Source organism: Candidatus Liberibacter americanus str. Sao Paulo (assembly GCF_000496595.1).
Taxonomy (GTDB): Bacteria; Pseudomonadota; Alphaproteobacteria; order Rhizobiales; family Rhizobiaceae; genus Liberibacter; species Liberibacter americanus.
Map to the genome: position 1 here is coordinate 634,387 of NC_022793.1, position 230,686 is coordinate 865,072.

Genomic DNA, 230,686 nt, shown 5'->3' on the forward strand with positions numbered 1-230,686 from the left:
GCAAATCCTTGTTTTTATGCGATTTATAGCTTTTCATTTTTAAAATTATTAACCGAATAAAAACATAATATTCCATATATAGAAATGCAAATATAGCAGATAGCTGGAATCCATAGTGCTTCTCTTAAGGTTTTGATATCTGCTATATACCCAAATATTAATGGAACTATTACTCCTCCTGATATTGCTGTGCATATGATGCCTGAACCTTCAGGAGTTTTATTTTTAAGACCTGCACTTGCCAGATAAAAGATAGTTGGAAACATAACAGAATTGAAAAATCCAATTGAAATAAGAGAGTATCCTGATATCCAGCCAGTAGTATGTGAGGAAATTATTGAAAGACAAACAGCTGTTGCAGAAAATATTGATAGGACTTTTTCGGTAGAATAATTAGAAAGCAATTGATATCCTATAAAACGGCCTATCATTGCGCTTCCCCAATATATTGCAGTATAGTGCCCAGCAGATAGTTCGTTTAGATCTAGAGTATCACTCCGCATAAGATAATTTACCATAATGCTACCAATTGATACTTCTGCTCCGACATATAAAAATATACTTAAGGTTCCAAATGCAAATCGTCTATTCCTTAAAATTTCAATATTTTCGAAGAATTTTATAGGCTTTTTAATTTCATGATAAAAATAATCGGCTTTCTTCCAGCATAGTAATGCAACTATTAAACAAATTATACCAATGATTAAATATATATGTGATATGGAGCTCGCTTCATTATAATGATATGTTATTATCTCTTCTTTTGATATTGATGAAATAGAAGTATTTGAAAAATCTTTTAGAATAAATGAAGATCCTATATATGGGAAAATGGTTGTACCTAAAGAATTAAAAGTTTGTGCCAAAGTTATTCTGCTGGCAGCTGTATCTGATGATCCTAGTAGAGAAATAAGTGGATTAGATATTACTTGAATTATAACAACGCCTATTGCTAAAATACATATAGGTATTAAAAACATTGTAAAAATCGTTATATGGACTGTAGCTGTTAATAAAATACAGCCGAATGACATAATCATTAATCCTATACAAGTGCTTCGCATATAACCATATTTTTGCATTAATATTCCAGCAGGAATAGAAAATAAAAAGTAGCATGCAAAGAACACAGTTTCAACTAGCATTGCCTGTAAGTAACTAAGAGAAAAAATACTTTGTAGTTTGGGAATTAGGATAGAATTGAGGCTTGTTACTCCGCCAAATAAAAAAAACATAATAAATACATATATTTTTATATATTTTGTATTTTTGTTAAAATGGATATCATCATAATAGCTCATAGCAAATATTTCTTCTATATTTAGATTAAATATATTTATCAAAATTGATAATTTGAAATTAGTAAATCTTTTAGGCATATTTATTATAAAATTAATAGTCATTATTAATTTTATATAATGCTGTATATTATAAATATATTCATAAATTAAAAGATTGTTATCATTGAATTATATTTATTGATAAATGGTAATTTTATAACCATTTATATTAGCTTTCTATGGATATAAACTATATAAATCATAGACAAGCATGTTTGATGATATCCTAATATTAAAGTATTATTCTGTCTAAATGACAACGCATTATTTTATTTTTCAATGAATCAAATTTAATTTATATTATTATATAATATTAAAAATTAGCGAAATAACCAAATTGCTAATACAGAGGGAATATTATTTTCTTAATCCAGTGGCTCTACATTCATCATTTAGATCTGTCTACTTACATTTTTTTCTAAACCGATTTGCCAAAAGAGCCCGATGAAGAAAAATGACATTCATGAGTGTTTATCAAAAAGGTATCTTGATTTTTGCCAACTGTGTCTAAATATTTTTGAAAATATTCAAAAATAGGAACATTAACTGTTGTTCCTGTTTTTTTGGTACTAATATATAAAATATTATCTTTTACATGTTTCTTGCCAATTCTTATTAGATCAAATCTACGAAGGCCAAGAAATAAAATTAATTCTAAGACTAATCTTGACATTGTATCAATAGTATAATTCTTACGGTAAATTTCTACTTGTTCAATTTTTCATATATGGAATTTTATAGTTTTAGAGGATATTTGTGGTATGGAAAGCCTATTCTTACCTTTTAAAAAGCACGATCAAACTTGTAAAAAGATGTAAAATCGATGAGTTATAATTTTATTGGTGGGTGATGCAGGGATCGAACCCGCGACCCGCTGATTAAGAGTCAGCTGCTCTACCAACTGAGCTAATCACCCATGAACTTAATTTACATATCATAACCACGTAGATATAAATTTTAACCAATTATCTATAATGGATAAAATTTATACGTATACGAGCGTAATATTTATTAGATCAAATTGCAAGAATAATCTATTAAATATAGACAAAATGATTTTTTAGGATTTGCCAACCTTATAGAATTCTTTTGGAGGTTTAGGAGCTAAAAAATTTGCAAACATATCAGCAGGGGTTTCCTGGTATTTGTTTATTGGTTTTATATCTTTGGATTTATTAGTTATTAGCCTTGTTCTTTTCATATACGCATTGCTCTCTAATGCACTAATATTCCAACTGGCATCATTTTTTTTCTCTTTTATTATATTATATAATTGGGTGTAAGAACAGCCTGTATAAAAAACAAAACAAGTACTAATCAATATTATATATAAAAACACTCCGTTATTGGAATAACTTAGAAAAAACAGTCGCATACTTACTTTGATCAATTAAAAACATAATGCTTCAACGGAAACTATATAGCATATTTCTTATATGATAGCAATTAATCTTTAAAAATTTATTTCAATATTACGGATGACTTACAATTATTTTATTTTGATGAAAATTATCTAATACATGCTGGAATAATTAGTTATTAGAAGCATATAAGGCGATCTATTTCGCTAATAGGTCGTTTTTTTGCTAGCATATTTCTTGCTTTTCTTTCATCTTTTTGAATATAATCTATCAGTTCTTGTAGATCTTTAAATTTTATTTCTGGACGTATAAAATCGAAGAATGAAACGCAACATATTTCCCCATATATTTCTTGCGAAAAGTTGAAAATGAAGCTTTCTAAGTGGAGTGATCCACCTTTGGTTATAGTAGGGTTCCTTCCAAAATTTGCAATACCGCGATGGGATCTTTTGTCTTGTGTGCGAAAATGAATAGTGTATACGCCTTCTTTTAGATCAATTCCTGACTTTAAATTCATGTTTGCTGTAGGATATCCTAGTCTTCTCCCTAGTTTTTTTCCGTGCACCACTTTTGATTCAACTGTAAAATGATATCCGAGAAGCTTTGCTGCTTGGTCTACATGTCCTTCTTTAAGTGAGTTTCTAATTCTAGTAGAAGATATGATCTTAGATGAACTGTCATATATTTCGTCAACTAGTACAGTGTTAAAACCATATCTTTCTCCGCTTTTTTTTAAAAAATTTCCATCGCCAGTGCGATTTTTGCCAAATCGAAATTTACTCCCTGTAACTACTTGTTTTGCTCTCAGCCATTTTACTAATACTTGTTGAATAAATTGTTCTGCTGAATAATCAGCTACCTCTGATGTGAATTTATACCTTATTAAGGCTGAGAATCCCATGTATTCCGATATTTTTTCCTGAATTGATCTAGGTGTTAGTGTAAAGATTGAAGCAGAAGGGTCCAATATAGCTTTAGGATGGGGATCAAAGAGCAGAATCACGGCTGGTAAGTCTTTTGCTATTTTTATAGAGTATTCAAATATTGAACGATGTCCTAGATGTATTCCATCAAAATTTCCTATTGCCACTACACAGCCCTTCAATTGTTCTGGCAATGGATTATTTATGTCAATATTATGGAAAACTTTCATGTCATACTTATTCAGATTAATTTTGGTATCCACCAATTAGGTTGAATGTTTTTATTTATAAAGAACTTTTCCATCATCTTTACGTTGATTTGTTTGTTTTCTAGATATTCATTAGCGTGTATACCTTTTCCAACGTACAAAGAATCTAATCCAGATTGTATTGCTCCTTTAACATCAGTTTCAATTCCATCACCTATAGCAAGTATTCGTTTTTTATCTAATTGACAACATGAATCAGATATTTGTTTGAATGCCATATTGTAAATAGGAAGATGAGGTTTTCCTATAATTTTTACGATGCCATTAAGTTTCTTATATATTAGCGCTAATGATCCAGCGCAATGAATAATTTTATTACCGTAATTAACTGATATGTCTGGATTTACACATATAAATGGTATTTTACGTTGAGCAAATTTTTTCAAAAGATCTGTGTAATCTTCTGGTATTTTAGATCCACTATATAATCCAGTGCATATTATTGTTTCTGCATTTTTTTCATCTACTATTTGAATATCAATCCCTTCAAATAAAACAAGATCTTTTTTTTCTCCTATAAAAAATATATTGCGATTTCCTTGAGAAATTAGATTATGCGTTAGATCTCCAGAAGTGACAATATGATCCCAGAACCTTTTGCATAATCCTAATGATATCATGTGTTCAATTACGCTTGATGATGGACGCGGCGAATTGCTTAATAATACTATTTTTATTCCATTCTTGCTTGCTTTTTGCAGAGCAGAAATGCTTTCTGAAAATAATTTCTGCCCATTATGGATTACTCCCCATATATCGCAAATAATTATATCATAATTTTTTGAAATTTGATACAGAGAATCAATTTTTATAGACATAATTATTTCCCTTAATTGATTGCTTATTACTATATTTTACCACTAGTCTTAGTATAATATATACAATTATATACAGTTGAGATATTTAATTTTGGAATCGTACGTAGATTATTATAAGCTTGATTTTACAATATTTAGTAATGTCTATTACTTTATATTTTATTATTATGTTAGGATCTTGACTTCGTAAGGATTTGTACCTAGATAACTTTTAAAAGCAGCTCTCTGTGGGGAGGCTAGCAAGTTGTAAAAATCATGCATTTTGTGTGATTTGACTTCTTGTTATTATGTTTATATTTATTTTGTTAATTTAATTGGGAGTATAAATATTATGGTGGTTAAGCGCTGTTTGCGTCCGACAAGGGGGCGTGTTGTTGTGCGACGTTTTCCAAGCGAACAAAAGACGAGTACTGGCATTATAGTGCCTGCTACTGCTGCTGAGAAACCTTGTGAAGGTGAAGTTATATGGGTTGGTGCAGGCGCTTTAGATAAATCTGGAAACGTTATTGAGCCTGAAGTAAAACCAAGTGATATCGTTCTTTTTGGAAAATGGTCTGGAACTGAAATTAATATTTCAGGTGAAGATTACCTTGTGATGCAAGAATCAGATATAATGGGTGTTTTTACTAAAGAAAAATAGTTGTAGGACATGATCATATTTTGGTCTCTATTTAGTTTTGTTTTTTTTAAATATATGAGGTGTATTCTATGTCCGCTAAAGACGTTAAGTTAGGAGCTAGTGCTCGAGATGGTATAGCATGTGGCGTTAATATGCTCGCAGATGCTGTGAAGTGTACACTTGGCCCAAAAGGTCGGTTTGTTGTTATAGGCGGTTCTTACGGCAGCTGTAGGGCTACAAAGGACGGTGTGACTGTTGCCAAGAGTATTAATTTTAAAGATCCGTTACACGAGATTGGCGCTCAAATGTTGCGCAATGTTGCTTCTAATGCAGAAGATCATTCGGGCGATGGTACAACAACAGCTACTTGTATTGCTCAAGCAATTATTCATGAGGGCAGGAAAGCTGTTATAGCTGGTAGAAATCCTATGGATTTAAAACGCGGTATAGATGACGCTGTTAAAGAAGTAGTTAGTTATCTGCAATCAAACAGTAAAAAAGTTGCAAGTCGTGAAGAAATAGTGCAGGTTGCTACTATTTCTGCTAATGGAGATAAAGATATAGGTGAAAAAATTGCCTATGCAATAGAAAAAATAGGGCCTAGTGGCGTTGTTACAATTGATCAGGCTAAGACCGCTGAAACTAAAGTTAAAATAGTTGAAGGTATGCAGTTCGATAGAGGATATATATCTCCATATTTTATAACTAATAGAAGCAAGCCAATTGCTGAACAAGATAATCCATATATTTTAGTTTGCGATAAAAAAATATCTACTTTAGCTTCATTGCTCCCTATATTAGAGCTTGCAGTTAAGAATAGTCGTCCTTTGTGCATTATCGCTGAAGATGTGGAAAGTGAGGCATTGGCAACTATTGTGGTCAACAAGATGAGGGCTTCTTTGCAAGTTTTAGCTATTAAGGCTCCTGCTTTTGGTGATCGTCGTAAGCAAATTATGCAAGATATTGCAACATTGGTAGGCGCTACTTTGATTTCCGAAGAGGTTGGTCTTGGTCTTGAGCAAGTTACAGAGGATCATTTAGGTTCAGCTAAGAGAGTAGTATCTACTAAAGATGATACTACAATAGTTGGCGGTAACGGTAATCAGGATGAGTTAAATGCTCGTATCAAGGAAATTGAAGCTGCTATTGAAGATACTACTTCCGACTATGATCGTGATAAGCTTAAGGAGCGTCTTGCTAAGTTATCTAGTGGCGTAGCCGTTATAGAAGTTGGAGATGTAACAGAGACGGCATTGACTGAGAAAAAGGATAGATATCAAGATTCTCTTTCTGCTACACGTGCGGCTATTGAAGAAGGAATTATCGCGGGTGGTGGAATAGGCCTCCTTCGCGCTTCTAAGGAGTTGTCTGTTAAAGGTGACAATAATGATCAGTCTGCTGGTGTAGAAATTATCCGTAATGCTATTAAAGCTCCTTGTCGTCAGATTATTCAAAATGCAGGTGATGAAGCTGCTCTGATTACATCTAAGATACAAGAAAATAATAGTGTTAATTTCGGATATGATGCTCAGAATGGTGTTTTTGGCGACATGTTTTCTATGGGAATAGTAGATCCTGTTAAAGTTGTCAGAAATGCTCTTCAGGATGCTGCTTCCGTTGCTTCTACATTGCTAATGACTGAAGCTACTGTGACAGATATTCCAAAAGATGAGAATTCAGTTCCTCAAATGCCTGGTGGTGGTATGCCTGGTATGGGTGGTATGGATATGATGTAATTCATTTTACATATATTTGTATATTTTATCAAAGGGAAAAGATTTTTTAGTCTTTTCCCTTTTTTCATAACTAATTATGTTTTAATTTCATATTAATATTTCTAATAGTTGATATCCTTTATAGTATTTTAATGTGTGATATTTGATTGTTGAGATTTTAATTAATTTATAGAAAACGTTAATTTTAAAAATATTAATTAATTTTATTATTGCCTTTAAGAGTTTTTATATTTTTCAAAATTATTATTTTATTAATAGTTCAATATTTTATCAAAATATTTATGAATATTGTCTTATTGATGTTTATTTTATTGATTTATAATTTTAGTATTTGAATCTAAATAAGATTTTACTTTAGTTTATTTTTGAATATTCTGATAATCGTTGATAATGATCTAATATGTTGTTATATATTTATTGCTTTAAAAATATTTTTTACATTGTGTATTTATTGTCAAAGAAAAAGATATCTAATAATATTATTCGCATTAAACAATCATTATAAGCTGCTAAATAACAACCAGATCTTCTATCAATTATTCTATATTGCCACACTAGTGCTATATTTAGAATATATAATTTTATGAGCTATTAACTGCTAGAGCTAATCTTAATTATAATAAATGAAAAAGTTAGGGAAAAGATAAAGCGTAAAATACGTTTAACAATATATGTTTTTTCTTGCTTTTTCAAAATTTTTACTTAACTTGCTGTCTTCGTGCCATTAATAATACTATTTATTCATTATAAATAATTTAAAAATGGTGGGCAATGAGAGATTCGAACTCCCGACATCCTCGGTGTAAACGAGGCGCTCTACCACTGAGCTAATCGCCCTCTGTATTCCAACTAATACAACAATATATTGACATTCGCAAATAAAAAAATGTATTTAATGCATAGTTTTTTTGTTGATAACAAAAAAAAACAAAATAATTTTTCTTAAAGGCATTGTTTTGTAATTTTATAATAGTAACTTACGAAAGTTTATTTTTCTCTTTGTTAATAATGTGCTTGTTATGTTTGTTTTATTTGATTAATATGCCTAATAGTTATGCATATTGTTATAGGACTATGTATCTGCTTTGAAGTGTTTGGATGCATATCTAGCATATGCGGGTGTAGCTCAGTTGGTTAGAGCGCCGGCCTGTCACGCCGGAGGTCACGGGTTCGAGTCCCGTCACTCGCGCCATTTATTTTTTTAGTTTGGACATGTATTTTTTTCTTAATTATATAATTAAATTAATGTAATTTTATTTTTAAAAATGCTATATTATCCCTGTTTGATGCTGACGTATGATCGTATTATGGAGATTAAGTTAGAATGATAGGATTTTTAGATTCTTATGCTCCGATTTTAGTTTTTATTTTTATTGTATCTGTATTATCCATTTCTATTTTAGCTTTCCCTTTTGTTTTTTCTCATAGATCTTATGATAAAGAAAAACTTTCAACTTATGAATGCGGTTTTGATCCCTTCGAAAATTCTCGTATGAGGTTCGATGTTAGATTTTGTTTGGTTTCTATTTTATTTATAATTTTTGATTTGGAAATTGCTTTTTTATTCCCATGGGCGATATGTTTTAAGAAAATTGGTTGGTTTGGTTTTTGGTCGATGATGGTATTTTTAGGGATACTGACTATAGGCTTTATATATGAATGGAAAAAAGGTGCATTGGAGTGGGATTGATGAAGCTTAATGATTATGCTCCTATTGGTAATTATCCCGATTTATTGAGACAACAAAGAGATGATTTTTCTGTTATTGGTCATCAATTAGATAATAAGGGATTCCTTGTATCATCTGTTGACCAGTTGGTGACTTGGGCTCGTACTGGATCGTTGATGTGGATGACATTTGGTTTGGCTTGTTGTGCCGTGGAGATGATGCATGCTTCTATGCCGAGATATGATCTTGAAAGGTTTGGTTTTGCTCCACGTGCTTCGCCTCGTCAATCAGATGTTATGATTGTTGCTGGTACGTTGACAAATAAGATGGCTCCTGCGCTGCGTAAAGTTTATGATCAGATGCCTGAACCCCGTTATGTGATATCGATGGGTTCTTGTGCTAATGGTGGGGGGTATTATCATTACTCTTATTCTGTTGTGAGAGGATGTGATCGAATCGTTCCTGTGGATATTTATGTTCCGGGGTGTCCTCCAACAGCGGAGGCTTTGGTTTATGGTATTCTTTTGCTCCAGAGAAAGATCCGTCGTATTGGAAATATCAAACGTTGAAAAGATAACTATATGATAATGCAGATTGAAAATCTTGGTGATTACATAGTTGATTCCTTTGGTGGTTCAGCGAAATGTTCTATTAATTCGATAGGTGAGCTGTCATTAAATGTTGATATTAGCGATTTAATTGCATTGCTTCGTTTTCTTCGTGAGGATGCTAATTGTTGCTTTATTAGTATTATAGATATATGTGGTGTAGATTTTTTAAGCCGAGAAGATCGGTTTGATGTTGTTTATCATCTTTTATCTCCTTTTAATAATTCTCGTATACGTGTTAAGATTGCAGTTCCTGAGAACTCTTCTATTCCTTCTGCGGTAAGCGTTTATCCTGGTGCAGATTGGTTCGAGCGCGAAGTATGGGATATGTATGGAATTAATTTCGAAGGTCATCCTGATTTGCGTCGCATCCTTACGGACTATGGTTTTAAAGGACATCCTCTTCGTAAGGATTTCCCGGTGAGTGGTTTTGTTGAAGTTCATTATGACAATGACTCTAAGAAAGTTATTTATGCTCCTGTTGAATTGATGCAGGAACATCGTGATTTTGATTTTTTATCACCTTGGGAAGGTTATGAATCTTTACCTTATAAAGGAGATTCTGGTAATGAGAATTAATGATAAAAATAGCAATATTTTCCTTGTGTTTTTTGTTTTTCGGAATGGGAGTTCCTTGTTTAATGAATGAGAAGAAAATTCGTGGTTTTACTATGAATTTTGGTCCACAGCATCCTGCGGCACATGGTGTTTTAAGACTTATTCTTGATCTTGATGGCGAAGTAGTAGAGCGTGTTGATCCTCATATAGGTCTTTTGCATCGGGGCACAGAAAAGCTGATTGAAACCAAGACTTTTTTACAAGCGGTTCCGTATTTTGACCGTCTTGATTATGTTGCGCCGATGAATCAGGAACATGCGTATGCTTTGGCTGTTGAACGCTTGATGAAAGTTGATGTTCCTATTCGAGGACAGTTAATAAGAGTTCTTTATTCTGAAATTGGGCGTATTCTTTCACATTTATTAAATATTACTACTCAGGCTATGGATGTAGGAGCATTGACTCCTCCTTTGTGGGGTTTTGAAGAACGAGAAAAACTCATGGTTTTTTATGAACGTGCTTCTGGATCACGCATGCATGCTGCTTATTTCCGCCCTGGTGGCGTTCATCAAGATATCCCACATTTATTGGTAGAAGATATTGGTATTTGGTGTGATTCCTTTCCTGAGATTATTGATGATATAAGTGATCTTTTAACTGAGAATCGTATATTTAAGCAACGTAATGTTGATATTGGTACTGTAAAACTTGAAGATGCATGGGGTTTAGGTTTTTCCGGAGTTATGATTCGTGGATCTGGTGCTGCTTGGGATTTGCGTAAGTCTCAACCATATGAATGTTACTCAGATTTAGATTTTGATATTCCGATAGGGAAACATGGGGATTGTTATGATCGTTATCTTGTGCGTATGCTTGAAATGCGTGAATCCGTTAAAATTATAAGGCAATGTGTTGATCTTTTGCTTGGGAAAAATAAGTTGGGACCAGTATCTTCGTCTGATACAAAAATTGTTCCTCCAAAACGATCTGATATGAAACGTTCTATGGAATCATTGATCCATCATTTTAAGCTTTATACTGAGGGATATCATGTGCCAGTTGGTGAGGTTTATGCATCTGTAGAGGCTCCTAAGGGGGAGTTTGGTGTTTATCTGATATCTGATGGAAGTAATAAACCATATAGGTGTAAAATACGTTCTCCTGGCTATGCTCATCTTCAAGCAATGGAATTTTTGTGCAAAGGTCATCAATTGGCAGACGTATCTGCTATTTTAGGTTCTCTTGATATTGTTTTTGGTGAAGTTGATAGATGAATTTTTATAAAGGATAATATATTAAAATATTATGTTATTTTTTTTGTTTTACAACTTGATATGATATAGGAAATATATGGTTAATCGTCGATTAGCAGAAGAAAAATTTCAGCCTTCATCTTTTTCCTTTAGTGAGGAAAATATGGTTTGGGCTAATAAAACTATTAGTAAATATCCTCCGTTACGTAGTCAATCTGCGGTTATCCCTTTATTAATGCGTGTTCAAGACCAGGAGGGATGGATTAGTCGTGCGGCTATTGAAGTGGTCGCAGATATGTTGGGTATGGATTATATTCGAGTCCTTGAGGTTGTAACTTTTTATACGCAGTTTCAATTGAGTCCTGTTGGCACATATGCACATGTTCAGGTTTGTGGAACTACCCCATGTATGTTGCGTGGATGTGAGGAGTTAATAAAGATCTGTCGTGAGAAGATCCACCAAAAGCCTCTTCATAGGAATAGTGCTGGAACTCTTTCTTGGGAAGAGGTTGAATGTCAAGGGGCTTGTGTTAATGCGCCGATGGTTATGATAGGAAAGGATACCTATGAGGATTTGACGCCAGAGCGTTTGGTTGAGATTATAGATGCTTTTGCTATGGGTAAGGGTGATAGCATATGTCCTGGTCCTCAAATTGATCGAATAAAATCTGCCCCTGCAGGAGGATTAACATCTCTTATTGAAGATGTTTCTTATGTTAAAGATGAAGGTTGAAAAGAATTAAATAAAAGTTAAATATATTACTTATAGTAATCTTTAATTCATGTTTTTTTTATTAAGTTATTGTAAAATTGCAAACGATTTAGTTAATATTTTGAGTTATTTTATTTAAATTGATGTCCTAAAAAATTGTTAGAAGAATTCTTGTAAATAAGATAGAAAAAATTAATACGAATAGTAGAATTATTTTCAAGGTATAAAGAAAGTCTAGATATGCTAGAGGACCAAGATCGTATCTTCAAAAATATATATGGTTTAAAGGGAGTTTCTCTTAGTGAATCTATTTTAAGAGGTCATTGGGATAATACTAAAAACATCTTAGCAAAAGGTCGTGAATGGATAATTAATGAAGTAAAAGCATCTGGCTTGCGTGGGCGTGGTGGTGCTGGTTTTTCTACAGGCATAAAATGGTCTTTTATGCCCAAGGTATGCTTGGATCGTCCTCATTATCTTGTTGTAAATGCTGATGAATCTGAGCCTGGGACATGCAAGGATCGTGATATTATGAGGCATGAGCCTCATTTGTTGCTAGAAGGTTGTGTTATTGCTTCTTTTGCTATAGGAGCGCATTGTGTTTTTATATATGTTCGCGGTGAATTTGTTCGTGAACGTGAATCTTTAGAAAGAGCTGTTGATGAGTGTTATAAAAATGCTCTTCTTGGAAAAAACAATAAGCTTGGCTATGATGTTGATATTATAATTCATCATGGCGCTGGAGCATACATATGTGGCGAGGAAACTGCTCTTCTTGAGAGCCTTGAGGGAAAAAAAGGTCAGCCTCGTTTGAAACCTCCTTTTCCTGCTAACTTGGGTTTGTATGGCTGTCCTACTATTATTAATAATGTTGAAACGATTGCGGTAATTCCTGCTATTTTACGTCGTGGTGCGAGTTGGTATTGCGGTTTTGGGCGTGAAAATAATAGAGGCACAAAACTTTTTTCTATTTCAGGTCATGTTAACTATCCGTGTACTGTTGAGGAAAGCATGTCTATAGTTTTTGAGGATTTGATTGAAAAACATTGCGGAGGAATAAAAGGAGGTTGGGCTAATTTATTAGCGGTTATTCCAGGAGGATCATCTGTTCCTTGTGTGCCGGGGGGGAAGATTAGAAATGCAGTTATGGACTATGATAGTTTAAAAGAGATGGGTTCAGGATTAGGCACTGCTGCTGTTATTGTGATGGATAAATCTACAGATATTATTAAAGCTATATGGCGTTTATCAGTTTTTTATAAGCATGAGAGCTGTGGCCAGTGTACTCCTTGTCGTGAAGGCACTGGATGGATGATGAGAGTGATGGAGAGAATGGTTATAGGCACAGCTAAGAAAAGTGAGATTGATATGCTTTTTGAGGTTAGTAAAAATATAGAAGGTCGTACAATTTGTGCTCTTGGAGACGCTGCAGCTTGGACAATACAAGGATTGATAAATAATTTTCGTCACTTAATTGAAGAGCGTATTGATCAGTACAGTAGGAATTCTATTTGAGGGAATTAGTAGTAAGTTCATAGCGAATATTAGAAAATGTTTTTGAAAAACATTATCTCGTGAAAGTGATCTATGCAAATGATGGTGAAATTAAAAGTTGATAATATAGAAATAGAGGTTCCAAATTACTTTACGCTTATGCAGGCTTGCGAGTTTGCTGGTGTTGAAGTACCTCGTTTCTGTTTTCATGAAAGATTATCTATTGCTGGTAATTGTCGCATGTGTCTAGTGGAGGTAAAGGGTGGTCCTCCAAAACCTCAGGCATCTTGTGCTATGAACGTTGTTGATTTGCGTGGAGGGCCTAATGGTGAATTGCCTGAAATTTTTACCAATACTGCCATGGTTAAAAAAGCTCGTGCAGGTGTAATGGAGTTTCTTCTAATTAATCATCCTTTGGACTGCCCTATATGCGATCAGGGTGGGGAATGTGATCTTCAGGATCAGGCTATGTTTTATGGGGTAGGATCTTCTCGTTATTGCGATGATAAACGTTCTGTTGAGAATAAGTATATAGGTCCATTAGTTAAAACTGTGATGAATAGATGTATACATTGTACTCGTTGTGTGCGTTTTATCACTGAAGTTGCTGGTGTGTCGGAGATTGGTTTGATTGGAAGAGGTGAGGATGCCGAAATTACTACTTATCTTGAACAGTCTTTGACATCTGAGCTTCAAGGTAACATAGTTGATCTTTGTCCTGTTGGCGCTTTAACTTCTAAACCATCCGCATTTACCAGTCGTCCATGGGAATTAACCAAGACAGATAGCATAGATATAATGGATGCTCTTGGTTCTGCAATCAGGATTGATACGCGTGATCGTGAAGTTATAAGGATTTTGCCTCGTATCAATGAAACTATTAATGAGGAGTGGATATCGGATAAAACGCGTTTTATCTGTGATGGACTTAGAACTCAACGTTTGGATCGGCCTTATGTTCGTATTGATGGTCGTTTAAAGCCTGTTAGTTGGGATTATGCTTTAAAAGCAATAAAATCTGAAGTTTTATCTCCCGGTGTAGAATTAAGTTCAATAGCAGGAGATCTTGCTTCTGTAGAAGAGATATACGCGCTTAAATTGCTGATGAATTTTTTGGGCTGTAATAAATTTGATTGTAGGCAGCATGGAGAGATAATTAATCCTTTTTACGGTCGTTCTAGTTATTTATTTAATCCTACTATTCAAGGGATAGATAAGGCTGGAGCAATGTTGATTATAGGATCTAATCCTCGTATTGAGGCTGCTGTATTAAATTCACGTATTCGCAAACGTTGGAGACGCGGTGATTTTCCAATTGGTGTAATTGGAGATGTTGAAAATTTACGATATGAATATGATCATTTAGGTTTAGGAAGTGAGGCTTTTTCTGATCTTATCTCAGGGAATAATCCTTTTTTAGAAAAACTAAGAAGTGTTGAAAATCCTTTAATTATGATAGGTCAAGGTGCTTTAAAATATTATCATGGTTTTGAGGTTATTGCTAATGCCGCAAAATTGGCAATAGATGTTGGAGGAGTTAGTGATTCATGGAATGGTTTTGCTGTTTTGCATACTTCTGCCTCACGAGTTGGAGCTTTAGATTTAGGATTTGTCCCTTCTAATGATGATGATTTAAATGCTATGAATTTTCTTAATAAAACCGATGTTGTATTTTTATTAGGAGCAGATGAGCTAGATTTTGATTGTAAAACTGCATTTACAATTTATATAGGCTCTCATGGTGACAGAGGGGCGCAGTCTGCTGATATTATATTGCCTGGAGCTTCTTATACTGAAAAATCAGGGTTATGGGTTAATACTGAGGGAAGAGTACAAATGGGAATACGTGCTAATTTTCCTCCTGGTGAAGCTAGAGAAGATTGGGCGATATTATGTGCTATTGCTAATGAATTGGGATGTAAATTGCCTTTTGATTCTTTGTCGCAATTGCGTTCTAATTTATTTTCTATTTATCCGCATTTTATGAAAGTAGATGAGGTGGTTAATTCTTCCGTAGATGCAGTTCATTCTTTGGCTAAAATGGCTGGTAATATGGCCAAAGGAAAATTTGATTCGATAATTGACGATTTTTATTTAACAAATCCTATAGCGAGATCATCTGCTACTATGGCTGAGTGTTCTCGTATGGCACAAAGTTATGATAAAGATGTTTTAGATAGAACAAGGAAATAGAAATAGTGTTTCATGGGCCAATAGACTTTATTTTTAATTTATTGTTTATAGTGATGAAATCAATTTTATTATTGGTTTGCTTGTTGATTTTTATATCATATGTTTTGCTTATAGATCGTAAGATTTGGGCGGCGGTTCAGTTGCGTCGTGGTCCTAATGTTGTTGGCCCTTGGGGATTATTACAGTCTTTTGCTGACTTCTTGAAGTTTTTGTTCAAAGAGCCTATTATTCCTAGTGAAGCAAATAAATTATTATTTCTTTTAGCTCCATTAGTCTCTGTTATTTTGTCTTTGTCTGTTTGGGCTGTAGTTCCTTTATCTGATGGATGGGTAATTGCAGATATAAACGTTGGTATACTTTATGTTTTAGCCATTTCATCTCTTGAAGTTTATGGGATTATTATTGGAGGATGGGCTTCTAATTCAAAATATGCTTTTCTTGGTGCATTGCGCTCTGCTGCTCAGATGATTTCTTATGAGGTTTCTATTGGTCTGGTGATAGTTACAGTTTTAATGTGTGTAGGTTCATTAAACCTTACAGATATTGTAAACGCTCAAAGAAGTGGTTTTGGAACCATGTTGGGTTTGCCTTCTTCAATATTGGATTGGCATTGGTTAGCTCTTTTCCCTATGTTTGTCGTTTTTTTTATATCTGTTCTTGCAGAGACAAATCGGCCTCCATTTGATTTGCCTGAGGCCGAGTCGGAATTGGTTGCTGGTTATATGGTAGAATATAGCTCAACACCTTATCTATTGTTTATGCTAGCAGAATATTCTACTATTGTTCTAATGTCTACTTTAACAAGTATTTTGTTTTTAGGAGGATGGTTACCTATAATTGATATTCGATTTTTTGAATATATTCCTGGTATTTTTTGGCTTATTTTTAAAACATTGGTAGTATTCTTTATAATTGCAATGGTTAAAGCATTTGTTCCACGCTATAGATATGATCAGTTGATGCGATTAGGATGGAAAATTTTTCTACCGATATCATTTTCGATGGTAATAATAGTTGCTTTTTATTTAAAGATTGCAACTTGATTATGTTGTATTGATTGATCTGAAAGAGTATAATGAGGTTGTTTCGTTTTAATATTGGTTTTCTTTTCTTAAAAGAATTTGTTTTGGCTTTTTGTTTGTCTATTCGTTATTTGTTCAAGCCTAAGGCTACAATTAATTATCCTTTTGAAAAAGGTCCAACTAGTCCCCGTTTTAGAGGGGAGCATGCGCTTCGTAGATATCCTAATGGTGAAGAGAGATGTATAGCTTGTAAATTATGTGAAGCTGTTTGTCCTGCACAGGCTATTACTATAGAAGCGGGCCCTCGTCGTAGTGATGGTACACGCAGGACTATACGTTATGATATTGATATGGTTAAATGCATTTATTGTGGATTGTGTCAGGAATCATGTCCTGTTGACGCTATTGTTGAAGGCCCTAATTTTGAATTTGCAACTGAAACTCGAAAAGAGCTTTATTATGATAAAAAGCGCCTTCTGGATAATGGTGATAGGTGGGAAAGTGAAATTGTTCGTAATATTATGACAGATTCTCCTTATCGTTAAGGAGTATTTATCTGATGACTGTTATAATATGCTGATTTTTAGTCATAAAAATATTTTTTGGACATTTGAATATGGTTTTACAATCTTTGTTTTTTTATCTATTTTCATTTATGGCGATAATGTCTTCTTTAATGGTTGTTATTTCACGTAATCCTGTTAATTCTGTTTTTTTTCTTATTTTTATTTTTTTGAATGCTGCAGGTATTTTGATACTTTTAGGGGCAGAGTTCGTAGCAATGATTACTTTAGTTGCTTATGTTGGAGCTGTAGTCGTTCTTTTCCTTTTTGTAATTATGATGATTGATATTAATATTGAAGGTGTAAAAAGCATAAGTACAAAACGTGGTTTTTTAGGTGCTTTTTTTATAGGAATTTTATCTGCTGAGCTTATTATAGGTGTTAGTGATCTAGAGGTTTTTGGATCTAAAGGAGATATTTCTATTTTATCTATTAGAGGCAGCAATACAGAATATCTTGGTACAGTTTTGTATACTAATTACGCATATCCGCTTGAAATAGCAGCATTCATTTTATTGTTATCTATGATTGGAGCAATTGTATTAACATTACGTCATCGCACTAATATCAAGCGTCAAAATATATCTAAACAGTTGGAGAGCAATTATGGCAATTCAGTTGAAATCGTTAAAGTTAAGTCAGGACAGGGGATTTAGGATGAACGTTAGTCTTTCTCACTATTTGATTGTTTCTGCAATTATGTTTGTTATTGGTTCTGCAGGTGTTTTTTTTAATCGCAAAAGCGTTATTATTATATTGATGTCGATAGAGATTATGCTATTGTCAGTAAATTTAAATATGGTTGCTTTTTCTGCTTATATGCATGATATAGCTGGGCAGGTATTTTCTTTGTTTATTTTAGTTGTTGCTGCTGCAGAAACTTCTATAGGTCTTGCTATTTTAGTTGTGTTTTATAGAAATAAAGGTTCAATTTCTGTTGATGATTTTAGTAAGATGAAAGGTTGAATTTAATATACTATGATTTATGAAGTTATAGTTTTTCTTCCTTTGTTTGGGGCAATTTTTTCTGGTTTTTTTAGTCGATTTATGGGGAAAAAACTTTCTGAAATTTTTCCTTCAGGGACTATGGTTATAGTTGCATTTTTATCTTGGATTGTTTTTTACAAAGTTTGTTTAAGCAGTGAAAATTTTCCGGTAATAAAACACAAAATATTTAATTGGATTGATTATGATTTAATTAATGTTTATTGGGGATTGCGTATAGATGCTCTTACATCTTTGATGTTTGTAGTTATTAATTCTATTTCTGCAGTTGTTCATATATATTCTATCGGATATATGCACGACGACAAGCATCGTCAAAGATTCTTTTCCTACCTATCATTTTTTACTTTTGCAATGCTTGTATTGGTTTCATCTGACAACTTATTGCAAATGTTTTTTGGATGGGAAGGAGTTGGGCTTGCATCTTATTTACTAATTGGTTTTTGGTCATTTAAAGAATCTGCACTAAAGGCTTCGATGAAAGCTTTTGTCGTTAATAGGATAGGAGATATAGGTCTTATAATTGCGATTTCTATGATATTTTACCTTTTTGGTTCATTCGAATTCGATGTTATTTTTAATAGAGCTTCTGAATATTGGAAAATTGGAGATTTGGTTTATACAGATATATCTTCATATAAGAGTATTGTTCTTTTTGGAATGAAAATACATGCTCATGATGCTATTTCAATTATTTGTTTTTTATTGTTTTTAGGGGCTATGGGAAAGTCCGCTCAATTTTTATTGCATGTTTGGCTTCCTGATGCGATGGAGGGACCGACTCCTGTTTCTGCTCTTATTCATGCAGCTACAATGGTAACAGCAGGTATTTTCCTTGTTGTTAGGATGTCATATTTGTTTGAACTTTCTCCTGTTGTTTTAGATTTTATTATGATTATTGGTTCTATTACAGCTTTTTTTGCAGCAACAGTTGCTATGGTTCAAAACGATATTAAACGTGTTATAGCCTATTCTACTTGTTCACAATTAGGTTATATGTTTGTGTCGTTGGGATGTGGTGCATATGGTGCATCTGTTTTTCATCTTTTTACGCATGCATTTTTCAAGGCTTTGCTTTTTTTAGGTGCTGGATGTGTAATACATTCAGTTTCAGGAGAGCAGGATATGCGTCGTATGGGTGGATTATATAAGGATCTTCCTGTCACATGTATTATGATTATTATTGGTGTTCTTGCTTTAATTGGATTTGGCATACCTGATACTAATATAGGTTTTTCGGGTTATTTTTCTAAAGATTTAATCTTAAAAGTTGCATATATGTCTTCATATAGTTTTATTCCTTTTTCCCTTTTATTAATTTCAGCATTGTTTACAAGCTTTTATTCGTGGAGATTAGTATTTTTAACTTTTTTTGGTAAAAGTAGAGTAGATAAAAATATATTGCATAAAATTCATGAATCTCCTTTAGTAATGCATATTCCTCTTTTTATTTTGGGAATAGGTTCTATATTTTTTGGATTTGTTTTTCATGATTACTTTTTTGGCAGCAAATATCATTTTTTCTGGAAGAAATCCATTTTTAGTTCACAGAATAATCATATTCTTGAAACGTTTCATAACATTCCTATATGGTTGGAATATATCCCTAGTTTGGCTATTTTTATAGGTTTTTTTATTGCGTTTATAATGTATATTATTTCCCCTAATCTTCCTAGATTTATTGCTGAAAAATTATCTTATATATATAATTTTTTTCAAAACGCATGGTATTTTGATAGATTTTATGATTTTATTTTTGTGCGTTCTGCCTTGGGTTTAGGAGATAATCTTTCTAAAAGAGTGGAAAGATCTATAGATAAATATGGGCCGGATGGTATTGCGTATTGCATGCGTTATATGTTTTCTTTTATCTCTCGTTTGCAAACGGGTTATATTTACAATTATGCGTTCGCTATGTTGATAGGCATTTCTATTTTAGTTATTTTAATTCTATTTAAGGTAAATATCTGGTGATTATGCCTCTATTATCGATTGTGACTTTTACACCTTTATTAGGTGTATTTATTTTGCTTATTGCTTCTTCATTGGGATATGGGCGTAAATATTTTTTTGGAATTTCTCTTGGAAGCAGCTTAATAAATTTTATTATTTCCTTAATAATATGGTTTTTATTTGACAAGAATAGTCACGGATTCATGATGGTTGAGTACCATCAATTAATCAATAATTTTTGCAATTATCATCTTGGAGTTGATGGTATATCAATTCTTTTTGTTGTTTTGACTTCTTTTTTATCTATTTTCTGTGTTATATCTGGCTGGATATCTATAAAAGATCGATTTAAGGAATATATGATTGCTTTCCTTATACTTGAATCGATGACTATAGGGACATTTTTATCTATAGACATAGTATTATTTTATATATTTTTTGAAGCTAGTTTGATTCCTATTTTTATTATAATAGGTGTTTGGGGTGGTAATGAACGTATTTATGCCGCCTATAAGTTTTTTCTTTATACATTTATAGGTTCGGTTTTTATGCTCTTGGCTATTATTTTTATATGCTGGACAAAAAATACGAGCAGTATGATAGATCTTTGTAAAGATCTTGGTTTACCCATGCATGTACAGTGCTTTTTATGGTTAGCTTTTTTCTGTTCCTTTGCAATAAAAATACCTATGTTCCCTTTCCACACTTGGTTGCCAAATGCTCATGTGCAGGCGCCAACTGCAGGTTCAGTTTTTTTAGCTGGAATTATGTTAAAAATAGGTGGATATGGTTTTATTAGGTTTCTATTGCCAATGTTTCCTTTAGCTACAAATTATTTTGCGCCAATGATATTACTGCTATCTGTTATAGCAATAATATATTCTTCTTTAGTAGCAATGGTTCAGAATGATATTAAAAAGCTCATAGCATATTCTTCAGTATCACATATGGGATATGTGACTATGGGTATATTTTCAGGAGTGCATAGCGGTGTTGCAGGTGCAATGTTTCAGATGTTGTCGCATGGTCTTGTGTCCAGTGCTTTGTTTTTTTGTATAGGTGTGATTTACGATCGCTTACATACTCGTGATATTTCTTCCTATGGTGGATTAGTTAACAATATGCCTAAATATGCGGTGGTGATGATGGTTTTTACTATGGCTAATGTTGGTCTTCCCGGAACTTCTGGTTTTATCGGTGAATTTTTAATAATTATGTCTGTTTTTCAAAAGCATATTATGATTGCTTTTTTTGCTTCTTTAGGAGTTGTATTATCTGTATTATATTCTTTATTGCTTTATCGTAAGGTTATTTTTGGAGTTACAGATAGAAAAGAAGTAAAGGAATTATTAGATATTTCTTTTTATGAATGTTGTATTATATATCCTATTGCTGCACTAACTATTATTTTCGGAATATATACTGTGCCAGTTTTTGAAACATTTTTTGTTCCTATTTCTTTTATTATGAAAAATTATATGTAGAGAAAAGGATTTGATTAGCCCATAGATAAATAGAGAAAGCAGAACTTATTGTTATGATTCCTGTAAGTGTTATAGGTGATTTTCGTCTTTGTATTCCTGAGATAATTGTTGCTATTGGAAGTCTTCTTCTTCTGATAATGGGAGTTTTTTCTAGTAAAAAAAACTCATTTAATTTGATTATTATTCCAATAATTATTTTAGGTATTGCTTTAATTTCTTTTGTGATTGCACCTTTTAAGGGTATTGGTTTTTTTGGATCTTATATCTCTGATACATTATCTGATTTTGTAAAGATTTTCATTTTTACTAGTGGCATAACTCTTTTTATTATGATGTTTAGTTGTGTTCACTTAAAGCCTTTCAGTAAATTTGAGTTTCCTATAGTTATTTTAATATCTATTTTAGGTATGCTTTTACTCATTTCATCTAATGATATGATATCTTTTTATATGGCTCTAGAACTACAATCTCTTGCTGTTTATATCGCTATTGCTATGAATCGTGATAGCATGGCATCCATTGAAGCCTCTCTTAAATATTTTATTTTAGGAGCTTTTTCATCTTGTTTTTTGTTATATGGAATGTCTTTTATTTATGGTTTTACTGGTTATACAGATTTTTCGAATATATCGGCGTCATTATTTGTTGGAGAAAACTCATTTGTATTAATAATAGGTATAGTATTTATTATAGTTGGGCTTTTCTTTAAGATAGCGTTGGTTCCTTTTCATATGTGGCTGCCTGATGTATATGAAGGTTCGTCTATGTTTGTTACTGCTTTTATGTCTACTATTCCAAAATTTACAGTTACTATGGCTCTTCTTCGTATATTTAGTACGTTTTGGCCGATAGTTTCTGATCTGGTGCGGATTTTTATGATTGTTTCCGTATTTTCTATTCTATTGGGCTCTATCTCTGCAATTGGTCAACAAAAATTAAAACGACTTATAGCATATTCTTCTATAAGTCATATAGGATATGCTTTGATTGGTTTATCAGTTGGTACGACCATTGGAATTTCTGCTACAATCAGATATATGGTAATTTATTTAGTTGTTGTTTTAGGCCTTTTTGCATGCATTTTGTCTTTAAAGCGTAAAGACGGAAAGCCTATTAAGAATATTACTGATTTTTCAGGATTATCAAATACTTATCCTTTTTTAGCTTTTATAATTACTATTCTAATTTTTTCATTAGCAGGTATTCCGCCTTTTGCTGGTTTTTTTGCTAAATATTTCTTATTTTTATCTGCTATAAAGGATGGTTGGTATTTATTGTCAATAGTTGGATTATTATCTTCTGTTATATCTATTTATTATTGTTTGCTAATAGTTAGTGTTATTTGGTTTCATAAATCTAATGAAAATCTTATTGTTACTAGCAAATGGTTGAAACTAGTATATTCTATCTCTGGTTTATTAGTTATATCTTACTTTCTATTTGAAAATTATCTGAGTTATTTAATTAATATAATTGTTTTATCTATGTTTTAGTCATGTCATTTGGTATATCTCAATGTAAAATCCCTCAAAATTTTCGTTGTGAAATTTTTGATTCTATAGATTCTACAAATGATGAATGTATGAGACGTGCATTATCTGGTGATCCTGGTGGATTGTGGATAGTTGCTTCTCATCAAACTGCTGGTCGAGGTAGAAGATCTAAAGTATGGGATTCTAATAAAGGAAACTTATATTCTTCATTGCTATTAATTGATAATATATCTAATAATTCTGCAACTTTATTGCCGTTTGCTACTGCAGTAGCTATACATTCAGTTATAACTTCTATTTTGCCTGTTGAAGCAGATATTAAAATAAAGTGGCCTAATGATTTGCTGATTTCTAAGCGTAAAGTTGCAGGTATTTTGATTGAAACTATAAAATTAAAAAATGATTTGCAATCAATTATTATTGGAATAGGCATTAATATTGAATATTGTCCTAAAGATGTTCCATATCCTGTAACTTTTTTAAATAAAGAAGGTGTAGACTTGGTTTTAATTGATGTTTTGCCAATATTATTTCAAGAGATGGAAAAAATATTGATTATATTAAAACAAGATAAAGGAAGAGAGGAAATTATGAGACTTTGGCGTTGTTTTGCTTATGGCATAGGTGATTTTATAACAATAAATCTTCCCAATCGTTCAATTAAAGGTCGTTTTATTGGAGTTGACGATTTTGGATATATGTTATTAGAAAAAAAGGGTAGTTTTTTTCGATTTTTTACAGGAGAAGTTTTTGAATAAAATGAAAGATCAAATATGGTAGAACGAAAAGACTTGGTTTTCTTGCCACTTGGTGGTGTCGGTGAGATTGGAATGAACATGTATCTTTATGGATGTGGAGTTCCTGGAAAACGCAAATGGATAATGGTTGATTGTGGAGTAGCATTTCCAAGAGATGATTCCATAGGAGTAAGTTTGGTTTTCCCAGATATTACGTTTCTACTGAAAGAACGTAAGAATCTTATGGCTATTATTATTACGCATGCACATGAGGATCATTATGGTGCTTTACATGATTTATGGGTATTATTAAATGTTCCAGTATATGCTTCTCCTTTTGCTATTGCTCTTTTAGAGGCTAAAAGTTTTTACAATCACGTTCCTAATAATATTATATGTAAACCATTTAAAGTAGGAGATAAGATTGATATACATCCTTTTTCTATTGAACCTTTGCGAGTGAATCATTCAATTCCAGAATCTATGGCATTAATTATTCGTTCTCCATTAGGAAATATTGTGCACACAGGTGATTGGAAAGTTGATGATACTGCTATACTCGGAGATACTACAGATCAGAAGGCTTTATGTGCAATAGGTAATGAAGGTGTCTTGGCATTAATGTGTGATTCAACTAATGCAATGTGTGATGAATCATATATTACAGAAAAGGATGTAACTAATGGGCTTTATAATATAATTGAAAAAGCTTCAGGATGTGTCGCAATTACAACTTTTTCATCAAGTATTAGTCGAATTTGTAGTATAATTGATGTTGCTGAAAAACTAGGTCGTTATGTTTTGCTACTTGGAACTTCTTTGAAAAGAGTAGTAAATGTTGCTATTGATATTGGTTTAATTAAAAAAGATCAAAAATTTCTTTCAGAAGAAGAATTTGGTTCTTATCCTCGGAATAAATTAGTTATTATCCTTACTGGAAGTCAGGGTGAGCCACGTTCGGCTTTATCTCAATTATCACGTAATGGAATGTGTAATATATCATTATGTGAGAATGATTTAGTTATATTTTCATCTCGAGCCATTCCTGGTAATGAAACTGCAATAGGTGATGTAAAGAATAGGTTGATAGAACAAGGTGTTAAAATAATTGTTGGAGATTTAGACAATGCAGTTCATGTTTCAGGTCATCCATATCGTAATGATTTGAAAAAGATGTATGAATGGGTTCGCCCTCAAATTATTGTGCCAATTCATGGAGAAGCTATGCATCTTGTTTCTCAAAGAGATCTTGCCTTAGAGTTTGGTGTTTATAATGTTCCATTTATTAGAAATGGTCACATGTTGCGTCTTTCCCCAAGTCCTGTTGAGATTATTGATGAGGTTGTTCATGGAAGATTTTTTAAAGATGGTCATTTGGTAGGTAAAAGTGAAGATTTAGGTATCTCTAAAAGAAGGAAGCTTTCTTTTGCGGGGCATTTATCCGTCAATATAGTTGTTGATAATTATTATGATATAGTAGGTGTGCCTGAAATTATTGACATAGGATTACCTTTTTATTGTGCTGATGGAACAAAACTTAGCAAGATTTTATTAAAAACGATTATTACGACAGTTATTAATATGAATAAATCTAGTCGTAAAGATTTGAAATTGCTGCGAGAATCGATTAAGAAATCTTTGCGTTCTGCCATAAATAATATTTGGGGTAAAAAGCCTATAGTGACTGTTTTCGTTAATAAGATATCTTATTAACTTAATAATATAGATTATTTACCATATGTATTATTATATATTAAAAACTTTTTAGAATAAGAGTATTTATTGTACAAATAATCTTGAGTAATTATATAACGGTAAGGATAATCTTATTATGAAGAGATCTAGGTATTTTTTGCCAATCATGAATAAAAATCCTAAAAATGCAGAGATTATTTCGCATCAACTTATGCTGCGCTCAGGAATGATTCATCAGCATTCAAAAGGAATATATTCTTGGCTGCCTCTAGGCAAAAAAGTTCTTGATAAAATTAATATAATTATTCGTGAAGAGCAAAATCGGATAGGTGCAATTGAACTTCTTATGCCAACTCTACAATCAGCAGATTTATGGCATGAAAGTGGTCGTTATCAATCTTATGGTAAGGAGATGTTACGTATATTTGATCGGAATGATAAGCCAATGCTTTATGGTCCGACCAATGAAGAAATGGTTGTAGATATTTTTCGTTCTTATGTTAAATCATATAGAGACCTTCCATTGAGCTTTTATCAAATTCAATTAAAATTTAGAGATGAGCTTAGACCACGTTTTGGAACTATGCGTTCCCGCGAATTTATTATGAAAGATGCCTATTCTTTTGATTTGACTCGTGAGTCTTCTGAACATTCCTATAATAAGATGTTTGTATCATATCTTCGTATATTTCATCGTATGGGACTTAATTCTATACCAATGCGTGCAGAATCTGGTCCAATTGGCGGTGATTTAAGTCATGAGTTTATCGTCCTTGCAGATACGGGGGAAACGCAGGTTTTTTGCTCTAAAGATTTTATTGATTTTTCTATTCCTCCAGATACTACAGATTTTGATGATGTTGTTGGAATAAAAAATATAGTTAACAATTGGACTTCCCCATATTCTGCTACTTCTGATGTTCATGATGATAATTTATTTAGTTCTCTGCCAGAAGAAAAAAGATTTGTTGCACGAGGGATTGAGGTAGGGCACATTTTTCATTTTGGCACTAAATATTCTAAACCAATGTTTGCAACGGTTAAAGGCCCAGATGGGAAAGATCATTATGTTAATATGGGATCGTATGGGATTGGTTCGATGAGGATTGTTCCTGCGATTATTGAGTCTTCGCATGATGAAAAAGGTATTATTTGGCCTGATTCAATATCTCCTTTTGATGTTTATGTTATTAATTTGAAAATTAAAAATCATGAATGTAGTGCGGTATGCGATAAGATTTATGAAAATTTATCTAGCATGGGCTGTGATGTGTTTTTAGATGATATGGATGATCAGGCTGGATCTAAATTTGCTATAGCCGATTTATTGGGTTTTCCATTGCAAATAATTATTGGTACAAGGTTTATTTCTAATGGTATTATTGAAATAAAACATAGGGCTACAGGAGAAAGAAAAGATATGTCCTTAGATGAAGCAATAAATTATATTAGTAATTTTTTTGCTAATATAAGCAGATGAATTTAATATAAGTGATTGTACGACGATGTTTGTTTTTTCTAGATTAGAGATTAAAGTTGCTCGGCATTATTTATTTTCGCATAGACGAGATTCATTTATTTCTGTTGCAGTATTTGTTTCGTTTATTGGAGTTATGATAGGTGTGATGGCTTTGATAGTTGTTATGTCTGTAATGAATGGATTTAGGGCTGATATTATTAAACGTGTTTTGGGTGTTAATGGACATATAATAGTATATCCAAATTATTCGCAGTTTAAAGATTATAAATCTATTGAGAATCGTCTTAGTTCTATTAGTGATGTTAAAAAAGTTTTGCCTTTTGTAAATGGTCAAGCATTTATATCAAATATGGGATTAGGTGGGTCTGGTGTATCTGTGCGTGGTATAGAAGAAACTGATTTCACTAATATTACTGGTTCTTTTGTAGATTTTTATGGGAATAAATCAGATATTTTCATGAATGGAAGAGGTATAGTTATAGGGGAAAATCTTGCTAAAAATTTGGATGTTATAGTTGGTGATAAAGTAAAACTTATTTCTCCAAATGGTGATGTTACTCCTTTAGGTACATATATTCGATCTAAGACATATACTGTTTCTGCAATTTTTAAAACAACAATTTCGGATTATGATTCTGGAATGATTTATATGTCACTTAAAGAAGCTAAGTTTTATTTTAACTTGAAAAACGATATCTCTGGTATAGAAATTTTTGCTGAAAATCCTGATAAGATTACAACAATAAATAAAAGCATTCAAGAAATTTTGGGATATGATGTATCGGTTATTGATTGGAGACAGCGTTATAAATCTTTATTTTCTGCTATGGAAATTGAGAATAATGCAATGTTTGTTATTCTTACATTGATAGTCTTTGTTGCTTCTCTTAATATTGTTTCTAGTTTAATTATGTTGGTTAAAGAGAAAAGTCGTGATATAGCGGTTTTACGCACTATGGGTGCAAGTATATCTTCCATTATGCGTATATTTTTTATGATAGGTGCTTTTGTTGGTATTTCTGGAACATTTGTAGGTGTTATTAGTGGAATTTTAATATCTTTGAACATTGATTTAATAAGGAAATTTATTCTTAATACATTTGGAATAGTTATATTTGATATAAATGCATATGCATTAACTGAATTGCCTGTTCAAATTTCATGGCATGAAGTTTTATGGGTTATTATAATGGCTGTTTTATTGTCTTTTTTTGCGACAATTTTTCCTAGTTGGAGAGCGTCTAGAGTAGATCCTGTTAAAACTTTGCGCTATGAGTAGGAGGCTATATTGAATAATAATGATTTACTAGTACTTCAAAATATCAAACATGTCTATCGACATATAGAAGATTCATTTCCAGTCCTTGAAGATGTTAATATTAGTTTGAGAAGTGGTGAAATGACAGCGCTTGTTTCTCCATCAGGGACAGGAAAATCTACTATTTTACATATTGCTGGCTTATTAGAAGTTCCAGATGAGGGAAATGTAATTATTGATGGACAATTATGTAATGAATTATCTGATGATGATAAGTCGTTTTTGCGTTGTTCTAAAATTGGATTTGTATATCAAGCTCATCGCCTTTTAACAGATTTTTCTGTTATAGAAAATATTATTTTACCACAAATGATTGCTGGGGTAGATTACAAGGAAGCTTATAAGCGTTCGATGGACCTTTTGGAATTTATGGGAATGGTTAAATATGCTAACCGTCGCTCTTCTGACCTCTCTGGAGGAGAACAACAGAGAATATCTATTTGTAGATCTATTGCGAATGCTCCTATGATTCTTTTGGCAGATGAGCCAACGGGTAATTTAGATCCTAAAACAGCAATTTCGGTATTTGGTGTTTTGAGAGAGCTGGTCATTAACTTTGGTTTATCGGCTCTTATTGCTACACATAATTATGATATTTCTTCTCTTATGGATCGTAAAATTACAATTAAAGATGGAAAGATTGTTGAATTATAGTTTATATATATTCTAACTTGTTTTTGGCATAGTTGCCAATACTATGTAATTGACATCTTTATTGTTTTTAGAAATGCTCCATTTATCAAATAATATATTATAGTTTATTCCGACACAATCTATGATTTTTGCTTTGTTTGCTAACAGCAAAGCATATATTTCCTCTGGTTTTACTAGTTTTTCGTATTGATGTGTTCCTTTTGGTAACCATTTTAATATATATTCTGCTCCTATAATAGCCAATAACATTGCTTTAAAATTACGGTTGATTGTTGAAATAAACATTAAACCATCACTTATCATAAGTGAGCAACATATTTTCATAAAGTAATCGATATTTTCAACATGTTCTATTACTTCCATGTTTAAAATAACATCGAATTTTTCATTAGTTTCCACTAATTCTTCTGGACAAGTTACACGATAGTCAATTTTTATTTTTTCTGAATCAGCGTGATTTTTTGCGATTTCAATATTTTTTGATGAAGGATCTATCCCTACTACAGTTGCTCCCATTTTTGCAATTGGTTCTGATAGCAGTCCACCGCCGCAACCTATATCTAGTATACGCAATCCTTTTAAGGGATATGCTTCATAGCTATCTCGTTTAAAATATTGTATTATTTTACTTTTTATATACGATAATCGGACTGGATTTATTTTATGTAATGGGCGAAATTTTCCATTTGGATTCCACCATTCTGATGCTATATTTGAGAATCTATTTATGTCTTCTTGATTTTTAGTGGTATATTCTTGAGATCTGTGTTTCATGTGGATTACCTTGATGAAATTACATAATAATGATCTACTTATTTTTTAATGTTTGCAAGTAATATTTTGTTTAGTTAATATTTTGATTAATCCTATGACATTTGTAATTATAACAATAAAATAACCTATTGGGATTTATAGTATGGCGCGTATTGTGATGAAATTTGGTGGTACGTCTGTTGCTAATATTGATTGTATCCATAATGTTGCTTTGCATGTGAAGCGTGAAGTCGATATGGGACAAGAAGTTGCAGTCGTTGTTTCTGCTATGAAAGGAGAAACAGACAGATTAACTTCTTTGTGTAGAAAAGTTGCATCTAATTATAGTAAAAGAGAGCATGATGTAGTTGTTTCTTCTGGAGAGCAGGTATCTGCTGGTCTTACTGCCATTGCTTTACAATCAATAGGCATTGATGTTTTATCATTACAAGGATGGCAAATTCCTATTTTGACAGATTGTTTTTATGGATCAGCACGCGTTCTTAGTATTAAAAGTAAAAAAATTATTTCTCAAATGAAAAAAGGAAAAGTTGTAGTTATTCCTGGATTTCAAGGTGTTGATCATGAAGGGTTTATTACTACTCTTGGCCGTGGAGGATCTGATACTTCAGCTGTTGCGATAGCGGCTGCTATTGAGGCAGATCGTTGTGATATTTATACGGATGTTGATGGTATTTATACTACTGATCCACGTATTGAGCCTAAGGCTCTTCTAATGAAAAAAATTTCATTTGAAGAAATGTTAGAGATGTCATCTCTTGGCGCTAAGGTTTTACAAGTTCGTTCTGTAGAATTAGCGATGTTACAGAAAGTATGTTTGTCTGTGCGTTCAAGTTTTGTAGATCAAAGTAAGTTTATTGATACGGGACAAGAATTGCCTGGTACACTTATTTGTAGTGAGGAAGAAATTATGGAAAAAGAATTTGTTACTGGAATTGCTTATACTAAAGATGAAGCTCAGATTTCTTTAAGACGATTGCAAGATCGTCCTGGTGTTTCAGCATCTATTTTTTCTCCTCTTGCTGCAGCTAATATTAATGTTGATATGATTGTTCAAAATATTTCTGAAAACGGCAAGTATACGGATATGACGTTTACTACTCCTTCTGTTGACTTAGAAAAAGCACTTTCAGTTCTTGCTGATAATAAGGATAAGATAGGATATGATGTTATTCAGCATGATGATAATCTTGTAAAAATTTCAGCTATAGGTGTTGGTATGAGAAGTCATGCGGGAGTTGCATCTGATTTCTTTTTATGCCTTGCTGATAAAGGTATTAATATTAAGGCAATTACTACATCCGAAATTAAAATATCTGTCTTAATTGATAGTTCTTATACAGAGTTAGCAGTAAGATCTTTACATTCTTGTTATGGCCTTGATAAATGAATTAGTATTTTTTTTGCTATTTATTAATATTATATTTGTCAATATAAGAGTAACTCTAACAAGTAATTTTTATTAGCAATTTAATGTAATTAATTGTTTATTATAATTCAGAGATATATCGATTGAGTATTATAATTAGAATAAGTTATGTTATTTATTTGTAAGTAATAGTTTGTGTAAGTTAATTTAGATTGTGAGGAAAATTATTTATTGTTGGGCTATATGATTATATCTATAGATATTATTTGCATTTTATATGATTTTTTGTATAATGATTTTACAGCTTAGTATAATCGTACGTAAAATAGTGTTGCGTGGACTTTGACTTTGATAATTAGTAGTGTTTGTGTGTAATCGGATGCTTCTGGCTGTTAATTTTGCTTTTATTAGATTTAATGTTGCTTTTGCAATATAAGCGCTGTTTTTGCTTTATAGTACAGTTTTTTTCTTGCTTAAATATTTTTTTGGGAAGATGATATGATAATATTACTCTAAGGTGTATTGTATAGTTGTTGTTAAATCTTCTAATCTATTTTCGTTTGACAATGGATGTTTTTATGTTTCCAATTTTTTCTTTTTTATCGATATGTTATGTGTGATTAGCTTTTTGATATAATAGTATTATCGTTTTATTCCCGCTTATAAAATGAATGGAACGAATTGTGATAGGCGGATTTAATTATACTAATATTTATATTATAATAAATTACTTTATGTTCTGGTATTTGCATAAAGTAATTTATTGTTTATATGGTATTTTTATTATGTCTGAGATGATTTTTATATCATTAAAATTATTTCTTGTTTTTTAAAAAAGGAATTAATGATCCGATCAATATTATTAATTTATTTAGGTGAATATTTAATATAATGATCAATATGTTGTATGAGATTAGATTATTTATTTTAAGTTAATTTAATGTTTAATTGTTTATATTTAGGTTTATTAGAGCTTAGGTTCATTAATTGTTTAAATTGTTTTTTGAATATTTAAGCTCTGTTACGTTACTGCGATATTTCTGTTCTATATAGATATGATTTATTTGGAGATGATAATGATAAGTAATTAATTTATGAAGCAACTTTGCTTGATTATTTGAATATGTTATCGATTAGTTGATTTTATGATCGAATAATATTTACAATATTGTTATTTCATTATTATGACGATCAGTTTTACCTGGATACGAATATTTTGCGCTGTATTCAATTTTAGATAATATGTGTGTTTGTATCAACTTTTTTTGAAAGTTTTATAGTTTGGTTTGTCTTTCTCATGAACAGATGTGCGATATAAAGAATCGTTTTTCTGAAATTGAATTTCAGATGTCACAATCGCCTCCTATTGACGTATATATTAAGCTTAATGCTGAATATTCTACGATCAGTCCGGTTGTTGCCAAAATTGATATTTATGATAAAGCAAAATTAGAAGAAAAGGATTTACGTGCTATTATTGAAGATCCAGATTCTGGTTTAGATATTCAAGATATTGCTCAGGCCGAGATTTTAGAATTAGAAAAGAAAATAAAAGAACTTGAATATGAAATAAGTTGTTTATTGATTCCTAAAGATGCTGATGATGATAAGAGTTGTGTTATCGAAATTCGTGCTGGAACAGGGGGGGCAGAAGCGGCATTATTTGTTAGAGATCTTTTCTATATGTATGAGCGTTATGCAATGGCTAGAAAGTGGAAGGTTGATATTTTATCTTCTAGTGATAGTGATGATGGTGGATATAAGGAAATAATTGCAACAATATCTGGAAGAGGGGTGTTTGCTCGTATGAAATTTGAATCAGGTGTACATCGAGTTCAGCGTGTTCCTGCTACTGAAGCTAGTGGAAGGATTCATACTTCAGCTGCAACTGTTGCAGTTTTGCCAGAGGCAGAAGAAATAGATATTGATATTTCTCCAGAAGATATTCGTATTGATACTATGCGTGCATCCGGTGCGGGTGGGCAGCATGTTAATACCACTGATTCAGCAGTAAGGATTACTCACATTCCAACAGGTATAATTGTAACTTCTTCTGAAAAATCACAACATCAGAATAGATTGCAAGCTATGAAAGTTTTACGATCTCGACTTTATGATACCGAAAGAAGACGTGTTTCTAATGAAAGATCGGCGGATCGTAAGGCCCAAATTGGATCTGGTGATCGTTCTGAGCGTATTCGTACTTATAATTTTCCACAAGGACGTATTACGGATCACAGAATAAATCTAACACTATATAAATTGGAATATATAATGCAAGGTGATATTGATGAAATTATTAATGCATTGATTACAGAACATCAAACAAGAATGATGGGTTTTGCTAGTGACTAATTTGTCTTTAATAAGTGATCTACCTCCAACTGTTGGAGATTGTCTTTCTTTGATTAAGTATTATTTTAGAAATTCTGGATTAAAAAGATTAGGTAATCCTATTCATTTTTTATGCGGAATTACTGGTTTATCTGCGTGTGAAGTGGTTGCTTATCCAGGTATAGTTCTGGACAAAGAACAGCTTTTATTGCTTAAAAAAGCAATTATCAGATACTTGAAACATGAGTCTATGCATCGTATTATTGGATGGAGAAGTTTTTATAATTTAAGATTATCTCTTTCAGTTGATACTTTTGAGCCTCGTCCTGAGACAGAGCTTTTAGTAGATGTTGTTCTATCGCATTTTTTTTCTCAATTAGAGAATAAAAGTATTGTGAAAGTTCTTGATCTTGGGACTGGTACTGGTGCAATTTGTCTTTCTTTATTAAAGGAATGTTCTAATTTTAAGGGTTATGGCGTTGATATTTCGAGTGAAGCCCTAAAAATTGCTAGTAATAATGCTATAATTAATGGTGTATCCGATAGATTTTCTGCAATACAAAGCGATTGGTTTTCTTCTGTTAATGGGGTTTTCGATATTATTGTTTCAAATCCGCCCTATATATCATCTGATGTAATCGATACCCTTGGATCTGAGGTTAAATATTTTGATCCTCATATTGCACTTGATGGTGGAACAGATGGATTGTTTCATTATAGAGTTATAGCAGATGGTATATCGAAAAAATTGACTAAGGGTGGTTTTTGTTGCTTAGAGATTGGATATAATCAAAAATTAGATGTTGTGCGTATTTTTGAAGATAGGCAATTGTTTTTATTAAATTCTTTTAAAGATTATGGGGGAAATGATAGAGCATTATTGTTTTATCACTAGTTGTTTGAGTTTTTTTGATTTCTTATAATATTGGGGAATAAGGCATAATGAATGAATGAATATATGGATTAATTTTTTCTATTGAAAATGGTAAACATCAGGTATTTATAAATTGAATGGGTAATAAATGAGGTCAGGACAGCAATATAAACGTAGTCGTGGACGTGGATCCAATGGTGGCAACGGGAATTTTAATCGTAAAAACATTAATCCATTAGTACGAAATTATGATAGTGCTGGATATGAAGTTAAGGTTCGTGGTACTGCTCAGCATATAGCTGAGAGATATTCAACTCTTGCTCGTGATGCTATTAGTGCGGGTGATTATGTTGTTGCAGAGAACCATTTTCAACATGCAGAGCATTATAATCGTATTATTGCTTTGGCTCAAGCAAAGATTCAGGAAAAATTGCAACTTGATGAACAGGAGAGCCTTATTGAAAAAGAGAAGAGGTGCAAGATAGATCATTTAAATAATGGATTTATGGATAAGCCTGTCGATTCAGATACAAAAGAAAATATTTTCAAATCTCCTCCAGATAATCAGCCTAATATTGAAGATATTGCATTTGACGCACCTATTCCAGATAGAAAAGTTCCTAGTAAGATTGCGTCTAATAGAAGGACATTGCGTCCTCGCAGATTTAATAATAACAGCAACCCTAAAAAAGAATCATCTAAAAATTCTTCAGAGGGGGCATCTAGAAATTCTTCAGAGGGGCCATCTAGTGTATAAAAATTAAAAACCGGATAGTTACTTTTATGGAATATTTCTGATAGATTTAAAGGAGGTATTTTTTGATGAATAGTGAAAAATATTCAGAGTTATTGAGAAGTGTATTTCAATCTTCACAAACATATGCTCTTGCACAGGGTCATCAGAATTTAATGCCTGAGCATATTTTGCATGTATTCCTTGAAGATGATAAAGGTATTGCATGTTCGTTAGTTAAAAGTTCAGGAGGGGATCTTCAAAAACTTAACACTTCTAATCAAGATGCTCTTGCTAAGTTGCCACAAGTTACGGGTAGTGGATCTCAAATTTATCTTTCACGCCCATTAGCTGAGGTTTGTTCTAAAGCAGAGGAAATAGCTAAAAAATCAGGTGATTCTTTTGTCACAGTAGAAAGATTTCTTCTTGCTATGATTTTAGTTCATAGTTCTTCTGTATCAGTTTCTCTTAAAAAATGCGGAGTAAGTGTTAATAGCCTTGAGGAAACAATTAAAAATATTCGTAAGGGTCGTGTAGCTGATTCTGTAAATTCAGAACACGGATTTGATGCTTTAAAGAAGTATTGTCGTGACCTTACAGCGGAAGCTCGAGATGGAAAACTTGACCCTGTCATTGGTCGAGATGATGAAATGCGCCGTGCTATTCAAGTTTTATCACGTCGTACCAAGAATAATCCAGTTTTAATTGGAGATCCTGGTGTTGGTAAGACAGCTATTGTTGAGGGCTTAGCTTCACGTATTATTAATGGTGACGTTCCTGAATCTCTTAAGGGAAAGAGATTGATGTCTCTTGATATGGGAGCTTTGATAGCTGGTGCAAAATTTAGAGGAGAGTTTGAGGAGAGATTAAAGGCTCTTCTTGGAGAGATTCAGTCTGAAGAAGGTAATATAGTGCTATTTATTGATGAATTGCACATATTAGTCGGAGCAGGGAAAACTGATGGAGCAATGGATGCCTCTAATCTTCTTAAGCCCTCGTTATCTCGAGGAGAGTTACATTGTATAGGAGCAACAACATTAGATGAATACCGAAAGTATATAGAAAAGGATCCGGCTCTTGCTCGTAGATTCCAAGCTCTTATAGTCGGGGAACCTACGGTTGTTGATACAATATCTATTTTACGTGGTCTTAAAGAAAGATATGAACAACATCATAAAGTTAGAATTTCTGATTCTGCTTTAGTAAGTGCAGCAGTTCTTTCTAATAGATATATTACTGATAGATTTCTTCCTGATAAAGCCATAGATTTGATGGATGAGGCATCTGCTAGAGTTCGTATGCAGATAGATACTAAACCTGAGGTTCTTGATGAAATTGATCGTCGTATTATTTGTCTTAAAATAGAAAAAGAGGCTTTAAAGAAAGAAAAAGATCAATTTTCTGAAGAACGTCTTTTATCCTTGCAAAATGAATTGGTTTCTTTAGAAGAAGAATCAAGTACTTTAACCTTGCGTTGGCAAGAGGCTAAGAAAAAGATTTTTTATGCTGCTGATCTTAAAAAACGATTAGAAACAATGCGTAATGAATTAGCTGTGGCGCAGCGTCAAGGAGAATTTGAGCGTGCAGGAGAGCTTGCTTATGGATTGATTCCAAAAATAGAAAAAGAGCTAGATGAAACTTCAAAACCAGATGATATGGCAACGGATATGATTCATGAGGTTGTGACTTCTGATAATATTGCTAGTGTAGTATCTCGTTCTACTGGCATTCCTGTTAGTAAAATGTTAGAAAGTGACCGGGAAAAATTTGTTAAAGTTGAGGAAGAGCTTTCTAAATATGTAGTTGGTCAGAATGCTGCTATTGAATCTGTTTCTAATGCATTGCGTCGTTTTATAGCTGGCTTACAAGATCCAAACCGTCCAATGGGATCTTTTATGTTTTTAGGGCCAACGGGGGTCGGAAAAACAGAGTTAGTCAAGTCTTTAGCGCGTTTCTTATTTGATGACGAAACCTCTATGGTGCGCATTGATATGTCAGAATATATGGAAAAACATTCTGTATCTCGTTTAATAGGTGCTCCTCCTGGTTATGTTGGTTATGATGAGGGTGGGGCTTTGACTGAAGCTGTGCGTAGACATCCTTATCAGGTAATTTTATTTGATGAAATTGAGAAGGCTCATAAAGATGTTCATAATATCTTATTGCAAGTTTTAGATGAAGGAAGGTTGACAGATAGTCAAGGTCGTACTGTTGATTTTCGTAATACACTTATCATTATGACTTCTAATTTAGGTGCGGAGTTTATGTTGGAAGATACTAGTGATGAAAATTCTGTTAATGAAAAAGTAATGAGAATGGTGCATTCCGAATTTAAACCTGAATTTTTAAATCGTTTGGATGAAATAATATTATTTCAGAGATTACGTGAAGATGATATTTCGAAAATTGTTCATATTCAGCTTGATAAGCTATTATCTGTTATTAAAAAGCGCAATATATCAATAGATTTTGATGATCAAGTTGTTATTTGGTTATCGTATAAGGGCTATGATTTTGCTTATGGTGCTCGACCATTAAAAAGAGTAATACAGAAATATATTCAGAATCCATTAGCTGAAAAGATGATTTCTAATGAAATATCTGAAGGTGATTCTATCAAAGTATTGGTCGAAGAAGATAAACTTATTTTTCGTACTGTTTAGATTACTTTGTTAAAGTAAAGGTAATATATCTCTTAAATGAATATTCTATATTAATAAAAAGATTTTTTTCTTTTAAATTGATTTCTTCTTGGAGATATTGGATTTATAATCAGATATCACAGGATGTAAAAACACCTGTGATATCTGATTATTAGCATATATGATGTCATCAAAATTTATATATGATTTGAAATATTTTCCCATATTTAATCGTAATTTGATGATAATTTATATAACTATTATTTGGTCCATTTTATAAGGCCCTATAAAATATATCTTTATGAATAATATGAATATTGAAGTTTTGCTGGTTTGTTTGTTGAAATATTTCCTTCAACTTTAACACCAAAATTTTTATTATTTATATTATTCCCTTCGTATTTTGCAGTTAATTTTAATTCCCCATTTTCTAAGGTGTCTATATAATAGGAAGTTTTTCCTTTCATTGTTTCGTTTATATGTTCAATATTGGCTATTTTATGTGCGAAAGGCTTGTTAATAAAAATACCTTCTTGTGCAAAAGAAGAAATTAGTTGAATCTTTTTAAAATCATTAGGAAATATTTTTATAAGACTTTTTAACATATCGAATGAATCTTTTGATGCTATATCATTTCCATTTATTACGAACTTAGAAGATTTGGTTGCATCTTTTAGTCCTTTAAATATTTCATTATGTTTTAACATTAAAAAATCAAGAAATAAATGTTGACCAAAACTATCTAGTCTTTTTGATAGATTTGATTTTACAACAGGTTTCCATTCTATCTTTTTAGATGGGTTTTGGACTAAGATCTTCTCTTCTAAGGCTGTATTTGAGATAATATTTTTATCTTTTGCAAAATTACTGTTATCAACATATTTTGTTCCCATAGTTTCTGTTTTAACAGAGCTAATTTCATCTTTAATTGATCTAGAGCTTTCTTGGAGAACTTTAAAATCATTTATTATTGTTTTAGCTTTAATTGCATTTTCAGCTACTTTTGCCCCTCCCCGTGCTAAAGTTGCTACAACCTTAATACCATATCCGAAAACTGGAACAAGTATAAGGGCATCCGTAATTACGCCTACTATGCCCCATCCAGTATTTCCTTTTTTAAATTCATTGATAGTTCCATAAATAGGGATTAAGTTGACCATTACATCTTTTGCGTTACTAAAAAAATCAGATGACTTTTTATTTGGATTGGTTATAACATTTGATTTAGTGCTAACATTTGGGCTAGTGACAACATTTGGTTTAGTAACACTAATGTGATCCTTATTATAATTATCAATACACGTTTTTACTATGTTTTGATTGATATTTTTATTTGTCTCTGCAATATTCATACTCATAGTTCCTAAAATTATGTTATAAAAAAAATTTTTTAAAAATTATTAAAAATCTATAGAATGTAAGTAATTTATATAATTAGTATTCTTATCTTTATTTATAAAAATTTTCCAAAATATTAGACAATTTATCTGTATCTAAGTTTCATATTTCTATGTTTGTGGTCTTTATAGACTTAAGATAATATCACTTCTTTCACATTTATAACCATTGATTTACATTATTACCTATTCTAGGTAATACCAGTATAATTTCATAAAAATAGATTATATTTATAATGATTTAATATATATAAATAGATATTATTAGTAATATCATTCCTTTTTATAGTTTTATTAGAATTATTTATTCAATATATTTATTAATCAATTATATTTATCTTTTTCTTTTTTTATAAATAGTTATAATTTTTTGTTATACTCATAATATAAATTATAATAATTTTAATAAAAATTATTATATATTATTATTTAAGTAAAATGTAATTTATATATAAATATAATTTATATTATATTAAATTTAAATTTACTTTTTAATAATTATACTTATATATTTAATTAATATTTATTTAATACTTATATATATTATATTTTGTTAAAAGATAAAGTATTTGAAGATTTTTAAATAAACTACTAGATATACAAGTTTTACAAACTTTTATAGTACTTATTATTTTATAAAAATTATGTTTAAAAGCACGAATAAATTATCTTTTAGGATAAGATTATAAAAACGATACCCATTTCTGTTTTCATTACTTATTGAACTTTAATAGATTTTATCTTTTTGATTTTTATTGTTACAATTTTGCAATCATTAAAATCATATTATTACAATCACTAATCTATTAAATTTAATTTTCTATTATGCATCAATATTATTTATAATTATCAAATTTTAATTGTGCTAATTTAAACATGATTAAATTTTTAAAATATAAAGTGATATTAAACTTACAGTTATCAATCAATAGTTTATCACTTTGATTTTTAATCAGATAAGATACAATTTATTTTTAATATAAGTTCAGTTTATTATTTTGATATGCTTTTATGGTTTTTATAATTGCACTAACAATTTTCTTCTTATATGGATATTTCTCTAAATATTTTAAATATCAATAATAATTTTTATAAGAAGTAATAAATCAAAAAATTTAGTTTTAATAACATGAATGAGGCATGAAATATGCGCAGACTATTATATATTTTTTAATAGATAGTTTAAGTTTTCGCTCAATTACATCAAAAAATAGCAGAGATATTATCTCTGCCATTTTTTTGGTATATAATAATATTTATATCTTATGCAATAATATTATTTGCTATTAATGCCTAATTAGCCGGTTGGTGATGGTGCTGTTCCTGCTGCTGATTTTTCTCCTGCTGCTGGTGTTGCTCCTGCTACTGGTGCTTTTTCTGCTGCTGATTGATTACATAATCTTTTCAAAAAATCACATCCGCTTAATATAGAAGTAGCTATAACAGTTGCTATTAAAACATTTAAAGTCGATTTTTTAGAACTCATTATTATTTTCTCCGATAGGATAATATTAAAAAAACCAAATAAACCGCTCTGAATAGTATGTATATCCTCATATTTTTCTTAAATATTAATTAAAATATATTGTTTTATGATTGTATATTGATAATTATTGACAATAATTTATTTTAATCGCATTTTTGAAATCATATATATAGCATAGATAATATTTTCATGATTGATACTTATTGTTATTTTGCTTACTTAAAACTGGATCTATATTAAGATTATTCACATCTATATAAGTTTTAGAATATTAATTTATAGCAATTATATAATTAGATATAATCTATTTTATAATTTACGATATAAGATTTTGTTTTGATTAAAAAATACGTTTAACTATATATTTTTTATATTAATAATTATAATCTCTTTTATTTTATATTTTTAGCATTATAGGTAACTTATTTGCTACAAAACAATAATTGACATAAATCTCATTTCTGAGATACAATCTCTTACATGATTGATTATATAAATATATCTCTTGTGCGTCTACCTCATGCAGATGATCTGCCTCTTCCAGAATATAAAACATCTGGAGCTGCAGGTATGGACTTATTTGCTGCGTTGCCAGGAAATGAGCCTATGATTCTATTGCAGGGAATGCGTTCTCTGGTTCCTTGTGGATATCTTATCGCAATACCTTCAGGTTATGAAGGACAGGTAAGGCCTCGTTCTGGCCTTGCATTGAGTAATGGTATAACCTGTCTTAATTCTCCTGGAACTATTGATAGTGATTATAGAGGTGAAATAAAAGTATTGCTAATTAATTTAGGTCAAGAGGATTTTATTATCAAAAGAGGTATGCGTATTGCACAGTTGGTTATATCATCTTTTGTTAAAGCTATTCCTCAAGTAGTACCAGATATTTCTTTAGAAAAAACCGATAGAGATGATAGAGGTTTTGGTTCCAGCGGACTTTACTAGTTCTTTGTTTTTTAGTTTTTAATATTATTACAAGTAAATGTATATTTTAGTATATATATATATTTATGGTTTAAGAAATATATCTTATTGTCATAAATAATGTTATAAAACTCTATTAATTGACTATTTTATATTGTATATTGATTTTTTACGATAAGCTATTGCTTCAGCAATGTGAATTGTTTTAATTATTTCTGATGAATCTAAGTCTGCAATAGTTTTAGCTACTTTAAGTATCTTATGGTATCCTCGTGCTGAAAAAAGCATTTTTTGGGCAGATTGTTTTATAATAGAACTGCTTTTTGAATCAAGAACAGCTATTTGTTCTATTAATTTAGCGGAACAAAGAGCATTACAAGTTGATGTAACACCCATTTTTTCTAGCCTTTCTTTTTGTCTGTTTCTTGCTATAAGAACACGATCAGCTACTGTTATGCTTGATTCAGAATTATTATGTGAAAAAAGATCTTCTAAAGGAACAGCTGGTACTTCTATATATATGTCGATTCTATCCATTAAGGGAGCAGATATACGAGATTGATACTCTATTGCACAATGCGGACCTCGTAGGCATAGATTATCATCTTTCATTGTAACGCCACATCTACAAGGATTCATTGCAGCTATTAATTGAATACGTGCAGGATAGCTAACTTTGCGATTAGCGCGTGCTATAACACATTTGCCGGTTTCAAGCGGTTGACGAAGAGCGTCAAGTGTATGAGGTGAGAATTCAGGTAACTCGTCTAAGAATAATACACCATTATGAGCGAGAGAGGCTTCTCCAGGTAATGCTCGTGTTCCACCTCCTATTAATGCTGCTGTTGTTGCAGAATAATGAGGATTACGAAAAGGTCGTTCTTGCAAGAAATAATTTCCATTATATAATTTCCCAGGAATAGAGTAAATCATAGATACTTCTATAGCTTCTTCTAGAGATAAAGGAGGCAATATTGATGGTAAGCATGATGCAAGCATTGATTTTCCTGCACCAGGGGGGCCCATCATTAGCAAGTTATGACCTCCAGCTGCTGCTATTTCTAAAGCTCTTTTGACAGCCTTTTGACCTTTTATATCTGCTAGGTCTGGCTGATTATCAGTTGCTTTATAATGGGATCTTATAGGTCGAGATATAATATGCCTTTTATTTAAATGATTTATTAATTCTATCAAGTTATCAGCTGCTACTATATTCAGATCTTCTGATACTAATGCAGCTTCAGATCCACAAATTTTTGGACATATAAGACCTTTATTTAATTTTTTAGCACATAAAGCTGCAGGTAATACTCCATTTATTATAGCTAATGATCCATCAAGATTTATTTCTCCTAATGCTATATAATTAGACAATGATTCACAATTAATTGCTTTAATAGATGCCATTAAAGCTAGAATAATAGGCAAATCAAAATGAGATCCTTCTTTAGGTAGATCAGCTGGTGCAAGGTTGATGGTAATTCTTTTATTTGGTAAAGCCAGTCCGCATGCATAAAGTGCTGCTTGTATTTTTTCACGACTTTCTATAACAGCTTTATCTGGTAGTCCAACTATTTGAATTCCAATTCTGCCAGGAGATAGCATAACCTGAACTTCAACAGGTATTCCTTCTATGACTTGAAAAGCTACTGTTAAAATTTTTGAAATCATAATTAAAACATTAAAATATTGTTAGTATATTATATATTTAAAAAGCAAGTCAAAATAATTATGATTAAAAAACAATTCTTATTAAATTATGTTTATACTATTATCAAAAAATATTTTTTTAAAGAGTTATATTTTAGCAATTACTGATAACTTAAAATTAATAATTATAATCATTTTAATAAGATAATTTAATAAATAGAATGATTTACTTTAAAATTAATATTTACATATTTGATTTAGTAGTAAATACCAAAATCATAATTTATATGATATAGTAAATATTAAAGAGCATAATGCAATATTTAATATTCTAATTTCAAAACGAATACTGCTTTATAAATATACTTAGCAAAAACATATATAAAACTAAACATGATATATCTATCGATATAATCACTATTATATCACAGGGAATTGCCATTATTATTTCTATAAGTTGTCATTATACATTTATATATAATAATAACAATATTACGTTTATAAATTTCTTCCAGAAGCATGTACAAGAATCGTGTAAACTTTACCGTAGTTAGATGTGATATGATCTTGTGCTACAGAAGGATTATTATGATTGCGAGTACTTTCAGCTAACATTTTTTCAAAATCAGAGATATATGTATCAACATCACGTTGAAATTCTAAATCGGTTATATATTTATCTTGTAAATTATTAAATATTTTTTGTCCTTTTATGGTATACAAGCGCTGGCTAAATATATTGCTTTCTCCTTGTGTATAACGCTTCCATAAGTCAAAAAAAGCATCATAGTCAATGAAATGATCAATATCATTTATAATAGATCCTATAGCAGGAGAAATCGATAACATTTTACTTTCTTTATCATGAGATATTATTTTTTCTTTATTATTTACAGAAAAATTCAGTAAACTTTTCAACCATCCACTAGAAGATTTATCTTTTATTAATGATTTTTCTGAATTTTTATTCATTAAACCTTTTTTATAAAAATCAGATCCATCTTGCATAGGAGTAATAACTGACCTTTGAAAATCTTTTAAAACAGCGATTTGTTCTTCTACAGTTTTGCGCACAATATTAGCACTTTCAGTAGCTTCTTTTGCTAAATTTATAGAATCACGTTTTAAAATATCATGAGAATTATTCAACTCTCCAGTTATTCTATCGGATGTATTAGATATATCATTACTTGTCTCTGATAGTCTTTGAATAAATGAATCCATCTTATCGTTAATAGAATCCAAAAACCTTTGCATAGACTTATCCGATTTTTGTTCAATATCATATATGATATTTTCAATATTAGGTAAAGCTGATCTTATTTTTCTTATCATATGATTTGATAAATCATATGATTTACCTTCTATTATTTCAAAGTTACTATCGATGGTTTTAATAGTTTTATCCCCAATATCAGCTAAATCACTGTTAATCATTTTAACTAAATCGCGGCTACGAGTTTCTATTTTATACAAACTAGATTCTATATTCGAGAAGGAATTTAAAAGACTATTTTTGATATTATCTATCATTTTTCCTGAAAGGAAGTCAGCCTTCTCAAGAACATCTTTTATATCTGATAATAGGGATAAAACAAACTTTTGCGCTTCTCCTGATTTAATAATCAATCTATCTGTTAAATCTGTTAAATTAATTGCTTTCTTATCTAACACGATAGTTGTTTCAGCCTGTGATTTTACTAGAGACTCATGAGTTTTCAAAAGATTTTTAGAGTTTTGATCTAGTTTATTAACTAATTCAGACATTTGTAATAGAACTAATTCAGATATTTTATTAATATTATTAATTTTATTATCAAACGATTTAGATGTTTCACCAAAAACAGTATCGATTCTTCCTGCTGTTTTGACTATACGATTTGTTGTTCCATTCAATCTTTCATCTACTTCATTTAGAGAATTAGTTGCATCAGTAATGATTGTTGTTACATTTTTACTGTTATCAGCAATTCTACCAGTAATTTTATCAATATCGCTTATTAATAATTCTTCAAGTTTTTCAAGTGCATTGGCAGCATCACAGATTTTTTTATCAATACTATTTGCTATAGCGCTTTCTTCTTTATTAAAAGCTCCAATAATCGCGTTAGATATTTCATTAGAACGTTGCGACAACAATTTATCTAACATATTAGAACGCTCATCGAGAGATGACTTCATTGATTTATTATTGTTATCGATTATAGATTCTGTTGCAGAAATATTAGATTCAAAGCATTGGATATGCTCTTTAAACTTATCAACCATATTATTACTGTGACACTCTAATGATTGATTAATATCAGAAATTATATCTTTGATATTATGGATACGTTTTTCTATTAATGATCGCATCTCACCAGTACGATCTGAAACAACTTTATCAACTTCTATAATAACTTCTGAAAGATTATTATTAAAATTATCTAGGCTATAACGGAATTTTTCTTCTCTCTTCTCTAAGAAGCGACCGCTTTCAATAAATTTATTTGTAACACCATCTATTTCGTCTTTAAGACGTGATGTATTGTCTACTATTTTATTAGTAATATTATCGCTATTTTCTAATAAATTTTGTGATACTTTACTCGTTATTTGAGAAATTTTTTGCCCTGCAATTTCTACAACTTTTGATATTTCATCTGTAAATACATTAATATCATCTCCAAATAATTCTTTACATACTTTAAGTTTTTCATTTACATCGACGATGGATTTTTCCAATCTTTCAGTGGTATCATTTGTAGATTTAGATGTATCTCCAATTAATGAAACTAAATCTTGTATCAAATCTTGAACTTTAGAAGATAAATCCTCTAGATATTTATTGGTAGATTCAAATTTACTGCGCAATGAATATTCTTGTTCTTTCAAACTATTTTTTAATTCTATGGATTTTTCAGCGACAGCCATGGAAATAGAAGAAGATCTTTCATCAACAATTTTATTAATTTCTTCTGATTTTTCTTTTAATAATTGATCAAATTTTAGATGAGCAGCTAGTAAAACATTATTTACCGAATCAGTACCACAACTTAACAAGCTTTCAATTCTTACAGAATTTTCATCTAGAACAGATTTAATAAAATTAGATGCAGTCTCAACTGTATCATCTATTTTATCACTGTTTTCAACAAGGATATTTTGCAATCCTTTTATATGCTGGAAAAGTTTTTCATCTAAAATTTTATAATTATTTTCATAAGAAAGTCTAATGCTATCAATTCTATCAGCAAAAGATTCACTGATTTTATCACTAGCAACAAAAATCTTCTTTAACACATTTTGAGAATGATTTTCTAACGTTATGCCTAATTTATTTTGACTGTCAGCAAGGGAATTAGCTAGTTCAGTAGCTTTTTGATATGCCGTATCGTTCAATTCCTTAATATCTTTAGAAAATGAATCAATAACACTCTTAGATTGAGATACAATAATATTCTCAAATTTTGATTGATTATCTGATAAGGAATTGATGAAACTTTTATTATGCATAGAAAAATTATCGTTTATAGATAATTTAGCGGCATCAAAAGAGTGAATAATCTGATTTGAGTGTCCTATAAGATCAGTTTCTAAATCATTACATTTTTGTTCTAAAGTTATTGTAAGATCTTTTATATTACCTATAGAATTTCCAATTTGTTCGCTGATTTTTGATAACTCTAATCCAATATCATTACTACTATTATTGAATGTTTCTTTTACGACTTTTGTATTATCGCATATGATGGTATCAATGCGTTTAGCAGAGTTTTCAAAAATGTTATTGACTTGATTGCTTTTGTGATCAAGCATCCTCTCAATGGATATTAGATTTCTTTTTAGCATTTCTTCAAGCTTCTTATTGTTGTTATTATAGCAAAAAACAACCTTACCTGAGCTTTCAGTAAATGAATTTTCTAACTTAGATTCTGCAGTTGTTATTTTACTTATAACATCTTGAGTATGTGTTTTAAGGGTACTATCAATAGCTTTTTGGCTCTCAGATAAAGCTACAGCCAACACCATTGTTTTATCATAAATAGTATCAGTTAGCTTACTTATGTTCTCAGACATAGAATTGATAATATCTTGAGGTCTGTTAGAAAGTGCTTCTTCAAACTGAGATTGTGCCTGAACTAGAGAATTTGAAAACAATTCTTCTCTACTAAAAATCATATTATTAATTTTTTGACATGCAGAATTAAATGAAGAGCAAATTTCCGAAGACTTTTTCTCAATATCTGTGTCAATTATTTGACACTTATCTTCAAGTATAGTTGTTAAATTATCGATACTATTTGTAAGGACAGTTTCTAATTTTTCTACATTTTGATCAGCAGTAGTGATCATGCTCCTTTGCTTATCAGCAAGGATATCAGCCATAATCTTATTCTTGTCTTCCATATTAGAATCAATAGTTTTTATATTAGTAAGGAATAATTCATCTATGTGATTATGTGATTTTGAAAGATATCCACGAACTTTTTCTATGTTATTTTCTAATTGCAATCCAAAAGAATTAAAGTTCTTGTCAAAAAATTGGCAAAATTCTGTAATGCTTTCACTTAATTCCCTTGAAGCATCTCCAACAACTTTGCCAATATTATTGCTTAGCGCAACTATACGATTATTAAACTCTACGAATGTATTTTCTGTAATTGATTTAATATTATCATGAAAAGAACCTTCTTTTTCCTGAAAAGAGGAATATAAATTCTGCATTGCATCATCTAATGCTTCTGTAATATATCCCTGTTTTTCTAACAATAAATCAGCCAGTTGAAATATCTTAGAATCCAAAGATTTTATGAACTGCTGGTATTTATCATTTAATTTTGCATCTAATTTGTCAGAATTGCTCTCTAATTCTGACACATAATTATTTAAACGAATTAGAAGATTATTGCCTGAATTATCAATAGACTTAGATAAAAACTTAATACGATTTCCAAAATCTTCCGTAATCATGACAGATGCAGAATCAAGAACTTTTAGCAATTGATCTATCTTAGAAGAAATTATTTCTGTTGTTTCGGTTAAGGATTTATTGGTTACATCAGTTAATTTTGTTATTCGCTTATTAACAATTGAAGAAAATGATTCCGTTGCATTTGCAAGATGAATAGAAATTTCTTCACTAGTTATGGAAAGTTCTTCTTTTAGAGATTCGTGCACTTCAGATATGGAACTGCGGAGCTCCATTCCATGCTCAAATATAGACTCACGCTCCTCTCTTAGTTGGTGAACCAGTTTCTGAATTCTATCTTCGTCTTTTGCATAGTTCTTTTCAAGCATATCTACTTCAGAACGAACTATATTTTCTAAATCATTTGCTCGGGATATGGCACGTTCTATCCCTTCGTTCATTGTCAAAATTTCTTTACGAACTTTACTGCCAACCGATACAACTCTATCAGCAGCATATGTTTCTGGCTCCATAAGACGAAGCGCAACTTCTGCTATTGATTGAGATGCTTCATGCATATCCCTTGCACGGCATATCATTATGAAAAATGCAAAAAACAGCAAAACAGGTATTATATTCACTGTTAGAAACAATATCATTGTTTCTGGCCTTGATATGAATTCATAAAACGAGCTTATAGATGAATTAACATAAGATATTATCGATAATGCTAATACGGACACAATCCAGAGCATAGAAGCAATTATGGCATTACGTAGCGCCATATTTAAGGAATTTTTCCCAATATTTTGAAGTATCTGGATTACACTTCCAGCACTTAAATCATTTGCAGGTGAAAATTCTGAGGAATAACGATTATTACTACCTTGTTTAAGGTAATTATCTTTATCATGATATTCTATATCATCATCATATATCAGATTAGAAGATTGGACTTTTTCGTTTTGAAGGTTGTTTTTCTTTTGTTCTGACATTTTATTAGACCGATAATTGTTCTTATTTTTGTGCTGTTTTAATATCAAATCGTTTTCAATATCTTTGGACGATTTATTATATGATGTTCTATTTCTTTTATTGCTGTTCTTCATATATACCAAGCTCTTAGACTGTAGATCATAGATATTTGAAATATTTTCTGTTTCTTAAAAAATATACAATATAATCCTTTAATTTTTGCTGCTTATATCAACAATTAATAGAATGAAACTCCTAAAATTAACAAAAAAATGTTCCATATAGAGTGCTATTCAAAATACAATCCTATAGAGTTATAGTAATTATGTATATAAGAATACTGGGTTATACACAGGTGCTATTGCTTTTATAGAGTGAATACATGAAAATCATTTTATTTATAAGTCAGCATATGAAATTTATTTTTAAATGAAACACTCATAATACAATATATTTAATTAAATTATAATTAGATATTATTAGGGAAACCTGTTTAATATGGAAAAAGATTTTTATCGTATTTGGAAAACTGCCCATAATCGCAGCATAAATATAGATTATAAACCACTTATTATGGCAATTATTAATGTTACTCCAAATTCATTCTCTGATGGAGGGGATTATTTAATTGCTGAAAAAGCTATTTCCCATTCTATCAATTGTTTAGAAGAGGGGGCTGATATTATTGATATTGGAGGAGAATCTACAAATCCTAATGCTGTGCCAATAAGCGCAAAAGAAGAGCAGGCTCGTATTATCCCTGTTATAGAAGAATTATCTAATATTACAGATGCTATTATTTCAGTTGATACATATAGATCTGAAACGGCTAAATTAGCCATTAGAGCAGGAGCACATATTATTAATGATGTATTTGGATTGCAACATGATAAAAATATGGCCGCAACAATTGCAAAATATGGAGCTGGTGTTTGTATTATGCATACGGGGCGTAATCGCACAAAGCTTTGCGAAGTTTTTGAAGATCAATTTTATTTTTTAAAAAAATCTTTAGAAATTGCTTTTCGTGAAGGTATAAATCGTGATTGTATAGTTCTTGATCCAGGTTTTGGATTTTCAAAAAATACTAAAGAAAACCTTTCCATAATAGCAGATTTTTCAAAATTTAATCAGCTTGATTTCCCAATATTAGTTGGTGTCTCAAGAAAAAGATTTTTAGGGAAAATAACAGGAAGGAATAGATCCTTAGATCGAGATTGCAGCACTGCTGTGGCAAATTGCCTATTGAGAGTTGCTGGAGCAAATATTTTTAGAGTGCATAACGTGAAAATCAATATAGATGCTTTGCGTCTAACTGATGCTGTTATACAGTCTAAAAGTATTTATACACACGATAGTTTAGGTGATAAGGAATGAGTTAAGTGTCGAAAAATTATATAATATTTTTAAAAAATTGTGCCTTTTTCTCTAATCATGGTGTTTATAAAGAAGAAGAAATTAAAGGACAGCGTTTTTTTGTTGATATAGAAATGGAGATTATAAAAGATTCTGTCTTAGAGAGTGATAGTTTAGAAAGTACAATCGACTATAGTGATGTTTTTGCTATAACGGAAAAAGTTATTATGGGTACAAGACATAATCTTATCGAGTCTCTTGCTTCTAGTATTGCAAAAAAATTGCTTAAAGAATTTAAAAGAATAGTACGTGTTGTTGTTACTGTAAGAAAACCCAGCGCATCGATTAAAGGTATACTTGATTATGTGGAAACCAGAGTTGAGTATACCGATTAGGCAAGATCATGATATTGTCGCAATTGGAATAGGAAGCAACATTGGCAATAAAAAACAATATATTGTTCAAGCTTTAAGATTAATTAATGATCATAAGGATTGTGAAATATTATCTGTATCACGTCTATATCAAACGCCTCCTTGGGGTAAAAAAGATCAGGATCTTTTTTTGAATGCTGCGGCTCTTATTAAAACACAAATTATGCCTAACGAATTTTTGGATATTTTATTGTCTATTGAAAATAATTTAAATAGAAAACGTGACCAATTATGGGGGGCTCGCACAATTGATCTTGATATTCTTTTATTCGGTAATCTTGAATGTATAACAGATCGATTAACAATACCTCATCCATATATTACCAAAAGAGGTTTTGTAATAGTGCCATTAGCAGATATCGCTCCTCACATAGTAATTAATGGTTTATTTGTGAAAGAATGGCTTTTTAGAATCGATACTTCGAATATTAATGTTATTAATGATAATTATGATTGGTGGCTTAATTTTGATTAATAGAACGATTTTGAGATAACATTTACTTTTGATTATATATAATATATTTTTGTTCAAACTAAATCTAAGAATTTTATTTAAATTGTTTTTACAAATGCTCTTGGTAGCAATATCAATTATGCTATTTATATATATATCTTAAAAACAAGAGATATAAAGATATAATATATGAAAATTTTGCAGCATAATTAGTTTATAATATCATGAATTATATAATATGCACTGATAAGGATTTAATCACTAATCATAATTAAAAATATAAAAATAAGATGCAATCATCAGTACTAACAAACATATTTATATTAATAATATTTTATATATTCAAATTCTTTTTCCTGTTTCTATTTCGTCTACTTTTTTTTATTCTTTTATATAATTATTTTTGTACATTTTAAATGTTGATGCTTTATATTTCTTATATTTTTTATGATTTATAAAGTGTTTATCTTCTTCAAATAAAGCTACAACCGAATAAAAATACTGATGAGCATATCCAAGGAATTTAATACATCTTTTTAACGTCTATAATATTCATTATTATATATTACAGATAGAATGATTGATTAATAGAGCTGTATTTTTGTTAAAAATAACCTATTATTTGAGCTAATAATTTAATTGTCATTTAATTAAGTTTTATTCAATTATCTAATAAATTGTAAGTTATGAATTATAAATTGTAAAAAGTAGATGAAATAGGTATTTATTGATTTAAAATTCTTGAGGGCTTAAAAGGGAAAAAAGATGTATAATCCAGTTACGTTTTTTGTATTTTTTTTGTTATAGACAGAGATAAAATATTAATCTTATTTCTTTTTTAAAAATTGTATTTTTCCACAATAAAATTTTTGATTGTTTTTTGATATTATTGGAAAAAATATAATTTTATAATATGTTAATTTTTTAATTGTTTTTTCAATTAAGTGGAGTTTTTTTTGGATAAGTCATATTTTCTACATTTGCTAAAAATAGTTTTAATTTTTATTTCTGTTCTAAGTATTAATTCTTGTTTTGTCATGACTAATAGAAACTTAGTTAATCAGGATAATGAATATTTTCCAGAAAGTAGATATGGCGTAAGTGCTAGCGAACGTGTTGTTTTTGGTAAAGCTGTTCCCAAAGGGGGAGGCTATTATGTTTTAGGGAAACCTTATCAAATTAAAGGTAGGCATTATATCCCTAGGGAATATATTTCATATGCTGTAATTGGAACTGCTTCTTGGTATGGTTCTGCATTTCACGGGCGTTTAACTGCTAATGGTGAGATTTATGATACAGAATCTCTTACTGCTGCTCATCCGACGCTTCCTTTACCAAGTTATGTACGTGTAACCAATTTAGAAAATGGTTTATCTATTGTCGTTCGTGTAAATGATCGTGGGCCGTATCACGATGATCGTCTTATAGATCTTTCCAATGCGGCTGCAAGAATTCTTATGATCGAAAATAGAGGCGTTGTAAAGGTACACGCTCATTATCTTGGAATGGCGATGTTAGGTGGAAATGATCGTCAATACCTATTATCCTCACTCAAATTGCATAGCAAGCCAATTTTATTGCCTGTAGGATGCGAATATAAAGAGAAAGTTGTTAGGATTCCATATCTTTTAACAACCAGTCACATCGTATCATTGACTGATTGTAGTGATAGAAATTTACAAAATCAGCTTCTTTCTTCAAATAAACGAAAAAATTATAGTGTTATTCCAACTCCTATAATACATTCTAAATATTTGAATAAAAAACAAAGGAAAATATATATTCCTGTACATTTAAAGAAATACTATAAAAATTAACTAATTTATAAATACCAAAATCGTTTTTATTATGTGCTATTATAAATATTAAGAATAACAAGCATAATATTATATAACTACTGAAAATCTATTGACCTCATCATTTTATAATATTTAATCGTACATATATGAACAAAACATAAAATGATAATTGATAAAAATTATGCAAAATAAAATATTTTATTTTAATACATATATATTATTATATGTAATTATTAATTTCTAGATATATAGAATTTATTCATCGATACTATAAAACTATACTATGAAAAGTATCAGTTTTATTGTATCAAATCAATAATCATTTTTTTATTATAAGAAAGTATATATATAATCTTGCTTAAATTATAATCATAGCACAATAAATTATAATTATACCATGTTATTTATTATATCATCAGGAAGCAACTGTTCTGCAGTAGGGTCATCCTCAACGGAATCTCGTTGAATCTCGTTCTTTAAATAAGCAAGATCTATAAAATTATCTGCTTGGCGACGTAGCTGATCAGAAACCATAGGAGGATTTGATAGAACTGTTGAAACAATAGTAATCTTCTTAGATCTTCTTTGAAGAGCTTCTACCAATGTTGTAAAATCGCCATCCCCTGAAAATATTACAAGACTATCAACTCCCTGAGATTGTTCAAAAGCATCAACTGCTAATTCAATTTCCATACTTGTTTTAATTTTTTTTCGTCCTGTAGAATCCGTAAATTCTTTTGCATTTTTTGCGACGACTTTGAACCCGTTATAGTGCAACCAATCAAGCAAAGGATGTAAAGGCGAATATTGTTGTTCTGCATCTCCAACAATAACAGTATAATAATATGCTCTCCATACATTAGCACGTGATTTAAATGCTTTTAGAAGCTTGCGATAATCAATATCAAATCCCAATGCTTTAGAAGCGGCATAAAGATTTGCTCCATCAATAAAAAGAACAATTTTTTCATTAGAATCAAACATTTTTAATTACTACCTATTTTAACTTAAATTATATTATATACTTTTTAAACTTTATATTTGGCAATTATAAACGATGAAATATATATTTTATGATATACAATTGCTATTTATAATTTATTCATCTCTCCTTAAACGAGTGTATCTGCAACCTGTTTATTAAAAATATTCTAGAAGTGCAAGAGATATGAGACAAAGTTTGCCATTAAGAACTTGAAATTATCATTATTTTATTGTATTTATATGGTTATTATGTGTTTTAATTTTTACTTTTTAAATGTTTTGGAGTTTTCATGTCTCGTGTTACGGTAGAAGATTGTATTGATAAAGTTGAAAATAGATTTGATCTCGTTCTTCTTGCTAGTCATCGTGCTCGTAATATATCACAAGGGGCTCGTCCAACTATTACATCTGGGAATGATAAAAATACAGTTTTATCATTGCGGGAGATCGCAGATGGTAACTTATCCCCAGATGATCTTGAAGAAGACTTCATCCATTCTCTTCAAAAACACGTTGAGGTTGATGAGCCTGATTCTGAAATAAATCACTCCTCAGATCATGATTATTATAATGATTTCTCTGAACAAAAACAGGTTGCTTTTAGACAGATGTCAGAAAGAGATCTCTTAGATGGTATGGCTGGGATAGTTCCTCCAGATAAAAGAGATGATTCTTGATTACTATTAAAAAGTAAAAATATTTTTTTTATTATTATGCTTTTTTAGATGCTTGTAGTGGTATTTTTAGTTGATTAATATATTTATTATATTGTTTATATTATAAAATATAAATTATAGATTATTAATAATATATAATAGATTAATGTGTTGGATTTATGATTAATCAAATATAGTAGGATAGATTATAGCTATGTATAAGAGATAGTACTTATTAATTTGCTAATTGTTTTTTTGAATCGACTTATCTAAATATCAAAATGCATTTTATGAGATAACAACCATATATTTATAATCCATCATTCATTTTTAAAATTGAATTTTTGCACTTATAACAATTAAGATATTGTAAAATAATAGAATTATAGATTAAGATTGAAATTGAATCATTTCATATTATTATATTTTTTGACCTGTATGTTGTAATATATCGGCAAACCACGGTTTCTTTATATCAAATTTTTTCCCGCCTTTAATGTCTTCGAATTTAATGACCTTTAAAATATTATTTTCTCTTTCGTCTTCTCCGATAACACCTGACATGCCATCTATTGCGCTATCAACTGCCAGATAAGACATCTTTTTTATCAAAACTAAATCTTCCTCTTCAGAGGGGGCAGAACGAGCGAAATATCCTGATTTTTGTACAATAGATCTTTCTGCTTTTATGTAACTAGAAAATTTATCGGCAAACCAAGAACCTACATTTATTTTATCAAGCATAATGTTATTGAAGGGATCCCTTTGAATATTATTGCCAGATGATTCGCGATCCTTGATAATAGCATCATGACAAGCTCCTTCGGAAACAAAAATAGCAACAGATCCTTTATCTTGCATAATTTTTTTAAGTCTTTCAGACTCTCTTTCGAAATCAAATAACATTTCCGGTAAATAGATACCATCTATTCCTTTAAAGTCAGATGAAAACATAAATCCGTCAACATATTCTCTATTGCTAATCATTTCTAAATAATATTTTGCAGCACATGCTGTCAGCCAACCACAATTTCTCCCCATAACTTCATGGATAATTAGACTGTTAGGTGTTGCACTACGCTCATTAGAAATATTATCGAAAAAATTTGCGGTCATTTTAGCAGCCGTTAATGCTCCTAAAGATTGATTTATAGGAATAATATCATTGTCTATAGTTTTAGGTAATCCAACTATGGTAAGATGGTGGTTTTTTTTCCTTAAATAGCTTAGAAGATCTGCAGCTGTAGTATTCGTATCATCTCCTCCTATCGTATGTAGAATACTTATACCATCTTTTATGATATGACGTGCTGCTACTTCTAAAGGGCTTTCATCTTTGTGTATTAAATTGCGTTTAATACAATCTTCAATATTGGTTAGTTTTATACGACTATTTCCTATAGGTGATCCGCCATAATTAATCAATTTTTCTGCATTTTGACGCATATTTGAAGATATTTCAATCTTGTCGTCTAAAAGCAATCCTTCATATCCTGAACGATAAGCAATTAAGTCCGCTTTGGGAAGAATTTCGTTATATCTACTAATGAGCATTCCAATGACTGAAGACAGACATGGAGCAATACCGCCTGACGTTAAAAAAGCAACTTTTCCTGCTACCATAAGTTTTCCTAAAGCATTGATAAATATCGGTTAAAAAGAATAATATTTATTAATAGCGATCTAACAAATACGGTACTTAATTTATAACCATTATAAAAATAACTCAAGACTTAAAGAAATGTTTAATTACTTTATATGGTAAAAGATTTTTTTTTAGATATCATCTATAAATATTTTTCTGTTTATTATAATTTTATTTTCATATTATATAGGTTTAAATGTTTTCTTTAGTAGTTTTAATAATATCTTTTATTAAAGATTTTTTAATTCTTTATTTAAATTTTGCAGTTTTAATTTAAGTTTATTTAGTTTATTTGATAGATTTTCAGCCTGTTTTCTGGCTTTATCAGCTTTACTTTTAGCTTCTTTTTCATCTTTTTCATTTTTTTCAGCTGCCTCTATTTTATCTTTAAGTAATATCCCAGTGTTAATAGTTTCTGACTTAGATTTTTTTACTTCAGATTCTTCACTGTTTTTAACTTCTATAATTTTTTGTAAAATATCCTGTTGATATAGATCACTAGTATTTTCTTTTTTTATTTTCGTATCTTTGTTCGTAACTTCTTTTTCGGCTATTGCAGCAATCTCAGCTTCTTTATTTTTAATTTTAATGTCTTTTTTTATTTCTTCAATTTTTGAAGTAATTGCTATAATTTCTTTTTCAATCTTTTGTTTATTTTTTGATGATCGTTCTTTATTTTTATATTGGGTTGATAAATTTATAGTTTGTATTGATGATGACTGACAGTCATCTAATATAAAAGTTGATAAAATCACAGATGCCAGTATAGCTTTTTTAATATACATTATTTGTTATTCCATTAATATAAAATTTACATCTATTTTAAGTAATAATATGTCCTGTGGCGCCTTACAATTACTCATTAATTACTAATAAACAATTGTTAATTTGAATAGTATATCTGATAATTATCAGGTATTTTTTTATAATTAATCTATTAGAGAATTATTTTAGGCTTAGTTTTAATATTTTTTATTTTATTTTCATAACTTATATTTAAGTAAATTTAAAATTGTTAAAGATCACAACTTATTCAATTTATTACTAGTTAATATATTTGACTTAATTATTAAATCTAAACTAGAAAAGGCAAAAAATAGAGTTTTATAAAAATGGATTTTGAATTTTTAGATTTAATGTTGCTTATATTATTCGATGATATACTTTTTGTTATCCTAACGTTTTTTTATAAGTTTAGAAAAAGATATTTTATTTAAAATATCTTTTTCTATATTATTGCATTTTATATTTTATTTTTATATTATTTGAAGTCTAAATTATTTGCTTCATACTATATACATATGATATAAGTGTATATCGATAATATTGTTTACAATATATACATAAATTAAATTAACTCATAAAATTAACTTCCACTTTACGTATAATATATTATCTCCGGATTTGTATTTATTCTCACATTTCTTTTTGTTCTTAATTTTTTATTTAATTTTTCATTATTATTTACACTAGTATCCGGTGTATTATTATTTACACTAGTAGCCGGTGTATTATTATTTACACTAGTATCCAATGTATTATTATTTACACTAGTAGCTGGTGTATTATTATTTACACTAGTAACTGGTGTATTATTATTTACACTAGAAGGCGGTTTATTATCATCTTTTTTAAAAAAATAACAGGCACTAAAAAGCATAGATAATGATAATGAAGATCCAAATAAAATACTTTTAATATTTATATTATACATAAAATATCTCCGTATGAATATTGTTAAAAATAAAATACGTTATAGTCTATATGCTATTTTATATTTTAGTCAATAACTAAATTATATTTAGTTTAAAATAAATAATTTATTGATTTCTTATTAAAAATTATTATAAATTTACCTTATCTAAAAGATATCTAATTCTGATTTAAGCAACACTAATTACAATTTATGTTACTAACATTATAGCTTGTTTTTATATAATTTATTTTGTTGTGTTTCAGATATTTATAATGAACATATAATAAAATACATGATAGTTAATAATATAATCAATTAAAGAAATTATAAAACTGCAGGAACTATATAAAAAATAATGGATTGGATTTATAAAAATATAGATATTATCATCCATTGATTAGACCTTATATATAAAAAATTATAAAATCACAAACTATAATTTAGTTATTGTAATATACTGAATAATTTTGCTTATTAGCTGTATAAAATGATTAATTACTTATAAAATTCATGTAATGATATATTTTATTAATAAAACTCTATTTATCTCTAAATTTATTGCTTATTGGATATAATCGATCGCGACCAAAGCTTTTTTTGGTGATTTTTATGCCTAATGCAGCCTGTCTACGTTTGTATTCAGATCGATATAATAGGTTTGCTATATGATGAATGTCATTCAAATCATATTTTTCTCCTGCAATTATTTTACAAGATTCTTCATGTTCAACCATTCGTTCAATAACATAATCTAAAATATGATAAGGTGGCAAAGATTCTTGATCCGTTTGATTAAAATGCAACTCAGCAGAAGGGGGTTTTTCAATAATACTAATAGGAATAACCTCGCCGCTAGGTCCCAATCCTCCAGATATACAATTTGAGTTTCTCCAAGATGCTAATCTATAAATTTGTGTTTTATAAAGATCTTTGATTGGATTGAATCCTCCAGTCATATCACCATATATAGTTCCATATCCGACTGATATTTCCGATTTATTACTTGTCGTTAGTAGTATTGATCCTGATTTATTAGATATTGTCATTAAAATATTAGCTCTAATACGACTTTGTATATTTTCTGCAACGATGCCGGTTAATTTTTCTTTGAATATTTTTGACATTAGACAAAAGAAATTATCAACAATATCGTTAATAGGTAAGATATCGTATTGACAGCCTAATCTTGTTGTACACGTTAAAGCATCTTCTAAGCTTTGCTTGGACGTGTATATATAGGGTAGCATGATTGTTTGTACGTTTTCTTTCCCTAGAGCATCAACAGCCATTGTAGCACACAAAGCTGAATCGATTCCTCCAGATATTCCAATAAGGGCTTTATGAAAGTTATTTTTTTTTACATAATCACGTAAACCAAGAACGCATACACTATAATCTAGTTCCTCTGATAATGATATGTGAGTTTTGTATTGAGGCAAATCACTCTTGCAATGCCAACGAGATTTTTTATCATATATCCATTGGGTGATCATATTTTGTTCTTCACAGTGTTTCATTTGAAAAGCTAATTTATTATCATGATTAAAACAAAAACTGTTGCCATCAAATACTAGCTCATCTTGTCCGCCAACTTGATTGGCATACACAATTGGTAAATTTATTTTTTCAATTTGCTTACGTACTATTTCATGTCGTTTTGCCAATTTATCACGACAATAAGGCGAAGCATTGATAGAAAAAATTAATTCTGCTCCCTGTTTTTTTAAATGATGGCAAATATCTGAATTTTTCCAAATATCTTCGCATATTATCACGCCAATTTTAATATTTCGGAATTCAATAAAATCATTTATAGTTCCTGATAGAAAATTTCTTTTCTCATGGAACTCATCATAATTAGGAAGATTAATTTTATCGCGGATTCCAATGATATTGCCTTCATCAAGAATTGCAACCGAATTCATAACTCCATCTTTATATTGACGAGGAAATCCTATAATTATTCCAGGACCATTATCATTAGTATCATCTCGCAGACTATCCATTGCATCATAACATGCTTGTATAAAATGTTTTTTGAATACTAAATCTTCAGGTGGATATCCAGATATAAATAGTTCTGTAAATAAGATAAGGTCTGCACCTTGAGAGGCTGCTTCTGCTCGTGCAAGTCGAGCTTTAGAGATATTACCAACAATATCTCCAACAGTTGTATTAAGTTGTGCTATCGATATTTTTATACTTTTTTGCAATATATTGCCACAATTCTGCTTCAATATTTAATAATTGCCGATTTATTTAATTTATTTTCAAATATTGGTATAAAAATAATATTTAAAATACAGCAATAAATTATTTATAGTTAATATAATATTGTATTTTATTATGCAAAAAAACTATCAATATACAATATAAAAAGATTTTTTAAATACAATCTTTAATAATATTTTTAAAAATAATAGAGCCTTAGACTAATAGGGGGGCTACTTTTGTTTGAACCAGTATTTCAGTAGCTAATAACATTTATATTGCTGAGACTTCAGTTGTTTTTTACATTCGTATCTTTTCAATTTTTTAAATATATTAGATTGTTATAATTTATTTTTATGCAAATAAACTTTAATGAAATCAATTAAAACAGTCATTATATTGAATTAATATGATGAGTACCATCAAATCATTTATTTTTATAATGTTTTATTCTGTAGATATAATATAATATAATAAAATATTTATTGATTAATATATATTTATCAGATTTTTTTGATCATATCAGGTGGCAGAGATTCATTTTTAAGTATTTCTACTGCATTTGAAAGATTTATAGATGTTTGTGATTGTGATCCAAGGCGTCTAATATTAACAGAACGATCATCTGCTTCTTTATTGCCGCATATAATTATAACTGGAATTTTTTTTACAGAATGTTCTCTTATTTTATAATTTATTTTTTCATTTCGAAAATCTGTTTCAACTGATAGGCCGTTGCTTCTTAAAATCATTGCAACTTCATTAGCATAATTGATAGTAGATGAAGTAATAGTTGTTACAATCACTTGTATAGGAGAAATCCATAGTGGTAAGTTTCCTCCAAAATTTTCAATTAAAATGCCAATAAAGCGTTCAATAGATCCAAATATAGCTCTATGTATCATAACAGGATGACATTTTTCAGATTTCTGATTAATATAGTATGCGTCAAATCTATCAGGAAGATTAAAATCAATTTGTGTGGTTCCACATTGCCAATCTCGACCAATAGCATCTTTCAATACGTATTCAAATTTTGGCCCGTAAAAAGCCCCTTCGCCTGGTAAAATACCAGTATCAATATTTCCATTAGATGATTTTTCTATAGTATTAAGGACATCTTTTAGAATGTGTTCAGCGTCATCCCATAATAGGTCAGAACCAACACGTTTTTCTGGGCGAGTAGAAAGTTTAACAGTAATTTTATCAAATCCAAAGTCTCTATACACTGATACTATGAGATCATGAATTTTAATACATTCATTAGCCATTTGTTCTTTAGTACAAAAAACATGTGCATCATCTTGTGTAAAGCCACGTACACGCATTAACCCATGTAATGCTCCAGATGGTTCGTTGCGATATACAGATCCGAACTCTGCCAAACGAATAGGAAGTTCACGATAAGATTTCAATCCGTGTTTGAAAACTTCGACATGCCCGGGGCAATTCATTGGCTTGAGAGCAAATGAACGTACGTCTTCTTTTTCTTCATCAGCACATTTGACGGAGAACATATTTTCCCTATACCAATCCCAGTGACCTGATTTTTCCCAAAGAGATTTATCTAATACTTGAGGAGTATTGATTTCTTCATAATCATTATCAATTTTTCTTCGCATATAAGATATAAGATTTTTAAATAACTGCCATCCTTTTTTATGCCAAAAAATAACTCCTGATCCATCATCTGCTACATGGAAAAGATTCATTTCACGTGCAAGCTTTCTATGATCTCGTTTTTCAGTTTCTGCAAGAAAATCTAAGTATTGTGTTAGCTCTTTTTGAGAATTCCATACAGTGCCATAAATGCGTGATAACATTGGGCGAGAACTATCTCCTCGCCAATATGCTCCTGCTACTTTCATTAATTTAAAAAACATTTTGACTTGTCCTGTCGATCGCATATGTGTTCCACGACATAGATCAATCCAGCCACCTTGGTCATAAATGGTTATATCTTGTTCTGATGGAATTTTATCTATAATTTCTACTTTATATTCTTCTTTCTTAGATTTAAATAATTCCTTTGCTGATTCACGAGACATTATCTTTTTTACAAAAATAGAATTTCTGTGAATAATTTCTTTCATTTTTTTTTCAATTTTAGGGAAATCAGCAGTGCTAAAAGGTTCTTTCTTGTCAAAATCATAGTAAAAACCGTTTTCTATCACTGGACCAATTGCTACTTTAGTCCCTGGCCATATACTCTGCACTGCTTCAGCCATGATATGAGCACAGCTGTGGCGAATAATTGATAAGGACCTAGGATCTTCATAAGTTATTATTTCAATTGATCCTTCATGTATTGTTTCCGATAAGTCCAATATTTTACCATTTAATACAATAGCAATTGCTTTTTTAGCTAAAGATTTTGATATAGATTCTGCAACATCATATCCCGTTGTATTTATGGAAAAATCCTTGGTTGAACCATCAGGGAATGTTAAGCTTATATTTTGATGTATTTGCAATTAAACTTTCCTTTACTGATTATCCTAATCGAATAATTATATATCGATACGATATATAAAGTGTACTGATTTTTTAATAATTAGCCATAATCATTATAAGATACAGTCGCTTAATATCATATTTTTATAATTATTCAAATTAGCATTTGATTTAATGATGTTTTTTTTTGCAATTATTTATACCATCCTTACCTAAGTTTAGGTTATCTTAATTGATAAATGAATAAGCTTGGAATTTTTGGTTCCTAGATGTATAATATTTTATTATTTGGGATATGTTTCATCTTGAGATATTGTTGTTCTATAATATCGTTATATTTTGATATTTAGTTCCATATTTTGTTGATATTATTTCATTAGCATATTTATTAAATACTACTTTTTATCTCTATATGCAAACCACATACTAAATTTTAGACGTTTATTGTTCTTCATTAATTATTTATAAAAAACGTTTATTTAGCATTTGATATAATTTAAAGTAATTTTATGAAATTATCGGATAGTTCTATAGATATAATTGTCCCAGATTTTTGGTTTTTTATAGAAAAGAGATTACAATTTAAATGTTGATTTTCTGCTCTACATGCATTTGAACAAGGTAATTGAGTATAAAGAATAAATTCAAAAGCGAGGCGTGGAATAGACATTTCTTTCCAATAGTTTTTAAATTTATCCATATCTTCTGTTATATAGTATTTGGAATCACCAGTCTTATATTTGGAATCATATATATGCATTATTTTACTTATAGATATTTTTAATTATGCGTTTATTTTAATAATGCCCGCATTTTAGTAAGACTATATTATGCAAGATAGTCTAATTTTCCTCTTCTCTAAACCTAAACGGATGTGTTTAATTGTTGTTTCCTGATAATTAAAATCTCCTGACTTTTCCTGAACATATTTAAATGATTGTCAAAAATTTTTTTATAATTAAAAAGATGAACTTATCCAATGAGATTTTTTTTGATATTTCTGAATAAGTCGCATAAGATTAGTAGTCTTTTTTTTATTTGGTTTATATATGATGATTACAGAGTTGCGACTGATAAAGATAAAGAATAATGTTTCATAAATCATGTTCATGTTGTTGGAGCAGGCGTGTGCTATAATCTGATAATTACGGGAATAGTATATCATTTTCCCATTAGGCGTTATTTCTTTATTAATATATGGTGAAAGTATTAATTTTATGGCATATTCTTAAAGTCATTATCAATTGAAATATAATCGCTAGAATTGATATATAAATAATTTTCATTATCCTCATTTTTAATCATATCTATAGATATAGGGGATAAAACTTATCACTATGTTCAATCACACAAGATTTATTTATTAACTCTTCCTTTAGAAAATTAATCAAAATGACAGAAAACATGATTTTTTAAGATCAAGTTGGAGCAATACATAACATGCGATCCATACAATAGCTTAATAGACTTTTCTACAAGTTATTTTTGTATTTCTCGTAACATGAAATAATCAATATCTTCCTATAATTACAACACAAAATCGTCGTAATCATATAATAGTAGTATTGTGGTACCTACTTAGACTACCATTGTAAATTTACTTATTTTAACATCTAGAAAAAGTTATGTGAAATAACATAGTGAAACAAGAGTATCAACTTAATTTTATTTATTATCGTTTTTAAAATAAATTTAATTTGTTAAAAAAAGAGAAAATTCCCTTTTTAAGAAGAATTTTCTCTTATAGCATAAAGAACTAGTACAAAGAGTGAAAAAAACCTTTTTTGAATAAATTACGACCTTGTAAAGGCTCCTTAACACTATCAGTTATCGGAATAACTACAGAAGCTTAAGATTATCTGCATAAGTTTTTCCTGTGGCATCGTCTTTTATGAAATCATAAGAAACTTTTTCGCCGCCTTTTACAGATATGCCGGCATTTATAACAGCAGATTTATGCAAAAAAACATCTCTTTCACCAACACTGGGCTCAATAAATCCATACCCCTTATTAAGACAAAACCACTTAATAGAACCAGTAGCCACCGCTTATTTCCTTTCGAACGTAAATTAAAATGGTATTAACATTTCAAAGTTAGCCAATCGAAACTGCAGAACTTCTGCTAAAACATTATATACTATAATATCAGAACATTATACTGAAAAATATCGACATCAGCAAACAAATAAATACCAAATACCGATATTATTATCGGTCATAAACGATGTTATGTCAATACGGGAAAAATGGCTTTTATAAATAAATCTAAACATTATATTTTCAATATGATACTTAATCAAATCTAGCGAGCCTATAATTCATTCAATATATCATATTATAACAGTATTTTCTATTAAAGGGAGCACTATAACTTATATATTATATAGCTTATAGGATATTTTTATTGTTTATGTATCGTTTTAGTAAAATATTTATGTAATAGCTCTTCTATTTATAATATAATTAGTATATTAGAAAAAATATATTATATAACAAACATCATTTTTTATATTGCTTTTTTTATTAAATTTTTAATATATCAATTTTTAGGTATAACATGTTTCAATATAGGTATTTTTTATTATCTCTTTCACGTTTAAAAAAATGTAAGAGCGGTGCTTTTGTTATAGTTTTTGTAATATTTTTTTCCAGTTTTTTAACTGTTGCAGATACTATTTTTGATATACTTGAAATTTTAAATTCAAAAAATAATTTGGATTATATTTGCTATAAATCACTTTCTGAATCACTTCATAGTTCCATTGAATATATGAATAGCAGTGATGAAGGGAGAAAAATAATAATTAAAAAAAATATTAAAAAAAATTTGATTAATAATTATCCAAAATTTTCTAAAGGAGATATTGATTATATAGTTAATAATGCAGTCATATATTTTAATGAAAAGCCTTCTGTATCTGATTACTTTTCGGTTGGATTAACAATTGAACTCAAGTTAAAACTCAGATCTTTTATTTTTAATTCTTTTATTAAAAAAGATACACTTAATATTGTATCTCATAAAAAATTATCAGCTAAATATAATATATCTTTGCTTGTTATTCCGTTTAGATGGATAGATGATAACCTAAATAATAATATTAGCAGATTAAATTCTAATATTAGATATAAATTTTTTAATAGTTTTTTCCCAAATATTGAACATGATAGACTTTGTATTGCTCCATACGATTATGATTATATGAGTTTTTGGGGGGAGGGTGCTTTTACTTATTATGGGCTTCAATCTCAAACCCGTTTAAAGGGCATGATCTACAGAGCATATTGGGATGTTAAACCTTATCGTAATGTGCGATTAAAATTGCTAGGCTTTAAACATAATGGTATAATGAATCATAGTAAAGCAAATGATTGTTTTTTTATTCGTGGGCATACTATTAGGCAAGTAAAACTAATGTTAATAGTTGCAGAAGACGATCAATTTTCATATCCTGTTAAGTTTAGAGATAAACTCAAATTGATGTGTAATTCCTTAAATGATGTTGATGGAACAAATGGTGGCGTTGCGAAAATCAAACAAGATATAATCAAAATATTTTCTTTAGGAATTTCCCCAGATGATTACACTAGAGATACATTAAGAATGTGTTCTGGAAATGATAGGTATTTTGAAATAAATGAACATAATACTAATCAAGAAATTAAAGAAGTATCTAATTCTTTGGGATTAAGCATAATTAATGAAATTAATAAACGAGTGCATTTATTAGTGAGATAATATTATATGTAAAGTTATGTGGTTAAGTTGATAATATTGCCTTACTAATTAAAAAATATTATGGCAATTTTATCGGGCCATAAAGATGGTATGTTTCAAATTTATCGGGCCATAAAGATGGTATGTTTCAAACAAGTTTTACAATATAGAAATTTATTGCCTGTCTATCTTGATGTATTTGATATCCAACCAAACGCCTCTCTGGTCATCGAGGTAGGCAGAGCTTTTAACTTAAGACTGATTTATTGATATTATCCTTGTTGCTCGCAGTTGTTTTTCAAATATTATGCAAAATCACTTATATACAATAATTTTTTTAATTAATCGAACTTAGTGATTTTATATAATTTTTATGAGTGTCTTTTTCTATTTGTTTTCGGTTAGTGTCGCTAAATAATATATATTATATCTGTAATATCGTTTCTATTTATTTACTCGATCATTCGCTTATTTAATAAAGGTTTTGGTTTTATTAGTTGCTTCTTAATATCTTTGTTTATTGCTTGTATAAAATTTTCTAAATAAAATCATTATTAAATAAATTCTTTGCCTCTTATAAAATAACAATCTATTACATTAATTTATCCAGCATCAATAAATTTAAATGCTTCGTTATATCTGTACAAGTATAGAAGTATGCGTATAGCTTGTCCTCTTTTGCTTTTTAGATTTGGATCTTTTTGCAGCAGAAGCTTAGCATCATTACGTGCCATTTCTAGTAAATCAGCGTGTAATTCAGGTTTTGCTGCGAGAAATTTTGGCATTCCCGATTGTTTAATTCCAAAAATTTCTCCTTCTCCTCTCTGTTTTAAATCTTCTTCAGCGATTATAAATCCATCTTCTGTATTCCTGATTGTAGATAATCTTGTATGACTTATTTTGCTTAAAGGTGGATAATATAGCAAAATACAACTAGAAAGTTCTTTTCCTCGTCCTACTCGTCCTCTTAATTGGTGTAGTTGTGTGAGCCCAAAATGTTCTGCATGTTCTATAATAATAATAGATGCATCTATAATATCGATGCCAACTTCAATAACGGTTGTTGCAACTAAAAGTTTACATTTCCCATTTTTAAAAGAACCCATTATTAATTCTTTGTCGGTATCAGACATTTTTCCATGGATTAGTCCTATTTCTGAGTTAAAGTGTTCTTGCAGTATTTTGAAACGTTCTGTAACTGAGAATAAATTTGATTCTTCATTTCCTTCTATTTGGGGACATATCCAATAAGCTTTTTTACCTTTTGATAAAACATTTTTCAGTCTTTTGATGACTTCGTTTACTTTGCTAATAGGAATAATACCTGTCTTAATTGGTTTTCTTCCTATAGGTTTTTCTGTTATTTTAGATATATTCATATCACCAAAAGCTGTTATAACTAATGTGCGGGGAATTGGTGTTGCAGTCATAAGCAATACATGAGGAGAAATTCCTTTTTGGGTTAATTTTAATCGTTGCTGTACTCCAAATCTGTGTTGTTCGTCGACAACTATTAAAATTAGTTTATGATATTTAATTGAATCTTGAAAAAGAGCATGAGTTCCAATGATGATTTTTGCTTCACCATTTGCTATTCGTTCTAATGCTATTTTTCTTTGAGATTTTGATATGTTCCCTGTAATAATTTCAATACTTATATTATACTTTTGAGTATATTTTTTAATAAATTCATAGTGCTGATGTGCCAAGAGTGCAATAGGTGCCATAATAACGGCTTGTCCTCCTGATTCTACTGCTGCAACCATAGCTATTAATGCTACTAGCGTTTTCCCTGATCCAACATCTCCTTGTAAAATACGTAGCATACGATTTTTTTGAGACATATCTTGAATAACATCTTTAATAGCTGATAGTTGACTGTCTGTAGGAGTGAATGGAAGCCTTTTCAGTATATCCTTACCCAAATCTTCTTTAATATTTATAGGAAATCCTTTTTCTTTTTTAAATTGTGCTCTCATAAGTAAAAGTGATATTTGTCCAGCTAAAAATTCATCATAAGCTAATCTTTCTCTGTTTGGAGAATTCCAATTGAAATGATTCTCATCGCTTGGATTATGGGTAGATTTAAAAGCTTCTGCTAATGGAGGAAAAGATTTCTTTTTCAATAGATCGTCATCTAACCATTCAGGTAATTTTGGCAATCTTGCTAGTGCTTCACAGATTACTTTTTTAAAAAAATTTTTAGATAATCCAGATGGTAGTGAGTAAACTGGCTCTATAACTGGCAATATCGTGTTTTGAGAATCTTGAAAAATATAGTTAGGATGAATCATTGTAAGCTGATTATTGAACTTTTTTATTTGTCCTGTAACTGTAATTTTTCTACCTTCAAAAAATATATTATTTAGCCATTTATTTTTTTTATGAAAAAACAATAATGTTATATCACCTGTACTATCGCTTATTACAATTTTATAAGTGCGATTTTTTGATGATATTGAGATGTTATTGTTTTTAATATAACCTGTTATTGTTACGATGTGTCCTTCGCAAATTTCAGAAATTTTTGGACGATATCTGCGATCAATAAAAGATGAAGGATAGTAGAATAGTAAATCAATGAAACGTATCTCACTGCTATTGCCATAGTCTACAATTTTAGAGAATAGTGTAATATATTTTGAACCTACTCCATGAATAGTAGATAAAGGTGAAAATAGTGGATTAAGATAGGTAGGGCGCATATTTATGTCTTTATAATTATATTTATCTTAAATATTTTATCTGATAAAAATTATAGCAATATGTTAATATGAAGTAGAGTCATTATATGATAGATATAGCGTTAATAAGAAAAAACATGAATTTACGTTGTCGGAAAATTGTTTATCGATGTTGGAGACGAGGAACTCGTGAAATGGATCTTATTTTAGGATCTTTTGTGGATAAATACATTTTAGATCTTAGCGAAGCCGAACTAGATATGCTTGAATTGATTATTGAGAAAGATGATGGAAGTCTTTTTAAATGGATTTCTGGATCAGAAGAGATACCGGAAGATCTACGCATACCAATTTTCAATAAAATTTGTGCTTATTATTCTTTTAATCGTGATTGCAATGTTTTTTTGGAAAACATTAAATGAACTCTGGATTTGATATTGCAAAAATTATTAAGGATTATAATAAGAATATAAATATATCTCATGTTGTTCCTGGTTCGGAAGCTTTTGTTATTGCAGAAATAGCAATTTCTGGTCAGTCTGTCGTATATATCGATTCAGATGAACGATCTTTGCTAAAAATTAAGGAAATTATTAAATTCATTAATCCTGAAATTAATGTTATGATTTTTCCATCTTGGGATTGTCTTCCATATGATCGAGTTTCACCTTCTCCTAATATTATGGCAGATCGTTTTGCTTGTTTTTCACATTTTCTTTCCTTTAATCCTCAAAAAGAAACATGCATTATACTAACAACAGTTAGTGCTTTGATGTTGCGTTCTATTTATCCAATTATGTCTGATAGTTATAAGTTTTTGCTTCGATCTGGAGATAAGATCGAAATGACAAATATTATAAATAAATTAGAAATTAATGGATTCCAACGTGTAAATACTGTCTATGAAGTTGGTGAATATGCCGTTAGAGGAGGTATTATTGATGTCTATGTTCCGTCTGAAAAAAATCCAGTACGTTTAGATTTTTTTGGAGATATACTAGAAGGCATTCGTCTTTTTGATCCTGACAATCAGCTTACGATTAAAAAAATTTCTTCTATTGAAATTAATACTTTAAGTGAGGTTGTACTTAATCCTGAAAATATAAGTCGTTTCCGTGAAAATTATCTTTCAAATTTTGGGGCGGTAAATCAGGAAGATAGTCTTTATACATCTATTTCTCAAGGACGACGATATCCTGGAATGGAACATTGGCTTCCTTTATTTCATAAAAATCTAGATACAGTTTTTACATATTTAGCTGATTTTTATATAGTAGCCAATGATATTATCAAGGATGCAGCTTACAAACGATCTCAATTGATTCAGGATTATTACGAAGCTAGATGCAGCTATTTTGCTGATAAGAATAAATCTGTTGTATATAAGCCAATTTTGCCAGAAATGCTGTACCTTGATTATCAGCAATTTAATTCAATGTTGGAAAATTCTAAAAAATTGATTTATTTTTCCGCCTTTAATCAAATCAATACATCTAAAACTAGTGTTTTTAATCTTAATGTTAATATAGGAAAATCATGGGTTACATCTTCTTTACAAAAAAATGAATTACACGAAAATTATGATGTTGGGAGATTTGATGATTTCATAAGATATATCAATAATAAGTATCAAATAGGAAAAAAAACGCTATTAGTGGCTTCTTCAAAGGGGGCTTTGCAACATTTGAAACAGATTTTAGAGGAAAATAGATTAAAAAAAATCAAAATTATTAATTCTTTACAGCATCTATATTATATATCCGAAGGTGAAATTGCAGCGACGGTTATTCCTATTGATCAAGGATTTGAAACAAAAAATATGATTCTTGTTACTGAAAAAGATCTTTTGGGAACTAGCGTTATAAAACGATCTAATCGTAAAAAATCTATTATTAATTCTTTTTTTGAATCTTCAAGTATAGAAGAAGGATCCTTTATAGTTCATACAGAGCATGGTATAGGGCAATTTATTCGCTTATGTACCATTCATGTAGCAGGATCATTACATGACTGTCTTGAGCTTCATTATGCTGATAATGTAAAATTATTTTTGCCCGTTGAAAACATTGATCTTATATCACGATATAGCGAAGAAAATTCTAATATTGTTCTGGATAAATTAGGTGGTGTTTCTTGGCAAACACGAAAATCTCAATTAAAGAAGCGTCTTAAAGATTTGGCACAAAAACTTATTGATATTGCAGCTAAAAGATCCCTTAATAATGTTCCTGCTATTACAGTACCAGAAGATATTTATGCAAAATTTGTACAAAAATTTCCTTATATAGAGACCGAAGATCAAGCTAAGTCAATTGAAGCTATTATTAATGATTTGGCAAGTGGTCATCCTATGGATAGATTGATTTGTGGCGATGTAGGTTTTGGTAAAACGGAAGTTGTATTACGTGCTGCTTTTATTGCGGTTATGAATGGATTACAAGTTGTTGTAATAGTTCCAACTACTTTGCTTGCTCGGCAGCATTTTCGTGTATTCTCTGAACGTTTCAAAGATTTTGCGGTTCGTATAGTAAGTATTTCAAGATTTATTAGAGCAAAAGAAGCATCTGTTTATAAGCGTGAAATAACAGAAGGAAAAGTTGATATTATTATTGGTACTCATTCTTTATTGAGCCCACGAATTAAATTTTCTAATCTTGGTTTGATTATTATTGATGAGGAACAGCATTTTGGAGTGAAGCATAAAGAAGCGTTAAAGGAAACTAACCCAGGTGTTCATGTATTAACTCTTTCTGCTACACCGATTCCTCGTACTTTACAGCTCGCTATAACTGGTGTTCGTGAATTATCATTGATTAACAGTCCTCCAATTGATCGTATTCCTTGTCGAATTTCAGTTTCAGTCTTTGATCCGCTTATAATTCGTGAAACTTTAATGCGTGAACACTATCGAGGTGGTCAAAGCTTTTATGTATCTCCACGTTTATCAGATTTAGATAAATGTTATGATTTCTTACAAGAGCTAGTTCCGGAATTAAAAATCGCTATTGTTCATGGAAAAATTCCTTCTAAAGTTTTAGAAGAAACAATGAATTCTTTTTATAATGGTCATTATAATATTTTACTATCCACTTCAATCATTGAGTCTGGATTAGATTTGCCAACAGCAAATACAATTATTGTACACAGGGCCGATATGTTTGGATTATCTCAATTATATCAGCTTCGTGGTAGGGTAGGTCGTTCAAAAATTTCTTCATTTGCTTTATTTTTGATACCAGAAAATAAAACTTTAACAGAATCTGCTCAAAAACGTCTTAGAATTATCCAATCTCTTGATACACTTGGGGTAGGTTTTAAGTTAGCTAGTCATGATCTTGATATTCGTGGAACAGGTAATATTTTAGGAGAAGAACAGTCTGGCCATATTAAAGAAGTAGGTTTTGAATTATATCAAAAAATGCTGGAAGATACTATTCTATCAGTTAAAGGACAAGAAGAATTAATTGATAGTAATTGGTCTCCACAAATTTTAATAGAAGCATCAGTGCTGATACCAGAAAGTTATATTGCTGATGTTAGTTTGCGTCTTAGCCTATATCGTCGTTTAGGAAATATTGCTGATCAGGAAGATATTAGTAACTTTAAAGCAGAGATGATAGATCGTTTTGGGGCTTTGCCAATAGAAGTAGTTCATCTATTAAAAGTAGTTATACTCAAGTCACTTTGTAAAACTGCTAATATTGAAAAAATGGATATAGGTAGAAAAGGTATAGTTGTACATTTCCGTGATAATAAATTTAGTAATCCAGTAGCGTTACTTAATTATATTTCTCTCCAAAATAAAAAAGTAATTATTCGTCCTGATCAAAGCATTGTTTTTGATCGTTTTTTACCAGATACTGATAAGAAATTTACAGAAGCAAAACGTATTGTATTACATTTAATTAAGTTGATAGAATAGCGATGTATAGTATATCATGTGAAGTTGTTTACAGCTTTTAATGTAAAATTACGAAGATAAATACAGTGAATTTATAAAATATTTAATATTATATTGAGGAGTAATTTTTGATTTGCAGTGGCAAGATGATGCAATAATTCTTGGAATGCGTTATTATGGTGAGAAGAATACTATTTTAGAAGTTATTACTTGTAATTATGGACGTCATTTAGGTTTTCTTCGTAATGGTCAATCTCGCCGTATGAAATCTGTATTACAGGCAGGAAATTTAGTAAGGATCAATTGGCACTCTAGATTGCCCCAAGATCTTGGATCATTTAATCTTGAAATTATCGAGCAGCGTTTTACAAATTTTCTTGATTCTTCTATTTTTTTATATGGAATACAATCCATAATTATTTTGATGCGACTTTTGCCTGAGCGTGATCCCTGTCCAGAGATATATGCAATTATTAATTTATTTTTTAATTCTCTTAATTTTGATGCGGCTATTTTAGGTAAGTTATTTGTGCAAATTGAACTTCTCCTTTTGAAAAACCTTGGATTTGCTCTTGATTTAACAAAATGTGCTGTTACAGGTGTGAGTGAGGATCTTGCTTGGGTTTCTCCTAAATCTGGATGTGCTATTTGTCGTTCAATAGGACAACCTTATGCTCGTAAAATATTGAGATTACCTGCATTTCTATGTGAAGATAATCAAATTATAGATGCTAATTCCCTTAAAGACGCCTTTAAATTAACGGGGTATTTTATAGATAAATATGCCTATAAACATAATATTATACACATTGATAATTTTCGAACTAATTTTTTAAACAAATTAATATATTCGCTACATGTATGAAATTATATCGATTTCATAATATGATTATGTTATGTCAATAAATATTGCGTAATATGAATGAGATTTTTTAAAGTGTTACAAAATAATATCTCTTAAATTAGAACATTGTTCATATATTTTTTTACATTGTTCTAATAATTATTTTTCTTTTATCTATTACTTTTAATTCTTCCCCATTGTTTTTATATGATTTACAGTATATAATGTTTTATATCTTTTAAATTATACTTATTCTAATGTTTTTAAATAATAATTAAAATCAATAACTTATTTTGTTATTTTTATAATTAAAGTGACTTATTATTTAGTTGCTTTTCGTTATCGTATATCATTTTTTGTTAGTTATAATAAAGGTTTATATTTTTACTAAAAAACGTTAATACTATTTTTTATGCGCGAAAGAATTTATAAATTTATGTCTTTATACACTTTGCTAATATCATAAAAACTTAATATACATAACTTTATAGCATTCTATGAGTAATTTTACTGGTAAGTACATTGAAAATGGAAGTAGTTAGCAACCTTTAGCAGTCCTTTTTAAATCTTCTGCTATCTTTAAATGGCTGTTGAACGCTTTTCTTAATCTTTTTCAGATTATTAAGCCTAATTTATTTATTTTAGTATATGTAATATATTATATAAAAGCTCTTCTATTAATATCATATTGTAATTATGAGATTAATTATTTTAGATAATAATATTATTTTAGCATATTGTATAATATTTTTACTTCATAAGCATATGGTTGATGAATAATTTCAAATGAATATTTATCTATTATTGCAGCGTTACTATATCATCATTTCCATTGTTTAAATATTAAGCGATCGTTAATATATATATATATATCATATTTATAACATTAATTATGGGCAATAATTTAATATTTGTCAGTAATACAATATATTAAGGCAATAATTTATATATTTATAAATTTGAACACTGAAGGTTGTGATCAATATAGAATTATTTCATAAGTTTTATGTTTAATATTATATTATTTTTTAAAAAATTAATAAAAATGAACGCTTCGTTAACCTTGATTCATTTATAAATGGGTTGGTTATTAAAAAATTATTAGATTTGGTTATAAATTAGTTAACGGCAAATAAAACTATGGTCATGAATAAGCATATAGCTGTTTTAATGGGAGGATATTCTTCAGAAAGAAGTATAAGCTTATCTTCTGGCAAAGCTTGTGCTATTGCATTAGAGACTAAGGGACTTAAAGTAAGTCAGGTTGATGTAGATCGTTCAATCGTATCTGTTCTTTCTGATCTAAAACCAGATGTTGCTTTAAATGTTTTGCACGGAGGTTTTGGAGAAGGTGGTATTATTCAGGCTATACTTGAACATTTGGAAATTCCTTATACCCATTCAGGTGTTTTAGCATCAGCTTTATCGATGGATAAGTTACGTGCTAAGGAAATTGTAAGTAGTGTAGGCGTTCCAGTTTGTCCTTCAGTTCAAATTGATCGTTTAACTATTGATGAAAAACATATTATGCCTCCACCTTATATTATTAAACCTTTAAAAGGTGGTTCTTCTATAGGTGTTATACTTGTTAAGGAAGGCGATCCTATTCCCTTGGATTTGCTGAGATCATCGTCTTGGAATTATGGTGATCAATTACTTATTGAAAAATATATTAACGGCATTGAGTTGACATGTGGGATTATGGGAGAAAAGGCGCTTGATGTTACTGAAATTATTGTAGAAAAATCTAATTTTTACAATTATAATGCCAAATATTCACTGTCGGGATCTTCCCATGTTTTGCCTGCAAGAATTTCTTCAGAGGTTTATTTCGAAATACAAAAATTATCTATGATGGCCCATAAATCTATTGGTTGTCGTGGTATAAGTAGATCAGATTTTATTTTTGATAATGTTTTAAATAAAATTTTTTGGCTAGAGATTAATTCTCAGCCAGGAATGACGCAAACATCTTTGTTCCCAGAAATGGCTGCTTATGCTGGATATTCTTTTGAGGATCTTTTGTCTTGGATGCTGGAGGATGCTTCATGCTTGCGTTAAATATTAGGGATGATCGGGGAAATGGTAGAGTACTATTCTTTTCTTATATCGGAATGTTTTTTAGTTTGTTTTATATTTATTTTGGATTAGAACAAATGAAAAGTTTCCTGAAATTTTGTTTATTCCTAGATAAAATATTTCCTCCTTATGTTGAAATTATTTTTACTATATTTTTATTTTCAACTGTTGGAATTTATGGAATTTTGGTTAGTGATAATAAGAATTTTATCGTTAATCTATTAGAATCAATAACTTGTTTTTCAATTGATAAAGTAAGGATTGTAGGAAATGTTGAAACAACTGAATTGGATATTATACGAAGTTTAGATCTAAATAGATATAAGTCATTAATATCTTTTGATGCAGTTATAGTTCAGAAAAATTTGTTGGAATTGCCATGGGTTTTACAAGCTGCAATAAGAAGGGTTTATCCTGATACTATTGAAATTCGTATTATGGAGCGTTTTCCGTATGTGATATGGCAAACTGATTCTAACTTGTTTCTCATAGATAAGAACGGTGATATTATTAAACCATTTGATGATGTTAAATTTTCTAATTTACCTAAGTTAATAGGGCATGGTGCGAATAAAGAGATTAAATCTTTTGAAAAGATAAAAGAATTTTCTAAACTTAGCAAATTAGTTAGGGCTTATATTTGGGTTGCAGAAAGACGTTGGGACTTGCATCTCGAAAATGGAATGATAGTAAAATTTCCCGAAGAAGGATTTAATGATGCATTGCTTAGGCTGATTAATTTGCAAGATAAGTATAAAATTTTGGATAAAGATATTTCTGTAATTGATATGAGATTGCCTGATAGAATTGCTATTCGTCTCACAATTGAATCTTTGAGAGATCATCAAGCTCTTGCTGAATTTCGTAAAAAAATATTGGATAGAAGAAGAGGATAATGAATATTCTTGCGCCTATTAGCTTACAGTATAATAAGTGTTTATCTCCTAAACGTACGTATATCATTTCTGTATTAGATATTGGTTCAACAAAGATTGTATGTATGATTGGTAAGCTTATACCTATGGATCACTCTGATGTTTTGCCTGGCAGAACACATCGTATTGAGATTATCGGTGTTGGATATCAAAAGTCACGTGGTGTAAAAATGGGTGTAATAGTTAACATTGATGCTTTAGAAGCTGTTATACGTCAGGTTGTAGATTCTGCTGAACGTATGGCTGGCTTAACAATTGATAGTATAATTGTTAATATTTCATTCGGTAGGTTAAATTCTATTACTCATTCCGTAGATATTAACATAGGAGGTCGAGCAGTTAGGAGAGATGATATTCAATCTCTTATAAGAGTTTCTCAAAAATATTCATGTGAAGAAGATCGCACTATATTACACTCTGTGGTTACAAATTATTCGATGGATGAAAAATCAGGCATTCAATCTCCTATATCAATGTTTGGCTCAAAATTAGGTATGGATGTTCATTTTATTACAGTTGAAAAAAATGCTGTCAAAAATGTTGAGATAGCAATTAATCGAGCACATCTTTCTGTTGATGCTATTGTTGCGACGACTTATGCTAGCGGTTTGGCTTCTATTGTAGATGATGAAATGAAGCTTGGTTGTATAGTTATTGATATGGGTGGAGGTACCACTAAAATATCAGTTTTTGATCAAGAAAAATTAGTATATACTGATATGATTACTATAGGTGGATGTCATGTTACTAATGATTTAGCGCGTGGATTATCTATATCTTTTGATGATGCTGAGCGTCTTAAGGTAATTCACGCTAATGTTATTTCCAGTATTGTCGATGAATATGAGATTTTATCTGTTACATCTGTTGGTGATTTTGAACAAGAGAATAAAATTCAAGTTTCTAGAGCGATGGTTTCACATATTGTGCGTGCACGTATTGAGGAAATATTAGAGATTTTGTCGGATCGTATTTATAAAGCAGGATTTGGTTCGCTTGCTAATAAGCGTTTGATTATTACGGGAGGAGGCAGTCAATTGACTGGATTACAGGAGATGATTAGAAGAATGTTATCTTCTAATGTGCGAATAGGAAGGCCTATGGGAGTTTCTGGCTTGCCGTTTTATGCAAAGGGGACATCGTTTTCAACTGCGATAGGTTTAATGGTTTATTCTCAGTTGTCTGCAAAAGATATGGATTCGATGGGAGATTCTTCTTATTTGCATGAATTGAAAAGAGATAGGATTTCATTTTTAGGTCGATGGTTACAGAAGATTTCTTAAGTAGGAAAATAAATTATTTTAGAGTTTATAATATCTAATATTATGGATAAGGAGAGGATGTCATGTCAGTAAAAAGCTCAAAGGATATAACTGAGTTGAGGCCTCGCATAACTGTATTTGGTGTAGGTGGCGGTGGAGGAAACGCTGTCAATAACATGGTCTCTTCAGGTCTTGAGGGTGTAGATTTTATTGTAGCAAATACTGATGCACAAGCATTGACTATGTCTAAAGCTGATAAAATGATTCAACTTGGAATTGGTGTAACAGAAGGACTTGGAGCCGGATCTCATCCAGAAGTTGGTCGTGCTGCAGCTGAAGAATGTGTTGATGAAATTAGTAGTAGTTTAGAAAATGTACATATGTGTTTTATTACTGCTGGAATGGGTGGCGGTACAGGAACTGGAGCTGCGCCAATTATTGCAGGAATAGCACGTGAAAAAGGTATTTTAACAGTTGGTGTAGTGACTAAACCTTTTCATTTTGAAGGTTCTAGACGTATGCGTATAGCGGAATCTGGTATAGAATCTTTGCAAAAAACAGTTGATACTCTGATTGTAATTCCTAATCAGAATTTATTTCGTATAGCCAATGATAAAACAACGTTTGCAGATGCTTTCTCTATGGCTGATCAGGTTCTTTATTCTGGTGTTTCTTGTATAACAGATCTCATGATTAAGGAAGGATTGATTAATCTTGATTTTGCTGATGTTCGTTCCGTAATGCGCAATATGGGTCGTGCTATGATGGGAACAGGAGAAGCTTCTGGTCCTGGACGTGGTATGCAAGCTGCTGAAGCTGCTGTTGCTAATCCATTGCTTGATGAGGCTTCAATGAAAGGATCTCAAGGATTATTGATCTCAATTACTGGAGGAAGCGATCTTACTTTATTTGAAGTAGATGAGGCTGCTACTCGTATTCGAGAAGAGGTTGATTCCGATGCAAATATTATTCTTGGTGCAACTTTTGATGAGGCTCTTGAAGGAGTAGTTCGTGTCTCTGTAGTGGCTACAGGTATAGATCGTCATTTGCATAAAGATAAAGAAGATAATGATATTGAGGATGATTTAAATATTGATCATTTACAAAGATCAAATATTTTTGGTGTTTCTTCTCAAAAAACATCTGTAAATATCTTGGATACAACAGATCACTTTGAAGATGATAAATCGAATATCTCTGAAAATCATTTAGATGAAGAATATTTTATTCATCGAGATATCATACCGGAATCATCAAGCCCACATTATCACATCTCAAAAGTGCAAACAGTAGGGGATTTAAATAAGTTGAAAAAGCCTGAGGAAAGTATTGGTGGGATAAAAGCGTTATTCAAACGTATTGCTAATTCTTTTGGTTCACGTGAAGATATTCCTGCAAGTGTTAAAATTGATCCTTCTAATAAAGATGCTAATATTTCTTCCTTAAAAAATGAGAATAATGATGCTTCTCCTTTAAAAAATTATGATATTAATACTAATGTAAATTCGAAATTTAATGTTAATTCTGAAGATGATATACTAGAGATACCTGCTTTTTTACGTCGTCAGTCGAATTAAAGAAATGAGATTAGAATTACTGTAAAAAATTGCATATATCAACCGTTGATGTTTATAATTAAAAAGAAGAATTTAGAACTTATAAATTTTATTTTTATATGTTGCTATATAATTTTTTGTAACTACTATAGATATAAGCCTTTGATATGTATCATATAACACTTATATAAATAATATCTTGAAAGAGTTTATAAAGATAAGTTGCATAGAAATTAGGTGACAATAAAATATGATTTATATGCAATATCTTCATATACTAAATTGTTGAGGTTTAATTTAAGCTTTGCCAATTGATGTAATTTCAAGTAACCTCATTAAGGTCACAGTTATTTTAATACTATCTATTATTTTCGTTTTTTTATTTTAATAATAAATATATTGCTGTTTAAATTCTTATAAATGTTTTTATAAATTGGCTATATTTATATAATATTTGGCGATATGTATATAATATATAGATTAAAATTTTCTCTTTAATGCTATAAATACTAGATTCTATTTAATGTAACGATCTGTATCCAAGGCCTATTAATATGGCTGGATGTCTAAATTTTTTTACTTGTGATATCTTCTCCATTCTAATTTATTGATATTTAGATAAATTTTTTTGCATTTCTTATCTATATTTTATCTTAGAGGATGCTTCCTCATCATTAGCAATTTAATAATAAACATTGCTTATTTGTAATAGCGTTCCATCTTGATTTTAGTTCATAAGTCTTAAGAATAATTTTTTTCTTATTTTTGATTCTTAACCCGTTTTATATTCTTAATTTCATAAAACAAGTGTTAATTGTTTTTTGACTTAGAGTTATAACTATATTTATTATAATCCATTATTGATGTTCAAATAACTATTCTTTGAGTATATGGGGAAATATATTTTTAGATGATGATCAGACTTTAAGCCTAAAAAAAGTCATTGCCGTTGATCAATTAAATGAAAGTGAAAGAAAAACTACTTTTACCTACTTTTAATCAAGTTAGCCAGTACTGTTGTTTTAATATGCCTTAACTTAATAAATAAAGTGGAAATTACATCCCTATATTATAGGCTCTTTTCATATTTTTATACTGTTTTTTTTGCCACTAAAATCAAAAAAATATTTATGATTTTAATTCATAAAATTACCATCATTAACTCCATATATATATCAATTTATATCTATTATATTTTATATTTTTCATCTAAAAGTTGCTTCTTAAAGCATTTGATTATAATATTAAAATAAAATATCCTGTTTTCAGAATAGGTTTTTGGCAATTTATTTTATATTGTTTTTATAATGTTATGATGAAAGTGATTTTTTAGATAGAAAATAATCTATATTTTGTTATTTAATACTAATTAAGGATCAAATAATGTTTAGCTAGTTGATTGAACAAGTAATTAAGTGTAGAGTCTAGTTTAATGTATTTTTGGTAAATTTAGGTGTTATTGTGGCAGCAGTACAAGAAACAATCAATAGAGTTAGCAAAGTTGATGTGGACCAGTATAAATATGGTTTTGAGACAGATATTGAAGTCGAAAAGTCATCTAAGGGTCTCAACGAGGAAATAATTAGATTTATTTCTGCAAAGAAACATGAGCCAGAATGGATGTTGGAGTGGAGATTGAACGCATATAATCGTTGGCTTGAAATGAAAGAGCCTTCTTGGTCTAGTGTTAAGTATCCTCCTATTGATTTTGAAGATCTGTATTATTACGCTGCTCCTAAAAATTTTGTTGGCCCGAAATCTCTTGATGAAGTTGATGCAGATTTGCTCAGGACATATGAGAAATTAGGAATTCCTTTGCGTGAACAAGAAATTTTAGCAGGAGTACAGAATTCTCAAGTTGCGGTTGACGCTGTTTTTGATTCAGTATCAGTCGTTACAACTTTCAAAAAAGAGTTAAAAAAAGCAGGTGTTATTTTTATGTCGATTTCAGAAGCGATTTCTGAATATCCAGATCTTGTAAAAAAATATTTAAGTTCGGTTGTGCCTGTATCAGATAATTTTTATTCAGCTTTAAACTCAGCTGTATTTACTGACGGATCATTCGTATATATTCCTAAAGGTGTTAGATGTCCAATGGAATTATCTACTTACTTTCGCATAAACGAAAAGCAAACAGGTCAATTTGAACGTACTTTGATTATTGCCGAAGAAGGATCTTATGTATCTTATTTAGAAGGGTGTACAGCACCACAGCGTGATGAAAATCAGTTGCATGCAGCTGTTGTTGAATTGATTGCATTGGATAATGCTGAAATTAAATATTCTACAGTTCAGAATTGGTATCCTGGTGATGCGCAAGGGAAAGGCGGTATCTATAATTTTGTAACAAAGAGAGGAGATTGTCGTGGTGTAAAATCAAAAATATCTTGGACGCAGATAGAAACTGGTTCAGCTATTACATGGAAATATCCTTCTTGCTTGCTTCGAGGAGATAATTCTTGTGGGGAATTTTATTCAATTGCAATTTCTAACGGTTATCAGCAGATAGATAGTGGAACTAAGATGATACATCTTGGGAAAAATACGACTAGTAGGATTATTTCTAAGGGTATTTCAGCAGGATTTTCTAATAACACGTACCGTGGTAGAGTCTCTATACATCGTAATGCTGCTAATTCTCGTAATTTTACACAATGCGATAGTTTATTGATTGGCAATAATTGCGGGGCCCATACAATTCCTTATATTGAGTCAAAAAATTCTTCTTGTAATTTAGAACATGAGGCAACAACTTCTAAAATATCTGATGAACATTTATTTTATTGTTTGCAGAGAGGTATTCCTGAGGAGGCTGCTATTGCTCTGATTGTCAATGGATTCGTGAAAGAAGTATTGCAAAAATTACCTATGGAGTTTGCTGTAGAAGCACAGAAATTGATCGGTATTTCTTTAGAGGGATCAGTTGGATAAATCTTTTTATTCATACTTGATGTTTATTATTTTATGACTTGTTTAAATGGAAATATATTATGCTTGAAATAAAGGGCCTTCATGCTAAAATAATAGATAGCGATACTGAAATTATTAAAGGTCTTGATTTAAAGATAGAGACAGGCGAAATAGCTGCAATTATGGGTCCAAATGGATCTGGGAAGTCTACTCTTTCTTATATTTTGTCGGGCCATAAGGATTATATAGTTACATCTGGTGATATTCTTTATAGAGGAGAGAGTATTTTAGATTGTGATATTGCAGATAGAGCATCAAAAGGCATTTTCCTTGCTTTTCAATATCCGGTAGAAATACCAGGAGTTGTTACGATGAACTTTTTAAAAACTGCATTAAATGAACAGAGAAAAGCATGTAATAAAGAAGAGATATTGACACCAGATTTTATACGAAAAGTTAGAGAAATTGCCGAAGATTTGGGTATTGGCATGGATATGTTAAAACGTACGTTAAATGTGGGTTTTTCTGGGGGTGAAAAGAAAATAGCTGAGATTTTGCAGATGCGTCTTTTGGAGCCTAGTTTATGCGTTCTTGATGAGACGGATTCAGGTCTTGATATTGATGCTTTAAAGGTTGCTGCTAATGGGGTTAATTATTTTCGTTCTAAAGATCGTTCCTTCCTAATTATTACACACTATCAACGACTTTTGAATTATATAAAGCCAGATACTGTACATGTTCTTTATAATGGAAGAATTGTCCAAACTGGGGATATGGACATTGCAATTGATCTTGAAAAGAATGGTTATGCTAGATTAATTAAAGAATTTTCTTCGCAATAAATAAAAAAGGAATAGATGTGGAGAATTTAACAAAAGCAGAAAGCATATTTCTTCAAGCATGTGATTCGGTTTGTAAAAAGAATTATAAAAATAGATCAGTTGCTGATTTCCGTAAAAGTTTATTGCGTGATTTTAGTGCTCAAGGCCTTTTTCCAACTCGCAGAATTGAAGATTGGCATTATACAGATTTAAAAAATCTTTTAAAAACATTTCCTTCTTCCGATGAAGATAGATCTAACTTCTTTAAAAGAGATTTTAAATGCCTTGTCGATGAAAGTATAAGATTGCTTGTTGGGAGTGGAAATTCTGTTTATTCTTTTTTAGAAAAAAAAGGAGTTAAATTAGTTCCTTTTTCTCAAATTATAGCTAATGAAGATGCAGAGTATCTTTGTTTAGATCCCATTGATAAACATGATGCTATTGGTTATATAAATTCGCTTTTAGTTCAAGACGGTTATAAGTTGATTATTCCTGATGGATGTCATTTAGACGTTCCAATTGAATTGCAAGCTGTGCAATACGGCGGTCAAATGCATCTTCGTTATCCAATTCATTTTGGAGTTGGGTCTACGTCAACGGTTATTGAGCGTTATATATCACCCAAAGATACTTCTTCATTAATATCTTCTATTTCAGATATAAGGGTTTGTAGTGGTGCAAAAGTTGTCTGGATTATTTTTCAAGATCAAGGAGTATCAGATATACATTTAGGGCAAACTCGTATTGTCTTAGAAGGAGGTTCCTCATTAAAAATTTTTGTTGTAAATACTGGAGAGGGGCTTGTTAGAAGGGAGTTATCTGTTGCAGTTGAAGGTGAAAATGCCGATTTTATGTTAAGGGGAATTAGTTTATTAAAAGGATCAACCCACAACGACTTATCTATGTTTTTAAGCCATAAAGTTCCGAATACTAGTTCTACAGCTATAGTTCGTAATATTGTTTTAGAAAAAGCTAAAGGTGTTTTCCAGGGAATGATACGTGTATCTCCTGAAGCTCAAGGAAGTGATGCGCGTATGCTTTCTAATACTATTTTATTATCTGATAAGGGAAGTTTTTCTGTAAAACCGCAGTTAGAAATTTTTGCAGATGACGTGCAATGTGGTCATGGTGCCACTATTTATGATATTAATCATGACCATTTATATTATCTTATGTCTCGTGGAATTTCAAAAAGCAAAGCCTATATTATGCTTTCTCATGCTTTTATATCTGAGATTATAGAAGATTTAAATGATGAATTATTGGAAAAACATTTAGAAGAAATATTATTGTCCTGGATGAATATTAACTTTAGATCATATGAGGATGTTTTATGACTTTTGATGTATATTCTGTTAGAAGAGATTTCCCTATATTATCTCGTCTTTATAAGGATAAGTCCCTAATATATTTCGATAATGCTTCATCTGCTCAAAAACCTAAGGATGTAATTGATTCTATGGTTCATACTTATAGTTATGAATACTCAAATATACATCGCGGATCTTATTTTATGTCAGATAAAGTAACTTTCGCATACGAGAATGCTCGTAGTAAAATATGTGATTTTATGAATGCTTCTTCTAAAACAGAGATAATTTTTACAAAATCTTCTACTGAAGCGATTAATATTGTGGCTTATGGATGGGCTTCTCATAATATTAGTGAAGGTGATGAAATTGTCTTATCTGTTATGGAACACAATTCTAATATTGTTCCATGGCATTTTTTGCGTGAACGCTATGGTGCTCGTCTCGTATGGGTGCCTGTTGATGAAAATGGTTGTTTACAAATTGATGAATTTAAAAAATGTCTAACTGATCGTACCAAACTAGTTGCAATTACTCATATGTCAAACGTATTAGGTACACATGTTCCGATAAAAGATATTTGTCATATCGCGCATGAACGCAATATTCCAGTTTTAGTTGATGGTAGTCAAGGATGCGTTCACATTTCATTTGATGTGCAAGATTTAGATTGTGATTGGTATGTGATGTCAGGACATAAGCTTTATGGCCCTTCTGGTATAGGTATTATATATGGCAAAAAACATCGTCTTGAGGAGATGTATCCATTAATGGGTGGGGGTGGCATGATTTCCGAATTGACACAAGATATGGTTTCTTATTCTGATTTGCCTTATCGATTTGAAGCAGGAACGCCGCCAATATCTCAAGCAATTGCTTTTGGTAAATCTATTGATTATATGGAAAAACTTAATCGGGAGTCTATTTTTTCTTATGAAAGAGAGCTTGCGCGTTATACAAGGCAGCGCTTAAAAGAAGTAGATGGTTTGAGATTAGTAAATGATGCAGCTGAAGATTCTCCTATTATGTCATTCCAACTTGGAAATATCTCTCCATATGATCTTTCAGTTTTTTTAAGCGGCTTAGGTATTTGTACTCGTGCTGGAATGCATTGTGCTAATTGTCTATTGCAATTTTTAGGAGTTAAGTATCTATGTCGTGCTTCTCTTGCAATGTATAATACTCGAGAGGAAGCTGATAAATTTGTTGAGGCTTTAAAAAGTGCTCATAAATTTTTTTCTTAAGGTTATATAAATGGTTTATGATGAGAAGACTATTGATCATAAAAATATAAAAAAATCTTCTATTCCAGCAGATGATCTAGAGCGTATTTCATCTGATATCATCTCTGCTTTAAAGACGGTATATGATCCTGAAATACCTTGCGATATATTTGAGCTTGGCCTTATTTATAAAATTGATATTGAGGATGATTATATTGTTAAAATTTTGATGACTCTTACTGCTCCTGGTTGTCCTGTAGCAGGAGATATGCCTAAGTGGATTGAAGATGCTGTTAGTGCGGTTCCAGGTATAATGGGAGTAGAAGTTGAGTTAACTTTTGATCCTCCTTGGTCTGCTGATCTTATGTCGGAAGAGGCGAGAATTGCGACAGGTTATTATTATTGATGACATAAAAAGATTTTTATGTCATTATATCTGCCCGATTAATCTAATTTTAAGCAATAAAATTGATATATAAAGCATTTAAATCTCATGGGATAGATTAAAAAAATGATAGGTGATGTAGTAAATATTACTGAAGCTGCAGTATCTAGAGTTAAAGATATTGTTAAAAGTTCAGGCAAAAATGCAAAAGGTATTCGTATTTCTCTTAAAAAAGCTGGATGTGCTGGTTTTGAATATACTGTTGATTTGGTTTTTGATCATTCTAAAGAAGATGATTTAGTAGAGAAAGATGGAGCAAAAATATGGATTGATCCAGTGGCACTTCTTTATATTATTGGTATGGAGATTGATTTTGAAAATACGAAGTTATGTTCTGGTTTTGTTTTTCGTAATCCAAATCAAATATCTGCTTGTGGATGTGGTCAATCAGTAGAACTTAAACGTGCTGATCTTGTAGAAAAATTTCATGATAAAAATTGCTGATAGCATGTTTTATTCAAAGTAGTATTTATTATTATGAGAGAATTATTTCTAAAAAGACTTCGCTTTTCTTATCGTTTTTTACTCAATATATTATAATCTTGCATTATAGGATTTTTTATATGGATAAAATTATGCAGTATAGAAGGTGAATTATTTAAAACATCGATAATTATCAATTTCTATTGCCTTTTTAATAAAAGGAGGGAAGTAGTCATTTTCATTACGTTATTCATGGGATTGAAACATAGATATAAGCGGTATAAGCAAGATAAAAGAGTTATGAATCATTAATATTATAATCAAATTAGGCATGTTATTGTTAATAAACTTAAGTAAGTTAAACATTATCAGTTATAATATTTTTGATAGGAATTTTATCCTTATTTAAGAATTAATCATATATTTCTGGATAGACATGACATATGTCCATTGTTTAGGATATTGCTTATTATAGGAGCATCACCACAAGCTAGAGAGCAACAATAAGATCAATAAAAAAATTCAAAATATGCATTATTATAATAGAAGCATTATCATTATCACTTTTTGAGTTCAATAAAATAATAATAGTTAGCAACAGAGCTCTTACATCGTGTTATACATCTGGTGAGGTTGAAGTATTCAATGAATTTCATATTATTTGCTTTTCTTATTTTATAAGTTATAGATAAATAATATTCGATACAACTGTCTTTTATACCACACATTAATTGAGATAGATAATTCTACATCTTAATAATTAGGCCATTATTTATTTTTTTAATGATTAATATCTCTTAATTGTTCATCTTATCTTCTTTCTATATTTATATCGGGAGCAATTCTTACATGTTTTTCTTGTATCTTTGTTGCGATATTTTTAAAGCAATTAATTAATCCCTCAGTGTTTTTTACAGCATAGAAATGATTTTCAGAAGAGGCGCATTTTTTCAAAAGATATTCTTCTGCTTTTTTATTAGCATCTACAGATATAGTATAAATCTCCATACCATTTTGGCCTTCTTTTGCCTTATTACATATATGTAAAGTCATATCATCTATTTCTTTTGTTGTAATTGCATTGTTAAAATGTTCATTGACACCATCTGTCATAAATATGATATATCTTTTCAATCTATCTTTTTCTATTAGATTATGAGCAATTAATTCTCTATTATAATCTGATAAACTGTCATAGGCTTCTGCCATAGCTTTAGATGAATCTGTGCCTGGGAATTGGTCTACCGTCATTTTATCAATTTTACTTTTAATATAATCAAAACTACTTGATATAGCTACAGTGTTTTGTCTTATTACTAAGCCACTATAAGGGATTATTCCTATACGTGCTGATAATTTTTTATCCATCGTTGATACTTTAATTGTTTCAACAAAATCATTGGCTGCAACTTTTAAAGTCTCTACTTTTGTAGTTTTATGGCTAATACTTAAAAATCTTTTAAGGCTAAAAGATTTTTTTTGTTTATTGCTATCAATAACATCTTGTTTCATCCTCCCTATCATAGAACCAGAGAAGTCAAGAACCATTTGTATTGAAACTCCCTTTCTTTTAGAGGCTTGCTTAATAACTCCACTACTAATGCATGATATTTTAGGTATATTTTTTGTTATAATTGATCCTAAGATTAAATCTTTTCCCTGTAATTGATATTCTGATTTTATTTGTATTGTATAGTGAGCAGGATTAATTCTATGTACCTTAATGTCTATGTTTGCATTTTCTGCAATTTTTTTTGCATCGTTAGAAGGTAATACTCTTGATATATGGAATCCTGCAGCTTTCCTTAATATATCTTCAGTTTTTTTTTTGTCTAATTCATTGTTAATTACCATTGAGGAAGATCCAGCGACAATAGAATTATCTATAGATTCTTGAATATCACTTTTAATTTGGTAGACTCGTGAAAGATCTATAACAAAAGCAGTTAGAAAAAAAATAGACATTATTATAAATACGCTTATAATTTTAAATAAACCGCATTTATTTTTAAGGAAAATGCTTATTTTATCTAATGAAATATTTTTATTGAATGTATACATATAGTCCCTAATATCTAACGTTAGTAATTGAGTTTTTGATATTATAAACATATATATTAGGACACAAATTATAGTATATATGTATTATACTATAAAAATTTATCCTTTTTATGATTAAAATTTCTGCTATTTTCGTGATTTATATTGTATATTTGAAGTTATTATTATAATGTTATGTAATATTTATTACTAATTTATTACTAATAAAGTATTTTTAATAATTAATTTATTTTAAATTAATTATTTTATTAAATGATAATTTAAAATATAATAAATCTATATGCTCGATTTATATTAAATATAATAATATATACTATAATCATTTTTTACTGTATAAGATTTGTCTTAAATCATCTAAGAATAGCTAAAAATATTTTTTATATATTAATTTAATACATATTGTATATTAGTAATAAGCACATTTATAATATTTGGTATGATTAATAATAAACTGTGATTATCAATTTTCCGTCTGTGTTGATGGAATATTTAAGTATGATACACTCTAAAATAGTGTTATCATATTGAAAATATACTAAGATTTAATTTTAATTATATATTTAATATAACTTAATCAAGTTTATTTATATGTATTAAATGTATGTTTTTTATTGTATAAGTTGACAAATTAATAATCCAATTTTAAAATTCGCTTGTTTTAGTATATTTCTTTCATTTCATATAGGAAATTATATTAATTATCGTATTTAATTGATAGATTTTTTGATATGTATTTCAATATTATTTGGTGATGCCTATTGGTATAAAAATACTGTTAGTAACTATACCTTATAAATTATGCCCGGTTGGTGGAAATGGTAGACACACTTGGTTTAGGTCCAAGCGCGAAAGCATGGGGGTTCGAGTCCCTCATCGGGCACCATATGATGATTAAAATAGGTGATAGGGATAATTTTATACCCGATTTTATATAATGTAATTTATCTTTTGTGTATCAAATACCTTGATATGCTTGATTTATGGGGACCTATATAAAAACTATAATGATTAGGAAACATAATTTATATGTTTTACGTGTTAGGAATAGTTTTGCTATTTTTGCATATATTCCATATAAAATAGTTGTTCTTCTTTTTTGTGTTTGGATTTTTACATTAATAAAAAGTTATATATAAGTTTTTAGTAAATATATTTAATATATGCTGATGGTGATGGAAATGATTTATGCCTGATTTTTTACTTGAAATTTATTCTGAAGAAATTCCTGCACGTATGCAATGCAAGGCTACGAAGGATTTAGGTGACCTGATAATAGGTTATTTAATTGAATCAGGATTAATGTATGTGGGTATACGTAGATATTGGACACCACGTCGTTTATCTATTTATATAAATGGTATAGCAAAATCATCTCCTGATAAAAATGAAGAAAGATTAGGTCCCAGAGTAAATTCAGATAAAAGAGCAATAGATGGTTTTTTACGCTCTACAAATTTACAAACAATTTCTGAATGTGAAGTTAAGACGGATTCTAAAAAAGGTGATTTTTACCTAGCAAAAATCAAAAAAAAAGGTCGTTTAGCAGAAGAAATTCTAGAAGAAATCGTTCCTTTAGCTGTACGTAAATTGCATTGGCCAAAATCGATGCGTTGGGGTACTATGAACTCTTCTAAAAATTATTTATCTTGGATAAGGCCATTACAGTCTATTATTTGTATTCTTACTTTTGAGAATGGTGAAAGAAAAATTATTAATGCTAATTTGGAGAACATACCTTTTGGCGATATTACTTATGGACATCGTTTTCATTCACCTCAGCCAATAAAAGTTAGATGTTTAGATGATTATGTTCAAGGATTAGAAAAAGCAAAAGTACTATTGGATCCTAAACGTCGTCGAGATATAATTATAAATGATATCAATCAATTAGTACTTGCTTCTGGATTAGAACTTGTAGAAGACAATGATCTATTAGAAGAAGTAGTTGGTCTTGTAGAGTGGGTGCATGTTCTGATTGGTTCTTTTGATGAAAAATACCTTTGTCTTCCAGAAGAATTAATTCGATTGACTATTAAAACACATCAGAAATGTTTTGTTACGCGTAATCATCAAGGAAAATTATCTAATCATTTTATACTTGTCGCAAATATTCAGGCGTATGATGGTGGATTGGCTATTATTCAGGGTAATAGTAGGGTTATAGCCGCTCGTCTTGCAGATGCGTTACATTTTTGGCGTCGTGATCAAGAAGATTTGCAGAATATTCCTTCTTTAGAGAAGTCTGCTATTAAATTTAATCTTGACCTTTCTAAGCCTCTTGATCAGCGTATGGCTAAACTTGATACTTTAAATGTAGTTTTTCATGCTAAAATAGGAACACAAGGAGATAGAATATCACGTATTAGATTATTAGCAAAAGACATATCTCGCTTTACAGGTGCAGATGTTGACTTAGTAGATCGTGCAGCAGTATTGGCTAAGGCAGATCTTTGTACGGAGATTGTAAGAGAGTTCCCGGAATTACAAGGGAAAATAGGGTCGGAATATGCTGCTTTACAGGGTGAAGATGAATCTGTAGTTATTGCTATTGAGGAACATCTAAAACCGCGTGGTCCATTAGAAAATATTTGTAAAGATAAGGTCTCAATCACATTGGCATTGGCTGATAAAATAGATATTCTTGTCAATTTCTGGGCTATTAATGAAAAACCTAGCGGATCAAAAGATCCATATGCACTGCGTCGGACAGCTATTGGTATTATCCGTATTATATTAGAAAACAAAGTTCATATTTCACTATCTGAATTTATAGAAGATCAATATCTTATTTTGTTTTTACATGATCGTCTCAAGTTGCACCTGCGTGATATTGGAATTTGTTATGATCTTATAGAAGCGATATTTCTTCCTGATAATTATAATATTTTGATCATAGTTGATTTAATTAGTCATTTAAATGACTTCATAGAAAGTGATAAGGGTAAAAAATTTTTATTATCTGCAAAACGTATTTTTAATATTATTGCATCAGAAGAAAGAAAAGGACAAGATATATTAGATTATATTGATCCTAAGAAGTTTAGTTTAGAGCCTGAGCAAGAGCTTTATAACATTCTATCAATTGTCAATGAAGATATTAAGGATATAACAAATAAAAGAAACTATTATAATATAGGTGATATTCTTTTTTCTCTTCATAAGCCTATTGAAGTTTTTTTTGAAAAAGTGCTTGTAAATATAGACAATCAAGAAATTCGTGCAAATCGTCTTGCACTACTTAAATCTATCCAAAACTGCATAATGATGTTATTTGACTTTAACAAGATAAAATAGTCATTAAAAACGATAATTTACTGTAAAATCAATGATGAACTTGAACTTTTGATATATATTTATATAGAGATGTTTATCGAGCAATATATATAAATAATGATTTATAATTATATTATAAAGCATTTTTCGAAACTATCTACATAGTGCAATACTTGATTATTTTTCTTTGTTTTAACTTAACTAATTTCTTAATAATCATCTAATATAAACATTTGATTTATTGTATATATTGTTTTTAATTAAAATCACTTTATTTGCCTTTGATTTGCTATAAGCCAAATTTACTTAAAGGAAGGGGTATTTGTCATAAATAGTATAAGTTTGTGTTGTGAAATAGAAAGAAGAAAAGTCTTTTATACGTTGATGTATTTACGGATAAAAACTTTAACAAGATGATTATCTACAATATTTGTTCTTGAGATTTCTAATAAAATCAATGATTGCTCCTACTAGAAGACCCATCACAGAATCTTTTTTTTTTTAGCATCAGCCAATAATAACTCTGCTTCTGCTTCTCTTCTTAACACCAGTCCTCTCAATACTTTTCCGCCAGCTTTATTCCATTTTTTGCATTCTTTAGCTGCTTCTTCCCAATTTTCTTCATCTACTCTTTGCCTAAAAGTACTACGACGGTAGTTACCAATACCAAGATTAAATACAAAATCTACAATTGCTGATATTTTATCATCATCTAATGTTTCAATAATAGGAGAAACTTTTAAAACTTGATCTAAACGTTCTTGTATATCTTTAAGCAAGATCTCTTCTGCTTGTTCTTGTGTTATCTCTAAGCCTTCTGTAACATTAGATCCGGTATGTCCATAACCAATTGTCCATACGCTAGCAGAGCACTTATACGCTTTTAACCTTAGCCCTTCAAATCTTTTGATTAATTCTATTAATTGTGGTGGAAGCATGTCAAAATCCTTTGTTGTTAGTTAATGCCAGTAGGTGGTTTTAAATATGTTCCGATAATATTTTCTTGTATCATCAACCTATCACTTGGTTGATACCAATTTAGAATCTTGCGTTTCTTCTTTTGATCCAGCTTTCACGCTTCTCTTTTTCATCATAATTTTAAGCGTTATGCGTATACTTCGTCTTTTAATCTTTTCATTTGATAGGTGGTTTGACACTATAATCAATTATTTCATAGTTATAAGAAGTAACCACCTTTTTTATATCCCTATAAATCAATACAACTATTATATACATTGATTTGAAAATACATGGGAACGTAATATGGGAGGTTATCTATCTCTAGTAGATCTATGGAAAGGATTTTTATCAAATCCAATATTCCCACTAACTTTGTAAAATTTTATTGTTTATCAGGATATTGAGGTTGTATTTTTTGTTTATAGATTGATTTTTTTGATTTTATATACTCTATGCACATACTAATCGCTTTTCCTCCTTATATAACTCCCAAATGATAAATTGTATTTTTATACACAACATTTATATATTGATGTGAAAACGTATGAGGATCTTAATAGGAGTATAGTTATTGATATAGTATAAAAATTATAATATACATATTTTATATACTGTAAACTCTATTTACTATTATTGTCAATAATTTAATTATTGATTAGTTAATGCTTTTATTAATATTGATTTAATTAATATTGAGCAGATGTTAATTGAAATTTTTAATATTTAAAACATAGGCTGAAATATGGTTCTATTTATTGATGTAAAAAGTGAGGAAATTAATTAATAAATAATACAGTAAAAAAAATAATCTTAGTTTATATTTTATTTTGGATTAATAACAAACTAAATTATTGATTTTTATAGCTATTTTATAATAATAAACTTTATTCCAATCTTTTAACAGGTGCTGAAGTAATCCATTCTGTAGATATGCGTTGATCAATATAATTAGAACATTCATTTATAAGATCATCTACTTTATCAATGAAAAAATGATTCGCATCAGGAATAACTTTGTGTGTTATTACAATACCTTTTTGATTCATTAGTTTTTCAACTAATTCTTTGATTTTAGTTTCATCTGCAACTGTATCACAACTTCCATTTATAATAAGACCTGATGAAGGGCATGGTGCTAAAAACGAAAAATCATATGATCTAGGTTGAGGAGAAATAGATATAAAACCTTTTATTTCAGGACGGCGCATCAAAAGTTGCATACCAATCCATGCTCCAAAAGAATAACCAGCTATCCAACAGTGCTTGCTTTCAGGATTAAGATTTTGAACCCAGTCCAAAGCTGCAGCAGCGTCGGATAATTCTCCTTCACCGTGGTCAAATTCTCCTTCACTTCTTCCAATTCCTCTAAAATTAAATCTTAGAGACGAGAAACCTCTTTTATGGAATAGGTAGAATAGCTGATAAACAATATTATCGTTCATTGTTCCACCAAATCGTGGATGAGGATGAAGAATCAAAGCGACAGGAGCGCTTGGATTTTGAGAAGGCTGGTAACGGCCTTCAAGACGACCATCTGGTCCATTAAATACTACTTCAGGCATTTAAATCAACACTTTCGTTATTGAAAAGTTTATAATAAATTTGGCAAAACTATTTTATTGATATAATCTTTAAAAAAAAATCACGTGCCAACATAATGTTTCCCATATTTAATAGCATTATTATTAATATTGCTATTAATTTTATCAAGAATACAATTATAGATTAATTATATTTTCTTTTTCAAGATAGATATACATTAGATTTATCATATAACAATTCGAAAAATGTTATTTTTGGAGAAATTAGTAAAAAAATGCAAAATAAAAGAATTTATCTTGATTGGAATGCGGCATCACCTATTTTGGATATATCCAGACAGTCTTTTATTGAGGCTTTAGATTTATTTGGTAATCCTTCATCTGTCCATATGGAAGGTCAGAAAATACGTTCTTATATTGAGAATGCTCGTGGTGTAATAGCAGATTTTTGCGGTGCAAAGTATAATAATATAGTATTTACAAGTTGTGCAACTGAATCTGCTAATTTGGTATTAACCCCTAATTTTTATAAAGGATCTCAGGAAATTAAAATAGAATCTCTATATGTATCTGATATAGAACATCATTCTATATATGAAGGAGGACGATTTCCTGCTGATAAAGTCCATAAGATACAAGTTTTGCCAGAAGGAATAGTTAATATAAAATCTCTATCTGATCTATTAAATGCTAGAGATTGTTCTTTGGGTATTCCAATGGTTGCTGTTATGTTTGTGAATAATGTAACTGGAGTGATTCAACCAATCAAAGAGATTTCAGATATTGTAAAAAAGCATGATGGTATTTTAGTTGTTGATGCAGTACAAGCAGCTGGGAAAATATCTATTGATATAGATGAGCTAGGAGCTGATTTTCTAATTATTTCATCTTACAAGATAGGTGGTCCAATAGGTGCTGGAGCTCTTGTTTTTCGAGATGATATTTTGTTTCCGAAACCATTATTGCTGGGAGGAGGTCATGAAAAAGGTCATCGAGCGGGTACAGAAAATTTTCCTGCAATTTATGGATTTGCTGCTGCTGCTAAGGAAATGGCTAATAATATACAAGAACGTTCTGATGGTATTTCTAAGATCATGTATTATCTAGAAGAAAATTTGAAAAAATTAATTCCAAATGTTATTATACACGGGAAAAATGTACCTCGTGTCTCTAATACCTGTTGTTTTAGTGTGCCTTATTTAAAGGCAGAGGTTTTACAAGTTTCTCTTGATCTAGCAGGTATCGCTATATCTATAGGATCAGCTTGCTCATCGGGAAAAGTTATAAATAATCATGTTTTATCTGCTATGGGATATGATATGTCATATGGTGCTGTACGTATTTCTTGCGGGCATTCAACCCGACAGGAAGATATTGAATTTTTGTTGAAAGCGATTAATAATATAGTAAATTAATTTAAGATTTAGGTCTATTTTTGTTTATTATAAAGTACTTTTAATATAAAATAACTTATAATTGAAAAATACTATTTTAATAATCAGAGTTAAGTTATCTTACTTTTAAAGTTCGCTATCAAATATCTATTAAAATGAAACAAAAACGTTTATTAACTAATAAATGCATAATGTAATATTTATTATCAGTAAGATAAAATATCTCTTCTTTACTAAGACAAAGACAATTCATGCATCAAGTAATAGTTTTAGTATAGGTTTTGAATGGTTTTATAAAACTTTATTTATAATCAATATCTAGATAACCTTTATAGCTGAATTATCAAATAGATTTGCGGGGTCGTATTATTAGATTATAAAAATCCATGTGGAAAGATGAAAAAATAGATTATATATTGCTTAATCTGTTAAGTATTTTATTTAACATCTTTTTTAAAGATATCACTTGCCTTTATCTTTGCTATTGATTTAATCGATTAGGAAATAAGTCGGAAACTTTTTCCCTGAAATAAGGTTTACTCCTTTGAATATTATTAATTATAAGTTATTGAGCACAAGCAATATTATATATTCTATTAATTACTTGTGTAATTGATATAATATATAGTTTGATATTGTTATATATAATTCTGTAGTTTATTTATGAAGTTTTATCTTTGTGCTGGAAAGAGAATGACATCTCTTATAGAGGCAGCATTTGTTATAAGCATGATTAAACGATCAACTCCTAATCCAAGTCCACTTGCTGGTGGCATCCCATATGTCATAGCCTCTAAAAAATCTTCATCAAGAACCGTGTGCTCACCACGTTCATGTGATTGCATTACTTGTCGTTCCATACGTATACGTTGTTCTATAGGATCATTTAGTTCTGAAAAAGCGTTACATATTTCCCATCCATTACAATATGTCTCAAATCGTTCCACAAGTCGACTTTCGCCAGGTACTTCTTTTGCAAAAGGAGAAATATCCTTAGGAAAATCCTTTATATGAGTTGGATTTAAAATGTTTTTTTCAATTTTTTCTTCAAATAAAGTCATCATGACTTCACCCCATAGGGCATCTTTTTCGATTTCAATTCCAATATTTTGTGCTGCGATTCTTGCTTCTTCATCACTTTTTAAATTAATAAAATCAATACCAGTTGCTTCTTTTACTAATTGAGGCATTGATTTACATTCAAAAGGTGTTTTGAAAGATATTGTTTTTTCTCCAAATAGTATATCAGTTTTTCCATGAATATTCATCACAATATTTTCAAATAAATCTTCAACAAATTTCATCATGTCTTGATAATCTGTATAAGCCCAATATGCTTCTATCATAGTAAATTCTGGATTATGTCTAGAAGACGTGCCTTCATTACGAAAATTGCGATTCAATTCAAATACTTTATCAGTCAAACCAGATATCAGAACTCGTTTAAGATAAAGTTCTGGAGCAATACGAAGATACATATCATTTTTGAGGATATTATGGTGTGTTTTGAATGGATCAGCAGTCGCTCCTCCATATATAGGTTGCAATATAGGTGTCTCAACTTCCATAAATCCATTTTTACCCATGAAGCAACGTAAATCAGAAATTATACTACTTCTCTGTTGAAAACGTAACTTAGAATCATCGTTGCTGATAATATCTAGATATCTTTTACGATATCTTGTTTCTATATCAGAAAGTCCATAATATTTTTCTGGAATTGAATTTAGTGATTTGGTAAGCATCGTTATTTTTTTTGAATTTATTGTCAGTTCACCACGTTTAGTTCGACGTACTTGTCCTGTAACTCCTATGATATCACCTAAATCAATCATAGGTAATAATTTATAAGAAGCTTCATCTGCTATATCTTTATGCGTAAAAATTTGTACTTTACCGCTTGCATCGTGAATATCCATGAACATACCAGAGTTCCTAGAAGAATAAACACGTCCTGATATAGTAACGATATCAAATGATTTTTCATCTTTTTGAAGATTACAATATTTTTCATTTAACTCAATATTAGTTAAATCACGATGGAAATGAGCAGGATAAACTTCTCCTAATGTTTTACGGAGAATGTCTAACTTTTGAGATCTAACTTCTATAGAATTTGAGGATAAAGATAGATTAAGAGATTGACTTTTCATTTTTTTCTTTCTTATTATTTTGAACGAGCAAAGAAACTAATTTTATTGCATTTCTTATTCGATAATTAACAACCGCACGCCCTAAAATTTCAATACTATCAAAAAGTGGTAAAGAGTACTTAGAACCGGATATGGCAATAAATAAAGGTTTTACAATTAATTTAAGAGATTTTTCTAATTTTTGAGCAACATTTCGCAGTGCTATCTCAATATTTTCTCTTTTCCATATTTTAATTCCTTCTAACTCTATTTGAGATAGTTTTATAATATTCAATGTTTCTTCAGGAGTAATTGAATTATTCTCAAAAGACGATTCTGTTATATTAAGATCAGATTTAAACATAAAATCCATAATTGCAGGAATAGCACTAAAAGTAGTGATGCGAGATTGTGAAAGTTTTAAAGATCTTGTAATACGATCTTCTTCGTTTATCCATTCTGATACGCGATTCATAAACTGTTCAGAAGAAAGACGCTCTCTTATCCATCGTCCGTTCAGCCAATTTAGTTTTTGTCCGTCAAATACAGCTCCTGATTTTGGCAATTTATTAAGGTTAAATCTTTCAATTAATTCTTTTAAATCCATAATTTCATCATTTTCACCAGTCTGTATAAAGAAAATACCTAGAAAATTGATGAGTGCTTCAGGAATATATCCGGTTGCAGAATAATACGAAATGGAAGTTGGATTTTTTCGTTTTGATAACTTGGATTTATCAGGATTACGCAAAAGAGGTAAGTGGATAAATTCAGGGATAGGTAATTTTAAATATTGATAAATTAATATATGTTTTGGAACAGAGGAAATCCACTCCTCTCCTCTTGCTACATGCGTAATCTTCATTAAATGATCATCTACAACATTTGCTAAGTGATATGTTGGCATTCCATCTGATTTTAGCAGAACCTGCATATCAATAGAATTCCATGGAATTTCCATATCGCCGTAAATACCGTCTTTAAATTTACATGATCCTTGATCAGGAATTTTTAGACGAATAACATGAGGCTTATTATCCTTAAGAAAACCATCAATTGTCTGATCAGATAGTTTTAAACAACATCCATCATATTTAGATGGCATATTATTTTTGCGTTGTAATTTACGCATTTCTTCTAATCTTTCTGCGGAGCAAAAACAACGAAATGCATAATTTTTATCCAAAAGATCTTTCACATAAGGTTTATAAATATGTTTTCTTTCTGATTGACGATAAGGTCCATATTCTCCTCCTATATCAGGGCCTTCATCCCAATTTAGACCGCACCACTTAAGAGATTTTATAACAGCACTTTCTGATTCAGGGGTTGAACGTTTACTATCTGTATCTTCAATGCGAAGAATAAACTTTCCTCCTGTTATTTTTGCTAAAAGATAATTAAAAAGGGCTGTATATGCAGTTCCAACATGTGGCTCTCCAGTTGGAGAAGGAGCAACACGTACGCGAACATTAGAAGAGGGGGTCATTTTTTTCTTTCAAAAACATAAAATATATATAAAAGAGTATCTCTGTCAATTTAGGATAGAGTTATCCAATCGGTCAAGATATTAGAAACAACTGATTTAAATAAATGATGTTTTCTATCAAATTCTAATAAATATTTTATTACGATTAAGCATACTTATTCATTGTATTGTAAATACTATTGTTTTTACTAAAGATAATGCATGATAATTAACTATATGGCAACAATAGGCTCTACATTTCCAATATAATGCCGCAAACATGAAATTTGTTTAGAAACCTCAACAAGGCCTGCAAGATTTTTCTGTGTATCTTGTAAGTGTTTTGATGAATCAGGTTCATAGTAATCGATATACACTCTAAGTGTAATATTTTGAGTATCTGTTCCAGATAAACGGTATATTATTCTTGAATAATCTTCAAATACTATTCTTATACCCTGATTATCACTTATATCTCCGCTTATTGGGTCAGTATATATAAAATTATCAGCCTTTTCTATTTTTTTTCCGATAAATGAGCTTCCAACTAAAGTTAACAGTTTTGAATTCAAATATTTCATTAATGCTTGTGCATTATCTGTAGGAATATTATTATAGTCATATCTTGAATAATAATTTCTTCCATAAGTGGCCCAATGTTTATGTACTATATCCGAAAGACTCTCTCCACGTACAGCTATAATATTTAACCAAAATAAAACAGCCCATATACCATCTTTTTCGCGAGAGTGATCAGATCCATTTCCAAAACTTTCTTCTCCGCAAATTGTTATTAAACCATAATCAAATAAATTACTAAAAAATTTCCAACCAGTAGGGACTTCAAATAGTTTTAAATCAAGCTTATCAGCAACACGATCAAGAGAAGTGCTTGTAGGCATTGAACGTGCTACACCTACTAAACCAGAAGAATAACCATGTATCAAACCAGCATTAGCAACCATTATTGCTAAACTATCAGATGGATTTACAAAAATTCCCTTTCCGACAATCATATTGCGATCGCCATCTCCATCCAAAGCAGCTCCAAAATCTGCACAATTATCTGTCATCATTCTATTATATAGATCTTTTCCATGAACAAGATTTGGATCAGGGCATATCTCTCCAAAATCTTCTAGAGGAATAAAATTACGTACTGATCCTGTAGGAGCTCCCAGTTTAACTTCTAATATTTCTTTCGCATAAGGACCAGTAACAGCATTCATACAGTCAATATCTATCCGAAAACCAAAGCTAATTAAATCGCGAATAGCATCAAAATCAAAAATTTTCTCCATTAATTCTACATAATCTTCAATTGGATCAATAATTGATATATGCATATTAGAAAGCTTTTTAGTGCTAATATTTTCAATATCTATATCATCCGATTGTAATGTTTTATAAGAGCTAATTTTCATAGATTCAGCAAAAATAGCTTCAGTTATTTGTTCAGAAGCTGGAGCGCCGTTACTGATATTGTATTTTATCCCGAAATCTTGCATAGGTCCTGCTGGATTATGAGAAGCAGAAAGGATAATTCCTCCACATGCTTTATACTTACGAATAATATGAGAAACTGCTGGAGTTGAAAGTATTCCTCCTTTGCCAAGTATTACGCGACTAAAACCGTTGGCAGATGCCATCTTTATAATTTTTTGTATAACAACTAGGTTATAAAAACGACCATCCCCTCCAATCACAAGCGTTTTATTTTCACAAATTTCAATAGTGTTAAATATTGATTGTATAAAATTTTCCACATAAGATTCCTGTTGAAAAGTCAGAACCTTTTTACGTAAGCCTGATGTTCCAAATCTTTGATCCTGATAAGGAGTAGTTGGTACTGTGATAAGCATCTATTAAATTCACACCTCACTATAGATTAAACATCTTAATAATAATATCCAAATGGGAATTTATTACATCTTTTAAAGATCGATAAAAATCAATTAAAATATATACTATAATATTTTTTATAATCCCTAAAATTTAAACTACCTCAATAACCAATATACTATAAAAACGTTTACAATATAGAGAAATGTTTTCTGACTTTTAGATACTAATAAACTATTATAAGTCTTTTAATTACATAAATAATATTATTACGGTGAAATATTAACTGCCACTAATAAATTAAAATCCCGACAGATATATAATCTTCATTAGATATTTGCAATAGTTCCTTATGAAATTGATATATTTTAATATAATTTTATTTTATTAATTGTGAATGATTTTGATTTTGTTTAGGTGTCCTCAAAATTATTTTAAGGATTTTATTCATAAATAAATATTATACAAACGTTAAAGTATATATCAATTCAACAAACTAATTTCCTAATTATCACTTATGTTATAAGTAAAATAAATTAATTTTTATCGATATATTTTATATTTAAAATATATATAAGTTAGTAAACTTTATTTATTATATTTTTTTTTAACTGATGTATTATATTATTTTATTCCTATAAATTACAAGAATTATTAAGTGGGATAAATATTTGAAATCATTTCTTGGTATATGGTTACGAAATGAGAAAAATCTAGAAAGTTTTTCTCCTATCCATTTCATGATTTATTTTAGCATTACATTTGCTATTTTTATTATCATTACGATATTTTTCTCTAATATTATATTATTTTACATAGGATTATCATCATTTTATGGGCTAAAATATCTTTTAATTGAGAATATATCTTTGGTTTTTATTGCTGTTATAATGTCTTTATTCTTAGGATATCTATTTGGATCAGTGATGAAAGACTTTTTTAATTCTTATAACATGGTATCAAAATTAAGTCGTACTGATTGTCTTTCAGGATTGCTTAATCATTCTGCTTTTATTTCTAGTATTGCATCTTACAATGGAAAATTAGCAATTGTTTTTTTTGATATAGATTATTTTAAGAATATTAATGATAATTTTGGCCATTTAATAGGAGATAGGGTAATAGCTTTTTTTTCTTATCAATTGCTGAAAGATTTCAGAAATCCTATGTTAGTTGGGAGATTAGGTGGAGAAGAGTTTGCCGTTGCTGCTTTTGAATATTCAGAAAAAGAAGCAGCTATTTTAGCAGATAAGTTTAGAAATATTGTAGAAAAATCTTTCATTAATATTTCAAGTGAATATTCTATTAACATTACAATTTCTGCAGGAGTAGCAGAACGATTTGATCAAGAACCTATTTCAAAAACTTTGCATAAATCTGACAAAGCTTTATATGCAGCTAAAAAATCTGGCAGAAACCGTATTATTTGTTTTAGCGAAATATAATATAAATAAAAAGACTATTACTCTGATTTGTTATGCTTTTAAGGATTTTGGCTATCTTAAGCATTACTAACGGTAACGTTATTTAACGGGAATATTAATAGTAATGTTTTTTATTGATGGATCACTAAATGCCTCATACCTTTTCTTCCACAAAAATCGGTACTATTTATGGATAATGTTAGTTTTCACAAACGTGACGATATTTTACATGCCCTTGAAAAAGCGGGACATCAAGTTGAATTTTTACCGCCTTATTCACCCGATCTTAATAACATAGAACATAAATGGGAACAGGCTAAACGAAAAAAAGGGGAATAGGTTGTGATATTGATACGTTATTTTTTGTTTATATGTAATCAAAATTAAGTCGTTTTACTATATTAATTGAGTTTTGATAATGCATTCTGATAATCATAATGAATTAAAAAAATATAATACTTTTAGTCTTGATGCTAAGGCAAAAGCAATATATTCGGCTACTTCAGTAGAAGATTTGCTTATGTTATGGAAAAATGCACGACTAAAAGGGTGGCCTATTTTATTATTGGGCGGCGGGAGTAATGTTCTCTTCATTAGTGACTTTGATGGCTTGGTTATTTTAAATCAAATTATGGCTTTAGATATAACTGAATCAGCTAATGAATGGTTTATTAATGTTGGCGCAGGGAATAATTGGCATCAATTGGTTGAAACACTTATAAAAAATGGCATCTATGGATTAGAAAATATGGCGTTAATTCCGGGATCTGTAGGGGCTGCGCCTATACAAAATATCGGTGCTTATGGTATGGAATTTAAAGATACATGTCACTATGTCGATATTGTTAATCTAAATAATGGTCAACAATATCGTTTAGATGCCGCTGAATGTCAATTTGGTTATCGGGATAGTATTTTTAAGCATAAATATCGTGAAAATTTTGCTATTGTTGCAGTTGGTCTGAAGCTTAACAAGCTATGGCAACCCAGATTAACATATGCTGGTTTGACTTCCTTAGCAGCAAAAACAGTGACAGCGGAAACTATCTTTGACGCTGTTTGTAAAATCCGGCAAAGTAAGTTACCTGATCCATTTTTGGTAGGAAATGCGGGTAGTTTTTTTAAAAATCCCGTTATTTCTAGTATGGCGGCAAATGAAATAAAAGCCCATTATCCTCGATGTCCAGAATATCCTCAAATTGATGGTACAGTAAAGCTTGCTGCTGGATGGCTAATTGAGCAATGTGATCTAAAGGGTTATCAATGTGGTGGCGCGGCAGTACATAAAGAGCAAGCATTGATTTTAATTAATAAAAATAATGCGACTGGAGAAGATATTGTAGATTTAGCCCGTTATATCAGAAAAAATGTTATAGAGAAATTTGCTATTACACTAGAAACAGAAGTGCGTTTTATTGGTAAATATGGTGAAGTAAATGCTAAGGATGCTATTTCATAAAATGATGTAACTATTCCTTTAAAACTCATCAAAATAATTTTATACATTCAGGCGAGCAGTTGGGTTAATTACTTGGCATGACGCGAGCTGTTATTAGTAAACATATTAACACACTGCGTAAATGAGGTATTGAGGTTAATACTATTACTAATAAGGGAGTTACCAACTTACTAGAAAAATGGATTTGTTAGACTAGACTATGAGCGAATTTATGGTTTAGTGAGATGCGGAAATATAATAGTAAAACCGGTTATTAATTATACCAATCAAAATATCTACTAGAGCATTGATCAATTAAGTTCTGGTGATGCTTGTGTTGCAGAATATAAAACAGCAGGTAGAGGGAGGCATGGTCTATATTGGACTTTTCCTTTCTGCTGTAACTTTATTTATCATTTTACTGACATTTAGACCAAGGGCCGACTACTGCCATCGGTCTAAGCTTGGTTGCGGGGATTGTGATAGCTGAGACTCTTAATAAATTAATCTTTAGTAATATAAAAGTTAAATGGCTTAATGATCCTTATCTTAATGAAAAAAAGCTTGCAGGTATTTTAAATTGAAATAATAGGTAAAACTGGCGATGTGGCACATATTGTGATTGGTATTGGTTGTGATTGGTATTGGGCTTAATATTGCGGTTGTTAAATTTCATTACGGCATATAATTAGAACAGTTGAGACGAAGCTAATTATCGATTCAATGTTTGAAATTATTTTCTTAATCTAACATTTATAATTGAATGATTAGAGCCTTTTGTCATGATCAAACTGGCTCTTTCTTTGGTTGGTATTATATTCTCTTCCAAATTTACTTTATTAATTTCTTCCCATACTTTTTTAGCTATATTGATCGCTTCTTCTTGCTCTAATTTAGAATAATGGTATAAGTAGGAGTTAGGGTCGGAAAATCGACTTTGCAAAATTTCAAAAATCTACTGATAAACCATTTTTTCAATAAATTTTCAGGGGCATCAACATAAATTGAAAAATCGACAAATTCAGATACAAAAACATGATGGGGAGCATGCGGATAATCCATTCCGCTTTGCAAAACGTTTAACCCTTCCAAAATAAGAATATCAGGCTGATCAATCACTTGTTGTTTATCGGCAACGATATCATAAGTAGAATGGGAGTATACCGGAGCGGTAACCTGCTTGACTCCAGATTTTATATCAGAAATAAATTTTACTAAACGGTGCATATCATAGGATTGCGGGAATCCTTTTTTATTCATTATTCCACGTTCGTTTAAAATATGATTTGGGTATAAGAAACCATCTGTTGCAATAAGATCAACTTTACGATGCTCGGGCCAACGACTTAATAAAGTTTGTAATAGGCGAGCTGTGGTACTTTTACCAACTGCAACACTGCCTGCAATACTGATAACATAAGGGACTTTAGTACAATTAGTACCTAAGAATTGTTGTAAAACTGTTTGTCTACGTAAATTTGAACTGATATAGAAATTAAGTAGCCTTGAAATAGGAAGATAAATTTTATTTACTTCATCCATTGAAATTTCATCATTGATACTCTTCAGTTTCAGCAGCTCTTTATCCGTTAGTAGATCTAGTGGGACAGAATCACTTAATGTTGCCCAATGTTCACGGTCAAATTCTAAATAAGGTGTTATTGAAAAGTTTTGTTTTTGTTTCATAAGTCAAAATTTCCCTGTGTACAGGTTTGTCATAATCAATAAAAAAATATATTGCATAATAACGATAGAATATCTTTAGACGTAGATTTTTTTCTGTTTTTTTTGTATTAATTAAATCATTGATCAAAATTAATTCGTTTTTTATTTTTAGAAATGAAATAATATTTTATGTTTTATGAAACGTTTTTATTAGTGATAACTATATACCATAGTTGCTGGTTATTTCTTAAATACCTGATTTAACAATATTTTTCCCCGCACCTTTTTTATTTGCTTCGGGTACGTATGCAAAAAAACGATAAAGACGCTTTAGATTGGAAGATAATAGGCTCACGCTTTAGGCAGGTGCGTGAAGAGCATAACTAAAACCCAAGAAGAAATAGGTGAGATTTCCACTCAAATGCAAGCTTGTATATCTAGATTTGAAACTGGTATACAACCATCTAACCATCTAGTACAAACTACGCTTTGTTTTTACGTAATGAATTCGGTATGTCTTTCGACTGGTTATATGACGGCGTAATGACCGATAGAGAATACAAAGGCATTAAAAAGAAAAGAGTTTTTGATCCACAAGCCATAGGTGCAGACTTAAAGCTATTCGTAAAGACGCCGATAAGATTAGCTAAGATTAAATCTCAACAAGCCAGAAGTGGCATTAGGTGGATTGACGGCTTTAACGCTTTAGTTCCCCCATAACAACGATTTTTTGGATTATATTTTATCCGTTATTGGTTTGGTGGAGTGTTAAAGAAGGCATAATTACAAATGACCCTTTAATGATGTTAAGTCCATTCACACAAGAAATAGTCGCTTGCATCTTAGGCTTTTGGTATACTGATAAAATTGTTCAAAAGAGGAGGTGTTAGAATGAAAAAGATTATTTGCGTCGAATAGCTCTATATATTTGTACATATATGATGGATAGAAGTGTATTTTCTTAAAAGATATGCTATCTAATAAATAGGATTATAATCACAATAATTATAGATATCATATATACTATACATCATCCTACCCGTATGTGGTATGATTATACATATACAAAAGAATAAAAAGATTCTAAAAAACGGTTCTTTTATTTTATGGGAATATTATTGCATATACTTTTTGCATTGATCGGATGTAATAATCATATATCCGAAGTAGAAACCTAATAAACAAAAAATGAGAAGAAATATTCCGAAAAGTTCGTAGTACTTATAGTATCCCTCCCGTTCCAAAATATTGTTTTTGTGGACACCAAAGGTATAGATTAAGCAATGAACCAAGTAATAAGGTTGGATATAAAAAATTTAGTTTCATACTTAACATATTTATAACAAATACTCTTTAGAAGTTGATTTAAACATTTAAAAGCATACAAAGCCAATGATAAACCAAGTAGATAATTAATAATAATGATTATCAGTTGATCCATGACGAACGATAATTAGAATAATCAAATGACCTTTTTGGCGAAGAACGGTAATAGCTTTTAACATAAGTTCCATTTCTTCTATAGTATCCTCTCACGTGTACATTCTTACAACGACCATTTTTCGCGTATCCATGGCAATAATTAGTTCTATATGCGACAGCTGGATATATCCCCCCTGCAAACAAGAAGAACCAAAAACCCAATCCTAATGATAGTATACGCCTCATAACATAATCCAATACAATAAACTCAACATAAGATTGCATCAATTAACATAATACACTTATTTGAGTCAACAATTTAAGGTTTAATTGGTTAAAATGATTACTATTCCACCACTTTTAATATCTCTAATAAAACAATTTGAAGGTCTTAGACTAAAAGCCTATCGTTGTTCAGTTGGAGTTTGGACTATAGGTTATGGGCACACTGGATGTGATGTTTATGAGGGTTTAGTTATTCCTCAAGAACAAGCATGAAACCTTCTACATTATGATACAAGGAGACATCTTCTTGAAGCTATCAAATTATCTCCATCGCTTTTGTCTTTTGGCGAAAATCGTTTGTCATCCATCGGAGACTTAGTCTTTAAGCTTGGCATAACAAGGTATAAGAACATCACTTTGCGTAGATTTGTTAACATGAATCAATGGGAAGAAGCATCAAAGGAATGTAACCGATTGTTTTACGTAGGGGGTAAGAAGTTGAAAGGTTTAGTGGCTAGAAGAGCTATTGAAGCGGAGTTGTTATTGAAGGATTAAATACAGTGAAAGCCTTTAGAGATATTCCGCCTATAATTGTCATGATAACAGTCAATAATGCGGGGTGTTTTCCATATCATATCTCGCATTTATACACGAACATTGCCTATTTTTTTAAATGCCTGATCAAAACGAGCATCAACCCTTTATAGATTCCTTGTCCATTTTATCGATAATGGTTTCAAAACGACTATCAACCTTTTCAAAACTTGCATTAATATTATCAGAAAGTTTATCAATTTTCTTCTCAAGTCGTTCATACCCATGTTCAAGTAATATCACTTTACATTCTAAAGGCGAATTGTAGTTGTTATATTTTTTTGGTTTACTTGTAATTTATCATAATTTTTCAAATACACTTACTTCAAAAGGTGCGGGGGCGCAATAAGAAAAACTAAGTAGAATAAATGATGTCCATAATCAGGGTTAGGGCTATGTAAGTCATTGATTTTAATTATTTATTTTGTATTTATACCATAATTATAAATAAAATTCATCTTAATGACATAGGATATCATGTATTATTCTTTAATTATGGCTATTCTGTCTAGTACTTCTTGCAAGATAAGGCTTGCAGCGATTGAATCGACTTTTTTAGCTCTTTTTTTTCTTGATACATTCATATCAATTAGGAGGTTATTAGCTGATACTGTAGTAAGTCTTTCATCCCAAAAAATAAAAGGTAAATTAATTATATCAATTATATTATTAACAAAAGCACGCGTAGACTGTGCGCGCGGCCCTTCTGATCCATTCATGTTGAAGGGCATTCCAATTACAAAAGCTGAGACGTTTTCTTTTTGAGCAAAATCCAGTAAATCTGCTGCCGTTTGTGCAATTTTTTTTCTGATTATAAATGGACGAGGATTTGCAAATCTTCTTCCAAGATCAGAAATTGCAATACCAATTTTTTTTGTTCCTAAATCAATTGATGCGATTTGTTGATTTGGTTGAAGAGACTTGACCAAATCTTCAACAAGCATTATTGACATTTGGATAGATCTTTCTTTTCTAATCGTTTGCTAGAAATATACAAAATAAGTTAAATGTATATTATTGTATATATTTTTATATTAAAAAATCAATCAATATACGTGATTTTATATTTACCTTTATTTTAGTAGAGGAGGGGGTAATTTTTATATGCAAATGATATCTTCAATATATGGTAATAGTTTTAGTGTTTTATTTTTAAATATTAGGGTATTTTAGTATAATTAGCATGATCGTTTGTAAAAATTACATTTTATTACCGATAAATTGATATTTTAATACAAAGATGGAATATAATAATTATAACGTCATAGATGATCATTTATCTATTTTGTAATACGAAAAAACTATATGGGGGAATATAATATGTCAATGGATATTGTAGATGTTAAGCGTATTGCTCGTCTTTCTTGTATTGCTATAGATGAAGATGATATTTCATGTCTTTTATCTCGTCTTAATAGTACTTTGATTTTTTTAGATGAAATTGCAGAAGTTAATGTTGAAGGTGTGGAACCTATGACATCTGTTATTCCAATTGAAATGAAACAACGTTCTGATATCGTAGATGATGGAGGAATAGTTGATTCTATTTTATCTAATGCACCTCATGCTGATAAAAATTTTTTTCTTGTTCCAAAAACTGTGGAATAATTTTAGATAATTTAATGACCTAATTAAATAATTTTATATAGAAAGCTTATTGGTATGTCTGAATTAAATCTTATGAATATATCAGAAACTAGAGATCTATTAAGACAAAAAAAGATTTCTGCTGTTGAACTGATTGATGCATATATTGAAGCTATTGATAGTTCTAATCCAAAAATTAATGCATATGTGGAAGTATTATCAGATAAAGCACGTGAAGCTGCTAAGGAATCTGACAAAAGAATTATGAATGGTAATGCAAGAGATTTGGAAGGAATTGCAATAGGTATAAAAGATTGCTTTGCGACTAAAGGTGTTCATACACAGGCTTGCAGTTATATTTTAGATGGTTTTAGGCCGGATTATGAATCTACGGTAACACAAAAATTATGGGATAATGGAGCTATAATGCTCGGCAAACTTAATATGGATGAGTTTGCAATGGGATCTTCTAATGAGAATTCCTACTATGGAGATGTAATCAATCCTTGGAGGGCTATTAACTCTACTGATAACTTTACAGCTGGAGGCTCTTCCGGAGGATCATCAGCAGCCGTTGCTAGTTTTTTATGTGCAGCTTCTTTAGGAACAGATACAGGTGGATCAGTTCGTCAGCCGGCAGCTTTTACTGGAACTGTTGGGATCAAGCCTACATATGGTAGGTGTTCTCGTTTGGGTATTATTTCTTTTGCTCCATCTTTAGATCAAGCTGGAATAATATCTCGTACTGTAAGAGATTCTGCAATTTTATTGAAATCTATAGCAGGACATGATTATCGTGATTCAACATGTGTTACTTTGCCAGTTCCAGACTATGAAGCGGCGATTGGCAAGTCTATAAAGGATATAACAGTAGGTATACCTATAGAATACCGTATTGGTGATTTATCTCCTGAAATGGAGAAAGCATGGGATAATGGGATTGATTGGCTAAAAGATGCTGGAGCAAAGATTGTTGATATATCACTTCCGCACACTAAATATGCTCTTCCTTCATATTATATTATTGCACCAGCAGAGGCTTCATCTAATCTTGCTAGATATGATGGTGTTCGTTATGGTTTACGTATACCAGCTCAAGATATAGAGGATATGTATGAGAAAACACGTTCTATTGGATTTGGCAAAGAGGTCAAACATCGTATTATGATTGGAACTTATGTTCTTTCTGCCGATTGTCATGATTCTCATTATCTTAAGGCTCGTAAAATTCGTACACTTATAAAACGCGATTTTGATAGTGTATTTAAGAAAAGCGTAGATGTAATTCTGACTCCTACCACACCAACATCAGCATTTCCTTTGGGTAAAAAAGAACATAATTCTGGTTCTATGGAAAATGTTTATAATGATGTTTTTACTGTCGCTGTTAATATGTCTGGATTGCCTGCTATATCTATTCCGGCTTCTTTATGTGACAAAAAAATGCCGCTTGGATTACAGTTGATTGGGCAACCATTTCGTGAAGATGTAATTTATAGTGTTGGATCTGTGCTTGAAAAAGAAGCAGGATGTTTTAGACCTTCAAAATGGTGGTAGTTTCTGTCATTTTTATCTTTTATTTAAAAAGTTATTTTGATGAAATAAATTTCTTCATTAATATTTATTTAGATATGCTATTTTTAATAGTCATATGATTTAAGTTGTGTATTTTTAAATATAGTCTGAGATAATTATAATTATAAAGGTTTGTTATGGTTTTACTTAATACTAATTCTTCCAGATCAAGATCTTTAATATCTGGTGATACAGGTGATTGGCAAGTTGTCATTGGTATGGAAGTTCATGCACAGTTATCAGTTGCATCAAAGTTGTTTTCTGGTGCATCGGTTGATTTTGGATCTGATCCTAATACACAAGTTAGTTTTTTTGATGCAGCGATGCCTGGCATGTTACCAATATTGAACAGTCAATGTGTTAGACAAGTTGTTATGACTGGCCTTGGTTTAAATGCTCAGATTAACAAGTATTCTGTTTTTGCACGGAAAAACTATTTTTATCCAGATCTTCCTCAAGGATATCAAATTTCACAGCATAATGAGCCAATTATAGGTGAAGGAAAAGTATATGTTTCAATTGGCCCAGATAAAAAAGGTCAGTTTGAAATGATAGAAGTAGGAATTGAGCGTATTCATCTAGAACAAGATGCTGGCAAATCAATCCATGATAAGTATTCTTCATATTCTTGTATTGATCTTAATCGTTCAGGTATAGCTTTGATGGAAATAGTGAGTAAGCCAGACATGCGTTCTTCTGCAGAAGCCAAAGCTTTTTTAACTAAATTACGAAGTATATTACGTTATTTAGGAACATGTGATGGTAATATGGAAGAAGGTTCAATTCGTGCCGATGTTAACGTTTCTGTTTGTCGTCCTGGAGATAATTTTGGTACACGATGTGAGATTAAGAATGTTAATTCTATTCGCTTTTTAGGGCAGGCTATAGAATATGAAGCACGTCGTCAGATTGCTCTTATTGAAGATGGACATATCGTTGGGCAAGAAACTAGGTTATTTGATCCTGTAAAAAATGAGACTCGTCCTATGCGTAATAAAGAATGTGCTCATGATTATCGTTATTTTGCAGATCCTGATTTGCTTCCTGTAGAAATTGACGAGGATTTTATTAATGAAATCAGATGTCAACTTCCTGAATTGCCAGATGCGAAGAAAGATCGTTTTATTTCTGAATTTGGTATTTCTTTATATGATGCTTCTATTTTAGTTTCAGATAAATCAATTGCAGATTATTTCGAAAAACTATCCGTTAATCGTGATAAAAAAATTGCTGCCAATTGGATAATTAATGATCTTTTAGGAGCATTAAATAAATTAGGAAAAAGCATAGAAGATACTCCTATTTCAATTGATCAATTAGGCGGATTAATTGATTTGATCGTTGATAAAACTATATCAGGTAAAATAGCAAAAGATGTTTTTAATATATTATTGGATAAGGGCGGATCTCCAAAAGAGATTGTAGAAAAACTTAGCTTGCATCAAATTACAGATATTTCTGCTATTTCTAATGCTGTTGATGAAGTTATTAATTCTAATCCAGATAAAGTCGAAAGAATTGTTAACAAGCCAAATTTGTTGGGTTGGTTCGTTGGTCAAGTAATGAAATCTACGGGTGGAAAAGCTAATCCTAGTATTGTGCAGGGAATGCTAAAAGAAAAACTTAAAATAAAAGAATAGTTATTTCTGTATATTATTAATTTATTTATTGTTGAATAAAAATTATTTATTAGGTTGCACATTTATAACTAGAAAAGTTTTATTTGTGATAACTCTGCTTTTATATAATCTTAATTCAGATATTATTTGGTCAATAATTTTTTTACATTATTTATTTGTAATAACCAATAAACAATGAGTCAACAATTTAAAGTTTAATTAGTTAAAATGATTACTATTCCACAACTTTTAATATCTCTAATAAAACAATTTGAAGGTCTTAGATTAAAAGCCTATCGTTGTTCAGCTGGGGTTTGGACTATAGGTTATGGCCATACTGGATGTGATGTTTATGATGGTTTAGTTATTACTCAAGAACAAGCGGAAAATCTTCTAAACTATGATATAAGGAGACATCTTAATGTAACTATCAAATTATCTCCATCGCTTTTGTCTTCTAACGACAATTGTTTGTCAGCCATCGGAGACTTCGTCTTTAATCTTGGCACAACAAGATATAAAAACAGCACGTTACGTAGATGTGTTAACTCGGGTCAATGGGAGGAAGCCTCTCAAGAATGTAGGCGATGGGTTTACGGAGGAGGAAAGAGATTAAAGGGTTTAGTTGCTAGAAGAGCTATTGAGGCGGAGTTGTTGTTGGGGGGTTAAATCCAGTGAAAGCCTTTAGCTATTCCTCCAACTACGGTCATGATAACAGCCAATAATGCAGGTATTTTCCATATCATATCCCGCATTTCGATACGAACATTTCCTATTTCTTTAAATACTTGTTCAAAACGAGCATCAACCTTTTCAAAACGAGCATCCATCTATTGGAAAGTTTATCAACTTTCTTCTCAAGGCTTTCATAAGCATATTCAAGTAATATCACTCTGCATTCTAAAGGTGAATTGTAGATATTGTCTTTTCGGGTTTGTTTGTCATTCTTTATACCTGCTTTTAACCTACTGCAGTATACTTCAAAAGGCGCGGGATTGCAATCGGAAAAACCAAGTAGAATCAATGGCTCATTGAATAGGAGGTAGGGACTATAAGTCATTGATTTTACGATGTTATTTTGTTTAAATTCTATAGCATATCACCTTGGATTATTAATATTTTCATCTGATGGAAATGTGACACCTGAGCTTGAAAGATTAATATTGTCGATATTCGTCGTCTCTTCTGGCAAGTTATAAGGAAAAGGCGGAATAGAATCTAATGTAGTATCAGATTCAGAATCCCAATTTACTAATGTTGGGCCATCATAGCCTGGATTAAGTTCAAAATTTACATCTATTCCTTCTTGAGTAATATCAGTATTTGGGGTATCTGTTTCTAGATTTGAATCAGATTGATGCTCTGTTGCATTTTCAGTAATTTGTACGGGTGAAGTATTGCCTTCTACTTGATCTCTAGTATCTGGTATGCTACAGCAATTTCCAGCTAGAATATAATTTGGTGTTGCAATACTAAAGATAAATAAAGCGGATATTTTTAGCATTCTATTCATTTACAGCTCCTGATTTAATAATTGAACTACTTCTTAACTTATACTATGTAAGACAATTAATTATTTATTTCAATACATGTAATTCATCTTTTAATACAGAAGATTTAGTCATTTGTTTAATTTTTCCTTAACCATTTTCCTAATACGGATTATTTGTTGGCAGGTGATACCGAGATGATCATTGGTAATTTTGAAGTGATAAGCTCTGTTCATTCCGAATATGTCATTTTCCCCTTTAACCTCTTGTATATATCCTCTTTTAAGTCTTCTTCGCTGTAACTCTTGTTCATGAGGAGGAGATATGAATATAGAAACTATTTGTTTGCCAAAGAGCTTTTCAAAGATCTGTAAGCCTTCCTGTGTTAGGATGGTTAAGATGTCAAATCCATTGTCTAATGTCTCAAGTATGTCGCTTTTGAGCAATCCGTATTGTTCATTTCGATAAACTGCGGTTTCAATAAATAACTGTTCTTGTTGCCATTGCTTGAATGTTTCATGAGAGATAAATTGATAATCTGCCCCTTGTTTCTCACCAATTCGAGGTTTACGAGTGGTTACACCAACAGGCATGATGAGATTTCCAGAACATTTAATAACGGCTTTAGCTAAAGTGGTTTTGCCAACGCCTGAAGCTCCTATTAACACAAATATAAATGGCATATTAATATCCTATTTTATGGATAACAGGGTGGTTATCTCCTCCGTACGAGCATGTAAGCCGATATCATGTATTGTGTAGTTATATTCATAGTTCATCATTTTGTTTCCTGTTTCAGAGCTTCTAATAACAAATCTTGTATGCTGGCTTTGGTTTGTAACCTCTTTAAAACGATTTCATCAATGGTGTTTCGGGCGATTAAATAATGGATAAAAACCGCCCGATTTAATCCCGCTTGTTTCTGTCTTGTATTGCCGATACGTTCGATGATTTGTAGGTGTTGTTCTAAGTCCCACCACAGGGAAAAAAACACTAGGATATTCCCTCCGTATTGTAGATTTAACCCGTGACCGCAGGAGGCAGGATGAGCAAGGAGTAGGGATATATCACCGTTATTCCAGTCTATAACCGTTTGCGGGTTTTGATCTAATTTTCTCGCAAAAGGAAAGGCTTTTTGTAATCTGGATAAATCACTATTAAAATGATAAGCAACTAAAATAGGAGATCCGTTCGCTTCACTTACTATAGATTCTAACATCTTGATTTTGACGTCATGCACTTCTTGCCAGTTTTTATTTTCATCAACGTAAAAAGCACCATTGGCTAATTGAAGACATTTGACGGTTTTAGAAGCTGGGTTGAAAGCCTCAATAGTTGATTCCTGAATTTCACAGAACATCTCTTTTTGAAACCTTTGATATAGTGCTAAAGCTTTTTTAGGTAACTCTATCCTGTGTACAGATTTAATCGGTTTATCAATATCCTGATAATCAGCGATATTTAACGACAAACAGCAATCGGATAATTTATCCTCTATTTCTTTCTGTGAAGTGTCATGTGCGATATGTTTAACTGCTCCTACATGTGAACCTACTTGTACACTATTAAACCAACGGGATGTAAATACCCGATAAACTCTACCTAACCTCTCACCTTTATCTAAAAACCAAAGCTGACCCCATAAATCAATTAAGCCATTAGGGGATGGTGTGCCCGTTAATTCAATAAAGCGTTCTACTTTGCTAAAAGCTACTTTGCCTAAGGCTCTGGTTTGTTTGGTTCCTTGATGGGTTCTAAAAGATTTAAGCCTTGTACTTTCGTCAACGACTATTGTTGCAAACCGCCAAGTTTTAAAATGGTATTTTATCAACCAAGGGAGATTTTCGAAATTAATTGTGTATATTTCTGCAGGAGTATTAAGAGCTTTTATACGTTGTTTTTCACTGCCGATAATAGTAGATACTCTCATATCGGAAAAAGCCGACCAGCGTTTTACTTCTTCACCCCAAACTAAAGAAGCAACCCTTAAAGGAGCGATAACAAGAGTAGGACTGGGATCGGTAATCCTAATAACAGATAACGCAAACAACACACTAGCAGTTTTGCCAGAACCCATAGATGCCCATAACGCACATCGTCTATGTGTCAATATCCAATCTACCATTTTGTTTTGATGCGGAGCTAAGTTAAGTAACATTTTAACATCTCCAAAAAACCGTCTATTTCTCCAACAGAGGTGAGAACATAAATACGTTGTCCGTAACGTTGTAATAACTCCAATTCCCGCCTTTGTGCTGTTGATAATCTGCCTTTAGCGGTTTTCATTTCCACCCAAAAAAGATATCCAGTAGGTGTGATAAGTAGTCTATCAGGACAACCATTGTGGCTTATGAACTGTATTTTACGGACAAAACAATCAAGGTTTTTAGCACCTTTAACCAATCGTTGCTCTAATACAGACTCTTTAATCATTTGCGATACCTCAAAGCCTCATAACCCTCAGCTTTGAGTGGTAAACCATTAGCCCAAAAAGGTACTTCTGCCATTAACGAACAAAGTTCGTTTGCATTATAATTAGGAATATCATGGGTTTCAGATACGATTTCATCATGTACACTTAAAACTATGTCATAACCCATCAATGAAGCATTCCACATGCCGTTAACTAAAATATCTCGACTTATAGCCTGTACAACGTTTTCTACTAACTTGCCCCCGTAAGTCTTTTCTCTAAATCCAGCTTGTATTGTACTTAAATAGCTAAGTTCACCGTTTGTATCTCGCACGTCAACATATGATAAATGCCGAGATGATGGTAGTTCTAACTGGATTGTGTTATTCGTTCTTCTAAGTTTTAATAAGTGGTTGATGCTTAATACTACGTTTCGCTCACAATTTAAAATCTCTCTAAAAGCTTTTTGCATTCTCTCCCAAAGAGATACTACGTTTGGATGCTTTTTCCTCCAAGCTCCTTTTAGTAGTTCGCAAGCCGTACCTATCAAGAAGTTATCAATGCTGTTTTTTGGGTGATTTTCTCGCATCCAAATTGCACTATTTTCAGCCTGTTCCCAATCGTCAATTGACGCTGTGGATTTAACTTGTTCCGCCATCTGTTGCAAATCCAAGCCTATGGTGGATGCCATGGATAAAAACGCTTTAGCCCCGCCTTGATAGCCTAGTGCTAACTCCATAACTTTACCAATAGAACGTTGAGACTTACTAACTGTCCCATATGGGATATTAAACGCTTTAGCATAAGCCAATTTGTAGATATCATCGCCTCGAATAAAAGCATCTAACTTCCATTGCTCACCCGCAATCCACGCTAAAACTCGGGCTTCAATACCTGATAAATCCGCAACAATAAGCTTTTTATTTGGAGATGCTATAATAGTTGAACGGATACAATCACTGGCTAATTTAATCGGGTCTTTAACAGTTCTTGAAGATATGAAATTATCTATTGCTTGCTCAATTTCTGCAGTGGAACTTTTAGGACGTGGTAAATTCTGGGGTTGAAACAATCTACCAGCCCAACGTCCAGTACGACTTGCACCGTAAAACTGCAAAGTGCCTCGTAATCTTCCGTCTGATGACACAGCATCAATTAGTGCTTGATATTTACGTGGAGCAGAACGTGATGCCTCAGACCTGTTCCTTAATACACAAATGGCACGTTGGCTTAAAGTACTATTACTTAAAACTTGTTCAATAGTACTCTCCTTCAAGTCAGCTAAAACAACTTGTTCATTTTCTGATAACCACTCAAGTAAAGAACTTACACAACGTGATGAACACACTTGATTATCAGTAAGTTTACGAGTTTCCGCATCTAGTTGTCTATTAGCCGTTTTCACATATTGATCTGCGTTATTAGCCAAAGTTAAATCTATCTGATATCCTCTATCGTTAATTATCTGATCTAAAACCCATAATGACATCTCAGAATTTATAACAGAGGGTAACCTCCTAAAAATCTCCCTACATGCCTCAACGTCTTTTAGGCAATATTCCTTGAATAACCCCCAAAAATCATCCTTTTTAACTAAGCCTAATTCACCATAACAATATCTACGAATAAGCTTCTTGCCCTCAACAGCCATTTTGCTATATTCTTCGGGCAGTTTTAGCACTTGGCATACAGCTTCTAACGACGCAGGTAACCCAGCTATACGAGAAGCAACCATCGTGCATTTCCAGCGATGAACTGGGATATCAACCTCTAAACACAACTTAAGACACACCCGTTCAAAAGAACTGTTATGAGCTACACAGCAAACAGTAGGGTCAGAAAATGCCCGCTCTAACTCAACAGGCATAATCTTATCAATAGTCAAATCCCACACTTGAACAACTTGGTTACCTATAGCATATGCCAATAGCAGAATTTCCGCTGACTCAGCATATGCATAAGTTCCCACTTTCTGAAGTTTTAAAGGACTTCGTGTCTCAATGTCTAAAAACAAATATGACATCAATCCGCCCAAGAAACATCAGCGTTTTCCGTTACCTCTTGAGGTTGAAACTCGCCTATATCAGCAGTACGTTTCCCTTGCCATGGGGTATCATCCTTGATGAATTGAATTCCACGTAAGGTATTAGTGAACCCTCTTTTTGTGTTCTCAAAGTCATAACAACCGATATTGAGAAGTGCGACAACATGACATCCTGCGTAAAATAGTCCTGTATCCTCTGTTAGCCGATAAGCGTGTTGATCTACTATAGTAGGTTGTTGGCTATTTGTTGCAGTGATATACCATTTTCCCTCGTATGCTTCCCTGTATTTATCTGGGTCATTAGAACGATCAAGCTTTGCATCGCCGTCTTTAATCAACAACGATTGACTGCGTTCAGCCTCCCTCAATACCCAAGAGTAATCACGATTGGGAAACTTGTTTTGTCCCGCTTGTCGTCTCGCATCATCTAATATCTTAAACTGCTCTTTGTCTTTCTTAGAAAACAAAATATCAGCACTATACATCGGCTCTTTCTTGAATTTTGATTCCTTAGGTTGGAATAACGAAGGATACGACAATCTACCTTTTATTTGAACCCTAACAACATTTGACATGATATACTCTCCTTATGCTACTTTATTAAACTCGGATATGTTCGCTATTTTTAAGTTTTCTGTTTCATATCTTGTTACTTGTTGCTTCCCTTCAGGCCTGATAACAAGCTGTTCAAGCTTTGATCTATCTTCATCGCTAAGATCTTCAACGCGGACTAATTTGTCCATTTCAGCAGGAGATATAAGAACATTCCTAAAAGCCTTATCGCCAAATAATCGCCCTAATAACTCCTTTGCCTCCTGTTCATCCCTATATGTTCTGTTGCCTTTCCTCCCTTCTTTCAATGTGTAATCAGGTATTGTTTCTCCCGCATTTAACGCTCTAAAAGCCTCATGCCTAACCGCTTTAATATACATTTCCACTAATGGTAATGTGTCTAAAGCTTTTGATAATTCGTAGTTGTTCAAAGGTTGATTAGTAGCAAGAACTGCAGTTCTAGCTAATGCGGGACAACGAGCTTTTGCTTTACAAAAACGACAGACTTTTTCACTCGGTTGATAAGCAGTATACGGAATAACGTTAGATTTCTTGATAGCTAATGCCTCTTGTCCGCTCTCAAAAAACAATTTTTGTCTTTTATGTAATTCATCGGGTGTTACCTCCCATGTTTTAATAGGATCTTGACCGCGAACCCTGGGTTGAACTATCGTTAAAACAACTTTTGAAGGCTCGCCACAAAAAGTACTCCAAGCGTCTAAAACCCCTAATGCATAAAGGATCAATTGTTGGTTATCTTGAGCTTCAACCGCAACGCCAGCACCATATTTTAGATCTACAATGTGCCAAACATCACCGCAGTCAATAACAACATCAACTGTTCCTTGACCGCTTGTCTCACCTGTTACTGCCTCTAATGAAAATGTCGTCTCTGTAGTTATAGAACCGTCAAAAGAACGGACGTAATCAAGGCACAATTGAACAGAACTAACCATCTCAGAATTAACCTCGAAAGTGCTATCCTCAATAACCCGCTTTTGCCCTTTAAATTCTTTTGCATCACAATTGTTTTTTAGGCATTCTTCTAAAATACTATGTGCAACAGTACCTTCTTGTGCGTAAACACTTGATGTATCAGGATATTTAGACTCCATAGCAATAGATGCCGAACAAGCTGACCAACGATGCGCAGAGGAGGGCGATAACACAGCATGTGCTTTAGTCATTATCCACCTCCGATAACTTGATATTAATTCGTTCTAACTCTGTATCAGTAAGGTCTTTAATCGTCTTATATCTGCCACAAATAGGCTCAAGAATACTTTTAGTAAAAAGATAATTGCCTCGTTCTCCATTAGATATAATGTATTTTTTGGCTAATTCCCTGACACTACGTTCTAAAGTTGAACGGTCTACAATAGGTTTAATCTCAACCGCTTCATTGGCATCCTCAACCTTTAGTAAACCATCAGTAACTAAATGTAATATCTCTAAAAGCAGAGAACGATTCTTGTCTTTAACCGCTTGGCTCAATGTGTTTTTTACCGTTATTAACATCGTACCTCCTGTGCAAATTCAAAATAGGGCGGGATAAAAGGAGACAACCCGCCCAAACCCTTACGGGTATCCTTAAATAGAAATAGACCTGACTTGATAATAAAATTCTTCCCGTTTCTTTATCTCTTCCGATAAACGACTAGAGTGCTTACTAACTAAACACTTGAGATGATCAAGCCTATGATAAAGAAGAGATAAAATCTCCTTTTTAACTTCTATATCCCTATGAAGCATAAGATCCGCGGACATCTTGGGAATCTTCTTTAAATAGTCTATAATCTCCCCTGCATAATCAGGTTCTGGCTCAATGCCATATCTGGGATTATTGAGACTATTGAAATCGTAGTTGTTTTCTATTTGTTCCATGTAGTGTTGGCTGACTTTGCCCATGGTTATCTCTCCCTTTTCGTCTTATCACATTGGAAACTTAAGTAGTTTCGTATGTTGTTGGTAGTATATTGTATCAATAAAATATATAAGTCAAGCCTATAAATAATATTTTATTGATAAATAATATTATAGACACTTCAAACCCGATCTGATACAAAGGGAAACAATCATTACAACTTATAAGGAAATTACTTATGTCAAATGGACAACCGCTGTTTAAGGTTTACACACGTACTATTAACGAAGCACAGGAAGATATGCTCTTCATCCGTCTTAAACTAGGCTCAAACTTATCTAAAGACACGTTAAGACACATAGAATTAGAAGCTAAAGACGCTGTTTTGGAGCATTTAACGCAGTTAAAAGAGACTATTAAATTAATAATAGATAAAAGGGTTATCTCATCTGATGCTGTTAGCAATTTGTCCAATGAGGAGGATTGTGAAGCATGCCAATAACAATATCAGATGAAGAGAACAAACGGATTAATAACGAATATCAAAGACAATGGCGTCTAAAAAATCCAGAGAAAGCAAAAGCATATCGAAGACAATATTATCTAAACAACATAGATAAAATCACAGAATATCAAAGACAATGGTGTCTAAATAACCCAGAGAAAGCCAAAGAAAAAAGCCGACGATATTATCTAAACAACCCAGAGAAAGTAAAAGAATATCAAAGACAATATCGTCTAAACAACCCAGAGAAAGTAAAAGAACGCCATAGACAATGGCTTCTAAACAACCCTGGGAAAGTAAAAGCATATCCAAGACAACGGCGTCTAAACAACCAAGAGAAAATCAAAGAATTGAACCACTCGTAGAGCCATTGCCTTATACAAAATCTGAAGAAATAGCACTTGAGATGAAAATAGCTGAATTGAAGAAAAATCACGCAAAGGTATATATGAGGGAAGTATGACAGTTGTTCAATCTTTCGATAATCACGCTAAACAACTAGCTGAAAAAGGCTATCATGTTGTACCTATTCCTTTGGGTAAAAAATACCCAGCAATACAAGGTTGGCAGAATCTCAGATTATCTGTTGAAGATATAGACTGCTATAAAGAAGGCGGATTTGGGATTTTAACAGGAATAGGAGATAAGCCTGTATACGGGCTAGATTGCGACTGTGAACATCAGAAAACCGCCGATGAAGTTATCGATAATTTCGAACTATATTTTAAAAAACCAGTAATTAGAATAGGTAAAGCACCTAAGTTTTTAATACCTTTTAGGATGGAACGAAGTGGTATTAAGAAGAAAACGGCGGTTATTAGCAAAGTTGAACGTCTGGAAATGCTGGGAGTAGGTCAGCAGTTCGTCGCTTATCATATACACCCAGATACACGAGAACCTTATATATGGTCAGAAGAACTAAGGGATATAGAATATGACGAGCTACCGCTTCTCACTGAGGAAAAGTTACAAGAGGTATTCGCCCATTATGTCGACTTGTTCCCAGAAAAGAAGAAAAAGGTAGAGGCAAACACAGATAAATGGAAAAGCAATAATAACAGACAATACACCAATAGAGAAATTAAAGCTTTCTTATCATTTTTTGGTGAGAGTTTTTATAACGGTTCACATGATGTATGGATACCTGTTGTTATGGCTGTTCACCACGAAACAAGAGGGTCTGATAAAGGCAAAGCAATAGCTAAAGCATGGAGTAAACAAGGTCATACCTATGATGAGGATAACTTCAATTACAAATGGGATACGTTTGACTTTGAGGAAATAGGAGATGATACGAAGAAACGTAGTACTTTTGACTCCTTATTTTATAAGCATGGCCACCTGATACCTAACGCTTTAAAAGCTACTCGTTTCAGTGACGCATACAACAAAGCGATGTTTACCCTTTTTTACTCTAAAAAACTCCGTTATGCAATTGATAAAGAAGAATGGTATGAAAAACACGGGTGCATATGGAAAAAAGTACAAGGAGCTATAACTGGTTATATATCAAAATTCCTAGTAGGTATGAAATATGATAACCTCGATTTATGCACAGAATACGAGGATGATAACGGAGATATAACTAATCCTAGGTCTTTGTATCTTAAAGCCTATAAACAAAGTAAAGCCGAAGAACATTCTAAAGCAAACTCAACTGCTAAACTTCTTCAAGCACAAGAAGGACAACACGACGTACTACATATAACTTCTGATAAATTCGACGCCAACAACCAATATATGGGTGAAACCAACGGTATATTGGACTTGGAAACAGGTGAACAAGCCAAAATAACAAAAGAACTATATATTACCAAATCAACTAATACACCTTTTGCAACTGGTAAACCATCTGAGGCATTTATCAACCTTATATCTGGGTACTTTGAAACTAAAGAAGTTATGGACTTTTTTGCACGAGTTGTAGGTATGGCATTATTAGGTAATAACGAAGCACATAAGATAGTTAATTTACTAGGTGTTGGTAGAAGTGGCAAAAGTACTTTAATAAAACTATTAGAACATGCATTTGGTGAACAATATATCTCTACTATACAATTTAAAGATATCACTAGTGCTTATGAGGGTGATACAGGTACACCTAGCCCTAGTATCATAAGTGCTTTTGGTTCTCGTATTGCTGTTGTGAATGAAACAAATGAATACGCACCGTTAAATGAGGCGGTAGTTAAAGCTATTACGGGAGGTGATACGATAGCCGCTAGGTTATTATTTTCTAATGTAATAATACGTAAAAGAGCCAGTTTTACCCCGTTTATTGTCACTAATAAACCCTTGTTTATTCGTAGTATAGATAACAGTATCTGGGAACGTCTTATTATAATACCGTTCAAGAAACGCATTGATTCTATAGATCCGACACTAGAGAGCAAATTAGCAGATTATGCACTGGACGCTAAACGGTGGTTTTTGGGTGGTGTACAAGATTATTTATCTAGAAATCACCAGTTAGATATCCCAGAAATATGCATAAAAGCGGCAAAAGAAGAAAGATATGAACTAGATACCATCCAAAAATGGCTGGAGGATTATTGTGAAATAGGGGATGGATTGTATGAGACAACTCCCAATTTGGCTGAAAGCTATAATAAATATCTTAGAGAAGAAGAAAAAGCCCGTTTATCAGTTAAAACGGGAACTCTTACTAAGCAGCTTGTACAAAAAGACTTCATAACAGACAGAATTAACACGGGTAAAGGTGCTAGTAGACGAAAAGTTACTATAATCAAAGGTCTTAAAATTAGAGATGTAACTGCGGGTGAACTTGATAACGTTGTTAAACTTAGGTGATTTAATCTTTTGACTCTTTTGTATAAATAGCATATAATTTTTGGTATGACAGATACAGCAATGAAACAAAAAGTACAAAAGCAAAGTATTGAAATCCGATTTGCGAAATTGGAAACAACGTTACCACATCTTGCAACTAAAGCAGATCTTGCCAACGTCAGAACAGAATTGAAACAAGATATCAATAACGTTAAAACAGAATTGAAACAAGATATCAATAACGTCAGAACAGAATTGAAACAAGATATAGCCAATGTTAAACAAGATATAGCCAATGTTAAGATAGAGCTTAAAGATGCTATAAACAACCAAACTAAGTGGTTTATGGGCATATTATTAACAACTATATTATCAATATCTGCTTCTACAATAACTATACTCTTAAAGCTGTCTAGCCATTAAAAACTATATCACATACCGTCATTTTATGTTGTAGTTAACTCATCTACAAACCCATAAAAAGTACGTAATAGGAATTCCAAAAGCTACGGCTATCATCAAGATATATATGATTTTACGTACCCAATATGATATCATAATAAATAAAGATGTCTTTATAGAAAATCCTGATGAATCTGTTATATCTCGTCCATAAAACCGTTGTTCAACCATAAAATCTTTGTAATCGGTATCACTGTGATTAGGGTATTTAGCTAAAATTTCATGGTAAAGATCAATTTTACTATATTCAGAAGAACTATTTAATCTTTCCAGTTCTAAATAACATTCACGATATTTATCAGCGATAATATCGGGTCTCCAACTTAAAGGCATGAAGTTTAAAAACAAGCTAATTACCGCAAATAAAGCCCCAATCTCAGCTTGATAAAAAGAAACAATAAACCTGCTGAAAAGATGCACAGCCAAAGAGGCGAAAGAATAATAAAGCATCAATAGACACAAAATGGTATTTAATCTTCTTAATTTTCTCTCCGCTAACATTCGAACTTTAGATGTTAACCATATAGCGGTACTAATATCCCTTTTAACAACTTCGGTCATTTTATTTACCTATATTTCCACCAAATAATCATCCCAATAATCATACAAATTGCAAAAGTATTAAATACTAATCTCCACTTTTCTATCTTAGTAAGTCTCATGTTTTTAGCTCCATTTGTTTAGCAAATCTTCGATAATCTCAATTAAATGAATGGTCGATATAATAGATAAAATAAAAGCTAAATAACTAAAGATCATCTCTTCACTCTTGTTGAATTACCGTTACGTTTCTTTAACTGCTTGTTTTCACGCTGTAAATCCTGAATTACATAGTAGTAATAAATAGATATACCAGATAGAAAAACACATATTACAAGTAAAAATGTAATCATTTTTTGCTCCCTTTTAGTACCGAACTACCGCATATTTCCACATTACCGCTAATTATCTCATCACCACAGACTTTTTTATGATAGACTGATGCATTTTCACGGACTACCGCATTATCACAGACTATCGCATTCTCAGATACGAACGCATTACCATATATTCGAGCATTACCAGATATCTCCGCGCCCTCAAATATTCGAGCGTTATCAGATATCTCCGCATTATCAGATATCTTCGCATTATCAGATACGTGCGCATTGTCGCTAACTTTCGCCCTATCAGATATTCGTGCGCTCTCAGATATCTCCGCGTTATCATATATCTCCGCGTTATCATATATCCCCGCGCCATCAGATATTCGAGCGTTATCAGATATCTCCGCATTATCACAGACGATCGCATTATCAGATATGAACGCATTCTCACAGACTACCGCATTACCGCTAACTTTCGCACTATCAAATACTCCCGCATTATCACGGACTATCGCATCACCGATAACTTCCGCCTCTCCAGATACTTTTGCATTATCTGATACGATCACATTATCAGATACTATCGCGTCATAAGATATTGCCGCATTGTCAGATATCATAGCATTATCAGTTACTCTCGATTTATCACCCCATACCTTAGCGTTATCAGCCACCCAACAATTACCTGCGTGGGATAAGTTATTCTCTTTCTGTATCCAACCGCCTAAATCACCCTTCTTAACATCACCAAAGTCACGTAATGCTCTTATGCGATGTAGCGTAATAACAGTTGATTCAAAGTCCAAAAGTTCTTTAGTCTCATCTGTAAATTCGTACTTCTTAGTAATCATGGCATTCCTTTTTATTGTCTTGTTTATCCATATATGACTGTAAATACTGCACTATTTTATTTTGATTCCATCTCAATTGTTGGGTTGAACCGCTAGTATGAGCTTTCGATACATCCATCATACGACCGCCTAACTCCTCGCCTAAAGACGTCGGAACATAGCCTTTGCTACCGTGATTTTGAACTTGAAGGGATAAATCAAGTAAAAGCCGATTAACCGCTTGTGGATTAAGTAGGGGAGTTAGCTGTTGACCTATTTGTGTGGGGGTAAGGTATTCGTCGTTGTCAGCAGAGGGTAAATAGGCGATGTCCATAGCTTCTAATTGGTTGATACCAGTTATCCTTGTAACACCCTGATTAACCTTTAATAACAACTGGTTTTCCTTCAATCCAGCTTGTTTGGCTATCTGCTCAAAATGCTTGTGTAATCTAAGTAGTGTATTAGGAGAAACAGTCTTTGAACTAATCGAATAACTACCTGTTTTACGAATAGTTGGTAAGACGTCCTCAAATAACCAACGTTCAAACTTCTTAGCTGATGGCAATTTGCTCTTAACTATTAATCGGTACACATCGGGTTCTTTTATAACACGAGTTTTTTGATTTCGTCCAAGACTGTCTATGATGGTTCTGTAAAACACAGAGCCATCGCAATGCTGATACACTGCATCACTGGGATTATTATAACCTAAAGCTTCAGCTATATCTTTCGCAACAAATAAAGGATTTCCTTGTTTATCAACAAGAGTACGAATGTTATTGCTTTCAAATTCAAAGGGAATTAAATTACTCACCAGTTATTATCCTTAAACTTTATATCTACTTAAGCCCCCTCTGAGACTATCAAAGGGGGCTGTTTTGTTGGGTATTACTCTTTATTCCTGTGGTAACCCATCAATATCTACCTTGCATTCGTCGCAAGTCTCAAAATCACCTTTGCATTTGCATTTATTAGTAGAAGTAGTGACTACATCAGTAGTTTCACTTTCTAGTAGATTACAACCAGCTAATAAACCTGATATTAACGTTGTTGCTATTAAGGTATTTTTAATTTTCATTTGATATTTTCCTTTATAGAGTTTAGTTGAGTTAAGATTATTTAGTGAAATCTCGTAAATCTTCTCGTATTTTATGGATTTGACACCTTCTATCTTTCTGTCCTGCTTTATTAAGATTTCCTTTTCCGCTTCTTAACTTATGAAGTTCAAAAAGTGCTTCCTTAATAACAGGAAATCTCACGGGTAAAACATCACCAAATATCACAATAGCTTCATCTAAAAAGTGTTTGCGATAGCCATTGCACACATGTTTCCAAAGCCTCCTATCCGCATCTCTTATCCTATCTTCAGCTATACGAAATATAATGTGTTCTTCCATCTCCTCTATAGTGTCAAAATCCAGTGTTTTAAGAATTGATGAAGCCATTTTAACACCTCCTTATACACATACATCATGAGCTACACAGACAGTTTCCCTTTCCACATGAGATATGAAATACTCTAAATCTTGAGCTAACTTCTTAGCTTTCTCACAAGCCTCAAAGTCTTCAATATTCATATCCGCAAGATCCCTTGTTATTTTGCATATATCATCTTGAGCTTTAAGAATGTTTGGCAGTTGTATTGTACACTGGCTAAGACAATTGTATGCGTTATATAGGTAGTTGACATCTTGGTTTAAAATGTAATACCTAAGGGATGATATGCTTTCTTTTATGCTAATTGTGGTTTCATCCATAATTGCTTCCTTTATCCCCCCTAAAAAGGGGAGTTATTATCCTGTTTAAATTATTGATTAATGGCAGTGAGAGTTTCTAACTTTAAGATACTTGTTCAATATTTAATTCTGTTATTTTCTTTCTCCGTTCTAACTACAGCTAAATCAGCGGTTGTTCTTGTTAACTGATGATTTATTGATGGCATATTGTATCAATAAAATATATAAGTCAAGCCTATAAATAATATTTTATTGATAAATTATTTTCTAGACGATGGCCTTAAATCCTTGAACTATTGTTGCTATCAGTCTATAAAGGAAATATGAAACAAGAAGATAAAAACAACTTAGATTGGAAGATAATAGGCTCACGCTTTAAACAAGTGCGTGAAGAACGTAATTACACCCAAGAGCAAATAGGGAAGCTGTCTAATCAGTTGCAAGTTTGTATAGCTAGGTTTGAAGCTGGGGCACAACCAGCCAGTACACACTACGCATTGTTTTTACGCAATGAATTTTGCGTGTCTTTCGATTGGTTATATGATGGCGAGAATGTCATAGTTAAAAATTCTCACAATAAGGTTGAAATTATCAATCCCATAGAAATAGGAAAAAGAATAAAGAATATTAGAAATAAAGAGTGTATGACTCTTAAAGCTTTCGGGGAATGGATCGGTATATCTTATGTTGCGGTTCTTAATATAGAAAAAGGAAATAGAACCCCAGAAATCAAAACAGCACTTAAGATTAAACGTGCCTTAAACAAGCCATTAGACTGGATATACTTTGGAGATAACTGTATTGTAACCAAAGGTAGCGTTGACATGCCTACAACCATTCGTTACACCCCTTTAAAACAGCTTAAAAAAGAGTTAAAAGAGGAAGCGATAAACTACATTAAGAAAATGGATACCAGAGATTTAGCCATGTTAATGACACGTTTAAAAGCTGAACAAAAGGTTATATCAGCTAAGGATTGTACAAATAATGATACACAACACAACACAACACAACACAACACACGTTCTCACGAGAAAAAATAAAAGTCAAGGAAAACAGGTATTTATCTCGTTTTGTCCACAACTTATTAGGGTATTTCTCTTTGGTTTTAGTGTGGTTGTCTGATGGCTCAAAATCAAGAAGAGAAAAAGAAATTAAAATTGTGGGATGCGATTATTTCTTTTTTCCCGAAAGCAAATCTTATTTTACTCGGGTCTCCGGAAGAGGTGAGTAATATGTTATCTCTTCTACCTTTTTGGAGGGCGGCTTATATGAACCTCTTTAAAAGAACTGTAGCTTGTATTTTTTATTGTTTGCTAGTTACGGCAGTAGTTAACACGTTGATTAGTTTTGTTCCTACAAGCAAACATCCTAGTTTATTTTTTATAAGTGACGTTTTACAGACAATTCATTCCTTCTTGATATGGATATCTCCTGATCCGTTTTTATTGCTTATTATCCTATCTTTCTTTCTTGCACTCAACGGCAATACTAAGATAAAAATGATAAACGATATAAAACGTGTCGAATACCTTATCTCTGAGATGAAAAAAGATTGTGACAAATTACTATCTCATGAGGAAAAGAAAGTCTCATACGCTAAAGCTGTTGTGGAACACATAGAAAAGTATGGAGATTTTAACACTGACAAGTTTCCTAAAACGCCAGAGCAACGTTTAGGTTTACAATTACAGAAGCTGAGTGATCAGATTGAGACAAACACTTATTTTATAAGAATGAATATTGAAAGCAATGTCGAGAAAATTGAAAATATAATTAGCAAATATGTAGGAAGACGTTTTCCAACGCGTAAGTTGGTGCTGGGAAGATCTATTTCAAATTGTAATATTCCAATATGGATTTATATAGATAACATTCGGTTTGTAGCAGATCTTCTTTTGGGTGATGAGATTGAGAATGCCAAGGAATCACGTGATGAGTTTATCGGATCAGTCACTTAAACAGACAATTTTATCACATACCTGTCCTGTCGTAATTCTTTTTTCAAAATATCTCTTGATTTATCATTTATAATATACTACCAACAACATACGAAACTACTTAAGTTTCCAATGTGATAAGAGAATATCGTAGCTGATATAAACTTCCTTAGTCAATCCCATATATCACAAAAAAGTAAGCAACTTGGTAAAAAAAAGAGTGTTGACGCTTTTAAAGCTCAAAAAGTGAGTCAGCTGAGTCAGCAGTGAGTCATCAAAAATAATTCATCTGACTCACCCTAAAATCCTCATAATGACACAGAGATGCCTTTAGAAATCAAAAAACAACAAAAGTGAGTCAGTGAGTCAGATGAATCCGTAAAGTAGCCCATATATACGTATTTATATACTTTTAAAAAAAATGTAAAAAAACTCTATATGTGCGTAGGTTCCCGAATCATCTGACTCACTGACTCACTTTTGATATAAAGTTAAATCTAGACGGGTTTATATACTCATATAGCAGTTTTGGGGTGAGTCAGATAAGCCTAAACCTGCTGGCTCACTGCTGACTCAGCTGACTCACTTTGTTTCTTCTCCAATTTGTTTATTGGCTTGTAGGCTTTTAAGGCTTTTGAAGAGTGCTTCCAAAGCTTCAAAAGCCCGATATTCGCGCGCACGAAAAAGCAGTTAAAACTGTACAAAATCAATGCTTTATGCTATAAAAACCATATGAATAAAACAGTTAAGAAAGCTAGAAAAGCTATAGTTAGATATTCTGCTTCATTGATGAGTAGTATTATTAAAAGAGTTGCTAATGGCTCAGCTCTTGCTCATGTATTAAAAAAGCCTAACATGCCGCATTATGATACGTTTTACGATTGGCTTAAGAAGTATCCGCATCATGCTAAAGAGTATGAAGAGGCGGTACGTTGTAGATTGGAATATATGATTGATGAAATGCTTAATGAACCTGAACCGACTGAAGAGGAACTATCTAATCCGATATTTTACTCCAAGATGCGAGATAGGAGGCAAAAAGGTCTTATGTGGACATTAGAGAAGATACATCGTCAGAAATATGGCAATCACATATCAATTGAGAATAAGCACACCTTAGATTTAAAGCCTATATTGAATAGAATAGAACAAAGCATGAAGGAAAAGGGGTTGAAGGCTGTAGGTGGAGTGGAATTGCCAGAGACAGGGCATAAAAAGCCAGAAAGGCTTACTGAGATCCCAAAAGCACATAAGGATGATAATAATACCATACTACATAAAAAGTAAAATCTAGGTATGTTTATGAGCTTTTTAGGTTTTATATGCTGTGAGGCTTTAAAAGGCTTATGATGCTGTGGGGCTTTAAAAGGCTTATGATGCTGTGAGGCTTTATAGGCTTATGATGCTGTGAGGCTTTATAGGCTTATGATGCTGTGAGGCTTTAGAGGCTTTTTAAGATTTTGGAAGGGGGGTAGCCCCCCAATGCTTTTTCATTAGAGATATATAGCCTACCCTCCGACAATTTTTATAAAATTTAGAAAATATTAAAATTTTACTTATTTGAAAATATTAAAACCCATATCTATTTTATATACACAACACCGCTTCTTTAGCTCGTAAAGCCTATTTTATTTGCTAAAAAAATAAAACCTGTTATATAACTCATAAAAACAGAAAAAATTAAATTAAAAGCTATTTCTGTCGGTTTACTGCTTGCATTTTATTAATATTATGTTATTGTAACCATGATGGTTCTGCCTAACCACATCTTTTTTCTATCTGATAGGATTGAAGAGAGTTATGGATGGCAGACTGTAATTCTCTTCAATCTTATCGGATATGGTTTTGATTGATGAGTTGTTATTTTGACAAAAGTACTTCCAACAAAAACAGAAGATGAACAAAGACTTATTAACTTAATTGGATCAAAAGAATTCAAGAATAGTTTTACTAACTTTGTTTTACATTTTTTTCCATGGGGTGTAAAAGACACACCGCTTGAGAATTTTTCTGCACCCCGCAAATGGCAATTAGATGCTATGCTGGATGTTGATCGGCATTGTGCTGATAATGAAAATAATCCCAATCCAAAAGTATTAAAAATGGCGATATCTGCAGGGCGTGGTATAGGCAAAACCACGTTTAATGCATGGTTGATGTTATGGTTAATAAGTACTCGGGCGGGTATGTCTATAATCTGTCTTGCCAACTCAGAAACGCAGTTAAAGGGCACATTATGGGCAGAAGTTAGTAAGTGGCTTGCGATGTTGCCGAATAAACATTGGTTTGAGATGCAATCGTTATCTCTACATCCTGCTGTTTGGTATGCGGAATTACTAGAATCCAGCCTTGGTATTGATTCTAAACACTACAATATTACTTGTAAAACCTATTCTGAAGAACGTCCTGATACCTTTGTTGGTCATCATAATACGTATGGCATTGCGGTTTTTAATGATGAGGCATCAGGTATACCTAGTGTTATATGTAAAACGATCACTGGCTTTTTTACCGAGGTTAATGCTAATCGTTTTTGGATTATGACGTCTAATCCTCGTAGGTTAGAAGGTTGGTTTTTTGATATATTTAATATTCCATTGACTGATTGGCTACGTTATCAGATTGATACACGAGACGTTGAGGGTATTGATCCAAGTTTTTATGAGGAGATTATTGCCCGTTACGGCATTGATTCAGATCAAGCCCGAGTTGAGATTTTAGGGCAATTTCCAAAACAAGAAATCAACAGTTTTATTCCCTATAATTACATTTTAGAAGCGATTGAGCGTGAAGCGGTAATTGATCCATACGCACCGTTAATTATGGGTTGTGATATAGCTGGGGAAGGCGAAGATAAGACGGTTGTTATATGCCGTCGAGGCAATGTTATTGAGCACACTGATTATTGGTCTGGTCAGCTTGTTAGAGATACTAACAGGAAGATATCTGGTTTAATTGATAGGTATAAACCCGATGCTATAGTTGTTGATGCTAATGGGATAGGTTCTGTTACCGCTAATTATTTAGAAGATTACGGATATTATCCGATTGAGCAGATATTAGGACAACGAAGCAGTACAGAACCTGAGCGGTATCGTAATTTAAGATCTGAGTTATACGATTTAGTTAAAGATGCAATTATTGGGTGTTTATCGCTTCCGAAAGATAATCCTGAATTGATTAACGAGCTTAGATCTATAGAAGCTTTTACAGATACATTAGGTCGATTAGCGATAGAGAGCAAACGCAAAGGTGGTTCTAAATTTGGAGTTAGAAGTCCTGATTTTGTGGATGCTTTAGCATATACCTATGCGGTTAATCCTGCGAGAAAAGACCATGTTAAACGCCGTTCTTACCAGTACGAGGCTGATGAGCTTTTAATAAATCAGAGGCATACTCTAAATTGGGTGAGTTATGCTTAGAAATTTTAATTTCCGATCTAGGATTATACCATCGGCTCCTCCCCAACAAGACCCGCCTGCTGTTAGTAGCTTTTTAGGAGGTAGATGGGGTCGAAAGGACGAGAAGCAAGAGTCTGAAGCATCACAAGAGTCTGAAGCATCAAAGGAAAATCCTTTTGAAAGACTGGCAAGATGGAGACTAGAAGCCGAAAAACTAAGAGAACAAAGATTAGCCGAAGCTAGAATATTAGAAGAACCACAATTAGCCGAAAAACAAAGAGAAGCCGTACGACAACGCGTAGAAGAACAGCGAAGAGAATCCGTACTGCAACGTCGTCTAAAAGAACTGCAAGAAGAACAGCAAAGAGAAGCTGAACTGCAACGCATAGAAGAACAGCAACGTCTAAAAGAACAACAATTAGCTGAAACTAAAAAAATAGAAGAAAAAACAAGTGAGGAAGCTTCCCATTCTGTTCAAGTTCCTATTCTTGCTGGGTTTTTAGGCAGTGGCTTTAAGGAGCCACCCACCCATGATCTGATAGGCTTTAGAGGGTTTGGGAAACTAGGGTCTTTACTTTCTGGGAATGTTAAGAGGTTGTTTTATCCATTTGATTTTTATGACGATAAACAAAATACAAGTTTGCAGTTGTTGGAGAGTTTTGTGACTTTTTTGTTTTCCAAGTTTAAAGAGGAACATTTGAGCTGATGGCAGATAAAGATAAATCGAAGAGTATTTGGGATATTGCGGGATCCGCTGCATCTAAGGCTTATACTGGTGCTTCTATAGGGGGACGCTTTGGTCTTTACGGTTCTATTGCTGGGGGTTTAGTAGGAGGAGCTTATGGAGTTTATGAAAACTGGGATTCAATCAAAAATATCTTCAGCTTTAAGTCGTCTGAACAGGAAGAAAAGAAAGCTTCAATAACCGACGATTCTTTAACAGATGACGAAATGGCACGACTGCATGAAAAAGAGGCTATGGATTTTTGGAAAAGCAATAACGTGACAAATCCTTATAGACGAGTAACTTTATCATCGTTGTTATCTTCCAATAACGGCAGTAGGGGATTTGCATGAGTAAAACCGCTAATCAGCTTATTGAGCAATTGACCGTTTTAAAGAATGATCGTATGGCGTTAAACGCTTCGATTGAAGAATTATCAAAATTTCTTTATCCGTACGAAGCACATAATTCAACCATGTGGGACACTACAGGTTCTGAAGCGTGTATAAAACTTTCATCTCTTATTTCAAGTTTAATTACCCCGCAAGGGCAGCGTTGGCATGGATTGTCTTATCCATTATCTAAGCAACAGGATACTTATATTTTAGATGAAAAGAGTATTATGTCATGGTGCGATGATATTACTGATATTTTATTTCGTTATCGTGATCGTCCACATTCTGGGTTTTCACAGTGTTTGCAGTCTTTTTACACGAGTGCTGTTGAGTGTGGTACTGGCTGTTTTTATGTTGAATCTGATATTGACGCTCAAGGGAAAGAGGACGGTATCCGTTATATACCCGTTCCATTCAAGGATGTTTACATATGGGTTAATCATCAACAAGATATAGATACCGTATTAAGGGAATTTAAGTTTACAGCTGAACAGATAGTTAGCAAATGGGGGGAAAACGTCTTATCCTCAAGTATGAAGAGGTCATTAGAAGTAAAAGATTGCGAAAAATATACATTTATTCATGCAGTATACCCGAAGAGTATTAAGGAGCGTCGTGATGATGGTAAGAATGGTTATAGTTTTAAGAACTTTCATTCTAAATATGTATGTGTTGAGGAGAAGCGTTTTTTTGAAGAAAAGCAGATTGCTACACTAGGCTATGTTGTTGGGCGTTTTAGGACTAGGGCTGATGAGATATATGGCAAATCTCCAGCTTTGGAAGCTTTACCTGCTATTAGACGTTTGAACGAGATATCCAGTGAGTTAGCACAATATGCTCGTTTGTCTTTAAATCCTCCTTTTATAGCCCCTGCAGATGCGAAACAATTTGATTTCAAGTTTAAGATTAGACATGTTAATATCGGGGCTGTTAACAAAGAAGGTAAAGCTCTTTTTCATCCTATTCCTCTAGGTAATCCGCATCCTTATTACAAGGAAATTGAAAGAATACAGAGTTCTATTCATAGTTTATTTCTTTTAGATTTGTTCCAAATTTTAGAGGATAGAGCTTCTCGTTCTGCTGCTGAATCGTTAGAAAAGACTAAAGAAAAAGGGGCTTTTGTCGCTCCTATTATCGGACGTATACAATCTGATTTTTTATCTCATATGGTAGCTAGAGAAATTGATATTTTGAGTTTTCAAGGGAAACTTCCTACATTTGAAGGCTCAAACAACTTATCTCCTTCTATACATTTTTTAAAGGTTGAGGCTACTTCTCCGTTATTTAAATACCAACAAGCTGAAGCGGTTTCATCGGTATATCAATCTTGTAACGGTCTTATTGAATTATCCGCAAAAACTGGCCAGCCTGAGATTCTTGATGTTTACGATTTTGAATCTGCCGCACGTTTTTGTGTCAAAAATTCAGGTTCCCCAGCGGTTTTCTTACGAGATGACGAGGAGGTAAAACAGATAAGATTACAGAGATATAAGCAGATGGAACAAATGAAAGAACAAGAAATGCATAATCAATCTCAACTTATCGGGACGCAAGAAGGTGCCAAAGTTGCCGGAGATGTTTTGCGTGAAAAGCAAAAAGCGGAGATAAGGGAGAGTTTTAATGATTGATATACAAAAGGTTAAAGAATTGGCTAACTTGCAAATGGAGGATGTTGATGACTTGGCGTTAAGAGAATTATTTGAAAAAGCGGAAGCCAATAAAGCAGATTATAAGTGTGTGTTTTCGAGTGAAGAAGGACAACGTGTTTTCAAAGATTTGATGCGAGAAGGTGGGCTATTAGAGGTTTCCGCTTCTGTTGATACTAACCAATTAGCTTTTGAAGCTGGAAAACGGTACATGGTTGTCTATATCGCCCGTACTTTCTCTTTAACTCCTGATGACATAATACAATCTGTTTTTGGAAATTCTTAATATTTAACTGAAGGATGCTGTAATGATAGAAGAAAATACAATTATTGAAGATACAAACCAAGTCTCCTCATCCCAGCAAGTGGCTAGTGAAACTGACTCTGGTATTTCAGAAGTACAATCTAGTCAACAAACAGAGCAACAACCACAGGTTAAGGATGAATATTCGATTAAGTGTCCTGAGTATGTATCTGCTGAAGAGGTTAACGCTCATACACAAGCTTTTAAGGAAGCTGGTGTTGATGCTCAAACAGCTCAAAAAGTAGTTGATAAACTTATTTCATCTGGAGAGATACTCGAAAAACAACGTGCCGAAACTTTGAATAAGTCATTAGAGGCTGATAAGGATTCCTTAATCAAGGAGCTAGGAGCTGAGTATGGTACTCGAGAGAGTGCTATATCTCGCTATTTTAATCAGGAGAATATCCCTGATGACGATGTAAAAGCTCTTATTTCTACTTGGGGTTTTAAAAAGACCTTTAAGTTTTTTGACCGTTACGCTCAACTTAATAAAGAAAGTTCGGCTGGGGATACTTTTAACAAGACGGAAACCGCAGGTTCTTCTCAGGATTTTAGTAAGAAGATGGAAGGTTTTGAATTTTACAAAAATCTTAAATCAGGAGACCCTAAAGCTAGTGAGTTAATAAAACAATGGGCTTTAGAACAAGCACAATCAGATCAATAATCCACTGAGGAAGGAATTTATAAATGGCTACAAAACAACAATTAGCAACAGCTAATATATTAGAGTTCAAAAAGCATGTTGAACTTGCTTTGCAACAAGAACAATCACAGCTTAGATCAACGGTAACAGAGACATCTACAGAAGGGGAGTCATCGGCTATAGTAGAGGTGTTTAAACCTACTGAGGCTCACGAGATTATCGGTGATATGCCAAACACCATATACAATGAAACTGACCAAGACAGAAGATGGATTAGTCAAAATCAATATGGTTGGGCGGAACGCATAGACCCGTTCGCTTCTCTTGATTCTGGGCTTAACCCGCTTCTCCCGTATGCTAAACTTGCTACATATGCGATGCATCGTAAGCAAGATGAAGCTATACTTAAAGGTATGTTAGGGGTGAATAAATACGGCAAGAACGCTGACAAACTAGAGTCGTTCCCTACGGATAATATCATACCTGCAGTTGACGGGGATGACTTTTTCCAAACTTTTATCGGACAACTTATTACTGCTAAAGCTATAATGAGGAAACGTTATATAGACGTTGATAGTGAACAAATATATGTTTTAGTTCCTTCTGATGTATGGGCATCGCTTTTTGCCTTAGAAAAAGCAACTAGTAAAGACTATGTTAACAGTGCTGCGTTGCAATCTGGTAAGATGGAAGCTTTCGCTGGGGTTTGGTTTATTAATATGGAAAAAGTCCCAGGTGATGATTTATTCCCATCAGGAACGCAATTTCCTAATTTAACTGATTCTAAGATTGAAAACGATAAAGGGAAATATAAAGCTATCTCTTCTGCTAAATTTGCCGATGATAAAATTAAGTATGTTCTTCCTATATATTGCAAATCCGCGGTTGTTTTCGCTCAAAGGAAAGCGATTGAGGTAAAACATTCGGAAGATCCAAGCAAATGGCATGCTCCACAGATTACTTTAACTGCTTCTTTCGGTGCAACTCGTGTAGAACCTGAGAAGATTTTAGGGATTGAGATTACTAAGAATTCGCTAAAGTACGTTCCTCATATCATTGAAAAAGCTTCTAAAAAGGAAAAAGCTTTCAAAAAAGATAATGAAACAGGGCAGAACGAGGCTTAATGAATAATTTAGAAGTTTGTAATTGGGCATTGTTGAAATTAGGGCAATGCCCAATAAATAGCCTTGAAGAGGAAGGGATAAAAGCTAAATATTGCAAGCTTTTACTACATCCTATTCACCGTAGTTTACTGCGTTCTTTTGCTTGGAATTTTGCGAAATATTCGGATGTTTTATCCCAATCACCTTCAACAAAGATTGATGAGATACGCTATGCTCTTCCTGAGAAATGTCTTAAAGTTATAAAAAGTTCTATTAAGGTGGAGTTAAATGAGGGTTATCTTGTTCCTAAAGACAAGACTACCACGCAACTTATTGTTGAATATGTTAAGGAAGTTCCGATATTCCAATGCGACGCTTTGTACCAAGAAGCACTTACATTAAAGCTAGCAAGCGAGCTTTGCCCTACTATACTTCCCGATGAACAATTACCGCGGTATTTAAAAGCTGAAAGCGAAAAAGTTTTAAAAACAGCTATTGAGATGGACGCTATAGAGATGTCTGATGATAGGGAGTATTAAATGGGTAATGTATCATGGACAAAACATTCGTTTGCTGCTGGGGAATTGTCGCATAAGATATGTCAATCTCGTAGTGATTTAAAGATACATTCTCAAGGGGTATCTAAGTGTCAAAACCTTATTCCTTTAAGCGTCGGGTCGTTGATTGCCCTCCCAGAATTGATAAAAGTTTCCGATTGCAAATTGCCTACCGACGCAAGTCGTATCATTCCTTTTAACCTTGTTAATGGCGTGTATGTTTTATGTGTTTTCGGAGAGCAAGAAGTAGTAATTCTTAATTTAGGCAGCGCAGAAAACTTGAAACCTCAAGAAGTTACAAGCATTAGAACGCCTTATCACTTTGGTGAAGCATCACAGTTAGAATTTGCGGTATTTGGTTCTCTTATGGTTTTAGTTCATAGAAGTCATCCCCCTTGTCAAATTCTATGTAAAGATGGGGTTTTTAGCTTTTCTGAAATGAAGTTTTTTCCGCCCCCTTGGTTAGCAGATAATGTTAAGGAAGGCATCGGGTATCAGGTAGATTTGAGCATAAAAAAGGCACAGGACGATTCTAAGCTTTTTGAGATATCCTCCGACTTTAAGTTATTTAGTGCTGATGATACGGGCAGATATTTACGTTTCGGGTGTTTACCTTCAGCTCGAAAATCTGATTTTAAATATCCTGAAAATTCTTTTATGGTTAGTGATGGCAAGGTATATCAAAGCAAGAAAGGCGGCTTATCTTCTGAAAATCCTTTTACCCAAAAAGAGGGTACGATTTATGCTAAGGATGGAGAGGTAACATGGATTGAGGTTGCGTCTTTTGGTATTAAAAATTCGAGTGAATCGGGCTCAAACTCCTTCTTTCATAAATCCCCATCCCTTCTTTCTCCTTACTTTATTTGGGGCGAAATAAAAGAAGTTTTTAACGACGGAAAAAAGGTACTAGTTCTTCCCAAATCAAAACATAGTTTTTTAAGCGGTGAAAAGGTCGTATCATGGAATTTTAGTGCTTGGACACGAAACAATGGTTACCCGCAACACGTGTCTTTTTATCAAAACCGATTAGTATTTTCTGGTGGTAAGGATGATGAGCTATCGGTGTATTTATCAAGTTATGATTCCTTCAATGATTTTTCGATTGATGGTGAATACGGGTGCTTTGATCTGAAGAAAGCGTTAACCATGGCGGTAACAGATACTTCGGTGAGTGAGATTAAGTGGCTTCATCCTTTCGGTGGCGGTATTCTCGTCGGGTGCGATACCTCTTTATGGTTATTGTCTATTAGTTACACTCAAGGGCTGTCTGTAGATTTTAGGCGTATATCTGGATCAGGTGTATATTCTTGCCCACCTGTCAGTGCTTCTGATTACCTATTTTTTGTGTATGGGGCGGGCAGACGGGTTAAAGCGGTTACTGGAAGCACCGAGCAAGGTTTTAAGTTTGTAGACCTATCCATTTTTGTCGATCATCTTTTTACCCATTCGATAAAAGGATTATCATATCAAGAAGAACCGTATTCGCTTCTTTGGGTATATTATGACTCACAGCCTTATATGTCAGGATGCCTATTTAATCCCGAAGAAGAAAACTTCGCATGGCATATTCATAATTTGGAGCCCGGGCAATATTTTAAATCTTTAGCATCTTTTCCAAGCGAAAAGCACGGCGATACTTCGGTTTGGATATTGACTGAGGTATGTAATGAAGAAGGAAATTGTCGTCCGCAATTAGGGCGATTAGGTATTTTTACTTCTGAGGAGACGCGATAATGGGTTTTTGGTCTTGGGCTGGGAATATCGCTAAAGGCGTAATTTTAGGTGCAACTGTAGCTGTAGGTACGGCTGTAGCTACAGCTGCGTTAGCGGTTGCTGCTCCTGCTTGGGTGCCTGCCGCTGTAGCTACCGCGTTAGGTACTGGTGCCTTGGTAGGTTCTGCGGTGGGACTTACTACATATATCAAAGATCAGACTAAAGATGAAATTAAGGAGTCTAACGAGCGTATTGCAGAACGTGTTAAATTCTTAGTGCAACTAAATGATACCGAGGCACGCGGTGATTTAGAGCAGTTAACAAAACTATGTGCAGAAGTTGAAAAGAAGCAAAATAAGCTTCGAACTGATACCATACCTAAAGGAGAAGAAGTCAAAACCATCAAATCTATTCAAGATGGTATTAGGGATTTGAGAGAAGGTTTAATAGCGTGGATATCTCCAGAAAACCCTCACAAGAACAATTATAAACGGTCAATATCTTTACTTTGGGATAGGGTACAACGAGTAGGTGAAGACCACGAAAAAACAATTGTTAATGGATTAGTTCCTACTGTTGCACAGTTGCACCGACAACTGGAGGATAAGGTAAAAGCCTTCATAGCCCTTAAGAAGGAAGCAGGGATTGAATTTTCAGAGGAAGGAGAAAAACTTCTCAAGCAGGTTAGCCAAGAAGTGCCAGCCGCTGAAGCAGACGCTTTACACCGAGTCGTAAAGGCAACAAATGAAGCTAGCGGATTTCTGAATAGTGTTAAGGATAATATTGAAAAATCAAAACAATATGTAAAGGAAAAGAATTTCCAAGAAGCTAAAAAGTATCAAGAAGAGGCTGAGAAAGCTAAGGCTAAGACAAATAGCAAGATATCTCAGTTAGAAGGGCTTGTTGCTACATTACCTGAGAATGTGTCGCCTTCTGCATTTGCCAACCTTTCTAAATTGCATTTTAACTCTGTTAGTCTTCAAAATAATGTTGATAGCAATATCCCTTACATTTTGCGTTTGGAAATGGATTTGAAGGCAGAAAAACGTAAGCGGTTGTCTCTCGAGTGGAATTTCAAGTACATAAACAAAAAATCCCATAAATTGATAGACAAAATCAACTTTTATTATAACAAGTACCGTGAATATACTGAGAAAAGGGAAACCGCCGATGCTCTACATAACGCGAAGTATGCAGAGGGTTATTTGCGGGTATTAGCTCACTGGATGTCTAGAGAGGAGGGAAAGGAATATTGGAATCCAGATTCAGGTTTGATCATGGATACTTATACAACCATTGATATAGCAGCATGGTTTGGTAAAAATATCGGTTTATTTGGTTTAGGTACGGATACCCATAATATTAGACAGACGGTAGCTGAATTATCGCCTAAAGTACTTACAGCAGTTCAGTTAGCACACCTAGATCATGAAGCACGTTTTAAGGGGGAGCAAAAAATAGCTTACCAAGCCTCGTGCACCATGGCTGCAACAATAGCTAATATAGATAAGGTGACGAATGAAGCTAGAACGGCGAGAGCTGAGAAACAAAAAGAAGAAAAGCAACGTCTAGAAGAAAAGCAACGTCTAGAAGAACAACAAGCAAGGATAAAGGCCGATCAGCAACGTCTAGAAGAAGAGCAAGCAAGGATAAAGGCTGAACAGCAACGTCTAGAAGAAAAGAGAAAAAGAGAAGCCGAAAAGCAACGTCTAGAAGAAAAGCAACGTCTAGAAGAAAAGAAAAAAGAAGAGTTTGAGAAGAAACGTTTAGAACACATCAATGAACTAACATTAAAACTGCCAGAAGCTCAAGCAGATAATCGCTTTTCTTCTATTTCTAATAAGGGTTCACCTAGTGCTAAAACAGAGATTGCACCTGAGAAAGTACCCGAGAAAGCCACATCCGAGCAGGTTGGGATTGGGGAGACTAATTTTACAGGTCGTAAAAGGTCATTACTGGAAATGGGGGAGGAAAAGAGGCAGAGGTTAGAGGAGTTAGAAAAAGATATAGCAGAACGTAAAAAAGAATTTAAGGTGTTACTATCTAAAATTCGTGAAACATATGAGGGATGGAGTGCTTTATCTGATGAGGATGTAAAGCGTAAGTTTACCGAGTACGCAGATCGGTTTTTCACGGTATATTCGCATATTGACGGTAGTTTTAAAGGTTCTGGTAAGGCTTTAAATAATCTTGAAGAATTACTTAAAAAAGATGAGATTTTCAATTTTGTAGTTCATAACTTTTTATTGGAATATGCCCCATTAAACATGGTAAGTGCTATCCAATCGCCAAATAAGGCTGAGGATAAGCTTGATACTCTTTATCGAAAATGCCTTGAAAATCTTAGAAAAAATAACGGATATATTAAGGAATTATCAGCTCTTACCGCTAAGGGCAAAGCTTCAATTGCTAGTCATGAATTTGAGGTTTTATTAAATAAGCAAAAATCTGTAGCAGTTGGGCTTAGTAACTTTCTTAAAGAAATTAACTATATATGTAAGCAGTTACCCGAAAACAGCGATGTTTTGGCTAATTCGAAAACATACATAAGCAAAATACGTTCAGAACTTCAAAAACTTAACGAAAAGCTTGAGGCTAACCATAATCAATTACGACTTTATGGTTTTGTGTTTGATGATATTTCAGTTGCTAAATTTGCAATTATAGAGGGTAGCGAGGAACTTTTAAAAGAGGATTATACATTCCCGCCTTTATCAAGTTCGTCATCAGATTTTAGGAGTAAGCTGAGTTATGATGCATTGTTCGATATCTTTATTTGGGATTTCCGAGAAAATATTGATAACCGTATACAAAAAGCTAAATTAGATGAATTTAAAAACGGTCATTCTTTATCAGAGTTAATACAAACATATAGAAACAAGTTCAAGGAATACAAAACCGAAGAACAACGGATTGATATTGATGCGGAATGTAGGACTACACTACAACGTCACGAAGACACTCTTAAAGAGTATTTAGAACAAGAGCTTAAGTCTATAGATTCAGCAATAGAAAACCAAGGGAAAGAACCTAATTCAGAAGCTGCAATTAAGCTTCTTAAACGGGCAAAAAATAAAATCAATTCTATAAAGTCTAATGTGTCTATAAATAACTTTGATAAATCAAAGGAAGAATGGATAAAAGTTATTGAGGATAAGGACTTTAATCTTGAACAGTATTACCCAGACCCAGTTATACCTACTTGGTTATCAGTAAACAAAGATGTACTCCGTCTTCGTTCAATTTCCCAAGTTAGCAAGATTATAAACAAAGATGCAGGCGACCCTTCTTTAGCACTTGATGATAAGAGTATTGACTTTAAATCAACTGTAGGTGACGCGGATTTAGATAAAAGGTTTAAAGAGTTAACTAGTTGGCTGGGTTGGGTAAAAGTACCACCTGCTAAAAGGGTAGAACCTGTTATTACAGAATATACTAAACCCACCGTTAACAGCGACAGAAATGCACAACAATCTAGAGACGTCATTGAAAATGAACAAAGAAAAATAGCAGCAAAAGCTGCAGTTGAAGCTCATATAAGGAAAACAGGTGCTTTCCCAGCTCAAGGCATATCATCGTTTCGATGTGTTCATATCCCTTGTATGGATACAGGGGATGCCTTTAAAAATACAATAGGCAAGAAGCGTCGTATTTATAAGGTTGTGGTGCGGGTGATTAATACAGCTGATATCGAAATAGGTATTAAAGGATTTCCGCTTATTACTTTGGAAGAGTTAAGAGGTACTCCTAAGACTGGAGAATTTGAGGTTTTAGTTCCTTCCGACACTGTATTGCATCCAGAGATAATTATACAACAAAAGACAAATGCTCCTTTTTGCCTTACTTCACTTACCGCTCATATGCAAATAGAGAATTAAAGATATGATAGACAAAATGTCAAAAATTATTAAGGAAAATCCCAAGGAGGCAGCCAAGATAGGTATAGGGGTAGCAAGTACTGCAGCGAGTTTTTTTTCCACATCAAAAGAAGGGGAATCTAAGAGGGAATCAGATGAGTACCGAGTATCTTTAGCCGAGGAGAATGCAAAAAGAGCGGATATGCTCTATTTACATAGAGAAGAGCAAGCGAGGAAAGAGGGTATTTTGGATGCGGGAGCTTTTCACATGGGTGCTGCCTTATCAGGTTTATCAGGTGCTAGTCTTTCTATGTGGGTAGGTCAGCGTTATCTAGATTCTTATAGAAACGTTATTAACGCTCGAACTTCCAGAGAACAAACGGTTAGTAGATTTATGAAAGAGGCGAATTGGCATAGAGAGAATAAGCAAGCAACAGAACATAGCACAGAATGGAGTAAAGCGGCTACATTGCTAACAGGTTTGTCTTCAATGGTAGCACCTGCATACGAACTTTACAACGTATGGAGCAAAAAGTAAAATGGTTGAATTGAATATTAAAAAACCCTTAATAGACCCAGTAGCTCCTGATAAAGACGCAGTAAGAGACGCGGTTAATCCGTTAAAAGGCTTGCAAGACGTTTCAAACTCTTTAAGTCAATTGGCAAAAGAATTTGAAGATTTGCAACAAGCTACCGCTTATGCTGACGCTAGTACTAAGTATGTTCTTATTTCTGCCGAAGCACAAACAGAATTTATGAACCATTTAAATACTATTGATACAACTGACCCAAAACAAATAGGGGATCACGGTAAGAAATTTATTAACGGACATTTAAATCAAAAATACACTAAATTTCTAGAAGGTATCCCAAATAGACAGATACGTCAGCATTTTACGACTAACGTAAGCCACGCATTACTTAATTTTCATAAAGACGCGTTAACTATGCAAATAGGGGCTGTCAGTTTAGCCCAGGATGATAACATAAATAAGGTTGTAAATAGTCTCAGCGATGGTTTCAAGCGGGATGCATCAAATGCTAATTTAGCATCATCGAAAGAAAAAATATCATCTCAGATATGGTCTTTACCTCTTAGTCCTTTAGATAAACAAAAAAAGATAAATCACGCTTTTAATAGTCTTTATAGAGAACAAGTTATACAGCAATACCGCAAATCCCCAGAGGTATTTGGGAATGCGTTATCGGCGGTATATAAAGGTCAAAGTACGCCGTCGGATAACGGGTCTTTATCTGCTCTTGTTGAGTCATCAGGGACTCGTGAGATTCAGGTTGAAGATGACCAGAATATCAAACTTGAAGGATGGAATAACCTAGATCCGACAGAACGTAGGGCATTGCTAAATCATTTAGTCAGTGAAGATAACAAAGCGAACAGTAAGAAAAGAACAGACATGAACGCTGTTATTAAAACCCGTGATAGTATGTATAAACAAGGCAAGCGACCTGATGAAAAACTATCATTAGAGGATTTGACGAATATATACGGTGTTGAGAAAGGTTTTGAGATCCGAGATTTAGACGAATTTAAGTATAATATCACCCCTGACGTGGCTAAAGTTCGTTTGATGAATGAGACGGATTATGCCCATTTTAAAGAAAAAGCTAACTCAGATATTGTGAATGCTGATTTATCAGTTGGAGGGTTATTTAAGGCTCAGACATATCTTAATGACATTGATAAAGCTCATATTAATTCAATGAAGGAATTACGTGAGGATCCTATCAAGTGGGGGATAGAAAATAAACAGATTGACCCGCTTAAATTCGACACACCTGAAAATCTAGCTATAAGCTTATCCCAACGTTCTACTTTCGCCAAAAAAGTTGAAAAGGAACACGGATTATCTAGTCCATTCTTTAACGCTGGTGAGGAGAAACTACTACGTGACCAACTAGTGAGGAAACCTAGTTATGAAACGATAAAGATGTATCAAAATGCCCTTCGGACTTTATCAGATGAAGATAAAGACAAAGCTATAACTGGTTTTTCTAAAATACAAGATAAAGCTGTTTCAAATGTTGCTACTTTAAGTAGTGAATTTTCTACTGAGGCTGAAACAGTGGCTAATTATATCATTTTAGGAGTGAAACACCGCAAGGATGTTGAAGCAGTTTTAACACCAAAGGGACAATCAATTGCCGATGTCAAGGATACCGTTACTGTCGCCATACAAAATATGTTTGGAAAATTATACATTAATAACGATGATGCCAATTTTAATAAAGATGTTGAAGCTATGACGTTATATCTTTATGGCAAGCACCATGCTGGTGAGATTAGCAGTATAACTAAAAGTACTGTAAATGATAATTTGAAAGCCGTATACGGTAATGAGCCAACTTATATTAAAGATAGTACGGTTTTAGCCCCCAGAGGAATGAAGCATAGGGATTTTAAAGACCGTTTATATGGGGGGACGATGGAAGAAGTTAAAAAAGCGGGTTTAAATACAATTAACGCCCACATGGCTAATTACCGTATGTTAGGTAGTGGAAAATACCAAGTGCTCAGACACAATAATCCTATATTCAGTGATAAAGGCGAACCTGTTGTTGTTGATGTACATAAGATTACACTAGACCAATTACGCAAGGCACGCGAGGAACGCGAGGAACGTAAACAATATAAAAAGCTGGTAAATACAACTATACATAATATAGGCATACCAGACACCAGGGATATTATTGATTAACACTCGCATAAGTAGTAAATAGGAGGTAATTGTGTTATTATAAGGATAAAAATTAGATGAATAAGTTAAGAAAAATTGTTTTAATGTTTATATGTTTTATCCCCTTTAACTCTTGGGCACTTAGAACAGCTAGGATAACGCCTCGGCCTCACTACACAGGCGGTGGAGGTGGTAAAAGTCTCGCTGATTTTCCCTACATCATTCCTGTTATGTTATTTCTTATATTTGTTGTGATTGCGGATATGATAAGGGTAACTTTAAAAGCTAAAAAATCGGGGGAAAAATATGAATTGGCCAGGGAAGAAATTGAAGAATTCATTGTAATTATTGCGTTGATGCCGATTATCTCATTAGGTTGTGCCTTATTTACTGGAAATTTCTTTGTGTTTATGACGTTTCTTATTTTTTTTACCATTATGAGTTTTATGTGTCTAATTGCAAGCCCCTATCATATGGACTTGGTGTTAAGTAAGATTGGATTTAAAGTACCCAATTACTTTTTATGGGCAAGCACAACACGCCTACTTTTCCTTTATATTCTTTTGATCATCTTTATCCTAATTATATGTGGGATGAAATAAAGTGCTACTTTTTATATCAAGTGAAGAAATGCGTAATGAGATGTTGGAAAAGTCTAGAAACACTCCTTATCATCCTCCTCCCAAACCTGGTTTTTTCGACGGTTCAGGAACAGAAATTGCAAATATTCCGTTCCGTATGTATGATAAGTTGAGATCACCTTTTACCGATGATGAGGATTTAGGGTATCGTTCAGATCCTGAGACTCAGGGGACATTGGCTGGTGTTATTGAGAGTGTATCAAGTGCGGCTCCTATTGCGGTTGGAACCTTGGCTGGAACGTATGTAATGAGTGCGGCTTTAGCTTTATTTCCTGCTACCGCACCTGTAGGATGGGCGGCTTTCGCACTCAGATGGGCTCCCCTAGTATTGGGCGGGGGAGCATACGGTTGGGCATCTGACAGCAAAGAAACTTCAAAACTCCTTCAAACCCAAGGAGTTGATAAAGAGACCGCTGATACAGTGGGTAATTGGTCTGGTTTTGTGAATACGGCTTCTATGATAACTCCTGCAACTTTGAGTACGAAGACGCTTGCGAAGATAAAGCTATTGGGTACGGGAGCTCCTACTAAGTTAGCTTTGGGGAGTATTTTTAGTGTCGGATCAGGGGGATCCAACAGGTATTTAACATCAAAAACTCTCGAAGACAACGGCTATCATGACATGGCGGAACGATATAAACCAATTGATTGGGAGACTATAAGTCTTGATGCGATGACGGGGTTATTATTTAGTGCATTGCATACTAAGGAGATAAAGAATTTCGGGAGGCAAACGGGCAGTATTTTAAGTGATTTGAGAGATGGTATTAGTGAACGATGGTATTATAAATTTGTTAACCGAGATAGTAGCCCTGTTTTACACACAACTCCAAAAGCTCATAACGACCATTTAGATTTAATAGCAAAAGGGACAAATGACATATTACAAGGTAAAATCCCAGAGTTTGATGATGTGAAATTACGTAGTGTTGCCGAAAACTCAATTGAAGATATGGGCTTTAAATCTAATATGCCTATCAGTGAACCGCAACCAGTCAGGAAAAATACAACAGAAACCACAAAACAACCACAAAAAACTATTACTCAACAGCCACAAAAGAAATTTACGGATATCGACGAACATGCTTCACAACGTTATAGCGAATTGGAAACAAAACATCCTGAATTAGCACAGGAGGTTCACGAGAATTTACGAGAAATTATTGATAATCACACAATCGTTAAAAATAACCGATTGTACCAAGTGGCTATAGACTGTTTTTTGAGGGTTGGAAGATAAAATGAAACCAGAATGCATACAAGCTATTAACAAATCAGCAGGTAAAGTTTTATCAGATAGCGAACTTAATAAACTAGAAACAGACATAATACGTCATCTTCAAGATATTCCGTCTGATGGTTTATCGAAAGCGGAACGTTACCGTTTGGCAGGCGAAAAAGCCCATAAGTCACGGATATCAGAGACGGCTAAACTACTCCATGACCATATTGATGAAATGTATAAAAGACAGAATATATTGAATGATATTAACACTGTTGAGGCTGGAATACATGGTAAAAGTCAGGCTTTTTTCCAAAAGTTATTTCATCAAGCGGGGTCTAGTGAGGTTCCTTTAGAACATAAAATGGATAAGCACTATAAGAGTACTATAGCACCATTAGAAAAACACCGAACAAGTAGTATTTTTATAATGGATAAACAGTATAATAAAGATGTTATATCCGAGTTATTAGGAGAGGAAACTGGCAATTCTAAAGCGTCTGCTTTAGCTAGGACGTATGAACAAATAAATAAAGATAAACACCGTGAGGCGATTGAGGCGGGCATTGGATACAACTATCGTAAAAATCGCGTTCCCCAAGTGATGGATTCAACCAAGTTAAGCACAACAACAGAAGTAGACTTTGTAAAGTCGATGTTGCAATTAGTTGATAGAGATAAATATAAAAACCCAGATGGAACGTTATATTCTGATGAAAAACTATCATCGCATTTTCGCCATTCCTTTAGGGAGGTTTTAGGGGAAGAAAGTAGCCATATTAACTTTGGTAGCAAAATAGGTAAAAAGCGTACTTATGAGAGAGAATTTCATTTCAAGGATGCAGACGCTCATATTGAATTTATGGAGAAATTCGGAATTGGTGCTAATGTAGGTGAATTATTAGCAACAGATATCAAGTCTTTATCTAAAGATATTGTTATTGCCCGAGAATTAGGGGTTAACGCCGATGATTTTGTCCGCAAAACCATGAAGAAACTTATAGCAGAAGACGCCATAGCATCAGCTGGAAAAGATAATTCCTTTAGTTCAAAACTGGGCATATCCCCACTCCAGATGCGTGAAAGATATTTTAATAACATGTGGGACGTGATGATACACGGTTCTCGACCTGATAATGAATTTTGGGCGAATATTGGTGCGGGTATTCGTTCCTATACGCATACGCTGAAGTTAGGGCAGCACGCCATAGCATCTGCTATTGAAGATCCCCGCATTAGTATGGATATGCTATCTCGTATAGGAATAGATAAAGCGGAAATATCCCGTATTAAAAAGTTACCACTATCAAAGAGAAAAGAGATGCTCAGTGATATCAGTTTATTTGCTGATGGGGTTATTGCAGACGGGCGTTTGATGTCCGAAGGGTTATCTGATGCGTATAGACTGGGTCATAAGATGTCATCAGCAATGCATAAAGCATCAGGGGTAAAATGGCATGATGAACGTACGATATCTACGCATGCTTTGGTTGTGTATAATCAGATAGGTCGTCAGGTAGAAAAGTACGCTTCTCTTAAAGATTTAATGAGTGATAAAGGCCTTGATGAAGGTGTTAAATTGTTCTTTAAACTATTAGATGATACGGACTTTCAAGTTCTCAAAAAAACGAAGACTACTACGGGTTCTCATGGTGATTTAAGCCTTAAAAGTCTTAAAGATATTCGTAATATACCTGATAACGAGTTAGAGGGCTTAGTGGCTAAATTATCAGAGGAGAAAACCAAGCACCTTGATTTGCGGATACAAGAGATTGAAGAGCAGAGAGCTACTAGAATTGCAAATGAGACAAAAAAGCTTCAACAAAATCTTGATAACAAGTTGTCTTTGGAGCTACAAAAGTTATCAAGTTTAGAAAAAGGTGTTGTTGAAAAAGATCAAAAACTCCGTGAAGTGCGACAAACTCTTATAAAACAGCTAGAAGAAGCTGATAAGAATATTAAAAATGACAGTAATATACAGCATAAAAACCTAGATAAACAATCCAAAAAATTAGCAAATCTCAAGTTAGATGTTAAAGATATTGAACAGCGAATAACAAAGCTTAAATCAGATAAGGAAATTTTACCTAAGTATATCGCTGATATCAAAACAGATCAATTACGGAAAGAACGTATAAAACTTCGTTCAACTAAAATTGATAACGAAATTAAACATTTAAATAAACAAATAACTGATAATTATAAAACTGTTAAAGGCCTTGAAGTTATTATAAAAAAAGGCATTGCAATTCCTCCAACTCTTAATAGAGAAAGGAAATTAATAGCACAAAAACTTGCGAATGTTGAATCCGCGGAATTTAGGAATAAAACACTTAGCGGTGCTAGGTCTAAAGTTTTTGAACAAGAGAAATATATAAAAGGATTAAAAGACGAATTTAGTTATGCCCAAAAAGGTTTTTCATCAGAACTCAATAGTTATTTAGCTGGAGAGCAGCAACAGCTTAAAAACCGATTAACAGAGATAAGAAGTGTTGAAACGAGCGTTCTTAAAGACAGAGTTGTCGATAAGATTGGTGCACTTGTTATTTCTAATCTTCATACGTCTGTTAAAGGTGCTATGGATTTGACGTTATTAGATAAACAGAGATTAGGGCTTCTAACGTACAAGTCGGGTACTATTGTAGGTGAATTATTGAGGATGTTTATGCAGTTTTCTTCTACACCTACATCAATGGCTTATACATATTTGTGGGATTTGCCCAACTCTGCAAAGGCGCCTAAAGGTTCAAGTATGAAATTGAATTTAGGGAAAATAAACGACGTTAGACTTAAGTATGCTACAAACATGATATTAGCGGGAATAATTACTAGTGCTATTAAAATATTAATCAAGGGGGAAGACCCCACCGTAACAGGGGCTATATTTGAGGGAGTAATAAACAATGGTTCTTTAGTGCCTTATCATAATATCATCACTTCATTGGTTAATAAAGAACTAGGGGCTGTTGATAGCACGATAAGGTCTGTAGGTAAAGCTGGGTATAAAGCGTTTACTGGAGCTGATGATACAGCAGAACATGTTATTAAAGCCTTTCGAGAAATTACACCGTTTACCCGTTTATGGTACGTGAAAAACTCCGTAGACCATATCATAATAAATCAATTAATAGAATATTTTAATCCTGGATATTTAGCCAAAAAGCAAAGACAACTAGAAAGAAAAGGCATATCGTTTTTCCAAGATATGGACGAATTGACACCGTTTAATCGCGTGCCAAACCTGAAGTTAAGTAGGGAAGTTGAATAATGGCTAAAAAACAAGAATTTGTTACATTAGAAAAGTTCTCAGATTTTGAAGCTTCTGTAGTTAAAAATCAAAAAGACATATCTAAACAATACGTCACTAGAGAAGAATTTTTAAGTCTTCAATCTTCCATATCTAAACATCAAGAGGGTCTAGAAGAGATATTGCGTATTCTTAATACGACAAAGGGTATATTTTATTCTCTTAAAGTTATCGGTATAATAGCTAGTTCCATAACTGCTGTAATATACTTTTTTAAAAGCATTAAAGGGGGGTTTAAGGCATGATATCATCGTTTTTAGCAGGAGGTATATTTAGGTTTTTACTTCGATTTGTTCCCTCAAGTTTTGAGAAGATAGTAGATGTTGTATCTGAATATATGATGCAGAAACAGTCTATAGAATATGACAAGATGAAGTTAGAATTAGCCCAAATAAACAGTTCTACTCAAATAGATCTTGCGGAGATTAAATACGGCATTGAAGAGTTAAAAGCTGATAAACCTATAAGATTAGCTAAGATTAAAGCTCAACAAGCCAAAAGTGGCATTAATTGGATTGACGGTTTTAACTCTTTAGTGCGTCCTATAACAACGCTTTTTTGGATTATAGTTTATCCGTTATTAGTTTGGTGGAGTGTGAAAGAGGGCATATTTGATAAAAGCCCCCTTTCGGTTTTAACCGCTTTTGAACAAGAAATTATCGCCTGCATCTTAGGCTTTTGGTATACTGATAAAATAGTCCAGAAGAGGCGGGGTTAAACTTAATTTGTGATGTGCTCCTTGTTATATCTATTTGCTGTGCGATACACTCCCAACATACTAGAACTAGTATATAAAATAAATAGTGTGATAAAATTATAATACATGACTGCTACTTCTGATCCATGAGAATAACTAAAATCAGTAGACCAATTAAGAGGCACTATTATTGTTGTCGGTATCATCGATAATATCATTATTGCAAATAATGATGTGTGGGCTACTAAAATAAAAAAAGCCCATATATTATCCTTCTTATAAGCTTTATAAGCTACGTATAACAAAATTCCTGTGAGGTAGCTACGAAAAGCATAAATAGCCAAACACGGTAGGCATAAGCAGCCGTATGGTGCATATGGGATTCCACTGTAGCCCGCAAGACATAACATCCGTGAAAAAACATATGCAAATACAGATATGGCGATAACAGACCAAAAAGTTTTCCCTAAACTTTCTTTTCCCATCCATAAATTTTGTAAAAATTCCTTCATTAACATTTATTCTCCTAACATTTAATTTATCGATAATATGATGTACCTGAACAATCCTAAGATTGTATCAACAACCATGTTTCTCTTATTTGAGTCAACAATTTAAAGTTTAATTAGTTAAAATTATTCAGAAGGAAATGGGTTAAATCCAGTGAAAGCCTTTAGCCATCATTGTGGCTAAGCCCAAAGCAACAGCTATCAAAGCTCCAAAAGTTAATCTGAAATCCCGTTCCATTCTAGCATCAACTCTTTCAAATAAAATCTTGGGTTGCCAAATCAACTTTTTATTGTATTATCGAATATGTTAACGTATGAGATGAAAGGGTATTAATATGTTTAGGGTATTAGCTATTGCTGTTGTTAGCATGATGATGATGGGTTCTAATTTCGTTTTCGCAGCTCCTAAAAAAGACCCAAATAAGGGTAAATCCGTTGCAATGAATAAAGGGAGTGCAGAAAGGAGAGTGAGTATTAGAGAGTATAGGGAGTTAGAACGAGCTATTGATAAGCTATCAGATGAAAATAAAGCACTTGTATTACAAACTCTTAGTGATCCTAATATTCTTAATGCAGTGCAACAAAAAGCTAGGGAAGATAGTAGTAAAAAGGATGAAGGTTCTTCTTCAGAGAAAAAAGGCGATCCTAAAAAATAATATAATTAACATTGGTTGTTTATATTATTTCTAATACGGATTATTTGTTGGCAGGTGATACCGAGATGATCATTGGTAATTTTGAAGTGATAAGCTCTGTTCATTCCGAATATGTCATTTTCCCCTTTAACCTCTTGTATATATCCTCTTTTAAGTCTTCTTCGCTGTAACTCTTGTTCATGAGGAGGAGATATGAATATAGAAACTATTTGTTTGCCAAAGAGCTTTTCAAAGATCTGTAAGCCTTCCTGTGTTAGGATGGTTAAGATGTCAAATCCATTGTCTAATGTCTCAAGTATGTCGCTTTTGAGCAATCCGTATTGTTCATTTCGATAAACTGCGGTTTCAATAAATAACTGTTCTTGTTGCCATTGCTTGAATGTTTCATGAGAGATAAATTGATAATCTGCCCCTTGTTTCTCACCAATTCGAGGTTTACGAGTGGTTACACCAACAGGCATGATGAGATTTCCAGAACATTTAATAACGGCTTTAGCTAAAGTGGTTTTGCCAACGCCTGAAGCTCCTATTAACACAAATATAAATGGCATATTAATATCCTATTTTATGGATAACAGGGTGGTTATCTCCTCCGTACGAGCATGTAAGCCGATATCATGTATTGTGTAGTTATATTCATAGTTCATCATTTTGTTTCCTGTTTCAGAGCTTCTAATAACAAATCTTGTATGCTGGCTTTGGTTTGTAACCTCTTTAAAACGATTTCATCAATGGTGTTTCGGGCGATTAAATAATGGATAAAAACCGCCCGATTTAATCCCGCTTGTTTCTGTCTTGTATTGCCGATACGTTCGATGATTTGTAGGTGTTGTTCTAAGTCCCACCACAGGGAAAAAAACACTAGGATATTCCCTCCGTATTGTAGATTTAACCCGTGACCGCAGGAGGCAGGATGAGCAAGGAGTAGGGATATATCACCGTTATTCCAGTCTATAACCGTTTGCGGGTTTTGATCTAATTTTCTCGCAAAAGGAAAGGCTTTTTGTAATCTGGATAAATCACTATTAAAATGATAAGCAACTAAAATAGGAGATCCGTTCGCTTCACTTACTATAGATTCTAACATCTTGATTTTGACGTCATGCACTTCTTGCCAGTTTTTATTTTCATCAACGTAAAAAGCACCATTGGCTAATTGAAGACATTTGACGGTTTTAGAAGCTGGGTTGAAAGCCTCAATAGTTGATTCCTGAATTTCACAGAACATCTCTTTTTGAAACCTTTGATATAGTGCTAAAGCTTTTTTAGGTAACTCTATCCTGTGTACAGATTTAATCGGTTTATCAATATCCTGATAATCAGCGATATTTAACGACAAACAGCAATCGGATAATTTATCCTCTATTTCTTTCTGTGAAGTGTCATGTGCGATATGTTTAACTGCTCCTACATGTGAACCTACTTGTACACTATTAAACCAACGGGATGTAAATACCCGATAAACTCTACCTAACCTCTCACCTTTATCTAAAAACCAAAGCTGACCCCATAAATCAATTAAGCCATTAGGGGATGGTGTGCCCGTTAATTCAATAAAGCGTTCTACTTTGCTAAAAGCTACTTTGCCTAAGGCTCTGGTTTGTTTGGTTCCTTGATGGGTTCTAAAAGATTTAAGCCTTGTACTTTCGTCAACGACTATTGTTGCAAACCGCCAAGTTTTAAAATGGTATTTTATCAACCAAGGGAGATTTTCGAAATTAATTGTGTATATTTCTGCAGGAGTATTAAGAGCTTTTATACGTTGTTTTTCACTGCCGATAATAGTAGATACTCTCATATCGGAAAAAGCCGACCAGCGTTTTACTTCTTCACCCCAAACTAAAGAAGCAACCCTTAAAGGAGCGATAACAAGAGTAGGACTGGGATCGGTAATCCTAATAACAGATAACGCAAACAACACACTAGCAGTTTTGCCAGAACCCATAGATGCCCATAACGCACATCGTCTATGTGTCAATATCCAATCTACCATTTTGTTTTGATGCGGAGCTAAGTTAAGTAACATTTTAACATCTCCAAAAAACCGTCTATTTCTCCAACAGAGGTGAGAACATAAATACGTTGTCCGTAACGTTGTAATAACTCCAATTCCCGCCTTTGTGCTGTTGATAATCTGCCTTTAGCGGTTTTCATTTCCACCCAAAAAAGATATCCAGTAGGTGTGATAAGTAGTCTATCAGGACAACCATTGTGGCTTATGAACTGTATTTTACGGACAAAACAATCAAGGTTTTTAGCACCTTTAACCAATCGTTGCTCTAATACAGACTCTTTAATCATTTGCGATACCTCAAAGCCTCATAACCCTCAGCTTTGAGTGGTAAACCATTAGCCCAAAAAGGTACTTCTGCCATTAACGAACAAAGTTCGTTTGCATTATAATTAGGAATATCATGGGTTTCAGATACGATTTCATCATGTACACTTAAAACTATGTCATAACCCATCAATGAAGCATTCCACATGCCGTTAACTAAAATATCTCGACTTATAGCCTGTACAACGTTTTCTACTAACTTGCCCCCGTAAGTCTTTTCTCTAAATCCAGCTTGTATTGTACTTAAATAGCTAAGTTCACCGTTTGTATCTCGCACGTCAACATATGATAAATGCCGAGATGATGGTAGTTCTAACTGGATTGTGTTATTCGTTCTTCTAAGTTTTAATAAGTGGTTGATGCTTAATACTACGTTTCGCTCACAATTTAAAATCTCTCTAAAAGCTTTTTGCATTCTCTCCCAAAGAGATACTACGTTTGGATGCTTTTTCCTCCAAGCTCCTTTTAGTAGTTCGCAAGCCGTACCTATCAAGAAGTTATCAATGCTGTTTTTTGGGTGATTTTCTCGCATCCAAATTGCACTATTTTCAGCCTGTTCCCAATCGTCAATTGACGCTGTGGATTTAACTTGTTCCGCCATCTGTTGCAAATCCAAGCCTATGGTGGATGCCATGGATAAAAACGCTTTAGCCCCGCCTTGATAGCCTAGTGCTAACTCCATAACTTTACCAATAGAACGTTGAGACTTACTAACTGTCCCATATGGGATATTAAACGCTTTAGCATAAGCCAATTTGTAGATATCATCGCCTCGAATAAAAGCATCTAACTTCCATTGCTCACCCGCAATCCACGCTAAAACTCGGGCTTCAATACCTGATAAATCCGCAACAATAAGCTTTTTATTTGGAGATGCTATAATAGTTGAACGGATACAATCACTGGCTAATTTAATCGGGTCTTTAACAGTTCTTGAAGATATGAAATTATCTATTGCTTGCTCAATTTCTGCAGTGGAACTTTTAGGACGTGGTAAATTCTGGGGTTGAAACAATCTACCAGCCCAACGTCCAGTACGACTTGCACCGTAAAACTGCAAAGTGCCTCGTAATCTTCCGTCTGATGACACAGCATCAATTAGTGCTTGATATTTACGTGGAGCAGAACGTGATGCCTCAGACCTGTTCCTTAATACACAAATGGCACGTTGGCTTAAAGTACTATTACTTAAAACTTGTTCAATAGTACTCTCCTTCAAGTCAGCTAAAACAACTTGTTCATTTTCTGATAACCACTCAAGTAAAGAACTTACACAACGTGATGAACACACTTGATTATCAGTAAGTTTACGAGTTTCCGCATCTAGTTGTCTATTAGCCGTTTTCACATATTGATCTGCGTTATTAGCCAAAGTTAAATCTATCTGATATCCTCTATCGTTAATTATCTGATCTAAAACCCATAATGACATCTCAGAATTTATAACAGAGGGTAACCTCCTAAAAATCTCCCTACATGCCTCAACGTCTTTTAGGCAATATTCCTTGAATAACCCCCAAAAATCATCCTTTTTAACTAAGCCTAATTCACCATAACAATATCTACGAATAAGCTTCTTGCCCTCAACAGCCATTTTGCTATATTCTTCGGGCAGTTTTAGCACTTGGCATACAGCTTCTAACGACGCAGGTAACCCAGCTATACGAGAAGCAACCATCGTGCATTTCCAGCGATGAACTGGGATATCAACCTCTAAACACAACTTAAGACACACCCGTTCAAAAGAACTGTTATGAGCTACACAGCAAACAGTAGGGTCAGAAAATGCCCGCTCTAACTCAACAGGCATAATCTTATCAATAGTCAAATCCCACACTTGAACAACTTGGTTACCTATAGCATATGCCAATAGCAGAATTTCCGCTGACTCAGCATATGCATAAGTTCCCACTTTCTGAAGTTTTAAAGGACTTCGTGTCTCAATGTCTAAAAACAAATATGACATCAATCCGCCCAAGAAACATCAGCGTTTTCCGTTACCTCTTGAGGTTGAAACTCGCCTATATCAGCAGTACGTTTCCCTTGCCATGGGGTATCATCCTTGATGAATTGAATTCCACGTAAGGTATTAGTGAACCCTCTTTTTGTGTTCTCAAAGTCATAACAACCGATATTGAGAAGTGCGACAACATGACATCCTGCGTAAAATAGTCCTGTATCCTCTGTTAGCCGATAAGCGTGTTGATCTACTATAGTAGGTTGTTGGCTATTTGTTGCAGTGATATACCATTTTCCCTCGTATGCTTCCCTGTATTTATCTGGGTCATTAGAACGATCAAGCTTTGCATCGCCGTCTTTAATCAACAACGATTGACTGCGTTCAGCCTCCCTCAATACCCAAGAGTAATCACGATTGGGAAACTTGTTTTGTCCCGCTTGTCGTCTCGCATCATCTAATATCTTAAACTGCTCTTTGTCTTTCTTAGAAAACAAAATATCAGCACTATACATCGGCTCTTTCTTGAATTTTGATTCCTTAGGTTGGAATAACGAAGGATACGACAATCTACCTTTTATTTGAACCCTAACAACATTTGACATGATATACTCTCCTTATGCTACTTTATTAAACTCGGATATGTTCGCTATTTTTAAGTTTTCTGTTTCATATCTTGTTACTTGTTGCTTCCCTTCAGGCCTGATAACAAGCTGTTCAAGCTTTGATCTATCTTCATCGCTAAGATCTTCAACGCGGACTAATTTGTCCATTTCAGCAGGAGATATAAGAACATTCCTAAAAGCCTTATCGCCAAATAATCGCCCTAATAACTCCTTTGCCTCCTGTTCATCCCTATATGTTCTGTTGCCTTTCCTCCCTTCTTTCAATGTGTAATCAGGTATTGTTTCTCCCGCATTTAACGCTCTAAAAGCCTCATGCCTAACCGCTTTAATATACATTTCCACTAATGGTAATGTGTCTAAAGCTTTTGATAATTCGTAGTTGTTCAAAGGTTGATTAGTAGCAAGAACTGCAGTTCTAGCTAATGCGGGACAACGAGCTTTTGCTTTACAAAAACGACAGACTTTTTCACTCGGTTGATAAGCAGTATACGGAATAACGTTAGATTTCTTGATAGCTAATGCCTCTTGTCCGCTCTCAAAAAACAATTTTTGTCTTTTATGTAATTCATCGGGTGTTACCTCCCATGTTTTAATAGGATCTTGACCGCGAACCCTGGGTTGAACTATCGTTAAAACAACTTTTGAAGGCTCGCCACAAAAAGTACTCCAAGCGTCTAAAACCCCTAATGCATAAAGGATCAATTGTTGGTTATCTTGAGCTTCAACCGCAACGCCAGCACCATATTTTAGATCTACAATGTGCCAAACATCACCGCAGTCAATAACAACATCAACTGTTCCTTGACCGCTTGTCTCACCTGTTACTGCCTCTAATGAAAATGTCGTCTCTGTAGTTATAGAACCGTCAAAAGAACGGACGTAATCAAGGCACAATTGAACAGAACTAACCATCTCAGAATTAACCTCGAAAGTGCTATCCTCAATAACCCGCTTTTGCCCTTTAAATTCTTTTGCATCACAATTGTTTTTTAGGCATTCTTCTAAAATACTATGTGCAACAGTACCTTCTTGTGCGTAAACACTTGATGTATCAGGATATTTAGACTCCATAGCAATAGATGCCGAACAAGCTGACCAACGATGCGCAGAGGAGGGCGATAAGCATTTAATATGGACGAGAGGGATAATTAAAGAGTTTAAAACCTCTCTTTGTGTTTTAGTTGATATAGGTGATAATCGTCCTATTCAAGATGATATACCGACCAATGACTGGTCGTTTGGAGAATGGGGAGAAGAAGAGGGCTATCCTTCTTTTGTTTCTTTCCATGAGAACCGTTTAATTTTTAATGGCAATAAGCATAATAGCCAGACGGTTCATTTATCCGTTCATCAAGATTTTACCGATTTTACGCCTTTTTCTAAAGATATAGGAGCATCTGATTTAAATAGCTCTTTAAGTCTGTGTTTAAGTTCTTATACCAAACAGAATATCCAATGGGTGCTTAGTACTCAACGTGGTTTTTTTATTGGGGCTGATTCTGGTTTATGGCTTTGTAAAATGGAAGGTGTGAAAGATATTAAAGATATTTCTGTAGAATATTTAAGCGGTTTTGGTAGTGTTTCGGTTCCGCCAGTTATGGTTGAAAAAAGTTGCGTTTTCGTGCAAGATTCTGGTAGATCACTTATTAGTGTAATTTATAAGAATAGAGAAGGTTACCAATTTAATGATTTAAACATTTTAGCAGAACATATGATGTTGAGAGGAGTAAAAGAGATATCTTTTCAGCATAGTCCATATTCTATTATTTGGGTTTTAAGAACAGATGGTGAATTAGTAGGCTGTACTTTTGATCCTGAGAATGGAATATGTGCATGGCATTCGCATTCTTTAGGGGGCAAGGATTCTAAAGTTTGCTCTTTGAACAGTTTTTCTAATTTTATTAGGGGGCAAGACGAATTATGGCTTTTAGTAGAAAGAAAAGCTCCTCAAGGAGAGGTTATCCAATCATTAGAAAGATTGGGTGATTTTCAAAGGGCTAATACATATCAGGCTATTGATATGATAGATGGACTTGCAGGCATAGAACAAAATAATAGGAAAATGAGCTGATGAATAAAGTTATAATAGGAACTATAGCCTTTTTAGGTTTGGTTTTAGGAGGTTGTGGCTCTATGCAAAATAACCAAACAGAGCATAAAGAAGGAATCAACATGGCAGAAAACAAGCAGAAAACGCTTCAAGAGATAGACGCTAGAATACTATATCTTCAAAATAGAGTTCTAGATGCAGAAAAGAAGTACTTGTCTTTTGACGATTTTAGAAATTTGTTTAACAAAGCTAAAGAATCTTCTGACTTATTGCAGAAGTGTATAGATTCAGATGAATATACAGGATCTGATGTTACTACAAGATCCGCTAAATTAGAAGCGGTGCGTTTACGTATTTTGGATGCATATAATGATTTTGTTAAAGAGACGAATGATGCCGTGGTTGCAGATACTACGAAAACCGAAGCTAAATTAAAAGACACTATATCTGCTCTTGAATCTGTTCCATTTCGTGATTCTTGGGGGAATTATCCTCCGTTACGCCGATCGCTTGATCAACAGTCAGATAAAATAAAACAGGTGCGAGATGAGTCTATAGAGAAAATTTATGCTGAGATCCAAAGCTTTATTGATGATCAGGAAACAAGGCTTAAACAAGCTATAGAAGCTCGTAAACATAAAGATTTTGATATCGGGCATATACATATAGAAAATTTCTATGACAAGTTCATACATGTTCTTAATAATTTACAAAATACCCGAGATAGATGGCTCAATCTTAAAGGAAATACGAGCCTTTTATCCAGTAAATATATTGTTTTATTGAAAAAACTTAATGATTTAGCGGGAAGAGTTGACAAATTACCTGATATGGGGTCGACTGAACTTGAGTATCTAAAGAATTCTGATATTAAGGATGAGGAACTATGTAAGTTATTTACAAATTTAAATACCGAAGCTTCGGGCTTTGTTTCTGAGGCAAATAAAAAGATGGATCAAGGAGATTATGATTCTGCCCTACGTCTTTTAAGAAAGGGGCATAGGTCTAGAAAACGATCCGATAATTTTTATATGGTTATCAAAGCTCGTTATGATAGTGGCAAATCGAGCATATCTTTAGCACGGTTTAATGAAATAACAACCAAGGATAATTACATAGGCGGAGAGATAACAAAAGGATTTTCTAGGGTACGCTCTGGTACCGCCTATCCTTTCCCATCACCAGTTTTTTTGGATAGGTTAAAACTTATAGAATCTAGTCTTAAGGAAGCTAAAGTTGTAATTGACCAAGTTAGTGCTGAGATAGTTAGTTACATAAAATATCAGAAGCGTTTAGCTCCTTCTACTATAGATTCTTCCAAGCGAGAAAGCCAAGCGGTTAAGGTATCATCAGATGGTTCTATTACGCCTTATAAAGATGGAGATGTATTAAATACGGGTGATCGTATTGGCTATACCTATACGTCATTAGGGCAACTTCCAAGCATTGATACGAATGATGCATTCAACAGTTTAAGTGGGAAGCCGAGACGTATCATATCTAGTAGCGTACGGGTTTTAAACACCAGAAACCTTGAAGTTGGTACAGACTATCAAAAGATGTATCCAGTTAAGGGTCTGGAAAAAAACGCTGATTCTGGGGAATTTAGATTTTTTCCAACAGGAGGTTTTAGTCCTCAAGATGGATTATTGTTTCGGCAAAGTGGTGCTGATACTGGGGTAATAACTTCCTTCATTATCAATTTAGGAACAGGGGTGTAGCTTTATGGGCATAAGTGCGGCTGCTGGTACTGGCTCAGCAAGATTAGGAGCCATTGGTGCTGTATTAGGAGCCACAACCCCTTGGGGATTAGCCTTTATTGGGGCATCGGTTGCTATTGCAGGAATATCTGGCTGGCTCAATGCTAAACAATCCTATGCCCAAACGGAGTCAGCTATTGATACTGAGAAGGAGCGTAAGAGGCTAGCGGAAGATAACAGTAGGCTTGCTTATTTAGAAGGTCTTTCTCAAGCATCGCAAGCTCGTAAGCGACATGTGTTTCAAGCATCTCAAATGAAAATACGTATGTCATCAATGGGATTTGATCCGATGATACAAGAGTTATGGATGGGTCAAACTTTAGCTGAGATGGAGGGTGAGAGAGCCACTATTTTAAAATCAGGAGAGCAAAAATCCAAACGTTTTACAGAGGAGTCTGAGTGGCTAAAAGGCAATATAGGTAAGTTGCAGAAGGCACAAGAATGGAGTACGTGGGGTCATTTCCTAGAAACTACTGGAGATATTGTGGGTATACTTAATCAACAATCCCAATGGAAACAACAACAATCTCGATACGGCAATAAGACATCATTATGACGGATTTTACACCTTACATTTCTAATGCGACGCCCGCTACACCTTCTAAAGACCATGTCTTACAAAGACCTAGTGAGGCTGAAGGTATAAGAAATGTTTCCCATGCTTTAGCTAATACGGCTAAAGTTATAGATAACATTAACAAGAGTCAAGCGTCTTTTAAAGCATATAATGACTATATGCAAGCTTCTGAACAAGCTGAGAGAACGTTTAATGAGAAGCTACTTAATCTTCGTGGGAAAGACGAAACTGAGGTAAGACGCAATTTAGATGATATTATAAATAAAGATATTAAGCCTCTTTACGGTAAATTGTTATCAAATATTTCTCATCCTGAAGTAGGGATAAAGATTAAGACAGAGATGGATAACTCGATTAAGAATTTTAAGTTAAAGGCTAATGAATATGAGATAGGTCTTCGGATGCAAAGGGCGAAAGATGCTTTGACAGAGATTAGACTATCTGCTTCTAACTCTATTCGTTTAAATGGATCTGACGATAATTTTAAAGATAAAAAGGAGATTTTAACTAAATCATATAATGAAGCTCCTTTGGATATTAAGACTAAGGAGAACCTTTCACAAAAAGGGATCACTGAGTTGGCGAACGCTCAAGCTGATTGGCATGTATATAATAATCCTAATGTTTATATTCCTTTTTTAACTTCTAGTCAGAAGCATCCAGAAAAGTCTGTTGCGAATGATCCTAATGCAAGCATTGCGGATATTATAGATAACACCCCTTTTGAAGTGGATAAAGTACTTAATTCGTCAGGTGATTACATTCCTTTTGAGGGTTGGCGATATCTTAGCACGGAGAAGAGGCTTTCTATTTTGCATACCGTTGCTAATTCAAGCACTCAAGGTAGACAAGAGAAGAAATCACGACTTGGGGCACAGATTAAAAACATTATTTCGTTTTTAGACCGTGGCTACCTTCCTGCTCAACTAGATGATCCTGAGATGTCGGAAGATAATATCAAGAAGGTGTATGGGGAAAGCGACGGAGCGGGGATTTATTCGCGACTACGCTATAAAGTTAGCTTAGTTGGTAAATTTGGTTCTCTTTCTATTGCTCCTGAGGGTGAATGGCAAGAAGAGTTAAAGAAGTTTGAACCAACACCCCAAGACTTAACAGGGGCGGAATATAGAAACAATGAGTATAGCAAATTTAAACATTCTTTAGTGAAGAATGCCAAGGATAGGAAAGAAGATCCTATCAAATGGGCTAAAGAAAAAGGATTAACTGGTGATTTACCTGATGATCCATCTCATTGGGGGGATTTTTTCGTTAGTCGTAAAGAACTCTCTAATACGATGGAGAAGATGTATAGGGTTAAAAGCCCGATTATTTCCAAGGAAGAAGGACGCAAACTAACCGCATATCTGGATAAATTAGAATCGGCTGACGTTACAAAACATTTGCAAGCTTATTCTGAATATATAGGGGGATTAAAAAACCCAACTTGGATTGAGACGATGAAGAATCTAGAACACCCTATTTTAGGTGAAGTTGGGTTGCTGTTAAGTGCAGATCCTTTGGAAGCTCAGGATATCATAAGAGGTTATAAAGATAAATCCCGTAATAGAGGGGAGAATATAAAAGATGCTATAAATGAAGGTATTACTCCATGGATTGAAAGAAAGTTTCGATCTAAATATGGGAATTCTTTTGCGACTCTAGATGATGGAGGCGATGCGGAATTTGCTAGAGTACTTAAGTTGACAGAATATCATATGAGAGGACAGCTTTTACGATCTAAAGAGTTTTCTTTCGATGAAGCCCCCAAAAAAACTTGGGGGGACACATTTCTCTTTCGAGAAGCATCCAAATTTGATGGGAATTTGGAACATTCTTTTAAATTTGTTGTAGGCAACCTACCTGTGAAGGTGAATGAGAGCTCTTATCTTATTCCTCCTCGCGGTATGGATTCTACAAGGTTTACAGACGTTTTTGATAAAAAGTCAAAAGAAGCTCTTACCAATGCTGGACATTCGGGAGATTTGGATGTCGGGTATGAAAATTGGGAGGAGACCATTGAAGGTGATAGAAAATACGCAGTTAAATTTGGAAGAGACTACGTACTTGATCCTAAGACTAAGAAGCCATTAATTATAACCATTAGGGATGCTGAATGATTATCACTGATGAAGAATTGGAGAAGCGAAAGCAGTCTGTTATGCGGTCTGGGAGGGTGCGTGATCTCCCCGAGAAACAGCCCTATAGTTTATGGACGGACATAGCGAGTACTATTCCAGAATTTGCTAAGGGGGTAGTAGAAGGCGAGGTGGATCTTGTTACTACTCTTCCTACGTTTGCAGGTTACTATAATCCGCAAAAGCATTATAACAAGAGACTTTGGTATTCTGTAGATAAAGAAGCTGGTATTTTAAGTGGTGTTTCTCATAGTGTTGGTCATTTTTTAAGTTCTTTTGGTACAGGATTTATATCTTCTGGGTTTAATCCAGCTGTTGGGGTGGCGACTGCCAGTGTTGCATCTGGAACAAGGACAGTTAAAGAATTAAGAGATGAAGGGGTTGACCTTAACACGGCTAGAACGGGGGGTGCTGTCAGCGCGGGTGCTACTTATGTAGGAGGTCAATTTGCTGGGGTATATGGCAAATCACTGGTAACAAAAGCTGTAACTGGTGGTGTAACCAATGTTGCTTTTGGCTTAGGGGAGAGGCAAACCATTGGGAAACGTTTAGAGGAAAAAGGTTATCCAGAGTTAGCTAAACAGTACTCTCAGTTAGAAGCAACTCAGATTGGAGCGGAACTTATTATAGGTGGTTTTTTGGGTGGATTACATGGCAAAAAAGGTCATTTTGGCTCGGATATAAAGCCTCACGAAGTTGATATAGCCCAAGTAGTTAAAAATGATATTGACGATATACTTACTTCTTCTCAAGGCATTCCGACCACGCATCAATCATCTGAGATACACGCAAGTACATTAGAACAAGCCATTGAGTCCATGGGAAGAGGGGAAGATATAACAGTTGATCCTGTTCAGATGGACTTGATGGCTAAAGAGATGATTAGCAAGCCTGAACTTAAGTTAAGTCCTGAACTGAATAATCTTTTGAAGCAAGGCGAGGAATTATCTCCTAAACAAAAGGAAGTTCGAACGCCGATTGAACACGACCCTTTATCTCCTCGAGTACCTGAGTATGAACGGCGTTTGATGGAATTAGAACAGACTTTTGCTCATGAGCCAGAGATTAAAGAAAAGATTACAAGAGATATTGAGCTGTCTAAGAAAGATGTTTTCAAGGCGGCACTTAACTGTTTATTTGGGGTTTAACGGATGAAGGAAGAATGTATTACGGCGGTTAGGAAAGCGGCGGGGGAACTCAAACTAAGCGATGCTGATATAGAACATATTGAATTTCATATTAGGGAAGCATGGGAGTTTGAGGGTTCGAAATATGCGGATTTTTCTAATTTGTCGTTAGATCAGCAAATTAACAGAGTAGGCAATCGGGCTAAACAGTCTTTTTTCTCTGATTCTTCTCGTCTTAAGCCTTATGAGCTTTTAGCTGGGTTACAAGAGGGTAAAGACTTACAAACATATCATTTAAAATCCCAAATTGCCCATCAGTCTTTTGGCGGGGGTTCTGTGGAGGCATCGATCGGTCAATATAAAAGAGTAATTAACGACAAATTTGCAGAATACCGCACTTATGGATCTAAATTTGCGGGTTTTGTCAATGATCCTAAAGCCAATAGGGAACTTATGCTAGCACTTCGTGGGGATAAGAATGTTCGTCCTGAGGCAGTTAAACTGGCAAAAACGTTTCATGATAATATGGATTATCTTGTTAAAGAGGCGGAAGTCGCGGGTATAAAGTTTCATCCTTTGGAGAATTATACCCCTCAACCGATGGATTTTAGGAAGATATCTACAGTGACTAAAGAGGAATTTGTTGAAAGGACGATACCTCGCCTAGATCTTGTCGAGTATCAAAGGCGGGGTATTAAGGATGCGGAATCCTTGCGTTCTTTTGTTGGAGATGTTTACGAGACTTTAGCATCAGAAGGTAGGAACAAGGTAATTGCGGGTTCATCTAGAAGCATTAGACACGGGGGATTTATTGGAGGACGCCTACGTCAGCCCCGTCAACTTCATTATACCCCAGAGGGTTTAGCTAGTGCTATGGAAGAATTTGGCTCAGAAGTAACTATTGACGGAATGATGGGTAGTTCCTTTAACAATCTTATTCGTGATATTGCTGTTGCAAGGGAGTTTGGAGCGAATGCTTCTGAGAATTTTGAATTTGTCTTAGCAAGCACTTATGAGAGAGACAGGAAAAGCATTACAGAACGTCATAAGGCGGATGATCAGGCAAGGGATAAAGCGTTAAAAAGATTAGAACGAGAGGGGAAAGATGCAAAAGACGCTTTTGACCGTTTAACCCGAGGTAAAGAGCCCTCTACTATAACGGATCAAATTACTGATTTAGAGCTGGCATGGCAAGTAGTAGTGAAGTTTGGTACTCAGGTCTTGTATGTCTCAGTGGATGCTGTCAATTCCATTGTACATGCTTCGAAACGGGTAGGTACATCATGGAAGCAAACTGTGAGTGATACATGGTCTGCATCGCCGATAGCAAGGCTCACTGCTAAAGAGAAACGTGAGTTTATCAATCATATTGCCGTTGGCATTGATCATGCTAGGACGGGTTTATCGCATGATTTAGAGACAAACAGCCGATCTTTTGTGGGAAAAATGGCACAAAAAGCCCTAGATTGGCAGGGTTTGACCGCGATGGATAACATGATAGTTAGGGGTTTATCAGCCTCTCTTCAAAACTATGTCGGTAAACTTACTCGTAACTTTAAAGATATGACGTCATTAAAGAAGAAAATAGGCGAACAGTCTTTTTACGCTATAGTTGAAACACACAGATTTTCCGAGCGTGATTTGAAGCTTTTATCTTTAGCTGAACCTGAAAGCTTTAACGGTAAAGGGACGTATTTAACTGATAAAAACATTTATAATATCGCTGATGAACACTTAACGCCGTTTTTAAAAACAGGCGAAAATGCGTATACGGTTAAAAGCAATTTAGCGAATAAATATAGAACGCTTATTTGGTCAACGGTTCAAGACCATGCTAGGGGTTCTGTTGGTGCTACTTTGCAAGATACTAAGTTGATAGCTGGTAAAGGTCTGGGCGGGAACGTATTGAGACTGATGTCTCAATTTATGGTTATGCCTATTTCTTTTGTAAGGACACATTTACTAGAAGCTAATCGAGGATTTAAGGATGGTGTAGGAGCTAATGTATATAGGGCACAAGTTGCTGTGCTTTCTCTTGTAACAGAAGAGCTTATAAGGAATGTTCTCATACCTCTTATTTATGGGAAAGAGCCAAGATTTGATATAACAGATCCTCTAGATTATGCAAAAGCTGTCTTAAACGCAGTTACACATTTTGATAAATATACTCCATTAGGAGGCAAAAGTGCTGGTGATACGGCATTGAACGTATTAGGCTCTGCTCCCGCAAGTACTCTCAGACTCGCATCAAGTGTTTACGATGCCATTAAGGAGGATAAACCTTCAAAACAACCAAAGGCTAATGCGAAAATGGCGAATGAACTCCTAAACTATTTTATTCCTTATCAAAATCTTTGGTATGTTAAAGGGGCATTTGATCATTATATCAGAAATTCTTTAGCAGATATAATTAATCCAGGCGGGAGAGAAAGAGCGGAACTTTATAGGAAAAAGCAAAACGAAAGAGAAAAAAGGTATAGATAATGATACAGAATTTTGAACAAAACAAATCAGTTTCCTATTGCCTTTTATCTTCCGATGCTGATTTTATAATTCCGTGGGGGGTTAAAGACCCTTTGTTTATTCATGCGGAAATCACCGCTGATGAAGGTGTTATGCACGAGTTAGCTCCTGAGGCAGATTTTGAGGTAGATACTGAGGATGGTGTATTAAAGTTAATTTCTAATAACTATGCCTCTTCCAATTCTGTGCTAACAATTTTTGAAGGAAAGCGTCAAAAACTAAAAGTATATGATAGAGATGACAAAAAATCCCCGCATTCTTTGGTAAGAGAATCAGACCTAGATCCCATCCATTCTCGATTAGATATAGTTGATGCATTACACGTAAAAACCGAAGATATCGCACAGAAAATAGAAACTGTTGAATCAGGTATTAAAGATAAATTACAAGAAAAAGGAGAAAAACTCCAATCCTTAGCTACTAAGACAGATAAAATAGAACAAAAAATAGAAGCAAAAGAAGAGAAGATCCAATCTTTAACCGCTAAGACAGATGAAACAGCACAGCAGGTACAATCCTTATCAGCATATACCGAAGGATTTTGTAAGAAAGTTGATCAAATTGACCTTTCTAAGATAGAGGGATTAGATCCTAAAACCCGTGAGTATCTTAAAGGGATACAAAGTCAGTTAAATAGGCATAATCTCTCCTTACGATATGATGATAGTTGTAATATTAATCCCGCAATAGATTTTAATAATGGTGCAGGCAAACTAGCAGCTCAAATATATATGGACTTAGACAGCAAGTTTCAAGCCTTAGCTATAGGAGCAGTGGGTGACGATAAAGTTTATAGAGCTTATATCAAACTTTATAAAGATAAAGATGTCTATATTAATGGTCAGAAGTTTATAGGAGGTTCTGACCCCAGTATTTTTGATGAAATAACACGTAGATTAATGCCTACTTTTCTTGGTCTTCTTAACGGTCGTACGGGGGTAAAATGTGCAGTTTTAAAACCAGGGCTTGAATATAAGCTTTGGAGCACTATTAGTGGTGATTTTATTGACTATTGGGAAACTCCTAGTGAGAATAGTAGCGGTTATCTGAGCACTGCGGCTAGCCTTAGTCTAAGTATTAGCGACGAGGACAAAGCCAAGACGTGGCGTATTATAGGAAGGACTCGTAGTAATTACTTCGACAGATGGTATTGGCTACAAGAGGTTATAGATCCTGAAAGCACCGTTGCTATAAAAACTGTTAGTACATCTACATTAAAAGACAATTTTGTTGATTTACAAACGATGCAAAGTCGTATGAACAATTTAGTTGATACTACAACATTGGATACCCGCTTACAGACATTGGATAATAAATTACAAGCGGTAGAAAAGTCTATAAGTGCTACTGTATCAGGCAATATAATTACTTTAAAACAAGAGTTAGAAGCTATGGAGAAGAAGTTTAAAGAGTTAGAGCCATTAAAAGAGTATTTTAGCCCCACTGGTAATTTGGTTTTAAAACAGAAAGCCGAAGCACATACCCCATCCATTACTTTTAAGGACATGCAGGGTAAAGACACCCATTACGTTTTCTCTCGTGGGGATAAACTTAACATTGTTGTAGCTGGACAAGATGGAGATCTTGGTAATCGTATTTCTATTTCTCCAAGGGATATTAAGTTTAACGATCATACAATAGATGAGATCATCAAGGAATCGTTGAAGCATCGTACTGGTGTTTTTGGAGCTGAATTGAAAGGGGGCAAGACCTACAGGCTTTGGGATCTAGTTTCTGGATCGGAGATTGTTGCTTGGAAATATCCATGTGAAGATTCCAGCGGATATAAACATGGTGGAAGCAATGCGTTAATGCCTAGTGCTGAAAACAAAGCCAAGACATGGCGTGTATTCGGGATATCTGAATGGGATCATCACGGCAATAAGACTTATTGGTTACAGGAAGAAATAACAAATGGCTAGAAGAAAAGAATTTGTTACATTAGAAAAGTTCTCAGATTTTGAAGCTTCTGTAGTTAAAAATCAAAAAGACATATCTAAACAATACGTCACTAGAAAAGAATTTTTAAGTCTTCAATCTTCCATATCTAAACAGCAAGAGGGTATAGAAGAGATATTGCGTATTCTTAATACGACAAAGGGTATATTTTCTTCTCTTAAAGTTATCGGTATAATAGCTAGTTCCATAACTGCTGTAATATGTTTTTTTAAAAGCATTAAAGGGTGGTTTAAGGCATGATATCATCGTTTTTAGCAGGAGGTATATTTAGGTTTTTACTTCGATTTGTTCCCTCAAGTTTTGAGAAGATAGTAGATGTTGTATCGGAATATATGATGCAGAAACAGTCTATAGAATATGACAAGATGAAGTTAGAATTAGCCCAAATAAACAGTTCTACTCAAATAGATCTTGCGGAGATTAAATACGGCATTGAAGAGTTAAAAGCAGATAAACCTATAAGACTAGCTCGTATTAAAACTCAACAAGCCAAAAGTGGCATTAGGTGGATTGATGGTTTTAACGCTTTAGTCCGCCCGTTAACAACGCTTTTTTGGATTATAGTTTATCCTTTATTGGTTTGGTGGAGTGTTAAAGAGGGCATATTTGATAAAAGCCCCCTTTCGGTTTTAACCGCTTTTGAACAAGAAATTATCGCCTGCATCTTAGGCTTTTGGTATACTGATAAAATAGTCCAGAAGAGGCGGGGTTAGCAGATACTAACCCACGCACCGATATTATTAATTATAGGGCGAAGAACGATAATAGTCATTAACATAAGTTCCGTTTGCCTTGTAATAACCATTGACGTGCACGTTTTTATAACGTCCGCTTTTACTGTATCCATAGCTATAATAAGTTTTAGATGCGAAAGTAGGATATCCTGCAAACAATAACCAAGAACATAACCCTAACGATAATATGCGTTTCATAAGCCATCTCCCAATACAATAAATTCAACATAAGATTGCATCAATAAACACAACTAACTTATTTGAGTCAACAATTTAAAGTTTAATTAGTTAAAATTATTCAGAAGAGGGTGGGTTAAATCCAGTGGAAGCCTTTAGCCATCATTGTGGCTAAACCCAAAGCAACAGCTATCAAAGCTCCAAAAGTCAATCTAAAATCCCGTTTTTATCCTACTTTAGTATAGTTCTAAAGGTGCTGGGTTACAATAATAAACATTATACAACTCTCACACCTAAAATAAGGTGTGAAAGAATGCTCTAAAAACGGCTTATTATCAATAGGTTACAAAGCCTATCATATTATATTTATTTATAATATGTCTTATATAACAAATATTTTTTTATTATCGATGAAAGATTATTTGCAAACTGTTTTCTTATATTCTAATTCTTTGTTTCTGTGGATATTTTATAAAAGTTGTTTCTTTTAATTATTTCATTATTTTTGAGTAATATTTCTTTTAGGTTTAAGAGAATTTTTATTTATTCCATTGCATTTTTAATAATATTTATTTTTACTATTTTTATATTATTTGATAAAAATTAGTATTAATTGCCAAAAGAAAAATTTCACTTGTAATTGTTTTTTATAAATATCATATGTTATTTATTATTGGCTTTTCATATATTAATATCATTAAATAATATTATATTGATCATTAGATGATGACGATATTATTAATATAACATTTTTAAAAATATATGATAAAAAATATATTTTAGTAGATAGAATATAAAAATTATCTATTAAAAAAATCAAAAGTATTTTTAAAGTGGGTTTAAAATGAATTTTTATGATATAGAAGCAGGTTTCCCGTCTAATATTGATAAGAAAAAAGAAGAAGCTGAAAATAAATTTAAAAAGCTTCAAAGTCTTATTTGTTCCGAATTTGAAATATTAGAGATAGAATGTAGCAAATATTATCCATCAAAAGTGCAAGCTGGATCTTTTAAGTTTAAAAAGTGGTTACGTGATAAAACTAAAGCAACTGATCTCGGAGGAGGTCATATGGCGACTTTATCTGGTGGACGAGTATTTGAAAAGGCAGCTGTTCTTGTATCTACAGTATATGGAGAGTTATCTCCTGATTTTAGAGATCAGGTTCCAGGGACGTCAAAAAGTCCAGATTTTTGGGCGACAGGTATTTCAGTAATTGCTCATCCTTATAATCCATATGTCCCAACTATTCATATGAATATACGCATGATGACTACCAATTCTTATTGGTTCGGTGGAGGAATAGATTTAACTCCATTTTTGAAATCTCGTCGTAAATTAGATGATCCAGATGTTTTATTATTTCACGATCACTTAAAGAAATTATGTAATCTGCATAAAGTATCTGATTATGAATTATATAAAAATTGGTGTAATCAGTATTTTTTCCTGCCTCATCGACAGGAAACACGAGGAGTTGGCGGAATATTTTTTGATTATCTTCATTCTAATGAAAAAGAAGGGGGAATTGATGCAGATTTTGCTTTTGCATCATCTGTTGGAGATTGCTTTCTTAAAATATATCCATTATTAGTTCGCCGTAATTATAATATTTCATTTTCTGAAAAAGATCGTCAAGAACAATTATTGGGTCGTGGACGCTATGTAGAATTCAACTTGCTATATGATAGAGGAACTAGTTTTGGATTAAAAACAGGAGGAAATACAGATAGTATTTTATCATCTATGCCTCCTATGGTTTCGTGGGAATAATAGTATTAATTATCATTATTTGTCTAAATTAGACAAAAATATTATAATTACATAAAATTATGTAATTATTTATCCATTCATTATTATAAACCATGAATTGTTTCTTTTAATATTATTTTTTTAGCAACAGGAAAAATATTAATGGCGGATGTCAGAATACATGAAAGTTGGAAATCATTATTAGATAGCAATTTTAATAGCGATTATATGCATAATTTAAAACAATTTCTTGTTTTAGAAAAAAAACAGGGTAAAAAAATTTTTCCAAAAGGATCTGAGTATTTTCGTGCTTTTGATATAACTCCATTTGAAAAAGTGAAAGTTGTTATTTTAGGACAAGATCCATACCATGGATATGGTCAAGCTCACGGCCTTTGTTTTAGTGTTCTTCCTGGTGTTAGGATTCCTCCATCTCTTTCTAATATTTATAAAGAATTAGAAAAAGATGTGAATTTTGTTAGTCCTTCACATGGGTTCTTAGAACATTGGGGACATGAAGGAGTATTGCTATTAAACACCGTTCTAACAGTTGAAGCAGGATGTGCTGCTTCCCATCGTGGAAAAGGATGGGAAATTTTTACAGATTATGTTATTAAATTAATTAATGATAAGCTTAAAAATGTTGTTTTTATGCTATGGGGGTCTTTTGCTCATAAGAAAAATGATTTTTTAGATCATAGTAAGCATCTTATTTTAAAAACATCCCATCCCTCTCCGCTATCAGCACATAATGGTTTTTTTGGTTGTCGCCATTTTTCCAAAGCTAATAAGTATTTGCAAGATCATGGGCATGTTAATATTAATTGGCAATTACCTTATCTCGTATAAAATCAAATCAATACTTTATATTAATATTAGAAGGTAGAATACGATTTATAGTATAAATTATTCAAATATCCATTATTTAAAATAATTTACTTATACTTTTTTAAAATTATTTTTTTATCATTTGAGCATTTTTATGCGCAAATTTTCGTGCATTAACTTAGTTTGGATGTTTCTATATAATAGTTATTATTTTATGAAAAATTATGTTAATATTTTAGATATTTTTGCTAATTCTTTAATTCAAATTATGATTTTTATAATCGATCAATATTGCTTCTTTATTCTTATATTTATCTATATATTTATTCCAAAAAATATAGTAAAAAATTATCATGCAATAGAAACAACTGTTTTTTCATCTTTTTTGTTATCTAATGAATAAGAAAGCTTCTTGTTATCTCTTTTGGAAAGAGATTTTAATTGTCCACATGCTGCTAAAATATCAAGACCTCTTGGCTTTCTAATTGGAGATGAATATCCTGCCTTTTTGACTAATTCGGAAAATATTTCAATATCTTTAAAATCAGAACATATATAATTAGATCCTGGCCATGGGTTAAATGGGATAAGATTAATTTTTGCTGGAATTCCTTTGAGTAATTTAACTAGCTCGATAGCATCTCTAGGACTGTCATTTATACCTTTAAGCATAACATACTCGAAAGTAATACGTCTTGCATTTGAAAGATCTGGATAATTACGACATGTTTCTATTAGAGTTTTGATAGGATACTTCCTATTAATAGGAACCAGTATATTACGCAGGTTATCATTGACTGCATGTAAGGAAATTGCCAGCATCACTCCTATTTCTGTTCCTACTCGTAGAATATTAGGAACAAATCCAGAAGTAGATAATGTAATACGACGTTTTGAAAAAGATAAACCCATGCTATCACTAGCAATTAACAAGGCTTGTTTAACATTATCGAAATTACATAGAGGCTCTCCCATTCCCATCATAACAATGTTAGAAACTTTACGCCCTAATAGTGGTACTATCATATTTTTCACATCTTCAGAACCGGCGAAATCTCCTAAAATACTGCGAGCTAAAAGAATTTGTAGTAGTATTTCTTCTGTATTAAGATTACGAACTAATTTTTGAGTACCTGTATAGCAAAAAGAACAGGTAAGGGAACAACCAACTTGACTAGAAACACACAGGGTTCCACGTGATTTTTCGGGAATATATACTGTTTCAATATCTACTGGTTTGCTACAATCTTGAGAAGAAAAACGTAATAACCATTTACGTGTTCCATCAGTAGAAATTTTATCTTTAATTATTTCTGGATAAATAATGCTAAAATGCTGATTTAAAAGATGACGGATTTCTTGAGAAATATCCGACATGAACTCGAAATCACGCACTCCTCTAACATAGATCCATTTCCAAATCTGAGAAGCTAGCATCTTCACTTGTGATTTCGGGATTCTAATAGTTAAAAGAAGATCTTCTATTTCTTCTCTTTTTAATCCAATTAACGATTTTTTGCTTATAAGAGTCATTTTAATTATTCCCAAAAATTGATCTTTAATGTAAAAATACTCTCAAGCTTCCATCTATATATCTATACAAAACAATTTAAAAATTATAATAGAACAGGTTATTATTCCTGACATCTACCTATATCTTCTAATGCTTTTGATAAACCATTTAAAGAATAAACATACTCAGTATCAGTTCCTCTTTTTGATTTAGCTTTTAATATCAAATCTTTTCCCATTTTCATACTTTTTATTAGAAGATCAACATCATTATCACTTTCAGGGGGAAATATTGTTCTATGATCATTATAGAAGTTCATAGTAAATATTTTCTCATTTGAATTCTTACCTTTAACTTGGAGTGATATATTTTTATTTTTATCCAATGGATAATCCATAACTGCTTCTAACACATAAGATCCTTTTTTTTCTGGATTTGATGCAATTATAAAATAATTATTACCATGATTAATATTTGTAGATGGCTTGGAAATTATAGGAGAAGATATTGCATAACAAAAATATTTATCGCGATTTACAGACCAATTTCCAAAATTACTAATCCAACTAACACTAGTAGTTCTATTTTCTGCATAAATAATATTTAACTTTCCAATTATAAATAATAAAGCAAACATTATCCAACATCTTAAAAATTTCCTCAAAAATTTCGAAAACACTTTTTATCCTCCACTATCAATATGATACTCAATACTATTAAAATTCATATTTAAGATATTTTTGTATTAATTTATATTTATAGTAAGCATTATACATAATCAAAACTTTTATTATGCTTATAATTTTGTTTAATTCATATAATTAAATGAATTATATCTACTTTAGTTTATAATTAAAAGAAATACACTAAATAACATTTATTTTATTAAAATAGCAAAATTATTGATTATAATTAGTTTATTGAAAAATACTATGATTGCTAATCGTAGATTATGTACTTCATAGTTCATTTCTTTTGTGTACAATATAATTTGATTTATCTATGTTATATAAATCCGATACTTAAATTTTAAATTGTGCATTAGTTGTTATTAAATCAATTTTTTAATAAATCAGCTTCGCAATTTTAATTCCTATAAGTATGATATGTATAGGTTGTTCAAATAGTTAAAACGAAAAATATTATATCAAATCGAATGACATTATTAGCACATATTAACAAATCATATGATTTTGCTATCTTGCTTGGTGGAGATGTCAAGGTAACAGACAGGTTATTATTTTCTATTAAAAATTGTCGTATTATTGTGGCTGATGGAGGTATTATTCATGCGGATAAATTAGGAGTTATACCAGAAATTTGGGTAGGAGATTTTGATTCTACAAATCATAATTTGCTAGAGAAATGGTCATCTATAAAACGTATTTCTTATCCTTCAGATAAAGATTTAATAGATGGAGAAATTGCTGTTAATCAATCTATTAAACTTGGAGCAAAAAAAATTATATTAGTTGGAGCTCTATCTGGCGAAAGATTTGATTTTGCTTTGCAACATATAATGTTTGCGATATCTTTGTATAAGAAAAATTTGGAGGTATTACTAACCTCTGGAACTGAAGAAGTTTTCGTGCTAAAATCGGGGAAGAATTGTTTTGACCTGCCGAAAAATAGTAAATTTTCTATTGTTGCACTTTCAGATGTAGATAATTTACATATTATAGGAGGGTTATATTCTATTTCAAATTTTTCACTTTCTTTGGGTTCTTCGCGTACTATTTCAAATGTAGTTGAACAAAACATAACTATTACTATAGGTAATGGATTAGCTGTTTTAATTGCTAGACCATATGATTTGCAAAGGTCTTATAACAATGAATATACCGATACTCAGGTTTGATAATATTAATGCTACTATAGGCGGTGTAGATTTATTGCGGGATGTTTGTTTTTCGGTAAAGCCAAAGGAACGTTTATGTCTTGTAGGACGTAATGGATCAGGTAAATCAACATTATTAAAAATAGCAGCTGGTTTAATAGAGCCGCAATCTGGCAAGGTATTTATTAGTGCTTCTGCTAAGTTAGGATATCTAGAACAGGAATTTAATTATCCTAATTCAGCTACGATATGTGATTATATCGAATCTGCAACAAAAGAAGAGCATAATTATAGTTTAACTTCTTTTTTAAAAATATTTAATTTAACAGGGAAAGAAAAGATTTCTGATCTATCTGTTGGACAGGCACGATGCGTAGCATTAATTAGAATTTTTATTATGCGTCCTGACGTTTTAATTTTAGATGAGCCGACTAATCACCTAGATTATATAACAATTAATTGGCTTGAACAAGAACTTATCAATATCAATTCTGCAATTATTTTTGTTTCACACGATCGTCGATTCCTTAAAATATTATCAACATCAACAATATGGTTGGATAGAGGATGTGTACATCTTCTTGATAAGGGATTTTCACATTTTGAAGATTGGAGAGATGGAATATTAGAAAAAGAGAAATTGCATTATTATCATTTAAAGAAAAAAAATGAGACAGAAGAAGATTGGTTGAGATATGGGGTAACAGCACGCAGAAAACGTAATGTGCGTAGGTTAAAAGAACTACAAGAAATAAGAACAGATTTATCTGAGAAAAAGAAATCATTTCATAGAGAAATAAAAGCTGAAATCAAATCTACTAAATCTTCTGGTAAATTAGTTATAGATGCTAATCAGATAAATAAAGATTATAATGGTATCTCTATTATAAAAGATTTTTCTCTTCGAATAAAATATGGTGAACGTATTGGAATAGTTGGCCCTAACGGCTCAGGTAAAACTACTCTTTTAAAAATTCTTACTGGCAAAATACAACCTGAATCTGGCTCATTAATTTTTGGAACAAATCTCAAAATTGCAATAATTGATCAAAAACGCGAAGATTTAAATATTAATAAAACTCTTGCTTCTTATCTTACAGGAGGCGCAGGAGATAATTTAATTGTTAATGGTCAATCTAGACATGTAATGGGATATATAAAAGATTTTTTATTTCAATCAAATCAAGCTCACTCTTTAATCAAAAATCTCTCTGGTGGTGAAAGAATGCGTGCAATTTTAGCACGTGTTTTATCTAAACCATTTAATTTTCTTATCATGGATGAGCCTACTAATGATCTAGATTTTGAAACTCTATATTTTTTAGAAGAAATTATTTCTAAATTTCAGGGGACAATACTTCTTGTTAGTCATGATAGAGATTTTTTAGATCATAGTGTAACTTCAATTATTTCTTTGCATAGTATTAAGCATCCAAATGGACGATGGATAAAATATGCAGGTGGATATTCTGATATGATTTTGCAGCAAAAAAAGAATGATTGTTTTTTAGAAAGCAGGGAAGTTAATAAAAATAAGGATAAAATTTCTAATTCTCATCAACAAAAAATAAGACAGAAAAAAATCAATAAACTTTCTTATGGCCAAAAACTTCTTCTTAAAAGTCTTCCTCAAAAAATACAAGAAATACATGCAAAAATTAAAGAAAATGAAAATAAGTTATGCGATCAAACATTATTTATAAAAGATCAAAACAAATTCTATAGAATATCAGATGAGCTGGGAAAACTTTATCAAGAAGTAAAGGAAAAAGAGGAAGAATGGCTTAAACTAGAAATATCTAGAGAAGAAGAAATAAATTATAGTAATACAAAGTAATAATCAGTATATGTTTATTAATTTATATTACTATCAATAAATGATTTAACTTAAAACAATTATTAATTTTAAATATCATTTTACTTATGATATTGATAATATGGGCAATGTATAAATTTGATTTTTAATAATTAATGAAAAATTAATCATTTTTTTGCGCGTTCAACATACGAATTGTCCTCTGTCATAATCACAATTTTATCACCTATATTAATATGAGGTGGAACTGTAGTACGTATTCCATTTGAAAGTATTGCTGGTTTATAAGATGACGTAACCGTTTGACCTTTGGTGGATGGTTCTGTTTCAGTAACTTCAAGATCTATGTGACGTGGAACTTCAACTGATATTACAGATCCTTCATGTATTGAAAGAGTTAATTCATTTCCTTCTTTGAAATATAATTTTTGATCACCAATAATATCTTTTGATGCTGTTAATTGATCATAAGTTTCTGGGTTCATAAAATGAAATCCTTCAGAATCTTCATATAAGAATTGAAAACGTTTTTCCTCAACAAAAGCGCGTTCTACTTGTTCTGTTGTGCGCCATCGTTCAGAAATTTTTACTCCATCAGAAATACGACGCATATCCACCTGTGTAGTAGGTGTCCCTTTCCCTGGATGAAAATTTTTTGCCACAAGAACAACATAAAGCTTTCCATCTACATCAATTACGTTACCTTTACGAATAGAAGAAGCAATAACTTTAACCATATTGAATTTATTCCTTACATTAGATTATCTAAAGTAGTTAGGTTGCAAATTATATTTCTCACATATATAAGATTTATATCTCCCATATATATAAGATTTAATTTTATTTTTTAATCTAACTATTTGTGATCTCCTAATAGATATTATTTTTTATTAATTTACAATAATGAGCCTTTTTTATGAATAAAAATTCTCACTTACCTTGGTGGAATCCTAGTTTACATCAGAAACGTCGTCCTTTTCTTATCAAAAGAAATATGATTCAGAAAGAACTAAGAGAATATTTTGTTAAAAATAATTTTATAGAAGTTGATTCTATGTCTCTACAAGTTTCTCCTGGAAATGAAACCCATATAAAAGCTTTTTCTACAGATTTAATTACTAGTGATTGTAAACGAAAGACTTTGTATCTGCAAACTTCACCAGAATTTTCTTGTAAAAAACTTTTAGCAGCGGGAGAAAAAAGATTTTTTTGTTTTGCACATGTTTGGAGGAATGGAGAGCATGATTGCTTGCATCAACCAGAATTTACTATGCTGGAATGGTATCGATCTCAAGAACCTTATGAGCAATTGATGAAAGATTGTATTGATATAATACGATGCGCTGCTAAAGTAGCGGATAAGTCAGTTTTTTGTTTTCAGGGTATTTCATGCAATCCTTTTAATGATGTAGAGTATATTACTGTATCAGATGCTTTTACAAGATATGCTAATATAGATCTTGCTTCTACTTTGGATCATCCTGATCATCCTGATCGCAATATTTTAGCTATACAAGCATTGAAATCAGGAATACATATAGCAAATGATGATACTTGGAGTGATATTTTTTCCAGAATACTTGTAGAAAAAATAGAACCAAATCTTGGTGTTAATTCTTGTACTATTCTTGATCGTTATCCTGCTCCAGAATCTGCATCAGCGAAAATTTGTTCAGATGATCCACGATTCACAAAGCGTTTTGAAATTTATGCTTGTAACGTGGAATTATGTAATGCATTTGATGAGCTCATAGATCCTATTGAACAACGTTATCGTTTTGAAAAAGCAATGAATGAAAAACAAAAAATATATGATGAAACTTATCCAATAGATGAAGATCTTATAGCATGTTTATCTGAAGTAAAATCTTCATCTGGTGTAGCATTGGGATTTGATCGGCTTGTTATGCTAGCAACTGGTACAAATAATTTAGAAGAAATATTATGGGTCCCGTTACATATATATTAATGAAAGAAAAAAAATGAATTCTCAAAATCGAAAATTATCTTCAGTAAAAGAATTATATGAAGCTAATCTTATCGATAAAAAACAACTCGATGAATTGCAAAAGGTATCAGATAAGTATTCTGTTGGACTAACTTCTACAATTTTTAATTTAATTAATCCTGATAATCCAATTGATCCAATCGCACGTCAATTTATTCCACGTATAGAAGAAATGAATAGATTACCTGAAGAAAGAGAAGACCCGATAGGAGATATTTCACATAGTCCTGTCAAAGGGATAGTTCATCGTTATCCAGATAGAGTATTGCTTAAAATATTGCACATATGTCCAGTATATTGTCGTTTTTGTTTTCGTAGAGAAATAGTTGGATCACAAAATAGTGGGGTGTTATCGCCAGATGATATGGAATATGCTTTATCTTATATTGAAGAAAATACTCAAATATGGGAAGTTATATTAACAGGAGGAGATCCTTTAATATTATCATTAAATCGATTGCAAGCAGTTTTAAAAAGATTAAGAGATATCACACATGTGAAAATATTACGATTTCATAGTCGAGTGCCCATTGTTGATCCTCAACGTATTAGTGATGATTTAGTCAAATTTCTTAAAGAGTTAGGAAAGCCTATATACATTGCTATACATGCCAATCATCCGTGTGAATTTTCTAAAGAAGCACTATCTGCTATTTCTAGATTAGTTGATGCTGGTATTATACTTTTGAGCCAGTCAGTTTTGCTTAAAGGTGTTAATGATAATTCTGAAATTTTATCTAATCTTATGAAAATTTTTGTAGAATCTCGCATCAAACCATATTACTTGCATCATCCAGATCTTGCTCCTGGAACGAGTCATTTTCGTTTGACAATCGAAGAAGGACAGAAAATTTTTTTAGAATTAAAAGAGAAAATTTCTGGTCTATGTCAACCATCTTATATTCTTGATATTCCTGGAGGATATGGAAAAATTAAAATTGATAGTTGTAATATAAAGAAAAAAGAAGACGGATCTTATTTAATAACTGATCATAATAATATTATTCATCAATACCCACCAATATCAGCATCTATTAATAAAATTACCAAGTAATCATATCATAATGGTTATTTATAATAAAAATCATATTTTATTAAGTTGTTAGATTAAACTATTATATTGTAATATATTTAAAGCCATATTTAATTTTATATCTTTGAAATTCCACCATACATCTCTGACCATTTCATTGGATTATCGATAAAACATTCGACTTCTTTTATAACGTTTTTGTCAAATATTGGCATTTTTTTTGCTACCTTTAGAATATCATGCCAAGTAACAAGATAGTGAAGATTTATGTTGTTTTCTTGTAGGAGCAGGGGTATTTCTGGGAAGATGCCATAAAAGAATAATCCAATACAATCTTTTACTATTCCGCCAGAATCTCTAATAACTTTAACGAAATCAAGTAGTGATCCTCCCAAAGTAACAGAATCTTCTATTATTAGAATACGATTACCTTTGGAAATATAACCTTCAATTTTAGTTTTTTTACCATGACCTTTCGCTTTTTTTCTTACATAAATCATCGGCAAGCTTAAACGTTCCGCTAAAAATGCTGCGAATGGAATACCAGCTGTCTCTCCTCCTGCGATAACATCAATAGATTCAAACCCTATGTTGCGTAGCACTATTGTTGTAGCAAAATCCATAATTGTTGAACGAGTACGTGCAAAAGAAATTAATTTACGGAAATCAATATATACAGGGCTGATAATTCCTGAAGTTAGACGATATGGTTTATCAGGAGAAAAGTTAACAGCTTCAATTTCGAATAGCATCTTCGATACTAATTCTGCTATAACATCTGGCTCTGAAAAATCATTAAAAATCACTATTAATTTCCTCTATTTTATATAATAAATAATCACTATCAGTAGACACATTAATTAGACGTTTTTTTTATCGTATAATTAAAATATTTTTTGTGACTTATGATAGTATAATTTTTTAAATAACTACTTCCCAATGTAACGGTAACATTGGATCAAATATAGTTATATCTCCTATAGATACTATCATTTTCTTTTTTTCAAAAGAAATGGGTTGATCTCGGCGGACTAAAGATATTCGATCTTCATTAATTGGCATGCCGTACCATATCGCTCCATTTAAAGATATAAAACTTTCTAAATTTTCAAGGCTATTTTCATCTTCGAATACTTGTGCAAGACAGCTTATAGCGTTTTTTGAGCTATAAATACCAGCACAGCCACAAGATGTTTCTTTTAGATAATCTAGATGAGGTGCTGAATCGGTTCCTAGAAAAAAATTAGGATTTCCAGAAACAGCTGCTTTACGTAGCGAAAGGCGATGTTTCTCTCTTTTAGCAATTGGCAGGCAATAGTAATGTGGATTAATTCCATTTTGAAATATTGTATTCCTATTTATTATAAGGTGATGAACTGTAATCGATGCTGCGATATTGCTATAATTATTTATATATTCTACGCTTTCCGTAGTTGTTATATGCTCAAGAGTAATTTTTAGTGCTGGTAATTTTTTACGCAAGGGATCTAAAATTTTTTCAATAAATATTGCTTCTCTATCAAAAATATCAATTGTATTATCTGGTATTTCTCCATGTATACAAAGAGGTATGCCTGCCTTTTCCATTCTTTCAAATACGTGCATTACATTATTAATATTACTTATTCCATAATGGGAATTTGTTGTACTACCTGCGGGATAAAGCTTAACTGCATGAATTATTCCAGATCTAAATCCTATTTCTACATCGTCAGGATCTGTTCTTTCTGTAAGATATAAAGTCATCAAAGGATTAAATTGATGTTCTTTAGGAACTGATTTTAAAATTCTATCACGATAATCTTTAGCTTCATTTGTGGTTGTAATTGGAGGAGAAAGATTTGGCATAATTAAAGCACGTCTAAAATAATTTGATGTATCTCCAATAACATTTTTCAATATTTCTCCATCGCGTAGATGAAGATGCCAGTCATCTGGATAGTGTAAGGAAATCTTTTTCATATTTTCTCTAGTCATATATTTTTGCAATATGAGTAAACGACTATAAATACTTTGTAAACAAGACTTTAGTCTTTCATTGTATATTGTTTAATATATTATACTACTATTTTGGAATGTTTACCCGTATATGTTTAAATAAAATAGTTAACAAGCACTGATTTTGTAATTCCTAGTCGTATACTTATTTATATTATCATATCATTATGTTATATTATAATATGATCTTCAAAAGGCAATTGTGACCAGAGACTAGATTGTTAAAATTTCTATATGTGTTTGATAATATATATTCATATTTGTTAATATACAATGATTTTATATTTTGATGCTTTTTTTAATTAAATATGCTTTTGAATTAAAGGAGAATAGGCGGATTTTGTTTCCAGGGTTGTTTATAAGTTTTGAAGGGATTGAAGGTGCTGGGAAAACTACTCATATTTCTCATTTGGCTAGACTACTATCAAAAAAAGGATATGATGTTCAAATTACTCGTGAACCTGGAGGAACTCCCGCAGCAGAGGCTGCACGTCACGTTTTATTGTCTTATGGCGTAGATGAATTTGGATCTTGTGCTGAAGCAATTTTATTTGCTGCTATTCGTTCTGATCATGTCGAGAGTATTATTCGTCCTGCTCTTATGCAGGGTAAAATTTTGTTATGTGACCGATTTTTAGATTCTTCATATGCTTATCAAAGTGACGGAAATGGTTCAAAAAAAATACTTGATTATCTTCAGAAAGTATCTACTCAAGGTATAGTGCCAGATTGTACTATTATTATGGATCTTCCTGTTGATATAGGATTAAAAAGAATTCATACTAGATGTGCCTCTAAAAAAATGTCATCTTTGGATCGTTTTGAGCAAAAAGATATTAAAATTCATGAAATACGACGTCAGATATTTTTAGATATCGCACGAGATCAGTCTGATCGTTGTCGTATTGTTAATTCTGCTAGTTCTTTTAATGATGTTTCTAGGAATGTTTTAAATATTGTTTGTGAATTGATTCAAAATCGCATTTTTCCTTCTAGGAACGCAAAAAATGAAATTAAAGACAGATGAAAAATTAAATCCTATTTATAATAGAAAATTATTTGGGCATGAAAAGATAGAAGAATTTTTATCACATTACTATCGTTCTGGTAAAATGCATCATGCCTTGCTTTTTGAAGGTGAGAAGGGTATAGGAAAAGCCTCTTTGGGTTTTCGTTATGCATCTCATATTTTGCAATATCCTGAATTTATAGATGCTCCTTCTAAACTTTTCATCCCAGATCTTAATTCTTCTATTTTAAGACAAATGGCTTCTCATGCATTGCGTGATTTTTTATATTTATCTTATCCATTAGATACTAAAACAGGAAAGTTGCGTACTAGTATTACCGTTGATGAAATTCGTCGTATTAAAGATTTATTGTCTCTGACTTCTAATACAGGAAATTGGCGTATTGTTATGATAGATCCTGTTGATGCAATGAATCATAATGCTGCTAATGCCTTGCTTAAGTCTTTAGAAGAGCCTCCTAAAAAAGTATTGTTTATCTTAATATCTAATGTTTCAGGTATGATTTTACCAACAATACGATCACGTTGTTTATCTGTTAAGTTTAATACTCTTTCAGAAAATAATCTGTGTAAAGCTCTTTTTTCTTTGGATTTTTCGTACTCAAAAAAACAGTTTGATATGATAAAGGATTCAGCTAATGGGAGTGTTGCTAAGGCAGTAAAAATTTTAAATTATGATTGTGATAAAATTATTTCTTCATATAATGATTTAATAGTTATGGATGAAAAATATTCTATAGATCACAAAATACAAAAAATCGCTGATGAATTATCTACTAATGATAAAGTTTTAGTTTTTGATTTTTTAATAGAATTTATTTTATATCAAATATATAAAAATGCAAAGGCAGCAGCTTTATCAGGGATGCTTGAAGAAGCCGATAATATTGTAGAAATTTATTATTCTATTAAAAAAAGATTATCTTCTTTTTTTACTTATAATTTAGATCGTAAACAAACAATTATTTATATCCTTGAAAAAACAATGGAGTGCTATAGTATCTATTGTAGAGAATTTTATGCTAAATAATTTTATAGTAGTATCAGCATTTGATATTCAGTTGAGGAAGTATCAAAATCGATGAAAAATCCTGAAAAGTTATATCTTAGTACTGCAATTTCCTATTCTAATGCTAAGCCACATATTGGGCATGCTTATGAGATGATTTTGGCAGATGTTTTTGCACGTTTTTATCGACTAGATGGTCGTGATGTTTTGTTTTCTACAGGAAGCGATGAATATGGACAAAAAATATTGAAATCAGCTAATAATGCTGGCATCCCGGTAGAAGATTTTGTTGAGCAAAATACTAAAAGTTTTTCCGATATGGCTGATGCACTTGATATTTCATACGATGAATTTATTCGTACTACTGAGAAACGTCACCATGATTCCTGTCAAGAATTATGGAAAAGAATATTAAATAGTGGAGATATTTATAAAGGATCTTATAAAGGATGGTATTCATTGCTTGATGAAGCCTATTGCCAAAATGATGAGATTTACGTAGGGAAAGATGGTCAGCGTTATAATTCTCAAAATAATCCAGTTCAGTGGATGGAAGAAGAGGGGTATTTTTTTCGTTTATCTGCTTATCAAAAGAAGTTGCTTGCCTTTTATGATACTCATCCAGAGTTTATTTTGCCTATAGAAAAACGCAATGAGGTCATTTCTTTTGTAAAATCTGGTCTTAAAGATCTTTCTATTTCTAGAAAAAATTTTGATTGGGGTGTAAAAATTCCTGAAGATTCTGAATATATTATGTATGTTTGGATTGATGCTTTAACGAACTATTTAACGGTAACAGGTATTCTAAAGGATCCTAGGGGTGAAAAAGCAAAGTTTTGGCCTGCTGACATGCATATTATCGGAAAAGATATTGTTCGATTCCATGCAGTATATTGGCCAGCTTTTTTATTATCGGCGAATTTACCTATGCCAAAAAGAATTTTTTCACATGGATTTATTATTAATAAAGGTAAAAAGATATCTAAATCATTAGGAAATGTTATTGATCCTATAGAGGTAATAGATAATGTAGGGGTAGATGCTTTACGTTATTTTCTTTTACGGGAAATTTCTTGTGGGCAAGATGGTTTTTATGATATTGATAGTGTAAAAAGACGTGCAAATGCTGATCTTGCTAATGGTATTGGCAACTTGATGAGCCGTTCCGTTGCGATGATATTAAAAAATTTTGATGGAAAAATACCTAATCCTAATGTTCTGCTTGAGTGTGATGAGGTAATACTATCTGCTTGTTCTACATCTTTTAATGATATTCGTGATAATATTAATAACCAATTGATACATAGAGCACTATCGCAGACAATATCTATTGTATCTGAGGTAGATAGATATTTTTCTGAACAGAAGCCTTGGGAACTTAAAAAAACTGATCCCAATCGTATGTCGACTGTTTTATATGTTGCGATAGATGTTGTGCGTCAAATTGCAATTTTGCTACAACCATATGTTCCTAGATTAGCAGATAAGATTTTAAATATTTTATGTATTCCAAATGAAAAACGTATTTTTTCATCATTGGATGATAAATTAGAGCCAGGATTGATTATTAAGGAAGATATAAATCCAGTTTTTCCACGTTTTTTATAGGATTAAAATATTATTATGATTATTGATACACATTGTCATTTATCTTTTCCTGATTTTGATAATGATCGTCATGATGTTATAATGCGTGCTCATAAAGCAGGTGTTATGAAAATGATTGCAGTTTCAGTGAAACTACAGGATTTTGTTCCTTTAGTTTCACTATGCCAGGATTATCCTTCTTCAATTTTTTGCTCGATTGGATCTCATCCGTGTTATGTTCATGAAGAAGATGAGATATCTATAGATGGATTAGTTTGTCTTGCTTCGCATCCAAGTGTTGTTGCTATTGGTGAGACAGGATTAGATTGTTATCATAGTAAGCATACTCTTCAAAAACAAAAGGAAAGTTTTTTACGTCATATAGAAGCCGCACGTATAACCGGTCTTCCTTTGATAATACATAGTCGTTCTGCAGATGAAGAAATGTCTATAATAATACAGGAAGAGATGAAAAAAGCTTCTTTTTCATTTGTTATCCATTGTTTTTCATCTAGTAAGAATCTAGCTGATGTCTGTTGTGATTTAGGAGGATATATATCTTTCGCGGGGATGATTACTTTTCCAAAATCTGATGATTTACGCAATATTGCAAATATTATTCCAATAGATAGATTGCTTATTGAAACAGATTCTCCTTTTCTTCCTCCTATACCTTGGAGAGGAAAACGTAATGAACCTTCTTATATTATTAATACAGCTAAGATTGTTGCGGATTCTAAAGGGATTTCCTATGATGATCTAGTTAAGCAAACAACTGAAAATGCTTTGAGGTTGTTTCCAAAAATATCAGAGTTAGTTGTTTCATGAAAAGCTATTATCGTTTTACAATTTTAGGATGTGCTTCATCTCAATCTGTTCCTCGTATTACAGGAGATTGGGGTAACTGCGATCCTAGCGAGCCTAAGAATCGTCGTACCAGATCGTCTTTAAAAGTCTCTTTAATATCTGAATTTGGTGGTTATACCAATATTATTATTGATACTGGTCCTGATTTTTATTATCAGATGTTACGAGAAAATGTTTCTTCTATTGATGCTGTATTATATACTCATGAGCATGCAGATCATATTCATGGAATAGATGATTTGAGGGGATATTTTCTAAAATATAATAAACCTATAAATATTTATGCCGCCAAAGGTTGTATGAATAGATTATATCAATGTTTTAGTTATTGTTTTAAAAAACCTGAGGGCAGTTCTTATCCTCCTATAGCTGAATCTTTTATAATAGATATGGATAAAGATTTTTTTTGTATAGATGGGGAAGGAGGTATTATTAAGGTCATTCCTATATTGCAACATCATGGTAAAATTTATTCATTAGGATTTCGCTTTGGTAATGTTGCTTATTGTACTGATGTTAGTTATTTCCCTGATGAAAGCTTGGAAAAATTGAAAGATTTAGATGTTCTTGTGATTGGTGCTCTTAAGAATGATGCACATAGTAGTCACTTTTCATTGTCAGAAGCTTTAAAAAAGATTGAGCTTATTAAGCCTAAACGAGCTATTTTAACACATATGCATATTGATCTAGATTATAAATCTGTTTTGGAAAGCACTCCTGAATATATTGTTCCAGCATTTGATGGTATGCAGTTTGAATCTCATTTATTATAATAGATCGTTTATACTGCTATTTTAAATTTTTTTATTAAATAAATTACTGTTATTGATTATAAATATATAATATTATTATTACTATATAATCAGATGTATTAGCATATTTATAATATATATTATAAATAGCTATTTCTAGAGACAAAAAATGATTTAAACTTCTTAATTTCTTCTTTTTATTTTAAAATATATTTTATTTAATATCATTGTATTTATGATTTAGATATTTTTCTAATGATTCAACTATTATCTTTTCAAGGAGATCTTCATCGATTGTTTTTTTATCAGATGAAATCGGTAATGATATTCTAGAAATTTCTTGAAATTTATTTTCTAACAATTCTCATTCTCTTTCTACTTATACTATATTTAGTTATAATTTATAATATTACTTATAAATCATTAATCATCCTATTTTGACGCAACTAATGTTATTTTAGTGAAGATTAATATAAATATAAAATCAGTTAAAATTTATTGTTGTAATTGATACATAGATCACTCTTATAAACACTAAAAATAAAATCATGTTGTAAATTTTGCTTTAATAAAATTATATGAAGAATAGATATTAACTTTAAGACTTATAGAACGACAGTAACATGTTATAATTAATAATATATTAATCCAAAATATAATTATTTGGATGAATTAGAGTTATGATTATTATAGCATCTAATTTTCAATTTAATTTATAGTAATTTTTATTACTGCCTAATCATGATATTTAAAATATTTTGATAATTGATATATGATGATGGGTAATTAGTCGAAATATTAAACCAGTTGGCCTATAAGCCGGGTTCTGTATATCTATACAGTATAGATTGGTAACCATTCATCTAGGATGACATTTACATGCCATCTCATGCAACCTACCCGGATAGTTAGGTCGAAAACACACCTTAAAGCACTAATGCTTAGCACTATCCCTATTTGGTCTTGCTCCCGACGGGGTTTACCATGCCATTTTTGTTGCCAAAAATGCGGTGAGCTCTTACCTCGCCATTTCACCCTTACTTTTATTGATATAAAAGCGGTATATTTTCTGTGGCACTTTCCCTAAAGTCACCTTTGCCGGATGTTATCCGGCGTCGAGTTTTCGTGGAGCCCGGACTTTCCTCACACATTGAGATGTAATACATCTATAAAGCGCGCGGTTACCCAGCCAACTGGATAACTTATTATTGCTTAAATATAAAATAAATACTATCAAAAATTACGTATATTGATAAATATCATATAATATAAATTATAGTGAGTTTTTTCTATGACTTTTAAGGGGCATTGTGTCTTTGCGTTATCTATGATTATTATTGCCAAAAAGTTTGTTTTTTTGCCAGGTCTGGCAGAGGCAGAATGGGGTAACGTAATTTTAGGATCAATGCTATCTTTTTCTTTACCTGATATCGATCATCCTAAATCATTTATATCAAGGCGATTTAAAATTTCTTCCTTTATTACTTCACATATACTGACACATAGAGGATTTACCCACAGTATTCTATCGGTAGTTTTATTTAGTTTACTTATTAATAACTGCTTAAAAGAAGCTTCTATTATTAATAAAGGACTGCATGATTCAATGATTATCGGCTATATCAGCCACCTAATAGCTGATATGTTTACCAAAAGCGGAATACAATTATTTTGGCCATATCGTATGAGATTTAGTTTTCCTATTTTATCTCCAAATACTCCTTTAAAGGAGGGATTTTTTTGTGTATTAATTTTAATATTTGCCATAATAATTCCTAATCGATGACTTTGATTAATATAGATACAAAATATGTTATATACGTATGCTTCAACAGTATAATTATTTTTATGATTAAAATGATATTTTATCATAAATAAATGTAGTGACTTATCTGACTAAAATACATTAAGTTAGCTATTTTTTTTAATGTTAAATATTTCATTTTTTATGATTTATTTCATAAAATAAGAATATTATTGTTGAAATGATCTTCAGTTGATTTTTATTTTCAGGCAAAATAGTATGATGATATCATTATATATGAAAAATTAAGATATGAAAAAAAGCTCAAATATATCGATACCAATGCGTTGGATTGGACCTTTGAAAATAACAGGTAATATTATCCAAGAATCTGTTAAAGTTCCTCTTGCCACATATGAGATACCCCTATGGTATTCTGTTGATCGAGGTGCTCGTATATCAAGGCTTTGTAATAATGGAATAAGGACAACTTTAATAGATGAACGAATGTCTCGTTCTATTTTTTTTGAAACAGATAATGCAGAAATGGCTTTAACAGCATTGCAAGAAATTGTTATCAATAAAATAGAAATTGCTAGAGTTTCTGAATCAACTAGTAGATTTATTCGCTTTATTAATTTGCATTATCAGATAACAGGTAATCTTCTTTTCTTGCGTATGGAGTTTTCAACAGGTGATGCTTCTGGACATAATATGGTGACAAAAGCTGCAGAAGCAGTTATGAATTGGATACTTTCAAAATGGTCGTACTTGCGTTATGGTTCCATATCTGGAAATATCTGTTCAGATAAAAAAGCAACTGCTATTAATGGTATTATGGGACGAGGCAAAAATTTTGTTGCAGAAATAATTGTCTCGCGTGAATTATGTAATAAATATTTACGTACTTCTCCAGAAAAAATAGTTAATCTCAATAATAAAAAAAATCTTATTGGAACTTTTTTGGCGGGAGGAATTCGTTCAGCCAATGCTCATTTTTCGAATATGTTGCTTGCTTATTATTTGGCTACAGGACAAGACGGTGCTAATATCGTTGAGGGATCTCAAGGATTAACATATGCAGAAGTAAAAGATGATTGTCTTTGGTTTTCTTGTACCATTCCTAATTTGATTATAGGAAGTATTGGGAATGGTAAGAATATTGATACTATAAGAGATAATATAGCGGCATTAGGATGTGCTGAAGAACGATCAGTTGGAGAAAATGCTCGACGTCTTGCCGCTATATGTGCGGCAACAGTTTTATGTGGAGAATTATCTTTAATTGCGGCTCAAACTAATCCTGGTGAACTAATGTCAGCTCATTTACGCCTAGAAAGGACATTATCAGGTGGTTAATAGTAGAAAAATTGATCATATACGTATCATATGTAAAGATCCAGAAACTGATCGAAATAATCATTTTTTTGACGATTTTCAACTTATACATAGAGCTTTTCCTGAAATATCATTCAACGACGTTGATACATCTGTTGATTTTTTAGGCAAAAAATTATCACTGCCTCTTATTATTTCTTCTATGACAGGAGGTAATAATGATCTAATACAAAAGATTAATCGTAATTTAGCAATTGCAGCAGAAGAAACGGGTGTTGCTATGGCAGTTGGATCTCAGCGTGTAATGTTTTCTGATCATAAATCAATTAAAAGTTTTGAATTGAGAAAGTATGCTCCAAATGCGGTTCTTATATCAAATTTAGGTGCTGTACAATTTAATTATGGATTTGGACTAAAGGAAGCACGCAAAGCAGTTGATGTTTTAGAAGCAAATGCTTTATTTTTACACCTGAATCCTTTACAAGAAATTATCCAACCGAACGGAAACACTAATTTTTCTAATCTTAGTTCATCAATTTCTGTAATTTCATCTGGAATAGAGGTTCCTATTATTTTAAAAGAAGTTGGATGTGGACTTTCACCTTTTGATATTGAATTAGGATTAAAAGCAGGGATTAAACATTTTGATATAGCAGGTAGGGGAGGAACATCTTGGAGTCGTATTGAAAGTCATCGTGATAAAACATGTGATACTGGAATTGTTTTTCAAGATTGGGGAATCCCGACACCATTAGCTTTGGAAATGGCAAGACCTTACTGTAAAAAAGCTAAATTAATTGCGAGCGGTGGAATAAGAAATGGAATAGATATATTAAAATCTATCGTTTTAGGAGCATCTATAGGAGGTATGGCCTCTCCATTTTTAAAGCCAGCAATGGATTCTTCTGAATCAGTTATATCTTTGATAGAATCTATACGAAAAGAATTTATTATATCGATGTTTTTACTTGGAATAAAATGCGTTAAAGAACTGCATTTAAACAAAGATCTTTTATGGCATAAATAAGTGGAGTATTTAATTCATGACCATTGGAATTGAAGATATCTCCTTCTACACTACTGATCAATATCTTGATTTGTCCATAATAGCAGATAAATATTGTGTTGATATAGATAAATTTCACGTTGGGCTTGGCCAAGAAAGAATTAGTATTATCAGTCATGATGAAGATATTGTGACTATGGCAGCATCAGCGGCTCTGCCTATTATTGAAGATAATGATAAAAAGTCCATAAAAGCTTTATTTTTCGCTACTGAAAGCAGTATAGATCAGTCAAAATCAGCTGGAATATGGCTTCATAAACTTTTAGGCCTTAATTCTTCTTGTCGTGTAATAGAGTTTAAGCAAGCATGTTATAGTGCTACGTGTGCGCTGCATATGGCTTGTGCATTAGTTGCAAAAATGCCTCAACATAAGATATTAATCGTAGCATCAGATATAGCACGATATGATATTGGTTCTTCAGGAGAGCCTACTCAAGGATGCGGTGCGGTTGCAATTCTAGTATCATCTAATGCATCCGTGATAGAGATAGAGCCAATAACTGGACTTTATACAGATGACGTCATGGATTTTTGGCGTCCCAACTATAGCAACACTGCATTGTTTGATGGGAAATATTCTACTAAAATTTATTTGCAATCATTAAAATCTGCATGGCAAGATTATCAAAATAACAACGGATATGACTTTAATCAATTCCAATATTTTTGCTATCATCAACCTTTTACTCGTATGGCAGAAAAAGCTCATATTTACTTATCTAAAACCGTTGGAAAAGATCTTTCTTCTGATGAAATTAAAGAAGCCATTGGAGAAACGATGATTTATAATCGATTAATTGGTAATAGCTATACAGCCTCTTTATATCTTTCTTTTATTTCTTTACTCGATCATAGTTCAAATGATATTTCTGGAAAAAGAATTGGATTTTTTAGCTATGGATCTGGATGTATGGCAGAATTTTTTTCTGGAATAGTAAAAGATGATTATAAGAAGAAGTCTCATAAGGAATATCATAGAAATATTCTTGATTCTAGAACTCCAGTTGATTACCAAACATATTGTAGCTTCCACAATAATATTATTCTATCAGATAAAGGAAATATAGAAATACCTGCTATAACAAAAGGGCCATTTCGTTTAGTTGCAATTAGAAATCATAAAAGAATTTATGAGAAAACAAATTTTGAAAAAAAATAAAATAAGCAGTAAGTCTCCTGCTAAAGTCATATTAAGCGGTGAATACTCGACTTTATATGGGGGAGCATCACTTGCTATGGCAGTTTCCCTCTATTTAAAAGCGTCTATAGAGATAATTGATCTACCTATAATAAGAATCATAAAAAAGAAGCCAGTTTCATACTCTTTGGAAGAATATAAAACTATAGCTAGTAGAATTGATCATAAATACAAAGATTTTTTAGCGGGATTTATTCCTATTACAGATGTTTTAAATAGAACAGATGACCTGATATTATATATTTTACATCGTAATATCAATGACTATCCTATAACAGGTCTCTCAATTAGCATAGATTCTATGATTCCAATAGGAAGAGGTTTTGGTTCTTCATCTGCTATTATTTCCGCATTATCTCTAGTGCTGAGAGAGATTACTAATAAACCTTTTCAAAATAAAGATGATTTTATTAAAGAAACTGGCTACATTGAACGTCTTCAACATGGAAAATATGGACTAATTGATTCTACCACTATAATAAAAGGCGGAGTTATATATATAAATAATTCCAATATTACACAATATTCAAATATTGAAGGCGAATGGTGGGCTGTTGATACAGGAGAGCCAGAAAGTTTTACAGGGGAATGTGTCTCATTCATCGATAAAAATTTTTCAAAAAGTGTTATTTGGAATGAATTTAATTCCGTTACAAATAATATTATTGATAATATTCAAAAAAAAGATCTGAAAAATTTATATGATAATATTAGAAATAACCATTATCTTTTGCAATCTATTAATGTTGTTCCACCTTTGATAAGCAAGTTTATTAGTTCTATTGAATACGAAGGTGGATCTGCGAAGATTTCTGGAGCTGGAAGCATCAAAGGAGAAAAAGCAGGGCTTGTTTTGGTAGCTGGGTATGATCCACGAAAATTATCATCTCTTTACGGCTACACATGCCATAAAATAAAGGGTGAAAAAAATGGTACAATTCTCACAGAAAGTTTGTGTTGAAGCTCCAGGAAGCTTGGTTATGATGGGCGAACATGCAGTATTGCATGGGTATTCAGCTCTTGCTTTTACGATAAATAAAGGTATTTCAATTTTTTTAACTCCAAGAAATGATCGTATTGTGAAAATTAATTCATCTTTGGGGCATTATAAGGGTAATATTGATTTACCAATGTATCATCCATCATTTTCTTTTATTATAAAAGCTATTGATCATATTAAACCTCCTCATGGTTTTAATTTAGATATTAGCTCTCAAATTGATCATAAATCAGGACTCGGCTCTTCATCTGCAATAACGGTTGCTATAACTGCAGCTCTTCTTTCTATAAAACATCAAAAAGAACCATTGAAAAAAGATATACTTAAGGCATCTCACGAGATTATATTAAAAGTACAAGGAAAAGCTTCAGGTATTGATATTGCTACTGCTATTTATGGTGGGTTGATTTTATATAGTATGCCAAATTATAGTATAAAACATATTGATGCTACTTTACCAATTCATCTTATTTATTCAGGATATAAAACAGCAACTTCTAAGGTACTAGAAATAATATCAAATAGGGAGATTGAATTTCCATCAATAAAATTAATTAATAAAAAAATTTATTCGCTTATGGGAGAATTAAGTAATATATCTGCTGAAGCAATTAGTGCTGGTAATTTAAAATTGTTAGCTAATTCAATGAATATGCAACAAGGATTATTAGAAACATTGGGTGTATCTGATAAAAAACTATCTGATATTGTTTGGTCATTAAGAGAGCAACCAAAAATTATGGCGGCTAAAATATCTGGATCAGGATTAGGTGACTGTGTTATCGCTCTTGGAAAAGTTGATTCTCATTATTTACCTTATCAGTCAATAGACTGTAAAATGAATAAAAAGGGAATAAAAATATTGTTTAGTCACTAAGGGAGCAACCAAAAATTATGGCGGCTAAAATATCTAGATCAGGATTAGGTGACTGTGTTATCTCTCTTGGAAAAGTTGATTATCATTATTTACCTTATCAGTCATAGACTATAGAAGGAATAAGTATTTGCCTCTGTCACTTCGTCATATACTAAAAATATATTTAGGTGAATTTACTCCTATAGTTAGGCAGAAAAGTAATTCTTTTGTTCCTTCTAATATTGCATTATGTAAATATTGGGGAAAAAGGGATGCTAAATTAAATCTTCCGATTAATAATTCTATTTCTATTAGTCTTGGTAATCTAGGCACATCCACTCATATAACAGTTATCAATTCAAATAATGATATTATCACTCTCAATGGTCATATAATATCTTATGATAGTGATTTTTTTAAAAGAAGCATACAATTTTGTGATCTTTTTCGTCAATTTGGAAACGTAAAATTTCTAATAGAAACCTATAATAATATTCCTACTAAAGCTGGTTTAGCATCATCTGCTTCTGGCTTTGCTGCTTTAACTTTAGCATTGTTTAGACTATATTCGATACCTGAAAAAAGCGAAAAACTTTCACGTGTTGCTCGTCTTGGTTCTGGAAGTGCTTGTAGATCTTTTTATCGAGGATTTAGTGAGTGGATATGTGGAACAGATGAAAGTGGGATTGATAGTTTTGCAGTTCCACTAAAGCATGATTGGCTTGATTTGCGAATTGGATTATTAAATATTATTGAGAAAGAAAAAAAGGTAGGATCTAGTGATGCTATGAATTTGACAGGTCAAACTTCTCCTTTTTTTTCACAATGGATAAAGCAATCATATAAAGATCTTTTTAATTTGAAACAGTCAATTATTAATCGTGATTTTATAAAATTCGGAGAAATTTCTGAAAATAATGCTTTAAAGATGCATGCAACTATGCTCTCTTCTTATCCAACACTTTTATATTGGGAAGAACAAACAATAACTAATATGAAGAGAGTATGGCAAGCTCGAGAAGAAGGTGTTCCTGTTTATTTTACTTTGGATGCTGGGCCAAATTTAAAACTGTTGTTCACCAATGATACATCAGAATGTATCAACAAATTATTCCCGGAAATAAAGATCATTAATCCTTATGATGATATTCCTATATTTAAATAATTTTCATGATATATAATAAGATTATTATGCATATAATATATGAATAAATTAATTAATATTGAAAAATTAGAATAAATAAATCATGATCCCGCCCAAAAAATATTATCAAATAACGTAAAATAAAATTTTTATTATATTGGTTGAAAATTTATTAAATTTATGATTAGTCTTTTACTCATTTTTTATAATTCAATAAATAGAGAAAAAATAACTATAAAATTCTCTCTTTATTGAAATTAGACAATATTTACATATATATTATATTGTTGTTATAAACATTATGCTTTGATTAATATTTATTAGATTGATAATTAAAATAATTAATCTCTATACTCATTACTATATATCAATTATTTATATTATATTCAGATTATAATTAGATTGATTTGACAAGACATGGTTTATTATCATATTTAATTTATAACGGGTTTAGTTTCTTTTAATATATCATCTTTAACTATAACTGGCATAAGATTATTATAATCATGGTTGTTACGATTGATATTATGCGGTACTGTCGAATAGCACTCGTTCAATAGTAACAGATATAAGAAGCATGTTATTTTTAAATACGTTGCTTAATCCTGACTAATAATTAATAAAATATTTTTATATAAAATCTTAATTCAATAATTGTCGTTATAACTAAATTTAGACAAAATATCAATATGTTAGCCAATATTTTTTGACTTTGAATACAAAATTTAATAATAATTAAGTAAAAAATTGGATATAAATTAACTAAATATGATGATTAAATATAGTTGTTTTTTAATGTTATTTTTTTCGTAACCTCGGAAGATAAGTTATAAATAGATTATAAAAAGTTTTCATAATACAGCATTAATCTAATATTTATATATTCATATAAATGCTTGTTTTTTGATACAAGTTAATATTTATTATATAGTAGAGGTTTCTAAAATACTAATGGTATTTATGGTCTGTATTTTATAAAGTGCTAGATTATATTATGAATTTAAATAAATTTTATATATTGATGTTATCATGATAGGAGCAAGATTTTATAAAATATGATTATAGGTATAGGCAGTGATATCGTTAATATTAAACGTATAGATAAATTATTGAGTAATTTTGGTAAAAGATTTGTATCTCGTTGTTTTTCCTCATCAGAGCAAAAATATTGTGATGTTTCTGAAAATCGTACTGCTTCTTATGCGAAGCGTTTTGCCTCCAAAGAAGCTTTTTCTAAAGCTTTAGGAACAGGAATTTCTAATAATGTTCATTGGCGTGATATAGTCATTGTTAATCTTCCAATTGGTAAGCCGGTTATATCACTTTCGGATCGTGTATCTATAAAGCTTTTATCTATTATTCCAGAAGGATATGAACCTGTTATTCATTTGACTATAACTGATGATTTTCCTTTTGCTCAGGCATTTGTTGTTATAGAGTGCCTTTCTAAACAAACATAGTTTTTAAAGTAGTTGTTTATTGCTTTTTTAATTTTATTTAACGTAATAGAGTAGATGTTTATATGAATAAAAATAGATTTAAGTTTTTATTGTGGAATGAAACAGTAAAATCGATTTTGCAAGCTATATTTTTTGCTGTTTTAATTCGTACCATATTATTCCAGCCATCTACTATTCCTACAGGATCTATGATGCCGACGCTATTGATAGGCGATTATATTATTATTAATAAGTTTTCTTATGGATATTCGAAATATTCTATTCCGTTTTCCTATAATCTATTTAGTGGACGTATCTTTGGTAGTAAACCTGAACGTGGAGATATTGTTGTTTTTCGCTTGCCAAGAGATCCTACTATTGACTACGTTAAAAGATTAATAGGTCTTCCTGGTGATAAAATATCAATCAAGATGGGTGTTATATATATTAATGATATTCCAGTATCTCATAATAGAGATGGTGTTTTTTCTTATCATTACAAAGAGGGATGGGATGAAAACGCACCTGTTTTCAGTGAAATATTAAATAATGGGGTGAAATACAAAACTATTTCGTATGATCCTTTATCTTCTGTCAATAATACTCTGGATTTCGTTGTACCTAAAGGTAAGTATTTCATGATGGGTGATAACAGAGAAGATTCTCTTGATAGTCGTTATATTGAGGTTGGTTTTATACCAGAAGAAAATTTAATAGGTCGAGCTAGTTTTATCCTTTTTTCTATTGGTAATAATACTCCTTTCAATAAAGTATGGATGTGGCTTCCTAATATACGATGGGATAGGTTTTTTAAAATTTTATAATGGCTTATTCTAATTATTTAGATATGGAAAAAATAATAGGTTATACTTTTTCAGACAAAGCTTTGTTGAAAAAAGCTTTGACGCATTCAAGTGTTTGTCAATTTTCAAATGAAAGTTATGAGAGATTAGAATTTTTAGGAGATAGGATTCTTGGATTAATAGTCGCAGATATACTTTTTTCCCATTTTATTACTTCGCAAGAAGGTGATTTATCTATGCGTCTCAATTATCTAGTTAGTTCAGAGGTTTGTTATAAAGTAGCAAATAATTTACAAATAGATTCTTTTATTCGTGTTAGTTCTGATCTTAGGCAAGATCTAGGAGGTTTAGTAGCATCTGGTATTCAATCTGATGTTATAGAAAGTTTAATAGCAGCGCTTTATCTTGATGGTGGATTAAAAGTAGCGGAGTGTTTTGTAAAGAAACATTGGACAAAGCTTGCACTGCAAAGTGGAGAGTTTCGACGTGATGCAAAGACAGAACTGCAGGAATGGACGCATGCAAAATTTGGCATTACTCCTGTATATAAATTAATTTGTCGTTCTGGGCCAGATCATGATCCTCGTTTTAAAGTTGAAGTAAATATTCCAGGAATTTCTTCTGGTTTTGGTATAAATTGTTCCAAGCGTGCTGCAGAGCAGATTGCTGCTACTGAAATTTTGAAGCGTGAGGGAATTTGGAAGTAATAAATATAAAACATATAGGTGATAAACATTATTTTCTTGGATGCTAAAAATAATATATCTGAATCTCAAAGTCGTTCTGGATGTATAGCATTGATTGGAGCTACTAATGCTGGAAAATCTACACTTGTTAATCGATTTGTTGGTGCAAAAGTTTCTATTGTTACACATAAGGTTCAAACAACTCGTTGGATTGTGAGAGGTATTGTTTCAGTAAATCAATCTCAAGCAGTTTTTTTAGATACTCCAGGAATTTTTAATGCAAAAGATTCATATCATAAGCTCATGATTAAATCTTCTTGGAGTACTATTAGATATTCAGATATTGTTTTATTAGTTGTTGATAGCAATAGAGGTTTAAAACCTGATGTCCACGCTATTTTTAAGGAAATCGAAAAAAGATCTAGTAGGATAGTCCTTGTTCTTAATAAAATTGATTGTGTCAAGCCCGAACAATTATTTGAACAGTCTAAAATAGCAAATGATCTATTTTCTATAGAAAGAACTTTCGCTGTTTCTGCTACAAAGGGTTATGGATGTGATGATGTTTTAAATTATTTATGTTCTACATTACCTGTTGCTCCTTTTATTTATCCTGAAGATCAGATTTCTGATCTTCCTATGTCTCGTTTTTCTGCAGAAATTACTCGTGAGAAATTGTTTTTACATTTGCATCAAGAGATACCTTATTCTTCTTATGTGATAACTGATAAATGGGAAGAGAGAAAAGACGGATCGGTATTAATACGACAAGTAATTTATGTAGAAAGGTCCAATCATAAAAAGATTATTCTTGGAAAGAATGGAAGTATTATTAAAACAATTTCTTCAGAAGCAAGACATGAAATAGCAAAAATAGTTGAAAAGCCAGTTCATATTTTTATTTTTATTAAAGTTAAAAAAGATTGGGGTAATGATATGATATCTCTTTCACAAATAGGGGCATAGCTATAAATTATTGATATAAATCCATCATTATTTATTATAACATTTAGTTATTATTATTTGTTATTAAGTATTTTAATGCATATTCTTGTTGAATGAGGTTTTTATGAAACGCAAATGTCTTGCTATTGTTCTTGCTGCTGGTAATGGACATAGAATGAATTCTTCTACATCTAAGGTGTTACATCAAATTGCTGGGAAACCTATGATTTCCTATGTTATGGAAGCTATAGCCAAAGCAGGTATAAGTGATGTGGCTTTAGTAGTTGGTCATTTAGCGGAATTTGTTAAGCAAATTGACTTTCCACCTGAGCTATCAATTGAGTATTATAATCAAGATGCACAACAAGGTACTGCACATGCCGTTTTATCAGCTCGAAATGCTATAAAAAGAGGCTATGATAATATTATAGTTATGTATGCTGATGTTCCACTTATTTCATCTAATACTTTGAATAAGGCTATTGATGCCATGAAAACAGAATGTTCTGTTGCAGTAATTGGTTTCAAAACAAACCAACCTAATGGTTATGGTCGTTTATTGATGGAAAATAATAAATTAATTGCTATTAGAGAAGAAAAAGATGCTACTGATCAGGAAAAAAAAGTCAATTATTGTAATAGTGGACTAATGGTTATTGATGGCCATCATATATTAGATTGGCTTCTAAAAATAAATAAAAACGACAAAACTAAAGAATATTATTTAACAAACATTATTGAAATTGCTCGATCTGATGGGAAGCTCATTTCAAGTATTGAAGTTCAAGAACAGGAAGTTTATGGCTGTAATAATCGTCATGAATTATCAATTATTGAAAATACCTGGCAATATAGTTTTCGTCATAAGATGATGTTGTCTGGTGTAACAATGATTGCTCCAGAAACTGTTTTTTTTTCGCACGATACTTTTATTGATAAAGATACTATAATTGAACCGCATGTTATTTTTGGATGTGGTGTTACTGTAGAAAGCTTTGTAAAGATAAAATCGTTTTCATATTTAGAAGGAGTTTATATTAGTAATAATACTACTATTGGTCCATTTGCTCGTTTAAGGAAAGGCTCAAAAATAGAGCAAAATGTTAAAATAGGTAATTTCTGTGAAATTAAAAATTCATCTATTGGAGAAGGAAGTAAGATTAATCACTTGAGCTATGTAGGTGATAGCTTTTTAGGAAAGAGTGTTAATATAGGAGCTGGTTCTATTACATGTAATTATGATGGTATTAATAAATATGAGACACATATAAGTGATAATGTTTTTGTTGGATCGAATTCATCTTTAATTGCTCCTATTTTTATTGGAAAAAATTCTTATATAGCATCTGGAAGTGTAGTTACAGAAGATGCTCCCGAAGATTCTCTTGTATTAGCTAGATCACGTCAAGTTATAAAAAAAAATAGGTCTTTATCAATGAAGAAGAAAAAGTAATTTTATAAAGTTATAAAAAATTGTTTTTTTATATTGATTGCTTGAGCAAAAATAAATTTCAGTTGAATAAAAAGGTTTATTGATTATGTGTGGTATTGTTGGGATTATTGGTAAAGAATCAGTGGATAGACGTTTATTTAAAGCTTTAAAACGTCTTGAATACCGTGGTTATGATTCTTCTGGAATGGCAACAATTAATAACGGAAAAATTAAATGTATACGTTCACAAGGTAATCTTTCTGAATTAAATAAAATTTTATCAGAAAATCCATTGCCAGGTAATATGGGTATTGCTCATACCCGTTGGGCGACACATGGCCTGCCTAATAAAGATAATGCACATCCTCATTGTATTGATGGTATAGCTGTAATACATAATGGAATTATTGAAAATTTCTCTTTTCTAAAAAAAGAGATGATTGATTCAAAAACTGTTTTTATAACTGAAACTGATACAGAGGTTATTGCGTGTATTTTAGCAAAATTCAAAAAAAATGGGTTTAGTAATGAAGAATCAGTAAAGAAAACGATAAAACTTCTAATTGGATCATATGCTCTTGCTATTATTTTTGAAAATGATCCTGATACTATTATTGCCGCTCGCAAGGGACCTCCATTGATTATTGGTCATGGAGAAGGTGAAATGTTTCTTGGATCTGATGTAAACGCATTGGCTTTATTCACTGATAAAGTAACTTATATGGAAGATGGTGATTGGGCTATTATTAAAAGTTCTGGAGTTAAGATTTATGATTCAGAAGGAGTAGAGGTAGATCGTAAGAGCCATATACTACAGATATCTTCTATTCTTGTAAGCAAGGGTAATTACCGCCATTTTATGGAGAAAGAAATTTATGAGCAGCCAGAAGCGATTTCTAGGGTATTAAGTCATTATGTTGACCTTGCTGATAATACAATTATTCCTAGCGTATTTGGATATGACTTTACAAAAATATCAGGTATCTTAGCTTCTTCTTGTGGTACTTCTTATTTGGCAGGATTAATAGGCAAATTTTGGTTTGAACGCTTGGCAGGATTAACTGTAGAAATAGATGTTTCATCTGAATTCCGTTATAGAGATATTAGATATTCTTCGAATTGGGCTTCATTATTCATTTCTCAGTCAGGTGAAACTGCAGACACATTAGCATCTCTTCGAGAAATGCGTAAAAAAGGTTTGATTATTGGATCTTTAGTCAATGTTTTGGAATCAAGTATTGCTAAAGAATCTGATTTTGTGCTCCCGATAAAAGCCGGCCCAGAAATAGGAGTTGCTTCTACTAAAGCTTTTAGTTGTCAGCTTTTAGTTTTATTAATTATGGCAATATATGCGGGAAAAGTACGGGGAGTGATTAGCTTAGAAGAAGAGAAGAAGTTGATTAAATCATTGATTGAAGTTCCTCGAATAATGTTTGATATCCTGCAAAATATTTATTCGAAAATGGAAGGATTATGTTATGATTTAGCAAAGTATCATAGCATATTATATATAGGAAGGGGATCAAGTTATCCTATAGCAATGGAAGGAGCTTTAAAGCTAAAAGAAGTTTCGTATATTCATGCGGAAGGCTATGCTGCAGGAGAACTAAAACATGGGCCTATTGCTTTGATTAATAGAGGTACACCTGTAATTGCTATAGCACCATATGATAGATATTTTTATAAAACTTTATCTAACATACAAGAAGTAATAGCTCGCGGAGGGAATATTATTTTTATTACGGATGAAAAAGGATTAGAGGAAAAAGATTTTTCAACTTTAGAAACAATTGTTCTTCCCCATATGGGAGAGATTATTTCTCCTATTATTTTTTCTTTACCAGTTCAACTCATTGCGTATTATACAGCTGTATTTATTGGAACAGATGTTGATCAGCCTCGTAATCTGGCAAAATCAGTAACTGTAGAGTAAATATCGATATATTAGTGCTGTTTTTATTGATATATCAGATATAAAATGAAAGATAATTATATGCGAAATAAATCAAATAATTCATTTTTTGTAAAAAGTATCAGAAATAATTTTTTAACTGGTTTAGCAATATGTGCACCGACTGCGATAACAATTTGGATTACTTTATCTTCTATTTATTGGGTTGATAGTTTTATAGTACCTTATATTCCCAATCGCTATAATCCAGAATACTATTTTGATGTTTATGTGCCAGGATTAGGACTTTTAATTGTATTAATCTCTATTAGTATCATTGGATTTATTGGAAGAAATCTTATGGGTAAATTTATTATTTCTTTAATTGAATCTATTTTAAATAATACACCAGTTGTAAAAAGTCTTTATAAAAGCACTAAACAGATTTTTAAAACCGTTTTCAAGGAAGATGCAGGATATCTAAAAAATGCTTGTCTTGTTGAATATCCTACTGATAAACGTTGGTCTCTATGTTTTCTCACAACAGATGTTAAAGGAGAATTAAAGGAGAAATTTTCAGAACATAATTTCAATGATATGGTTACTGTTTTCATTCCCCCAACTCCATTGCCAACTGCTGGAATGTTAGTTTTTGTACCTCGCAAAAAAGTTATCATGCTTAAAATGACATCTGAGGATGCTGCAAAAATGCTTATATCTGGAGGTTTAATTATTCCAGATTATATCAAATATGAAAATGAAGAGCAGGGTGATAATAAATATTAATTTCAATAACTATAAAAATAATTTAATAAAATAATATTTATATTTATTATAGGCAATAGTAAAATTATGATCTAAAATCAAGCGATTACATAATGTATGTCTCAGCAAGGCACTAGCTCTCTAAATAATATCTACGATGTTTATCAGCGATAATGTTTGATCTAAAACCCTAAAAAATAATGTTAAAAAACAAGCTAATTACCGCAAATAAAGACCCAATCTCGGCTTGATAAAAAGAAAATATAAATAACCAAAAATGCAAAATAATAATAAATTATCAGCAGCCACATAATAGTATCAAATAAATACCAATCGGCACTTTTATATTTGCATAAGTTCTTGTTTAATCACGTTTTTATATCCATTTATTTAATATATCTTCGACCATCTAAATTAAATAAAAAGTAGCTATAATATGGAAAAAATAAACTATAAATAGCTAAACATCATTCCATTTCTTCCTCAATTATCTTTTAAATCATGAATATGTAAGAGTGTAATCACTTCTTGCTCCTATCGTTATCTTCAAAAGCTACAATCATAAGATCAATTACTGAAAACACTAAAAACAACATGCAACAATTATCCATTTGAAAACCTCCTTCCCCTAAGGAGTTCTTAATATATATGATTGTAAGTACGGAACTATTTTATTATAGTTTCATCGGAGTTGTTGAGTTAAACCACTATGCTTTTTCGATACATCCATAACACGATATCCTAACTACTCACCCTGAGACGTCGGAATATATCTTTTAAAATCAAGCGTTCGGAATTGAAGCGATAAATCAAGTAAAAGTAAGTTAAATTCTCTTGGATTGAGTGAGGTAGATAGATTTCGAACTATTTGGATAGAATTAAGGTATTCATCGTTATCAACAGATGGTAAATAGGTAATATCCATAACTTATAACTGATTGATACCAATATCCGTGTAACATCTTGATTAATCCTTAATAACAACTGGTTTTCTTTATAATCTCGATTTTTTGGCTAGTGATGCTAAATGCTTATGAACTTTAAGTATTGTATTAGGAGAAACAGGCTTTTGTGATATTTTGGGTTGAATCTTGCCTATTTCTAATGAGGTCCCAGCGATCTATGATTTTAGCTACAAGATTGGAGCTATAGCCAGAAATCATAATTAAATATTCTCTCTTCGGAAGACTATAATATTGTTTATCAACAATAGTGCGAATCTTGTTGTTATCAAATTCAAAAGGAATGATATTAGTCATTAAATATCCTTCTGTTTGCTTATTATCTAGGAGTAAAATCTCCTAGAACTATTAAAGGGCTATTTTGTTAGTTGGGTATTAATCTTGTTTTTACTTTGATATCATTTCAATTTTTATCTCGCAGACGCTGCAATATTCAGAACTTTTGCAATTACAGCTATCGTCTACATCAGTACTCTCTATCTCAATTTCGTAGTCTGAGTCACTTTCTGTTTTACATCTTAATAAATCACAACCTGATAATAAGATACTTGCCATGAACGTCGCTGTTATTAAGATATTGTTAATTTTCATTTGATATGCTCCTTTATAATGCTTGGTTAGGTCAAGATTATTTAGTAAAATATCTTAGTATTTCTCGAATTTTGTGAATTTGGCGGATTGTTTCATTCTGGTCCGCTTTATTAAGACGTCCTTTTCTCTCTCTTAGTTTACGAACTTCACAAAGAGCTTCCTTAACAGATGGGAATTCATAATAAAAAGCATCTACCAATAACACAATAGCTTCATCTAAAAAAATATTTCGATAGTTATTGCACACATACTGCCGCAGCTTTTTATCTATACTACTTATCCTATCTTCATATATGCGTAAGGTAATGTGATCTTCCATTTACCCTATATTATAAAAATTAAGTATATTAAGAAGCGGCAAAGACATTTTAATATCTCCTTATATACCAGGCATAATACTGTGTTTTAGACAGATTCCTTTTCCAGGAGAGATATAAAATATTATAAATATTGAGATATCTTCTTAGCTTTCTCGTAAGCTTCAAAGTCTTCAATGCTCATATCAATAAGATCTCTGATTGTTTTGCAGATTTTATATTGGGCTTTAATAACGCTTGGCGGCAGATGCACTTTGCACTGACTAAGACAATAATAAGCGTAATGTAATCCGCTATCATCATGGTTTAAAATGCAAGCTCGAATCCACATGATTGAGGGCATATTCTATGTTGATCTTCGTTTCATTCATGATGGATGTATCCTTTTTATCCCTTATAATGAGAGCGATTCTACCATTTCTAAATCATCATCTGATCAATGTCTACCGGTAATTGATTAAGAACAGCATATATCATTAGGATATAAAGATAGTATGGAAAAAGAAGCTATAAACACTTTAGATTGGGAGACAATAGGATCACGCTTTAAAACAATTGCGTGAATACAAAGGTTTTATGACCGTTCTACAGTTATGGAAAAAACTAATGATCATGGAGTCGCTGTCTATAAATATGAAACTGGTATACAACCAGCCAGTGTTAACTAATCTTTGTTTTTACGCAATGAATTCGGTGCGTCTTTCGATTTATATGATGGCTATAATGTCATAGCTAAAAATCCTCACAATATGGTAGCAATATCAATCCCATAGAAATAGGAAAAAGAATAAAGCACCTTAGAAATAAAGAGGGTATGCCTCTTAAAGATTTCGAGGAATGGATCGGTATATCTTATTATAGCGGTATTCAATATAGAAAAAGGGCGTATAACTCCAGAAATCAAAACCGCGCTTAAGATCAAAATAGCTTTAAACAAGCCGTTAGATTGGATATAATTTGGTTATGAATGTATCTCAATCAACAATAAACCTTATATACCTACAGCCACTAATTATATACCATCCAAACAACTTAAATTTGATTTGATTGTATTATATATAATTTAGCATAAATTATAATTTTTATTATTTATAGTATACATTTAGTATAATAATTAATTAATTAAAACTAGTAAATTGAATAAATCTCTACATTATAGTAATATATCTAAAATAATAAAAGTTTTAAAATACCATTGTATAGTATACAATGTGTAATGATAAAATATAATAAAAATTATTTAATTTTTTAGTATTTATAATTATATTGAATTTTTTAAAGATATTTGTGATGTTTAGTAGAAAAAAAAGATTTTTAAATGATAATCCATTAGGATTTCCTGTTTATACTTATAGCATAAGAGATTTATGCCTTGCTGCTGGTTCTTTATTACTTTTTTCAGGAATTATATTATATATCATAGATAATAATTTGCTTAATACCAAGTTTTTAAGTTACATTGTCGTTATATCATCTATAATTGCTATGGAAGTATCAATTATAAATAAAAGACGTTTTTATATTGAAATGTTTTTATTTATAATCTTCTTATTATCTTCTTTAATTTTGCTTTTAAATTTTAAAAACAGTATAAATGATGTTACTATATTATATGGTAAATCTAATCATATGCTTGAACCTGTGTTTTTTTTGATACAAAAAAGATTATTCATTTGGATATATTTTGGAATTACTTCGATATTATTATATTTATATTTTTTCCGTTATAAAGTAGTTGCTAGTTTATTTATTGGATTTTTACTATCGATATTGGGATCGTTTTTATATTCGATATTTTTACTCCATGATATATATGGATTAATTTTTATAGGTAAATATGGACTTTATTTTATTATGCCATGGATGATTTTAATTTTATTTATAGGTGTTATGTGTGAATTAGAATATTCTTCAAAATATTTTTCATATAAAGAATTATCTATTCTTTTAAATGCAGTTGCATTTCCAATATGTTCTTTAGTACCTTTTTACTCACTGTGTTATTTTGGATATTGCTCGAGAGATATACCTTATATTCAATTATTTTTATTAACTCTGATTTCTTTTATAGCTATTGTATTAGGTATTTTATTTAATAGGGTGTCAGTTATAATAGCTAACGTCATAACTTTATTTATTATTATATATATTTTATATATTTCCTTTCGGCATAGTACTAATTTCGCAGTATCTTTATTAATTTTATATGGTATAATTGCAATAATGCTTAGGTTTATTTGGAAAAAATTTCGTAGCTATTATTCCTTAAATTCTTAGTTTAACTATTTTATTTAAAGTTATAATTATATAATAATGTGCTATACTTTAATGATATTTAAAAAAAATAACAGTATAAATTAGTTTAATATTTATTTTTTCTAAAATAATATAACTTTTTATCAAAATATAATCGATATAATTTTATTTATTATTAAAACAAAGATCATATTAAGTCAAAATAAATGATAAGTATTTAATACGTATATATTTATACTAAATTTAAATCAATAATCATTTTTATTATCTTTTAGCTTCTTTAATGCTTTGCTAGTGATTAACATATATATAACAGCACATATTAGTATTGGAATTATTAAAAGATTGCTATATTTGAAGCCTTGCATAATAAATGGGGCAACAAGAGACCAATCAGCCATTCCCATCCAGCTATTTATAGTTACCAGCTTGATAGCCCAAACGCTACCGAGGATTTCAATAACACCCATAAAGAAACATATTTTTGCTGATGCTCGCCATCCACCATAATGATTAGCAAATACTCCTATGGTAGCATTAGAAAAAAACATTGGAATAAATCCTGGGATTATTAAGGAAGAAAATCTAAATAATATCATTGCAATCAACGTTAATATTTGACCAGTTGCACCCCAAATAAATCCCCATATGACAGCATTGGGAGAAAATTTATAAATTGCGGCACAGTCAATAGCAATAACTGCTCCTGGAATTAGAAATTGAGATATACCACGAAATGCTGCCGTTAACTCCTCTACAAACATCGAAACACCCATCATTATAATAGCAACTCCTGCAGCAAAAATCATGCCTGTTTCTATAATATAAATCGTCCAATGTGTTGTTTTAGCCATTGATTGAATAATATCTGTTCCCAAAGATAAAAGTGCAACTCCCCAGAATAAAATCATTACTATTCCTGTTGCAACAAGATAATTATTAAATAAATTAAGCCATTTAGGAAGTTCAATATCATTAATATTTTCTGATTTGTCTCCTAAATATGGTGCTATTTTATAAGCAAGCCAAGAGGAAAACTGTTGTTGATGTCCAATTGAAAAACCAGCATTTTTTGTAATTTCTTGTGTTGGTTTATACAACATATTCGATGTAATACTCCAATATAATGTCATCAAACACGATGAATATGCTATAGTTTGCCAATCGTTCATTTGTAGAGAAAAATGAAAAAAAACAACCATAAGACCAGCTTGTTTAAACATTACATCTCCGTTTAATACTATGGTACATATACCGGTCATTCTACGAAATAAAACCATGATAATATTTATTATGAAGGCTATCAGAACAGTATATCCAACAAGCCCATATTTATCTCCCAAAGCATTGATACAATCTATCATTGTTATATATGGATCAATAATTGATCCATCTATTTTATAAACCTGAGAAATTTGGGAAATAATATTAGTAGAATTACTTACTATAATATTAGCTCCAGCTCTTATTATAAAAAAACCAATAACATTTTGAATGGTAGAAGAAATTATTGAAGTAATATTTTTGGAGAGCAAGATATTACCTATAATAATCATTATTCCAAACATAAATGCTGGTTTAACTAATATTTGACTATGGAAGAAATCTAGGAAATTAACAAAATAAGACATTCTATCTCCTATTTAGATGATAGATTTAAAAAATATATAATCATATTAAATCTTACTTTTTAATAATTAAAAACAATCCTATATGAGTTAATAATTAAAAACAATATTATATGAGATATTTGCCAAAAATGATATTCAAATATATATTCGGTATTACAATATATGATTAAACTCAGCATAAATTTAATTATCATATTTATGCAAATAATAGTACATTATTTGTCAAAATTTATGTTAAAATTATCCCTTGTATCGTAATAATTATGAAATGGATGTTAATTATTTGTATTATTTTTTAATAAAAGGCTAAAGGATAAGAATAATGTTTGCATATACACTAAAAGAAAAATCATCTGATAAAAATGATTCTTCTTGTTTGTTGCAAAAGGTTTTTGCTGTTGCACCTATGGTTGATTGGACTGATCGTCATTATCGTTTTTTAGCCAGATTATTAACGAAAAATGCTCTTCTATATACAGAAATGATTGTTGATAATGCTATTATTCATGGGGATAAACAGAATTTATTAAGTTTTAGCCATGAAGAAAAGCCTTTGGCTATACAAATTGGTGGTATGGATATTTCTAAATTAGTTAAAGCTGCAAGTATTGCCGAAGATTTTGGATATAATGAAATTAATTTTAATATTGGTTGTCCATCGCCTAGAGTAAAATCAGGATCTTTCGGCGCATGTATGATGTTAGAACCAGATTATGTTGGAGAATGTATAGCAGAAATGAAGTATGCTGTTTCTATTCCTGTAACTGTTAAATGTCGTATAGGAGTTGATGATCAAATTCCTGCAATCGCTATAAGAAACTTAATACGATCAATTAAAAAATCTGGTGTGAATGCCGTATGGATCCATGCGCGCAAGGCTCTTCTTAACGGACTATCAACCAGCGAAAATCGTCATATTCCAGATCTTGATTATGAACTTGTTTATGCTATCAAAAAAGAGAACCCAGATCTTTTTATTGGAATTAATGGTGGAATTGATAACATACAGCAGGCAATAGATATATTGCCTAAGGTAGATGGGGTTATGTTGGGTCGTGTTTCCTATCAAAATAGTCGTATTCTAACTTCTGTAGACGAATATTTTAGTAATCCTTTAACAGGAAAATCTTCATCTTCTCCTATAATAGTTGATAAGGAGTTTTGGAGAAATGTTAGCAATAATATGAGTGTTTATGCTGAGCGATACATATCTGCAGGAGGAAAATTAGGACATATTACTCGCCATATGATAGGTCTATTTCAAGGATTTCCTAATGCACGTCTTTGTCGTCATATTTTGGCTGTTGAAGCTAATCAATCAACATCAACTCATAAGATTATTGAAAAAGCATTTAATATTATGATAGAATCATTGGATTAAAATTACATATAAGCATTAATACTTATAAATAAGCAAGAAGTTAAAAACCTATGTATTTAAACAATATAGATATGTATAGTATTCATATACAGATCAAAAGCTTCTTCTTTGCGCGTGATATCTCGTATATTCTCTAGAAAAGGTATTTCCAATATCATTGACATATTTAATCAAATAAAGAAACTAAAAAATAAAGGCAGAAATTATTGACTTTCATATTCCAATTAGATTTATTCTTATAGCAATATTATTGATCTTTGCTCTGTCTATTTATATAAAAATATAATCTTTCCTGTAGTGATTTATTTCTGCATAAAGAGGCTTGAGATATAAAGTATTTTTCGTTGCCAATATCATATTTTTTTTGTGTAATATCAGATATTGTCTTTTTAGATTTTCAATAGATGTCTTATAATCGAAATTATAAGAGATATTTTAATAATTAAAAATTATTAAAATCCTGCTCAAGAAATACAATGATGAAAATCAAAAAAAATAGATAGCTATCTAGCCTACATACATCAGCAGACTTTTTTAAATATACAAAATACAGTTTTTATATGATCTTCTAAAATTGTCTAGAAATAAGTAAAATTGTTTACGTTGCCAATAATTATATTTTTATATACTTTCTTTAATTATATTTTTATATACTTTCTTTTTTATTCTTATCTTTTTATAAATTGGTTAGTATTTACAATTTTAATATATAAAAATAAAGCGATCAAACATGATAAAAATAAATAAGTTTTATAAATTTCGATAATTATTTATGCATCATAATATAAAAAATAAAAGCAAATTATAGGATGTTTATTGCTTTATCCGCTAATAATATATAATTAAACAGTTTAAATGGTTCATTATAAAATTGTATTCTTAATCCACAAAATATTGATAATTGGTTATAATCATGTAGGTTTTGATGTGAGAGTAAGGGTAGGGGGATTGTTATATCAAAAATAAAACCGGGAAAAATCTAATTTGAGATTTTTCTGAAAGTTTAAGCTAATAGAAAATAACTTAAAAGAATTAATTGCAAGAAAAAATTTTTCTTTTGATATATTTGTTATATAAAACGTAAACGTATTTTCTGCTGATAATTATAATTTACTCTGTCATCTCACATACTGTTTTTTTAGTATGAGAAAAAAAGGTATTAAAGAATATTTATTATCAATAATATTATAAGATTACTTATATTAGTATTATAAAAAATTACTTACATAAGGATAAAAATATTTTACAGAAATTCCTATTTTTTCCTGAAATTATCCAAAGAAACAACTGAAGCTAATGTATCCTTGCTTTTTTTATTACTATGTTGTTTTTTTAGTGGTTTTTCTTTTTTTAAATTATCTGCTAATTCTAATACTGGTTCAGTTTTTTCTGTATCATCTATATTTTCAGCCAGTACATCAAATTCTAATTCAAAATTTACTGAAGGATCGTAAAAACCTTTGATAGCATTAAAAGGAATAACCAATAGTTCTGGTATATTAGAAAAAGAAAGCCCTATTTCAAATTGATTCTCAGATACTACAAGATCCCAAAATTGATTTTGTATTACGATTGTCATTTGTTCAGGGTAACTTTTTCTAAGATTTTGCGAAATACGTACACCACGTACATTTGTCGAAAAAGTTATATAGAAATGATGATCTCCTGGAAGATGTCCTATAGAAGCAGTCTCTGAAAGTACTGTTTTAACAAGACCTCTAAGCGCTTCTTTGGTTAAAATATCATAACGGATGTGGTCGTCGCTCATATAATCAATCTGCCTATTCAATATCAAAAACTAATAATTAGACGACTTTAGATAAAACGGTGTAATTGGTTTTTGCATAAGCCGCCATTGAGTAACATAAAAACATTAATAAATAATCAAATCTTATTACCATATTTTCATATAGAGGAGGCTTTCTGTTGCCAGGTGCCTCCTAACCTCGCCTAACGGTACCACCCATTAGGACTTAAGTTGAGAAAAGTATACTGCTTAAGCAGCAACCCTTAACCCAGGTAAGTTGTCATTTGCAACTATATTTTTAGACCTATAACGGTGGTACAATGCCGAGCGAACTTTCAACCTTTACACTCTTGTCTATCCTATTTCGCCCCCTTAGTATTGAGAAAAATATTTTATTTTCATTCTCATCAAGAATGGTGGAGGCGCCGGGTACCGCCCCCGGGTCCAACAAGCTTATTACGCAGACCATTTATCGCCATAGTCACTTATATTATATATATGACAACGATATTATATATATGTTTTGCTTATATTGGAAGAGAGTAATAAAGAATAAATAATAATATTATTATTTATACATGTAAGGTTGAAAAAAAATGCATCAATATCTTGATCTACTGCAACACATAATGAAATCTGGTTCAGATAGACATGACCGTACAGGTGTTGGCACACGTGGTATATTTGGGTATCAAATGCGTTTTGATTTATCAAAAGGCTTCCCTTTACTAACTACAAAGAAAATGCATCTGAAATCTATCATATATGAGCTTCTGTGGTTTTTAAGGGGGGATAGCAACATTGATTATCTAAAAAAACATGGAGTAAAGATATGGAATGAATGGGCTGATGAAAATGGGGAACTTGGTCCTATATATGGAGTTCAATGGCGTTCTTGGCCTGATTATTGTGGCAATACGATTGATCAAATTGATTCTGTTGTTAATAGTCTACGTACTGATCCTTATTCACGTCGTCATATAGTATCTGCATGGAATGTTGCATTGATAGATAAAATGGCACTACCACCATGTCACTGCCTATTTCAGTTTTATGTTGATAATGGCAGATTATCGTGCCATCTATATCAACGCTCAGGAGATATTTTATTAGGTATACCTTTTAATATTGCATCATATGCTTTATTGACAATGATGTTAGCTAGTATAATAGGATTTCAGTATGGAGAATTTATTCATACTCTTGGAGATGTTCACTTATACAATAATCATTTTGAACAAGCATATGTTCAACTTTCTAGATCTCCTAGATCTTTGCCAAAAATGAAGATTAACCCTAATGTTGTAGAATTATCTTCATTCCAATACAATGATTTTATTTTAGAAGATTATGATCCTTATGAAGCCATTATTGCGAAAATATCTGTATGAATACATTACCTGAAACTATCATTATTGCTGCTGTTTCTAGAAACAATGTTATTGGATCTAATGGGAAAATGCCTTGGAAAATTTCTTCTGATTTAAAGCGATTTAAATACATTACTTTGGGAAATTATATAATTATGGGCTATAAGACGTTTAGATCTATAGGAAGAACTCTGCCTAATAGATTAAACATAGTAATAACGCGTAGTATAATCCATAAATCGATTTTAATACAGCAGGGTATAGAGGTTGCTGATTCTATACAAAATGCTTTTGATATTGCCTCAAAAGCAGAAAATAAAAAAATATTTATAATAGGTGGAGGAGAGGTTTATGCACAGACTTTAGATTTAGTTGATATGCTTTTAATTACGCATGTTGAGGCTGAAGTTGAAGGGAACGTCTTTTTCCCTTTTATTGATCCATGTATTTGGCAAAAGCAAAAAGATGAAATTTTACATCCAGCAGGAAATGGAGATTCTCATGCTACTAGATTTTTAACCTATAAACGTCGTATTTTGTTATGATTAGATTTCAGTCTTTTAATAAACAATTTAAGTTGACATAGTCAATTCATATATTTATATTCGCATTCGGTTTTATATATGACTTTTATTTAACATGATTAATTGAATTGATGATAGTATTTTGCTCATAACTTTAAAAATATTGTTGCAAGTTAATTATTATATGTGTTTTTTATAATCGGATAATTACTTACACATGATTTTTAATTAAAGTGGTATATTTTTTATGAATAGGAAGTTTGATTTTATTTATCCTATATCTTATTATGGTGTTTTTTTTGTCTTATTGATTGGGGCTCTTTTTTTATCTCAATCTTTCTATCTAGTCCAACCATATGAGCGGGCCGTTGAACTACGATTTGGCAAAGCAAAAGATGAAATTTTTCTCCCTGGTTTGCATTTTATGTTTTGGCCAATAGATACAGTTGAAATTGTTAAAGTCTCAGAACAACAGATCCGTATAGGAGGAAAATCATCTAATCGATTTTCAAGCGGTGATTTAATTTTGACCGGAGATCAAAATATTGTAAGCGTACATTTTTCTGTTTTATATTCAGTTAATGATCCTAAATCGTATCTATTTAGTTTAGAAAATCCTGAAATCATATTAAAACAGGTATCAGAAAGTGCGATACGAGAAGAGGTAGGTAAAAGTCTCGCTTCAGATATATTTCGTAGCAATCGTCATAAAATATCATTAAATGTTAAATCAATAATACAAAAAGCTATGGATTATTATAGATCCGGTATATTAATCAATACTGTTTCTATTGAAGACGTTTCACCTCCTCGTGAAGTAGCTGATGCTTTCGATGAAGTACAACGCGCAGAACAAGATGAAAATCGTTTTGTTGAAGAAGCTAATAAATATAAAAATCAAATACTTGGTAAAGCAAGAGGTGAAGCCTCACATATTCGTGAATCGTCTATTGCATATAAAGTGCGTGTTACTCAAGCAGCAGAAGGAGAAGCTGATAGATTTTTATCTATTTACGATAAGTATTTAAATTATCCTGATTTGCTTAGAAAGAGAATATATTTAGAAACTATCGAGCATATTTTAAAGGAAGCAAAGAAGGTTATAATTGATAAGAAACAAGCTGTTTTGCCTCATTTACCTATTAATGATATGTTTTCTTATACTAATAAACAACCAATGGATGGAAATAAGTGATGCCGCAGAATAGGTTTCTTGTCATCTTTTTATCAATTATATCTTGTATATTAGGATTGTTATTTTTTTCATTATTGATTGTTGATGAACGTGAACAAGTAGTTGTAACTCGGTTTGGTAAAATTAATTCTGTTTACACAAAGCCTGGTATATACTTTAAGGCGCCATTTTCATTCATGAATTTTGATCGTGTTAAATATATTCAAAAACAGATAATGCGCGTTAATATTGATAATATGAGGGTTCAGGTATCTGATGGAAAGTTTTATGAAGTCGATGTTATGATGAATTATCGTATAATTGATCCTATTTTATTTTGTAGAACGGTGTATTGTGATCGTATCGTAGCTGAATCTAGATTGATCACCCGTCTTGATGCTTCTCTACGACGTGTTTATGGTTTACGTCATTTTGAAGAGGCTTTATCAAAACAACGTTCATCTATGGTCGCTGAAATAAACGACGATTTACGCATAGATTCGGAAAATTTAGGGATTAAAGTAGAAGATGTTCGAATATTACGCAATAATCTTACAAAAGAGGTTTCTCAACAAACATATGATCGTATGAAATCAGAACGCCTTGCAGAGGCTGAGTCTATTCGTGCAAGAGGAAGAGAAGAAGCACAAAAGCGTATATCTATTGCTGATCGCGATGCAAATAATATTTTATCTGAAGCACGTCGTTATTCAGAGATTAATTATGGACAAGGTGAAGCTGAAAGAGAACGTATATTATCTAATGCTTTTAAGAAAAATCCTGAATTTTTCGAATTCTATCGTTCTATGAAAGCGTATAAAGATTCTCTAAGTTCTTCGAATACGTTATTAATCCTTTCTCCTGATTCTGATTTTTTCAAGTACTTTTATGCTTATCAAGATAAATTAAAAAAATAGAGTTCTTAGTTCATAAAATATAAAGCGTTTATAAAAATTATTTTTAGCTATATATCATATATGTTTTTATCCGTTATAAATTAAACGAGTATGTAGATATAGATAGATATGCATATTGTGATAAAATAGGATTTAAATGAAATAATTTTTATGATAACGTAATACTATTTCTGCGTTAATTAAGTTAATACATTATTTATTAATAATACATTAAAATCTTTCCTTCATAGTATTTAATAGTTTAATGTATATAGTTTTATAGTATTATTGATAGTATACTAAAAATTATCTATTATAGATCATTTTTAATAAATATATTTTCTATTAAAATAATTTTAATAAATATATTTTCTATTAAAATAATATGAGATTAGTCATATTGTTGTAGGTAATATTATTAATAAAATATTTCATTATACATTCTTACATATAATTAATAAAGCATAGGATTTGATTTATGAGTGATAATTATGGCAAAAAGAGCCATTATGATGTTCCTTTCGAAAAATACTAAAGCTATATTTATAACTGGACCAACGGCAAGTGGTAAGTCATTTCTTTCTTTGGATTTAGCACGTAAATTCAACGGTGAAATTATTAATGCTGATAGTATGCAAGTATATGATACTATCAAAATTCTTACTTCTCGACCTTCAGATAAAGATATACAAGATATTAATCATTACCTTTATGGGCATGTTTCTGTTAGAGATACTTATTCTACTGGAAAATGGTTACGTAGTGTTATTAAAAAAATTGCAGAAGTGCAGGAAAAAGGTTGTTTACCAATAATAGTAGGGGGAACAGGTCTTTATTTCCGTGCATTAATTGGAAATTTTTCTACGATGCCAAATATCCCTATTAACATTAGAAATGATATTCGCGAAAAGTTGAAAAAATACGGTTCACATATTATGCATGATGAATTGTCTAGAATTGATCCAATTGCTTCAAAAAAAATAAACAATTCAGATGGTCATAGAATTGCGCGTGCTCTTGAAATTTTTATGTTTTCAGGTAAATCTATAACAGAATTTTGGAAAGAATCTTCAAATCCTGTAATACCGGTTAAACATACATATAAAATTATAATTCTTCCTAAAAGATGTGAATTAAAAAAAAGAATAAGTAAACGCTTTAAACAAATGTTAGATACAGGAGCTATAGATGAAGTAAAAAATTTGATGGCAATGAATCTAGATCCTGATTTACCAATAATAAAAGTAATAGGCGTTAGACATATTATTTCTCTTTTAAGAGGAGAAATAAGCTATGAAGACACATTAGAAAAAGGAATCATAGCTACAAATCAATATGCTAAAAGACAAATTACTTGGTTTAATCATCAATTAAATGATGATTGGCATAGGATATCTTGCGTATATGATATAATTTAAAAAGTTGTGTATTAATATCAATTTGTTTGATCATATAATGATATTATTGCAAACATATTTCAACTAATAGAAAATATAATTTTTAAATTTTTTAGCAAATTATATTTTCTATTAGTTATGATACCTTATGCTTGTATATTAATTTAATAATACTATAATAATTCCTTATTTATAAGGTAGTCAATTTATGCTTTGGAAGGATGGCCGAGAGGTTTAAGGCACTGGTCTTGAAAACCAGGGATGGGAAACTGTCCGTGGGTTCGAATCCCACTCCTTCCGCCATTATCAAGTAAAATCAATGATTTATACAAAAGTAATGCTAAATGTGAATAATAAATATTTCATAAAGCGTGTAGTCTTACTTTTTTGCGTATTTTACATAAAAGATGCTATTCTTTTAGCATCTTTTATATGCAAGTTTCTTTGTATTAAAGTCTTTTATATATAGTTCAGCCATATCTGTTTTTAATCATCCATATATCGCTATAACTTCATGTGGACTAGTCTCAGCATTTGCTGCAATTTCCTTTTTCTGACTTCTTATTTTTTATTTCAATATCTTTATAATTATAATACTTGTCTATACTATAATGTAACATAAAATAAATAATCAGTTATTATTTAACAATATTTTATATTATAATTTGGAAATATTATTTATATGTATAATAGAAAATTCATACGGCATAGATTGGGTAACTTTGCTCTGATCACTGCTATTATTTTACCTCTAATAATTATTTTATCTGGATTTGTAATTGATATTACACGTGCCAATTATACAAAAGGAGAATTAAGTCAAATTATAGATCAGTCCCTTCTAAGTACATATTCACATATGGTTTTTTTACATAGAGTTATTGCACATGATGAAATCATACTTATTGCAAGACATAATCTTGAAGTTGAGCTAAAAAATTATTTTACCAATAAAGATGCGTATGATATTGCAAAGTATGCAGATATTTTAGTGAATAGTTATAATACGGATCACTACATTTCAATTACTGTCCATTATAAAATGCCTAAAAGTGCTATCAATATATTTTTAGGAGCAAATCATGAATTTATTGAAGTAATGAGCCATGCTTCCATTATATTGCATTTAGATGTTGTGAATAGTCTTAGTGCTTTATTCATTATAGATGTTTCTGGATCAATGGGTGAATGTGCTGATGGAAGCTGGTTTTTTTGCAGCCATTTATCAAAACTAAAAGTTGTGAAGCAGTCCATTATTCAATTTCTAGATATAGTGAGTGATTATTACGATTCCCATCACTTGATTACAGGGGGGATATCATTTGATGAAAAGATTAAAGATATATTTCTTATGTCATGGGATGTCGAAAATCTCAAAAAGGGTATAAATAGTCTTGTGCCTTCTACTAATGGGTCTACTAATACTTATCCTGCTATGAAAAAAGGATATGAGATGATAAATGAGATTAAATTTAGCGATGCTAATAGACATAAAAATATTATCGTATACACAACAGATGGTGAGGATAATTTTGGAAGATCCGAAGATGCTATCAATATTTGTAAAAAAGCAAAAGCAGATGGAATAGAACTTTTTGTGATATATATTAGTTCTAAAAATTATAGTAGTAATAGATTGTTAAATGAATGCTCTTCTAAAGGGCGTTTATATTTTGCCAATGGTATTAATGGTATTAGAAATGCGTTCTTTGAAATTGCCAAATCAGTAAATCAAAAGCATACCAAATTTGTTCAATAAAAATATGATTTTAATTTTTATGTTTTTTGATGTGAAGATTTCCTAATTAATGAAATCTGACAAACTAAAAAATGTAAATTCTATTGATTTGCAATTAAATATAAACTAAATTAAATAGCATTATATTAATTATCATTTTACATTTATTATCATGTCAGGTCTAGAATTATGAATAGTATCCAAAAGATAGTATTGTCAGGTGTAATTTGCAACATGATTGTATGGTATGATCTAACTCTGTGGGGATTGTTGGGATGCATATCTAAAGATGTTTTCTTTCCTTCAGCAGATCCTTATGTAAGTACAACCAGGTTTCTTGGTGCTTTTGCGATTGGCTTTGTTGTTAGACCGCTTGGGGCATTAATTTTCGGTTATATGGGAGATAGATGTGGCAGGAAGAACATTTTGCTTATCTCCGTAATTATTGTTTCGATATCATCAACTGCAATTGGTTTTATACCAAGCTTTAAAGATATCGGTTTTATTTCTACCTTACTGCTATTTATTTGTAGAATATTACAAGGAATAGCTGTTGGTGGAGAGTCAGGCGTAAACTAAATTTTTTTAATGGAACATTCAATAGACAAGAAAAATCTAGGTTTTTTAGGTAGTATGAAGGCGTTTAGTGGTGCTCTTGGTTCTATTCTTTGTGTTATAGTGATATATATCTGTCAAAAATTAACGGGTGATAATTATAATATTTGGGGATGGCGATTGACTTATTACTTCTGCTTTATTATGGGTATAATAGGATTTTCAACAAGATATATGACGGAAGAAACTGTAGCTTATAAATTGCAAGATAAAAATAATAACTTATCTCTCACTCCATTTTTAGAATTAATCAGTGATTATAAAAAAGTATTTATGATAGGAATAGGATTAGGCATGGCACAAAATGCGATTGTTTATTCGGTATTGATGTTTTATAACATGTCTTTAAAGGAGCTTATTGTTTCGGGCATCGACATTAGGAATGTGATAAGGATTGTTGTAGAAATTGTATTCGCATCATCTGCGGTGATTTTCGCAATACTATCTGATAGAATTGGAAGAAAGAATATTATGGTTCCAGTATTATTATTCTTTTCTTTTATCTCTCTCCCAATACTTTCTCTATTATCGTCTGAAATTCAATATGTTGTGGTTTTCTCCTATTTATTACTAAGTATACCTTTAGGTGCATCTTTTGGAATATATAATTCTATTGTATGTGAATTATTTCCAACTAAAGTTAGATGTATTGGATTAAGTTTAGCTCATAATATATCTGCGGGAATATTAGGTGGCATATCTCCGGCAATATGTACTTGGCTTATAAAAAAATCCGGAACAAACATTGCAGCGGGTTTTTATCTTACTACCTGTGCATTAATTAGCTTGATATGCATGCTTCAAATCAGAAAAAAAGATAGCAAAATCGATTGGTAAAATCTTTTTATTTTAACAAATATTGATTTAATTGATATTCCCAATAATACTAAGTATTATTGGGAATATCAAACCGTCCTTTTTAAGGATTGATTCCATGAGATGGTATAAATAATGTTTATGTGATTTCATAAACATTAAAGAAGATTTGCTTATAGCTAGCAGATGCCTAAAATTAATATAATTTTTGATTAAGTATCTATTAAAAACTAATAGGTTGATGATGGTTATATTTAAAGTATTATTATGCTACGAATTACCATTATTTTAATAAAACTTACGATTAATATAAATTTTATAGCAAAAAGTCGGCGATGATCGCATGATCCGCTTTGATTATATTTTAAGATATTTGCCTTTAAAAAGATAAATATCCTAAAATTAATATTTTTATAAAGTTCAATAGAGATAAAGTGTTATATTTTTTAAATTATTAATGATTACGCACGTATTATTGATTTTATTAAAAATGGAAGAAAAACATCTCCATTTCTTATCATTGATCTTGATGTCGCTTGTAAAAATATGAGACTGTTTCAGCAATTTATGTCAGTAATAGACATTTATTATGCGTAAAAGCTAATCCTAATTCTGCTATTCTAGAATTATTAGGAGCAATGGGATCTTGTTTTGATTGCTCTGCAATAAGAAAAATTGAAAAGGTGCTAGAGTAGCTATTAAAGCAAATTGTATTTCTCATGGTAATAAGATCAAGAAAGAAGCGGATATCGCTACTGCTTATGCTAAAGGGATTAGTTTATTTGCTGTAGATAGTTTTGGATAAGTTGCAAAAGTGTCTCGTTCTGCTCCTAGCTTTCAAATTTTTTGTCGTATTCTTTTTGACGGCAAAGAAGATGATTAGAAAAAGGAATAATAGCTACAAATCAATATGCTAAGAGACAAATTACCTGGTTTAATCATCAATTCAATGAGGATTGGCATAGGATATCTTCTATATATGATATAATTTAAAAATTTATGTGTTAGTATCAATTTGTTTGATCAAATAATGATCTTGTTATCTTGTTGCAAAAATATTTCATATGATACACGATATAATTTTATAAAAAATTTAAAATTATATTTTCCATGAGTAATGATCAATATGATCATCTTATTCTTGCATATTAATTTAATAATACTATAATAAGTCCTTATTTATAAGGTGCTCAATTTATATTTGGAAGGATGGCCGAGCGGTTTAAGGCACTGGTCTTGAAAACCAGAGATGGGAAACTGTCCGTGGGTTCGAATCCCACTCCTTCCGCCATTATAAATGACTTATATAAAAGTAAGATTAAATATTAAAAATAAATAACTTATAAAGCTATAGTATTATCTTTTTACGTATTTTACATATAATATGTTATTCCTTTAGCATCTTTATATGCAATTTTCTTTGCATTAAAGTCTCTTGTATATATCTAAATCACATATCCGCTTTAAACATCCATACATCACCATAATTTCATATGGAGTAGCTCAGTATTTGCTATAATTGCCTTTCTAACTTTCTCTAAACCAAACGTAGGAAAATACAGAGAAGGGGAAAGGTGCTCATCATAAGTGGTTATAAAAATAAGTGGTTATTAAAAAATATCTAGGTATATTGTCTACTGAATCTAATCAGATGTTTAAAAATATTTTTCAAAAATAGGAAAGCGACTTTGGTTTTTTTTAAATCCCAATGAGACGGTTATGACTAAAACTAATATCAGTCCTTCCGTCATATAATTTATAATAAGGCAATAGAAATATTTTAATTCTTAACGAGAAAAAAAACCTTTAAAATAATTAATTTGGGCAGAAGATTTGTTGAATAAATCCAACAAAGATAACTTAGTGCCACTTAATGAAAGTGTTGATACTTCAGGTAATTTTTCATTATATAAGTCATATTGATCACTTTGAGATAATAGTAAGACTGATTGATCAGTTCTTTTTACATTATCTGTATAAAAAAATCTATATAAAAATTGTTGTACTTTTTTAGGGTCTTGAAAATCTTTTATGTTAATTTTTTTTGTCAATATATCAATTTGCTTTTTCTGATTTAAAGATGAAAAGTGTACTGGTAAGTTACAAACTTTTGAAACTACATTAAAAATATTTTTATCAGATAAAATTTCATATGTACTATTTATAGTTGGTATAATCCTACTAAAATAAAGAGCTAATTCCATATCTGGATTTTTATCTTTTACTTCGTCTTCAAGAATTTGATTTTTATAAGATTCTATGGTCTTGTTTATATGAAAATAGTTCTGTATTTTTCCATTATTTTTATATATTTTTTTGTTTATTGAATTAAATTCAAATGAAAGCATTATTTCCTTATATCTTTTATCCTTATATTGGTTAACAAAGCTTTTTGGATCTGCTAAATCAGATTTAAAAATACGTTCTAAAAATGATTTTGATACTTTTTTTGAATCAATTCCTTTAGAATCTAGTATAATATGCATAAGATCTTTATCTGCTATAAGATTTTCAAAAGAATCAATTTTATCAATATTATTAATATAATAATCTACATTTGAACGTATATTTTCCCCTATCTTAATTTGTCCTTTTTTAGAAAAAATAACTTTATCATTATTGATATAATCATTATTTTTATTCTTAACATAACCTGCGATATAATCCTTCTTAGTTAATGGCAAATGGGCCATTGGCATTTTTTTAGGATTACCATTCTTATCAAAATTAAAATCAAGATTAAGATTTATAAACCTCTTGTCTTTATGCTTGTTTATATAACTATTAGGATCATTAGGATCACTAGTAAGGACATCACGCAAGACATATTTATATGTATCTTTATCTATATCATATGCTCTTAAAGCAACTTCCAGAGGGGTTATCTTATTATTATTGATAGATAATTTAGGGCTTGAGTTTAAAAAATCATCTACAGAACCAAAAGTTGGCAATGTTTTTATATAATTTTCTATAGAAGAACTAATATAGTCATTACGCAACTTATGACAATTGTCATTGTATAATTTTAGAATCTTTTTAGTCTGTTCAGTTGTTTGAATTCTATTTCCAATTTTATTAGGATCATGGATTTGGAAAAATTCTTTTATATTAAGACTACCTGAATTTACAAGTTTTAAAAAATATTTAGAGCTAGTTTTTAAATCTATCGACAAAGATATTTTAATGATTTTAAAAAGTATTGGATCTTCTACCAACTTTTCAATTGATGAAATAGAATTAATATTTGATTCGTAATAAAAACGATCATTGGCAATGTTTTTTTCTGGAACAAAATATGTTTTACGGTCAAGATATTTATTAATGATATTCTCTATCTTATTTTCTGTTAAAGCACTATTTTTATTATCAAAATAACCATCTGATTTAAAATTAAAATACTCCGCCATTTGGCGCATATGTTTTTTACCATATTTTATGAGAAGATTTTCTATATTATTGTTATAGTGAGTTAGATTTCTTCTTAAAAAAGGAATAGATATATGATTTGTATTTATATCAAATGCATTTAACACGTAATCTAGAATTTTTTTATCAGCGATCAATTTATCTACAGAATTGATTTTAGAGGCGTTTTTACGAAAATATTCACTTTTTTCATAAGCGCTTTCTTCATTTAATTGATAAGAATTTTTATATTTTGATATTAATCTTTCTTGTTGTATATTACCCTGGATAACCTTTGGGGGATCAGATAATGAAAAACTAAAAGATTGTGCAAATTTTCTAAATTTACTACTATTAATATTATTACTACTATTAACAAAACTTTTAATATCTTCAGAATTGCTTTTTAAAATCTGACGTATCATTGATTTTTTATTAAATAAATCTGATAAACCGTAAGCTTTTAGAGCGTATCGCAATAGCCTATTATCTTGGAGGAATTCATCAATTGTTGATATTTCTTTAATTCTTTTTTTGTAGTAATCATCTTCGATTAATACGGAACGTCGCTTTGAAATTTCAGAAATAAGTTTATCTTTGGCATTATATAAACCCATAGGCATCAGTTCGCCAGTTTGCGATATCATCGAATTATCCCAATACTTTTACGAAGATATCCAAACACAAAACAAGCATCCAAGTAATAATTATAATATATTTATCTCAATATGTCTATAAAAATTTACAATTACATATTGAATCATTTTTAAATATATTTTCGATTTTAATCAAAGGATAAAAAATTATAATAAATAATAACTAGAATTTCATAACCAAACTTGTGGTAAAATGTTTTTTATTACTTAAGTGTAAGTTATTATGATAATTTTATATGGAATAAAACAGCACTAAATAATAAGTTAAATTACTCTTCTTTGATCATGCCAAGAGCACGCAAGTAAACATCTAAAATTTGTTCTTCTTCAATCCATTCTTGCTCGTCTTTTTTCCTCAATGAAATAATTTTCCTTAAAGCTTTTATATCAAAGCCTGTTGCTTTAGCTTCGCTATATACTTCTTTTATGTTTTCAGATAATACTTTCTTTTCTTGCTCAAGACGTTCAATACGCTCAATAAAACTACGCAATTGTTCTTGTGTATTATTTTGAATGTTATCAATCATAATTTCCTCAGTAGTAAAAAGACCATCAAAAAGATATATGTGCATTATTAATTTTTATCCATTGTATTAAGCTAAAAATAAAGTGCAATAACTGAAGTTATAAATTATAAATTATTTAATAAAAAAATAATTAAACGCTGTTAATATAAAAATATATTATTTGTACCAATTTACACCTATTGTTATAATTAAAGTTCCATAATATTTATTATGCGACATTCATGTTAATCGTGAATGGCATAATGATTCTATTTGATCGTGTAATAAAATGGTAATGAAAGGGCTTTTTATTATGTCGAATTATGAGATCTTTTTTCACTTATGTTCTGTTGTCTATATCGTTTATAACGAGATAAGAAACAGACATACATTTAGTCAAGTTTTTGATCGTGTCTGTGATCATTTTCGTTCTTCCCGAGTTTATTTAATTACTGACGTTAAGTCTAAAGAGAGTTCTTCTCCTGATAACGCGAGCGCAAGCGTTATTAAGGAGGAGTATAGGGATCCTGCTGTTCGTTATAAATTTATAACTAACAGTAAGGACCCGTAGTTTTCATATTTTAGAGGAGATTGTTAGATGGCGAAGGATGATATTGAAGATGGTTTTCAGGCATTGCCTGGTGAGTTAGAGAGTGATGATGAAGCTGAAGACGAAACAGAAGTTGAGTCTGAGGCTGAACCTGAGCCTGAGTTTTTAGCTCCACAACCTGATATGAGTGAGTGTCGTCATTATCTTGAGGATTTAGTTGGTTATGTTACTAAGAATGTTCTTTCACCACCTCCAGGTAGTGGCTCTGATAACCCGCTTGCTTTTCTTCATAATGCACATAGTTATCTTCAATATGCTTTAGAGGATGTTGAAGAACAGTTGGTCAAGCATTTTGAGGTTAATCATTTTGAGGATCCTCGTTAGTTATGGCACGTTTGAATAGGCTTCAACGTGCTGCTTTGGAGGATTATGATATTGAGCTTGCTCAAGGTGACTTACACCGTTTTGCAGACGGTGTTCATTGGCCTTCTGAGGTTTTAGATGAACATAAGCGTGAAGAGCGTATTAGGCGTGAGTATTATAAGTTTGTTCGCCGTGCTTTTTTTAATCAAGCCGGTTTTATTAGTAAGCTTAGTCCTCGTATTTATTTGCATTCTGAGCTTGTTCGTCGTCTTCGTAGGAAGGGCTATCGCCCTGATCTTATGATTAAGGCATTTGTTTTTTGTTCCCGTAAATTAAAGGAGACTGTTTAATGGCATATAGAATGTCTAGACGCCCTTTTAATAGGCGTTTTTCCACTTATAGACGTCCTTACTACGGTAGTCGTAGTTATGGACGTTCTAATTTTAGGACCTATTATCCTAATAGGGCTTCTGGCTATCGACGTTTTAATAATTATAAACATTATCAATGCCAGCAATAACCTGAGATGAACTAAATGGTTTATCCTTTCCAGTAAGCTTCTTATATGCATAAGAACCAGCATCAACACCTATAGGATTAATATTAATCAGGTCTTTTAGAAATGCGCTTAGCAAAATCACCAAAAGTTCCAATATACCTATCGGTAACTTCATCCCATAAATAATTATCCATAGCAGTAACAAGATCAAAATCCTGAAAATATTATACAACAACATCTAACATCTCCAATCTAGAAATAGTACGACGACACCACTTGCAGTCTCTTCCTTTCCAACGAGTATCTGACGAGTTAAATCGTCATACCAACGCTTAATAACCTCATCTATCTGCTGAGGAATACCATAAGCTAAAAAATTAAATCTAAAGGAAAGAATC

General features: G+C 31.7%; 200 protein-coding genes, 6 tRNA genes, 2 other RNA genes and 5 pseudogenes (2 of these 213 running past the window's edge). 140 read left to right on the forward strand and 73 right to left on the reverse strand.

Annotated features, from left to right (window positions below; all coding sequences use genetic code 11):
• Positions 1 to 29 carry the 3' end of an FAD-dependent monooxygenase gene (locus LAM_RS02700; protein ID WP_007557247.1) on the forward strand. Its footprint begins 1,126 nt before the window's first position, so the window shows 29 of its 1,155 coding nt (coding positions 1,127-1,155); the start codon falls outside the window, past its left edge; the stop codon is at positions 27 to 29.
• On the opposite strand, the gene LAM_RS02705 is transcribed toward LAM_RS02700, so the two are convergent.
• The 6 genes from LAM_RS02705 to LAM_RS02730 all read right to left on the reverse strand — a co-directional run bounded on the left by LAM_RS02705 (position 24) and on the right by LAM_RS02730 (position 4,711).
• Complete coding sequence (locus LAM_RS02705) at positions 24 to 1,235, reverse strand: sugar MFS transporter (protein ID WP_240532038.1); 1,212 nt, start codon at positions 1,233 to 1,235, stop codon at positions 24 to 26. The two genes, LAM_RS02700 and LAM_RS02705, sit on opposite strands and share 6 nt — an antisense overlap.
• A gap of 523 nt (positions 1,236 to 1,758) precedes the next feature.
• Complete coding sequence (locus LAM_RS05155) at positions 1,759 to 2,013, reverse strand: site-specific integrase (protein ID WP_007557245.1); 255 nt, start codon at positions 2,011 to 2,013, stop codon at positions 1,759 to 1,761.
• Positions 2,014 to 2,180: 167 nt separating this feature from the next.
• A tRNA-Lys gene (locus LAM_RS02715) sits at positions 2,181 to 2,256 on the reverse strand.
• Positions 2,257 to 2,400: 144 nt separating this feature from the next.
• Positions 2,401 to 2,541: a hypothetical protein gene (locus LAM_RS05365; protein ID WP_187287985.1), complete on the reverse strand. Its 141-nt coding sequence runs from the start codon at positions 2,539 to 2,541 to the stop codon at positions 2,401 to 2,403.
• Between the two features lie 338 nt (positions 2,542 to 2,879).
• Positions 2,880 to 3,854, reverse strand: a complete 975-nt coding sequence (locus LAM_RS02725; protein ID WP_007557243.1) for a bifunctional riboflavin kinase/FAD synthetase — start codon at positions 3,852 to 3,854, stop codon at positions 2,880 to 2,882.
• An 11-nt stretch (positions 3,855 to 3,865) separates the two neighbouring features.
• Complete coding sequence (locus LAM_RS02730) at positions 3,866 to 4,711, reverse strand: TIGR01459 family HAD-type hydrolase (protein WP_023466278.1); 846 nt, start codon at positions 4,709 to 4,711, stop codon at positions 3,866 to 3,868.
• 331 nt (positions 4,712 to 5,042) lie between these two features.
• Here LAM_RS02730 and LAM_RS02735 point away from each other — a divergent pair, with 331 nt between their 5' ends.
• A complete protein-coding gene (locus tag LAM_RS02735; protein ID WP_007557241.1) occupies positions 5,043 to 5,351 on the forward strand; it encodes a co-chaperone GroES in 309 nt (102 codons plus the stop codon).
• A gap of 68 nt (positions 5,352 to 5,419) precedes the next feature.
• On the forward strand, positions 5,420 to 7,066 hold the full coding sequence (gene groL / locus LAM_RS02740; protein ID WP_007557240.1) for a chaperonin GroEL: 1,647 nt from the start codon (positions 5,420 to 5,422) through the stop codon (positions 7,064 to 7,066).
• Positions 7,067 to 7,828: 762 nt separating this feature from the next.
• Here the strand turns inward: groL and LAM_RS02745 are convergent.
• Positions 7,829 to 7,903, reverse strand: a tRNA-Val gene (locus tag LAM_RS02745).
• A gap of 278 nt (positions 7,904 to 8,181) precedes the next feature.
• Between LAM_RS02745 and LAM_RS02750 the strand changes: the two genes are divergently transcribed.
• The 20 genes and pseudogenes from LAM_RS02750 to LAM_RS02845 all read left to right on the forward strand — a co-directional run bounded on the left by LAM_RS02750 (position 8,182) and on the right by LAM_RS02845 (position 28,957).
• Positions 8,182 to 8,258 (forward strand) — tRNA-Asp (locus LAM_RS02750).
• Positions 8,259 to 8,390: 132 nt separating this feature from the next.
• A complete protein-coding gene (locus LAM_RS02755; protein WP_007557239.1) occupies positions 8,391 to 8,756 on the forward strand; it encodes an NADH-quinone oxidoreductase subunit A in 366 nt (121 codons plus the stop codon).
• A complete protein-coding gene (locus LAM_RS02760) occupies positions 8,726 to 9,304 on the forward strand; it encodes a NuoB/complex I 20 kDa subunit family protein (RefSeq protein ID WP_023466280.1) in 579 nt (192 codons plus the stop codon). The genes LAM_RS02755 and LAM_RS02760 overlap by 31 nt, the downstream gene beginning before the upstream one ends.
• Before the next feature lie 12 nt (positions 9,305 to 9,316).
• A complete protein-coding gene (locus LAM_RS02765) occupies positions 9,317 to 9,922 on the forward strand; it encodes an NADH-quinone oxidoreductase subunit C (protein ID WP_007557237.1) in 606 nt (201 codons plus the stop codon).
• A gap of 62 nt (positions 9,923 to 9,984) precedes the next feature.
• On the forward strand, positions 9,985 to 11,175 hold the full coding sequence (locus LAM_RS02770) for an NADH-quinone oxidoreductase subunit D (RefSeq protein WP_007557236.1): 1,191 nt from the start codon (positions 9,985 to 9,987) through the stop codon (positions 11,173 to 11,175).
• Positions 11,176 to 11,251: 76 nt separating this feature from the next.
• A pseudogene (gene nuoE / locus LAM_RS02775) lies at positions 11,252 to 11,851 on the forward strand (NADH-quinone oxidoreductase subunit NuoE); the annotation flags it as partial.
• Positions 11,852 to 12,106: 255 nt separating this feature from the next.
• Positions 12,107 to 13,381 (forward strand): NADH-quinone oxidoreductase subunit NuoF, encoded by a 1,275-nt coding sequence (nuoF, locus tag LAM_RS02780; RefSeq protein ID WP_007557232.1) that lies wholly within the window; start codon positions 12,107 to 12,109, stop codon positions 13,379 to 13,381.
• Between the two features lie 81 nt (positions 13,382 to 13,462).
• Positions 13,463 to 15,553, forward strand: a complete 2,091-nt coding sequence (gene nuoG / locus LAM_RS02785) for an NADH-quinone oxidoreductase subunit NuoG (protein ID WP_051050879.1) — start codon at positions 13,463 to 13,465, stop codon at positions 15,551 to 15,553.
• 5 nt (positions 15,554 to 15,558) lie between these two features.
• A complete protein-coding gene (gene nuoH / locus LAM_RS02790) occupies positions 15,559 to 16,596 on the forward strand; it encodes an NADH-quinone oxidoreductase subunit NuoH (RefSeq protein ID WP_007557230.1) in 1,038 nt (345 codons plus the stop codon).
• Between the two features lie 32 nt (positions 16,597 to 16,628).
• Complete coding sequence (nuoI, locus tag LAM_RS02795; RefSeq protein WP_023466288.1) at positions 16,629 to 17,120, forward strand: NADH-quinone oxidoreductase subunit NuoI; 492 nt, start codon at positions 16,629 to 16,631, stop codon at positions 17,118 to 17,120.
• 71 nt (positions 17,121 to 17,191) lie between these two features.
• Positions 17,192 to 17,794, forward strand: coding sequence for an NADH-quinone oxidoreductase subunit J (locus LAM_RS02800; protein WP_007557228.1), 603 nt, complete (start codon positions 17,192 to 17,194; stop codon positions 17,792 to 17,794).
• Position 17,795: 1 nt separating this feature from the next.
• The gene (nuoK, locus tag LAM_RS02805) at positions 17,796 to 18,104 is read left to right on the forward strand and encodes an NADH-quinone oxidoreductase subunit NuoK (RefSeq protein WP_007557227.1); all 309 of its coding nucleotides are present in this window, start codon (positions 17,796 to 17,798) and stop codon (positions 18,102 to 18,104) included.
• 12 nt (positions 18,105 to 18,116) lie between these two features.
• Complete coding sequence (gene nuoL / locus LAM_RS02810) at positions 18,117 to 20,117, forward strand: NADH-quinone oxidoreductase subunit L (RefSeq protein WP_007557226.1); 2,001 nt, start codon at positions 18,117 to 18,119, stop codon at positions 20,115 to 20,117.
• Positions 20,111 to 21,580: an NADH-quinone oxidoreductase subunit M gene (locus LAM_RS02815; RefSeq protein WP_187288003.1), complete on the forward strand. Its 1,470-nt coding sequence runs from the start codon at positions 20,111 to 20,113 to the stop codon at positions 21,578 to 21,580. Before nuoL ends, LAM_RS02815 begins: the two co-directional genes overlap by 7 nt.
• 53 nt (positions 21,581 to 21,633) lie before the next feature.
• Positions 21,634 to 23,073 (forward strand): NADH-quinone oxidoreductase subunit N, encoded by a 1,440-nt coding sequence (locus LAM_RS02820; RefSeq protein WP_007557224.1) that lies wholly within the window; start codon positions 21,634 to 21,636, stop codon positions 23,071 to 23,073.
• 2 nt (positions 23,074 to 23,075) lie between these two features.
• Positions 23,076 to 23,831: a biotin--[acetyl-CoA-carboxylase] ligase gene (locus LAM_RS02825; RefSeq protein WP_007557222.1), complete on the forward strand. Its 756-nt coding sequence runs from the start codon at positions 23,076 to 23,078 to the stop codon at positions 23,829 to 23,831.
• A 15-nt stretch (positions 23,832 to 23,846) separates the two neighbouring features.
• Entirely contained in the window at positions 23,847 to 25,523 is a 1,677-nt protein-coding gene (locus LAM_RS02830) for a ribonuclease J (RefSeq protein ID WP_007557221.1), read from the forward strand.
• Between the two features lie 118 nt (positions 25,524 to 25,641).
• Positions 25,642 to 26,985, forward strand: a complete 1,344-nt coding sequence (gene proS, locus LAM_RS02835) for a proline--tRNA ligase (protein WP_007557219.1) — start codon at positions 25,642 to 25,644, stop codon at positions 26,983 to 26,985.
• Between the two features lie 25 nt (positions 26,986 to 27,010).
• Positions 27,011 to 28,264 (forward strand): lipoprotein-releasing ABC transporter permease subunit, encoded by a 1,254-nt coding sequence (locus LAM_RS02840; protein ID WP_007557218.1) that lies wholly within the window; start codon positions 27,011 to 27,013, stop codon positions 28,262 to 28,264.
• 9 nt (positions 28,265 to 28,273) lie between these two features.
• Complete coding sequence (locus LAM_RS02845; protein WP_007557217.1) at positions 28,274 to 28,957, forward strand: ABC transporter ATP-binding protein; 684 nt, start codon at positions 28,274 to 28,276, stop codon at positions 28,955 to 28,957.
• Positions 28,958 to 28,969: 12 nt separating this feature from the next.
• Here the strand turns inward: LAM_RS02845 and ubiG are convergent, their stop codons facing one another.
• The gene (gene ubiG / locus LAM_RS02850) at positions 28,970 to 29,731 is read right to left on the reverse strand and encodes a bifunctional 2-polyprenyl-6-hydroxyphenol methylase/3-demethylubiquinol 3-O-methyltransferase UbiG (protein WP_007557216.1); all 762 of its coding nucleotides are present in this window, start codon (positions 29,729 to 29,731) and stop codon (positions 28,970 to 28,972) included.
• A 142-nt stretch (positions 29,732 to 29,873) separates the two neighbouring features.
• On the opposite strand from ubiG, the gene LAM_RS02855 reads away from it, so the two are divergent.
• From LAM_RS02855 to clpB, 5 genes are all read left to right on the forward strand, one after another.
• The gene (locus tag LAM_RS02855; protein WP_007557215.1) at positions 29,874 to 31,121 is read left to right on the forward strand and encodes an aspartate kinase; all 1,248 of its coding nucleotides are present in this window, start codon (positions 29,874 to 29,876) and stop codon (positions 31,119 to 31,121) included.
• Positions 31,122 to 32,381: 1,260 nt separating this feature from the next.
• The gene (gene prfA, locus LAM_RS02860; protein WP_007557214.1) at positions 32,382 to 33,455 is read left to right on the forward strand and encodes a peptide chain release factor 1; all 1,074 of its coding nucleotides are present in this window, start codon (positions 32,382 to 32,384) and stop codon (positions 33,453 to 33,455) included.
• Positions 33,448 to 34,329, forward strand: a complete 882-nt coding sequence (gene prmC / locus LAM_RS02865; RefSeq protein ID WP_007557213.1) for a peptide chain release factor N(5)-glutamine methyltransferase — start codon at positions 33,448 to 33,450, stop codon at positions 34,327 to 34,329. Before prfA ends, prmC begins: the two co-directional genes overlap by 8 nt.
• A gap of 127 nt (positions 34,330 to 34,456) precedes the next feature.
• Positions 34,457 to 35,065, forward strand: a complete 609-nt coding sequence (locus LAM_RS02870; RefSeq protein WP_007557211.1) for a DUF4167 domain-containing protein — start codon at positions 34,457 to 34,459, stop codon at positions 35,063 to 35,065.
• A 65-nt stretch (positions 35,066 to 35,130) separates the two neighbouring features.
• Positions 35,131 to 37,704 carry an ATP-dependent chaperone ClpB gene (gene clpB / locus LAM_RS02875; protein WP_007557210.1) on the forward strand — a complete coding sequence of 858 codons (2,574 nt, stop codon included), beginning with the start codon at positions 35,131 to 35,133 and terminating at the stop codon, positions 37,702 to 37,704.
• A gap of 278 nt (positions 37,705 to 37,982) precedes the next feature.
• Here clpB and LAM_RS02880 read toward each other — a convergent pair whose 3' ends face one another.
• Both LAM_RS02880 and LAM_RS05370 read right to left on the reverse strand, forming a co-directional pair.
• Entirely contained in the window at positions 37,983 to 39,035 is a 1,053-nt protein-coding gene (locus tag LAM_RS02880) for a hypothetical protein (RefSeq protein ID WP_007557209.1), read from the reverse strand.
• A 1,342-nt stretch (positions 39,036 to 40,377) separates the two neighbouring features.
• Positions 40,378 to 40,566 carry a hypothetical protein gene (locus LAM_RS05370; RefSeq protein WP_007557526.1) on the reverse strand — a complete coding sequence of 63 codons (189 nt, stop codon included), beginning with the start codon at positions 40,564 to 40,566 and terminating at the stop codon, positions 40,378 to 40,380.
• Between the two features lie 480 nt (positions 40,567 to 41,046).
• On the opposite strand from LAM_RS05370, the gene dut reads away from it, so the two are divergent.
• Entirely contained in the window at positions 41,047 to 41,514 is a 468-nt protein-coding gene (gene dut, locus LAM_RS02890) for a dUTP diphosphatase (RefSeq protein ID WP_007557527.1), read from the forward strand.
• A 123-nt stretch (positions 41,515 to 41,637) separates the two neighbouring features.
• Here the strand turns inward: dut and LAM_RS02895 are convergent, their stop codons facing one another.
• A complete protein-coding gene (locus tag LAM_RS02895) occupies positions 41,638 to 43,164 on the reverse strand; it encodes a YifB family Mg chelatase-like AAA ATPase (protein ID WP_007557528.1) in 1,527 nt (508 codons plus the stop codon).
• Positions 43,165 to 43,641: 477 nt separating this feature from the next.
• Complete coding sequence (locus LAM_RS02900) at positions 43,642 to 49,143, reverse strand: apolipoprotein A-IV repeat region-like domain-containing protein (protein WP_007557529.1); 5,502 nt, start codon at positions 49,141 to 49,143, stop codon at positions 43,642 to 43,644.
• A 364-nt stretch (positions 49,144 to 49,507) separates the two neighbouring features.
• Between LAM_RS02900 and folP the strand changes: the two genes are divergently transcribed.
• From folP to LAM_RS05580, 4 genes are all read left to right on the forward strand, one after another.
• Entirely contained in the window at positions 49,508 to 50,386 is an 879-nt protein-coding gene (gene folP, locus LAM_RS02905; protein ID WP_007557530.1) for a dihydropteroate synthase, read from the forward strand.
• A 5-nt stretch (positions 50,387 to 50,391) separates the two neighbouring features.
• Positions 50,392 to 50,760 carry a dihydroneopterin aldolase gene (gene folB / locus LAM_RS02910; protein WP_007557531.1) on the forward strand — a complete coding sequence of 123 codons (369 nt, stop codon included), beginning with the start codon at positions 50,392 to 50,394 and terminating at the stop codon, positions 50,758 to 50,760.
• Positions 50,744 to 51,274 carry a 2-amino-4-hydroxy-6-hydroxymethyldihydropteridine diphosphokinase gene (gene folK / locus LAM_RS02915; protein WP_007557532.1) on the forward strand — a complete coding sequence of 177 codons (531 nt, stop codon included), beginning with the start codon at positions 50,744 to 50,746 and terminating at the stop codon, positions 51,272 to 51,274. Before folB ends, folK begins: the two co-directional genes overlap by 17 nt.
• Before the next feature lie 935 nt (positions 51,275 to 52,209).
• Positions 52,210 to 53,070 carry a septal ring lytic transglycosylase RlpA family protein gene (locus LAM_RS05580; RefSeq protein ID WP_007557534.1) on the forward strand — a complete coding sequence of 287 codons (861 nt, stop codon included), beginning with the start codon at positions 52,210 to 52,212 and terminating at the stop codon, positions 53,068 to 53,070.
• Positions 53,071 to 53,442: 372 nt separating this feature from the next.
• Here the strand turns inward: LAM_RS05580 and LAM_RS02925 are convergent, their stop codons facing one another.
• Positions 53,443 to 54,036: a LabA-like NYN domain-containing protein gene (locus LAM_RS02925; protein WP_023466298.1), complete on the reverse strand. Its 594-nt coding sequence runs from the start codon at positions 54,034 to 54,036 to the stop codon at positions 53,443 to 53,445.
• A gap of 290 nt (positions 54,037 to 54,326) precedes the next feature.
• On the opposite strand from LAM_RS02925, the gene rpoZ reads away from it, so the two are divergent.
• Entirely contained in the window at positions 54,327 to 54,713 is a 387-nt protein-coding gene (gene rpoZ / locus LAM_RS02930) for a DNA-directed RNA polymerase subunit omega (RefSeq protein WP_007557580.1), read from the forward strand.
• 399 nt (positions 54,714 to 55,112) lie between these two features.
• Here the strand turns inward: rpoZ and LAM_RS02935 are convergent, their stop codons facing one another.
• The 7 genes from LAM_RS02935 to LAM_RS02965 form a co-directional block, all read right to left on the reverse strand.
• The gene (locus LAM_RS02935) at positions 55,113 to 56,315 is read right to left on the reverse strand and encodes a pyrophosphate--fructose-6-phosphate 1-phosphotransferase (RefSeq protein WP_007557578.1); all 1,203 of its coding nucleotides are present in this window, start codon (positions 56,313 to 56,315) and stop codon (positions 55,113 to 55,115) included.
• Positions 56,316 to 56,567: 252 nt separating this feature from the next.
• Positions 56,568 to 57,122, reverse strand: coding sequence for a hypothetical protein (locus LAM_RS02940; RefSeq protein WP_007557576.1), 555 nt, complete (start codon positions 57,120 to 57,122; stop codon positions 56,568 to 56,570).
• Positions 57,123 to 57,715: 593 nt separating this feature from the next.
• Complete coding sequence (locus LAM_RS02945) at positions 57,716 to 58,051, reverse strand: hypothetical protein (RefSeq protein WP_007557575.1); 336 nt, start codon at positions 58,049 to 58,051, stop codon at positions 57,716 to 57,718.
• Positions 58,052 to 58,572: 521 nt separating this feature from the next.
• Positions 58,573 to 60,270 carry an NAD+ synthase gene (locus LAM_RS02950; protein ID WP_007557572.1) on the reverse strand — a complete coding sequence of 566 codons (1,698 nt, stop codon included), beginning with the start codon at positions 60,268 to 60,270 and terminating at the stop codon, positions 58,573 to 58,575.
• 477 nt (positions 60,271 to 60,747) lie between these two features.
• Positions 60,748 to 62,712: a threonine--tRNA ligase gene (gene thrS / locus LAM_RS02955; RefSeq protein WP_040055951.1), complete on the reverse strand. Its 1,965-nt coding sequence runs from the start codon at positions 62,710 to 62,712 to the stop codon at positions 60,748 to 60,750.
• A gap of 482 nt (positions 62,713 to 63,194) precedes the next feature.
• Positions 63,195 to 63,458 (reverse strand): hypothetical protein, encoded by a 264-nt coding sequence (locus tag LAM_RS02960; RefSeq protein ID WP_023466299.1) that lies wholly within the window; start codon positions 63,456 to 63,458, stop codon positions 63,195 to 63,197.
• Between the two features lie 1,079 nt (positions 63,459 to 64,537).
• Positions 64,538 to 64,744, reverse strand: coding sequence for a cold-shock protein (locus LAM_RS02965; RefSeq protein ID WP_023466303.1), 207 nt, complete (start codon positions 64,742 to 64,744; stop codon positions 64,538 to 64,540).
• A 512-nt stretch (positions 64,745 to 65,256) separates the two neighbouring features.
• Between LAM_RS02965 and LAM_RS02970 the strand changes: the two genes are divergently transcribed.
• Positions 65,257 to 66,438, forward strand: coding sequence for a CLIBASIA_04065 family virulence factor (locus LAM_RS02970; protein ID WP_007557508.1), 1,182 nt, complete (start codon positions 65,257 to 65,259; stop codon positions 66,436 to 66,438).
• A 581-nt stretch (positions 66,439 to 67,019) separates the two neighbouring features.
• Here LAM_RS02970 and recG read toward each other — a convergent pair.
• Positions 67,020 to 69,122, reverse strand: a complete 2,103-nt coding sequence (gene recG / locus LAM_RS02975; RefSeq protein ID WP_007557507.1) for an ATP-dependent DNA helicase RecG — start codon at positions 69,120 to 69,122, stop codon at positions 67,020 to 67,022.
• 86 nt (positions 69,123 to 69,208) lie between these two features.
• Between recG and LAM_RS02980 the strand changes: the two genes are divergently transcribed.
• The 13 genes from LAM_RS02980 (at position 69,209) to sufA (ending at position 86,831) form a co-directional block, all read left to right on the forward strand.
• A complete protein-coding gene (locus LAM_RS02980; RefSeq protein WP_007557506.1) occupies positions 69,209 to 69,523 on the forward strand; it encodes a succinate dehydrogenase assembly factor 2 in 315 nt (104 codons plus the stop codon).
• Positions 69,520 to 73,023 (forward strand): transcription-repair coupling factor, encoded by a 3,504-nt coding sequence (mfd, locus tag LAM_RS02985; RefSeq protein WP_007557505.1) that lies wholly within the window; start codon positions 69,520 to 69,522, stop codon positions 73,021 to 73,023. Before LAM_RS02980 ends, mfd begins: the two co-directional genes overlap by 4 nt.
• Positions 73,024 to 73,135: 112 nt before the next feature.
• Positions 73,136 to 73,867, forward strand: a complete 732-nt coding sequence (gene recO, locus LAM_RS02990; RefSeq protein WP_007557503.1) for a DNA repair protein RecO — start codon at positions 73,136 to 73,138, stop codon at positions 73,865 to 73,867.
• 1,119 nt (positions 73,868 to 74,986) lie between these two features.
• The gene (locus LAM_RS02995; protein ID WP_007557502.1) at positions 74,987 to 75,907 is read left to right on the forward strand and encodes a D-alanine--D-alanine ligase; all 921 of its coding nucleotides are present in this window, start codon (positions 74,987 to 74,989) and stop codon (positions 75,905 to 75,907) included.
• Positions 75,895 to 76,821: a cell division protein FtsQ/DivIB gene (locus LAM_RS03000; protein ID WP_007557501.1), complete on the forward strand. Its 927-nt coding sequence runs from the start codon at positions 75,895 to 75,897 to the stop codon at positions 76,819 to 76,821. The genes LAM_RS02995 and LAM_RS03000 overlap by 13 nt, the downstream gene beginning before the upstream one ends.
• Complete coding sequence (ftsA, locus tag LAM_RS03005) at positions 76,821 to 78,143, forward strand: cell division protein FtsA (protein WP_007557500.1); 1,323 nt, start codon at positions 76,821 to 76,823, stop codon at positions 78,141 to 78,143. The genes LAM_RS03000 and ftsA overlap by 1 nt, the downstream gene beginning before the upstream one ends.
• A gap of 62 nt (positions 78,144 to 78,205) precedes the next feature.
• Positions 78,206 to 79,699: a cell division protein FtsZ gene (ftsZ, locus tag LAM_RS03010; RefSeq protein ID WP_007557499.1), complete on the forward strand. Its 1,494-nt coding sequence runs from the start codon at positions 78,206 to 78,208 to the stop codon at positions 79,697 to 79,699.
• A gap of 1,440 nt (positions 79,700 to 81,139) precedes the next feature.
• Positions 81,140 to 82,609, forward strand: a complete 1,470-nt coding sequence (gene sufB / locus LAM_RS03015; protein ID WP_007557498.1) for a Fe-S cluster assembly protein SufB — start codon at positions 81,140 to 81,142, stop codon at positions 82,607 to 82,609.
• A gap of 59 nt (positions 82,610 to 82,668) precedes the next feature.
• Positions 82,669 to 83,430, forward strand: a complete 762-nt coding sequence (gene sufC, locus LAM_RS03020) for a Fe-S cluster assembly ATPase SufC (RefSeq protein ID WP_007557497.1) — start codon at positions 82,669 to 82,671, stop codon at positions 83,428 to 83,430.
• 17 nt (positions 83,431 to 83,447) lie between these two features.
• Positions 83,448 to 84,746, forward strand: coding sequence for a Fe-S cluster assembly protein SufD (gene sufD, locus LAM_RS03025; RefSeq protein ID WP_007557496.1), 1,299 nt, complete (start codon positions 83,448 to 83,450; stop codon positions 84,744 to 84,746).
• Positions 84,743 to 85,963, forward strand: a complete 1,221-nt coding sequence (locus tag LAM_RS03030; RefSeq protein ID WP_007557495.1) for an aminotransferase class V-fold PLP-dependent enzyme — start codon at positions 84,743 to 84,745, stop codon at positions 85,961 to 85,963. The genes sufD and LAM_RS03030 overlap by 4 nt, the downstream gene beginning before the upstream one ends.
• Positions 85,964 to 85,973: 10 nt before the next feature.
• Entirely contained in the window at positions 85,974 to 86,348 is a 375-nt protein-coding gene (locus LAM_RS03035) for an SUF system Fe-S cluster assembly protein (protein WP_007557493.1), read from the forward strand.
• Positions 86,349 to 86,453: 105 nt separating this feature from the next.
• Positions 86,454 to 86,831: a Fe-S cluster assembly scaffold SufA gene (gene sufA, locus LAM_RS03040; protein WP_007557492.1), complete on the forward strand. Its 378-nt coding sequence runs from the start codon at positions 86,454 to 86,456 to the stop codon at positions 86,829 to 86,831.
• A gap of 789 nt (positions 86,832 to 87,620) precedes the next feature.
• Here the strand turns inward: sufA and LAM_RS03045 are convergent.
• A complete protein-coding gene (locus tag LAM_RS03045; protein WP_187287986.1) occupies positions 87,621 to 88,775 on the reverse strand; it encodes a vWA domain-containing protein in 1,155 nt (384 codons plus the stop codon).
• Positions 88,776 to 89,671: 896 nt separating this feature from the next.
• Between LAM_RS03045 and LAM_RS03050 the strand changes: the two genes are divergently transcribed.
• Both LAM_RS03050 and glyS read left to right on the forward strand, forming a co-directional pair.
• A tRNA-Leu gene (locus LAM_RS03050) sits at positions 89,672 to 89,754 on the forward strand.
• A gap of 302 nt (positions 89,755 to 90,056) precedes the next feature.
• Positions 90,057 to 92,165 carry a glycine--tRNA ligase subunit beta gene (gene glyS / locus LAM_RS03055; protein ID WP_007557467.1) on the forward strand — a complete coding sequence of 703 codons (2,109 nt, stop codon included), beginning with the start codon at positions 90,057 to 90,059 and terminating at the stop codon, positions 92,163 to 92,165.
• A 461-nt stretch (positions 92,166 to 92,626) separates the two neighbouring features.
• On the opposite strand, the gene LAM_RS03060 is transcribed toward glyS, so the two are convergent.
• The 3 genes from LAM_RS03060 to LAM_RS03065 form a co-directional block, all read right to left on the reverse strand.
• The gene (locus LAM_RS03060; RefSeq protein ID WP_007557468.1) at positions 92,627 to 93,082 is read right to left on the reverse strand and encodes a lysozyme; all 456 of its coding nucleotides are present in this window, start codon (positions 93,080 to 93,082) and stop codon (positions 92,627 to 92,629) included.
• An 81-nt stretch (positions 93,083 to 93,163) separates the two neighbouring features.
• Positions 93,164 to 93,301 carry a hypothetical protein gene (locus LAM_RS05375; RefSeq protein ID WP_187287987.1) on the reverse strand — a complete coding sequence of 46 codons (138 nt, stop codon included), beginning with the start codon at positions 93,299 to 93,301 and terminating at the stop codon, positions 93,164 to 93,166.
• A 687-nt stretch (positions 93,302 to 93,988) separates the two neighbouring features.
• Positions 93,989 to 94,666, reverse strand: a complete 678-nt coding sequence (locus tag LAM_RS03065; RefSeq protein ID WP_007557469.1) for an alpha/beta hydrolase — start codon at positions 94,664 to 94,666, stop codon at positions 93,989 to 93,991.
• 254 nt (positions 94,667 to 94,920) lie between these two features.
• Here LAM_RS03065 and LAM_RS03070 point away from each other — a divergent pair, with 254 nt between their 5' ends.
• Positions 94,921 to 96,060, forward strand: a complete 1,140-nt coding sequence (locus LAM_RS03070) for a cysteine desulfurase family protein (protein WP_007557470.1) — start codon at positions 94,921 to 94,923, stop codon at positions 96,058 to 96,060.
• A gap of 650 nt (positions 96,061 to 96,710) precedes the next feature.
• Here LAM_RS03070 and lysS read toward each other — a convergent pair.
• The 3 genes from lysS to LAM_RS03085 form a co-directional block, all read right to left on the reverse strand.
• Entirely contained in the window at positions 96,711 to 98,192 is a 1,482-nt protein-coding gene (gene lysS / locus LAM_RS03075; protein WP_007557471.1) for a lysine--tRNA ligase, read from the reverse strand.
• Positions 98,173 to 99,660, reverse strand: a complete 1,488-nt coding sequence (gltX, locus tag LAM_RS03080) for a glutamate--tRNA ligase (RefSeq protein ID WP_007557472.1) — start codon at positions 99,658 to 99,660, stop codon at positions 98,173 to 98,175. The genes lysS and gltX overlap by 20 nt, the downstream gene beginning before the upstream one ends.
• 212 nt (positions 99,661 to 99,872) lie before the next feature.
• Positions 99,873 to 101,501 (reverse strand): alpha-D-glucose phosphate-specific phosphoglucomutase, encoded by a 1,629-nt coding sequence (locus tag LAM_RS03085; protein WP_007557473.1) that lies wholly within the window; start codon positions 101,499 to 101,501, stop codon positions 99,873 to 99,875.
• A 651-nt stretch (positions 101,502 to 102,152) separates the two neighbouring features.
• Between LAM_RS03085 and LAM_RS03090 the strand changes: the two genes are divergently transcribed.
• From LAM_RS03090 to LAM_RS05625, 4 genes are all read left to right on the forward strand, one after another.
• Complete coding sequence (locus LAM_RS03090) at positions 102,153 to 102,926, forward strand: GGDEF domain-containing protein (RefSeq protein WP_007557474.1); 774 nt, start codon at positions 102,153 to 102,155, stop codon at positions 102,924 to 102,926.
• 120 nt (positions 102,927 to 103,046) lie between these two features.
• Positions 103,047 to 103,244, forward strand: coding sequence for a transposase (locus LAM_RS05160; protein ID WP_338029013.1), 198 nt, complete (start codon positions 103,047 to 103,049; stop codon positions 103,242 to 103,244).
• A gap of 79 nt (positions 103,245 to 103,323) precedes the next feature.
• The gene (gene murB, locus LAM_RS03100; RefSeq protein ID WP_007557476.1) at positions 103,324 to 104,364 is read left to right on the forward strand and encodes a UDP-N-acetylmuramate dehydrogenase; all 1,041 of its coding nucleotides are present in this window, start codon (positions 103,324 to 103,326) and stop codon (positions 104,362 to 104,364) included.
• A gap of 431 nt (positions 104,365 to 104,795) precedes the next feature.
• Positions 104,796 to 104,927, forward strand: a complete 132-nt coding sequence (locus LAM_RS05625; protein WP_420834416.1) for a hypothetical protein — start codon at positions 104,796 to 104,798, stop codon at positions 104,925 to 104,927.
• 304 nt (positions 104,928 to 105,231) lie between these two features.
• Here the strand turns inward: LAM_RS05625 and coaA are convergent, their stop codons facing one another.
• Positions 105,232 to 106,029, reverse strand: a complete 798-nt coding sequence (gene coaA / locus LAM_RS03110; protein WP_007557478.1) for a type I pantothenate kinase — start codon at positions 106,027 to 106,029, stop codon at positions 105,232 to 105,234.
• A gap of 349 nt (positions 106,030 to 106,378) precedes the next feature.
• On the opposite strand from coaA, the gene LAM_RS05380 reads away from it, so the two are divergent.
• Both LAM_RS05380 and LAM_RS03115 read left to right on the forward strand, forming a co-directional pair.
• A complete protein-coding gene (locus LAM_RS05380) occupies positions 106,379 to 106,552 on the forward strand; it encodes a hypothetical protein (RefSeq protein WP_187287988.1) in 174 nt (57 codons plus the stop codon).
• A gap of 71 nt (positions 106,553 to 106,623) precedes the next feature.
• A pseudogene (locus LAM_RS03115) lies at positions 106,624 to 106,898 on the forward strand (hypothetical protein); the annotation flags it as partial.
• 538 nt (positions 106,899 to 107,436) lie between these two features.
• Here the strand turns inward: LAM_RS03115 and LAM_RS05300 are convergent.
• On the reverse strand, positions 107,437 to 107,718 hold the full coding sequence (locus LAM_RS05300; protein ID WP_144079405.1) for a hypothetical protein: 282 nt from the start codon (positions 107,716 to 107,718) through the stop codon (positions 107,437 to 107,439).
• Between the two features lie 51 nt (positions 107,719 to 107,769).
• On the opposite strand from LAM_RS05300, the pseudogene LAM_RS05630 reads away from it, so the two are divergent.
• Positions 107,770 to 108,210, forward strand: a pseudogene (locus LAM_RS05630) (lysozyme).
• 138 nt (positions 108,211 to 108,348) lie between these two features.
• On the opposite strand, the gene LAM_RS05385 reads toward LAM_RS05630, so the two are convergent.
• Both LAM_RS05385 and ruvX read right to left on the reverse strand, forming a co-directional pair.
• Positions 108,349 to 108,492: a hypothetical protein gene (locus LAM_RS05385; protein ID WP_187287989.1), complete on the reverse strand. Its 144-nt coding sequence runs from the start codon at positions 108,490 to 108,492 to the stop codon at positions 108,349 to 108,351.
• A 239-nt stretch (positions 108,493 to 108,731) separates the two neighbouring features.
• Positions 108,732 to 109,202, reverse strand: a complete 471-nt coding sequence (ruvX, locus tag LAM_RS03125; protein ID WP_007557483.1) for a Holliday junction resolvase RuvX — start codon at positions 109,200 to 109,202, stop codon at positions 108,732 to 108,734.
• A 367-nt stretch (positions 109,203 to 109,569) separates the two neighbouring features.
• On the opposite strand from ruvX, the gene gatC reads away from it, so the two are divergent.
• The 4 genes from gatC to LAM_RS03145 all read left to right on the forward strand — a co-directional run bounded on the left by gatC (position 109,570) and on the right by LAM_RS03145 (position 113,699).
• Positions 109,570 to 109,857 (forward strand): Asp-tRNA(Asn)/Glu-tRNA(Gln) amidotransferase subunit GatC, encoded by a 288-nt coding sequence (gene gatC, locus LAM_RS03130; RefSeq protein ID WP_007557484.1) that lies wholly within the window; start codon positions 109,570 to 109,572, stop codon positions 109,855 to 109,857.
• A 54-nt stretch (positions 109,858 to 109,911) separates the two neighbouring features.
• Positions 109,912 to 111,393, forward strand: coding sequence for an Asp-tRNA(Asn)/Glu-tRNA(Gln) amidotransferase subunit GatA (gene gatA, locus LAM_RS03135; protein WP_007557485.1), 1,482 nt, complete (start codon positions 109,912 to 109,914; stop codon positions 111,391 to 111,393).
• A gap of 155 nt (positions 111,394 to 111,548) precedes the next feature.
• Positions 111,549 to 113,051 carry an Asp-tRNA(Asn)/Glu-tRNA(Gln) amidotransferase subunit GatB gene (gene gatB / locus LAM_RS03140; protein ID WP_007557486.1) on the forward strand — a complete coding sequence of 501 codons (1,503 nt, stop codon included), beginning with the start codon at positions 111,549 to 111,551 and terminating at the stop codon, positions 113,049 to 113,051.
• A gap of 207 nt (positions 113,052 to 113,258) precedes the next feature.
• A complete protein-coding gene (locus LAM_RS03145; RefSeq protein WP_007557487.1) occupies positions 113,259 to 113,699 on the forward strand; it encodes a lysozyme in 441 nt (146 codons plus the stop codon).
• Here the strand turns inward: LAM_RS03145 and LAM_RS05390 are convergent.
• From LAM_RS05390 to LAM_RS03155, 3 genes are all read right to left on the reverse strand, one after another.
• Positions 113,696 to 113,860, reverse strand: coding sequence for a hypothetical protein (locus LAM_RS05390; RefSeq protein ID WP_023466313.1), 165 nt, complete (start codon positions 113,858 to 113,860; stop codon positions 113,696 to 113,698). The genes LAM_RS03145 and LAM_RS05390 overlap by 4 nt on opposite strands.
• A gap of 269 nt (positions 113,861 to 114,129) precedes the next feature.
• On the reverse strand, positions 114,130 to 114,543 hold the full coding sequence (locus LAM_RS03150; RefSeq protein WP_007557489.1) for a hypothetical protein: 414 nt from the start codon (positions 114,541 to 114,543) through the stop codon (positions 114,130 to 114,132).
• A 108-nt stretch (positions 114,544 to 114,651) separates the two neighbouring features.
• Positions 114,652 to 115,182, reverse strand: coding sequence for a nucleoside/nucleotide kinase family protein (locus tag LAM_RS03155; RefSeq protein WP_244432430.1), 531 nt, complete (start codon positions 115,180 to 115,182; stop codon positions 114,652 to 114,654).
• Here LAM_RS03155 and LAM_RS05535 point away from each other — a divergent pair.
• A complete protein-coding gene (locus LAM_RS05535) occupies positions 115,094 to 115,282 on the forward strand; it encodes a hypothetical protein (RefSeq protein WP_244432433.1) in 189 nt (62 codons plus the stop codon). The genes LAM_RS03155 and LAM_RS05535 overlap by 89 nt on opposite strands.
• Before the next feature lie 16 nt (positions 115,283 to 115,298).
• On the opposite strand, the gene LAM_RS03160 is transcribed toward LAM_RS05535, so the two are convergent.
• The 7 genes from LAM_RS03160 to LAM_RS03190 all read right to left on the reverse strand — a co-directional run bounded on the left by LAM_RS03160 (position 115,299) and on the right by LAM_RS03190 (position 121,437).
• A complete protein-coding gene (locus tag LAM_RS03160; RefSeq protein WP_007557617.1) occupies positions 115,299 to 116,678 on the reverse strand; it encodes a DEAD/DEAH box helicase in 1,380 nt (459 codons plus the stop codon).
• On the reverse strand, positions 116,663 to 116,953 hold the full coding sequence (locus tag LAM_RS03165) for a VRR-NUC domain-containing protein (protein ID WP_007557618.1): 291 nt from the start codon (positions 116,951 to 116,953) through the stop codon (positions 116,663 to 116,665). The genes LAM_RS03160 and LAM_RS03165 overlap by 16 nt, the downstream gene beginning before the upstream one ends.
• A complete protein-coding gene (locus LAM_RS03170) occupies positions 116,950 to 118,956 on the reverse strand; it encodes a DNA polymerase (protein ID WP_007557619.1) in 2,007 nt (668 codons plus the stop codon). The genes LAM_RS03165 and LAM_RS03170 overlap by 4 nt, the downstream gene beginning before the upstream one ends.
• Complete coding sequence (locus LAM_RS03175) at positions 118,956 to 119,552, reverse strand: ssDNA-binding protein (protein WP_007557620.1); 597 nt, start codon at positions 119,550 to 119,552, stop codon at positions 118,956 to 118,958. Before LAM_RS03175 ends, LAM_RS03170 begins: the two co-directional genes overlap by 1 nt.
• A gap of 12 nt (positions 119,553 to 119,564) precedes the next feature.
• On the reverse strand, positions 119,565 to 120,716 hold the full coding sequence (locus tag LAM_RS03180) for a DUF2800 domain-containing protein (protein ID WP_023466317.1): 1,152 nt from the start codon (positions 120,714 to 120,716) through the stop codon (positions 119,565 to 119,567).
• A complete protein-coding gene (locus tag LAM_RS03185) occupies positions 120,709 to 121,047 on the reverse strand; it encodes a hypothetical protein (protein ID WP_023466319.1) in 339 nt (112 codons plus the stop codon). Before LAM_RS03185 ends, LAM_RS03180 begins: the two co-directional genes overlap by 8 nt.
• Positions 121,048 to 121,119: 72 nt before the next feature.
• Positions 121,120 to 121,437, reverse strand: coding sequence for a hypothetical protein (locus LAM_RS03190; RefSeq protein WP_023466320.1), 318 nt, complete (start codon positions 121,435 to 121,437; stop codon positions 121,120 to 121,122).
• 194 nt (positions 121,438 to 121,631) lie between these two features.
• Between LAM_RS03190 and LAM_RS03195 the strand changes: the two genes are divergently transcribed.
• The 4 genes from LAM_RS03195 to LAM_RS03210 all read left to right on the forward strand — a co-directional run bounded on the left by LAM_RS03195 (position 121,632) and on the right by LAM_RS03210 (position 125,111).
• Positions 121,632 to 121,895 (forward strand): hypothetical protein, encoded by a 264-nt coding sequence (locus tag LAM_RS03195; protein WP_007557608.1) that lies wholly within the window; start codon positions 121,632 to 121,634, stop codon positions 121,893 to 121,895.
• Complete coding sequence (locus LAM_RS03200) at positions 121,886 to 122,263, forward strand: hypothetical protein (RefSeq protein WP_023466321.1); 378 nt, start codon at positions 121,886 to 121,888, stop codon at positions 122,261 to 122,263. Before LAM_RS03195 ends, LAM_RS03200 begins: the two co-directional genes overlap by 10 nt.
• 94 nt (positions 122,264 to 122,357) lie before the next feature.
• Entirely contained in the window at positions 122,358 to 124,709 is a 2,352-nt protein-coding gene (locus LAM_RS03205; protein WP_007557605.1) for a phage/plasmid primase, P4 family, read from the forward strand.
• Positions 124,710 to 124,754: 45 nt separating this feature from the next.
• Entirely contained in the window at positions 124,755 to 125,111 is a 357-nt protein-coding gene (locus LAM_RS03210) for a hypothetical protein (RefSeq protein WP_007557603.1), read from the forward strand.
• Positions 125,112 to 125,150: 39 nt separating this feature from the next.
• Here the strand turns inward: LAM_RS03210 and LAM_RS03215 are convergent, their stop codons facing one another.
• The 7 genes from LAM_RS03215 to LAM_RS03240 form a co-directional block, all read right to left on the reverse strand.
• Positions 125,151 to 125,711 carry an SLATT domain-containing protein gene (locus LAM_RS03215; protein WP_007557601.1) on the reverse strand — a complete coding sequence of 187 codons (561 nt, stop codon included), beginning with the start codon at positions 125,709 to 125,711 and terminating at the stop codon, positions 125,151 to 125,153.
• 194 nt (positions 125,712 to 125,905) lie between these two features.
• On the reverse strand, positions 125,906 to 126,043 hold the full coding sequence (locus LAM_RS05395) for a hypothetical protein (RefSeq protein ID WP_187287990.1): 138 nt from the start codon (positions 126,041 to 126,043) through the stop codon (positions 125,906 to 125,908).
• A complete protein-coding gene (locus LAM_RS03220; RefSeq protein ID WP_007557598.1) occupies positions 126,040 to 126,867 on the reverse strand; it encodes a hypothetical protein in 828 nt (275 codons plus the stop codon). The genes LAM_RS05395 and LAM_RS03220 overlap by 4 nt, the downstream gene beginning before the upstream one ends.
• Positions 126,857 to 127,660: a phage repressor protein gene (locus LAM_RS03225; protein ID WP_007557597.1), complete on the reverse strand. Its 804-nt coding sequence runs from the start codon at positions 127,658 to 127,660 to the stop codon at positions 126,857 to 126,859. Before LAM_RS03225 ends, LAM_RS03220 begins: the two co-directional genes overlap by 11 nt.
• Before the next feature lie 81 nt (positions 127,661 to 127,741).
• Entirely contained in the window at positions 127,742 to 127,924 is a 183-nt protein-coding gene (locus LAM_RS03230; protein WP_007557595.1) for a hypothetical protein, read from the reverse strand.
• 37 nt (positions 127,925 to 127,961) lie between these two features.
• A complete protein-coding gene (locus LAM_RS03235; RefSeq protein ID WP_007557592.1) occupies positions 127,962 to 128,291 on the reverse strand; it encodes a hypothetical protein in 330 nt (109 codons plus the stop codon).
• Positions 128,292 to 128,303: 12 nt separating this feature from the next.
• On the reverse strand, positions 128,304 to 128,603 hold the full coding sequence (locus LAM_RS03240; RefSeq protein WP_007557590.1) for a hypothetical protein: 300 nt from the start codon (positions 128,601 to 128,603) through the stop codon (positions 128,304 to 128,306).
• Positions 128,604 to 128,881: 278 nt separating this feature from the next.
• On the opposite strand from LAM_RS03240, the gene LAM_RS03245 reads away from it, so the two are divergent.
• The 20 genes from LAM_RS03245 (at position 128,882) to LAM_RS03345 (ending at position 153,449) form a co-directional block, all read left to right on the forward strand.
• Positions 128,882 to 129,625 carry a helix-turn-helix domain-containing protein gene (locus tag LAM_RS03245; RefSeq protein WP_144079406.1) on the forward strand — a complete coding sequence of 248 codons (744 nt, stop codon included), beginning with the start codon at positions 128,882 to 128,884 and terminating at the stop codon, positions 129,623 to 129,625.
• Between the two features lie 81 nt (positions 129,626 to 129,706).
• On the forward strand, positions 129,707 to 130,543 hold the full coding sequence (locus tag LAM_RS03250; RefSeq protein ID WP_023466323.1) for a hypothetical protein: 837 nt from the start codon (positions 129,707 to 129,709) through the stop codon (positions 130,541 to 130,543).
• Positions 130,544 to 131,254: 711 nt separating this feature from the next.
• Entirely contained in the window at positions 131,255 to 131,809 is a 555-nt protein-coding gene (locus tag LAM_RS03255; protein ID WP_007557551.1) for a terminase small subunit-like protein, read from the forward strand.
• 578 nt (positions 131,810 to 132,387) lie between these two features.
• Positions 132,388 to 133,944, forward strand: coding sequence for a phage terminase large subunit (locus LAM_RS03260; protein WP_007557549.1), 1,557 nt, complete (start codon positions 132,388 to 132,390; stop codon positions 133,942 to 133,944).
• Positions 133,937 to 134,629, forward strand: a complete 693-nt coding sequence (locus LAM_RS03265) for a flotillin family protein (RefSeq protein ID WP_007557548.1) — start codon at positions 133,937 to 133,939, stop codon at positions 134,627 to 134,629. Before LAM_RS03260 ends, LAM_RS03265 begins: the two co-directional genes overlap by 8 nt.
• The gene (locus LAM_RS03270) at positions 134,629 to 135,000 is read left to right on the forward strand and encodes a hypothetical protein (protein WP_007557547.1); all 372 of its coding nucleotides are present in this window, start codon (positions 134,629 to 134,631) and stop codon (positions 134,998 to 135,000) included. Before LAM_RS03265 ends, LAM_RS03270 begins: the two co-directional genes overlap by 1 nt.
• Entirely contained in the window at positions 134,997 to 136,670 is a 1,674-nt protein-coding gene (locus LAM_RS03275) for a portal protein (RefSeq protein WP_007557546.1), read from the forward strand. Before LAM_RS03270 ends, LAM_RS03275 begins: the two co-directional genes overlap by 4 nt.
• A gap of 19 nt (positions 136,671 to 136,689) precedes the next feature.
• On the forward strand, positions 136,690 to 136,974 hold the full coding sequence (locus LAM_RS03280) for a Bbp19 family protein (RefSeq protein WP_144079407.1): 285 nt from the start codon (positions 136,690 to 136,692) through the stop codon (positions 136,972 to 136,974).
• A 79-nt stretch (positions 136,975 to 137,053) separates the two neighbouring features.
• Positions 137,054 to 137,656, forward strand: a complete 603-nt coding sequence (locus LAM_RS03285) for a hypothetical protein (RefSeq protein ID WP_144079408.1) — start codon at positions 137,054 to 137,056, stop codon at positions 137,654 to 137,656.
• A gap of 23 nt (positions 137,657 to 137,679) precedes the next feature.
• Positions 137,680 to 138,759: a phage capsid protein gene (locus LAM_RS03290; protein ID WP_007557542.1), complete on the forward strand. Its 1,080-nt coding sequence runs from the start codon at positions 137,680 to 137,682 to the stop codon at positions 138,757 to 138,759.
• Complete coding sequence (locus LAM_RS03295) at positions 138,759 to 139,277, forward strand: phage connector family protein (protein ID WP_007557541.1); 519 nt, start codon at positions 138,759 to 138,761, stop codon at positions 139,275 to 139,277. Before LAM_RS03290 ends, LAM_RS03295 begins: the two co-directional genes overlap by 1 nt.
• Positions 139,278 to 141,029 carry a phage tail protein gene (locus LAM_RS03300; protein ID WP_007557539.1) on the forward strand — a complete coding sequence of 584 codons (1,752 nt, stop codon included), beginning with the start codon at positions 139,278 to 139,280 and terminating at the stop codon, positions 141,027 to 141,029.
• Positions 141,029 to 144,886 carry an MAP7 domain-containing protein gene (locus tag LAM_RS05165; RefSeq protein WP_023466324.1) on the forward strand — a complete coding sequence of 1,286 codons (3,858 nt, stop codon included), beginning with the start codon at positions 141,029 to 141,031 and terminating at the stop codon, positions 144,884 to 144,886. The genes LAM_RS03300 and LAM_RS05165 overlap by 1 nt, the downstream gene beginning before the upstream one ends.
• 4 nt (positions 144,887 to 144,890) lie before the next feature.
• Entirely contained in the window at positions 144,891 to 145,403 is a 513-nt protein-coding gene (locus LAM_RS03310) for a hypothetical protein (protein WP_007557561.1), read from the forward strand.
• Between the two features lies 1 nt (position 145,404).
• The gene (locus LAM_RS03315; RefSeq protein WP_007557562.1) at positions 145,405 to 147,582 is read left to right on the forward strand and encodes a hypothetical protein; all 2,178 of its coding nucleotides are present in this window, start codon (positions 145,405 to 145,407) and stop codon (positions 147,580 to 147,582) included.
• A 56-nt stretch (positions 147,583 to 147,638) separates the two neighbouring features.
• Entirely contained in the window at positions 147,639 to 148,163 is a 525-nt protein-coding gene (locus LAM_RS03320; RefSeq protein WP_007557563.1) for a hypothetical protein, read from the forward strand.
• A gap of 1 nt (position 148,164) precedes the next feature.
• Positions 148,165 to 149,442: a hypothetical protein gene (locus LAM_RS03325; RefSeq protein WP_007557564.1), complete on the forward strand. Its 1,278-nt coding sequence runs from the start codon at positions 148,165 to 148,167 to the stop codon at positions 149,440 to 149,442.
• Between the two features lies 1 nt (position 149,443).
• Positions 149,444 to 152,692: a hypothetical protein gene (locus LAM_RS05170; RefSeq protein ID WP_023466326.1), complete on the forward strand. Its 3,249-nt coding sequence runs from the start codon at positions 149,444 to 149,446 to the stop codon at positions 152,690 to 152,692.
• Complete coding sequence (locus LAM_RS03340; RefSeq protein ID WP_023466327.1) at positions 152,692 to 152,976, forward strand: hypothetical protein; 285 nt, start codon at positions 152,692 to 152,694, stop codon at positions 152,974 to 152,976. The genes LAM_RS05170 and LAM_RS03340 overlap by 1 nt, the downstream gene beginning before the upstream one ends.
• Complete coding sequence (locus LAM_RS03345; RefSeq protein ID WP_023466328.1) at positions 152,973 to 153,449, forward strand: hypothetical protein; 477 nt, start codon at positions 152,973 to 152,975, stop codon at positions 153,447 to 153,449. The genes LAM_RS03340 and LAM_RS03345 overlap by 4 nt, the downstream gene beginning before the upstream one ends.
• A 2-nt stretch (positions 153,450 to 153,451) precedes the next feature.
• Here LAM_RS03345 and LAM_RS03350 read toward each other — a convergent pair whose 3' ends face one another.
• On the reverse strand, positions 153,452 to 153,940 hold the full coding sequence (locus LAM_RS03350; RefSeq protein ID WP_144079409.1) for a hypothetical protein: 489 nt from the start codon (positions 153,938 to 153,940) through the stop codon (positions 153,452 to 153,454).
• A gap of 332 nt (positions 153,941 to 154,272) precedes the next feature.
• Between LAM_RS03350 and LAM_RS03355 the strand changes: the two genes are divergently transcribed.
• On the forward strand, positions 154,273 to 154,593 hold the full coding sequence (locus LAM_RS03355) for a hypothetical protein (RefSeq protein ID WP_023466330.1): 321 nt from the start codon (positions 154,273 to 154,275) through the stop codon (positions 154,591 to 154,593).
• A gap of 5 nt (positions 154,594 to 154,598) precedes the next feature.
• Here the strand turns inward: LAM_RS03355 and LAM_RS03360 are convergent, their stop codons facing one another.
• A complete protein-coding gene (locus LAM_RS03360; RefSeq protein WP_244432431.1) occupies positions 154,599 to 155,123 on the reverse strand; it encodes a nucleoside/nucleotide kinase family protein in 525 nt (174 codons plus the stop codon).
• On the opposite strand from LAM_RS03360, the gene LAM_RS05540 reads away from it, so the two are divergent.
• Positions 155,035 to 155,223 (forward strand): hypothetical protein, encoded by a 189-nt coding sequence (locus tag LAM_RS05540; protein WP_244432433.1) that lies wholly within the window; start codon positions 155,035 to 155,037, stop codon positions 155,221 to 155,223. The two genes, LAM_RS03360 and LAM_RS05540, sit on opposite strands and share 89 nt — an antisense overlap.
• A 16-nt stretch (positions 155,224 to 155,239) precedes the next feature.
• Here LAM_RS05540 and LAM_RS03365 read toward each other — a convergent pair whose 3' ends face one another.
• The 5 genes from LAM_RS03365 to LAM_RS03385 are packed head-to-tail and all read right to left on the reverse strand — an operon-like array spanning position 155,240 to position 160,720.
• Positions 155,240 to 156,619, reverse strand: coding sequence for a DEAD/DEAH box helicase (locus LAM_RS03365; RefSeq protein WP_007557617.1), 1,380 nt, complete (start codon positions 156,617 to 156,619; stop codon positions 155,240 to 155,242).
• On the reverse strand, positions 156,604 to 156,894 hold the full coding sequence (locus LAM_RS03370) for a VRR-NUC domain-containing protein (protein ID WP_007557618.1): 291 nt from the start codon (positions 156,892 to 156,894) through the stop codon (positions 156,604 to 156,606). The genes LAM_RS03365 and LAM_RS03370 overlap by 16 nt, the downstream gene beginning before the upstream one ends.
• Entirely contained in the window at positions 156,891 to 158,897 is a 2,007-nt protein-coding gene (locus tag LAM_RS03375; RefSeq protein WP_007557619.1) for a DNA polymerase, read from the reverse strand. Before LAM_RS03375 ends, LAM_RS03370 begins: the two co-directional genes overlap by 4 nt.
• Entirely contained in the window at positions 158,897 to 159,493 is a 597-nt protein-coding gene (locus LAM_RS03380) for an ssDNA-binding protein (RefSeq protein ID WP_007557620.1), read from the reverse strand. Before LAM_RS03380 ends, LAM_RS03375 begins: the two co-directional genes overlap by 1 nt.
• 12 nt (positions 159,494 to 159,505) lie before the next feature.
• Positions 159,506 to 160,720 carry a DUF2800 domain-containing protein gene (locus tag LAM_RS03385; RefSeq protein WP_081700966.1) on the reverse strand — a complete coding sequence of 405 codons (1,215 nt, stop codon included), beginning with the start codon at positions 160,718 to 160,720 and terminating at the stop codon, positions 159,506 to 159,508.
• A 253-nt stretch (positions 160,721 to 160,973) separates the two neighbouring features.
• Between LAM_RS03385 and LAM_RS05175 the strand changes: the two genes are divergently transcribed.
• Genes LAM_RS05175 through LAM_RS03430 form a run of 9 tightly spaced genes read left to right on the forward strand, consistent with a single transcriptional unit; the run spans position 160,974 to position 172,358 of the window.
• Positions 160,974 to 161,585 (forward strand): phage tail protein, encoded by a 612-nt coding sequence (locus LAM_RS05175; RefSeq protein WP_051353859.1) that lies wholly within the window; start codon positions 160,974 to 160,976, stop codon positions 161,583 to 161,585.
• Positions 161,585 to 163,285, forward strand: coding sequence for a hypothetical protein (locus LAM_RS03395; protein WP_007557553.1), 1,701 nt, complete (start codon positions 161,585 to 161,587; stop codon positions 163,283 to 163,285). Before LAM_RS05175 ends, LAM_RS03395 begins: the two co-directional genes overlap by 1 nt.
• A gap of 4 nt (positions 163,286 to 163,289) precedes the next feature.
• Positions 163,290 to 163,880, forward strand: a complete 591-nt coding sequence (locus LAM_RS05180; protein WP_007557554.1) for a hypothetical protein — start codon at positions 163,290 to 163,292, stop codon at positions 163,878 to 163,880.
• Complete coding sequence (locus tag LAM_RS03405; protein ID WP_007557555.1) at positions 163,877 to 166,018, forward strand: hypothetical protein; 2,142 nt, start codon at positions 163,877 to 163,879, stop codon at positions 166,016 to 166,018. The genes LAM_RS05180 and LAM_RS03405 overlap by 4 nt, the downstream gene beginning before the upstream one ends.
• Positions 166,015 to 167,184: a hypothetical protein gene (locus LAM_RS03410; protein WP_007557556.1), complete on the forward strand. Its 1,170-nt coding sequence runs from the start codon at positions 166,015 to 166,017 to the stop codon at positions 167,182 to 167,184. The genes LAM_RS03405 and LAM_RS03410 overlap by 4 nt, the downstream gene beginning before the upstream one ends.
• 3 nt (positions 167,185 to 167,187) lie before the next feature.
• Positions 167,188 to 169,647, forward strand: coding sequence for a hypothetical protein (locus LAM_RS03415; protein ID WP_007557557.1), 2,460 nt, complete (start codon positions 167,188 to 167,190; stop codon positions 169,645 to 169,647).
• Positions 169,647 to 171,608 carry a hypothetical protein gene (locus LAM_RS05400; protein ID WP_007557559.1) on the forward strand — a complete coding sequence of 654 codons (1,962 nt, stop codon included), beginning with the start codon at positions 169,647 to 169,649 and terminating at the stop codon, positions 171,606 to 171,608. The genes LAM_RS03415 and LAM_RS05400 overlap by 1 nt, the downstream gene beginning before the upstream one ends.
• Complete coding sequence (locus tag LAM_RS03425; protein ID WP_023466334.1) at positions 171,601 to 171,885, forward strand: hypothetical protein; 285 nt, start codon at positions 171,601 to 171,603, stop codon at positions 171,883 to 171,885. Before LAM_RS05400 ends, LAM_RS03425 begins: the two co-directional genes overlap by 8 nt.
• Positions 171,882 to 172,358, forward strand: coding sequence for a hypothetical protein (locus LAM_RS03430; protein ID WP_023466335.1), 477 nt, complete (start codon positions 171,882 to 171,884; stop codon positions 172,356 to 172,358). The genes LAM_RS03425 and LAM_RS03430 overlap by 4 nt, the downstream gene beginning before the upstream one ends.
• A gap of 27 nt (positions 172,359 to 172,385) precedes the next feature.
• On the opposite strand, the gene LAM_RS03435 is transcribed toward LAM_RS03430, so the two are convergent.
• The gene (locus LAM_RS03435) at positions 172,386 to 172,577 is read right to left on the reverse strand and encodes a hypothetical protein (RefSeq protein WP_023466336.1); all 192 of its coding nucleotides are present in this window, start codon (positions 172,575 to 172,577) and stop codon (positions 172,386 to 172,388) included.
• Positions 172,578 to 173,400: 823 nt separating this feature from the next.
• On the opposite strand from LAM_RS03435, the gene hemF reads away from it, so the two are divergent.
• Both hemF and ung read left to right on the forward strand, forming a co-directional pair.
• Positions 173,401 to 174,327, forward strand: coding sequence for an oxygen-dependent coproporphyrinogen oxidase (hemF, locus tag LAM_RS03440; RefSeq protein WP_007557405.1), 927 nt, complete (start codon positions 173,401 to 173,403; stop codon positions 174,325 to 174,327).
• 141 nt (positions 174,328 to 174,468) lie between these two features.
• Positions 174,469 to 175,155: a uracil-DNA glycosylase gene (gene ung, locus LAM_RS03445; protein WP_007557404.1), complete on the forward strand. Its 687-nt coding sequence runs from the start codon at positions 174,469 to 174,471 to the stop codon at positions 175,153 to 175,155.
• 330 nt (positions 175,156 to 175,485) lie between these two features.
• Here the strand turns inward: ung and rlmN are convergent, their stop codons facing one another.
• Both rlmN and LAM_RS03460 read right to left on the reverse strand, forming a co-directional pair.
• On the reverse strand, positions 175,486 to 176,667 hold the full coding sequence (rlmN, locus tag LAM_RS03455) for a dual-specificity RNA methyltransferase RlmN (protein WP_007557402.1): 1,182 nt from the start codon (positions 176,665 to 176,667) through the stop codon (positions 175,486 to 175,488).
• 101 nt (positions 176,668 to 176,768) lie between these two features.
• Entirely contained in the window at positions 176,769 to 177,284 is a 516-nt protein-coding gene (locus LAM_RS03460) for a hypothetical protein (protein ID WP_007557400.1), read from the reverse strand.
• Positions 177,285 to 177,803: 519 nt separating this feature from the next.
• Between LAM_RS03460 and LAM_RS03465 the strand changes: the two genes are divergently transcribed.
• Both LAM_RS03465 and LAM_RS03470 read left to right on the forward strand, forming a co-directional pair.
• Positions 177,804 to 178,505 carry a thiamine diphosphokinase gene (locus tag LAM_RS03465; protein ID WP_007557399.1) on the forward strand — a complete coding sequence of 234 codons (702 nt, stop codon included), beginning with the start codon at positions 177,804 to 177,806 and terminating at the stop codon, positions 178,503 to 178,505.
• The gene (locus LAM_RS03470; RefSeq protein ID WP_007557398.1) at positions 178,480 to 180,321 is read left to right on the forward strand and encodes an ABC-F family ATP-binding cassette domain-containing protein; all 1,842 of its coding nucleotides are present in this window, start codon (positions 178,480 to 178,482) and stop codon (positions 180,319 to 180,321) included. The genes LAM_RS03465 and LAM_RS03470 overlap by 26 nt, the downstream gene beginning before the upstream one ends.
• A gap of 146 nt (positions 180,322 to 180,467) precedes the next feature.
• Here the strand turns inward: LAM_RS03470 and efp are convergent, their stop codons facing one another.
• On the reverse strand, positions 180,468 to 181,037 hold the full coding sequence (gene efp / locus LAM_RS03475) for an elongation factor P (RefSeq protein WP_007557397.1): 570 nt from the start codon (positions 181,035 to 181,037) through the stop codon (positions 180,468 to 180,470).
• Positions 181,038 to 181,216: 179 nt separating this feature from the next.
• Here efp and epmA point away from each other — a divergent pair, with 179 nt between their 5' ends.
• On the forward strand, positions 181,217 to 182,269 hold the full coding sequence (epmA, locus tag LAM_RS03480; protein WP_007557396.1) for an EF-P lysine aminoacylase EpmA: 1,053 nt from the start codon (positions 181,217 to 181,219) through the stop codon (positions 182,267 to 182,269).
• Between the two features lie 13 nt (positions 182,270 to 182,282).
• Positions 182,283 to 183,362 carry a lysine-2,3-aminomutase-like protein gene (locus tag LAM_RS03485; RefSeq protein ID WP_007557395.1) on the forward strand — a complete coding sequence of 360 codons (1,080 nt, stop codon included), beginning with the start codon at positions 182,283 to 182,285 and terminating at the stop codon, positions 183,360 to 183,362.
• Between the two features lie 95 nt (positions 183,363 to 183,457).
• On the opposite strand, the gene LAM_RS03490 is transcribed toward LAM_RS03485, so the two are convergent.
• Both LAM_RS03490 and pyrC read right to left on the reverse strand, forming a co-directional pair.
• Positions 183,458 to 184,147 carry an orotate phosphoribosyltransferase gene (locus LAM_RS03490; RefSeq protein WP_007557394.1) on the reverse strand — a complete coding sequence of 230 codons (690 nt, stop codon included), beginning with the start codon at positions 184,145 to 184,147 and terminating at the stop codon, positions 183,458 to 183,460.
• Between the two features lie 115 nt (positions 184,148 to 184,262).
• Positions 184,263 to 185,303, reverse strand: a complete 1,041-nt coding sequence (gene pyrC / locus LAM_RS03495; RefSeq protein WP_007557393.1) for a dihydroorotase — start codon at positions 185,301 to 185,303, stop codon at positions 184,263 to 184,265.
• A gap of 325 nt (positions 185,304 to 185,628) precedes the next feature.
• Between pyrC and tmk the strand changes: the two genes are divergently transcribed.
• The 5 genes from tmk to LAM_RS03520 are packed head-to-tail and all read left to right on the forward strand — an operon-like array spanning position 185,629 to position 190,605.
• Positions 185,629 to 186,366, forward strand: a complete 738-nt coding sequence (gene tmk, locus LAM_RS03500) for a dTMP kinase (RefSeq protein ID WP_023466339.1) — start codon at positions 185,629 to 185,631, stop codon at positions 186,364 to 186,366.
• On the forward strand, positions 186,347 to 187,399 hold the full coding sequence (locus LAM_RS03505; RefSeq protein ID WP_007557391.1) for a DNA polymerase III subunit delta': 1,053 nt from the start codon (positions 186,347 to 186,349) through the stop codon (positions 187,397 to 187,399). Before tmk ends, LAM_RS03505 begins: the two co-directional genes overlap by 20 nt.
• Before the next feature lie 51 nt (positions 187,400 to 187,450).
• A complete protein-coding gene (metG, locus tag LAM_RS03510; RefSeq protein WP_007557390.1) occupies positions 187,451 to 188,986 on the forward strand; it encodes a methionine--tRNA ligase in 1,536 nt (511 codons plus the stop codon).
• Between the two features lie 15 nt (positions 188,987 to 189,001).
• On the forward strand, positions 189,002 to 189,793 hold the full coding sequence (locus LAM_RS03515; protein ID WP_007557389.1) for a TatD family hydrolase: 792 nt from the start codon (positions 189,002 to 189,004) through the stop codon (positions 189,791 to 189,793).
• The gene (locus LAM_RS03520) at positions 189,790 to 190,605 is read left to right on the forward strand and encodes an MBL fold metallo-hydrolase (RefSeq protein ID WP_007557388.1); all 816 of its coding nucleotides are present in this window, start codon (positions 189,790 to 189,792) and stop codon (positions 190,603 to 190,605) included. The genes LAM_RS03515 and LAM_RS03520 overlap by 4 nt, the downstream gene beginning before the upstream one ends.
• A 778-nt stretch (positions 190,606 to 191,383) precedes the next feature.
• Here LAM_RS03520 and rnpB read toward each other — a convergent pair.
• Positions 191,384 to 191,781, reverse strand: an RNA gene (rnpB, locus tag LAM_RS05200) — RNase P RNA component class A.
• A 94-nt stretch (positions 191,782 to 191,875) separates the two neighbouring features.
• Here rnpB and LAM_RS03525 point away from each other — a divergent pair.
• From LAM_RS03525 to LAM_RS03590, 14 genes are all read left to right on the forward strand, one after another.
• The gene (locus LAM_RS03525) at positions 191,876 to 192,370 is read left to right on the forward strand and encodes a metal-dependent hydrolase (protein WP_023466341.1); all 495 of its coding nucleotides are present in this window, start codon (positions 191,876 to 191,878) and stop codon (positions 192,368 to 192,370) included.
• 270 nt (positions 192,371 to 192,640) lie between these two features.
• The gene (locus tag LAM_RS03530; protein WP_007557385.1) at positions 192,641 to 193,687 is read left to right on the forward strand and encodes a hydroxymethylglutaryl-CoA reductase; all 1,047 of its coding nucleotides are present in this window, start codon (positions 192,641 to 192,643) and stop codon (positions 193,685 to 193,687) included.
• Complete coding sequence (fni, locus tag LAM_RS03535) at positions 193,680 to 194,693, forward strand: type 2 isopentenyl-diphosphate Delta-isomerase (RefSeq protein ID WP_007557384.1); 1,014 nt, start codon at positions 193,680 to 193,682, stop codon at positions 194,691 to 194,693. Before LAM_RS03530 ends, fni begins: the two co-directional genes overlap by 8 nt.
• A 16-nt stretch (positions 194,694 to 194,709) precedes the next feature.
• Entirely contained in the window at positions 194,710 to 195,891 is a 1,182-nt protein-coding gene (locus tag LAM_RS03540; RefSeq protein WP_007557382.1) for a hydroxymethylglutaryl-CoA synthase, read from the forward strand.
• Positions 195,878 to 196,891, forward strand: a complete 1,014-nt coding sequence (locus LAM_RS03545; protein ID WP_240532046.1) for a mevalonate kinase family protein — start codon at positions 195,878 to 195,880, stop codon at positions 196,889 to 196,891. Before LAM_RS03540 ends, LAM_RS03545 begins: the two co-directional genes overlap by 14 nt.
• Positions 196,860 to 197,807, forward strand: coding sequence for a mevalonate kinase (gene mvk, locus LAM_RS03550; protein ID WP_007557380.1), 948 nt, complete (start codon positions 196,860 to 196,862; stop codon positions 197,805 to 197,807). Before LAM_RS03545 ends, mvk begins: the two co-directional genes overlap by 32 nt.
• A gap of 127 nt (positions 197,808 to 197,934) precedes the next feature.
• Positions 197,935 to 198,951: a diphosphomevalonate decarboxylase gene (mvaD, locus tag LAM_RS03555; RefSeq protein ID WP_007557379.1), complete on the forward strand. Its 1,017-nt coding sequence runs from the start codon at positions 197,935 to 197,937 to the stop codon at positions 198,949 to 198,951.
• A gap of 1,034 nt (positions 198,952 to 199,985) precedes the next feature.
• Positions 199,986 to 200,390 carry a holo-ACP synthase gene (gene acpS / locus LAM_RS03560; protein WP_007557378.1) on the forward strand — a complete coding sequence of 135 codons (405 nt, stop codon included), beginning with the start codon at positions 199,986 to 199,988 and terminating at the stop codon, positions 200,388 to 200,390.
• Positions 200,391 to 200,452: 62 nt separating this feature from the next.
• On the forward strand, positions 200,453 to 201,193 hold the full coding sequence (lepB, locus tag LAM_RS03565) for a signal peptidase I (RefSeq protein WP_007557377.1): 741 nt from the start codon (positions 200,453 to 200,455) through the stop codon (positions 201,191 to 201,193).
• Complete coding sequence (rnc, locus tag LAM_RS03570; protein ID WP_007557376.1) at positions 201,193 to 201,879, forward strand: ribonuclease III; 687 nt, start codon at positions 201,193 to 201,195, stop codon at positions 201,877 to 201,879. Before lepB ends, rnc begins: the two co-directional genes overlap by 1 nt.
• Before the next feature lie 36 nt (positions 201,880 to 201,915).
• Positions 201,916 to 202,824: a GTPase Era gene (gene era / locus LAM_RS03575; protein ID WP_007557375.1), complete on the forward strand. Its 909-nt coding sequence runs from the start codon at positions 201,916 to 201,918 to the stop codon at positions 202,822 to 202,824.
• A gap of 103 nt (positions 202,825 to 202,927) precedes the next feature.
• Positions 202,928 to 204,256, forward strand: coding sequence for a bifunctional UDP-N-acetylglucosamine diphosphorylase/glucosamine-1-phosphate N-acetyltransferase GlmU (gene glmU, locus LAM_RS03580; RefSeq protein WP_007557374.1), 1,329 nt, complete (start codon positions 202,928 to 202,930; stop codon positions 204,254 to 204,256).
• 85 nt (positions 204,257 to 204,341) lie between these two features.
• Positions 204,342 to 206,168, forward strand: coding sequence for a glutamine--fructose-6-phosphate transaminase (isomerizing) (gene glmS, locus LAM_RS03585; protein WP_007557373.1), 1,827 nt, complete (start codon positions 204,342 to 204,344; stop codon positions 206,166 to 206,168).
• A 60-nt stretch (positions 206,169 to 206,228) separates the two neighbouring features.
• Positions 206,229 to 206,912 carry a DUF502 domain-containing protein gene (locus LAM_RS03590; protein ID WP_023466343.1) on the forward strand — a complete coding sequence of 228 codons (684 nt, stop codon included), beginning with the start codon at positions 206,229 to 206,231 and terminating at the stop codon, positions 206,910 to 206,912.
• 724 nt (positions 206,913 to 207,636) lie between these two features.
• Here LAM_RS03590 and LAM_RS05310 read toward each other — a convergent pair.
• The 3 genes from LAM_RS05310 to LAM_RS03600 form a co-directional block, all read right to left on the reverse strand.
• Positions 207,637 to 207,816, reverse strand: a complete 180-nt coding sequence (locus LAM_RS05310; protein ID WP_023466344.1) for a hypothetical protein — start codon at positions 207,814 to 207,816, stop codon at positions 207,637 to 207,639.
• A 424-nt stretch (positions 207,817 to 208,240) separates the two neighbouring features.
• Positions 208,241 to 208,444 (reverse strand): hypothetical protein, encoded by a 204-nt coding sequence (locus LAM_RS05320; RefSeq protein ID WP_023466346.1) that lies wholly within the window; start codon positions 208,442 to 208,444, stop codon positions 208,241 to 208,243.
• A 37-nt stretch (positions 208,445 to 208,481) separates the two neighbouring features.
• Entirely contained in the window at positions 208,482 to 208,763 is a 282-nt protein-coding gene (locus LAM_RS03600; RefSeq protein ID WP_007557371.1) for a hypothetical protein, read from the reverse strand.
• Positions 208,764 to 209,072: 309 nt separating this feature from the next.
• Between LAM_RS03600 and LAM_RS05405 the strand changes: the two genes are divergently transcribed.
• The gene (locus LAM_RS05405; protein ID WP_023466348.1) at positions 209,073 to 209,222 is read left to right on the forward strand and encodes a hypothetical protein; all 150 of its coding nucleotides are present in this window, start codon (positions 209,073 to 209,075) and stop codon (positions 209,220 to 209,222) included.
• Between the two features lie 829 nt (positions 209,223 to 210,051).
• Positions 210,052 to 211,038 (forward strand): hypothetical protein, encoded by a 987-nt coding sequence (locus LAM_RS03605; RefSeq protein WP_007557337.1) that lies wholly within the window; start codon positions 210,052 to 210,054, stop codon positions 211,036 to 211,038.
• A 227-nt stretch (positions 211,039 to 211,265) separates the two neighbouring features.
• On the opposite strand, the gene LAM_RS03610 is transcribed toward LAM_RS03605, so the two are convergent.
• Entirely contained in the window at positions 211,266 to 212,648 is a 1,383-nt protein-coding gene (locus tag LAM_RS03610) for a PTS transporter subunit IIC (protein WP_007557336.1), read from the reverse strand.
• A 322-nt stretch (positions 212,649 to 212,970) separates the two neighbouring features.
• Here LAM_RS03610 and dusA point away from each other — a divergent pair, with 322 nt between their 5' ends.
• On the forward strand, positions 212,971 to 214,029 hold the full coding sequence (gene dusA, locus LAM_RS03615) for a tRNA dihydrouridine(20/20a) synthase DusA (RefSeq protein WP_007557334.1): 1,059 nt from the start codon (positions 212,971 to 212,973) through the stop codon (positions 214,027 to 214,029).
• A gap of 1,255 nt (positions 214,030 to 215,284) precedes the next feature.
• On the opposite strand, the gene LAM_RS03620 is transcribed toward dusA, so the two are convergent.
• Complete coding sequence (locus LAM_RS03620; RefSeq protein ID WP_007557332.1) at positions 215,285 to 215,797, reverse strand: SspB family protein; 513 nt, start codon at positions 215,795 to 215,797, stop codon at positions 215,285 to 215,287.
• Between the two features lie 143 nt (positions 215,798 to 215,940).
• Positions 215,941 to 216,318, reverse strand: a transfer-messenger RNA (tmRNA) gene (gene ssrA / locus LAM_RS05250).
• Between the two features lie 54 nt (positions 216,319 to 216,372).
• On the opposite strand from ssrA, the gene LAM_RS03625 reads away from it, so the two are divergent.
• From LAM_RS03625 to LAM_RS03665, 10 genes and pseudogenes are all read left to right on the forward strand, one after another.
• Positions 216,373 to 217,167 (forward strand): thymidylate synthase, encoded by a 795-nt coding sequence (locus LAM_RS03625; RefSeq protein ID WP_007557331.1) that lies wholly within the window; start codon positions 216,373 to 216,375, stop codon positions 217,165 to 217,167.
• The gene (locus LAM_RS03630) at positions 217,164 to 217,691 is read left to right on the forward strand and encodes a dihydrofolate reductase (RefSeq protein ID WP_007557330.1); all 528 of its coding nucleotides are present in this window, start codon (positions 217,164 to 217,166) and stop codon (positions 217,689 to 217,691) included. Before LAM_RS03625 ends, LAM_RS03630 begins: the two co-directional genes overlap by 4 nt.
• Before the next feature lie 226 nt (positions 217,692 to 217,917).
• Positions 217,918 to 218,865 (forward strand): FtsH protease activity modulator HflK, encoded by a 948-nt coding sequence (gene hflK / locus LAM_RS03635; protein ID WP_007557329.1) that lies wholly within the window; start codon positions 217,918 to 217,920, stop codon positions 218,863 to 218,865.
• On the forward strand, positions 218,865 to 219,761 hold the full coding sequence (gene hflC / locus LAM_RS03640; protein ID WP_007557328.1) for a protease modulator HflC: 897 nt from the start codon (positions 218,865 to 218,867) through the stop codon (positions 219,759 to 219,761). The genes hflK and hflC overlap by 1 nt, the downstream gene beginning before the upstream one ends.
• A gap of 470 nt (positions 219,762 to 220,231) precedes the next feature.
• Positions 220,232 to 221,158: a tRNA (adenosine(37)-N6)-dimethylallyltransferase MiaA gene (gene miaA, locus LAM_RS03645; protein ID WP_023466350.1), complete on the forward strand. Its 927-nt coding sequence runs from the start codon at positions 220,232 to 220,234 to the stop codon at positions 221,156 to 221,158.
• A gap of 194 nt (positions 221,159 to 221,352) precedes the next feature.
• Positions 221,353 to 221,440, forward strand: a tRNA-Ser gene (locus LAM_RS03650).
• Between the two features lie 379 nt (positions 221,441 to 221,819).
• The gene (locus LAM_RS03655; RefSeq protein ID WP_007557325.1) at positions 221,820 to 222,896 is read left to right on the forward strand and encodes a vWA domain-containing protein; all 1,077 of its coding nucleotides are present in this window, start codon (positions 221,820 to 221,822) and stop codon (positions 222,894 to 222,896) included.
• 213 nt (positions 222,897 to 223,109) lie between these two features.
• Positions 223,110 to 224,327, forward strand: a pseudogene (locus LAM_RS05450) (MFS transporter).
• 864 nt (positions 224,328 to 225,191) lie between these two features.
• Positions 225,192 to 225,299: pseudogene (locus LAM_RS05325) on the forward strand (tRNA (adenosine(37)-N6)-dimethylallyltransferase MiaA); the annotation flags it as partial.
• Between the two features lie 210 nt (positions 225,300 to 225,509).
• Positions 225,510 to 225,597, forward strand: a tRNA-Ser gene (locus LAM_RS03665).
• 496 nt (positions 225,598 to 226,093) lie between these two features.
• On the opposite strand, the gene LAM_RS03670 is transcribed toward LAM_RS03665, so the two are convergent.
• On the reverse strand, positions 226,094 to 228,361 hold the full coding sequence (locus LAM_RS03670) for a DUF1217 domain-containing protein (RefSeq protein WP_007557323.1): 2,268 nt from the start codon (positions 228,359 to 228,361) through the stop codon (positions 226,094 to 226,096).
• Positions 228,362 to 228,639: 278 nt separating this feature from the next.
• Entirely contained in the window at positions 228,640 to 228,897 is a 258-nt protein-coding gene (locus LAM_RS03675; RefSeq protein ID WP_007557322.1) for a DUF2312 domain-containing protein, read from the reverse strand.
• A 292-nt stretch (positions 228,898 to 229,189) separates the two neighbouring features.
• Here LAM_RS03675 and LAM_RS05330 point away from each other — a divergent pair, with 292 nt between their 5' ends.
• The 4 genes from LAM_RS05330 to LAM_RS05410 are packed head-to-tail and all read left to right on the forward strand — an operon-like array spanning position 229,190 to position 230,309.
• Entirely contained in the window at positions 229,190 to 229,447 is a 258-nt protein-coding gene (locus LAM_RS05330; RefSeq protein WP_007557321.1) for a hypothetical protein, read from the forward strand.
• A gap of 27 nt (positions 229,448 to 229,474) precedes the next feature.
• Positions 229,475 to 229,810, forward strand: coding sequence for a hypothetical protein (locus LAM_RS03680; protein WP_007557320.1), 336 nt, complete (start codon positions 229,475 to 229,477; stop codon positions 229,808 to 229,810).
• A gap of 2 nt (positions 229,811 to 229,812) precedes the next feature.
• Positions 229,813 to 230,139 carry a hypothetical protein gene (locus tag LAM_RS03685; RefSeq protein WP_007557319.1) on the forward strand — a complete coding sequence of 109 codons (327 nt, stop codon included), beginning with the start codon at positions 229,813 to 229,815 and terminating at the stop codon, positions 230,137 to 230,139.
• Entirely contained in the window at positions 230,139 to 230,309 is a 171-nt protein-coding gene (locus LAM_RS05410) for a hypothetical protein (RefSeq protein WP_187287991.1), read from the forward strand. Before LAM_RS03685 ends, LAM_RS05410 begins: the two co-directional genes overlap by 1 nt.
• Here the strand turns inward: LAM_RS05410 and LAM_RS03690 are convergent.
• Both LAM_RS03690 and LAM_RS05415 read right to left on the reverse strand, forming a co-directional pair.
• Positions 230,275 to 230,463: a hypothetical protein gene (locus tag LAM_RS03690; protein WP_144079411.1), complete on the reverse strand. Its 189-nt coding sequence runs from the start codon at positions 230,461 to 230,463 to the stop codon at positions 230,275 to 230,277. The two genes, LAM_RS05410 and LAM_RS03690, sit on opposite strands and share 35 nt — an antisense overlap.
• Positions 230,464 to 230,526: 63 nt before the next feature.
• Positions 230,527 to 230,686, reverse strand: partial view of a hypothetical protein gene (locus tag LAM_RS05415; protein ID WP_187287992.1) — the 3' portion only. It continues 2 nt past the right edge of the window; only the last 160 of its 162 coding nucleotides appear in the window; the start codon is cut by the window's right edge — 1 of its three bases falls inside, at position 230,686; the stop codon is at positions 230,527 to 230,529.

Excerpts from the sequence above, each read along its gene's own strand:
- LAM_RS02705 (WP_240532038.1), bottom strand. The coding sequence starts at position 1,235 with ATGTTTTTTTTATTTGGCGGAGTAACAAGCCTCAATTCTATCCTAATT.
- LAM_RS05155 (WP_007557245.1), bottom strand. The coding sequence starts at position 2,013 with ATGTCAAGATTAGTCTTAGAATTAATTTTATTTCTTGGCCTTCGTAGA.
- LAM_RS05365 (WP_187287985.1), bottom strand. The coding sequence starts at position 2,541 with ATGAAAAGAACAAGGCTAATAACTAATAAATCCAAAGATATAAAACCA.
- LAM_RS02725 (WP_007557243.1), bottom strand. The coding sequence starts at position 3,854 with ATGAAAGTTTTCCATAATATTGACATAAATAATCCATTGCCAGAACAA.
- LAM_RS02730 (WP_023466278.1), bottom strand. The coding sequence starts at position 4,711 with ATGTCTATAAAAATTGATTCTCTGTATCAAATTTCAAAAAATTATGAT.
- LAM_RS02735 (WP_007557241.1), top strand. The coding sequence starts at position 5,043 with ATGGTGGTTAAGCGCTGTTTGCGTCCGACAAGGGGGCGTGTTGTTGTG.
- groL (WP_007557240.1), top strand. The coding sequence starts at position 5,420 with ATGTCCGCTAAAGACGTTAAGTTAGGAGCTAGTGCTCGAGATGGTATA.
- LAM_RS02755 (WP_007557239.1), top strand. The coding sequence starts at position 8,391 with ATGATAGGATTTTTAGATTCTTATGCTCCGATTTTAGTTTTTATTTTT.
- LAM_RS02760 (WP_023466280.1), top strand. The coding sequence starts at position 8,726 with ATGGAAAAAAGGTGCATTGGAGTGGGATTGATGAAGCTTAATGATTAT.
- LAM_RS02765 (WP_007557237.1), top strand. The coding sequence starts at position 9,317 with ATGATAATGCAGATTGAAAATCTTGGTGATTACATAGTTGATTCCTTT.
- LAM_RS02770 (WP_007557236.1), top strand. The coding sequence starts at position 9,985 with ATGAATGAGAAGAAAATTCGTGGTTTTACTATGAATTTTGGTCCACAG.
- nuoF (WP_007557232.1), top strand. The coding sequence starts at position 12,107 with ATGCTAGAGGACCAAGATCGTATCTTCAAAAATATATATGGTTTAAAG.
- nuoG (WP_051050879.1), top strand. The coding sequence starts at position 13,463 with ATGGTGAAATTAAAAGTTGATAATATAGAAATAGAGGTTCCAAATTAC.
- nuoI (WP_023466288.1), top strand. The coding sequence starts at position 16,629 with ATGAGGTTGTTTCGTTTTAATATTGGTTTTCTTTTCTTAAAAGAATTT.
- LAM_RS02800 (WP_007557228.1), top strand. The coding sequence starts at position 17,192 with ATGGTTTTACAATCTTTGTTTTTTTATCTATTTTCATTTATGGCGATA.
- nuoK (WP_007557227.1), top strand. The coding sequence starts at position 17,796 with ATGAACGTTAGTCTTTCTCACTATTTGATTGTTTCTGCAATTATGTTT.
- nuoL (WP_007557226.1), top strand. The coding sequence starts at position 18,117 with ATGATTTATGAAGTTATAGTTTTTCTTCCTTTGTTTGGGGCAATTTTT.
- LAM_RS02820 (WP_007557224.1), top strand. The coding sequence starts at position 21,634 with ATGATTCCTGTAAGTGTTATAGGTGATTTTCGTCTTTGTATTCCTGAG.
- LAM_RS02825 (WP_007557222.1), top strand. The coding sequence starts at position 23,076 with ATGTCATTTGGTATATCTCAATGTAAAATCCCTCAAAATTTTCGTTGT.
- LAM_RS02830 (WP_007557221.1), top strand. The coding sequence starts at position 23,847 with ATGGTAGAACGAAAAGACTTGGTTTTCTTGCCACTTGGTGGTGTCGGT.
- proS (WP_007557219.1), top strand. The coding sequence starts at position 25,642 with ATGAAGAGATCTAGGTATTTTTTGCCAATCATGAATAAAAATCCTAAA.
- LAM_RS02840 (WP_007557218.1), top strand. The coding sequence starts at position 27,011 with ATGTTTGTTTTTTCTAGATTAGAGATTAAAGTTGCTCGGCATTATTTA.
- ubiG (WP_007557216.1), bottom strand. The coding sequence starts at position 29,731 with ATGAAACACAGATCTCAAGAATATACCACTAAAAATCAAGAAGACATA.
- LAM_RS02855 (WP_007557215.1), top strand. The coding sequence starts at position 29,874 with ATGGCGCGTATTGTGATGAAATTTGGTGGTACGTCTGTTGCTAATATT.
- LAM_RS02870 (WP_007557211.1), top strand. The coding sequence starts at position 34,457 with ATGAGGTCAGGACAGCAATATAAACGTAGTCGTGGACGTGGATCCAAT.
- clpB (WP_007557210.1), top strand. The coding sequence starts at position 35,131 with ATGAATAGTGAAAAATATTCAGAGTTATTGAGAAGTGTATTTCAATCT.
- LAM_RS02880 (WP_007557209.1), bottom strand. The coding sequence starts at position 39,035 with ATGAATATTGCAGAGACAAATAAAAATATCAATCAAAACATAGTAAAA.
- LAM_RS05370 (WP_007557526.1), bottom strand. The coding sequence starts at position 40,566 with ATGAGTTCTAAAAAATCGACTTTAAATGTTTTAATAGCAACTGTTATA.
- dut (WP_007557527.1), top strand. The coding sequence starts at position 41,047 with ATGATTGATTATATAAATATATCTCTTGTGCGTCTACCTCATGCAGAT.
- LAM_RS02895 (WP_007557528.1), bottom strand. The coding sequence starts at position 43,164 with ATGATTTCAAAAATTTTAACAGTAGCTTTTCAAGTCATAGAAGGAATA.
- LAM_RS02900 (WP_007557529.1), bottom strand. The coding sequence starts at position 49,143 with ATGAAGAACAGCAATAAAAGAAATAGAACATCATATAATAAATCGTCC.
- folP (WP_007557530.1), top strand. The coding sequence starts at position 49,508 with ATGGAAAAAGATTTTTATCGTATTTGGAAAACTGCCCATAATCGCAGC.
- LAM_RS02925 (WP_023466298.1), bottom strand. The coding sequence starts at position 54,036 with ATGTTTGATTCTAATGAAAAAATTGTTCTTTTTATTGATGGAGCAAAT.
- rpoZ (WP_007557580.1), top strand. The coding sequence starts at position 54,327 with ATGTCTCGTGTTACGGTAGAAGATTGTATTGATAAAGTTGAAAATAGA.
- LAM_RS02935 (WP_007557578.1), bottom strand. The coding sequence starts at position 56,315 with ATGGTAGCAGGAAAAGTTGCTTTTTTAACGTCAGGCGGTATTGCTCCA.
- LAM_RS02940 (WP_007557576.1), bottom strand. The coding sequence starts at position 57,122 with ATGTATATTAAAAAAGCTATACTGGCATCTGTGATTTTATCAACTTTT.
- LAM_RS02945 (WP_007557575.1), bottom strand. The coding sequence starts at position 58,051 with ATGTATAATATAAATATTAAAAGTATTTTATTTGGATCTTCATTATCA.
- LAM_RS02960 (WP_023466299.1), bottom strand. The coding sequence starts at position 63,458 with ATGCATATATATGATTCCAAATATAAGACTGGTGATTCCAAATACTAT.
- LAM_RS02970 (WP_007557508.1), top strand. The coding sequence starts at position 65,257 with ATGTTTCAATATAGGTATTTTTTATTATCTCTTTCACGTTTAAAAAAA.
- recG (WP_007557507.1), bottom strand. The coding sequence starts at position 69,122 with ATGCGCCCTACCTATCTTAATCCACTATTTTCACCTTTATCTACTATT.
- LAM_RS02980 (WP_007557506.1), top strand. The coding sequence starts at position 69,209 with ATGATAGATATAGCGTTAATAAGAAAAAACATGAATTTACGTTGTCGG.
- mfd (WP_007557505.1), top strand. The coding sequence starts at position 69,520 with ATGAACTCTGGATTTGATATTGCAAAAATTATTAAGGATTATAATAAG.
- LAM_RS02995 (WP_007557502.1), top strand. The coding sequence starts at position 74,987 with ATGGTCATGAATAAGCATATAGCTGTTTTAATGGGAGGATATTCTTCA.
- LAM_RS03000 (WP_007557501.1), top strand. The coding sequence starts at position 75,895 with ATGCTTGCGTTAAATATTAGGGATGATCGGGGAAATGGTAGAGTACTA.
- ftsA (WP_007557500.1), top strand. The coding sequence starts at position 76,821 with ATGAATATTCTTGCGCCTATTAGCTTACAGTATAATAAGTGTTTATCT.
- ftsZ (WP_007557499.1), top strand. The coding sequence starts at position 78,206 with ATGTCAGTAAAAAGCTCAAAGGATATAACTGAGTTGAGGCCTCGCATA.
- sufC (WP_007557497.1), top strand. The coding sequence starts at position 82,669 with ATGCTTGAAATAAAGGGCCTTCATGCTAAAATAATAGATAGCGATACT.
- LAM_RS03030 (WP_007557495.1), top strand. The coding sequence starts at position 84,743 with ATGACTTTTGATGTATATTCTGTTAGAAGAGATTTCCCTATATTATCT.
- LAM_RS03035 (WP_007557493.1), top strand. The coding sequence starts at position 85,974 with ATGGTTTATGATGAGAAGACTATTGATCATAAAAATATAAAAAAATCT.
- sufA (WP_007557492.1), top strand. The coding sequence starts at position 86,454 with ATGATAGGTGATGTAGTAAATATTACTGAAGCTGCAGTATCTAGAGTT.
- LAM_RS03045 (WP_187287986.1), bottom strand. The coding sequence starts at position 88,775 with ATGTCTATTTTTTTTCTAACTGCTTTTGTTATAGATCTTTCACGAGTC.
- glyS (WP_007557467.1), top strand. The coding sequence starts at position 90,057 with ATGCCTGATTTTTTACTTGAAATTTATTCTGAAGAAATTCCTGCACGT.
- LAM_RS03060 (WP_007557468.1), bottom strand. The coding sequence starts at position 93,082 with ATGCTTCCACCACAATTAATAGAATTAATCAAAAGATTTGAAGGGCTA.
- LAM_RS03065 (WP_007557469.1), bottom strand. The coding sequence starts at position 94,666 with ATGCCTGAAGTAGTATTTAATGGACCAGATGGTCGTCTTGAAGGCCGT.
- LAM_RS03070 (WP_007557470.1), top strand. The coding sequence starts at position 94,921 with ATGCAAAATAAAAGAATTTATCTTGATTGGAATGCGGCATCACCTATT.
- lysS (WP_007557471.1), bottom strand. The coding sequence starts at position 98,192 with ATGAAAAGTCAATCTCTTAATCTATCTTTATCCTCAAATTCTATAGAA.
- gltX (WP_007557472.1), bottom strand. The coding sequence starts at position 99,660 with ATGACCCCCTCTTCTAATGTTCGCGTACGTGTTGCTCCTTCTCCAACT.
- LAM_RS03085 (WP_007557473.1), bottom strand. The coding sequence starts at position 101,501 with ATGCTTATCACAGTACCAACTACTCCTTATCAGGATCAAAGATTTGGA.
- murB (WP_007557476.1), top strand. The coding sequence starts at position 103,324 with ATGCATTCTGATAATCATAATGAATTAAAAAAATATAATACTTTTAGT.
- coaA (WP_007557478.1), bottom strand. The coding sequence starts at position 106,029 with ATGAAACAAAAACAAAACTTTTCAATAACACCTTATTTAGAATTTGAC.
- ruvX (WP_007557483.1), bottom strand. The coding sequence starts at position 109,202 with ATGTCAATAATGCTTGTTGAAGATTTGGTCAAGTCTCTTCAACCAAAT.
- gatC (WP_007557484.1), top strand. The coding sequence starts at position 109,570 with ATGTCAATGGATATTGTAGATGTTAAGCGTATTGCTCGTCTTTCTTGT.
- gatA (WP_007557485.1), top strand. The coding sequence starts at position 109,912 with ATGTCTGAATTAAATCTTATGAATATATCAGAAACTAGAGATCTATTA.
- gatB (WP_007557486.1), top strand. The coding sequence starts at position 111,549 with ATGGTTTTACTTAATACTAATTCTTCCAGATCAAGATCTTTAATATCT.
- LAM_RS03145 (WP_007557487.1), top strand. The coding sequence starts at position 113,259 with ATGATTACTATTCCACAACTTTTAATATCTCTAATAAAACAATTTGAA.
- LAM_RS05390 (WP_023466313.1), bottom strand. The coding sequence starts at position 113,860 with ATGGATGCTCGTTTTGAAAAGGTTGATGCTCGTTTTGAACAAGTATTT.
- LAM_RS03150 (WP_007557489.1), bottom strand. The coding sequence starts at position 114,543 with ATGAATAGAATGCTAAAAATATCCGCTTTATTTATCTTTAGTATTGCA.
- LAM_RS03160 (WP_007557617.1), bottom strand. The coding sequence starts at position 116,678 with ATGTTACTTAACTTAGCTCCGCATCAAAACAAAATGGTAGATTGGATA.
- LAM_RS03165 (WP_007557618.1), bottom strand. The coding sequence starts at position 116,953 with ATGATTAAAGAGTCTGTATTAGAGCAACGATTGGTTAAAGGTGCTAAA.
- LAM_RS03170 (WP_007557619.1), bottom strand. The coding sequence starts at position 118,956 with ATGTCATATTTGTTTTTAGACATTGAGACACGAAGTCCTTTAAAACTT.
- LAM_RS03175 (WP_007557620.1), bottom strand. The coding sequence starts at position 119,552 with ATGTCAAATGTTGTTAGGGTTCAAATAAAAGGTAGATTGTCGTATCCT.
- LAM_RS03180 (WP_023466317.1), bottom strand. The coding sequence starts at position 120,716 with ATGACTAAAGCACATGCTGTGTTATCGCCCTCCTCTGCGCATCGTTGG.
- LAM_RS03185 (WP_023466319.1), bottom strand. The coding sequence starts at position 121,047 with ATGTTAATAACGGTAAAAAACACATTGAGCCAAGCGGTTAAAGACAAG.
- LAM_RS03190 (WP_023466320.1), bottom strand. The coding sequence starts at position 121,437 with ATGGGCAAAGTCAGCCAACACTACATGGAACAAATAGAAAACAACTAC.
- LAM_RS03195 (WP_007557608.1), top strand. The coding sequence starts at position 121,632 with ATGTCAAATGGACAACCGCTGTTTAAGGTTTACACACGTACTATTAAC.
- LAM_RS03200 (WP_023466321.1), top strand. The coding sequence starts at position 121,886 with ATGCCAATAACAATATCAGATGAAGAGAACAAACGGATTAATAACGAA.
- LAM_RS03205 (WP_007557605.1), top strand. The coding sequence starts at position 122,358 with ATGACAGTTGTTCAATCTTTCGATAATCACGCTAAACAACTAGCTGAA.
- LAM_RS03210 (WP_007557603.1), top strand. The coding sequence starts at position 124,755 with ATGACAGATACAGCAATGAAACAAAAAGTACAAAAGCAAAGTATTGAA.
- LAM_RS03215 (WP_007557601.1), bottom strand. The coding sequence starts at position 125,711 with ATGACCGAAGTTGTTAAAAGGGATATTAGTACCGCTATATGGTTAACA.
- LAM_RS05395 (WP_187287990.1), bottom strand. The coding sequence starts at position 126,043 with ATGATTACATTTTTACTTGTAATATGTGTTTTTCTATCTGGTATATCT.
- LAM_RS03220 (WP_007557598.1), bottom strand. The coding sequence starts at position 126,867 with ATGATTACTAAGAAGTACGAATTTACAGATGAGACTAAAGAACTTTTG.
- LAM_RS03230 (WP_007557595.1), bottom strand. The coding sequence starts at position 127,924 with ATGAAAATTAAAAATACCTTAATAGCAACAACGTTAATATCAGGTTTA.
- LAM_RS03235 (WP_007557592.1), bottom strand. The coding sequence starts at position 128,291 with ATGGCTTCATCAATTCTTAAAACACTGGATTTTGACACTATAGAGGAG.
- LAM_RS03240 (WP_007557590.1), bottom strand. The coding sequence starts at position 128,603 with ATGGATGAAACCACAATTAGCATAAAAGAAAGCATATCATCCCTTAGG.
- LAM_RS03250 (WP_023466323.1), top strand. The coding sequence starts at position 129,707 with ATGGCTCAAAATCAAGAAGAGAAAAAGAAATTAAAATTGTGGGATGCG.
- LAM_RS03255 (WP_007557551.1), top strand. The coding sequence starts at position 131,255 with ATGAATAAAACAGTTAAGAAAGCTAGAAAAGCTATAGTTAGATATTCT.
- LAM_RS03265 (WP_007557548.1), top strand. The coding sequence starts at position 133,937 with ATGCTTAGAAATTTTAATTTCCGATCTAGGATTATACCATCGGCTCCT.
- LAM_RS03270 (WP_007557547.1), top strand. The coding sequence starts at position 134,629 with ATGGCAGATAAAGATAAATCGAAGAGTATTTGGGATATTGCGGGATCC.
- LAM_RS03275 (WP_007557546.1), top strand. The coding sequence starts at position 134,997 with ATGAGTAAAACCGCTAATCAGCTTATTGAGCAATTGACCGTTTTAAAG.
- LAM_RS03290 (WP_007557542.1), top strand. The coding sequence starts at position 137,680 with ATGGCTACAAAACAACAATTAGCAACAGCTAATATATTAGAGTTCAAA.
- LAM_RS03295 (WP_007557541.1), top strand. The coding sequence starts at position 138,759 with ATGAATAATTTAGAAGTTTGTAATTGGGCATTGTTGAAATTAGGGCAA.
- LAM_RS03300 (WP_007557539.1), top strand. The coding sequence starts at position 139,278 with ATGGGTAATGTATCATGGACAAAACATTCGTTTGCTGCTGGGGAATTG.
- LAM_RS05165 (WP_023466324.1), top strand. The coding sequence starts at position 141,029 with ATGGGTTTTTGGTCTTGGGCTGGGAATATCGCTAAAGGCGTAATTTTA.
- LAM_RS03310 (WP_007557561.1), top strand. The coding sequence starts at position 144,891 with ATGATAGACAAAATGTCAAAAATTATTAAGGAAAATCCCAAGGAGGCA.
- LAM_RS03315 (WP_007557562.1), top strand. The coding sequence starts at position 145,405 with ATGGTTGAATTGAATATTAAAAAACCCTTAATAGACCCAGTAGCTCCT.
- LAM_RS03320 (WP_007557563.1), top strand. The coding sequence starts at position 147,639 with ATGAATAAGTTAAGAAAAATTGTTTTAATGTTTATATGTTTTATCCCC.
- LAM_RS05170 (WP_023466326.1), top strand. The coding sequence starts at position 149,444 with ATGAAACCAGAATGCATACAAGCTATTAACAAATCAGCAGGTAAAGTT.
- LAM_RS03340 (WP_023466327.1), top strand. The coding sequence starts at position 152,692 with ATGGCTAAAAAACAAGAATTTGTTACATTAGAAAAGTTCTCAGATTTT.
- LAM_RS03345 (WP_023466328.1), top strand. The coding sequence starts at position 152,973 with ATGATATCATCGTTTTTAGCAGGAGGTATATTTAGGTTTTTACTTCGA.
- LAM_RS03350 (WP_144079409.1), bottom strand. The coding sequence starts at position 153,940 with ATGAAGGAATTTTTACAAAATTTATGGATGGGAAAAGAAAGTTTAGGG.
- LAM_RS03355 (WP_023466330.1), top strand. The coding sequence starts at position 154,273 with ATGTTTAGGGTATTAGCTATTGCTGTTGTTAGCATGATGATGATGGGT.
- LAM_RS03365 (WP_007557617.1), bottom strand. The coding sequence starts at position 156,619 with ATGTTACTTAACTTAGCTCCGCATCAAAACAAAATGGTAGATTGGATA.
- LAM_RS03370 (WP_007557618.1), bottom strand. The coding sequence starts at position 156,894 with ATGATTAAAGAGTCTGTATTAGAGCAACGATTGGTTAAAGGTGCTAAA.
- LAM_RS03375 (WP_007557619.1), bottom strand. The coding sequence starts at position 158,897 with ATGTCATATTTGTTTTTAGACATTGAGACACGAAGTCCTTTAAAACTT.
- LAM_RS03380 (WP_007557620.1), bottom strand. The coding sequence starts at position 159,493 with ATGTCAAATGTTGTTAGGGTTCAAATAAAAGGTAGATTGTCGTATCCT.
- LAM_RS03395 (WP_007557553.1), top strand. The coding sequence starts at position 161,585 with ATGAATAAAGTTATAATAGGAACTATAGCCTTTTTAGGTTTGGTTTTA.
- LAM_RS05180 (WP_007557554.1), top strand. The coding sequence starts at position 163,290 with ATGGGCATAAGTGCGGCTGCTGGTACTGGCTCAGCAAGATTAGGAGCC.
- LAM_RS03405 (WP_007557555.1), top strand. The coding sequence starts at position 163,877 with ATGACGGATTTTACACCTTACATTTCTAATGCGACGCCCGCTACACCT.
- LAM_RS03410 (WP_007557556.1), top strand. The coding sequence starts at position 166,015 with ATGATTATCACTGATGAAGAATTGGAGAAGCGAAAGCAGTCTGTTATG.
- LAM_RS03415 (WP_007557557.1), top strand. The coding sequence starts at position 167,188 with ATGAAGGAAGAATGTATTACGGCGGTTAGGAAAGCGGCGGGGGAACTC.
- LAM_RS05400 (WP_007557559.1), top strand. The coding sequence starts at position 169,647 with ATGATACAGAATTTTGAACAAAACAAATCAGTTTCCTATTGCCTTTTA.
- LAM_RS03425 (WP_023466334.1), top strand. The coding sequence starts at position 171,601 with ATGGCTAGAAGAAAAGAATTTGTTACATTAGAAAAGTTCTCAGATTTT.
- LAM_RS03430 (WP_023466335.1), top strand. The coding sequence starts at position 171,882 with ATGATATCATCGTTTTTAGCAGGAGGTATATTTAGGTTTTTACTTCGA.
- LAM_RS03435 (WP_023466336.1), bottom strand. The coding sequence starts at position 172,577 with ATGAAACGCATATTATCGTTAGGGTTATGTTCTTGGTTATTGTTTGCA.
- hemF (WP_007557405.1), top strand. The coding sequence starts at position 173,401 with ATGAATTTTTATGATATAGAAGCAGGTTTCCCGTCTAATATTGATAAG.
- ung (WP_007557404.1), top strand. The coding sequence starts at position 174,469 with ATGGCGGATGTCAGAATACATGAAAGTTGGAAATCATTATTAGATAGC.
- rlmN (WP_007557402.1), bottom strand. The coding sequence starts at position 176,667 with ATGACTCTTATAAGCAAAAAATCGTTAATTGGATTAAAAAGAGAAGAA.
- LAM_RS03460 (WP_007557400.1), bottom strand. The coding sequence starts at position 177,284 with ATGTTTGCTTTATTATTTATAATTGGAAAGTTAAATATTATTTATGCA.
- LAM_RS03465 (WP_007557399.1), top strand. The coding sequence starts at position 177,804 with ATGACATTATTAGCACATATTAACAAATCATATGATTTTGCTATCTTG.
- LAM_RS03470 (WP_007557398.1), top strand. The coding sequence starts at position 178,480 with ATGAATATACCGATACTCAGGTTTGATAATATTAATGCTACTATAGGC.
- efp (WP_007557397.1), bottom strand. The coding sequence starts at position 181,037 with ATGGTTAAAGTTATTGCTTCTTCTATTCGTAAAGGTAACGTAATTGAT.
- epmA (WP_007557396.1), top strand. The coding sequence starts at position 181,217 with ATGAATAAAAATTCTCACTTACCTTGGTGGAATCCTAGTTTACATCAG.
- LAM_RS03485 (WP_007557395.1), top strand. The coding sequence starts at position 182,283 with ATGAATTCTCAAAATCGAAAATTATCTTCAGTAAAAGAATTATATGAA.
- pyrC (WP_007557393.1), bottom strand. The coding sequence starts at position 185,303 with ATGAAAAAGATTTCCTTACACTATCCAGATGACTGGCATCTTCATCTA.
- tmk (WP_023466339.1), top strand. The coding sequence starts at position 185,629 with ATGCTTTTTTTAATTAAATATGCTTTTGAATTAAAGGAGAATAGGCGG.
- LAM_RS03505 (WP_007557391.1), top strand. The coding sequence starts at position 186,347 with ATGAAATTAAAGACAGATGAAAAATTAAATCCTATTTATAATAGAAAA.
- metG (WP_007557390.1), top strand. The coding sequence starts at position 187,451 with ATGAAAAATCCTGAAAAGTTATATCTTAGTACTGCAATTTCCTATTCT.
- LAM_RS03515 (WP_007557389.1), top strand. The coding sequence starts at position 189,002 with ATGATTATTGATACACATTGTCATTTATCTTTTCCTGATTTTGATAAT.
- LAM_RS03520 (WP_007557388.1), top strand. The coding sequence starts at position 189,790 with ATGAAAAGCTATTATCGTTTTACAATTTTAGGATGTGCTTCATCTCAA.
- LAM_RS03525 (WP_023466341.1), top strand. The coding sequence starts at position 191,876 with ATGACTTTTAAGGGGCATTGTGTCTTTGCGTTATCTATGATTATTATT.
- LAM_RS03530 (WP_007557385.1), top strand. The coding sequence starts at position 192,641 with ATGAAAAAAAGCTCAAATATATCGATACCAATGCGTTGGATTGGACCT.
- LAM_RS03540 (WP_007557382.1), top strand. The coding sequence starts at position 194,710 with ATGACCATTGGAATTGAAGATATCTCCTTCTACACTACTGATCAATAT.
- mvk (WP_007557380.1), top strand. The coding sequence starts at position 196,860 with ATGGTACAATTCTCACAGAAAGTTTGTGTTGAAGCTCCAGGAAGCTTG.
- acpS (WP_007557378.1), top strand. The coding sequence starts at position 199,986 with ATGATTATAGGTATAGGCAGTGATATCGTTAATATTAAACGTATAGAT.
- lepB (WP_007557377.1), top strand. The coding sequence starts at position 200,453 with ATGAATAAAAATAGATTTAAGTTTTTATTGTGGAATGAAACAGTAAAA.
- rnc (WP_007557376.1), top strand. The coding sequence starts at position 201,193 with ATGGCTTATTCTAATTATTTAGATATGGAAAAAATAATAGGTTATACT.
- glmU (WP_007557374.1), top strand. The coding sequence starts at position 202,928 with ATGAAACGCAAATGTCTTGCTATTGTTCTTGCTGCTGGTAATGGACAT.
- glmS (WP_007557373.1), top strand. The coding sequence starts at position 204,342 with ATGTGTGGTATTGTTGGGATTATTGGTAAAGAATCAGTGGATAGACGT.
- LAM_RS03590 (WP_023466343.1), top strand. The coding sequence starts at position 206,229 with ATGCGAAATAAATCAAATAATTCATTTTTTGTAAAAAGTATCAGAAAT.
- LAM_RS05310 (WP_023466344.1), bottom strand. The coding sequence starts at position 207,816 with ATGGATATTACCTATTTACCATCTGTTGATAACGATGAATACCTTAAT.
- LAM_RS05320 (WP_023466346.1), bottom strand. The coding sequence starts at position 208,444 with ATGAAAATTAACAATATCTTAATAACAGCGACGTTCATGGCAAGTATC.
- LAM_RS03600 (WP_007557371.1), bottom strand. The coding sequence starts at position 208,763 with ATGGAAGATCACATTACCTTACGCATATATGAAGATAGGATAAGTAGT.
- LAM_RS05405 (WP_023466348.1), top strand. The coding sequence starts at position 209,073 with ATGCAAGCTCGAATCCACATGATTGAGGGCATATTCTATGTTGATCTT.
- LAM_RS03605 (WP_007557337.1), top strand. The coding sequence starts at position 210,052 with ATGTTTAGTAGAAAAAAAAGATTTTTAAATGATAATCCATTAGGATTT.
- LAM_RS03610 (WP_007557336.1), bottom strand. The coding sequence starts at position 212,648 with ATGTCTTATTTTGTTAATTTCCTAGATTTCTTCCATAGTCAAATATTA.
- dusA (WP_007557334.1), top strand. The coding sequence starts at position 212,971 with ATGTTTGCATATACACTAAAAGAAAAATCATCTGATAAAAATGATTCT.
- LAM_RS03620 (WP_007557332.1), bottom strand. The coding sequence starts at position 215,797 with ATGAGCGACGACCACATCCGTTATGATATTTTAACCAAAGAAGCGCTT.
- LAM_RS03625 (WP_007557331.1), top strand. The coding sequence starts at position 216,373 with ATGCATCAATATCTTGATCTACTGCAACACATAATGAAATCTGGTTCA.
- LAM_RS03630 (WP_007557330.1), top strand. The coding sequence starts at position 217,164 with ATGAATACATTACCTGAAACTATCATTATTGCTGCTGTTTCTAGAAAC.
- hflK (WP_007557329.1), top strand. The coding sequence starts at position 217,918 with ATGAATAGGAAGTTTGATTTTATTTATCCTATATCTTATTATGGTGTT.
- hflC (WP_007557328.1), top strand. The coding sequence starts at position 218,865 with ATGCCGCAGAATAGGTTTCTTGTCATCTTTTTATCAATTATATCTTGT.
- miaA (WP_023466350.1), top strand. The coding sequence starts at position 220,232 with ATGGCAAAAAGAGCCATTATGATGTTCCTTTCGAAAAATACTAAAGCT.
- LAM_RS03655 (WP_007557325.1), top strand. The coding sequence starts at position 221,820 with ATGTATAATAGAAAATTCATACGGCATAGATTGGGTAACTTTGCTCTG.
- LAM_RS03670 (WP_007557323.1), bottom strand. The coding sequence starts at position 228,361 with ATGATATCGCAAACTGGCGAACTGATGCCTATGGGTTTATATAATGCC.
- LAM_RS03675 (WP_007557322.1), bottom strand. The coding sequence starts at position 228,897 with ATGATTGATAACATTCAAAATAATACACAAGAACAATTGCGTAGTTTT.
- LAM_RS05330 (WP_007557321.1), top strand. The coding sequence starts at position 229,190 with ATGTCGAATTATGAGATCTTTTTTCACTTATGTTCTGTTGTCTATATC.
- LAM_RS03680 (WP_007557320.1), top strand. The coding sequence starts at position 229,475 with ATGGCGAAGGATGATATTGAAGATGGTTTTCAGGCATTGCCTGGTGAG.
- LAM_RS03685 (WP_007557319.1), top strand. The coding sequence starts at position 229,813 with ATGGCACGTTTGAATAGGCTTCAACGTGCTGCTTTGGAGGATTATGAT.
- LAM_RS05410 (WP_187287991.1), top strand. The coding sequence starts at position 230,139 with ATGGCATATAGAATGTCTAGACGCCCTTTTAATAGGCGTTTTTCCACT.
- LAM_RS03690 (WP_144079411.1), bottom strand. The coding sequence starts at position 230,463 with ATGAAGTTACCGATAGGTATATTGGAACTTTTGGTGATTTTGCTAAGC.